Consider the following 229,544-nt stretch of genomic DNA (forward strand, 5'->3'; position numbering starts at 1 on the left):
GGCGCCCTTTGCCGCCCGGCCTCGGCCGAAAGGACGACGCGAGGGACGCGAACCGTTCGCCCGGCTGAGGCGAACTGCCTTAGCAGAGAAGCATGTTGGACACATGAACCCCACCCCACCTCCCGTTCCTCCGCCGGTGTTGCAGGGCATCTCCCTCTCCAAGTCCTTCGGGCCGACGCACGCGCTCGACGCGGTGGACATCGCGGTGCACGCCGGTGAATCCGTGGCCGTGATGGGCCCTTCGGGTTCGGGCAAGTCGACGTTGCTGCACTGCCTGGCGAACATCGAACGCCCGGACAGCGGAGAGGTGTTGCTGGACGGCGAGCGCATCGACCAGCTGCGCGAGCCGCACCGCAGCGAGTTGCGCCGGGTCCGCTTCGGGTTCGTCTTCCAGTTCGGCCAGTTGCTGCCCGAACTCCCGGCGGTGGAGAACGTGGCCCTCCCCCTGATGCTCGGCGGCACCCCCCGCCGCGAGGCCGAACGCCAGGCGCGGGAATGGTTCGCACCCCTCGGCCTGGACGGCAAGGAGGACAGCCGCCCCGGCGAACTCTCCGGCGGCCAGGCCCAACGGGTCGCCCTGGCAAGGGCGTTGATAACCGGCGCCGGGGTCGTCTTCGCCGACGAACCGACCGGCGCCCTCGACCAGACGACGGGCCAGGAGGTGATCAGCCTGCTGGTCCGCGTCACCAAGGCCCAGAACACCGCGCTGGTGGTGGTCACCCACGACGAGTCGGTCGCCCGCTGGTGCGACCGCACGGTACGCGTACGGGACGGCCGGATCGTAGGCGATCCGGCCGCGCGGGCAGCCGTAGCGCACACAGGAGCCCGCCAATGAGAACCCTCAACAGCACGACATGGACGCTGACTTGGCGCCTGCTCCGAGGCGGCGGCCGTCACGGCAACCTCGGCGTGGCCCTCTCCGTAGCCGCCTCGGCCCTCTGCACCACGCTCCTCTTCCTGTGCGTAGCCGCCAACTTGGGCTTCGGCGCACGCGCCGCCCACACCGACTGGCGCACCCCCACGAAGTCCAACCCCTCGCAGGCGGTGGCGATCCAGGCCGTAGCGACCACGTTCGTCAACGGCGCCCCGGTGACGGTCGTAGACGTAGCCGCGTTGCCGGGCAGCCGGACCAGTCCCCCCGCCCCACCCGGCATGCCCCGTTTCCCCAAGCCGGGCGAGGTATGGACTTCACCGGCGCTGGCCGAACTACCGGGTTGGCAAGGCCTGTTGGGTCTGTCGGGGCTGCTGCCAGGTCCGTCGTCCAAACCCACCACTGGCACCTTGGGCCGAGCGGCACTGGCAAGGCCGGGCGAGCTGGTGGCGGTGGTCGGCTACGAGGCCAACTCCCCCACGATGACGACGACTCGCGGCACGGACCCTCGCCGCCCCGGCGACATAGTGACGCCCACCCCCATAACGAACTTCAAGGGAACACACCCAGCGGACGGCATCACGGCCCAGTACCAGGACCTGACAAAACTCGCGACAGCCCTGCTGATCATCCCCCTCCTACTCCTCGGCGCCTCCTCCGCCCGCCTGTCCGTCTCCCGCCGGGACAGCCGCCTGGCCCTACTGCGCCTACTGGGCGCGGCACCGAGCCGAATAGCGGGACTGGCGGCGGCCGAGGCAGCACTGACGGCCACGGCAGGAGCGGTGGCGGGTGCCCTGGGTTACGCGGCGTTGCTACCGCTGGCCTCCAACGTCCCGGTGGCAGGCGGCAGTTGGTACGTCTCCGACCTCTGGGTAGGCACGCCGGTCCTCCTCACCATCCTCACCGGCGTGGTCCTCATGGTCACGATCAGCGCGCTGGCGGGCCTGCGCCAGGTGGTCGTAGGCCCGTTGGGAGTCGTACGCCGTTCCCGCACCCCCCGTCTGAAGGCCGTACGCGCCCTGCTGTTCGTCGCCGTCCTCCTCGGCTACTGGCAACTCGCCAAGGGCCAACCGTTGGACATCAACGCGGTGGTGTACTGCTGCGCGGCGATCTTCGCGGCGCTGTCGGTGATCGGCCCGTGGGTGGTAGGCACGTTGGGCTCGCTAGTGACAGACCTGGCCCGCCGCCCGACGACCCTCCTGGCCGGGCGCCGCCTGCTGGACGACCCCAAGTCGGTCTGGCGCGCGGTCTCGGGCCTCACCCTGGCAGGCTTCGTAGCCGGCTTCTTCGCCCTGTTCAGCATCGCGGCGGGCTCCCCGTGGGCCACCCCCGGCCAACTCTCGCTCGCCGTACCGAGCGAGCGGGTCGCGGCGGTGCGTGAGCTGGCGGAGGCGCGCTTGAGGCATGCGGGGATCGGGGCGACGGTCGGTGTGACGACGACTTGGGTGGCGACGGGCACGGGTTCAAGTGGCGTGGGAGGCAGCGGAGTTGGGGGCGCCGGTGGGGCCGAGGGCGACGGCGCGGGTAGCCGCCCGGGCGGTGGCGGTGGCGGTGGCGGTGGCGGTGGCGGTGGCGGTGGCGGTGGCGGTGGCGGTGGCGGTGGCGGTGGCGGTGGCGGTGGCGGTGGCGGTGGCGGTGGCGAACGCCAGCTCACGGCAACCGTTACGGACCCGAGCCGCCTGGACGCGGCACGCGCCGCCCTGACCGGCCTCACCCCCGGCCAGTACCCCCTCACCGGCACGGACATCGACTGGCAGTCACGCGAGTTCGACCACGACTTCCACCTCGCAACCCTGACCGTCCTGGCCGCGAGCTTCACCATCGCCATCGCCTCGACCGGCATCACAGCAGCCTCCTCGGTCCTGGACCGCCGCCGCACCTACGGCCTGCTCCACCTCGCCGGCACCCCACTCCGCGTCCTGGACACGGCGAGGCGCACGGAGGCGGTACTGCCGGGTGCGGTCTTGACGACCGGCGCGGTTCTGACGGGCCTGTTCTGCGCGGCCCCCTTGACGTTCGCTGGGGGCACCCCGCATCTGGACGCCAGTGGTCTGGCCCTCCTCGCCGGTTGCCTGACGCTGGGCTTCGCGGGGTTGGCGGGCGCGAGCGCGGCTAGCCGGCCGCTGCTGCGGGAGGTGGTGCGGGGTACGGGGCCACGCCCGGACTGACTGACGCTGTGATGCCTGATCCACTGGTCGCCGACCTGTCCACGGCGCCGCCGAACGCCCAGTCGATCAAGCCCCGTTGACCAGAACGTCGGATCCGAGCGGCTCAACGCGCTCCGGTCAACGGTGACTTGCATAAGGCCGAAATTCAGTCGTCGTAACGCTTGGTCACAACGAAGTGTCCCGCGACCAACTCTCCGACACTCGTCTCGGCCCACTTGATGAGCAAGTCCGGCTCCCGGTCGATCCGATTCAGCAGATCGACGATCTCATCGGCGGTCGGCGCCGTGGGAAGCGCACAGCGGAGCACTGTCCCACCCGTCGCGCTGCTGCATTCCTCGTACGACTCGTTGGGGTCGTCGGGTTGCCAGCGGCTGATGTCGATGTCCCAGGAATCGGCGCTGTCGTCGCCTGGTTCCGGTGCGTGGAACGACAAGTAGTAGTCGTCCGCGTCGTACGGTTCGGCAAAAATCCTTGGGTAGGCGTGATCCAGCATGACCGACTCGCCAGAGAACCGAGAGCAGGCGGTGGCTAGCACCCGCAGGTCCGCGATGGCCTTCTCGCGCTGTTCCGTGGTGATCCCCTCTTCGAGGAGATCCAACTGCTCGCGGGTTTCACGACCCAGCGTTTCCACGCCGCCGTCATACGTCACGAACGGATGGCCGAAGTCCCATTCACGCCGCCCCTCCGTCTCGGGCAGGGGTGTTTCCCCCGAGAAGTCGGCGAGCGCCTCGGTCAACTGTCGTGCTTCCGTTTCCAGTTCCGCGTCGACGGCGATCCGGACCGGCTCAGGAACCGCTGCCAGAGCCTCGTCCAAATCAGCCAGCGCCTGGTGAAGCTGCAGGCAGGCGTACTCGTACCACAAGCTGTACGCACCGCTCAGAAGATCGGCGCGCGAAGTCCGGTCGGTCAACGCCACCAGGTGTTTCCGCGGATAGTTCGCCACGCGGCGACCACGGAGATCATGGATGCTGAGCGGGACGGTGGCGAGGGCGGAGATCTGGTTGAGGGCATCGACGATCGGTGCCGCAAGGGCGGAATTCGCAAGGCTCGTCACCGTCGACGATGCGACCCCGTCCGGCCCTTGATAGGTCGCCAGGATCTGCGTTTTCCCTCGATTGGCATGCTGCGAGTAAATGGTCATGCGAGCGCCTTTCGGCCACCGTGCCAGGGCGGCTCGGCGGTGACGGAAGAATGTGGGAGGGATGGGGGAGGTGGTGGCGAAGGCGCGATCCAACGCTCCGTACCTCGAAGAGACCAGTGGTGGCCCAGGTTCTGTCCCGAGCTCCGTACCTGAATTCAGCCTAGGCGCACGCGTCGCGTGCCACAACCAGAATCCCGGGATCTCCGGAAGCAGGTAGCCGCTGACAAGGCACTGGTGCCGAGCGCCGTACTCCGTCACAGCGGCGAGAGTTGACGCACTTTCAAACCCCCGCCCAGACAACCATTCCGGCGCCATGCGCTGTCCGCACGTCACTCTCCGCTACCGTTTCCTCGTGACTGGCTTGCAAGCCGCGCTGTGGGGACTGCCGAGAAGCGGTATCGCCGAAGCGCTGAGGACGTCCGGGTATCTCAACAGCGGGACAGCAGCGTTGGCGGCAGAGTCGTCAGCCGCTACGGCCGGGGAGCGGGCCGCGGGGCGGTTCGTACCGGCGCTAGCTGCCGAGCCGTTGCCTCCGCGGGCGGTACCGGGACAGCCTCGTCTCCTCTTTGAGAAGCTCCACCCGGCTGTCAGCTGGGTCTCCAGGTTTCTGGCCGCCTTCGTAGCGATCCTGGCCTGCCTCACGGCCACCGTCACGCTGGGGGGACTGCCGGTGCCGGGGGTGCACGAGGGGCCGAAGCGCGAGGCCGCGACCGAACAGTGGCGGCTGGTCGACACCGGGCGGCTCTGGACCGACCTGGGCGCCGACGTACTCGCGTTCTCGCCGAAGGACAGTCGTCTGCTGCTGACCATCTCGCCGAAGGGACTGGACAGTTGGGATGTGACGGAACCGGAGCACCCTGAGCGGGTCACCCCGGGAGGGCTCGGCGTGAAGAGCAGAGCGCCTCTGGGTATCAGCCAGGACGGCCGGACACTCGTCGTCGCGGACGGCGAGGAGGTCAGCGGGCTGCGGACCGACACCGGGCAACGCGTCTGGTCGATCAGCATGCCGCGCAACGAGGTGAAGGCGCTCCACGTAGAACGGTCCGACGTGATGCTCGCGGTGTCCGACGCGACCCACTTCACCCGGCTGCTGAGTGTCACCCCCGGCGACACCGACGGAGGGAAACCCACCACGAACGGCCAGATCCGACTGGGCGCCCGCGCGGCCCAGTTCTCGCCGGACGGAAAGATCCTCGCCACCGCCACCGACGACGGCATGCTGCGCCTCTGGGACATCTCCTCCGCCGCCGATCCGCGCCGCGCGGGCCCGCCGTTCGCTGCGGAGAGCGGCCGGACATCGGCCCTCGCCTTCAGCGCCGACGGTCGCCTCCTCGCGGCGATCGGCGCCGATCACGTCGTACGACTGTGGAATGTGGGGAATCCGGAACGGCCCCGTCCTCTCGGTCGCCCCCTGGCCGCGAACGCCCCCGTCACCGCACTCACGTTCAGCCGTGACCCCCGACTCGTCGCGACCGTCGGGATCGACCACACCGCCTATCTCTGGAGACGGAATTGACGTCTGCGCGAGAGGCGCTGGGAGTGGGCCATCCACAGGGAAACTTCCGGACGGTGTGGTTGACCACCGCTACGACGGGGCCGCCGTGCCAAGCATGTGGCAAGCGCTGGCTGATCCTCCGGCAACCACTCCGGCCACAGCCACGAGCGCCCAGTCCGCCCGTGTTCCGTCACCCGGCCACCGTGATCTGCCCGTCCACCTCTCTCAGCCTGCCCTGGCGGCGCAGTTCCTCGATGTCGAAGTCCAGGAAGCCACGGATGTCCCGGCCCATGCGACGCCAGCCGAAGAACTCGCCTGTGTGCCGGACCAGTTCGTCCCGCGACATGCCCGGACACTCCGCCGCGAGTTCGTAGAGGGCCAGTTGCCGCTCAGCCGGAGCGATGTGCGCGGCCTTGCGGACGGCGTCGCCCTCTCCTGGAACGCGGGCCTCCAGTTCCTCCCGGCCTGCCGCGTCAAGGAACAGGCCGTCGACGGTGACCTTCCCCGAGCGGACGAGACCGCGCACCACTTCTCGTACGTTGTCGCGGATCCTGTTGCCCGCCCTGGCCACGCCCCACGCTTCCCGGGCGCGCTGCACCAGCAGTTCCTCGTGGATGGGGCCCTCGATCCCGATGACCCTGGTCAGCAGCGTGCGCAGAGCCGGCCTGGCCTCCGGGGTGTGCAGTTCGTGCGGCGAGGACACGGTCATCTCGCCCGTCTCGTACAGGGAGCTCCACGGCCGGTCGGGCTCGGTGTCGACGGGAACGCGCTCATGGTCCGTGGATGCCTGGGCAGTTGGCGGCAACCCGTACTGCGGTTCCGAAGCACGGGGTGAGACCGGCACGTCGGTGAGCAGCGGAAGCAACCTGGGGTCCGAGGCGATCTTCGCTTCGTCTCCCCCGGCGCCCAGTGCCGAGGGAGTCCTCTGCCGCGCCGGTGCGGAGTCCGACACCGGTCCCCGCTCGACCGCCAACTCGACCGCCTCACGCAGCCTCAGCTCGGCGGCAGCCCGCCCGCGGTACCAGTCGGTGCCCCAGATGCGGTGCAGCCGCCAGCCCAGCCCGGCGAGTACCTCTTCACGCAGTCGGTCGCGGTCGCGGGCCGTCCTCGACGAGTGGTACATAGCACCGTCGCACTCGATGCCGAGCGCGTAGGCGCCGGGGAACTCCGGATGGCGCACGCCGATGTCGATGCGGTATCCGGCGACACCGACCTGCGGCTGTACGCGGTAGCCCCAGTCGCGCAGCACCCGCAGCACCGACTCCTCGAAGGGGCTGTCCGGCTCGGCATCGGCCTGGATCACGTCCTGCGCGAGGATGGCGGGACCGTTCTCGGCGTACTCCAGGTACCGCTTGAGGTGCTGAACGCTCTCGTTCGGGCTGTCCGCCAAGCCACCGCCGCGGAAGGACGCGACGACCTCCATGCGGAATCGCGCCCGGGTGACGGCAACGTTGAGGCGCCGCCAGCCGCCCTCCTTGTTGATGGGCCCGAAGTTCGTGCCGAACTTGCCGTGCTCGTCGGGGCCGTAGCCGATGGACATGATCATGACGTCGCGTTCGTCGCCCTGGACGGATTCGAGGTTCTTGACGAAGAACCCGTCGAGCCGGTCCTCGGTGAAGCAGTGGTCGAGGTCGGGTCGGAGCAGCCGGGCCTGCTGGACGGCCTGGTCGATGGCTGCCGCCTGGGCCTGGGAGAGGGCGACGACGCCGAGGGTGCGATCGGGGCGGGTGTCGAAGTGGTGGATGACGCGTCCGGCGACGAACTCCGCCTCCCTACGGTTGTCCCGCCGGCCACCGCGGTCGTAGACGCCCTGTGTGGGGAAGAACTCGACGCCGATGTCGTCGCCGAGGTCCAGCGCTCCCGGGAAGGTCACCATGGAGTTGCCGTAGAAGGACCTGTTGCTGAAGGTGATCAGGTCCTCGTGGCGGCTGCGGTAGTGCCAGCGCAGGGACAGCTCGCGCAAGGCTCCCGCCTTGCAGGCATGCAGCAGGGACTCGAAACTGTCGGGAACGTCCTCGTCGTACTGGTCGGAGTCGTCCTCGACCGACGAGTCGAAGAAGGATGTGGGCGGCAGCTGCTTCTCGTCACCGGCCACGACCAGCGAATCCGCCCGGTACACACAGTTGATGGCATCGGCCGGTCGAACCTGTGACGCCTCGTCGAAGATGACCACGTCGAAGTGATAGTCCGCGGGCAGGAGTTGACTCACCGTCAGAGGGCTCATCATGAAGCACGGCTTGATCAGCCGGACGACGTCACGGGTGCGGCCGAGCAGTTCCCGCACCGGCATGTGGCGACGTTTCAACTCCGCCTGTTTCTTGATCACCAGAGCCGCTCCACCGCTGAACCGGCGTGGTCGGCGTTTGTTGCACGCCTCGATCACGGCCCCGCTCGCGGCAGCGACCAGTCGGCGGTCGGCCTCCTTGAAGTCCGCCACACGAGCGTCCAGGTCAGCGGAGCGGCTCGTGGTCAGTCGGCTGTCCGTGGCCAGGAGGTCGTCCGCCCAGCACTTCAGCACCGCCTGCTCCACGACCGCACCCAACTGCTCGGGCAGGACGCCTCGTTCGACAGCGCGGGGGACGAGTTCATCGACGCCGTGACGTGCCAGAACATCCAGTCCTGAGCGGTACGCCCGCCATTCCTCCGGGCCACGCGGATCGGCCTGAAGCTCGTCGACGGCCTGCTGGGCCTGATCGAACGTACCGAACAGAGCGAAGGACAAATGAACCTGGCGAGGTTCTTCGAAGAGGCCGTTCAGCGCGGTCGAGGACTCCGCCCAGCGAGCAGCACGACGCGTCGCCGTGTCGCACCAACCCGCCAACGCGCCCCGGATGCCACGTGCCAGCAGCCCCGGCATCGAGTCGGCCTCGGTGCCGTCGGCCAGGCGGGCGGTGAGGAGATCCCGGTCTGCGACTCCATGGGTGAGTGCCGCGATGCGGTCCGCTACGGCCAACACCGCTTCCAGGGAAGCCAGTTCGCCCTCTTCGCGGGGGACGTAGCCACCCAGGACCGCCTCGTGGCGGGCCACCAGCCGCGCGAACTCGGCCGCGGTGTTCTGCCACACCAGGGCATCGTTCAAGCGCTGCGGCAGGGTCTTGTCCCAAACGCCGACACGAGTGAGCCCAGCCACCGTGTCGCGGTCCTTCCGATACGGGCCGGACATTCGCGCGAACACACCCCGGTACTGCTCGGCGAACCTCTCGACCAGCGCAGGCAGCTCTTCGGCCGCCAGCACCTGTTCGCCGAAGACATCCGCGGCTGCCGTACGAGCGGTCTCGCGAGCGGCGAGCGCCTCACGAATCTCCTCGGCAGCTCGATGCGCCCCGCCCAGCCCTTCGGCGTCGAACCATCGAGCAGGCGGCCGCACCGGCGCGGAGGCCAGATCGGCGAGTTCCAGAAGGCCGAACGCGGCCTCGGCGTCTTCCGGCTTGGACAGTCCGAACAACTCGGCCAGTTGCGCAAGGCTTCCGGAAGGGTCGTCCGGCAGACCGGTACCAACTGCCGTTGCCGCAGCCGGATCCCGGCCGGGCAGGCCGGCTTCCAGGATCCGTACGACCTGCCGTACGTCGTGCACCGTGCGCGGTTCGGGAGTCGTCGCCCCGAACGGCCGACGCTCAGCGGCCGTCCGCAGGTCCACGAGCGCGTCCGCGGCCTCGGCCAGCACCGAGTCGGCGGCGGAGTCCCCCTTCAGCCCACGCCAGACGAACGCCTCGCCCTCCGCCGCCGGCCGCCAGGCCCGGCCGATGGTGCCCGCTGCCTCCAGAAGCGCCTGAAGCTGCCCGGCGGCAAGCCGTCTCACCGTGCCCGTGCTCCTGGCGCCGAGAGTCAGCGGCGGAGTGTCGGCCCGCTCCAAGAGAACCAGGCGCCCCAGGACATCGTGGAGAGTACGGCCGAGCAGTTCACGGGGCTGGTTCATCGCCGCCGCGTAGGCGGAGAGTTCCTCACGCAGCCGACGGGCCCGGTCGAGTTCGTGCTCGGCCGCGCCGGTGATCCGCACCTCGGTGGTGAGCACCCGTTCGAGCTCCGTCGCCACGGACTTCTTGCTGGTGTCGCCGCTGTGCAGGGCCATCACGAAGTCGCCGAGGCCGACGCCACGAAGCCTGTTGCGGACCACATCGAGCGCCGCGGCTTTCTCACTGACGAACAGAACGGAACGGCCGGCATGCATGAGCGCGGCGATCATGTTGGTGATCGTCTGGCTCTTACCCGTACCGGGCGGACCACTCATCACGAAGGAACGGCCGTCCACCGCGGCCGCGATGCACTGCCGCTGCGAGGAATCCGCGTCCAGCACTAGTGGGGTCCGCTCGGGCAGCTGGATCTCGTCGATGCGGTCGAGCTCCGGCGGCTCGAAGCCGATCAGGTCGTCGGGCAACCCCGCGTCGGGTCCGAGGCCGACGGCCCGGACCAGCGGATGAGCGAGGATGCGCTCTTCGTTCTGCTGGAGGTCCTGGTACATGGCCTCCTTGTGCGAGGCGAACAAACCGAGCACCACACGCTCGTCGACCGACCAGCGGTCCTGCGTCCCGGCGACCTGCCGGGCGGCCGCGAGAACGGCACCGGGGTCGGTCACATCGCAGTCGGCCACCGGGGTCCAGTCGACGCCCATCCGTTCCAGCTTGACCGCGAGCGCGGGATTGTGGATCCGGTCCTGCTCCTCCGCCAGGTGCAGACGCGTCTGTCCCCGACCGTCCCGGCGAAGTTCCACGGGTACGAGCAGCAGCGGAGCGGAACTCGTCTCCTCCGCACCCGCCTCCCGCCAGTCCAGCATGCCGACACCCAGCCAGAGCACCCACAGACCGTAGTCGTTGTACATCTGGCCGGACTTCTGGCGCAGTTGGTAGAGCGACGCGTCCAGACCCGTCTGAGTGGCCTTCTGCGTCACCAGGCCGGAGGTGCGATCGGTACGAGGGCCCGCGGAGACGGAGACGGGGACGGTGTCGTACTCGTAGAACACCTCACTGTCCGCGGCAGCCCCCTCGTCGTCGCCCTGCACGGGTTCGATGTCCTCCACGGGAGCGAAGGACCAGCCTCGAACGAGCCCGGCGAGCACCGCGGAGACGTCAGGAGCCGTGACCTCCAGGGTGCCGGTCCTCATATGACGGAAGTTCAACAGGCGGTTGCGCCCACCCAGGTCCAGCAACGAACTGCGCCAGCTGTCCAGAACGACCTTCAACCGGCCGAGGGCGGGGTCACTGTCACCCGCAGAGCCACCACTGCCGCGCTGCGCGGCTCCGGTTGTGCGCGAACTGGGCATACAGACGTACCTCCGGAACAGAAAACGCGCAGGAGGCAACCCACCCGGATCCCCCCAAGTCCGGTAATTATTCAGTGTTGACAGCCCGTCACACCAGTCACATTGAAGATCTGCTCCGTCCTCGGAGCGGTGGACCGATGCACCGCCTGCTTTCGCGGCCACGGGACTTGCACCTGGGCGGTACGGGGATGGTGGACGCAGGCACTGGCTGCTTCACGAGGCGAACCTGGATCAGGCCTCAGCGCAAGGCCACGACGTCCGAGCCGTCCGACTCGCCACGCTGCAACCCATCCCGGCCAAAGCAAAAGCCCCAGGTCACGGCGAGTGAGTCCTGAGGCTTCGGCAGAGCCGCCTTCGGGATTCGAACCCGAGACCTACGCATTACGAGTGCGTTGCTCTGGCCATCTGAGCTAAGGCGGCGCGCTGTCCACACCATGGTGCGATCAGCAACGTCGGAAAGTCTACACAGTTTCTGAGGGTGCTCCGTACACCCCCCGGAAGCACCTCCGGAGGTACCCCGCACGCACCCCGACCACAGCCCAGACCGCACCCTCGCCAGGGCTACGAGCAGCGCTTGCCCTCCCCGGGCACCGTCCCCCGCAGCACATACGCGTCGATCGCGGAGTCAATGCACGTACTACCGCGCCCGTACGCGGTGTGACCGTCCCCCACGTAAGTCAGCAGGCGGCCGGACGAGAGCTGGCGGGCAAGGGACTGGGCCCACCGATACGGCGTAGCCGGATCCCGGGTCGTGCCGACGACGACGATCGGGGCGGCGCCCTTCGCCTCGATGCGGTGGGGCTCGCCCGTGGCCTTGACCGGCCAGTACGCGCAGTTCAGGGAGGCCCAGGCGAGGCCGTCGCCGAAGACGGGGGACGCCTTCTCGAAGGCGGGGAGGGCTTGCTCGACCTGGTCGGGGGTCGAGAACGCGGCCGGGAGGTCGAGGCAGTTCACGGCGGCGTTGGCGAACATCAGGTTCGAGTAGCGGCCGTCGGCGTCACGCTCGTAGTAGCTGTCGGAGAGGACGAGCAGGCCGGCGCCGTCGTTCTCCTTCATCGCCGAGGTGAGCGCCTCGCGCAGCTGCGGCCAGGCCGCCTCGTCGTACATCGCCGCGATCACGCCGGTCGTGGCGAGCGCCTCGCCGAGCTTGCGGCCGTCCGCGTCGCCGGTGGGGACGGGGTGCGCGTCGAGCTTCTTGAAGAACGCCTTCAGGTTGTCGCCGACCCGATCGGGCTTCGTGCCCTTGCCGCCGAGCGGGCAGTCGGTCTGCCGTACGCAGTCCTTCGCGAAGGACTGGAACGCCGTCTCGAAGCCCGCCGTCTGGTCGAGGTTCATGCGGCGCGCGGGCAGGGACGGGTCCATCGCGCCGTCGAGGACGACGCGGCCGACCCGGTCGGGGAACAGTCCCGCGTACGTCGCCCCGAGGAACGTCCCGTACGACGCCCCGACGTACGTCAGCTTCTTGTCCCCCAGCACCGCCCGCAGGATGTCCATGTCCCGCGCCGCCTCGATCGTCGAGACATGGCGCAGGACATCGGGCGAGTGTGCGCCGCAGCCCTCCGCGAACTTCTTGTACTCGCCCACGAGTTGAGTGGTCTCGCGCCGGTCGTCGGGGGTCGTGTCGGTCTGCGTGAACGTGTCCATGGCCCGTCCGCCGAGGCACTCGACGGGCTCGCTGCGGGCGACGCCGCGGGGGTCCATCGCGACCATGTCGTAGCGGGCGCGGACCTCGGCCGGGTAGCCGATCCCGGCGTACTGCTGGAGATACCCGACCGCCGAACCGCCCGGCCCGCCCGGGTTCACCATCAGCGAACCGAGCGGCTTGCCCTTGCCGGTGGCCTTCTTGCGGGCGACCGCGAGCCGGATGTCGCCCCCGGTGGGCTTGGCGTAGTCCAGCGGCGCCTTCATCGTGGCGCACTCGAAACCGGGGACACCGCAGGTGTGCCAACTGAGCTTCTGCCCGTAGTACGACGCCAGGGTGGACGGCGTCGACCGCGGCAGCGCGGCCAGCGCCACGTCCGCGGCCGGACTCGTCGCCGTCGTCGAACTCCCCGGGGAACACGCGGACACGAGCAGCGCGGCTACGGCGAGCAGGGTGCCGCCGGTCCGACGGGTGCGGTGGCCGCGGTGACTTCCGAGGCTTTCGTGGCTTCGACGGACCTGGCGGCTGGGCTCGCTGGGCCGGCGGAGGGGGCGCCTGATGTGCATCGACCGAGGGTAACCCTGCGCGATCACGCGAATGCTCTGCGCGCACGATCCGCCCCGGACGAGTTACACCGTCAACCTCACACCCAGAAGATCAGCCCCCTGTGCGACCCACTGTTCGACCCGCTGATCAGCCCACTGCTCAACCCGCTCTGAGCGCCAACGTCATCGCCTCCACCGCGAGCAGCGGCGCCACATTCCGGTCGAGCGCCACGCGGCACGCCCCGATCGCCTCGATACGGCGCAACGTGGACTCCGGGGAACCGGCCCGCGCGAGCCGCTCCAGCGCGTCCTCGGCATCCGCGTTGGCGATCGCCACCCGGGAGCCGAACTGGAGGGCGAGCACATCCCGGTAGAACGCGGTGAGGTCGGTCAGCGCGAGGTCGAGACTGTCGCGCTGCGTACGCGTTCTCCGGCGCTTCTGCTTGTCCTCCAGGTCCTTCATCACCCCGGCCGTGCCGCGCGGCATCCGGCTGCCCTGGCCGCCGCCCATCGCGGCCCTCATCTCCTCGGTCTCCTTGTCGTCCACCTCCTCCGCCAACTGCTTCGCGTCCTCGGCCGCCGCGTCCACCAGCTCCTGGGCGGCCTTGAGGCACCCGCCGACGTCCTCGACCCGCAACGGCAGCTTCAGTACGGCGGCCCGGCGCGCGCGTGCCTCCGGGTCGGTGGCCAGCCGGCGGGCCCGGTCGACATGGCCCTGCGTGGCGCGCGCCGCCCCCATCGCCACGGCGGGCTCGACGCCCTCCCGCCGTACGAGCAGGTCGGCGATGGCCTCGACCGACGGCGTGCTCAGGTTCAGGTGGCGGCAGCGGGAGCGGATCGTGGGGAGGACGTCCTCGATCGAGGGGGCGCAGAGGAGCCAGACCGTGCGGGGGGCGGGTTCCTCCACGGCCTTGAGGACGGCGTTGGCCGACTTCTCGTTCAGCCGCTCGGCGTCCTCGACGAGGATGATCTGCCAGCGGCCGGTCGCCGGCGAGGTGAAGGACTTGCGGACCGTGTCCCGCATGTCGTCGGCGAGGATCTGCGTGCCCACCGCGGCGACGGTGGTGACGTCGGCGTGGGTGCCGATCAGCGCCGTATGACAGCCGTCGCAGAAGCCGCAGCCCGGGCTGCCGCCGAGCGCGCGGTCCGGACTCACGCACTGCAGCGCGGCGGCGAAGGCCCGCGCGGCCTGGTTGCGTCCCGCGCCGGGCGGCCCCGTGAACAGCCAGGCGTGCGTCATCTTCGATGCCTCCGGCGGGGCCGTACCGGTGGTCGCCGCGGTGACGAAGGCGTCGGCGTCCCGAGCGGCGGCGTCGAGCTGCTCGCTCACCTTCTCCTGGCCCACCAGGTCATCCCACACGGTCATGGGTCACCGGCCCTTTCGTCACGTTTCGAGTTACGCGATCCATTGTGCGGGCCACCACTGACAACGAGGGTCGGGGAGCGGCTCGGGAGGGGCGAAGCGCGAGTCGTCGTCCCCGCTGCCGTCAGCCCCGACGCCCCCGACCACGACCCCGCCCACGCCCGGTGCCGTCGTCGTCCCGGTCGAAGTCGCCGTCCTCGCGCGGACCGAGCAGTTCGTCGGCCAGCGAGGGCAGGTCGTCCAGGGGAGTCTCCTCTGCCCAGTCGGGGCGCGGCCGACGCCGGGGCGCACCCTGCTCGTCGACCTGGGGCAGCTCGCGAGTACGGTCCTCGCCACCTTCGGTCCGGTCGGCCGGAGACTCGTCCCGGAAGAAGCCCGCGGGCACCCGGTCCGACGGCCCCTGCCCACGCACCGGCGGCAGCACAGCGGTCTCGTCCGCGGCACCGACCGGCGGCAGTACGGCCGTCTCCTCGGCAGCCGACACCGGCGGCAGTACGGCCGTCTCGTCCGCCGCCCCCGCAGGAGCGGGCGGTTGCGGCAGCTCGGCCGTCCGCTCGGAGTCACGCACCTCGGAATCGCGCACCTCGGAACGGGACGCCCCGGAATCCCCGGACACCGACCGCAGTACGGCCGTCTCGTCCCCGGAACCGGAACCAGAACCGGAACCAGAATCGGAACCGGAACCGGAACCGGAACTCACCGGCCGCAGCACAGCCGTATCCTCCGCCGACCGCCCACGCGCCCCGGAACCCGCCCCGGCACCCGGCTTCACCACCGGCGTCGGCACAGTCGACGCCTCAGGCCTGGCCGCCGGAGCCGAAGGAGCGGCCGGCACCGGAGGAGCCGTCGGCTGTCGAGCCGCCCGTTCCGCTGCCGCAGCCGCCTCCGCCGCCAAGCGGCGGGCCTCCTCGGCCGCGAGCAGGGCCGCCTCGGCCTTGCGCTGCTTCTCCAGCCGCCGGGCCTCCGCCTCGGCGCGCAGCCGGGCCTCGTCCTCGGCCTGCTTGCGGAGCCGGTCGGCCTCCGCCCTGCGGCGGGTCTCCTCGGCGGCGCGGGCCTCTTCCTCGGCGAGGAGGCGGGCCTTCTCCTCCTCGGCACGCCTGCGTGCGTCCTCGGCGCGCTGCCGGGCCTCTTCGGCCTGGCGTTCCGCCTCGCGGCGCTGGGCCTCCTCCAGCTCGCGCCGCTTACGCTCCTCCTCCTCGGCGCGCAGCTTGGCGAGCTGCTCCTGGCGCTCGCGCTCCAGGCGCTCCTCCTCGGCCTTGCGGGCGGCCTCTTCCTCCGCCTTGCGGCGGGCCTCCTCCTCGGCGGCCTTGCGCGCCTCCTCCTGGGCCTTGATCTCGGCCTCGGAGAGCGGCAGGACGGTGTCGAGGCGGTGCCGGATCACCGTGGTGACGGCCTCGGGCTCCTGGCCAGCGTCGACCACCAGGTAGCGGCTCGGGTCGGCGGCGGCCAGCGTGAGGAAACCGGACCGTACGCGCGCGTGGAACTCGGCGGGCTCCGACTCCAGTCGGTCCGGCGCCTCCGTGAACCGCTCGCGGGCGGTCTCCGGGTCCACGTCCAGGAGAACGGTCATGTGCGGGACGAGTCCGTCGGTCGCCCACCTGTTGATGCGGGCGATCTCGGTCGGGGAGAGGTCACGGCCGGCGCCCTGGTAGGCGACGGACGAGTCGATGTAGCGGTCGGAGACGACGATCGCGCCGCGCTCCAGAGCGGGCCGCACGACGGTGTCGACGTGCTCCGCGCGGTCGGCGGCGTAGAGCAGCGCCTCCGCGCGGTGGGACAGTCCCGCCGACGACACGTCGAGCAGGATCGACCGCAGCCGCTTGCCGACCGGTGTCGCGCCGGGCTCGCGGGTGAGCACGACCTCGTGTCCCTTGCCCCTTATCCACTCGGCGAGGGCCTCGGCCTGCGTGGACTTCCCGGCGCCGTCGCCACCCTCCAGGGCGATGAAGAAGCCGGTGCTCGCGGGCACCGTGTCGGGGTCGTCGCCGCCGAGCAGCGCGTCGCGCAGATCGTGCCGCAGCGGCACTCCCGCGCGGTCGTCGACCTTGGCCAGGACCAGTGCGGCGACCGGCAGCAGCAGGGCGCCGACCAGCATCAGCGTGAACGCGGCACCGCCGTGCGCGAACACGAACTTGCCGTTCTCCAGGCGGTGCGGGCCGATCAGCGCCGCCACCAGGGGGGCGATCAGCGCGCCGAGCGCGACCGCGACCCGGACGACCGCGTGCAGGTGCTCGGTGGTGCGGGCCCGCCGGTAGTCCTCGGCCTCCTGGTCGAGCAGGGTGTGCCCGGTGTTGGCGGCCACGCCCGCGCCGATGCCGGCGAGCGCGACGATCAGCAGCACGGTGGTGACGTCCGGGACCAGGCCCGCGGCGAGCAGCGCGATGCCGGTGAAGGCGATGGCGAGGGTCAGCAGGCGGCGGCGCGACAGCGTCGGCAGCAGGGCGGGTGCCGTACGGATGCCGACCACGACCCCGCCGGTCAGCCCGAGCACCAGCAGCCCGAAGGTCACCGGGCCGCCGTGCAGGTCCTGGGCCTGGAGCACGGACACGGCGACGGCGGCTGAGATCGCCGCCGCGACGGCCGCGCAGGCGACCACGAGCAGCGCGATCGCGCCGGTACGGCCCTTGTCGACGCCGGTGCCCGTCCGGGGGCGGCGCAGCCCTTCGAGCGGCGACCGCGCGCGCGGGGTGCGGATTCCGGGCAGTTCCAGGGCGGTCAGGACGGAGAGCGACGCGGCGAACAGCCCGGCCGCGACGTACGAACCGAGCGCGGCGTGGTGCTGGTCGAACCAGGCGACGCCCGTGCCCAGCAGGTTGTTGAGCAGGGCCGCCACGACGAGTGCGGCGGCCGCGAGGGGGATCGACACGAAGCTGGTGCGCAGCGACAGCCGGCGCAGCGCGTCCATGTGGTCGGGCAGCGGCCGGACCGTGGCGCCCTCCAGCGGCGGGGCGGGCAGCAGGGCGGGTCCGGCGCTCTCGCGGCACACCGTCCAGAAGCGCTCGGCGACTCCGGTCACGAAGGCGGTCACCAGGAGCACGGCCAACGCGTTGTCCGGAGTCCAGTCGATCCACAGCGGGGCGACGATCAGCAGCGCGGCCCGCAGACCGTCCGCGCCGACCATGGTCCAGCGCCGGTCGAGCGGCCCCTCCTGGGAGGTGAGCGAGGTGAGCGGGCCGAGCAGCACCGCCCCGAAGAGCAGCGTCGCCAGGATGCGCGCCCCGAAGACGGTCGCCACCGCGAACGCCACACCCCGATAACCACCACCGAACGAGCCCTGGGCGATGGCCGCCTGGAAGGCGAGCACGACCAGGACCAGCAGGGCGAGGGTGTCACCGACACCCGTCACGAGCTGTGCGCTCCACAACCGCTTGAGCTGCGGCTGGCGCAGCAGGGCGCGGACGGCACGCTCGCGGGAGTCCGCGACAAGGGCGTCGTCGGGGGCCGGCTGGTGGGCCGTTGGCTGCTCGGCTGGCGTCATGCTTTCAGCCTATCGGCAGCCACCGACAACAAGCCGCGCCCGCCCGGACCTGCGCACGCCCCGACACCAAAGTGATGCCGGGGCGTTCGTTTCGCGACCCTCCGGTGCAGGAAGCGTGCGCTCCCCAACCGTCCGATCAGTCCTCGGACGTCACCTTGGAGGTGGCCGTCTTCTTGGCCGTCGCGGTCTTGGCGGCGGTGGTCGTCTTCTTGGTGGCCGTCGTCGTCTTCTTCGCCACGGCCTTCTTCGCCGTCGTCGTCTTCTTGGCGGGCGCCTTCTTGGCCGCCGTCTTCTTCGCCGGGGCCTTCTTCGCCGTCTTCTTGGCGGGCGACTTGGCCCGCTTCTCGGCGAGCAGCTCGTAGCCGCGCTCCGGGGTGATCTCCTCGACGCTGTCGTCGGAGCGCAGGGTCGCGTTGGTCTCGCCGTCGGTGACGTACGGACCGAAGCGGCCGTCCTTGACGACGACGGGCTTCTCGCTGACCGGGTCGGTGCCCAGTTCCTTCAGCGGCGGCTTGCCTGCGGCCCGGCCGCGCTGCTTGGGCTGGGAGTAGATCTCCAGCGCCTCTTCGAGGGTGATCGTGAAGAGCTGGTCCTCGGCCGTCAGCGAACGGGAGTCCGTGCCCTTCTTCAGGTACGGCCCGTAGCGCCCGTTCTGCGCGGTGATCTCCACACCCTCGGCGTCCTTGCCGACGACGCGCGGCAGCGACATCAGCTTGAGGGCGTCGGCGAGCGTCACCGTGTCGAGGGTCATCGACTTGAACAGCGAGGCCGTCCGCGGCTTGACGGCGTTCTTCCCGGTCTTCGGGGTGCCCTCGGGGAGCACCTCGGTGACGTACGGGCCGTAGCGGCCGTCGCGGGCGATGATCTGGTTGCCCGACTCCGGGTCGGCGCCGAGCTCGAAGTCACCGCTCGGCTTGGCGAGCAGTTCCTCCGCGAGGTCGACCGTCAGCTCGTCGGGGGCCAGGTCCTCCTGCACGTCGGCGCGCTGGTGGTTCTCGGAGTCCTTCTCGCCGCGCTCCACGTAGGGGCCGTAGCGGCCGACGCGCAGCATGATGTCGTTGCCGACCGGGAAGGACGACACCTCGCGGGCGTCGATCGCGCCCAGGTCGGTGACGAGTTCCTTGAGGCCGCCCAGGTGGTCGCCGTCGCCGTTGCCGGCCTCGGCGGCGCCCGTCGCCTCGCCCTCGCCGAAGTAGAAGCGCCGCAGCCACGGCACGGCCTGCGCCTCGCCGCTGGCGATGCGGTCGAGGTCGTCCTCCATCTTGGCGGTGAAGCTGTAGTCGACGAGCCGCCCGAAGTGCTTCTCCAGGAGGTTGACGACGGCGAAGGACAGGAAGGACGGCACCAGGGCCGTGCCCTTCTTGAAGACGTAGCCGCGGTCGAGGATCGTGCCGATGATCGACGCGTACGTCGACGGGCGGCCGATCTCGCGCTCTTCGAGCTCCTTGACGAGGCTGGCCTCGGTGTAGCGGGCCGGGGGCTTGGTGGCGTGCCCGTCGACCGTGATCTCCTCGGCGCTGAGCGCGTCGCCCTCGGCGACCTGGGGCAGCCGGCGCTCGCGGTCGTCCAGCTCGGCGTTCGGGTCGTCGGCGCCCTCTACGTAGGCCTTCAAAAAGCCGTGGAAGGTGATCGTCTTGCCGGAGGCGCTGAACTCGACGTCCCGGCCGTCGGACGAGGTGCCCGCGATCTTCACGGTGACGGAGTTGCCGACCGCGTCCTTCATCTGGGAGGCGACGGTCCGCTTCCAGATCAGCTCGTAGAGCCTGAACTGGTCGCCGGCCAGGCCGGTTTCGGCGGGCGTGCGGAAACGATCACCCGAGGGGCGGATCGCCTCGTGCGCCTCCTGGGCGTTCTTGACCTTCCCGGCGTAGACGCGCGGCTGGGCCGGCAGGTAGTCGGCGCCGTACAGCTGCGTCACCTGGGCGCGGGCGGCGGTGATCGCCGTCTCGCTCAGGGTCGTGGAGTCCGTACGCATGTAGGTGATGTAGCCGTTCTCGTACAGCTTCTGCGCGACCTGCATCGTGGCCTTCGCCCCGAAGCCGAGCTTGCGGCTGGCCTCCTGCTGGAGCGTCGTCGTACGGAACGGGGCGTACGGAGAACGTCGATACGGCTTGGACTCGACGGACCGGACGGCGAACCGCGTGTCCTCCAGGGCGGCGGCCAGCGCGCGGGCGTTGGCCTCGTCGAGGTGGAGGGTGTTCGCGCCCTTGATCTGACCCAGGGAGTCGAAATCGCGGCCCTGGGCGACGCGCTTGCCGTCGACGGCCTGGAGGCGTGCGACGAGGGTCGACGGGTCGCTCGCGTCGCCCGCCCGGCCGGTCCCGAAGGTGCCGGTCAGGTCCCAGTACTCGGCGGAACGGAAGGCGATGCGCTCGCGCTCCCGCTCGACGACGAGCCGGGTGGCGACGGACTGGACACGGCCGGCCGACAGGCGCGGCATGACCTTCTTCCAGAGGACCGGCGAGACCTCGTAGCCGTAGAGGCGGTCGAGGATGCGGCGGGTCTCCTGGGCGTCGACCAGGGGCTGGTTGAGGTCGCGCGGGTTGGCGACGGCGGCGCGGATCGCGTCCTTGGTGATCTCGTGGAACACCATGCGCTTGACCGGGACCTTGGGCTTGAGGACCTCAAGCAGGTGCCACGCGATGGCCTCGCCCTCGCGGTCCTCATCGGTGGCCAGGAAGAGTTCGTCGGAGTCCTTGAGAAGGTCCTTGAGCTTCTTGACCTGGGCCCGCTTGTCGGCGTTGACCACATAGATCGGCGCGAAGTCGTGGTCGACGTCCACACCGAGGCGACGGACCTCGCCGGTGTACTTCTCGGGCACCTCCGCGGCGCCGTTGGGAAGGTCGCGGATGTGCCCGACGCTCGCCTCGACGACATATCCGGGGCCGAGGTAGCCCTTGATCGTCTTCGCCTTGGCAGGCGACTCGACGATGACGAGTCGGCGGCCGCCGTGTGCGGTCTCGCTGGTCGGGGACAACTTCGCTCTTCTCTCCGGTCGACGCTGGGGCCTCCCCCGGGCAAGCGGCTCCAGGGAGGAGCAGGTGCGTTTCCGCGTCGTTCGGTACGTGCTCTCGGTGATCCGGCGGGAGGTCCTCGTAGCGGGGCTACCAGGGCCTTCGACCGGTGCGGCGAGAGTGCGTGCCGGGCGGCGTGGGGACGTGCCTGCATCTCCCCGGGGGTGCTTGGTCCCGAGGTCGGGTCATGGTGACGCTGCGGAGTGTGACGGTACATCCCGCCCCCGTGTCAAACGGGAAAAGCCCGCAACGGCCACTCGAACGGTAACCCGACTACCGCCATTCCTGCCGCCCGGAGTCCCCACCGGCCTTTTCGGAGCCATCCGGAGGGTGATCTCTCACCTGCCCGCGCCGCGGCTCCGACGCGCTGCTCAGACGTGCAGGAAGCACCAGGTACCGAGGAGCAGGGCGGCGACCGCGGCGAGGCTCGCGAGGGTCGCCGATGCGACCGGGTTCACACCCTGGGCGACGGGTTCGCGGTGCCGGACCCTGACCGCGGTCCACAGCAGCAGCGCGGCTCCGAACAGGGCGAACACCGACCCCGCGAAGATCGCCGGCCCGCTCTCCATACGTGTCCCCTCCCGACCGGATGCCCCGGTCCGGGAGGCTGGCACCCGGAGGCGACGGGCAGGCCAACCCCGGGTGAACTCGCGGCGGACAGCGCTCAGGCGGTCGTGCCGGAGGACGATATCGCCCCGGTCGTCCGGGACCGATCGGTCTCTCCCACGGTGCACACGACCGAGTCGAAACCGGCCTTCCAGTTGGTCTCGTCGGACAGATACCCGAAGACGGAACGGTCGGATCCGGGCGCCCAAGTCGACTCGAACTTGTTGCCGCACAGCTTGTTCCCCTGCCGCAGCGCCTCCTGGAACGTCATCGTCCGCGGGGCCGTCACGAAACCGATCACCTGGTCGGTGTGCTGATCGGCACAGTCGGTCAGGGTCGCGGTGAAGTACGTCTTGTGGTCGACGTACAGCCAGCAGTCGCCGACGCTCATCTCGGTGGTCCACACGTTCGACCCGGTGCTACGGAAGCGCCCTATCTCGCCGCCGATCGGCACATGCCGACCGAGCACGAGGCACGCCGTACCGCCTCCGGCCGCCCCGAAGCCCGCCTCGGTCGGCGTGAGGGCGTAGACACCGGCGTCGGCCAGGGCCCCTGCCGTCTCCCCCACCTTCCCCGCGCACCGCTCGCCCCCGTGGTCCCGCGCGTCGGCGAAGTCGCGCGCCGGGTCGACCGCCATCACCTGCCCGTCCGGAACGTCGTGCGCGCAGCTCACAACCCCGAGATTGGGCCGCGACGCGAACGCCGCCCCGGTCCACACCGCGTGCACGCAATCGCCGGTCTGCAACGCCTTCTTGAGCCCGACGCCCTGGCCGTACGGATACGCGGAACCGGCCGATGCGGACTCCGATGCCGCGGACGGGGACGCCTTCTTGGTCGCCGCCGCACCCTTGCCGTCGCTCAGCGAGGTCACGGCCCACACCCCACCGGCGACCACCATCAGGACGGCGACGACAAGGGCGGCAACCGCCCCGACCGGCCTCCGATGCCGGCCCCCACGGGGCGGCCCGCCGCCGATCGCCCCCGGGCCACCGGGATACGTCGGGCCCTGACCGCCCGCATAGGGGGGCGTCGGCGCGCTGCCTTGGTAGGACATCGTGGGGCTGTTCGCGTACGGATTCCACTGACCGTACGACCCACCGCCGGGCGAACTGGCCTGTCCCTGTGGGGAGTACGGCGCCTCGGCGCCCGCCGGGGTATTCGGCGTGTCGGGGGTCGGCGGGGTGCCGGGGTTGTTCGGGGCGCCCGGAGTCTCCGGCGTCCCGAAGGCCTCCGGTGTCCCCGGAGTGGGCCGGCCTCCGGGCGTGGAGCCCCCGAGGGCGGCCGGGAGCCGGTCACCGTACGCCGCCGGGTCCTGATGGGTGGCCCCGGGCCCTCCCGGGGTCTGCGGGGCGTAGGGACCGCCCGCGTAGGGGCCGCCCATGGCGTACCCGGGCTGTCCGCCCGGGACTTGGCCCCGAGGTCCGCTCTCCACCCGACCGGGTGGATCGCCCTCGGCGTAGCCGGGCCGACCGCTCCCGACGTAGCCGGGCGGACTACTCCCGACACTGCCGGGCGGACCGTCGGCGACACCCCCCGGCGACCGATCTGCCGTGGGCCGACCGCCCTGGGCCGGTCCGAAGCCGCGCGGTGCCGGTCCGAAGCCCTCCGGCGGCGGTCCGAAGTCGCTGGGCATCCGGCCCGAGTCACCCCGCCCGACCCCGTCCGGCGCCGCACCGACCCGCCGCCCCACCCGCTCCAACCCCCGCGCCGCGGTCTCCGGCGCCGACCTCAGCACCGGGTCCTTGACCAGCAACCCCTGGAGTACCGGCGCCAGTTCACCCGCGCGGACGGCCGGCGTCGGCTCCTCGCCGAGCAAGGCCGTGAGCGTCGCGAAGTCGCCGTGGCGGTCGAAGGGGCCGCGGCCCTCGACGGCGGCGTACAGCGTGGCGCCCAGCGAGAACAGGTCCGCGGCCGGGGTGGGCGGCTCGCCACGAGCCCGCTCCGGAGCCAGGTAGCCAGGGGTGCCGAGGATGCCGGCCGTAGCCGTGAGGCGGGGTTCGTGGGACTCGGGCTGGAGGGCGATGCCGTAGTCGGTGAGCAGCACGCGCGCGTACGGATCGCCCGAAGCGTCCGGTGCCAGAAGGATGTTGGCCGGTTTCACATCCCGGTGCAGGATGCCGATGCGGTGTCCGGCGGTGAGCGCGTCGAGGACGGCGAGCCCGATGCGGGCCACCCGGGCGGGCGGCAGCGGGCCCGAACGCCGTAGGACCGCCTGGAGGTCGACGCCGTCGGGGACGTACTCCATGACGATCCAGGGCAGGCCCTCGTGGATCACCACGTCGTGCACGGTCGCCACATGCGGATGACCGCGCAACCGGGCCGCGTGCCGCGCCTCACTCCGGGCCCGCGCGATGCGCTGCGCGCGCTCGCCACCACCCTCTGGCGCATCCGGCAGCGAGATCTCCTTGACGGCGACCTCGCAGGCCAACTCCTCGTCGTACGCGAGCCATACGCGCCCCATGCCGCCCGCGCCGAGCATCCGCAGCAACCGGTAGCGGCCGTTGACGACCCTGCCCTCGCCCTGTTCCGGCGTATCCCCGGCCATCACGCCTCCCCCGAGACGGCGCGCCTCCCCCGAGGACGCGTGGAACCTGTCTCTGAAAGTAGCCTCGCACCCGCCACTGACAAGAGGGCTTTTCCGCACCGATCCGAACAATCTCGCCGGATGCGGACCCACGCGGCTCAGCGGTACGGGCAGGCCTCAGGCGTGACAGGGGCCGCGTACGGGGGGCAGTCGGCGGATACGGCGGACACTAGGCAGCGCGATGGTCGGGCCGGCCGTAGGCACGGTGGACCGCGCGAGGGACCGGTCGGCCGTAGGCACGGTCGACGGCGCGACAGCCCGGCGGCCGAATCGCGGCCGACCGCCTCAAGCAGCCGGTCGGCAGACGCAGGACGCCGACCGGGAGCGACCACCCGACCGGGACCAACTCGCTTCCAGAAGCGGCCAGTCGACCCGAGAGCGCCAGGCCCGCTCCACCCTCGGAAAACGGCCGGCCACCGGCACCCGGTCGCCGCCAGGCGCCAGCCCGCCGCCCTCAACCGCCCGCCGCCCCATGCCAGTCAGCCGTCGGCACCCAGTCGTCACCCGCGCCGGTCAGCCGTCGGCACCAGTCGCCCCGCCACGCCAGTCAGCCGCCCCCAACCGGCCGTCCCCCCTCGCCAGTCAGCCGCCGGACACCAGTCACCCCACCGGCTCCAGAAACCCCTGTTCCACCAGCAACCGAATCTGCGCCGGCGTCCGGTCACGCAGCAGAACCGGGTCCTCGCCCACGAGTTGGGCAATGGCGTCCAGGATGCGCCCCGCGCTCAGCGTGCCGTCGCAGACGCCCGCGAAGCCCGCGCCGACCGTGTCGACCTTGGTCGCCCGGCGCATACCGCGGTGCTGGCGCAGGACGACGTGCTCGGGGTCCTCGGCGCCGGGCAGGCCGACCTGTTCCTGGATGACCTCGTCGGCCAGCCTGAAGTGGGCGGCGAGCAGGGCCGCGTCGTCGCGGGCGCGCAGATAGTCGACCCGGTCGAAGTGCTCCCGCACGGCGTCGCCGAGCGGCTGCTCGACCGGGTGCGGCCACTCCTCGACGGTGATCGAGGGTGCGTCGGAGTCCGTCCTGCGCAGGGTGATCCAGCCGAAGCCCACGGCCTTGACCTTGCGCGCCTCGAACTCGTCGAGCCACGCGTCGTAGAGCGCCTCGTACGCGGCCGTGTCGCCCTGGTGGTCGCCCGCGTCCCTGAGCCACAACTCGGCGTACTGCGTGACGTCCTGGACCTCGCGCTGCACGATCCAGGCGTCGCACCCGCGCGGCACCCACGAGCGCAGCCGGTCCTGCCAGTCCTCCCCCTCCACGTGCTGCCAGTTGGCGAGGAACTGCGCGAATCCGCCCTCGCGCAGGCGATCGCCCGCCTGCTGAACGAGCGACCGGCACAGATCGTCCCCGCCCATACCGCCGTCGCGGTAGGTCAGCCGGGCGCCCGGCGAGATCACGAACGGCGGGTTGGACACGATGAGTTCGTACGTCTCGTCGTCCCGGACCGGCTCGAAGAGCGAGCCCTCGCGGAGATCGGCGGCCGGGGCTCCGGACAGCGCGAGGGTGAGCGCGGTGATGTGCAGGGCGCGCGGGTTGAGGTCGGTGGCCGTCACGCGCGTGGCGTGCCGGGCCGCGTGCAGCGCCTGGATGCCGGAACCGGTGCCGAGGTCGAGCGCGGCGGAGACCGGCGTCCGTACGGTGATGCCCGCGAGCGTGGTGGACGCGCCGCCGACCCCCAGGACGACGCCTTCCTCCCGGCTGCCGATCCCGCCGGCCCCGCCGACCGCGCACCCCAGGTCGGACACGATGAACCAGTCCTCGCCGTCGGGCCCGCCGTACGGCCGTACGTCCACGGTCGCGGCGACCTCGTCGGTGCCCACGGAGACCAGCCACCCGCTCTCCAGGCACGCGGCGACGGGCAGGACGTCGGCCACGCGTGCGTGCGGCACGGGCTGCTGGAGCAGGAACAGCCGGACCAGCGTCTCCAGCGGGGTGTCGCCTCTGGTCGCCCGGAGGGCCGGCACGGTCTCGCTGCGGGCCAGCGCCGCGTACGCGGGGGCACCGAGCAGGTCGAGCAGTCCGTCGGCGGTGAAGGCGGCGCCGAGCAGGGCGTCCCGGAGCCGGGCGGCGACCTCCGGGCGGTCGGATGCGGGCAGGGTGGGCAGGGTGGAGTTACTCACACCCCCATTGTGGCCGCTCCCACCGACAACACGCGTGGCACCGGCCGACAAGGCCCCCGCCCATGCGAAGGCCCCGGCACGCACGCGTACCGGGGCATCTTTCAGTTACTGAAAGATCGCTGCCTACAGGGAACGCGTCAGGCCGCCGACGACGAAGCCACCGGCGTAGCCGTCTTGCAGGCCTCCTGCTTGGTCATCGCCTTGCCGACATCGCCCTCTTCGAGGGTCTTCAGGGCGTCGTTCCCGCTCGTGCTGAGCTTGTCCAGCGAGGTCGCGATGCCCTTGAGGCCGTCCGCGAACTTCGCCTGGTCCTTGGTGTTCAGCGCGTCCACCTGCCCCTTCAGGGTGGCGTACGACGTGGAGATGCCGTTGAGCTCCTTCACCGCGTCCTGCTGCTTCTTCGCGCCGTTGTCGACGTCCGGTGCCCCGGCGGTGTTCACGGCGGCCCCGATCGCCTTGTAGGCGTCGGACATGTCCTGGAAGGCCTGCGAGTCGGTCTTCTGGACCTCTTCCGGGGTGCTGTTGTCCGAGGTCTCCTTCTGGATCGCCGTGTTGGCGGCCTGGATCTTCTTCGCCTGCGGCTGCACCGCGACGCAGACCTGCTTGGCCCAGGCGTCCAGCTTGGCGTCGCTGTCGTCGCCACTGCCGCCGCATCCCGACAGCGCCAGTACCAGTACCGCACCGCCGGACAGTGCGGCCGCGAGCTTCTTGTTCACCGGGTTGGTCCCTTCCATGGCTCTCGGCCCCGGAACATACACGGCGGACGGGCCGCACCTCCGGGCCCAAGGTCCGATAGGAGACCCTTTGAAGCCATTTGCACCAAGCGAGAGAAGGCTCACGGCGAGGGCCTGAACACAGACAGAACGGGCGGGCGGCGCCCACAACTCGCGCCGCCCGCCCGCCCGTTGAGCAGAACTCCGTAGAACCGCCTACGAAACGACCGCCGGATCCGCCGACTTGGCCGTCCGGTCGGTGTCGTCGCCGTCGTCCCCCACGGCGATCCCGCGCCGCTTGGAGATGTACACCGAGACGGCGATCACGAGGAACGCGATGACCGCGATCGCGATCCGCACCCCGGTGTTCTTGTCGTCGCCGTAGCTGAACTTGATGACCGCGGGCGCGATGAGCAGCGCGACGAGGTTCATCACCTTCAGCAGCGGGTTGATGGCCGGGCCCGCGGTGTCCTTGAACGGGTCGCCGACCGTGTCGCCGATCACCGTGGCGGCATGGGCCTCGCTGCCCTTGCCGCCGTGGTTGCCGTCCTCGACGAGTTTCTTCGCGTTGTCCCAGGCACCGCCCGAGTTCGCGAGGAAGACCGCCATCAGCGTGCCGGTGCCGATCGCGCCCGCCAGGAACGAGCCGAGCGCGCCGACGCCGAGCGTGAACCCGACCGCGATCGGCGTGAGCACGGCGAGCAGACCGGGCGTGGCCAGCTCGCGCAGCGCGTCCTTGGTGCAGATGTCGACGACGCGGCCGTACTCCGGTGTCTCGGTGTAGTCCATGATCCCGGGGTGCTCGCGGAACTGCCGCCGCACCTCGTAGACCACCTTCCCGGCGGACCGCGAGACCGCGTTGATCGCCAGCCCGGAGAAGAGGAAGACGACCGCGGCGCCGACGATGAGGCCCACCAGGTTGTTGGGCTGGGAGATGTCCATCATCAGGTTGAGTGGTGCGCCCGGTCCCGAGACCTTCTCGCCGACGTCGTTGGCGGCGGTGAGAATCGCGTCCCGGTACGACCCGAAGAGCGCCGACGCCGCCAGGACGGCGGTGGCGATGGCGATGCCCTTCGTGATGGCCTTGGTGGTGTTGCCCACCGCGTCCAGGTTGGTGAGCACCTGCGCGCCCGCGCCCTCGACGTCGCCGGACATCTCGGCGATGCCCTGCGCGTTGTCGGAGACCGGCCCGAAGGTGTCCATGGCGACGATCACGCCGACCGTGGTGAGCAGACCGGTACCGGCCAGCGCCACCGCGAACAGCGCCAGCATGATCGAGGCGCCGCCGAGCAGGAACGCCCCGTAGACCGCGAGACCGATCAACAGGGCGGTGTAGACGGCCGATTCGAGGCCCAGCGAGATCCCGGCGAGGATGACGGTGGCCGGGCCGGTGAGCGAGGTCTTGCCGATGTCCATCACGGGACGGCGGTTCGTCTCCGTGAAGTAGCCGGTCAGCTGCTGGATCAGCGCGGCGAGCACGATGCCGATGGCCACGGCGACGAGCGCGAGGATCCGCGGATCGCCGTCCTTGGCCTTGATCGCCGCGTCGGTGACCCCGTCGAGATCGCCGTACGACGACGGCAGATAGACGAACACCGCGACCGCCACCAGCACGAGCGAGATCACCGCGGAGATGAAGAACCCCCGGTTGATCGCGGACATGCCGCTGCGGTCGGTACGGCGTGGCGCCACCGCGAAGATGCCGATCATGGCGGTGATCACCCCGATCGCCGGCACGAGCAGCGGGAAGGCGAGCCCGGAGTCGCCGAAGGCCGCCTTGCCGAGGATCAGCGCGGCGACCAGCGTCACGGCGTACGACTCGAAGAGGTCGGCCGCCATGCCCGCGCAGTCGCCGACGTTGTCGCCCACGTTGTCGGCGATGGTCGCGGCGTTGCGCGGGTCGTCCTCCGGGATGCCCTTCTCGACCTTGCCGACCAGGTCGGCGCCGACGTCGGCGGCCTTGGTGAAGATGCCGCCGCCGACCCTCATGAACATGGCGATGAGGGCGGCACCGAGGCCGAATCCCTCCAGCACCTTGGGCGCGTCGGCCGCGTACACCAGCACCACGCACGAGGCGCCCAGCAGACCGAGCCCCACCGTGAACATGCCGACGACGCCGCCCGTGCGGAAAGCGATCTTCATTGCTTTGTGCGAGACGGCGGTGAGATCCTTTTCCGGCTCACCCTCCCTCGGGGTCGCTTCCCGGGCCGCCGCGGCGACACGGACATTACTGCGTACGGCGAGCCACATGCCGATATAGCCGGTGGCCGCCGAGAACACCGCACCGATCAGGAAGAAGATCGATCGTCCGGCGCGCTGATTCCAGTCGTCCGCGGGCAGCATCAGGAGCAGGAAGAAAACGATCACGGCGAATACGCCGACCGTGCGCAACTGCCGTCCCAGATAGGCGTTCGCGCCTTCCTGGATCGCCGTCGCGATCTTCTTCATGCTGTCGGTGCCCTCGTCGGCCGCGAGTACCTCGCGGACCAGGATGACCGCGACCGCGAGCGCTGCCAGCGCCACGAGGCCGATCACCATCACGAGGATGCGGTTGTCGTCGGTCAGAACTGCGGCTGCGAAGGTTGTGGGGTGGTCAAACTGCTGAGGGGTAGAAAGCCCCGCCATTCGTCCTCCTTGACGCCTGTGCTGAGCTCAAGATGTGGACGGATTGTAGGTACCGGAACCTGATCAAAACAGTGCGCGGCAAACGGAATTGGCCTTCGCATAGTAATGCCTTAAAAGCATTGACGCTTGATCAAATTATCGGGGCGCCGATCAAGGCGATGATCGGGACGTCGATCCGCATTGATCGTGAATTGATTCACGAATTCTTTCGCGCCGGGGAAGCCCGGTCGTCGCACTGTCGCGGAACTCACCCGGAAATGCCGAAGGGCCCTGCTCAGCAGGGCCCTTCGGCTGTGGTGTGCGGCGATTTCTCAGGAAAGCGGGGTGGCCGGCGGGGTCGTCGGCCAGGTCATACGGATCGATCCGCCGTGCTCTCCCGCGGTGACCTCGACGTCGTCGACGAGCCCGCTGATGACAGCGAGGCCCATCTCGTCCTCCTCGGTCTCCGCGTCCGGATCGTCGCCCAGGGACCCGGGCGCCTTGTCGCCGGGAGCCGAACGTGGTGCCTCGTCGCCGACCTCGATGGAGAACTGCTTCTCCTCCTCGATCAGCAGCACCTTCACCGGGGCGGTGATCCCACTGCTCTGGTGCAGCCCGACGGCACGGGTACAGGCCTCACCTACGGCGAGTCTGACCTCGTCGAGTACGGCCTCGTCCACTCCGGCCCTGCGCGCCACCGCTGCCGCCACCAGTCGGGCGGTCCTGACGTGCTCGGGCAGCGCGCTGAAGCGGAGTTCAACGGTGGCCATGCATCCCCCTCGGGACTACGGGCGTGCTGTCGGAGGGCCGGGCCGCCGAAAGCCCGGTCCACCGGTCGTCTATACGGCCGATCGGGGAGCGGTCACACGCCGCTCCCGAAACGGTCGGTCAGTCGGTGGCCGCCACCGCTTCCTCGACCGAGGTGTGAATCGGGAACACCTTGGTGAGGCCGGTGATACGGAAGATCTTCAGAATGCGCTCCTGGTTGCAGACCAGGCGCAGCGAGCCCTCGTGGGCACGCACCCGCTTCAGGCCGCCGACCAGCACACCGAGCCCGGTGGAGTCGAGGAAGTCGACTCCCTCCATGTCCACGACGAGGTGGAAACTCCCGTCGTTCACCAGCTCGACCAGCTGTTCGCGCAACTTGGGCGCGGTATATACGTCGATTTCGCCACCGACCTCGACGACCGTACGATCGCCGACGGTACGGGTCGACAGGGACAGGTCCACGGATCCTCCAGCACCTTGCTATCGAGCGGTCATCCCATGGGACACCTCGGCAGAGCCCCCAGGACGGTTCGCCAGCCGCGATGGCATTCAATCACTTACCGCAGGGCGTGCACGACGCCTTGGCTCCATTGTCCGTCACGCCAGTGACACACTCGGTGCCGATGGCCAAGAATCAGCGAACCGATCGACCCTCGGCGGACCCCGTGTCCGGCCTCTCGCCGAGCACGGTTCTGGACCGGCTGGCGTCGGGACCGAGCCGGGCTTCGCGCATCACTCATACGGAGCACTTGCCCCCGCGCGAGGGCCGCCATGCCGTCTGGCCTGACCGGATTCGCGCCGAGGTGATCGCCACCGTCCAGGAAGCCGGTATCGAACACCCCTGGGCCCACCAGGCACAGGCCGCCGAGCACGCCCTCGACGGCGAGTCAGTGATCGTTGCCACAGGCACCGCCTCGGGCAAGTCGCTGGCTTATCTGGTACCGGTCCTCTCCGCGCTCCTCGACGGCTCCGAGGCGCCGAACGGCCGCGGCACCACCGCGCTCTACCTCGCGCCCACAAAAGCCCTGGCAGCGGACCAGCTCCGCTCCGTGAAGGAACTTTCACAACCTCTGGGCAATGCCGTTCGCCCGGCCGTGTACGACGGCGACACTCCGTTCGAAGAGCGCGAGTGGGTACGCCAGTACGCCAACTACGTCCTGACCAACCCCGACATGCTCCACCGCGGCATATTGCCCTCGCACCCGCGCTGGTCCTCCTTCCTCAAGTCCCTGAAGTACGTCGTCATCGACGAATGCCACACCTACCGGGGCGTCTTCGGCTCCCACGTCGCCCAGGTGCTGCGCCGTCTGCGCCGCCTCTGCGCCCGCTACGGCTCCTCCCCCGTCTTCCTCCTCGCCTCCGCCACCGCCGCCGAGCCCTCGGTCGCCGCCCGCCGCCTCACCGGCCTCCCGGTGGTCGAGGTCGCCGACGACGCCTCGCCCCGCGGTGAACTGGTGTTCGCCCTGTGGGAGCCCCCACTCACCGAACTGCACGGCGAGAAGGGCGCCCCGGTCCGCCGTACGGCCACCGCCGAGACGGCCGACCTCCTCACCGACCTCGCCGTCCAGGGCGTCCGCTCGGTGGCCTTCGTACGGTCCCGACGCGGCGCCGAGCTGATCGCGCTGATCGCCCAGGAACGCCTCGCCGAGGTCGACCGCTCGCTGGCCCGCCGGGTCGCCGCCTATCGCGGCGGCTACCTCCCCGAGGAACGCCGCGCCCTCGAACGCGCCCTCCACTCCGGCGAGTTGCTCGGTCTCGCCGCCACCACCGCCCTCGAACTCGGCATCGACGTCTCCGGGTTGGACGCCGTCCTGATCGCCGGCTACCCCGGCACCCGCGCCTCCCTGTGGCAACAGGCGGGCCGCGCCGGACGCTCCGGCCGGGGAGCGCTCGCCATCCTGGTGGCCCGCGACGACCCCCTGGACACGTTCCTCGTCCACCACCCGGAGGCCCTGTTCGACCAGCCGGTGGAGTCCACGGTCCTGGACCCGGACAACCCGTACGTCCTGGCCCCCCACCTGTGCGCGGCAGCGGCGGAACTCCCCCTGACCGAAGAGGACTTGGACCTCTTCGGCCCGGCAACGGCGGACCTGCTCCCCCAGCTGGAGACCGCGAAGCTGCTCCGCCGCCGTGCGAAGGCCTGGCACTGGACGCGCCGCGAACGGGCCGCCGACCTCACCGACATCCGCGGCGGGGGCGGCAGGCCGGTCCAGATCGTCGAGAACGGCACGGGCCGCCTCCTGGGCACGGTCGACGAGGCCGCCTCCCACACGACCGTCCACGAGGGCGCGGTCCACCTCCACCAGGGCCGCACGTACCTGGTGCGTTCCCTGGACCTGGAGGACTCGGTGGCCCTCGTCGAGGAGGCCGACCCGCCCTACTCGACGGTCGCCCGCGACACCACGGCGATCTCCGTCCTGGAGACGGACATCGAAGTCCCGTGGGGCCAGGGCCGGTTGTGCTACGGCTCCGTCGAAGTCACCAACCAGGTCGTCTCCTTCCTCCGCAGACGTGTCATCACCGGCGAGGTCCTGGGCGAATCAAAACTCGACCTCCCCCCTCGCACCCTCCGCACCCGCGCCGTCTGGTGGACGGTCACGGAGGACCAACTGGACGCCGCCCGCATCAACCCCGAGATCCTCGGCGGCGCCCTCCACGCCGCCGAACACGCCTCGATCGGCATGCTCCCCCTCTTCGCCACCTGCGACCGCTGGGACATCGGCGGCGTGTCCATCCCCCTGCACCCCGACACCCTGCTCCCCACGGTCTTCGTCTACGACGGCCACCCGGGCGGCGCGGGCTTCGCGGAACGCGCCTTCCACACGGCCCGCGCCTGGCTCACCGCCACCCTCCAGGCCATCGCCTCCTGCGAATGCGACGCCGGCTGCCCGTCCTGCATCCAGTCCCCCAAGTGCGGCAACGGCAACGATCCGTTGCACAAGCGGGGGGCTGTGCGGCTGCTCAGGGAGCTTTTGCGAGAGGCACCGGAGGTACAGGGCCCGGAGGTGCAGGGAGCGGTGGAGGCGCAGGCACCGGTGCTGCCGGGGGTGGTGGCGGTACCGGCCCCGCAGGGCCCGCCCGTGACCTGACCTCCGCCGCGAACGGTCCCCTGCCCGCCGACGCCGTCACGTCCGACGTCTCGCCCACGACCGCACACCGCACGAGCCGCGTCCCCTGCGCCCGCGCCACCCGCTCCGCCCGGGCGCAGGCCCCCGTACCGCCCTCCGCCCAGTGGTCGGCCGCCGCGAGCGCCGCGAGATCCGCACCGCCGGCCGCACGGTGCCGGGCCACGACCGCCTGCCCCAGGGCCAGCACGACCCCGAACACCACACACATCACGGCCATCGCCCCGAGGCTCCACACGGTGGCGGACCCACGGTCCGAGTGACGGGATCGCATGTGCTCCAGAGCCGGGACACGGCGCGTCGCAGCGGCCCGAATACGACACCTCACGGCCCCGCCCTCCCCTCGCCCACCGTCTCCTCCGCCAACGCCACGGCCTCCTCCCGCACTTCGAAGGGCAGCCCGCTGAGCACCGGCGGTTTCGCGACCACGACGACGTGGACCTGGTCGCCCTCTCGGCCAACGGTGACCTTCGCACCACGCGGGGCCGTGTCCCGGACCACCCGGACCACCGCGTCGGCCGGGTCCTGCCTAGCCGCGGCCCGGGCGCCGGAGCGGGCCGCGTCCACGCACTGGATCTGCGCGGCCACCACCAACAGCCCCCACACCAGCGCCATCGCGAACATCACCAGCACGGGCAGCACCACGGCCGCCTCCGCCGTCACGAACCCCTCGTCCCCGCCCGGGCGTTCACACCTTCGCATCGAGGGCCCGCTTCACGATGTCCTGCAACTCCGCGCTGACCGCCCCGCTGGTCACCACCTTGTAGAGCACCACCGCGAACGCCACCGCCGCGACCAGTCCCATGGCGTACTCGTCAAATTCCTATGCATCCATTACAATGGATCATGAAAAGGAATAAACGAACATGCTCGACGAGTTGGAGGGACAACTAGCATTCGGTTATCTGCGCATCAGCGATGACCGAGAAGGCAAAGAACTTGGCGTTCAGCGCCAAGAAGAAGACATTAGGGCACTCGCCGCACAGCTCGGATTGATCCTCGTTCGCATCTACTGCGATAACGACATCTCCGCTAGCACAAACAGCGACGAGTACCGATCGGACTACGAAGACATGATGGGTCAACTTGAAGTTGGCCCCGTCAAAGTCGTGCTGTCCTACACCAAAGCGCGCCTTACTCGTAAACCCGAAGAGAACGAGCGGCAGCTCAAGCTCGCTCGGTTCCACGGCGTCAAGTACCGCTACGTACGTGGCCAATCGCTCGACCTCACAGTGTCCGCGAACCGGAAGATGGACCGCATCCAAAACGTCATGGATGCAGGCACAGCCGAGGACATCCAAGAACTTGCCCTCCGCAAGAAAATCCAGAATGCTCGTGAGGGAAAGTGGGATGGCGGCCCGCGCACCTTCGGGTACGGCAAGGTCATCGGGTACGACCCGATTAAGGGCAAAGACATCATCGACCCGTATCAGGTACGGGACGATGAAATCGTGGCGCTCCACGAAGGCAAACGTAAGACACTGGCCGGAGACAGCCAGTTCACGTGTGTTCAGAACTGGAACGACAAAGGAATCAAGACAACGCGAGCAGGCCAGCAGACCAAACTGAAGGACAAGGTCTCAATCTGCGACGGCCGTTGGGACGTCGGCAAGTTCAGGCGCACCATGCTCAAAGAAAGCTACGTGCTATTTGACCCGACCGGCCACCCCACTGACTGTCCGTGCCTAAAGAACCCGGAAAACGGTGGTACTCGGGTTCATAACGGAGAACGTCACCGTGCCAAATGGCCGTACGTCTTCACTCGCGCCGAACACGACGCCATGGAAGCCATGTTCAACGGGCGCGAAAAATTCTGGGTGTATAAGGGCGGCGTCCGAGCCCGCACCTACCTGCTGAGCGGCTTCGTTGAGTGCGGCGGAACCTGGCGTGACACCGCCAAAAAGGGCCAGTACTGCGGTGGGGTTATGTACGGCCAAGGCAAGACGTACAAGTTGGCCGACGGAACTATCAAGTACCAACGGCGCTACGCCTGTAAGAAGTGGGATAGGACTGGCGAACGGTGCGGGTGCTGCTCCGTCTTCCGCATCGCCGACCCCGTGGAGTTGTTCGTCACCGAACAAGTGCTATACCGCTTTGATTCACCCGACATCCTGAACGCGCTCGTACCACCGGTCAACGAGTCTCGCATGGCCGAGATAGTTCAAGAAATCAGCGAACTACAGGCGCGACGCGAGTTGCTGGCTGCCGAGTACGCGGCAGGCGAGCATGACAAGGAGGACTACCGCATCATGAAGCAAACGGTCCTCGACAAGATGGCAAGGCTCGACACTGAGAAGAAACAACTCATGAGCACTAAGGCGAAGAGTCTCGCAATCCCAACTGACGGCGGCCTACGCGCAATCTGGGACGGCGCAAGCATCGAGTGGCGGGCTAGCGTTATCCGGCTTGTGGTCGAGAAGGTTGTGATTCACCCGAGTATGCCGGGCGGGAAGATGTGGAACGGGTGGCGCTTCGATCCTGACGCGGTTGAGATTTTCTGGCTTCACTAACAAGTAGCGCAAGCTTGGCGATCGCGGGGTGCTCCCGTTTCAAGACGAGCGCCCCGCTTTCTTATTGACGAGCAACGGGTTCACCGACCGCACCGCGCATCCTACCCAGTGGGCCATCAAACTGAATGCGGAGCACGCCTACGCCCTTGATACTGTATCCCTTCAGGGGGAAAGGAGTTCCGTAGGCAAGGACATGGGATAGCAATGTCTTACCTGTACCCTGATTGATTATTGACACAGTCACCGTTTTCGACCGGTCACTGCTGTTAGAGTCGGCCGCAATACCGAACGTTGCGTCCAGCTTGGTGTAGTGCCCTGACAGCTTAATGTCAAAGTAGGCGGTCTCGTCGTTCTCACAGAAAAGAACGCATTTAGCATAGAGCGCGGTGCTGAAACTTTTGTCGCCAATCACTTCATCTTCCGCATCCCAGTCGGTGCATATGGCGGCGTCTTCTTGCGCACATCCGTCAGCCGACACCTGCATACCCTCAGGGATATGATTGCCTGACAACTTCACCGTTTCCGGTATAACCTGGGCAGTGGCGCCACTATCAGACTGCCCGTCGCCATTGTTGGCACTGTCAGAAGAATCGGCGCCGTGCGAAGGGTTCTCGTTATCACTGGGACTATCGACAGAGGCAGGAGTTGAACTATCCTCCGTCGGATTTTCGGACGGCGTTTGCGAAGTACCACTCGACGAGCCATCACCTTCACACGTCGATTCTTTGCAGTACTTGGCGTCTCGCCCTGCGTCCTGATTGACAGTGATGTCCTTGCATCCACCCACAGCAAGTAGCGGCAGTGCGACCAATGCCGCGCTACAAAAAGCCCTCGACCAATATTTCAAGGTTGCTCTCCACGCGAACTGAAGGGTTTGACAGCTTCGATGCAGACAAGAGCCTTGACCGCAGCAGGTTGGCGTCAACCGCCAACCTCAGCTAATGAAGCCTTAATTGCACTTCGACTTGACGCAGTAATTACTGTCCCTGCCGCTTTTCTGGTTCACGCTCGTGCCGCCGCTGCTCGACCTCATGCATCCCGTTACGATCGCTCCCGCGATCAGAGCTACCGCAGCGATCAAGGCAACGTAGACCTGGACCTTGTGTTCAGTCGCCCAGCTACTCATGCACCCTCCCCATTGGTCTGCCGTGATGATGACACAGAAGACGAGGGGGGCAACGTTCCACAAGAAACCATAGCGTCGCTGTTGCACGCTCGTGACGATCCGGGCCACTTGAAGATCAGATTCCGGTTTGGTTAGGCAACGCTTACTTAAGATGCTGAGCTTTTACAGCGTCAATCCGCGAGCCCGAGCCGGCCTGCTTTGATTCGACACTCTTAACATCCTGAATCAACCTGCGCAGCTTGGCGATCACGGCGGGGTGCTCCACTTTAAGGGGCGCCCCGCTTTTTGCTGTTGATTTTCGTAATCGCTCTAGGTCTTCCGTCGTCATAACTACTCCCCATTATACGGCAATTGCGAGGAGTAGCGAAGACTTTAGGCTATCGCAGCATTTGAGTGTCAAAGAACTTGAGTACCGACGTCACCACCATGAGCCCGATGATCGCATTGATCCGGCTGTACTGTGCCCGGGATACAGCGTGGACGCTCGGATGTCTACCAAAGGTACGCGGAACGGAATCTCCCTTGTCTACCCAGAACGTGGCGTGCGCGCACCATACAGGGGCAAAAGTAAACGCCGCTCTGAACTCGTGTTCATCGAGATCAAACTTCTCCCCGTTCTGCTTAAAACTGTTCTTTGTGCGCTGCGTTCGAGTGCTCTTGTCAAGATGACCCAAGACAGTGTCGAGCAGATTGGCCGCAAGCGACTGGGCGGGGTTGGTGTGCCCGTCACGAAGCGCGGCAACACAATCCAAAGCAAAATCACGCTCGCTCAATAGCTTTGGGTGATCTATTTCATGAAGCACTACTTCACAGTCGGACGCGATCCTCTTCCACCGAGAGCCAATAATGCGGCGCCGATCGGAAGCACTGCCAGCCGTTAGAAGCGCTTCAACTGTCACAGCGCCAGGCACCCACATCAAAGGGATACCCTCGTCGATCAGGATCGAATCTAGGCCCTTAAACGACGATCCATCTACGCCATCCCAATTCTCGGGAAATTTCCGCTTGTCAAAATATCCTAGCGACTCAAAGATTTCCTGCAAGTAGGGAGCAGCGGACTCGGTAAAAGTCCGTACAACCGTGCTGATTTCAGCAAGCCGCCGTAGAACCTCCTGTGCTGCCTCCCGTGCCGCTGGCGAGAAGTCAGGCACGATAGAAGACATCATTTCGGCAACGCGGCTAATCACCGGCGCCAGGGCTTCAGCCGCGAGTCGGTTCTCTCGCTCGGTAAGCTCGATGGACGAATCATCGAAGCGAGCGACCCTACGCCACTCTTCCTTACTCAAGTGGTCACTGTTGGACTCGTCAATCTGGTCTGTCATGACCAGATGTTCCCACGGCGCAGGATGATTGCCGAGAGATTTTTGCCACCGGCTCCTGCACACGTAGGGAGACACCTCGTTCTCCGGAACTGCCTTGGTGATCGGTCGGTTCGCCTCGCGTTGGCCGGCCACCCTCCGCGGCGCCTGCTTGATCCCCTGGATCTACCGAACCCAACACCTTCGGTCTGTCACCAAATCAATCAGAGATCCTCAGTTTTCTTATTTCCTACACCGCCAGTCATCACCGATCCGCCTCGTCAAGTGCTTCATCAAACCATTTTGGCTTAATGAGAGTACGGACAAGGAACAAGCCTTGACCGAGCACCGAAACACCGAGTGGAGCAGAAAGATGGCAATCGTCAGTCAGAAGGTCTCAGACCTCAGCGGCAAGCAGGGGACCGACAAGCAGTTCGCCGCAGTCGTCGTCCGGCAGCACCCGGATATCGACCAGCCGAAGGCGCTGGACGTGCTCGTCACCGAACTGGGCGCGTTCAAGGACATCAGCGAGGACCTCGTGATCATCGAAATCACGACGCCCGACGGCAAGAAGCGCGACGCGTACGTGCCCCTGGAGGAGTTCAACAAGGCTGCGACCGACATGCCCCAGATTCTGAAGGACGCACGCGGCACTCGTGGCCGCGTCCCCGGAACCAAGGTCGGCAACGGAAACGGCAGCTGATCCCTTCAACTCCGTATCTGCCAACGCTCCCGGCAGTACGGAAATCCCCCGTCCTGGTGATCCGAAAGGGTCATCGGGACGGGGCTCATCAACTTGGTCGTGAGGTTCAACTCTGGAGTGAAACGACCGTCACTCCAGACACAGTCCCACGGTCGAGAACCTAGGTGGTCCCGTGATCACTGGCATCTTGTTCCCCTGCGACGAAGAGCAACCCATCAAGCGGGTTGAAGTCGACGCGGAGAACGTAGAAACCATCCGAGGCATCGTCGGCGGCTCATACGAGGCATTCAACCTCGACAGCCCGCCGGCTTCGTTCCTTGCGAACGACGAGGCGATGCTTTGGTCGTTGCCGTTCAACCTACGCGCCACGGTCATGCTGTGGCAGCACGCCAAAGGGCTCCGCGGCCAGGCGTATATCAGTGGGGATGCAATCCTCACGGGTGCACCGGATGGACGCGGATTCACCAAGTCGGTGCCCAGCGAGCTGATTGAACTGCTCCTCGACACCGAGACGTATGGCGTTGAGTTCCTGCACCGACCTGACGGCCCATGGTCGCGTAAAGCGATTACATTCACCGACTGGTTCGAGGCGTACAACTACGCCATCATCCACGAGGAAACGTACGCCACCGTCAGGAGTGCCAGGGTCATCGGCGTATAGCCGTTTCAGTAGCCCGTGGGATGCCCCCTCCGAGGAGGGGGTTTCTTCATGGAGCGTTGTAAATTCTACTCTTTGCAAAACAAACAGAACATGTCATAACTAGTGCAGACCGGAAAAGCTCCGGACTTGCTCGCGAAAGTGAGCGTCACGCACTCATTCGGAGTTGATTGCTTTGAGCAGTGACGACCCCCGCCCGCGTCAGCCCAAGAAGAACGCCGCACGCTGGGAGTGGACGAACTACGCCCAGCAGTTGGAATCTTGGGAGGAGCGAGAGAGCCTTCGTAAGGCTCTCGGCGGCTTCGGGAACGGTGAGGCTGGCGGCAGCGACCAGTCAACCAATCCCGTTCACGGTGCAAACGCCGAAGGCGACCCTGTTACCGCGTCCTTCGGGGTGAACGGCGACACCTACCTGGCAGATGGCCACGTCGAGAGTGGGGACGAGTTCTGGGGCTCACGTGGCTCCAAGGGACACGACCACTACGGCACCGGCGACGGCAGGAACAACAACGGCACCCAGCGCGGGAAGTACACGGGCTCAGGCTCGTAACCTTTCGCTGAGTGCCGCTCAACGGTCTTCCGCTGCTCTCCCAAGAGCAGCGGAAGACCGCGAAAGACCTTTGTAATTATGAAAAAGAACTTCACTCAACCATTCAATCGATCTACGTACTTCACGGCTCGCCTGCTAGTGGAGACCGAGCCTGACAAGTTCATTCAATTTTTAGATCAAGATGAGTTAGGCACCATGTATGCGAGTACCTTAAGTCTCAAGATTGATGAAACAGGTGATATCGCAATACAGCTAGCAAAATTTCTCTACGAGAACAGCCTCGTACTGAACGGATTCCGACAGATTGCCTGCGAGACATCTGTTAGTTTCAGCTTCGCAGATGACACTCCAGGTGTCGAAGCAGATGAAGTGTGCTTTCATGTACGCGCCGATCAGACTGGTGAACCTCTTAATGAGGAAGAATATGGCGAAGCAGTCTACGTCTCTCTTGACCAGATGCTTACTAACTTCAGGGAAAGCCCCTCGGGCATCTCCTCTGTCGGCAAAATAGGCATAATCCAACTCATGAACGAGCGCAGATAACTACTTTCTGCACCAGTCTTATCTTTCTTGCCCGTCCTCCTCGTGGATCTCGGTAGAATGACAGATCCACCTTCCTACGCGGTGGATCTTTTGATTTCAGCCAACACCGTGCCGCCACCTCCTCCTCCCTCAGCTAGCCCCAATACCGACCAGGCATAGTAAGAGGTAAGAGCAACCATCCCGACCGACAGCAGACCGCTAGAGCCCGACGAGATTGCTCCCTAACGGAAAGTTGAGTAATCACGTCAGCATAGGTTCCCTGAACCCTAGTGTTCAGCCTTCTTCTTGACGCCCTCAACTTCCGAGAACCGTGTAACTGGAAGGAGGGACGCCATGGCACAAAACCCCACTATCAAGCGCAGAGGACCGCCGGACCACTCGGGTCTGACCTGGTTCGAGGTGCACTTCCCCCACGAGCTGAGCGTCGCTCAGGTGGTCAGAGCGCTTCAGCCGCTCGCCTACCGACCGCTTCTCGGCTGGTTTAAGCGCACGCCGGCCATCGTGCTTGAGACGCGCGGATCATCGGGTGGTGAGGTGCGCTGGCTGGTCGGCGTCGACCAACAGATCAGCGGCGAGCTGCCGAGCCAGCTACGGGCGCAGCTCCCTGAACTGGTGCTGATCCCCCTGGATCATCCTGGCCGTCCAACGATGCGCTTCGCCTCAGACGTTGGCCTCTCCAACCCCCTGCAACCGCTTCGTACGGACATGGCAGCCAGCGTTACCGCTGGACTCCTCGAAATCATGAACGCCCTCAGAGAGGGCGAATCTGCTGTCGTCCAGTGGGTCATCGGGCCAACGCAGTCACGTAGGAGCAGGCCGGAGCCGTTCAACGTGGTCCGCGCCCTGGGCCTGGTCGCCGTCGCCAAGGAGACGGGCGACGACCGAAGACTATGGAAGCAGAAGGCGGCCGAGCCGCTGTTCGCCGTGCGCGGTCGGATCGGTGCCCGTACTCCTGATCCTCGCCAGTCGTACGCCATCGTGCGGATGCTTGGCGAGGCGATCCAACTGACCGGTGCCGAACACGCGGAACTACGCGTGCAGCGACCTACGGTTCGTGATGCTCACCAGCTCGACCAAGTAGCCCTGTCTGGTTGGTCGGCCGTCCTCAACGTCGCCGAACTCGCAGCCGTCATCGGGTGGCCGGTAGATGGAGCCGCTTCAACGCGCACGGCGCACGGTCGCCAATACCCGGCACCACCGCAGATCACCGTGCCGGTAGAACAGCGCCACCAACCGCAGGTTCGCGTCCTCGGGGCCGGCCTGCATCCAAGTCAGCGCGATCTACTCGTCACGCTGCCGACGGAGAGTGCGCTCCACCACCTACATGTCGTCGGGCCGACTGGAAGCGGCAAGTCCACCTTGCTTGCACAGCTCCTTCGAGCTGACGTACACGCGCGGCGAAGTGTCTTCGTCCTAGAGCCACGCGGCGACCTCGTAGAAGAGGTTCTGGCCGGCGTGCCCGCGGAGCGTCGTGAGGACGTCGTCGTCATCGAGCCGGGAGCATCCGGCGAAGTCGTCGGGTTCAACCCGCTTGCTGGGAGTACCGAGGACGCGGAGCAACGCGCCGACCATCTCTTGCACTTGTTCCGTGAGCTGTATGGGACAAGCCTCGGGCCACGTAGCGCCGACGTTCTCATGCACGCCCTGGTGGCGCTTGCCCGCAGCGACCAAAGCACGCTTGCTGATCTGCCGGTCATCCTGACCAACGCTGCGTTCCGCCGTCGCGTGCTCGCTCAGGTCAACGACCCGCTCGTCCTGGCCCCGTTCTTCTCTTGGTACGACGGACTGTCGGGGGCCGAGCGGCAACAGGTCATCGCACCCGTGCTGAACAAGACGCGCGCCTTCCTCAGCCGCACCGCCATCCGAAGACTCCTCGGCCAAGCCACGCCGCGGTTCGGGTTGGACGAGCTGTTCTACCGTCCGCGCATCGTCCTGGTGAACCTGAACACCGGCGTCATCGGAAGCGAGACGTCCCAGATGATCGGGGCGCTGCTGGTGACGCAGCTCTGGCAAGCGATGCAGCGTCGCGCCTTGATGCCCTCGACCCACCGGCAGCCGGCCATGGTGGTCATTGACGAGGTTCAGAACTACCTGCGGCTCCCCGTAGACCTCGGCGACATGTTCGCCCAGGCGCGCGGCCTTGGCGTCGGGCTCACCGTGGCGCATCAGCACATGGCACAGCTCTCACCCAAGATGCGAGCCGGACTCATCGCCAACGCCCGCAACCGTGTTGTCTTCCGTCCCAGCAGTGAGGACGGTTCCGTACTGGCGAGCGTTCTTGGCGGAGGTCTGGTCGCGGATGACCTCGCCCTTCTCGGAGCCCATGAGGCGTATGCCGAAGTCCTGGTGAACCGACGGCCAAGCGAACCGTTCCTTATCCGTACGCGTCAGCCGGACGCGCAGCCGCTCAGTGATCCCGCCGACTTACGACGCCAGAGTGCGGCGCGGTACGGGGTCGACGGCGCGCAGCTCGACGCCACTCTTCGTCAGCGCTGGCAGGGCAACGACCAATCGCCAGACGGACTCATCGGGCAACAGCCACGGAGGACAGCATGACCTGCCCTTCGCTCCGTGCTTCGCATCGTGTCGTACGCGGTGGTCGGTACTCCTCTGTTGCTGGAGAGGAGGCACCAAAGAAACTCTCACCACCAGGAGCGTTCCTATGGTGAGACCACTCTCGATCTCACCGGCCCGAGTGGAGCGGTTGCGCACTCGTCTCAGTCCTCGTGACGTTGCCGTGCTGGCATCTCTGAACCGGGTGCGGCTCCTCAGCCTGACCCAGATTCGCCGCCTGGCGGTGACGGACGGATCGCCCCGCGCTCGCACTCGTCGTGCGCAGCTCATGATGACCCGGCTCACGAAGCTCGGCGTCGTGGTGCGGTTCTCCCGGATCATTGGGGGTATGCGGGCGGGATCGTCCGGCTACATCTACGGCCTGAGTGGTCTTGGCCAAGCTGTCCTCAACACGGATGGCCCGCTTGGTGGTCGACGTCGCCGGGTGTGGGAGTCGAAACCGTACTTCCAAGACCACATGCTCGCCGTCGCTGAACTCTACGTTCAACTGGTCGAGCGCCACCGCGCAGGTACGACGGAACTACTGGCCTACGACGCGGAGCCTGCCAACTGGCGTCACTTCACCGGAGCCGGTGGCGAGCTGGTGCAGATCAAGCCGGACGCGTACGTACGGATAGGTCGAGCGGCCACCGAGTACAGCACGTTCATCGAGGTTGACCTGTCCACCGAGACGCTGCCCACCATCCAGAAGAAGTCGCAGCGGTATATCGACTACTGGCGCAGTGGCATGGAGCAACAGTGGCGCGGCGTCTTCCCGAAGGTCGTGTGGCTCGTAGAAACCGAGCGCCGACGCGAGCGGATCGCGGGTGTCATTGGGAAACTCGCCCTCGACGGCCAAGTCCTGTTTGATGTCGGGCTCCTCGACGACGGCCCGCAGCTTCTCAGCGGTAGCGACCAAGGAGCCGCCGCATGATGTCGAAACCACACTGCCGAAGCCCACCGTAACCGTTAACAAACCGAACGATATGAGTTTAACTGGAAGGAGAACTATTTATGAATGAGAAGGTGATTTTAAACGCAACGCGTGATGTCGAAGATGGCACTCAGCTCTTAACCGTGCCGGAAGTCATGAAACGCCTGCGTATTAGTAAGTGGAAGGTGTACGAACTAATCCGGACGAAGAAACTGGGATCGGTGCTGATTGGAAAAAGCCGACGCATACCGGTTGACGCTATTCGAGAGTACGTCATGGCGCTTTGGAAGGAGTCATTCGCCTGATGGCCCGGCGTAGAGCAAACGGAGAGGGCACGATTTACCAGCGTAAGGACGGACGCTGGGAAGCGGCTATCTACGTCACGACGACGAGCGGCATCAGAAAGCGGGAGCGCGTTACGCGCGCTTCCCGTGATGAGGTCAGCGTAGAACTAACGAAGATCAAGGCGAAGAGGGATCAAGGTATACCAGCAGCAGACAAGTCTTGGAAACTTGGCTCGTACCTTGATTACTGGCTCGAAGCGGTCGTCAAGAAGGAAGACAAGCCGAAGACGTATGAGCAGTACGAGTGCATTGCGCGACTGTATCTCAAGCCCAACCTTGGCGATAAGAGCCTTACCAGCATTGGTGTTCAAAACGTTCGCGCGCTTCTTAGCCAACTACTTGAGCAAGGCCACTCTCCCCGAAGAGTTCAGACGGTCAAGACGACACTCAGCGCCGCTCTGACATGCGCAATGCGAGAGGAACTACTGAGCCGCAACGTTGCGCGGTTGGTCGAGGCCCCGAAGTACAAACCTGAAAAAGTAGTCCCATGGACGGTAGACGAAGCGCAACGGTTTTGGGAGGTGGCAAAAGATCACAGACTGGCAGCAGCTTGGTGTCTTGCCCTGTTTTATGGGCCGCGTCGAGGAGAGATTCTTGGACTTCGTTGGCAAGACGTCAATCTCTTAGGCGGAGAGTTCCAGCTTATTCAGCAACTCCAAACGGTCGGCGGAAAGTTGATCGTAGTCTCGCTCAAGACCGACGCGAGTGAACGGCCTCTTCCCATTTTGGGAGTCCTCAGAGATATGCTTGCAAAAATGTCTGACGAGAGGAGCCACCGACCACCGTCCGAGCATGATTTCGTCTTCACGACGGTTAAGGGCACACCTATTGACCCGCGCAACTTCGCAGATCGCATGTTCAAGCGGCTTTGCAAGTTGGCCGGTGTGCGCGTGATTAAATTCCACCACACCCGGCACACCGCAGCGTCCATGCTTCAACTCTTGGGCGTATCTCCAAAGGTCGCTCAGGCAATACTTGGACACAGCAGTGTGACAACCACGCAGCAGTACTACACCCACGTATACACAGAGCAGGTGACAAGCGCATTGGAGCTCGTAGAGAAGAAGCTCCAAGAAACCAAAACTGCCCCAGCTGATAAGCCGAGGCAGTTAGTGGACATGTTCGACGGCAGCGGTAGCCGTCAGATTAGCCGTCAAAGTCAAACTTTGAGCAGCTTTACGAATAAATTCACCGTGGTGAAGCCACTGAGACTTGAACTCAGGACACCCTGCTTAAAAGGTCTATCCACTGACGGTGTATCACACCGTATAACTGAGGTGGATCAGGTCTTGCAGGACAGCCGTAGACGTTGGTCAATCGGGGTCGTTGCCGTCAGCGCTGCCGTCAAAAACATCGGGTGCGAGGAGGTGGAACTTGCCGCATAGAACCGCCCGACCCACCGCACGCCGGCCACGACCCGTAGGTCGACGCATCCCATCGGGCAGCCTGCTGTGCTCCGGCTGTCGACGACTTACCGCCGCCAGCTACGCGCGCCTGGTGCCCTCCTTCTAAGCCTCAGCCGGCACCGGGCCTGAGTCGACGGCTTCCAGCTCCCGTGTGGCGACGCCTAGAAACCTCCGGTCATCTGGCCGCCGCGGACGCCTCGTAGAACCGACCGTTCAAGGACGATGCCGGCGGCGACCCTTGATCCCCCGCCAACCACAGCACCCCGCTACCAGGACTAGGTAGCGGGGTGCTTCTGCGCGCTGGATGACGCGGGGTCGCCGAGGATCAGCGAGCGCCTCCCGCGTGCCGTGGGTGCACGGTCACCGTCTGGGCGCTGAAGTTCTGGAAGTGCAGTCGCATCCGTACCGCGCCGTCACGCATGACCCGACGGTCTTCTAAGTCGGTCACGCTGCCGTAAGCGGTCGCCAGTGACAGAGGGCAGGGAGCAGTGGATCCGCCGAGCTGGAGGCGCCCTTTGATGGCTCAAGTGGTCTACGCCAATTGAATCGAAGGAAGCGGCTGACGACATGTCACGACAGGAGATAGAGTCAGTCAAATTTGATGGGCCAGTAAACGTCACCATCCCACAGCGATACTAGGCCAAGGAGTATCGAACATTCATGGCAGCAGAGCTGATTCGCTACAACCAAGGCCGAGTCTCAATGCACCCTGCGGTTGGACACATTGCCGCTGCGCTAAGTCCATTGTCGGCTGCCGCCACAATCGTCTCTCAAATCGGTGCCTGTGTTGTTGAGATCAGTCGTTTCAGACTGGATGCGCAATATATTGCCGGGCAACGAGCTGTCTCTTTGGAGATCGTCAAGGCAAGGCAGAACGCTATCGTTCTACTCTTCGAGGCTGAGAAGCGCGCATCGGCGCAGACGAATGTTGACCGCCGGGGCCTTATGGCGGGCTACCATCAAATGATTGCGAATTCTTGCAACATGCGGGTTTCTCAAGAAGAACGCATGTTGGCGCTGGGGATTGTGCCTGTCCTGTCGGAACACATTGTGCAGGACCGAGCTAAATCAGGTGATGATCTGGTTCGCCTAAGCGACTCGTTGCGGCTTGGCCAAACGGAGATTGCAGTTGCCGCTTGGCGCGCACTGGAACGGTGATGTATCCATACTTCTAGACAAAAGGTAGGCGCCGATGGAAGCTGCTGCGCAGTGGGTAGCTATTGTCGTTATCGTGCTAGTCGCCATTGGTTACGCGATACAGGGTCTGGCGTGGCTCTTCGACAATGAGCGCGTATACCTCATTCTTGGCGTCGGAGCTCTGTGCGTGCTTGCCGTCGCGTACTACCGGCTCAGTCGTCCAGTCAAAGCACCTGTCGATACCAAAGTGATTGTGGCGCAGGCGCGTCAAGCCGAACGACTACTCGTCGAATCACGACGTGCGCTCGAACGTGAGGCGGAATCTCTAAAAAACCTGCGCCTCGAAGTGCGAGACGAAGTTAATTTTGAAGTCTACCGTCAAGCGCATCGAGAAAGTCGAATTATTGCTGACCGATGGCATAAGCACAAGCGCAGTGCAATTGAAACCCGCAGCGGGATATCTGTCGGCTTGAGTAAAATGCGAGAGAAGAAGCGGAATTTGGATCGGAGGTCCAGCAGTTCATCGCAAATGCAGCGTAGGAGAGTGCTTCAAGAAGTACAAGCAACGCAGTCGGTCATCGACAACCTACAGGGTGCGATGTCGTCTCTTAATAGCGAAGTAGACAGGGGAGCAAAGAGCCTTACCAGTTATAACCAGCAGACAGGAAGGCTGCGGGATCACATTAGGGATAACTGTGGCCCGAAAGGTAAACGCTGGTTTGCGCAACTCGAAGAAAGGAAGAACAGAATCATTGACAATTAGCGCACAATATTGTAAATTAAATATATTGACTCACGAAAGCGGCTGAACGGACTCATCTAAGTCTGTTCACCCACCTTGGTGGGCCAATGGTCGGGTAGTCCGGCCTTGGGTAGTCACAGGAGTTCTGTGATGCCTGATAGTGAGTCGGCGCGTGAATCTCGGCAGAAGATTCTCGATGTCCTCATCGAATGCCGTGATGTTCTTAAAAGGCGAGGTGCAGACACTTCCGAAATGGACGTCACCATCGAAGAGACGAGAGAATTTGTTAGGACAGGCATCAGGCCTGCAAGCTTCATCGCGAGACAGCAGGCTACTGTTGATGCCGTCAAGCATCGCTACGGCTGAAGCACGGGCTCGTGGTCAGCGGTTGAGCAATTCGCTCCCGCTGGTCCACGGGCCTCTTTCATTTTTCTACCCGTTGGTCACCAAATAGAGAACCATGCCTAAACAAATGCATGTTGCCAATATGAAGTCTTCGATGGTTCGTGACGCGGATGTCGTCTGACTGTAGACGCGATGAACACGCACTCGACCGTCGCGACGGTACGTCTGCGTCTGCGGGCCAAATATGAGTGCTGGAAGTAGTGGTTTACGCGCTCGTCGTGCCATGGTCTGGTCCCTCGTTTATCTCTGTCCCTATTATCCTCCGTTGACCTCTGTGGATCAACACTCCTACCTCTGTTATCGCCGTACTATCGACAACAGGTTAGAGGCGCATCAACTCAGGTATCAACTCCCCGATCAAAAACACCCTCAGCATGTCTCGTTGCTCCTCTGGGAGCTGCCGGAAGATGCGGGCCAGTTCGTTCTTACGTACCTGGTGCCGCACCACAAACACCACGTACGGGAAGTAATCGGCGGTGCTCACCTCGACGGCCCGCCAGTACCCGGCGACCTTCTCTCGGATGCGCGCTGGCTGTTCGGTGCTTAGGTCGATCTCAAGGAAGAACGCGCTACTTCGCCCCTGCTGCGGGAAGTTCAGCGACACGTACAGATCTGCTCGAACACTCGGCGGCACGCGTCGCTCAACCTCCCAGGCCGTGACCGAGAGAACGCCCGCCTTCTCTGCTCGTCGCAGTTCCAAGTAGGTGTCGGCCATCATGAGAGCGTGGTTGTTGACGTTGGGAGATAGCCGACCCTCGACGTCCAGGAGGAGACGGCCAGCGCGGCCGAGCTGGTACACGAACGCCCCCGCCCCGCCTTTGGCTCGGGTCGCCCTCCGACCAACCCGAGAGAGGTAGCTGAGCCGCACCAACCGCCCAAGCACCCTGTCCGGGATGCTGTGCGATACGTCGGCAAACAGCAGCTCGGTTATGTGAGTTGAGGCCACCTGAGAAAAGGTCTGGGTGAGCCTGAGTACGTCATAGTCGCGGGTGGTCAGCTCCACCGTCCGTCCTCCGTCCGGATAGGTCACAGCGTCTTCGCTGGTCAGGATGGCTACGGGTGCAGGGGTAGACCTACGGCCGGCCTACCCCTGACCTACGGAGTTCACCTACGCCGGGTACTTCATGAGGAGCGGAACGCCTGCACGTCGTCAGCGTATGAGCTGACCGTTTTCCGGAGCGGAAGTCACCCGTCAGACAGTGCAACCTTCGAGAGTCTTCCAGCTAGTGGAAGGGAGTGTTGTCCTGTTCTGCACGAACGAACCCGACTGGTGATCGGTGTTGTAATTGGTCTTCCAGTAGCCATTGTGGCGATATCCGCGCTCCGAGATCGTCCACACTACTTTCTTGGCGTCATAGAGCGAAATTTCCAATGCCGCATCGTTGCTGCTACTGATGAACCCAGTCCCGCCGCCAGGAAGCGGTGGGAGCTTAGGCTCAGCAGCTTTGAGGTTAGCGTCCGTGAGTTCCCACCGCGTGCACGCTTCAAGTGTCTTGAGGGTGACGTAGCGATATTGGTTCTGCGCGTATGCGAGGCGCACGACCACGTCTCGGATAGGTGCGGAACTTGGGTTGGTTACGAAAATTCCTTTTTCGCTGTTCTCGATCGAATAGGTGATCTGCTTGATCTGAGCTTCAGAGGTGTCTTTGGCGCGTAGTTCGTCTGTGGCATCCTTCGCTTGCCATGCCACACCCAGACCGCCGATCGAGACGATCACAGCGACTCCTCCGACGATGACGCCTGCCCATACTGGTCGCGTGTCAGTACTCACGGTTCCCCCCAGAACTATGGTCCCGCCCGGTCGGCGGGGTGATGTTTGCCCTCATGTTCGCCAAAGCCCCACATGATCACTCCTAGCGCTTTGATCCGTTGCTGTCTGGTGACACAACTGCCTGACAGGACGTCATCTGTCGAATGGCCGTTCGGCTGTAAATCGTGGCTGGGGAGGTAACTCCCGGGGTTCGCCTACGTCTCCAGCCCTTCCATCCGTTCGCGCCAGGCTTCGGCGGTACGCGTCGAAGCGTCGAGCTGGTGTTTCATGGCGGCGGCCCACACGTTGGTTTCGTGCTCGACCATTCCTTCAAGGAGCGGGTCATCTCCGTGACGTCGACCAAGCCGCTCCGCAACCGCCTCGATGTCGCTGAGAACATCCCCGAGGTATTCAATGCTCCGGCTGACGTAGGCCAGTTCCGACAGCAGGTTCTGTACGCTACGCATCGCTTGAACTCCTTGGCCCACCGAAGCGCGGTCGTCGGGTAGATGCTGCCGGGGCCGGCTGACCGCCTCGCCGCCGCTTAATCTCTTCGTTCACCGCTGCCGCCAAGCGGCCGTAGGCCGCCCGCGACCGGCGCCGCACTTCATCGGCAAAGCCCGTCGGATCAACAGGCGGGAGCGTCACACCAGTTACCGGCGAACTCACCCCGTCGCTTGTGGCGAGCCGCATCAAGACCTCGAACCGCCGTTGGTTCATGAAGTCTTCTTCGGTGACGCTGCGGCCGAACTGGCGAGCAAACGAACGGGCTTCGTCGGCAGAGGTCTGGAAGACCACCGTTGACCGCGCGTTGTTCTGGGTGGCGTCCTGGAGTTCACGAGTGAGCTGTCCCAGATGCTGATGCGCCACCGTCATCGCGAGGCCAAGCGAACGCGCCTGGGCGAACATGTCGGCGGGCGCGATCGGCAGGTTAATGAAGTCCTGGAACTCATCGAGGTACAGCATCGTAGGACGGGCCGGATTAGCCGCTCCTGCCTGCACCACGCTCCAGACGGCATTGAGGAGGAGTGAACCCAGCAGTCCGGCCGTGTCCTTCCCCTCCGTCGCCCGACCGAGGTTCACGAGAAGAATCTTGTTCCCCCGGATCACGTCGCGTAGGTCGATCGTGCTCTGACTCTGCCCGATGATGTTCCGGATCGACGGCCGGTTGTTGAGTTGCCAGATCCGATCTATGAGCGGCTGGAAGTGCGAGGCACGCATCCGGTCATCGATCCCGGCCCACCACGTCGCCAGGTCCTCGATATGGGCAACCCCGCGAATCAGGTTCTTCGAGAACTCCACCTGATCCGCCCTGGGCACGGCCAGCGGCCCGATATCCGCGAACGTCATGGGGGAGGAAGTCCCGGCGCTCATCATGAGGGTGAGGATCAAGTGGTAGAAGCCTTGGCGTACCCGCACCCCACGGGCGTCCTGCGGGTAGAGATGATCGAACAGCCTCTGGATGTCTGCCGCCACCACGAAGGGGCTGCCCTGCAAGATGTTGAAGCCCACCGGATAGTCCGTGTCGCTCACGTCGAGCAGGACGACATCTTGAAGCCGGCCTTCAGGGACGCGGTCGAGGACCGCTTGGAACAGATCGCCCTTGCTCTCGATCAGGATGACTCCGCGGCCCGCATTCATGTCCTGCGAGATGAGGTTGGTAAGAAGTGCCGTCTTCCCGGAGCCAGTTGGGCCGACAACCTGCATGTGCCACGTCGACTCTTCAGGGGACAGCGCGAGCAACCGTTCAGCACCCGGGAAGTTCGAGCGAGCGATTATCCGGCCGGTGCGTGGGATCGCGCCGGTAGCGGCAAGCTGACGCGTCCGCCCCTGGGGGAGTCCAGCGACATGCGGACTGCCGACGGGCCACGCGATCAGACCCGCCAGTTCCGACGCGGCGAGGACGGCCGGAAACATCGTCGGCACGGCGGCCTCGTGGATGCGCCCGATTACCCGGCCACTGGTGGTGAGCCGCTTCTTGAATCGGTTGTAGGTACCGCTCGTACTGGCGATGCTGGCCCGCATTCGTCCAAGCAATACCCCGGCGCGTTCCTCGCTACCTGCTTTCGCTGCCACCCGGAGCACACCGAGGAAGTTGGGTTCACTCAGCTTGGTGCGGCGGTCGGTGATCTGGTCGCGGTCGTTCCGACTACCGAGGAGTCGTCCCGTAGCACCCGGGACTATCCGCTCCTCGTGCTGCTGTGGTGGTCGCTCACGAAGTGCCGGTGACACCACCCACTGAATGAGGAGCGCTTCACTGTGACTGAGCCCCTGCATGTTCGTGAGGATGCTCGCGGATAGAGCGGTGGCATCCACGTCCCCAAGACTCATCCGTGAGTTCGTCTGTCCCAACTCGACCGCGGCCGTCCACTGGTGGCGCGGTTCATCCGTCCCCGCCGGCGTGGCGGTAGAACCGGGGACAAGGGAGCGCAGCTGGCTGACGACGAAGTCGCCGGTTTCCTCCGGCACCACCAGGCGGTGGATGATCCCCTGCTCCGTTGCCTCGACCTCGAACACGATGGACGAGACACCAAGCAGTCGCCGCGGGCCGCTCATGAGCGTGCCGCTTACCGCCCGCAGCCACGTCGCCACTTGGTCGGCCTTCAAGTCGGAGGGGAACGTCAGTTGGTACGCGTGACGAGAGCGATCTACTGCGGACATGCAGGTCTCCAAGAACCAAGGTGGGTCGGGGCAAAAAGAAGACGAAGCCCGCGCGGGAAGGCGCGGGCTTCGCCAGGTGGCCTCCTACCACCGCGTCATGCGGTAGTAGATGAAGCCGAGCACCAGCACAATCGCGAGCAGACTCACCAGGTACGGGATGAAGGGTGCGACCACCCACCACAGCACCTTGACGGTGAACGCTGCGAGCAACAGCGTCAGCAGAAGACTGCGGGTTTTCCTCACTGCGGCCTCCTCGGGTAGGAGCCGCCGACCCACGGTCGGGGCCGGCGGGGATCGTAAAGACGGGCATCTAGGCGTAAAATGGACCCAGGAATGACGGAGGATCAAAAGCACATCTGGGAACGGGAGAAGCGGGCTGTTCGCCAGCTTCGAGACGGTCTCGGTAAGCCGGTCGATCCACCGATCGTCGAGACGGTGACGATCCTGCGACTCCTTGGCTTCACGACGCATAGCTCTTGTGGTGGCCACCTCGACCGACCCGCTAGTCCGTACGTCGCGTTTCGTTCGCCGAGCAACCAAGCTGACCGGCGACTCATCGAGGAAGCTGCGACGCAAGCTGAGAAGCGACGTCGCACGAACGAGGCGATCCAACACAACGCCATTGAGCTGGCTCGGCTGTTGCCTTTGATGGAGCACTTCTACGAGACACGCGACGTGTCGCAGTCGCGGCGACTCATCGTGCAGGGCTTCGGGGTGATTGCGTACCGACTCACCACTCAGTCCGCGGACCTGGTGCACGTGGTGTCCAAGGACGAGCGGCACGAGCTGGTAGACGTCCAGCGCCAAGAGTTCGACGCCTTCACGGAGTTCTTGAAGGCCGAGTTCTTCGGCACGAAGGACGACGCCCCACCCCGAGCGGCCTGAGCCGCCGCTCGGGGTGGCTTGGACTACTCGTCCTCGTCGTCTTCTACACGTACGAAGCCGTCCCCATCACAGGTCGGGCAGTCGATCGGTTCTTCGACACCGGGCGGAGCGATCAGACCGCTGCCGTCACACTCGGAACAGACCTTGTTCGCCATGCTCATCACCTCCTCTCGATCTACTCGGGGTAGATACCGCCGACCCATGGTCGGGGCCGGCGGCGAACTAGAAGGAGCGGATCAACGGGCGATCGGGGTGGCACTGGCCGCTGCGGCTGCCTTCCCCGACGCCTGTCGGTGACGCGGTGGTGTTCTATCGACCGTGCTGCTCGTCGATGATCTGCTGTGCGATCCGGTCGGCAGCCGCAGCGTCACGTGCTCCGAGCCGCATGGCCGTCTCGATCTCCTCGTCCCGCCGACGCTGCATGTAGCCGGGGCCGTACCAGTTGGCGACCTTCACCATCCCCCATACGAACAGTCCCGGGATCACGACGAAGATGATCAGTACAGACATCATGAGTAGTTCCCTCCGTAACTCCTGCGTGTGATGCGCTCGTTGGTGATCTCTTCTTCGACCATGGCGACCTCGTCGCCCCGGTAGTACGTCCGCCGCCTCGACGTCTGACGCTGAACCTCTTCGGTGGCCTCTTCACGTTCAGCCAGCAACCGGAAGAGCTCGGCACCAAACGCGTAGGCATCGGGGCGGGGGTCGTACCGCCTTGGCCGTTCAAGCTCTCTGGCCATGAACAGCTCCTTCTTCCCGAACTGGCCCGTCGGCTAGCTCGATGGCCATTAAGCTAGCTTCCGAGTCCAACGGAGTCAAGAGATTACACAGACTCCAGAGTCCGCTTGACTCGGGAGATACCATGGCCGCATGGTGGACGAAGAGATGGGCCCCCGACAGAGGGGTGCGGAGACCAAACGACGGCGCACAAGGGAGTTGATCATTGTGTCAACGCTTGAGCTGTACGACGGGAAGACCGAGGGCGACTACACGCGGGATGAGATCGCGGCGGCTGCCGGGGTCGGAGTAGCGACGGTCCACAACAACTTCGGCAGCAAGTACGAGGTGCTGCGGGCGGCCTACGACCGGCTGCTCTCACCGCTCGTCGACACGATCCTTGAAGCCAGTAAACAAAGGGTCTACAAGCCCAGCGACGGCGTGGATGAGCTGCTCCGCTACGTCTATACCATCGCCAAGGTGAGCCATGAGAATCGTGCCCTCACCGTGGGCATGATCCGTGCGTACTTCGACCTGTCGGAAGATGATCTGCCCTACATCCCCGATTCTGAGGATGACCTCACGGAGGAAGAAGGCCGCCGTTTCGTTGACACCGTGCTTGGCGGCAAGATCGTCCAGGGTCTTTTTGTGATCCTCGGGACTGAAGCGTTTCCAGGCAACTCTCTCGGCGATGACCGTAAGCAGTACTCGGGTTCACTGCCGACAATCTTCCTCTATGCGGATGCGCTTCTGATGAAGGTCTACCACCGCAAGGGGGACGGCGTACCAGTCGAGATCACGCGGGACATTTGTACGGCGCTTCTAGCTGTGTGTCTGCCCGAGGATGATTGGTCAAACATCATGGTGCGCATCGAGGCAGTAAAAGAGCTGGTAGATCGTCGCGCCTGAGTGGGTGCGTGTTATGACCTGCACGTATGCCGCACCCATGGAGCGTGACCGTTAATCCCTGGCCGTAATAACCTCATTTCCATTAATGGTGAGGTTATTACGGCTATTGCACATTCGTGTGCAATATGTTATAAATATACACAGATTGCCTAATTGGTAATTGCCCTCTCTCCCCTTTGGGTTGGGCGCCCCGCCAAGTAATTCTTTAGTTGGTGACGCGCCCCCATCCAAACTCTCCGGGAGAGACGCGTGTCAACAGAACTTGGATCCCGCCAGCGTGGCGCCGCTACCAAGCGCAAGCGAACCATTCTCAAAGTTATCGAAGCTGCGAGCTTTCTATTCGATGCTCACGGCTGGTACGGGGTAACCCGAGATGACATCGCCAGAGAGGCGGAAGTCGGCGTAGCCACGATCAACAACCACTTCATCACCAAGCAGGTCATCGCCCTCGCGTCCTACTTCTCGATGCTGAAGCCGATCCTGGCTTTGGCCGACGAGGAGTCGGACGCCCGTGAGGCGTTGATCGACTTCGTGACCGAGCTGGCCGACGTAACGACAACGCTCCCTGTGCTGACCATCGCGTTGCTTCCCGCAACGCGGGACGTGACCAGGTGTGGTGACGAAACACGGTCACCTTCGGTGGAGGTGGAGTTGATCGACTTCGATCAACTCGCCGAGTGCCTCGGCAAGCTGCTGGAGAACTACGGGACCACCGAGTACTACGGCGGCGCCAACCTCACGGAAGTTGCCGAGCTCTACCTGTCCGGCCTGCTGTCAGGGGTGCTCAAGCACCCCGATCGCTCCGGCGAGGACGCCGCAAAGCTCCTTCTGTCCCAGCTCCTCTGACACAACCCAACCACCCCTCACCCTGAAACGAGAGCACCCCGCTGCCCGTTCAGGCTGGCGGGGTGTTTCTCATTTCTGGGGTTTGGAGTTGGCGTTACGCAGCCTTGGCCTTCGCGTACGCCTCCTTGATCTCTGCCGGGACACGACCACGGTCGTTCACGTCGTAGCCGTTCTCCTTGGCCCACGCGCGGATCAGCGCGGTGTCGCCGCTGGAGGTAGCTGCCTGCGTTGCGCCTCCGCGCCTGCTACCTCGCGACTGGCTCAGCTTCCTACCCTTGTCGACGTACGGGGCCAGGGCCTTGCGCAGCTTGGCCGCGTTCTTGTCGTTCAGGTCGATCTCGTAGGTCTTGCCGTCAAGGCCGAACACGATCGTCTCCGACGCCTCGGACTGGTCGAGGTCATCGAGCAGTTGAATAATGGTTTGCTGTGCCATCGTCGGTTCGTCCTTCTTCGGGTTCCAGGTGAACAACGTGTTGATGTTGCTGACTTCTTATCAGCACAGCAACCACACTCGCAACGCAGCCAGAAAATCAGTGTGGAGAAACCCATCATTGGTTGCGGTGTTCTGCATTTCTGAGGATGCCGCCTGGAACCAATCGACCACCAGGCCGTGGCCGGCCTGCGCTGGATCTCCTCGTTCAAGACGACCGCGGAGCGACCTCACGCCCGAGCTGCCACCGGTAGCGCTGTACTCGAACGAACTCCGTTCCTTCTTCCAGTACAGCTCGAACGTCCTGGACTCTGACTAGCGGTTCGTCCGGGAAGTGCGCTTGAACCAAGTCGTGCACCTCGGCGGCAAGTAGCGGCTCGTTCTGTCGCGCCAACGTGATCGCGACCTGCTGGCGGATCGTTGGCCGTGTCGGTGCAGGCAGGATAACGTCACGCAGGCGCTCGATGCCTCGCTGTTCCTGCGCCGCATCGACGGCAAGTTGGGTGCAGATGGCTTCGATGAACTTGCCCGCAACGAAGGTGGCTGTCTTACGCCGATCCGGCTTCTGAAAGAGGAGTATGCCCACGCCAAGAACAACGGCACCAAGCAGCCAGGGGGAGATGCCAATCTTTCGACCCGAGAAGGAGATCAGCTCGAACATGCCCCTGATGGGCAAGGCGGCGACGTTCACGGTGACGACCTGGCCCTCGAAGCCCTCGGCAACATGGACGGCTGCCTCTGCCGCGTCGAGCCAGCGCTTTGGGGCGAACCCCGGATTCTTGAGGTGACGGTCATCCGAGAACACGACGCACGGTGAGATGAGTTTGGCCAACCACCCTGTCGGCACGTCGTCCGGGTCCGTGATCGCCAAGACTTGAGCATCCGGAGCATCCACATCCGAAACCGTCACGAACCGCAGCGCGGGTAGGTAGTACTCCTCAAAGCGCGCGCGGAGGTCGGCAAGCGGTACTGGACTGTACTCAGCGATCGTCGGCAGGTGCTCGTACACCTCTTCAAGGACGTGGTCAGCCGCGTACAACACGGTCGCACCGCTCGTGGTCATCCGGCGCAGCCGCGAGCTCCACCCTTCGTTCCGGCAGTCGTTGTCGATGCTGGACAACAGGGTGTTCGTGTCCACGATGCCGACCAGATGCGGCACGCTTGAACTGTAGGGATCAAGCGGCGTACGTCTGGTGAGCGGCGTGAGCTGATCGTCCGTCATGAACCAACGGTAGGCGTCGGGTCTGACAGTCTCCATCACTTTTCTACTGACGTGCCGCAGTGCTCGTATCTTCCGAGGACACGACGATCAGTCTGAGGGCCGAGCTGGGTTGGAATCGACCGGCTCACCGCCCGTGGCCGGCCTGCGCTAGGTCGGTTCGTTCAAGACGGCTGAGATCCGCCTCAAGAACGTACGTACGGAATGGCTTTGGTGTCGAGAAGAGCAACGACACGAACGATGTGCCTGCGATGGACAGCGAACACCAACAACTTCTGTGCACGGGAACCGGCAACATAGAGTACGCGTCGAGACTCGATGTCCTGACCATTCTCCCAGGCGTCCAATACCTCGTCCGTCGCTTTGCTTCTTGGCGTCTCAGGGAGCACCAGTACGACACCTGGAAACTCCATTCCCTTCACGCCGTGCACAGTTGAGTATGGAATCAGGGGATTATCTCCCAGGTTTGAGACGTTACCCCAATCAACTTCCTTTGGCGCCTTAAACAGATTCCCTAGATCTCCGGGTACCGGAGGAGTTGCGTCGCCCCAATCGGCAGTCTTGAGGAATTCTCTTACCTCAACCGCAAATTCCTTCGCGGTCTTCCCTTCGGCATCGAGTGCGACAGCCATACGTACCGCAAAGTTGCGGAGCCACCGTGTTTCAATACCGAGCTTCTCGCAAATAGCCTCAAGGCCCTTATGCTCAAAATCCTTGCCACTGGTGAGTGCCGCTAGGACAGCGCGCTCTACCTGTCCAGTGACTTTCAAGCGTGTCTGCGAATTGAACTCTGTCGACCTGAGCTTGAACCCTGCATCAGCAATAGAAAGGACCCTATTATTTCCCGACCCTCCGACGGCCACTACACCAGCCGCCTCCATACCATGAGCTCCGGCATGAGCGAGGAGCATAAGGTCACTTGCCGCTAGACCATGCTCTTCGGCAATCTGCAACGCCGCTGGAACGATGTCATCGAGTTTTGAGAATTCGACAAGTTGCACCGGAATTTGCAGCGTCGACGTCTCCCCGCTAGACGTCTCGACTAGAGAACCTGACCGGAGTCCACTATTAAAGGAGGAGATCGCTGGAGAGCTACGGAAATTGTCGCCAAGCTCCAACTGCATCGGCAGGTTCTTCACGAAGTCCTGTACGGCGCTTGGCGTCGCATCACGGAATTCATAGATTGACTGGTCAATGTCACCGACCATCACAACCCGGATGCCGCAATCAAGAAGAAATTGCAAGACGAGTAGCTCCTCGCGACCACAGTCCTGCGCTTCATCGACGATCACTTCTGAGAAACGTGATTGCAGCAGTGGACCGATGATCCCCTTAGCCTCACCGTCTTGCACCCAGAATTCTGCTAGCAATCGGGCTGCGGCACAACTAACAGTGCCCGCTTCAAGCAGCTTGCCAAAGATGTGGGAGGCCCTGCTCTCCGCTTTGTTTCGATTCGCCAAGAGTGCTGTCTTCGCTTCGGCATTGCCAAAGCGCGGATCAACTCGATCCATCACAAGAGTAGCCCGACCGTTACGATCAAAGTCGAACCAACTAAATTCGACTTCACCAGACCGAGGAATCTCGCTCATGCGAAAGCTCGTGCTTGAAATATCCTTCCAGCTTTGCACGTACTTCGGAGGTACCTTGTACTCCCTCACGAAAAGCGGCGTGACGATAAAACGATGGATGAAGGTGTCGAATGTCCCGACAAAGTTTGGTGCTTTCAGGGCATCAACCTGGTCCCCGCATCGGCGTCGCACCTCATCAACCGCCGCGTTAGTAAAAGAGATCAGAGCAACGCCTTGGCGATTCTCTTCCGCAGTCCGTTTCAAGAACCGTGCCACCATAGCGCGGGTCTTCCCGGCTCCTGGGCAGGCGGCGGCGAACAGGCTTTCCTCTGCGTCAACGAGAGCTTGTTGGTCTTCGGTCAAGCTAATGGTGCTCAACTCGCCACCCCGCCAACTCCATCTTCGAGAACACCCCGGATGGCTTCGGCCAGATAGTCAGGCACTTTAAAAGCCTCCTTGTCCTCAATAGAGAGTGCGACATCATGAGCGAACTGACCCTTGCTCATGAAATTCTTTTTCCGTAGCTTTAGATAGAAGCCCCAGGTCGGGCTCTTCTCATTCGCCATGATGTCATCCCAGTGCTTTTGAGATTTGGGATGCTGGCTTAGATATGCCTTCTTGAGGAGAGGTTCGTTTCCTTCCGGGGTAAGCAGATCAGCCTCAAGCGTGTGCGGGGCTTCTGCCACGACAAGGTAGTCTTTTGCTCCGATCGCTTCAGCATGTTCCATCAAGCGATCCTTGCGGTTATTTACTGAGGCTTCATCATCATCGTCTTGTTCGGCTTCATCTCCGTCGCCCTGGTCGTCCTGGACGTCGTCGACCTCTACTTCTGCTTGAGAAGTCTCTTCCCCTTCGGTCTCCTCATCATCTTCCTTCTTCTCTTTGGGAACTTTCGGGTCTCTATCAGTAACAACCGTCAATCGATCCAGCAAACGACAGCCGTTCACCTCAGAGAGTAGAAGTGTGATGTACGGCGCAAAGTCGACGCTACCTACGTTGATGATTGTGACCCCGTGGAATTTCCGCCGCGACTTCACTTGCTCAGGGTCGTTATCATCGCCAAACACACAGTGGCGTGCAATCACAGGAAGGAGCACAGCCTCTGCAATACCTTCTACAAGAATTACCCGACGAGCAAACAGGAGGCCGGCTCGGGTGGCGTCCAGGTACTGGTTAATCTTTCGCCGCTCAGGATCGCTAAGCTGGATCTTAGCTAGGGGAAGCGCGTGCGTCTTGCGGCGGGCTACCTCCTTGGTGTCCTCATCATTTTGGATCGTCTCCTTCTCAATCTTGGTCCGGAGCGCTACGACGTTCTCAATGCCAACACTGCTCGCGAGACTCGGTGAGTGCGTGGTTGCGATGACCTGGATTCGTCCTGCTGGCTTTTGAGTATCGTCATTAGGTGAAGCCTCGGACTGCTCGCGTAGGTAATCAAGTAGCACAGCCTGCAACTGCGGGTGCAGATGTGCCTCCGGCTCCTCAACCAGAAAAAGTGTCAGTTCGGCATCTTGAGCCTTACGCAATTCCAGGATGACCGTAGCAATGAAGAGCAGGTTGGCGTATCCCAATCCAGACTCTGTGAGATCGGCGGGTTCGATGCCATGTTCCGCCATCTTTACCCTGAGACTTCGCGCCAGTCGGTTCAGTTCGTAGTCAGCAAACGTAACCTCGACGCTCTGCCCACGCACGGAGTTCGTTAGTTCGCCCAGGTGCCCCTGGATCTCGCCCGTGGTCGTAGTTAGGACGCCGTGCTTCTTAAGCTCTTTGAACGAATCATTGGCGCTGCTTAGGAAGTCTTCTCGCTCTTCTTCGGTAGTGAGGTGTCGGATGATTCTGAGGAGCCGATTGCCGTCTGACGAATCAAGTTCCCTCTTCGCATCTCGCAGCGGTGCAAGATAGACGTGCGCGATCTGTTCGCGCTTCTCGGGTTCTGCGTCCGTTCCACCTACAGGACCAGCCGTGAAAGTCGATCGCACGTTGTGCCGACGCTTTGAGTCGATCGCATATTTTGCCGAGTAGATGGCTTGGTTGGTGGCGACGTCCAAAGCTGTAATGTAGTGCGCGCGCTGAGTTTTCGTCAGACCGTCATAAGACGCGTGGAGTTCGGCTTCTTGACCTTCCTGGCCGTGAGATAGGTCGGACTCATCAAAGTATCTTGTGGCTCGGCGGTTTAGAGGCGCAGTTGCAAGCCGTAGCGCCTCGATCACATTAGACTTGCCAGAGTTGTTCTCGCCAACGAGAAGTGTGATGCCTGGTTGAAACTCGACTTCCGTTTCATAACAGGATCGGAAGTTCTTGAGGCGGAGACTCCGCAAGTACATCCCAGGCTCATTGTTCTCGTCGCTCATAAATAGTTCCTCGTATATTCCATGTCTACTATTCTAAACAAAAGCCTCCTTCTGTACCATGCGTCACATAAGGAAGCCTGGGCACCTTGCCACACAACTCCCTGGCTGCGCAGGTGAACTGACGGGTAATACGACAGATCCTGGCCAGTCGAACGGGGGTGCGAAGATGGTGGGGAGGTAGCCGTTCCGGCAGATGTCAACGAAGAACGCCCCGTGACGATGGCCACGGGGCGTTCTTCGTTCTCTGAAGTTGTCACTTGCTCTCCCCTTCTACCGCGCGCCGGCCACAGCCCGTAGATCGACTCGACCAAGCTCCCGCGGATCATCCGCTAGACCGGTGCCTCCCCCTCCGCCTCCTGCCAAACAGTGGCCAACGGCCAAGTTGAGGACGTGATGCTCGTGACTCTGTCGGCCCAGGGAGCTGCAACCTACGCAGCGGCCATGCCTTCCTTGTCGTGCTGAACCAGTGCGACTGCTGCATGCGGAAGATGCAGTGATGACATGCGAACAGCGGCAGCTCCGTGTCCCGGACGACCATCTCCCCGACGTGAGCCACTGGAACGCCGAGCGCTTCACAGCGGAAGCAGGTTCCTTGGTACCAGTCGAACAGTCCCCATATCTGCTGCGGCTTCATCGGGCGCCGGGGTGTCGTTGGTCGAGGACATCAACCGTGCGCCGGCCACGACTGTCAGGTCGCATCGGTCATCCGCATCATCGTGTTCGCCGAGAGCGTCGTGTTGAGGAGGCTGTCGAGGAGCGCACGGCGTGCTTGGTGTTCAGATGAGCTGTACCTCGCACGAAGTCCCTGCGGTAGAAGCAGAGGTACGTGCTCGTAGACACAGTTGGATGGTTCCAGAGCAAAGCCGAGTGGCAGTTCAGCCCACACGATCTTGCCACCGATGCTCGGGTGGTAGATGTTCCACTGCTTCGCAACGGCGTCGACAAGCAGCAGCCCGCGTCCACCCTCGGCGTCCTGGTCGGGGTCTTTCCTTACGGGGGTCGTGCTCGTTCTGTCCCAGACCTCGACAAACAAGCTGGTTTCGATGGCACGGAGCTGGCCCCCGATGACCAACTTGTCAGTGGCCTGCGGGTCGCTCTCGTTGCTTGCCCTGACGGCGTTTGTGGCCAGCTCACTCATGATGAGCGTCGCGGTTTCGACGTGCTCTTCCAACTGCCAGAGCGTCAAGTTGTGTTGCACGAACAACCGCGCAGCAGCCACGGCTTGAGGGATGGCGTTCAAGCGGATGGAGGAGGCCAGAAGCGGAATCGGTGTCACGTCGTTGGCACTCATGACGCAACACTTCCCGGTTGCTGAATGGTGTTCTGGATGACCCAAAGCCGGGCGCCGAGTTCACCCTCGATGTGGTCACGCATGGCGGCCTGGAGGCCAGGAAGCCGGGCGAAGTGCCACAGGGACGGCACGATCACGTGCTTGATCTCCGTCGTCTTGAGCGCATCGACGAGCGCGAAGAACGCGGACTCATCGCTGACGCCGAGCCGTTCGATGAACAGCCGCTCCAACTCAAAGCCCTCGCCCTGGGTGTAGCGCCTCAACTCCCCTTCGATTGCCGAGTTTTCATCTGGATCATCGCTTGCAGCGAGTCGCATGTAGCCGAACATGAGCGGTCGCATCCGTTCCTCCTGGGGGACTGGAACGGTTGGCGAGCAGTGGCACGGGGGTTCCATCTGCTCGCCAACCTGCTCCTCAGAGAAGCGGGTTGACCTGCAAAGACACCACAGCAAACGTGCGGCAGTCTTGCCGCATTGATGCGGGATTCCCGGCGCTGGCCTGCACGGATGCCACTTGCACGGTTATGGTGAAAGCTCGCCCCCGCATGGAGGGATGGGCGATGTCAGCGAAGCGGATGGGTCTCGTCCGGCGCCGCAAAGCGGCAGGCCACACCCAAGAGAGCCTTGCCGAGTTTCTTGGTGTCGAACGCTCGACAGTAGGTCGCTGGGAGTCCGCCGAGACGGAGCCGCAAGCTTGGTTACGGCCAAAGCTTGCCCGCGCGCTCAAGGTGTCGAACGAGGAGCTTCAAGCACTGCTCGACGACATCACTGTCACCGACTCCCGCCCCAGCGAGCGGATGACGTATGCCCTGGAGAATCCAGCAGCGGCCGATCTCATGGTGGTCGCCTACATCCATGAGCAGCTACGGAAGCTGGATGAGTCGTACGACCAAGAGGCATCGACGGCACTGCTTGGGCGAGCCGGTCAGCTTCACGGCCAGGTGCGCTTCCTCCGTGAGAACGTCGCAAACCCACGCGTGCGCCGAGCGCTGTACGAAGTCGAGGCCGACTCAAGCACCTTGATGGGTCAGCTGTGTTGGGACGTCTCTCAGCGCCGCGACCACCAAGCTCCGCTCGGGTACTTCAAGGAAGCCGTCGAGGCTGCCCGTCACGCCCGAGACCCGTCTACTGAGTCGTACGCCACGCTCCGCATGAGCTTCGTTGCGCTGTACGGCGAGAAGAACCCCGTCCGAGGCGTGACCCTCGCAGAACAAGCTGCCGACGCTGCTCAAGCCGTCAGTCCGTCGCTCACTGGGTTGAGCCTGCTTCACGTTGCTGAGGGGCACGCCATGACCGGCGCTCTCTCCGAGTGCGAGGATGCCCTGAAGAAGGCCGAGACCCAGTTCGATCGCGCTCATCCCGATGATGTGGCCGCGCCGTACTACACAGTGAACGAGTTCAACCGGCTGGCTGGCTCCTGCTACCTGTTCCTCGACCTCCCCGAGCGCGCCGAACCCATCTTGCGCATGACTTCTCGGGCGCTGGCTGCCAAGAAGAAGAGCCAGGCGATCACGCTGGGGAACCTGACGTTGGCACTCATCCGTCAAGGAAAGCTCGACGAAGCTGCCGCGTCCATGCACCGCACCATTGATGCCGTGGAGCTGACGCGCGGCGGCGGCGGTCTTAATCTGGCGTTCTCTGCTGGGCGAGAGCTGCGGCAGTGGCGAACCGAACCATGGGCGCAGGAGATTAACGACCGTCTGCTCGCCCTGATGTAGAACGGGTGGAGCGTTGACGGACATCGACCAGCAGAAGCAGGCCGTGCGTGAGCGGGTGTGGCGACGACTCATCGACGGCGGCGGTGCACCAGCGGATTCGTACGGGAAGATTCCGGGCTTCTACGGTTCGGAGGCGACAGCCGAACAGTTGGCGACTCTGGATGAGTGGCAGGGCGCCACCACCGTCAAGGCGAATCCTGACTGGGCACAACATCCCGTTCGCGTTCGTGCCCTGAAGGACGGCAAGCTTCTCTACATGGCCGTCCCAAGGATGGCGAGCCTGCAACCGTTCTTCCTGCTTGATCCCGAGACGTTGAAAGTCTCCGCCGAGGAAGCTGCCGACAAGAAGGGCGCGGCTCAAGTGGCCCGCCGGCTCGGCGTTGAAGACATGCGACCTATCGACCTCGTGGTGTGTGGCAGTGTCGCCGTGAACCGGTCGGGTGCGCGCATCGGCAAAGGTGCCGGGTACTCCGACCTTGAGGTTGCGCTGTTGATCGAGGCGGGTCTCGTGACGGATAAGACGGTGATCGTCGCGCCGGTTCATCAGCTCCAAGTCGTCGAGGATGACATTCCCGAGACTGAGCATGATTTCTCGGTGGACTACATCGTCACGCCCGATGAGGTGATCCCGTGCGGCAACCGGCGTCGGCCATCGGGCCTTGTCTGGAACGACCTCACCGCCGAGAAGATCGCCCAGATTCCGGTCCTTGCAGCGCGTAGGTGTCAGTAACTAAGTAACTAAAGACTTACCCGAAGCGGCCAGTTGGCCCGAGACACCATTCGCCACAGGCGTTTCATGTTGGTGTCACTCCCTTGCGATCAACTCCGCACCCCTCGTACTCTCATGTCCTGCACAGACACGGGGGATGGTCCGACGTCCTTACGGTCGACGCTCAGTCATCCGGACTGCGTGAGGCAATGAGCCCAACTTCATACGCGGCCTGTACGTCGGCAGGGCCTCAGTTGATCACAGCGATTACCGCGGTGGTTGATCTGAGACCTGCCACCTGTCTTCCGGCTCGCGTTCAGCTCGACTACCGCTTACGAGACGGGAGTCGAGAAGTTGGAGCAGTCAATCCTCATCGTGCTAGCGGCTTGTAGCGTCGCCTCCGCCGTCATATATGGCGTGAAGCAACTGCTAGACCAGTTGCCGGATGTCATTGCTTCCTGGCACCGAGCCGTCGCAGCTTGGCGCAAGCGCGATGATGACGCGCCCGTGCCTATGCCCGCTTCCAGTGACAGTGACGCTGACTGATCGCCGTCCCGTACATGGCCCTCAGCATGTGGGTGACCTGCGCGTTTCTCGCTCATTGAGTGAGGGTGTGCATACGGGCCGGTATCGCGTTGGCCGCCGTCGACGATCACAGCAGTGGTTCCGACGGCGGTTTGCGCGCTGGAGACCTACCACGCGTCAGCTTTTAGAGCCGGTTAGCCCAGTTCTTCACCGGCCAAGGCACGAGCCAACGCCACCACCATGGCGGGAAATCCTGGTGGTGACGAGGTATCCAACCCAAGTACCACGACCGCACGTCGATACGCGCACTCTCGGTAAACTCCCGGATCAGGGCCTGGAACTTGCGGTCTTTCCTCGACGCCTCCGTACCGTAGTACTCCTCAAGATCTTGTTCCATCGTGGGCGGGCGAAAGTCGTCGAGACTACTGATCGGTCCGTGCTCTGCTGCGAGCTCCTCCTCGAACACGAAGAGCGTTGCACCAGCCCGCTCCGGCTGGGTAAGGGCTATAAGGTAGGAAGCGAGCTTGTCGGCGGCGCTCCGCACTGGTTTTGGTGAACGCAGATGGATTGCCTGGCAAGCGGCATCCAACTCTGCGAGACCTTCCTCACCATCGCTGTAGTAGTAGCGCGCACACGCACTCATGAACCGGTCGTAGGCAGCGGCACGGTCTTCACGCCGTCCCAGCTTGACCATCACGAGCGGTTGCGATGCGGCTTGAAACCCCTGCATAGCCGCTTTCCCGGCAGCACCGATTATCGGTTCGCTCATGCTCCCCGCCCGTGAGATTGTCAGCGTTCGCCTCAAGAACCCTATCCGTGAGGACGTACGGCAGGTACGGCGATAAGTAGCCACCAGGCTTTCGGCGTAGAAGGACCCTCAACCGCCGCGTGGTCGGGCGTTCTTTGCTGTCGATCTTTCGTCATAGATGGTCGCGATCAAGGCCAGATCGGCATCCGTGTCGGCGATCACCGCTGGTCGCCGCAGCAGCATCCCGGAACACCCCCTGGAACGGCACCCGAGACGCCTGCCACAGGCGCTCTGACCTGCGCGTTTGCCAGCCTCGCAGGACTGCCCACGGGCCCCTCATGCGAGTAGACTGACCCCTGTCGGGATGGGTGCATAGCCACACATTTGACTACTCGGCCGTGGCCATCCCGGCATCCCCGCGCGCCGAGCCACCCATCCGCACCCGTACCCGCACCGCTCGCACGGCCCGTACCGCTACTGCCTGCATTGCCTGCACTGCCTTGTACATCTCAACCCCCGTGAGGTTCCTGTCAGTTCACTTGCTCGCCCGGTCAGCCGCTGAGGTTCAGCGATTGCCCGTCATACGTCAGCCGTTCTTCGTCCTACGTCCGTCACCGCTCGCCCTCGCTCCTCCCGTCAGCCGCCACCCCCTCCCACCGCCCCGCCGGCGAGCCCGATCACCACAGGCAGCACGCCGACCGCGATGAACGCGGGCAGGAAGCACAGCCCCACCGGTGCGCTGATCAGGACGGCCGCCCGCCGGGCCCGTGACGTCGTGGTGCGGGTCCAGTCGGCGCGGGCCTCCGCCGCGAGCCGTGCGACCGGTCCGGCCGCGGGGAGCCCCGACTCGTCGGCCCGTTCGAGCAGCCGGGCCAGCGGGCCGGCACCCGGAAGCGAGGCCAACCTCCGCCAGGCGTCGGCCGGTTCGCCACCGAGCCGCACCTCTGCCGCCGCACGCGCCAGCCGTTCCCCCAGGGGCCCTGAGAGGGCCTCTCCCACGGCCTGGGAGGCGATCACCGGCGAGGCTCCGGCGGCGATGCAGGCGGCCAGCAGATCGGCAGCGAGCGGGAGTTGGCGGGCGGCGGTGGCGGCATCGCGCTCGGCGACGGCATCGCCGGCCACCTGCCGACGCCGCCACTGCCACAGCCCGACGGCGACGACAGCACCCACCACAACCCCGGCGAACCCACCGACCAACACCCACCCGGCACCCACCACACCCACCGCGGGCAGCCACCTCCGCGCAACGTCCCGAGCCTCGAACCGCCGCCCGGCAGAAGCCACTTCCCGAACCTCCCGAACGTCCCGAGCTTCCCGGAGCAGCAACCCGGCCAGCCGTCGCCGCGCCCTCCGCTCACACCGCACCCCGTCCAGCCACCGCACCAACCACCCCACGACCAACACCGCCCCCACAACGACCCCCAGCCTGTGGACAACTTCCGCACTCACGCCGCCTCCTCTCTCCGAACTCCGGCCAACTTCCGCTTCCACGCCGACACCGCTCCGGGCTCTCGCAAAGCGCCGGATCCCCTCAGACCTCGCGACGACCAAGCGATCTCCGGCACCCCGCCCACCCCGATGCCTTTAGGGCGCGGGATGGGCGCGGGGCTGTATCGGCATGAGGCTCCACCGCGAGGGCGCACCCACCCGCACCCCTCACCCCGCGAACCCCGATGCCCTCAGGGGCGCGGGGCTGTATCGATATGCGGCTCCGCCGCGCGGGCGCGACCAGCCCCCACCCACCCGCACCCCGCACCCCGCACACAACCGAAACCACCCACCCCAACCCGGCAACGGCAACCACCACCCCCGCTCACGCCGCCTCCACCCCCCGCACAATCCGCAGCGCCCACCACAGCCCCAAGCCCTCCAACGACCCCCCGACCACCAGGCACCCCAACCCCGCCCCGCTGTGCAGCAGCACCCGCAGCGGATCCGCACCCATCGCCGCGCCCAGCAACAGCCCGAGCACCGGCAACCCGGCGAGCATCACCGCGGTGGCCCGCGCCCCCGCCAACTGGGCGCGAAGATCGGCCCGTTGATCCCGGTCGGCACGCAACGCCCCTTCGAGCCGGTCCAGTCCCGCCGCGAGCCCGGCACCCTGATCCACGGCGACCCGCCAGCACGCGGCCAGCCCCAACAACCCCTCCGCGCCCGGCTGTCGCGCCGCAGAGGTGAGCGCACCCGGTACATCCCCGCCGAACCGCGCCGCCGCCAACACCCCGGCCTGCGCCTCACCGAGCCCACCGGAGTCACTCGCCGCCCGCAGCAACGCCTCCCCCGGCTGCCGCCCAGCCCGTACCTCCCCGGCCAGCGCCGAGCACAGCCCGATCACCGCGTCCCCGCAGAACTCCCCCGCCCGCCGCGCCTCCCCGGCCACCCGCACCCGCCGCAGCAACGGCACCCCGACCGCCCCCGCGACAACCGGAATGACCGAAGCCCCCAGCACCGCCAACACGAGCCCGGCACCCAGCGCCCACCACTCGACCCGCAACCGCCCCCGGACCCGCCGCAGTTCACCCACGCCCCGCTCCCACAAGGGCGGCCCAACGCCCACCGCTCCCCCACCCGCGAACAACAACTCCGCCCGCCGAGCCCCGGATCGCCGCCCGCCCATCAACCAGACCAGTCCCCCGACACACACCGCGACCACCCCGACCGACACGTCACTCATCGCCACACCCATCACCACTCCCGCTCACCGTCACCGCAGCCCGTCCCGCACCCACGCCCATCACCACTCCGGCCCACCTGCTGCTCGTCCAGCGCAGAACCCACGACCACTCCGGCCCATCTGCCGCCCGTCCCACGCGGAACCCACGACCACTCCGACCCACCTACCGCTCGTCCCGCACGGCTCCCATGACCACTCCCGCCGCCCAACACCCGCCCCACGCACGCCTCCAACTCACCGCTCAGGCCCACCCACCGGCCGACCGGTACGACGCCCGTGACGGTTGCCACGCGCCGAACCCGCCCCACCCGCACGCGCGTCTCCACTCCGACTCCCACCTGGCCACCCGGCCACCCGGCCACCCGGCCACCCGGCCACCCGCCGGAGATCCACCCCGGCGACGCCCACGACCACTCACTCCCGCCAGCCCGTCCCCACCCCGTCCTAACCCCCGTCACCTCCACCCCGAATCAGCTCCCGCAACCGCTCCCACCCCCGCTCATACGCGAACGCCTCCACCCCCCACCGCAACGCCGGCACCGTCCGCACCAACCCCGACGGATCCCGCTCCAGGACATGGACCTCGGCGATCCGTCGCCGCCCAGCCCGGTCCCGTACGAGATGCAGGACCACCGACAAGGCCGCCGCCAACTGGCTGTGCAGCGCCGCCCGGTCGAGGCCGGCGGCCGTACCCAGGGCCTCCAGGCGGGCCGGGACATCGGCCGCCGCGTTCGCGTGGACGGTCCCGCAGCCGCCCTCGTGGCCCGTATTAAGGGCTGCGAGCAAATGAAGAACCTCAGGCCCTCGCACCTCACCGACAACCAGCCGGTCCGGCCGCATCCGGAGCGCCTGGCGGACCAGGTCCTGGAGCGTGACGAGCCCGGCGCCCTCCTGGTTGGCGGGTCTGCTCTCCAGCCGTACGACGTGCGGATGGTCCGGTTTCAGCTCCGCCGAGTCCTCCGCCAGCACGATCCGCTCACCCGGTCCGACGAGCCCCAGCAGCGCGCTCAGCAACGTCGTCTTGCCACTGCCGGTACCGCCGCTGATCAGGAACGAAAGCCGCGCCTCGATCAACGCTCGCAGGATGCGGTCCCCGCCCGGCGGCACCGTGCCCGCCGTGACCAACTCGTCCAGCGTGAAAGCGCGCGGCCGTACGACCCGCAGCGACAGGCAGGTACAGCCGACGGCGACCGGGGGCAGTACGGCGTGCAGGCGGGTCCCGTCGGGCAGCCGGGCGTCGGCCCAGGGGCGGGCGTCGTCCAGCCGGCGTCCGGCCACCGCGGCCAGGCGTTGCGCGAGGCGTCGTACGGCTGCCGCGTCCGGGAAGGAGACGGCGGTCAGCTCCAGGCCGCCGCCCCGGTCGACCCAGACCCGGTCCGGGGCCGACACCAGGACGTCGGTCACCGAGGGGTCGGCCAGCAGGGACTCCAGCGGGCCGCTGCCCACCAGCTCGGACCGCAACTGCTCGGCGGCGCCCAGCACTTCGGCATCCCCCAGCACCCGCCCCTGCTCCCGCAGTGCCTGCGCCACCCGCGCGGGCGTCGGCTCACCCCCGCTCTCGGCCAGCCACCGCCGCACACCGTCGAGCAGTCCGACGGGCATCCCCGCCCCGCCACTCGCCCCGCCCGCATCCGAAGCCCACCGTCCCAAAGCCCCCGCCGAGCCCCGCACCCGATCGACCCCGACGACCCCGCTCGGCCCGCCCTCGTTCGAAGCCCATCGCCCCGAAACATCCGCCGAATCCCGCACCCGATCGACCCCAACGCCCCCACTCGCCCCGACCCCACCCGAAGCCCACCGCCCCGAAGCACCCACCGAATCCCGCACCCGCTCACGCCCGATCGCCCCACTCACCTCGACCTCACCCGAACCCCCCACCGAGCCCCGCATCCGACTGACCCCGACGTCCCCGCGCACCCCGGCGCCACCCGAAGCCCACCGCCCCGAAGCACCGCCCGAGTCCCGCACCCGCTCAACCCCGACCGCCCCGCTCCCCGGAACACCCGCCGAACCTCCGTCCCCCAAAGCCGCGCCCCTCGCCGCACCCGCCGAACCGCCCATCCCCGCCGGCCCAGGCACTCCGCTCCCCAGAACCCCCGCCACACCACCCCGCTCGGAACCCCCCGCGCTCCCCACCACCCGCCTCATACGCCACCCACCTCGACCAACGCCCGCTCCAGGAACTCCCGGCAGAACCGCGCCAACGGCCCCCTCCCCGCCGCCCCCGGCGGCGACTTGCCCTCGTGCGGCCGCAACAGCCCTGATTCGACCGGCACTTCACCGGCCAGCGGCAGGCCGAGGAGGCGGGCCACCTCGCGGTCGTCGAGGCCGGGGGCGTACGGCCCGCGCACCGCCACGCGGAGGTCGCGCAGGACCATGCCGACGGCGGACGCGACCCGGCCGGCCGCCGCGACGGCGCGGAGTTCGGCGGGGACCACGAGGAGGCCGACGTCGAGTTGGGCGAGGGCTTCGGCGACCCCGTCGTCGATGCGGCGGGGCAGGTCGACCACGACCGTGCCGCCGCGCCGTCGGGCCGCGGCGAGGACCGCCCGCACCGCCTGGGGCGGGATGGCGACGCAGTCTCCGCGGTCCCAGCTGAGCACCCGGAGCGAGTGGAGTTCGGGGAGGGACTCCTCCAGGGCGCCACCGCCGACCCGGCCGCGCGAGGCGGCGAACGCGGGCCAGCGCAGGCCCTCCGCCGTCTCGCCGCCGAGGAGTACGTCGAGTCCGCCGCCCAGCGGATCCGCGTCCACCAGGAGCGTGCGCAGCCCCTCACGCGCGGAGGTGACGGCGAGGGCGCACGCGAGCGTGGACGCTCCGGCCCCGCCGCGGCCGCCGATGACGCCGACGGTGAGCGCGGGACGGCCGACGCCCTCGGCCACGTCGGCGATGCGGTCGACCAGCCACTGCTCGCCGTCGGGCAGCATCAGGACGTGGTCGGCGCCGATCTCGACGGCCCGCCGCCAGACCCCGGAGTCGTCCTGGTCCCGGCCGACCAGCACCACCCCGCGCCGTCGGGCGGCCCCGCGCACCCGGCGGGCCGCGTCGTCGCCGACCAGGACGAGCGGCGCCGTCTCCCAGCCGCCCTGGCGCTCCGGCACCCCGTGATGGACCTCGGGTGTCGCGCCGGCCGCCGCGCACAGGCGCAGCAGGTCGTCGAGGAGTTCGACGTCCTCGGTGACGATCAGCGGTCCGCCCTGTCGCCCTCCGGCGGCGTGCGGCGGATCGTGTGTGACGGTTCCGGCCATGTTTTCCATCCCCCATCGCTGTGTCTCTCGCGTCACCCCTGCGGCCCCGCGATTTCCAAAGGTGTGGAGAACCGGGGACCGGCCCTCCATATGCACGGCCGACAGAAACCGGCCAAACGCGTCCGACAAACGGAACGGGCCATGAACTCGCCGCGAGCGAGGACGCGTTGGAATCACGGTGCGGGCATCGCGGAAATCGTGTGGATCTTGGTCGAAAACTGTGGACAACTCAGGGCCTGTGAATATCGCCTTCACCCATACCGGTGACCCCTGTACTCACCTCTGTACGAGTTCCACAGCGCAGTCCGCCAACTACGCACGGTGACGAGTTCTGGGCATGAAAAAGAGGCGGCATCAGCCGCCTCGGGTTGGCCTCACGACCACGTACAGGGAGGGAAAAAGCGTCCGGACATGCGACGACCCCCACCGGGGGGGAGAGTGGGGGTCGCCTTCACGGCCGACTCGGGGGGGGAGGAGCCGGACCGCGTTAGCACGGTCGCGAACGATCCGTGACTTCCATGGTGTACCCGAGAGGCCTCTCAGGCAAACCCACGCGCCTCACCTTACGCCGAATGGGCTGCGCCTATGCTCTGGGTTGTGGAAAACCACTCCTTGCCCCGCACAGCAGCCTTCTTTGACCTGGACAAGACGGTCATTGCGAAGTCGAGCACGCTCACCTTCGGCAAGTCCTTCTATCAAGGCGGACTGATCAACCGCAGAGCCGCCCTGCGGACCGCCTATGCGCAGTTCGTCTTCCTCACCGGTGGCGCCGACCACGACCAGATGGAGCGGATGCGGAAGTACCTGTCCGCACTCTGCCGCGGCTGGAACGTCCAACAGGTCAGGGAGATCGTCGCGGAGACGCTGCACGACCTGATCGACCCGATCATCTACGACGAGGCGGCCTCGCTCATCGAGGAGCACCACACCGCCGGCCGCGACGTGGTGATCGTGTCCACGTCGGGCGCCGAGGTGGTCGAGCCGATCGGTGAACTCCTGGGCGCGGACCGGGTGGTGGCGACCCGCATGGTCGTGGGCGACGACGGCTGCTTCACGGGCGAGGTGGAGTACTACGCGTACGGCCCGACGAAGGCCGAGGCGATCAAGGAGCTGGCGCAGTCCGAGGGGTACGACCTCGACCGCTGCTACGCCTACAGCGACTCGGCGACCGATGTGCCGATGCTGGAGTCGGTCGGCCACCCCTACGCCGTGAACCCGGACCGCACGCTGCGCCGCGAGGCACTCGCGCGCGGGTGGCCGATTCTGGACTTCAACCGCCCGGTCCGGCTCAAGCAGCGGCTGCCCGTGCTCTCCGTACCGCCCCGCCCGGCGCTGGTCGTGGCGGCGGCCGTGGGTGCCGCGGCGGCCACGGCGGGGCTCGTCTGGTACGCGAACCGACGCAAAGCGGTGACCGTTTAAGCCGGTTGGTAACCCTTTGAACGTAAAAGTAAAGAACCGCGACCAGGGGTTCCGCTTCCTCCAGGGCTGGAGTACAAAGGATTCAACGGCCCGCGAGACCAAGGACATCCGAAAGGATCACCTTAATACCGCATTTGGCCCCACGGACCGCGCATGACCATCGAGCACCCACGCGACGTCGACCCGTCGATTACGGGCCAGCCGCACCAGGTGACGGGCAACGTTCCCGACCTGATGGGCAATATTTCGAGGACGCTTGGTAACCCGGTGGAACATGCCAGCGGCGGTACGAATCCTCGTACCGCCGCATCCCTTTAATGGCCCTCCAGTAGAGGGCCATTTCGCTGTCAGGCGGCCCCGCGCTGAAGCGCCTCGCACACCGCCGTCGACTCGCGCGCCCCCAGCTCGACCGCCCTGCCGCAGTGCGCGATCCAGGCGGCCATGCCCTCCGGGGTGCCCGATACGTAGCCGTCCAGGGCCGCCAGATAGGCCGCGCGCCCCAGTTCGGCGTGGCCGACCTCCGCCGGGCACACGGACTTCGGGTCGAGGCCGCTGCCGATGAGGACGATCCGCTCGGCCGTGCGCGCGACCAGGCCGTTGTGGGAGGTGAAGGGACGCAGGGCGAGCAGTTCGCCGTGCACGACGGCGGCGGTCACCAACGCCGGTGCCGAGCCGCCCGCGATGACCAGGTCCGCGAGTCCGTCCAGGCGCCCGGACACCTCGGCCGCGCCCGGCAACGGCAGTTCGACGAGCGGCTCGTGAACCGCCTCCCCCTGCTGTCGCGGCCGGCCGACCGCGTCCTCGTTGCTCGCGGCCGCCACCAGGTGCAGTCGGGCGAGCACCCGGAGGGGCGACTGCCGCCAGATGGACAGCAGTTGGCCCGCCTCGGCGGACAGCCGGAGGGCCGCGCCCATCGTGCGGGCCTCCGCGTCACCGCTGAAGTCGGTACGCCGACGCACCTCTTCGAGTGCCCAGTCGGCCCCGGACAGCGCCGCCGAGCCACGCGCGCCGCGCAGTGCCGCCTCGGCGGTGAGCTCGTTGCTGCGGCGCCGCATGACGCGGTGCCCGTAGACCCGGTCCACGGCCTTGCGCATGGACTCGACGGACTCGGCCACTCCGGGCAGCGTGCCCAGGGCCGCGAGCGGATCGGCGGTCGCACCTGTCGTACTCATGAGTACGACAGTAGCCATCCCCGGGGCGCGCCCCACGATTGAGTGGTCTTCTTCACGCACACCTGCCACACACAGCTACGCCACGACTACGCTTCGTGAACATGAAAATTGCTTTCGTCGGGAAGGGCGGCAGCGGGAAGACCACCCTGTCCTCCCTGTTCGTCCGCCACCTCGCGGCCACGGCCCAGCCGGTCGTCGCCGTCGACGCGGACATCAACCAGCACCTGGGCCCCGCCCTCGGCCTGGACGAGTCCGAGGCCGCCGCACTGCCCGCACTCGGCGAGCACCTCCCCCTGATCAAGGACTACCTGCGCGGCACCAACCCGCGCATCGCCTCCGCCGACACGATGATCAAGACCACCCCGCCCGGCGAGGGCTCCCGGCTGCTGCGGGTGCGCGAGAACAATCCGGTCTACGACACCTGCGCGCGACCGGTGGAACTCGACGGCGGCGCCGTCCGTTTGATGGTCACGGGCCCCTTCACGGACGCCGACCTGGGGGTCTCCTGCTACCACTCCAAGACGGGAGCGGTGGAGCTGTGCCTGAACCACCTGGTGGACGGGCGCGACGAGTTCGTCGTGGTGGACATGACGGCGGGCTCGGACTCCTTCGCCTCCGGCATGTTCACCCGCTTCGACATCACGTTCCTGGTGGCCGAGCCGACCCGGAAGGGGGTCTCCGTCTATCGCCAGTACAAGGAGTACGCCCGCGACTTCGGGGTCGTCCTGAAGGTCGTCGGCAACAAGGTGCGGGACCAGGACGACCTCGACTTCCTCCGCGCCGAGGTCGGGGACGACCTGCTCGTGACGGTGGGGCACTCGGACTGGGTGCGCGCCATGGAGAAGGGCCGGCCGCCCCGGTTCGAGCTCCTGGAGGACGCCAACCGCCGCGCCCTGCGGCTGCTGGAGATCGCCGCCGACGCGACGTACGCACTGCGCGACTGGGAGCGCTACACGCGGCAGATGGTGCACTTCCACCTGAAGAACGCGCAGAGCTGGGGCAACGAGCGCACCGGGGCCGACCTGGCGGCGCAGGTCGACCCCGGGTTCGTGCTCGACGAGAGCGTCACCGCCACCGCGTGAAGCGCGCCCTCCCCGAACTACCGCTTACCGCTTGACCAGTAGCTCCTACTGCTTGACCGCCGGCGCCCCGGGGACGCCCTTCGGGGCCGGGGCGGGGCGGCCGGTCAGGAAGGACGTCCAGCCCGGCTTCGGTGCCTCGCCGACGTTCAGGGTGCGCAGCTTGGCCAGGGTCTGCGGGTCCTGAGCGTCCAGCCAGTCGGACAACTGCCGGAAGGACACGCAGCGCACCTCGGACTTGTTGCAGACCTTCTCGATGACCTCGTCGAGGGCACGCATGTAGGTGCCGCCGTTCCAGGACTCGAAGTGGTTGCCGATGACCAGGGGCGCGCGGTTGCCGTCGTAGGCGCGGTCGAAGCCCTTGAGGAGGCCGTCACGCATCTCGTCGCCCCACTGGTCGAACTTGTCGGGGTCGCCCTGGGTCTGCGTGCCGGACTGGTTGACCATGAAGTTGTAGTCCATGGTCAGCTGCTCGTAGGTGTGGCCGGGGAAGGGGACGAGCTGCATGGACAGGTCCCACAGCCCCTCCTTCTTCTTGGGCCAGATCTGGTCGTTGACCCCGCTGGTGTCGTAGCGGAAGCCCAGCTGGCTGGCCGCCTTCATGAAGTTGGCCTGGCCCTCCAGGCAGGGCGTGCGGGCGCCGACGAGTTCCTTGTCGTAGTCGAAGGGCAGTGAAGACGCCTTCTTCATCCCGGAGTTGGTCTTCCAGGTCTTCACGAACTGCTTCGCCTGGGCGATCTCGCTCTTCCACTCGGCGACCGACCACTCGCCGACCCCGCCGTTCTTGCCGCAGAAGTGACCGTTGAAGTGGGTGCCGATCTCGTTGCCCTCCAGCCACGCCAGGCGCAGCTGCTTCACGGTGTCGGCGATGCCCTGCTCGTCGTTGAAGCCGATGTCCGAGCTGCCCGGCGAGTGCTCCGGGGGCTTGTAGAGGTCGCGCTTGTCCTCCGGCAGCATGTACACGCCGCTGAGGAAGTACGTCATGTTCGCGTGGTTGGCCTTGGAGACCTTGCGGAAGTGGGAGAACAGCTTCTGGCTGTCCTCGCCGGCGCCGTCGAAGGAGAAGACCACGAACTGCGGGGGCTTCTGGCCGGGCTTGAGCCGCTCGGGTCTGGGCAGATGCGGCTGCGCCCCGGTGTACGACGTGGAGCCGTCCCCGATCAGGCGGACTCCGCTCTTGGGTGCCGGGGCGGGCGCCGCCTTGTGCGGACCGTGCGCTCCCTGCGGGGAACCGTTGTCACCGATCGCGCAACCGGCGAGCGACGCGGCACAGGCCGCGGCGATCACGGCGCCCGCGGTGATCCTCTGGGTGGCGGCCATGTCCGCCCACCTTCTTCCTTCGTTCGGACCGACGCCGGTCAGGGCGTTTTCTGGTGATGTGCCGGGAATCCCGGCAGCGCCGCCAAGGTCGCACGGGGCCGAAGGTGGGATTAGTACGACAAGCCGATGAAATTCTCACTTCACTCTCCGTAGTGACTTATTAGCCCATTTGCTCGCAAACCCCATGCTTGACCTTTACTCTGCATTACGATCCATTTACCGAGCGTTGAGATATCCCGCCGCTGCACGCCGTGACCCCACGGCCGCGACCGACCCCCGCCATCGACGGGGACCACCAGTTCCGCGACCGCGCTGCCCCGGAGGAGACGGGAAGACATGTCAGCCTGCGTACCCACCCGCGCCACCGACTCGAATGCGACCGCGCATCGGACGAAGCGCGTCCACCCGCCGCACAGCCCGCCGCCACCCCCGCGCCGCCGGTTCCGTATCGCGGGCGCCGATGTGTCGGCCTCCATCGCGGTCTTCCTGATCGCCCTCCCTCTGTCCCTCGGCATCGCCCTCGCCACCGGCGCACCCCTCCAGGCCGGCCTGGTCGCCGCCGCCGCCGGCGGTCTCGTCGCCGGTCTGCTCGGCGGCTGCCCCCTCCAGGTCAGCGGCCCGGCCGCCGGACTCACCGTGGTCACCGCCGACCTGATCCACCGTTACGGATGGCGCACGACCTGCGCGGTCACCGTCCTCGCGGGCCTGGCCCAACTCGCCCTGGGCTGCGTGCGCGTGGCCCGCACCGCGCTCGCCGTCAGCCCCGCGATCGTGCACGGCATGCTCGCCGGCATCGGTGTCACCATCGCCGTCGCCCAGCTGCACATCGTGCTGGGCGGCACCCCGCAGAGCTCAGTCCTCGCCAACCTCCGCGCCCTGCCCGCCCAGTTGGCCGACCTGCACCCCGCCGACGTGGCGATGAGCGTGCTGACGCTGGCCCTTCTGCTGCTGTGGCCGCGCGTCCCCGGCCGGCTCGGGCACCTGATGCGCAAGATCCCGGCCGCGCTCGTCGCCGTAGCCGGAGCCACCCTCACCGCCTCCCTCACCGGGCTGAGCCTGGCCAAGGTCGACCTGCCGTCCTGGAGCAGTCACGCGCTGGCCGGACTGCCCGAGGGGCCGGTGCTCGGGATCGCCGCCGCCGTGCTCACCACCACGCTGGTGTGCAGCGTGCAGTCGCTGCTCGGCGCCGTCGCCGTGGACAAGCTGATCGCCGGGCAGCCCGGGCTCTCCGCCCGCGTCGGCCGCTCCGACCTGAACCGCGAACTGCTGGGCCAGGGCGCCGCCAACATCGTCTCCGGCGCACTCGGCGGACTACCGGTCGCGGGCGTGGCCGTACGGAGTTCGGCGAATGTGCAAGCCGGTGCCGTGAGCCGGAACTCCACGATGCTGCACGGCGTTCTCGTAGTGGTAGCCGCGCTGCTGATGGTCCCGGTGCTGGAGCTGATTCCCCTCGCTTCGCTCGCCGCACTCGTGATGGCCGTCGGCATCCAGATGGTGTCCCTGCACCACATCCGCACGGTGACCCGCCACCGCGAAGTCCTGGTCTACGCCGTCACCACCCTCGGCGTGGTCTTCCTCGGCGTCCTGGAGGGCGTGCTCCTCGGGGTCACCGTGGCCGTCGCCGTCGCCCTCAACCGCCTTGCCCACACCCGCATCACGCACGACGAGAAGGAAGGAGTCCATCACGTACACGTCCGAGGACAGTTGACGTTCCTCGCGGTGCCGCGGCTCAGCCGCACCCTGCATCTCGTACCCCAAGGCACCCACGTCGTCGTGGAGTTGGACGGTTCGTTCATGGACCACGCGGCGTACGAGTCACTGCAGGACTGGCAGAGCGCGCACACCGCGCGCGGGGGCTCCGCCGAACTGACCGGGCGGCGTACGGGAGTTCGCGTCACCGAGCCGGGCCACACCGGGGACGAAGCGACACCTGCCGACACCCCGACCGGCACGACGAGCGGCACGACGACCGAGACTCCCGCCCTCACCACGGCTCCGGCCCGCACCTCGGCCAACCCTCCGGCCGGTGAGCCGACGACGTCGACCGCCTGCCGCTGCCACCCCTGGACGCCCTGGCGCAACCACCAGTGCGACCACCCGCAGTCCGCCCCGCCGAGCGGACACCCGGGCGAGCCCACGGACCGTCCCGCACCGGGCGACGCAGGCACCGGCACGGACACCCACCCCGGTGCCGGCAAGGACACCGGCCCCGGTGGCCACCAACTGGCCCGTGGCATCAGCGCGTTCCAGCGCAACACCGCCCCGCTCGTGCGCGGGGAGCTGGCCCGGCTGGCCAGGGAAGGGCAGCGGCCCTCGCAGCTCTTCCTGACCTGTGCCGACTCGCGGCTGGTGACGTCGATGATCACCTCCAGCGGTCCCGGCGACCTGTTCGTCGTGCGGAACGTGGGCAACCTCGTGCCGCCGCCGGGCGAGGAGAGCGGGGACGACTCGGTGGCCGCCGCGATCGAGTACGCGGTGGACGTGCTGCGCGTGAGATCGATCACGGTATGCGGGCACTCCGGGTGCGGGGCCATGCAGGCGCTGCTCAACTCCGAGCCCGGGGGCGCCCAAACGCCGCTCAAGCGGTGGCTGCGGCACGGGCTGCCGAGCCTGGAGCGGATGGCCGACGACGGCCGGCCCTGGGCGCGGTTGACCGGAAGGGCGCCCGCAGACGCCGTAGAGCAGTTGTGTCTGACCAATGTGGTCCAGCAGTTGGAGCATCTGCGGGGGCATGAGTCGGTGGCTCGGGCCTTGCGGGAGGGGGCGTTGGAGCTGCACGGGATGTACTTCCATGTCGGTGAGGCGCAGGCGTACTTGCTGACCGGGGAGGACGGGGACGATGTGTTCGACGGGGTGGGGGTGGCGGATCTGTCGGCCTGAACCTTGTTCACCCGGCGTCCGTGGGTACGAAAGACCCCCGCCACGCGTATCGCCCAGCGGGTCCGATGACAGGTCTAAACCAATATTTCGGCGACCCTTGTCATCGGACCCCCGGGTCTGATGAGCTGGCCCGGGACACAACGGACACCCTGGGAAAGGCAGATGCCGTGAGCAACGAAAGCCTGGCCAACCTGTTGCGCGAGGAGCGCAGGTTCGCACCCCCCGCCGACCTGGCGGCGAACGCCAATGTCACGGCGGAGGCGTATGAGCAGGCCAAGGCTGACCGGCTCGGCTTCTGGGCCGCGCAGGCCCGCCGCCTGAGCTGGGCGAAGGAGCCGAGCGAGACGCTGGACTGGTCGAACCCGCCGTTCGCCAAGTGGTTCAAGGACGGCACGCTCAACGTGGCGTACAACTGCGTGGACCGACACGTCGAGGCGGGCAACGGCGATCGCGTCGCCATCCACTTCGAGGGCGAGCCCGGCGACAGCCGCGCGATCACCTACGCCGAGCTGAAGGACGAGGTCTCCAAGGCCGCGAACGCCCTGCTGGAGCTGGGAGTTCAGAAGGGCGACCGGGTCGCCGTCTACATGCCGATGATCCCGGAGACCGCGGTCGCGATGCTGGCCTGCGCGCGCATCGGCGCCGCGCACTCGGTGGTGTTCGGCGGTTTCTCGGCGGACGCGCTCGCGACCCGCATCCAGGACGCGGACGCCAAGGTCGTCATCACCACGGACGGCGGCTGGCGGCGCGGCAAGCCGTCCGCGCTCAAGCCGGCCGTGGACGACGCGGTCGACCGCGCGGACAGCGGCGTCGAACACGTGCTCGTGGTCCGCCGTACGGGCCAGGACGTCGCGTGGAACGACGAGCGGGACGTGTGGTGGCACGAGATCGTCGACCGGCAGTCGGCGGAGCACACGCCCGAGGCGTTCGAGGCCGAGCAGCCGCTGTTCATCCTCTACACCTCGGGTACTACGGGTAAGCCCAAGGGCATCCTGCACACCTCCGGCGGCTACCTCACCCAGGCCGCGTACACCCACCACGCCGTCTTCGACCTCAAGCCGGAGACCGACGTCTACTGGTGCACGGCCGACGTCGGCTGGGTGACCGGGCACTCGTACATCGTCTACGGCCCGCTCGCGAATGGCGCGACCCAGGTCATGTACGAGGGCACCCCCGACACCCCGCACCAGGGCCGCTTCTGGGAGATCATCCAGAAGTACGGGGTGACGATCCTGTACACGGCGCCGACCGCGATCCGTACGTTCATGAAGTGGGGCGACGACATCCCCGCGAAGTTCGACCTCGGCAGCCTGCGCATCCTGGGGTCCGTCGGCGAGCCGATCAACCCCGAGGCGTGGATCTGGTACCGCAAGCACATCGGCGCCGACAGGACGCCGATCGTGGACACCTGGTGGCAGACCGAGACCGGCGCGATGATGATCTCGCCGCTGCCGGGCGTGACCGCGACCAAGCCCGGTTCCGCGCAGACCGCGCTGCCGGGCATCTCCGCGACGGTCGTCGACGACGAGGCCAACGAGGTCCCGAACGGCGGCGGCGGTTACCTGGTCCTGACCGAGCCGTGGCCGTCGATGCTGCGCACCATCTGGGGCGACGACCAGCGGTTCCTCGACACGTACTGGTCGCGGTTCCCGGGCAGGTACTTCGCCGGTGACGGCGCGAAGAAGGACGACGACGGCGACATCTGGCTGCTCGGCCGCGTGGACGACGTGATGCTCGTGTCCGGGCACAACATCTCCACCACCGAGGTCGAGTCGGCGCTCGTCTCCCACCCCGCCGTCGCCGAGGCGGCCGTAGTGGGCGCGGCGGACGAGACGACCGGGCAGGCGATCGTCGCCTTCGTGATCCTGCGCGGCACGGCGAACGCCGAGGACGAGAACCTCGTCGCCGACCTGCGCAACCACGTCGGCACCGTGCTGGGCCCGATCGCCAAGCCCAAGCGGGTCCTCCCGGTGGCCGAGTTGCCGAAGACCCGCTCCGGCAAGATCATGCGCCGCCTGCTGCGGGACGTGGCGGAGAACCGGCAGCTGGGAGACGTCACCACCCTGACCGACTCCACCGTCATGACCCTGATCCAGGACAAGCTCCCGGCCGCGTCCAGCGAGGACTGACCACGACAGCGGACTGACCTGCGCATACGACGACGAAGGGCGCCCGGCGGCGAACATGCCGGGCGCCCTTTTTGCGCCTACCGTGAAACGCGCCGGACGCATCCCGCCGCACCCTGGGTAAGGTATGCGGAGCGTCAAGAACGCGCCAAGATCGTCTAGGTGTGCCGGGAAGTCTGGTCGGCAAGTGCTCCGCGCTGCCCACCGACCGGAGGTCTCCCCGTGACCGCGCCCCGCCCCACCGCCGCCCGCAAAGTGCTCGGCCGGTTGTCCCTGCCCGAGCGGAACTTCATCGCGGACGCGCTGCGCACCGAGACCGTCGGCGGTGTCCTCCTCCTGATCGCCACGGTCACCGCGCTGATCTGGGCCAACGTCCCGGCGCTGCACGACAGCTACGAGAGCGTCAGCCACTACCACTTCGGCCCCGGCGCCCTCGGCCTGCACCTCTCGGTCGCCCACTGGGCCGCCGACGGCCTCCTCGCCGTCTTCTTCTTCGTCGCCGGCATCGAGCTCAAGCGCGAACTCGTCGCCGGCGACCTGCGCGACCCCAAGGCCGCCGCCCTGCCCGTCGTGGCGGCCCTGTGCGGGATGGCCGTACCGGCACTCGTGTACACCCTCACGAGCCTCACCGGCGGCGGCTCCCTCCAGGGCTGGGCGGTGCCCACCGCCACCGACATCGCCTTCGCGCTCGCCGTCCTCGCGGTCATCGGCACCTCCCTGCCGAGCGCGCTGCGCGCCTTCCTGCTCACCCTCGCCGTGGTCGACGACCTGTTCGCGATCCTGATCATCGCGGTCTTCTTCACCGCCGACATCGACTTCGTGGCGCTCGCCGGGGCGGCCGTGGGCCTGGCCGTCTTCTGGCTGCTGCTGCGCAGGGGCGTACGCGGCTGGTACGTCTACGTCCCGCTCGCGCTCGTGATCTGGGCGCTGATGTACAACAGCGGCGTCCACGCGACGATCGCCGGCGTGGCCATGGGCCTGATGCTGCGCTGCACCACCCGCGAGGACGAGAAACACTCCCCCGGCGAGCACGTCGAACATCTCGTACGGCCCCTGTCGGCGGGCCTCGCGGTGCCGCTGTTCGCGCTGTTCAGCGCGGGGGTCGCCATCTCGGGCGGCGCGCTGGGCGACGTGTTCACGAAGCCCGAGACGCTCGGCGTGGTCCTCGGACTGGTCGTCGGAAAGGCGGTCGGCATCTTCGGCGGTACCTGGCTGACGGCCCGTTTCACCCGCGCCTCGCTCAGCGACGACCTCGCCTGGCCGGACGTGTTCGCGGTCGCCTCGCTGGCCGGCATCGGCTTCACCGTGTCGTTGCTCATCGGGGAACTCGCGTTCGACGGCGACCAGGTGCTCACCGACGAGGTCAAGGCGGCCGTCCTCGTCGGCTCCGTCGTCGCGGCCCTCGGCGCGACCGTGTTGCTCAAGCTGCGCAACGCCAGGTACCGCAGGATGTACGAGGACGAGGAGCGCGACGAGGACCTCGACGGCATCCCCGACATCTACGAGCAGGACGAGCCGTCGTACCACCTGCGCATGGCGGAGATCCACGAGCGCAAGGCCGCCGAGCACCGCAGGCTCGCCGAGGTGAAGGCCGCCGAGCGACGCGGGCTTGCCGAAGTGGCGGGCGGGGCAGGCGAGGACAACGACGGTCCGGCATGATCTGACCAGACGGTACAAACACATGCAGATGAGGGAGTACGCGATGAGCGCACCCGACGGCAGCCCGGTCGGCGCCGAACGCAGCATCGGCCAGTTGTTCGCCTCGGCGACGACCGAGATGTCCGCGCTGGTGCACGACGAGATCGCGCTGGCGAAGGCGCAGCTCAAGCAGGACGTCAAGCGCGGTGTCGCGGGCGGCGGCGCGTTCACGGTCGCCGCGGTGGTGCTGCTGTTCTCCCTGCCGATGCTCAACTTCGCGCTGGCGTACGGGATTCGGACCTGGAGCGGCTGGAACATGGCCCTCTGCTTCCTGCTCTCCTTCGCCGCGAACGTGCTCGTCGCGGTCGTCCTCGGGCTGGTGGGCGTGCTCTTCTTCAAGAAGGCGGCGAAGAGCAAGGGCCCGCAGAAGGTGGCCGCTTCGGTGAAGGAGACCGCGGGCGTCCTGGGCAACGCCAAGCCGCATCCCCGCGCGGCGATCGAGAACCGTGTCCCCGAAGCCATCGAGGCTGTGGCACGCTCGTCCTCATGACGGACCCCGCCAATCCCTGGGCGCAACCTGCTTCGGTCGTACGGCTCGACATTCCCGGCGGGCGCGAGGTGACCCACCGGGATGTCGCGGCCAACGGCGCCCGCTTCCACATCGCGGAGGTGGGCGACGGGCCGCTGGTGCTGCTGCTGCACGGCTTCCCCCAGTTCTGGTGGACCTGGCGGCACCAGCTCGGCGCGCTGGCCGACGCCGGGTTCCGGGCCGTCGCCATGGACCTGCGGGGCGTCGGCGGCAGCGACCGCACCCCGCGCGGCTACGACCCCGCCAACCTCGCCCTCGACGTCACCGGCGTGATCCGCTCGCTCGGCGAGCCGGACGCCGCGCTGGTCGGCCATGACCTGGGCGGCTATCTGGCGTGGACGGCGGCCGCGATGCGCCCCAAGCTGGTGCGCCGGCTCGCCGTCTCCTCGATGCCGCACCCCCGGCGCTGGCGCTCGGCGATGCTCTCCGACGTCAGGCAGTCGACCGCGAGTTCCTACATCTGGGGCTTCCAGCGCCCCTGGATCCCCGAGCGGCAACTCCTCGCCGAGGACGCCGAGTTGGTGGGCACGCTGATCCGGGACTGGTCCGGCGCGAGCCTGCCCGACGACGAGGCGGTCGAGGCGTACCGGCGGGCGATGCTGATCCCGTCGACCGCGCACTGCTCGATCGAGCCGTACCGCTGGATGGTGCGGTCGATGGCACGCCCGGACGGCATCCAGTTCAACCGGCGCATGAAGCGGCCGGTTCGGGTGCCGACGCTGCATCTGCACGGCTCCCTCGACCCGGTACTGCGCACCCGCAGCGCGGCGGGGTCCGGGGAGTACGTCGAAGCGCCGTACCGCTGGCGGCTGTTCGACGGTCTCGGGCACTTCCCGCACGAGGAGGACCCGGTGGCCTTCTCGACCGAACTGGTCAACTGGCTGCAGGATCCCGAACCCGACCGCTGACCGGCCGCCGACCGGCTGATGACCCGTCGATCACCCATCGATGACCGGCCCGTGACCGATCCACCGCACCCGGTGTCCGGACCTGAACACCTGTACTACGAACGGCTACTTGCCTCGCGCATAGGCCAATTGGGGCCCCAAGGGGTGGTTATCGACCTTGGGGCAGGGGCAGACGTCGGGGTATGGGCTGGACGCACGACTACAGTGACGCAGCACGCAATCGCCGCTCGGACCACGGTCTGAGCTCCCACCAACGGGGCGCCCCGCAACTCCAGGGCACCGACCTCAGGGTGGGGATCCCGCGCATTCTGCGCCGCCGGGCCCGCTGGGTCTCGGTACGGCTGCGTCATCCCCGAGGCTGACGCACCCACCTCTTACAGGGCACGCCTTTCGGTGCGCACACCTCTCACAGCGCGCAACTGTCGCTGTCCACCTGCTCGTTGGCGGTGCGCCCCTTGAGGATGTCCGGCTGGATCTCGTCGGCGGTGAGCGCGTACCCGGTGTCGGGGTCGTCGAGGGACTTCGCGAAGACCACGCCGTACACCTTGCCCTCGGGCGTGAGCAGCGGGCCGCCGGAGTTGCCCTGGCGGACGGTCGCGTAGAGCGAGTACACATCGCGGCGGACCGTGCCGCGGTGGTAGATGTCCGGGCCGTTGGCCGTGATGCGGCCACGCACGCGTGCGGCACGGACGTCGTACGACCCGTTCTCCGGGAAGCCGGCGACGATCGCACTGTTGCCGCTGGTGGCGTCCTTGGTCGCGAACTGCAGGGAGTGCGCCTTCAGGTCCGGCACGTCGAGTACGGCGATGTCGCGGTGCCAGTCGTAGAGGACGACCTTGGCGTCGTACTTGCGGCCCTGACCGCCTATCTGGACGGTGGGTTCGTCGACGCCGCCGACGACGTGCGCGTTGGTCATGACGCGGCGGTCGCCGAAGACGAAGCCGGAGCCCTCCAGGACCTTGCCGCAGCTCTGGGCGGTGCCCATGACCTTGACGATGGACTGCTGGGCACGGGTGGCGACCGCGCTGGAGGCGAGGGCCGGGTCGGGCGGCTGGACGTCGTTGATCGGCTCGTTCGCGAACGGGCTGAAGACCTGCGGGAAACCGTTCTGCGCGAGGACCGAGGAGAAGTCCGCGAACCAGGTGTCGGCCTGCGAGGGCAGCGCCCGGGAGACCCCCAGCAGCACCTTGGAGCTGCGGACCTCCTTGCCGAGCGTCGGCAGGGTGGTGCCGGCCAGCGCGGAACCGATCAGCCAGGCGACCAGGAGCATCGCGAGGACGTTCACGAGGGCGCCGCCGGTCGCGTCCAGGGCGCGGGCGGGGGACCAGGTGATGTACCGGCGCAGCTTGTTGCCGAGGTGCGTGGTCAGGGCCTGGCCGACGGAGGCGCAGACGATGACGATGATGACCGCGACGACGGCCGCGGTGGTGCTGACCTCCGACTTCTCGGTCAGCGCGTCCCAGATCACGGGCAGCGTGTACACGGCGACGAGACCGCCGCCCAGGAACCCGATCACCGACAGGATGCCGACGACGAACCCCTGGCGATAGCCCACGATCGCGAACCACACGGCGGCGACCAGCAGCAGGATGTCCAGCACATTCACGACCGACACCCTGTCATGACCGCCAGTCGAGCGGGACCTGCTTCTCGGGGTCCCAGGGCCGCTCCCAACCGGAGTAGTGCAGCAGACGGTCGATGACTCCGGCCGTGAAGCCCCAGACGAGGGCCGATTCGACCAGAAATGCCGGACCCAGGAAGCCGCTGGGGTGCGTGACGGTGACTCTGTTGGCCGGATCCGTGAGATCCGCCACGGGGACCGTGAACACCCTCGCAGTCTCGTTCGGATCGACCACGCCCACCGGAGTCGGCTCCCGCCACCAGCCCAGCACCGGCGTCACCACGAAGCCGCTCACCGGGATGTACAGCTTGGGCAGCACCCCGAAGAGCTGCACTCCGGCCGGGTCGAGCCCGGTCTCCTCCTCGGCCTCGCGGAGAGCGGCCCGCAAGGGCCCGTCGCCCGTCGGATCACCGTCCTCGGGGTCGAGGGCGCCACCCGGGAAGGACGGCTGCCCCGCATGCGACCGGAGCGAACTCGACCGCTCCATGAGCAGCAGCTCGGGCCCCTGATCGCCCTCCCCGAAGAGGATCAGCACCGCCGACTGCCGCCCCGCGCCGTCCTCCGGCGGCAGGAACCGGCTCAGCTGGAGCGGCTCGACCGTCTCCACGGCGTGCACCACCGGATCGAGCCAGCCCGGCAGCCCGTCCTTGCTGAGCACCGCACCCTGGGTATTGCTCGCGCGTGTCATCCCCCACCCCCGTTCCCACTGATCAACGCCCGATACCTCCGAGATCGTTCCGTCATCCGGCCCCCGATGTCACACCGATTCCCGTCACGCCGAGCCCAGGGGCGGCGCCGGTTTACCGCCCGCGTCCAGATAGGCCTGCGGCGGGTTGAGGCGCTGGCCCGGGTAGCCGCCCTTCTCGTACTTGAGCAGCTTCTTCGCCTTCTCCGGGTCGGTCTCGCCCTCGCCGTACGCAGGGCAGAGCGGGGCGATGGGGCAGGCGCCGCAGGCGGGCTTGCGGGCGTGGCAGATCCGGCGGCCGTGGAAGATCACGTGGTGCGAGAGCATCGTCCAGTCACTCTTCGGGAAGAGCGCTCCCACGGCGGCCTCGATCTTGTCGGGCTCGGTCGCCTCGGTCCACTTCCAGCGCCGTACGAGCCGCTGGAAGTGTGTGTCCACGGTGATGCCGGGCCGCCCGAAGGCGTTGCCCAGCACCACGAAGGCGGTCTTGCGGCCCACACCGGGCAGCTTGACGAGATCTTCGAGCCGTCCGGGCACCTCGCCGCCGAAGTCCGCCACCAGGGCCTTGGAGAGCCCTATCACCGACCTGGTCTTGGCCCGGAAGAACCCGGTCGGGCGGAGGATCTCCTCGACCGCCTCCGGGTCGGCGACGGCCAGGTCCTCGGGGGTCGGGTACTTGGCGAACAGGGCCGGGGTCGTCTGATTGACCCTCAGGTCGGTGGTCTGCGCCGACAGGACCGTGGCGACCACGAGCTGGAAGGGGTTCTCGAAGTCGAGTTCCGGGTGGGCGTACGGATAGATCTCGGCCAGTTCGCGATTGATGCGGCGGGCACGGCGGACGAGGGCGGTGTGCGATTCACTCTTCACGCCGGCCATCACTTTTGCCCCCTTCGTCACTTTCCTGCCGTCACCCTTGCCGCCGTCAGGGCCCTGTTCGCCCACAGCGGAATCACGAGGTACAACCATCCGCCCAGCCCCCTTGGCCTGTGCTCTCACCGGCGATTTGGACACCCGGCCAGCCTAGAGCCCACCACTGACATCCGCCCCGGACCCCGAAGATCAGCCCCCAATTGGACCCCTGCCGCTTACCTCGGGACACCAGTGCGGCATCCTTGTGACAGATCACACTGTTTGGACGGTCCAGCAAAATGGGGAGCACGGTCCCCTGGTACCAAGGGGGAGCACCATCCCCTGAGCAGGTCGACAAGGAGAGAACTCGTGGACGACGTTCTGCGGCGCGCCCCGCTCTTCGCGGCGCTCGATGACGATCAGGCCGCGGAGCTGCGCGCCTCCATGAGTGAGGTGACCCTCGCGCGCGGGGACTCCCTCTTTCACGAGGGCGACCCCGGCGACCGGCTCTACGTGGTCACCGAGGGCAAGGTGAAGCTGCACCGCACCTCCCCGGACGGCCGCGAGAACATGCTGGCCGTCCTCGGCCCCGGCGAGCTGATCGGCGAGCTGTCGCTGTTCGACCCGGGCCCGCGTACGGCGACCGCCAGCGCGCTGACCGAGGTCAAGCTGCTCGGCCTCGGCCACGGCGACCTCCAGCCCTGGCTGAGCGCCCGCCCCGAGGTGGCCTCCGCACTGCTGCGCGCGGTCGCCCGCCGACTGCGCAAGACCAACGACGCGATGTCCGACCTGGTCTTCTCGGACGTCCCCGGCCGCGTGGCCCGCGCCCTCCTGGACCTCTCCCGCCGCTTCGGCGTGCAGTCCGAGGAGGGCATCCACGTGGTGCACGACCTCACGCAGGAGGAGCTGGCCCAGCTGGTCGGCGCGTCCCGCGAGACGGTCAACAAGGCACTGGCGGACTTCGCGGGCCGCGGCTGGCTGCGCCTGGAGGCCCGCGCGGTGATCCTGCTGGACGTGGAGCGGCTGGCGAAGCGCTCGCGCTAGCCACAGCATTTCGTACGACTTCGAAGGGCCCTGCTCGTACGGCGGGGCCCTTCGCGTATCGCCAGGGGTGGGGATGTACGAGGACAAGGCGTCGGATTCGGCCTGGAAACACTCCTGGTGGCGAAGATCGGCGCGCCGGCTGTGGAGAACGCCCGACGAGAAGGGCGACCTCGGCGGAAAGCCGCTGGGCCTGTGGCTGACGGACGACACCGTCGTCATCGCCCGCGTCGACGGAGTGCAGGCGTTCCGGGCCACCACGGGCGATCCGCTGTGGACCTGGCGGCCGCCCGGCGACCAGGTCGTCGGTCTGGTGTCCGCCGACGCCGAGGACGGCGTGGGGGTGGTCATGCACTACGAAGACGGGCGCCGGGACGTGAAACGCGTCGGCCTCACCTCCCTGGTGATCGGCACGGGCGAGGTCGTACGACGCCGGAAACAGGACGCGGCCCAGCTGGGGCACATACCGTCCAAGGTCGCCCTCGGCGGGGGTCTTCTCGCGACGGCCGGGGAGTCGTGGAAGGACTGGGAGACGCGGCCGGTGATGCGCGCCCTCGACGTGGACACGGGCGAGATCCGTTGGACATACGAACTCACCGACCCGCGCGTGGAGAGCGCGTCCGTCATCAGCGCCCGCCCCTTCGTGGCCTCCCTGAGGACACGCGGCGTGCGCGGCGGGCACAGCCTCCTGGTCCTGGGCGACGGCGGGACCAGGGCCGTGACACTGGCCCTCCCGGAGGGGTACGAGAGGTTCGGCGAGCAGGTCGCCGTGGTCGGTGACGTCCTGGTGGTCGGCCTGGTCCCGAAGGACAGGGCCGAGCTCGACCGGGGCAACCGGCTCGGGGCGTACTCCGTCTCCTCCGGCGAGTTCCTGTGGGAGTGGCACGGCAAGGAGACGTACCAGGACGGCGTCTTCGCCCACCAGGGCCGGCTGCTGGTCGTGCACGAGTACGGCGGCCGCCTGAGCGTGCTCGACCCCGCCGACGGCAGGGTGGTGGCCCGGCGCAGGCTGCCCGGCACCGCGTTCGACTCGCTCGTCGCGGCGTCCGGCGACCTGGTCGCGGTGGGCTGCGAGGCCGGCGACTACAGCCACGGACTACGGGTGTTCCGCTGGAGGTGACCCCCTCCAGCGGCCGGAAAAGCCCTCCCCGGGGACCCGTCACCCGGCACAGTGATCCCATGGCCGGAACCGTTCCCCCCAGAGGGCTCGACGCCCAGGGATACATCGAGCGCGAGGGCTCCTTGGGGCGTATCCCGCCCGCCTTCCGCCCGGTCGTCGCCGCCGCGCGCGACCGGCTGATCGACCTCTACGGGGGACGCCTCAACAGCGCGTACCTCTACGGGTCGATCCCGCGCGGCACCGCGCGCGTGGGGCGCAGCGATCTGGACCTGCTCGTGGTGACCCGGCGGGAGCCGACCGAGGAGGACCGCTCCGGGGCCCGGAACCTCGGTGAGGCGCTCGACAAGGAGTTTCCGGAGATCGACGGGGTCGGCACGCTGCTGTACGGCCGGGCACGGCTGCTGAGCGAGCCGGAGACGTACGACCTGGGGTGGTTCGTGGCGTGCCTGTGCACCCCGCTGCTCGGGGAGGACCTGGCCGAGGACCTGCCCCGCTACCGCCCCGACGCACGGCTGGCCCGGGAGACGAACGGCGACCTGGCCCGCCTGCTCCCCCGCTGGCGCGAGCGCATCGCCACGGCCGAGGACACGGACGAGGCCCGCCGCCACCTGGTCCGCTTCATGTCCCGCCACCTGGTCCGCACCGGCTTCACCCTGGTCATGCCCCGCTGGAACGGCTGGACCAGCGACCTACGGGAGATGGCAGGGGCGTTCGCCGCGTACTACCCGGAGCGGGCGGAGGCCCTGCGCGAGGCGGCGGAGTTGGCATACGACCCACCGGGCGACGCGAGCGTCCTACGGTCGTACGTCGACGACTTGGGCCCGTGGCTGGCCGAGGAGTACGCGCGCGTGCACGGCGTGAAGGCGTCCCGCCCCGCTGACTAGATGAGGCCGTGTTCCGTGAGGTAGTCCAACTGGGCCCGTACGGACAGTTCCGCCGCCGGCCACAGGGAGCGGTCGACGTCCGCGTACACGTGGGCGACGACCTCGGACGGGCTCCGGTAGCCGTTCTCGACGGCCGTCTCGATCTGGGCGAGCCGGTGGGCGCGGTGGGCGAGATAGAACTCCACGGCACCCTGGGCATCCTCCAGGACGGGCCCGTGACCCGGCAGGACGGTGTGGACGCCGTCGTCGACGGTCAGGGACCGCAGCCGCCGCAGCGAGTCCAGGTAGTCCCCCAGGCGGCCGTCAGGATGCGCCACGACGGTCGTACCGCGCCCGAGGATGGTGTCCCCGGTCAGGACGGCCTGATCGGCCGGGAGATGGAAGCACAGGCTGTCCCCGGTGTGCCCGGGCGTCGACACCACAACCAACTCCAGCCCGCCGACCCGGATCACGTTCCCGGCGGCGAGCCCCTCGTCCCCGAGCCGCAACGCCGGATCCAGGGCGCGCACCTTGGTACCGGTCAACTCGGCGAACCGCACGGCACCTTCGGCGTGGTCGGGGTGCCCGTGCGTCAACAGGGTCAACGCGACCCGCTTCCCCGCCTTCTCGGCGGTGTCGACGACATTCCGCAGATGCCCCTCGTCCAACGGCCCCGGATCGATCACCACGGCCAACTCCGAGTCCGGCTCCGCGACGATCCACGTATTCGTCCCGTCCAACGTCATCGCGGACGCGTTGGGCGCGAGCACGTTGACGGCCCGAGCGGTGGCGGGCCCGGTGAACACCCCGCCACGTGGCTGACCGGGGAGGGCGACTGCGTCGGTCATACGGGGGCGCCTTCCTTGGCGGCGGCGGGGTGGGGGGTTTCGTTCAGTGGGGTCATGCCGGCGCCCCGCCCAAAGGAATGTGTTTCGTGAACTCCCCGTGGCCCGGCCAGGTCAGGACGACCTCGTCGGCCTCCAGGCTGGCCCGGGCGAGGACCGGGGTCAGGTCACGTTCCGAGGCCGCCGACAACGCCTGCGCCGCGCTGTCGTACGGGATCAGGCCGCGCAGGGTCGCGATCGTGGGCGGCATCATCGTCAGGTCGCCCTTGTCGTACGACGTTGCCGCCTCGCCCGGGGTGATCCACACCGTGCGGTCGGCCTCGGTGGAGGCGTTGCGGGTGCGCTGGCCCTCCGGGAGGACGGCGACGAAGAACCAGGTGTCGTAGCGGCGGGTCTCGAATTCCGGGGTGATCCAGCGGGCCCACGCGCCCAGCAGGTCGGAGCGCAGGACCAGGCCGCGGCGGTCGAGGAACTCCGCGAAGGACAGGTCACGGGCGACCAGGGCGGCGCGGTCCGTCTCCCAGTCGGGGCCCGTGGTGTCGCCGACGACCGAGTCGGGGGTGGGGCCGGCCAGGAGGACGCCGGCCTCCTCGTAGGTCTCCCGGACCGCCGCGCACACGATCGCCTGGGCCGCCGTCTCGTCGACGCCCAGCCGGTTCGCCCACCACGCGCGCGTGGGGCCCGCCCAGCGGACGTGGTGATCGTCGTCGCGCGGGTCGACACCGCCGCCCGGGTACGCGTACGCGCCCCCGGCGAAGGCCATGGAGGCGCGTCTGCGCAGCATGTGGACGGCGGGGCCGGTGTCGGGGCCGGTGTCCCTGAGGAGCATCACCGTGGCCGCCCGACGGGGCTCCACCGGCGTGAGCCGGCCCTCCGCGAGTGCCCTGATGCGCTCGGGCCACTCCGCCGGGTACCACTGACCGTTCGCCATGGGCGGAGGCTATCCCGTAGCGCGCGGATGTTCGAGAGGCAACAACACGTACCCCTGGTCAGCGATTACGCCCGATCCCGCACCCGGGACAGCGACCGCACCTGCCACACCCGCCGCAATCGCCAGTCAGCGATTCCGGCCGATCACCCGCCCCGGGACGGCGACAGCGATCCAGCCTGCTCGTCCAAGCCCGCTCGTCGTCCACCCCGGGACAGCGACTACGCCTCCGTCAGCTCCACCTGGATCTCGACCTCGACCGGTGAGTCCAGCGGCAGGACCGCCACGCCGACCGCGCTCCGCGCGTGCACGCCCTTGTCGCCGAGGACCTCGGCGAGCAGCTCGCTGGCGCCGTTGATGACACCGGGCTGGCCGGTGAAGTCGGAGGCCGAGGCGACGAAGCCGACGACCTTCACCACGCGCGCGATGCGGTCGAGGTCACCGGTGACGGACTTGACGGCGGCGAGGGCGTTCAGCGCGCAGGTGCGGGCCAGTTCCTTGGCCTCCTCCGCGGTGACCTCGGCGCCCACCTTGCCGGTGACGGGGAGCTTGCCGTCCACCATGGGCAGTTGGCCGGAGGTGTAGACGTACACCCCGGACTGCACGGCGGGCTGGTACGCGGCGAGCGGCGGGACGACCGCCGGCAGGGTCAGACCGAGCTCGGCCAGCCGGGCGTCGACGGCACTCATGCCTTCTCCCGCTTGAGGTAGGCCACCAGTTGCTCGGGGTTGTTCGGCCCGGGCACGACCTGGACGAGCTCCCAGCCGTCCTCGCCCCAGGTGTCCAGAATCTGCTTCGTGGCGTGTACGAGAAGCGGCACTGTCGAGTATTCCCACTTGGTCATGCGGCCGACTTTAGCCGCTGCCGACCACCCCTCCGCCGCCGCGTTATCCACAGCCTCTGGCTTGGTTCGGGCGCGGACTGGTTAGGCTCGAAGACGTGAGCAGGCTCCAGGTCGTCAGTGGCAAGGGCGGTACCGGCAAGACCACGGTGGCCGCGGCCCTCGCGCTGGCCCTGGCCACCGAGGGGAAGCGGACGCTTCTCGTCGAGGTCGAGGGTCGCCAGGGCATCGCGCAGCTCTTCGAGACGGAGACGTTGCCTTATGAGGAGCGGAAGATCGCCGTCGCTCCCGGGGGCGGGGAGGTGTACGCCCTGGCCATCGACCCCGAACTGGCCCTTCTGGACTACCTCCAGATGTTCTACAAACTCGGCAGCGCGGGCCGCGCCCTGAAGAAACTCGGCGCGATCGACTTCGCCACCACGGTCGCGCCCGGACTCCGGGACGTCCTCCTGACCGGCAAGGCCTGCGAGGCCGTACGCCGCAAGGAGAAGAGCGGGCGGTTCGCCTACGACTACGTCGTGATGGACGCCCCGCCCACCGGCCGCATCACCCGCTTCCTCAACGTCAACGACGAGGTGGCGGGGCTCGCGAAGATCGGCCCGATACACAATCAGGCGCAGGCGGTGATGCGGGTGCTGAAGTCGCCGGAGACGGCCGTGCACCTGGTGACGCTGCTGGAGGAGATGCCCGTCCAGGAGACCGCGGACGGCATCGCCGAACTCCGGGCGGCCCGGCTGCCGGTGGGCCGGATCATCGTGAACATGGTCCGCCCCGAGGTGCTGGACGCGGCCGACCTCGATCTCGTACGGGCCGTCCCGCGCACCGCCGTAGCGCAAGCGCTGTCGTCCGCGGGCCTCGGCGGGGCCCGGCGCGGCGGCAACGCCGAGAAGCTGGTGGATCCGCTGCTCGCGCAGGCCGAGGAGTACGCCGCGCGGTACGCGCTGGAGCACGACCAGCGGGCCGTGCTCGGCGAGCAGGGCCTGCCGTCGCACGAACTGCCGTTGCTCGCCGAGGGCATGGACCTCGCGGGCCTGTACGAACTCGCCACCGAGCTGCGGAAGCAGGGGATGTCATGAGTCCGGACCCGGCCCGCGATCAGGACCCCGCCCACGGCTCCCGTTCACAAGGCACCGCCCGTTCACAGGACGCCGCCCGCTCCCACCACATCTCCCACGCGCGCGTGCTCGACGTGGACCCGCTGATCGACGACCCGGAGACACGCATCGTCGTGTGCTGCGGCTCGGGCGGGGTCGGCAAGACGACCACCGCGGCGGCGCTCGGGCTGCGGGCCGCCGAGCGGGGGCGCCGGGTCGTCGTCCTGACCATCGACCCGGCCCGCAGGCTCGCCCAGTCCATGGGCATCGACTCGCTGGACAACACCCCGAGGCGCGTGAAGGGCGTCGACGGGGACGGCGAACTGCACGCCATGATGCTCGACATGAAGCGCACCTTCGACGAGATCGTCGAGGCGCACGCGGACCGCGAGCGGGCGGCCGTGATCCTCAACAACCCCTTCTACCAGTCGCTTTCGGCGGGCTTCGCGGGCACGCAGGAGTACATGGCGATGGAGAAGCTGGGCCAGCTGCGCGCCCAGCACGACTGGGACCTGATCGTCGTGGACACCCCGCCGTCCCGCTCGGCGCTCGACTTCCTGGACGCGCCGAAACGTCTCGGCTCGTTCCTGGACGGCAAGTTGATCCGGCTGCTGACCGCGCCGGCGAAGCTGGGCGGCCGAGCCGGGATGAAGTTCCTGAACGTCGGCATGTCGATGATGACCGGCACGCTCGGCAAGCTGCTCGGCGGTCAACTGCTCAAGGACATCCAGACGTTCATCGCCGCGATGGACACCACCTTCGGCGGCTTCCGCACGCGCGCGGACGCGACGTACAAGCTGCTCCAGGCGCCCGGCACGGCGTTCCTGGTGGTAGCGGCCCCGGAGCGGGACGCGCTGCGCGAGGCGGCGTACTTCGTGGAGCGGCTGGCGGCCGAGGAGATGCCGCTGGCCGGTCTGGTGCTCAACCGGGTGCACGGCAGCGGAGCCGCCCGGCTGTCGGCCGAGCGGGCACTCGCCGCCGCGGAAAATCTTGAAGAGCCCCGCATTGTCGATCAGGTGGGCGGGAAAGCTGGACTTCGTAACTCTCCCGACACGTACGGCAGTTCAGAATCTCCCGCTTCACCGCCCGCCACCGAGGCAGCAGTTCGCGCCACAGCTCCTGACGAAGGCTCCCCCGCCGATACGGACCAGGAGCGGTCCACCGCCACGGACGACACCGACGATCAGTCGACCGACGACGAGCGATCCGTCGACCAACTCACCGCGGGCCTGCTCAAGTTGCATGCCGAGCGGATGCGCCTGCTCTCACGTGAGCAGCGCACACGTGACCGCTTCACCGCGCGCCACCCGGAGGTGGCCGTCGCCGAAGTGGCCGCGCTGCCCGGCGATGTACATGACCTCGCGGGGCTGCGGGACATCGGGAACCGGCTCGCGGCCGGTCGGCCGGAGCTGCCCGAGACGAAGGTCTGACGCATACCCCGGGGGTCGCCCGGGGTCGATCGGCCCCTACGGGACCGGCGTCAGCCCACCGCCGCGTAGTTCTCGTAGATCTCGTCGTCGTCGAGGGGGATGATCCCGACCCCTCGTTCGTACTCGATACGCGCGGTCTCCAGTAGCCGGCGCCATGAAGTGACAGTGGGCCGCCTGCGCAGCAGTGCGCGGCGCTCCCGCTCCGTCATTCCTCCCCACACGCCGAATTCGACGCGGTTGTCGAGCGCATCGGCGAGGCACTCCGTGCGAACCGGACATCCGGTGCACACTGCCTTCGCCCTGTTCTGCGCTGCTCCTTGAACGAACAGTTCATCCGGATCGGTAGTGCGGCAGGCCGCCTGCGCACTCCAGTCGGTAACCCAGCCCATACCGGCGCCGTCCTCTCCCGAATCGAGGCTCCCCCACGGCGGCAGCGGCATATTCACCGCCGCCAGTTGAGGACGTTACGGAAGGTGGGCACAGCGCAACACCCCCTTCGGGCCCAATCTTGAATGGCCCGAACGGACTATGGGTAAGCGGCAGATCACCCGGGGGAGTGAGCTGACGACATGCGTGACTTTCCCGGCAAAGCGGGACAGTTGACATGCGCCACAAGGGGCACCGGGTGACACAGGAGGCGGATTCGGACACACCTCCGACAAAAAATCCGGGAACGACCGGAACGATTCGGGGTCGCCGGACGTATTGATACGTGACCGCGCTGCTGTGACAGTTGAGAGCAGCTTAGGCCAACGCCTATACACGTGTCCGGCGAATGAGAACGTAGGCTGCCCCCATGCCAAAAAAGCGCTCGGGTGGTGGTCTGTCCCCCCTGCAACAGACCGCCAAGTTCCTCGGTGTCAGTGTGCTCGCCGGTGCCGTCATGGCCGGAATCGCGATGCCCGCGGCCGGCGCGCTGGGACTAGCGGCCAAGGGGTCGGTCCAGGGGTTCGACGACATCCCGGACAGTCTGAAGAGCCCTCAGCTCAGCCAGCGCACCACGATCCTGGACAGCAAGGGCAACCAGATCGCCTCGGTCTACTCCCGTGACCGCACGGTGGTGGAGCTCAAGGACATCTCGCCGTACATGCAGAAGGCGATCGTCGCGATCGAGGACTCGCGCTTCTACCAGCACGGCGCGATCGACCTGAAGGGCGTCCTGCGCGCCCTCAACAAGAACGCGCAGAGCGGCGGGGTGTCCCAGGGCGCCTCGACCCTCACGCAGCAGCTGGTGAAGAACTACTTCGTCGAGGAGGCCGGTGACGACCCGACGAAGGTCGCCGAGGCCACTCAGCAGACGCTCGGCCGCAAGGTCAAGGAGCTGAAGTACGCGATCCAGATCGAAGAGAAGCTCGGCAAGAAGAAGATCCTTGAGAACTACCTGAACATCACCTTCTTCGGAGAGCAGGCCTACGGCGTCGAGGCCGCGTCCGAGCGCTACTTCTCCAAGCACTCCAAGGACCTGAACCTCCAGCAGTCGGCGCTGCTGGCGGGCATCGTCCAGTCGCCCACGCGCTACGACCCGATCAACGACGAGGCCGAGGCCAAGAAGCGGCGCAACACCGTGCTGGCCCGCATGGCGGAGGTCGGCGACATCTCCAAGGCGGAGGCCCTGGCGGCCGAGAAGACCGACCTCGGCCTGAAGGTCAGCCAGCCGAAGAACGGCTGCATCACCGCGGTCAAGGGCGCCAGCTTCTTCTGCAAGTACGTCGAGAACGTCTTCCTGAGCGACCCGGTCTTCGGCAAGACCAAGGAGGCCCGGGCGAAGATCTGGAACCAGGGCGGCCTGACGATCCGTACGACGCTGGACCCGCAGGCGCAGGACTCGGTGCAGGCCTCGCTCAAGGACCACATCTACAAGTCGGACTCGGTCGCCGCGGCGGCCACCCTCGTCGAACCCGGCACCGGCAAGATCCTCGGCATGGGCCAGTCGAGGCCGTACGGCTACGGCAAGAACGAGACCGAGTACAACTACTCGGTCAACGCCGACATGGGCGGCTCGAACTTCGGCTTCCCGACCGGCTCGACGTTCAAGCCGTTCGTCGCCGCGGCCGCGCTGGAGCAGGGCCTGCCGGCCACCCAGCAGTACCCGGCGCCGTACTCGATGGACTACCCGAGCCCCGTCTCGACCTGCAGCGGCAAGAACTGGGTCAACACGGGCGGCGCGACAGTGGAGAACGAGAGCGAGTCGGAGCACGGTCCGTACGCGCTGAAGGAGGCGATGGCCAAGTCGGTCAACACCTACTTCGTGCAGATGATCTCCGACATCGGTCTGTGCCCCGTGGTGAGCATGACCAACAAGCTCGGCGTCGTGCAGGGCAACGGCGACAAGATCCCCGAGGTCCCGGCCATCGCGCTCGGCTCGAAGGGCCTCTCGCCGCTGACGATGGCCACCGCGTACGCGACCTTCGCCAACGAGGGCACCTACTGCACCCCGATCGCCATCGAGTCCATCACCCAGAAGGTGGGCAACGAGCAGAAGTCGCTCGCCGTCCCCAAGTCGACCTGCACGCGCGCGATGAGCAAGAAGACCGCCGACACCATCAACACCGTGCTGCGCGGTGTGGTCGACTCGGGCACCGGCCAGGAGGCCGGCCTCACCGACCGCGAGAGCGCCGGCAAGACCGGTACGACGGACGAGCGCAAGAACGCCTGGTTCGTCGGCTACACCCCGAACCTGGCCGGCGCGGTCTGGGTCGGCAGCCCCAAGCAGAACGTCGAGATGACCAGCATCCGCATCGGCGGCGTCTGGCACGACCAGGTCTACGGCGCCGACACCCCCGGCCCGATCTGGAAGGACGCCATGTCCGGCGCCCTGGAGGGCAAGCAGGCCCAGTCCTTCCAGCTCGTCAACATCCCCGACCCGGTCAAGAAGGACAAGGGCAACGACGGCGGCAAGAACGGCGACAACGGCGGTGACAACAACGGGGGCAACGACAACGGCGGCCTGACCACCGACGGCGGCACCACCGGCACGACCGACGGCGGCACCGACCCGACCCCGACGTTCTCCTTCCCCGACGGCTTCATCCAGGGCACGTCGAACGGCGGGAACAACGGCAACGGGAACGGCGGCAACAGGGGATAACTCCCCGTCGGTCACCCGCTGTTCAGGCTTTTCGTCTACGACGACGGGGGCGCCCCTTTTCACAAGGGGCGCCCCCGTCGTCGTAAAGAAATGCGATTCTCCGGACGGATTTCTCCGGAGTGGCGGCTCAGCCGGCGAGGAGCTTCTTCACCACAGCGGCGACGCGACCACCCTCGGCAAGGCCTGCGACCTTCGGGTTCACGATCTTCATGACGGCACCCATCGCGCGCGGGCCCTCGGCGCCGGACGCCCTGGCCTCCTCGACGGCCTGGGTGACGATCGCGGTCAGCTCCTCGTCGCCGAGCTGCTTGGGCAGGTACTCGGCGAGGATCTCGCCCTCCGCCGTCTCCTGCGCGGCCGACTCGGGACGACCGCCCTGCGCGAAGGCGTCCGCGGCCTCGCGGCGCTTCTTCGCCTCCTTGGTGATCACCTTGAGGACCTCGTCGTCGGACAGCTCGCGCTTCTCCTTGCCCGCGACCTCCTGATTGGTGATCGCGGAGAGCGTCAGCCGGAGCGTGGAGGAGCGCAGCTTGTCCTGCGCTTTGATCGCGGCGTTGAGGTCTTCCTGCAGCTTCGACTTGAGCGTGGTGGTCATGGGTCCGATTCTCGCAGGTGCGTGAGTCCGGCCGCCCGCGGATTTAAGGGCCTGCTGGAGGAGCCGCTCAAGGAGTCGCTCAAGGAGCTTCTTAAGTGGCCGCGGCCGACGGGGTGTCAGTGGGGTCTGACACGATGGCGGTATGCGCGCGCGATACGGAGTACCTCTGGGAATTGCGGCGGCCGGTGCCGCCGGTGTGGTCTATGCGGCGGCGTTCGAGGTCCGCTCCTTCCGTCTGCGCCGGGTGACGGTCCCGGTGCTGCCGGCCGGCATGCGCCCGCTCAGAGTCCTCCAGGTCTCCGACATCCACATGGTCGGCGGCCAGCGCAAGAAACAGCGCTGGCTGCGCTCGCTCGCGGGCCTGCGCCCCGACTTCGTGATCAACACCGGCGACAACCTCTCCGACCCGGAGGCCGTCCCCGAGGTCCTCGACGCGCTCGGCCCGCTGATGGACTTCCCGGGCGCGTACGTCTTCGGCTCGAACGACTACTACGGCCCCACACCCCGTAACCCCGCCCGGTACTTGTTCGAGAAGACCGCGGGCCGCCACGGGCTGAACGGCAACCCGCCCGTCGTAGGAGCCATCCACAACCCGTGGGAGGACCTGCGGGACGGTTTCGACGCGGCGGGCTGGCTGAACCTGACGAACACGCGCGGGACGCTGAAACTCGACGGCGCGTCGGTGGAGTTGACCGGCCTGGACGACCCCCACATCAAGCGTGACCGCTACGCACGCGTGGCCGGCGGCCCGTCCGACGACGCCGACTTCTCCATGGCCGTGGTCCACGCGCCGTATCTCCGGGCGCTGGACGCCTTCGCAGCGGACGGCTATCCCCTGATTCTCGGCGGCCACACGCATGGGGGCCAGCTGTGCATTCCGTTCTACGGCGCGCTGGTCACGAACTGCGACCTGGATACGGACCGGGTCAAGGGACTGTCCCGGCATTCGGCGGAGGGGCGGACGTCGTATCTGCACGTGTCGGCCGGGTGCGGGACCAATCGGTATACGCCGGTGCGGTTTGCTTGCCCGCCGGAGGCCACGTTGTTGACGTTGGTGGGGCAGGAGTAGGAGACAGGTACCGGGACCGCCGCGGAGGTCCTCGTGGGTCGCGGTCACTGGGGTTACCTCATCCAGCCCACCCGTATCGCCCGATTCGTCCCCGCTGCCTAGCGTGAGGGCATGACCGCCCCGATACCCAGGGACATCCCGGACCTCCCCGCGGTACCCGGCATGCCCGCGCTGCTCGCCTCACCCGTTCCCGCCACCGCGGTGGTGGCCCCGTACCGTCGCCCGCTGACGGCGGCGTACCGACTGCTGGTCGCGCTCGCGGCGGCAGCGGCGGTGACCGTCGACCTGTTCCTCGGCAGCCCGATCCGGGTGCTGACCTACTTCACGATCCAGAGCAACATCCTGCTGGCCCTGGTCATGATCGCCACGGCCCGCCGCGCCTGGACGGCCCGTCGCCCCCTCTCCCCCCTGGTCACGGGCGCGGCACTGCTCTACATCACGATCACCGGCCTGGTGTACCACCTGATCCTGGCGCACGCGTCGAGCCCGTTCGCGATGACGGGCGGCACGACGGCTCCCACGGGCTGGCAGGCGGTGACCAACCAGGTGCTGCACACGGTGACGCCGATCGCGGCGGTGATCGACTGGCTGTTCCTGACCGCCCCCGGCCGGCTGCACCTGCGGATGGCGGCGACGTGGCTGCTGTACCCGATGACGTACCTGGCGGTCTATCTGGCCCGGGGCGAGCTGATCCTCCCCGGCACACCGGGCCGCTACCTCTACACCTTCCTGGACGTCGAACAGCACGGCTACAAGAGCGTCCTGGGCAACGCCCTCCTCCTCGGCCTCGCCTTCTACGCCCTCTCCGTCCTCCTCGTGGCCCTCGACCACGCCCGCCCCAACCCGATCCGCCACCGCGCCAAAACCGGATTTCGTCTCCGGCCACCGGTGGGCTAAAGTAAACGATGTCGCCACGGTGAGCAGCAGCTCAGGCAAGACAAGTGGCGACATCGGGGTGTAGCGCAGCTTGGCAGCGCGCTTCGTTCGGGACGAAGAGGTCGTGGGTTCAAATCCCGCCACCCCGACAGCCAAATAGCAGTTCAGAGGGCCGGTACTGATCCCAGTACCGGCCCTCTGGCGTCCTGGGCGGCCCGTCCCCGGCGGACGTTCTAGGCGTCCCCCGCCCCCGGCACTCAGTACGTCAGTAAGTCAGCGCGTCCTGCACATCCGACACCCAGTAGGTCACCTTCAGCGAGTCGTCCACGTACACGCCCTTCGCCGGGAGGGCCGGAGTTGCCGCCGGGCTGATGCTGTTGTTGTCGCGGTCGAAGAAGTAGACGGAGAGGGACTTGGCGGTGCGGCCGTTGGTGCCGGTGCCGTTGTCTCCGCCGGCGAGGGCTACGCCGGCGTAGCCCGACTGGCCCGGGGACAACGTGGTCACCGCCTGGGGCTGGGAGTCCTTCATGACCGGCGGTACGGACTGGGCGTCGCCGAAGTTGACCGCCGGGTAGTAGTAGAGGTCGCAGGTCTTGGAACCCGTGTTGGTGACGGTGAGCAGCATGTGGTTGATGGGGCGCGAGACCATCTGGGCCGTCACCTTGGTGTTGGCGCCGTTGCACGGGACCCTGCTGCTCGCCGAGGTGCCCGAGCCGGAGCCCGAACCCGATCCCTCGGCAGAACCCGAGGCGGAGCCTGAGCCGGAGCCCGACCCCGAACCCGAGCCCCCGCTCGTCCCGCTGCCGCCCGACCCCGCGTTGCCCCCCGTCGAGGAGTTGCCCGACGACGAACCGCCCGACGTCGAGCCCGTGGAACCTCCCGGCTTCGTCCCGGACGGTGCCGGCGTCCCCACCGTGGAGGAGGTCGGGTTGGCCGCGCCCTCGTCCTGTACTCCCAGCTTGTCGTTGCACGCCGTGAGGGAGAGCGCGGCGAGGGCGACGGTGGCGGCGGCGAAGAGGCGGGTGCGGGGACGGGCGGTGAACGCGGACATGGGTGTTGTGCCTTTCGGAAGGAGGGAGGTAGCCGCCGCCCAACCTGTCGGCGGGCTGCGTGCTTTGATGACCGCAGCTTGTGCCGCCTTCCGTCCCAGCCGCTACGACGGCCAGGATGTACGGGAACCTGGAACGTTCGCACCGGCTCTTACCTGGGGGAACATTGACTCCCTGGAACGCTCGACTGGAATGGGGGCAGGGTGGCAGGGCCTGAGGAGACCGCCGATTTCGCGGCGCTGATACGGGAGTTCAAGGACCGGTCGGGGCTGAGTTACGGCGCGCTCGCGAAGCGGCTGCACATGAGTACGTCGACGTTGCACCGGTACTGCAACGGCGATGCCGTGCCCACCGAGTACGCCCCCGTCGAGCGGTTCGCCCGGCTCTGCAAGGCCACCCCGGACGAGCTCGTCGAGGCCCACCGCCGATGGATCCTGGCCGACGGGGCACGCCAGCGGGAACGGAAGGCTGCCGCCGGTACAGCGGCAAACGCAGGGACAGAGGCAAACGCAGGGGCAGGGGCAGGGGCAGCGGCGGCTTCGGGGCCCAGCGCGAGCACCCACACCCCCGTTTCCACCGACACCCCCGCTTCCACCCACGCCCCCGCTTCCACCGCCCCCTCCGCCTCCACGCCCATCCCCACCTCCGCCTCAACACCCACGCCCACGCCCACCCTCGACGCACCCCACCCCGACGCACCCCACCCCGAGCCAGGCGAGCCCCCCAGCAGCACTCCCAACCCCACCCCCCGCACCACCAACCGCCCCCGCCGCCGCACCACCCTCCTCACAGCCACCGCCGTAGCCGTACTCGTCGCCGCCACCGCCCTCGTCCCCCGTCTCGTCTCCGGCGGCGACGGAGGCAACGGAGGCAGCGACCGCAAGCAGGACGCCGGGGCCGTGACCTCCGCCGGACGCGGCGTCTCCTCGCCCTCCGGCCCGGCGAAGTCAAAGGCGAAGGCGACCTCCTCCCCCTCCGCCTCGCCCTCCGACACAGCGAACCCCTCCAAGTCCGGCGCGGCGAGGACCGGCGCGTCCGCCACCCCGGGCGACAAGGCCGGCGGCGGCGCGGCGACCGCCGCCGTTCCGCTCACGGTCACCTCACGGCCGTACGCCTGGGAGAGTCCCTGCAGTCAGACCTATCTGGTCGACGAGGACGCGGCGAAGGTTCCGCCGCCGCCGACCGAGCAGGACGCTCCGAGCTGGGTGAGTGCGCTGGGGGCCGTGTCGGCGGACAGTCAGTATCTGGAGCTGACGGTGCAGGGCACCGGGCAGGAGACCGTCGTACTCCAGTCGTTGAATGTGCGGGTGGTGCAGAGCGGGGCGCCGCTGGCCTGGAGCGCGTACACCATGGGGTATGTCGGGGTCGGCTGCGGTGGTGGGGTGCCCACGCACTCCTTCGACGTCGGGCTGGACGCGACGCGGCCGGTGGCGACGCCGAAGGCGGGGCAGACCGGGCTGCCGTACAAGGTGAGTGAGAGTGATCCCGAGGTCCTGTACGTCACCGCCGCCGCGGCCTCCCATGACGTGCGCTGGTATCTGGAGCTGAACTGGACCAGCGGGACCCGGCACGGGGTGCTGCGCATCGACGACCAGGGGAAGCCGTTCCACACCAGCGGGATGAACGGGCGTCCGCGCTACGGGTATTCGCTGGACGACAGCGAGTGGGTACCGCATCAGGCCGACTGAAACGACCACAACGCCGAAATCGGTACCCATTAGCCGGAAACGGCTCCCGGCATGTCGCTTCCCGGCAGTAGGGTCGTCGTACGGCAGCCCCGGACCCCGGCCCTCTCCGTGCAGTCTCGTTCCGCGCAACAGAGGCCCTGCGCAAGAAGGCGAAAGCCAGTCTCTTACAGGGGAGATGGGGCACATGGGCCCGCATCGTGATCTGTTCGACGAACCATTCGACGAACCAGACGAACTGCGAGTGGTCCGGGCCGACGGTGAACTCGATCTGACGACCGTGCCTGCCTTCGCGCAGGATCTCAAGGAGGCCCGGCGCGGGACGGGGCGGATCTTCGTCGTCGTCGATCTGCTCGACGTGACCTTCATGGACGGCAGTGTTCTGGACCCGTTGAGCGCGGCCTGGGAGGAGTGCCGTGGGCGGCTCGGGTGGGTGCGCGTCGTGCACTCCCGGCCGGGGCCGTTGCTGGTGTTCCGGGCCGCCGGTCTGGTCGAGCGGTTCCCCCGGTATGCGAGCGTGCGGGACGCCTGGAAGGGCGTGCTCGCCGATCGCGCGCTGGAGCGCCGGGCCACGTAGGGTACGGCACACGTCGGTCGGCGCATCGTCACGAAGCGCCCCGGCGGCCGCGGAACGGAGCTCGGTGATCAGCGACGGCATGGCCGAAGTCCTGCGGTCGCTGCGCCTCGGTGAGGGCGGCGATCCCGCGCAGGCCTGCGTCCGGGCGCTGGGTGCCGAAGGCGTCGCCCTGTCGCTGCTGGTCGGCGCCGCCCGCACGGCCGAGCCGCTGTGGTGCCATCCCGGGCTGAGCGCCCGTTTCGAGGAACTCCAGTTCACCCTGGGCGAGGGCCCCGGCCCGGAGGCCGTCCACACCGGCACGCCCGTGCTGGAGCCGGACCTGGACCGGGTGCGCCCCGAGCGGTGGCCCGTGCTGCTGTCGGCCGCGCGCGACATGGGCGTCCAGGGTGTGTGCGGGTTCCCGCTGGGCATCGGCGCCATCCGGGTCGGCGTACTGACCGTGCTGTGCGCCGGGGACAGACGGATCAGCGAGCAGCAGTACGCCGACGCCACCGCCCTGACGGCCGCCCTGACCGGTGCGTTCCTGAACGGCAACGGGCACGCGAACGGCACCGGACCCGGACCCGGACCGGACGCGATACCTGACTGGCCGACCGGGCTGAACCGCCCCGTCGTGCACCAGGCGACCGGCATGATCAGTGTCCAGCTGGGCGTGCCCATCCAGGAAGCTCTGTTGCGCCTGCGGGCGCACGCCTACGGCAGTGAACGCCCCCTGGGAGAGGTCGCGGCGGACGTGGTCGCCCGGCGACTGCGCTTCGGCGACGAATTGGACGACGATATGAGCGGGCCGTATTCGCCCGACAGTGGAAAGGGATGATCGCCATGGCCCGCGAACAACGTCTGGCCGAGATCTTCGTGGAGGTCGCGGACTCCCTGGTCGAGGACTTCGACGTCATCGACCTGCTGCACCGGCTGTCCTCGCGCTGCGTCGAGCTGCTCGACGTGTCGGCGGCCGGCATCCTGCTCGTGGACGCGCACGGCGAACTGCAGATCATCGCCGCCTCGGACGAGCACACCCGCCTGCTGGAACTCCTCGCGCTCCAGCACGACCAGGGACCGTGCGTCGAGTGCTACCGCACCGGCGCCGCCCGCACCAACATCGACCTGACGCGGGCCGAGGTGACCGCGGCCTGGCCGCGCTTCGCGACGCAGGCCCGCGAGACCGGGTACGTGACCACGCACGCCATTCCGCTCCGGCTGCGCAACCGGGTCGTCGGCGCGCTCAACCTCTTCCAGACCACCCCGCACCGCCTGGGCGACGACGACATCGCCCTCGCCCAGGCCCTCGCCGACGTGGCCACCATCGCCGTACTCCAGCAGCGCACGCTGGAGCAGTCGCACGTCGAGAACAGCCAGCTGCAGAACGCGCTCACCAGCCGCATCCTCATCGAGCAGGTCAAGGGTGTGCTGGCGGAGCGCTGGAACACGTCCGTCGACGACGCCTTCACCGCCTTCCGCTCCTACGCCCGCGCCCGCCACCTGCGCCTGTCGGATCTCGCGACGCAGATCATCGGGGGCGACTTCGACACCAGGACCATCCCGGCACCACCGCGCGCGTCGTAGCCGAGGCCGGGTCAGGCGCGGCGCGCGGCGACCCGGTCCGCGGACGGCCAGTGCACGTCGTAGGCCCAACCGGCGCGCTCCATCAGGCGGATGACGGCGGCGGACGGGTCGATCTGGCCGCGGTCGACCCCGTGCCGGGCGCTGGTGGGGTCGGCGTGGTGGAGGTTGTGCCAGCTCTCGCCGAAGGAGAGCAGGGCCAGCGGCCACAGGTTGGTGGCGCGGTCGTGGCGCCGGGTGCGGAAGGGGCGTTCACCGATCATGTGGCACAGCGAGTTGACGCTCCAGGTGACGTGGTGGAGCAGCGCGATGCGCACAAGTCCCGCCCACAGCAGGCCGGTTACGCCGTACAGCCAGCTGCCGCCGATCGCCCAGCCGAGGCCGAACGGCAGCGCGAGCGTGAGCAGGCACAGCCACGGGAAGGCGCGGGAGACGGCCCGGATGTCGGGGTCGGCGACGAGGTCGGGGGCGTAACGCTCGGGCGGTGTCTGCTCGTTGCGGAACAGCCAGCCGACATGGGCGTCGAACAGTCCGTGCAACTGGCCGCGCAGATGGGTGCCGTAGCGGTACGGCGAGTGCGGGTCGCCGGGCCGGTCGGTGAAGGCGTGGTGACGGCGGTGGGTGGCGACCCAGCCGATGACGTCGCCCTGGAAGCTCATCGACCCGGCCACCGCGAGCGCGATGCGCACGGGCCGGATCGCGCGGTACGAGCCGTGGGTGAGCCCGCGGTGGAAGCCGACCGTGACACCGAGACCGGTGACCGTGTAGAGGACGGCCGCGAGCACGATGTCGACGGGGTGGATGAGCCGCCCCCACAGCAGCCAGCCGGCCAGGCCGAGTCCGACGAACGGCAGGACGACGATCGCCGCGGTGACGCCGACGTAGATCCGGTCCCCGCTGTCCCGGACGGGCGCCGCGGCGTCGTCCGGCGGGAAGGCGGAGGTGCCGTCGTAGGACGGGGGCGGCGGGGAGGTGTCCGAGAAAAGTGTGACACTTTCCCCGAAAGTGTCACACTTTTTCGGGGTAGGGGGTGGGGCGGAGACGGTCGACATGCGGAACTCCTCGGCCTCGCTGCGGATGGCGCGGCCGGGGTCACGGGCTGCCCCTGTGAAGGGAAACGCGAGGGCACGGCGCCGGAGCGGGACATCGGCACGCGAAGGCCTCGGTCCTTCCACGGTACTCCGGCACACACCGGAACGCGTCGGCCGGGAGCGCGTGACCGCCGCGTTGACACGAACCGTCGCCGCACGTTGACTGGCAGCACGGCGCAGGGCAGTGGCCGGTGCACGGACGATCCCAATAACGCCTTCGGGCGGGACGGAAGCGACTCCCGATGATGTACGACCAGACACGCGCCCAACAACCCGCGGGCCAGAACCGCACCCCCTCCGAACGCCGCACCCCGGGCCCGGAGCCGCTGCTCCCGTCGAGCGAGCGGGACAAGGTCCTCCAGCGGCTGCGGCACGCCCTCAACACCTTCGCGGACACCCCGCGCGATGCCCTGGAGGAGGCGGAGAGCGCCTACGACGAGGCCACCGCCCAGCTCGTGACCGCCCTCGCCGCCCGCCGCGACCTCCTCCGCGCCGCCTGGGCGGACCAGGACCCCGAGTCCGCGTCCCCGTCCGAGGCCGACTCCGAGGAGTTCCGCACCGCACTGCGGCAGTACCGCGAGATCACCCAACGGCTGCTCCAGCTCTAGCAGTTGGGCGGAGGCTCAAGGATCGGTGGGCATCATCCCGGGCCGCTCGCCCGGGTGATCGCCGACTCCACCGCCCCGATGCGCTCGGCCAGCACCCCGAGGGCGGCGACCGCGCGGCGCAGCGGTTCGTCCTCCGCCGCACCCCGCTCCCGCACGTACGCCGCCTTCAACTCGCCCCAGCGCACGGCCTGTTCGCCGGTCAGCGTGCCGCGCAGCTCCCTCAGCTTCAGCAGGTTCGCCTCGGCGTCCGCCCCCAGCGTCTGCGCCTCGGCGGTGTAGTGGTCGTCCAACACCGCCGACAGCTCACGGGAGTTCATCACCGGCTCGACGCGCTGGGCGACGCGGTTCATGGTGCGGTACGACCCCTGCAGCCGGAACGGCGGTTCCGTGCGGGCCGCGTCCGTCGTCGCCGCCGACGCCATGTACGCGGAGTTGACCGCCAGGACGGTGTTCCGGGCGGCGATGAGGTGCCTCAACACCCCTACGATCCGGGCGAGTTCGGCGGGGTCGCAGGTGTAGGACAGCCGGTCCGCGCGGGCCGTCGTGTCGCCCTCCGCCAGCCGGATCAGCAGGTCCAGGTCGGCACGGTCGCGGCCGGCGAGCGGGGCGAGGACCGGGTTGGAGGTCAGCGCGTTCTCCAGGAAACTCAGCGCGAACACCGCCTCCTTGCCGGTCAGGACATCGCCGAGGTTCCAGACGTCGGCACGGTTGGCCAGCATGTCGGGGACCCGGAAACGCCCGCCCGACTCGGTGTAGGGGTTACCGGTCATGCAGACGGCGAACCGTTTCCCCCGTAGGTCGTATGTACGCGGTACGCCCTCCCGCACGCCCTCCACCCGCCGCGTCGCATCGCACAACGGGATGAATTTCTGCAGGAGTTCGGGCGAGGTGTGCTGGATGTCGTCGAGGTGGAGCAGCACGTTGTTGCCCGCCGCGAGCGCGAAGTTGACCTTCTCCACCTCCTGCCGGGCGGTCGCGTTCGGCGCCTCGGCCGGGTCGAGGGAGGTGACACCGTGCCCGAGGGCGGGCCCGCTGACCTTGACCAGCACCAGCCCGAGCCGGTCGGCGACGTACTCCATGAGGGTCGTCTTGCCGTACCCCGGCGGCGAGACGAGCAGCAGCAGGCCGCCGCCCGTGCCGGGGTTCCGCCCCTCCCCCGTCGTACCGATCTGCCGGGCCAGGCTGTCGCCGACCAGCGGGAGATACACCTCGTCGACCAGACGCCCCCGCACGAAGGACGACAACACGCGCGGCCGGTACTCGTCGAGGCGCAGCCGGGCCCGTTCCGCCGCCACCAGTGCCGTACGGCGCCGCTGATACGCGCGATGACCGGGGACATCCGATGCCCTGAACTCCCTTGTCCGGGCGAGGAGTTCATCGACCCGGAGCGCCAACGACCCCGCCTCGATGCGCGGGTGCGTGCCCAGCAGTCCCCCGACCGTCTCCGTCAGCCGCGCGTCCGACTCGTAGCGCCGGGCATCCGGGCAGAGTTCGGCGGCCACCGCCTCCGCGAGGTCGCCCGGGTCGGCCTCGGTGCCGGACGCCGTCGTGTACGCGGTCAGCCACGCCTCCACCAGCTGGCGGCGGGCGGCCAGGTCGTCGACGGCGAGCACATCGTCGTCGTAGGCCGAACTCCCCACCGTGCGGCGGAACTTGTCGAGGAGGGTGCGTGCGGCGGCGCTGATCACGAAGCCCTCGGGGCCGGTGGTCAGTTCGTCGAAGAGGTACGCGGCGGCGGGCTCGCCGGTCCGCTCGGCCAGTTCCGCCAGGAAGTCGGTGACGGCCGGGGTCGGTCCGAAGGTGTCGCGGGCCCGCGCGAGCGACCGCGCCCGGCGCGTCCAACTCGCGCGCTCCTCCGGGCTCGTGCCGTGCGTCCAGAACAGCAACGCCCTTGCCCGGGCGGCCGGTTCGTGCCGCAGCAGGCCCGCGCCCTCGTACCGGCGGAGCAGCGCGGCCAGGATCGCGGTCGCGTCGTGGTCGTGCACACCGCGTTCGTAGCCCTCGTCGTACGACTCCTGCGCGGCCCGGCGGACCAGGGCGGCTAGGTCGGGTTCCTGGGCGAGGGCCTGGGCGCCGTGTTCGTCGAGGAGGCGGGCGGCGAGGTGTTCCGCGCGGTAGACCCGCGGCGATTCGGAGGGCAGCGGGCGGTCCCAGAAGCGACGGGTTTCCGCGAACTCCGGGTCCCTGACCGGGGTTCGGTAGTCCGTGCCGGTGAGCGCGAAGGCGAGGCCGTCGCCTGCGGGGACCAGGGTGAGGTCGAGGGGCTCGGTGTTCACGGCGAAACGGTGGCGGCCCAGGCGCAGGATCCGGCCGCCGTCGGTGTAGAGGTCGGCGCGGTCACGCAGGGCGCGGACCGCCTCCTCGCGGGCCGCCGCGAGCCGTCCGGTCAGCTCCTCCGCCCTCATCCGGTCGCCCAGGTCCCGGAGTTGGCCGGCGGTGCGGCGGATCTTCGTCACCATCGGGTCGGAGGCGAAGTACGTACTGACCGCGTCGGCGTCGGCGAGCGTGGCCGCCCGGCGCCCCACCGCCTCCAGGACCCGGTTCGCCGAGACCGCCAACTGCTCCGCTCTACGGCCGCGTTCGTCGGCCAGCGTCTGCTTGCGGGCGGAAAAGGTCTCGTAGATCTCGGTGCGTCTGCCGGTCAGTTCGGCGAGGAAGTCGTCGAAGTCCGCGAAGCGCGCTTCCAGGTTCTCCAACTGCACCAGCAGCCGGGTGAGTTGATCGTCACAGGCCTGCGGTGTCGCCGCGTCCGCGAGCGCGCCGGTCACCGCCTGGCCCAGCAGCGCGAACTCGGCCGCGAACTCCGCCCGGCCCTCCCGGTCCTGAAGCTCCCTGCGCCGGGCGTCCAGCGTGGCGCGGGCCCGGTTGACCCCGCCGAGCACCTCGGCGATCCGCTCCAGGATCGACGTACGGACCGTGGCGTCACCGATGTCCAGCCCGGCGATCACCTCGGTCACCGTCCGCAGCCCGTCGGCGAGTTCGTCGAGCCGGGCGGCCACGGGTGCCGATTCGGCGACGGTGGCCAGCTCCCCCGCCTCCGCGATCAACTCACCGATCAGTTCATGGTGTCCGGCGAACGCGTCCTCGCCCGCCAGGAACGCGACCGCCCGCTGCCCGAACGCCCCGAGTTCCGCCTCCGCCCCGGCCGCCGACTCGTCGATCCGCGCGGTGTCCGCGTACCGCGTCTCCTTCAACGTCAGCAAGTGCCCCTGCGCGCGCCGGAGTTCGGTCAGTCCGGCGACCCACCCGGCCGCGTCCCGGGGCACCTCGCCCCGCAACCGTCGTACGAGCCCGGTGAGCCGGCCGGTGGCATCGTCAAGGGCGTCGGCCGCGCGGGCGGTGAGCGTCCTGACGGTCTCGAACTCGGCCAGGACCTGTTCCGCCGTGACCCGGACGTCCGCCAACGGACCGCCCAGATCCCCGAGTTCGGCATCCCCGAGCCAGTGGTACGAGTCCGCCGCCCGGACACACGCGCCGACCAGCGCCTCGTACACCTCCGCCGTGGGCTCCATCCCGGCGACCGCACCCGCGAGGGACAGACAGTCGGAGATCCCCCGCACGAGATCGGCGTTCCCGACGCGGAACAGCGGCCCTGAGCCCAAGAGTTGTGCGGCGGCATACGTGTCCGAGACATACGGAGTACGCCACACCCGCACCGGATGAACCCGCGCCGCCTCCCCCTCCCCGACCGCGCGCAGCACCGTCAGCACACCGTCGTCGAAGAGCGCCCACCCCTGACAGGACAGCGGGTTGGCGACCTCCTTGCGGATCATGTTGTACGGCAGCAGGAGGCTCCGCCCGGGCACCCGCGCCCGGTACGCGAACAGCACGTCCTCACCGTTGGGCGAGCGCACCACCCGCTCCGACTCCAGCCCGGCGGTGTCCACTTCGAAGGTCTTCCACACCCCCGTGGCCAGGCAGTACCCGCCCGGGAACACGATCCCCTGCTCCTCGGGAAGCCGCTGACACGACAGCCCGATCCCGTCGAGCCGGACGACACCCCTGGTCAGCGTGTTGAAGACCAGGTAGCGGTGGGCCTCCTCCTTGTAAGGACGCACACGCAGCAGCACCAGCACACCCACCCGCGCATACGCGATCTCCGCGTCGGCCGCCGACTGCAACGGTTCGTCCACCGGCTCGGAGTAAATCCCCTCCCTCGTCTCGGTGTTGTCCTCCACCTTGACGGTGAGACTGCCGCCCACCGTGTCGACGTACAGCCCGTCCTGGATCCGGACGTGCGGGTGCCGGCCGGGGACGAGGTCCTCGCGGGTCGTCGCCGTCCAGTCGACGTCGTACGGCGGCGGGAGGACGTGGTCGCGTTCGCCGTGCGCGTCCAGGAAGGTCGCCGACCGGCCGTCGTCCATGAGGGCCCAGCGCAGCACCCGGATGTCGTCGGCCTTCTCGCCGGTGCGGAAGACGGCCAGCAACTTGCCTTCGAGGCAACGGAGTTGGAGCAGGCGCGCGTGGCGGTAGTACCGGTGCAGGGCGGTGAACTCCCGTACGAAGTCCGGGTCGTCGAGGAGTCCGGGTACGGCGTTCTCGGGCAGTCGGCGCAGGTCGTGGCGGTCGTGCAGGGCGAGGACGTCGGCGACCGTCGTCTCCCGGGTGACTCCGAGGGAGACCTGGCGGCCGAAGAGCAGCGTGTCTCCTACGGCGACGAGGTCGCGCGGGGCTGCCGGGTGCTCGGTGTCGAGGCTTTCGGTGCCGGTGAGTTCGAGGCGGGTGGAGCCGAACTCCTCGGTGCGGCGGGCGTTGAGCGTCTCCGCGCGGCGGGCGAGTTCGGCGGCCTGTGCGGCGAGGCGGTCGCGCAGGACCTCGTAGGTGCCGGTGTCCAGGCCGGTGGTCATGGGTCCCTCTCGGATTCTCAGGAGGTGAGTCCGGAACTGCCGTCCCCTGTGCGGCAGTTCCGGACCGTGTGTGGGGGTCAGGCCTTCGCCGGGTGCCCGTTGAGCGCGGCCAGCGGGGTGTCCGCCAGGCCCAACTCACCTGCCTTGTCCAGCAGTTGCCGTACCTGACCGGCGTTCGCCGGGTCCGAGGTCATCAGCTTCACCAGCAGCGCGGACACGGTGAGGTTCTGCACGTCGGCCGTGGAGACCGGGCCGAGGACGCGGGCGAGGTCGTCGGCGATGTTCGACGTGCCGTCCAGCCAGGGACGCGCCAAGGCCTGCGCCGTCTGGGAGTTGGAGACGAAGCCGTCGACGCTCTTACCGAAGGAGATCGACGACATGAGCCGGTCGAGGAAGACCGAGTCGCCGCCGACGATGTCGATGTCGGCGTGCTCCAGACCGGTCGCGAGGACCGTGGCCTGCGCCTCCGCGACCTGCCGCTGAACGTCGAGACCCGCCAGCCGGATCTCCTTCTCGGCCTGCAACCGCAGCCGGTACTCCTCGTGGCCGCGCGAGGCGTCGTCGAGGGCGGCCATCGCGGCGGCCTTCTCGGTGAGCCCTTCTGCCTCGGCCTTGAGCTTCTCGCCGATGCCGGTGGCTTCCGCGAGCGCGTTCGCCCGTACGCCTTCGGCCTGCGCCAGCACCTTGGCCTGCGCACCTTCGGCCTCCGCGAGCGCATTCGCCCGCACGCCCTCCGCCTCCGCGAGCACCTTGGCCTGCGCACCTTCCGCTTCCGCGAGCGCGTTCGCCCGCACGCCCTCCGCCTCCGCGAGCACCTTCGCCCGGGTGCCCTCGGCCTCCGCGCGCAGCCGGGCCTCGGTGCCTTCCGCCTCCGCGCGCAGCCGCGCCCCCGTGGCCTCGGCCTCGGCGCGGCCGGCCTTCACGGTGACCTCGGCCTCCTTGTCGCGGACCTGGACCTCGGCGAGTCCGGCCGCCGCCGCCTCCGCCTGGATGCCCTCGGCGAGCCGGAGCTTGGCGCGGGCGTCGAGGTCGGCGGACTTCAACCGGGCCTCGGCGAGGGTGAGTTGCTCACCGGCACGGTGCTTGGCGGCGGCCTCCGCGGCCTCGGCCCCCTTGATGTCCTTGACCAGTTTCTCCTGCGCCTCCGCCTCGGCGGCGATGATCACGGCCTGACGGGTGCGCTCGGCCTCCTCGACCACCCGCAGCTTCTTGATCGCCTCCTCCTGCTCGGCCACCGTACGGTCCACGGCGATCCGCTCCCGGACCACGTCCGCGACCTCGCGGCGTTCGGCCTCGACCTCCTTGTCCTTGGCGATCCCGGACAGCGAGGTCTCCCGTTCCCTGGCGATGACTTCGAGGAGGCGGTCCTTCTCGATGCGCTCGTTCTCGACGGCGATGACCCGCTCGCGGTTCTTCTGCGCGACGGCGATCTCGCGGGCCTGGTTCTCGCGCTGGACGCCGAGTTGCTCCTCGGTGCGGAGGAACGCGGCCTGCGCGCCCAGCCGTTCCTCCTCCTGGACCTTCGCGGTGGCGGCCTCCTCGCGCGCCCGCAGGACCTCCACCTCACGGCGCTGCTTGATCTCCGCCTCGGCCTGCCGGCGTTCCAGCTCCAGGATGGTCTCCCGGGCGTCGACGTTCTGCCGGGTGATCTCCTTCTGCTCGGTGCGCTGGAACTCGTTGGTGCGGACGTGCTCGATGGTCGTCAGCTCGGTGATCTTGCGGATGCCCTGCGCGTCCAGGATGTTCTGGTTGTCGAGCTGTGTCATCGGTGTCTGTTCGAGGAAGTCGATGGCCGCGTCGTCGAGGTGGTAGCCGTTGAGGTCGGTGCCGATGACCTGGATGATCCGGTCCCGGAACTCCTCGCGCTTGGTGTAGAGATCGACGAAGTCCAGCTGCTTGCCCACCGTCTTCAGCGCCTCGGAGAACTTCGCGGCGAAGAAGTCCTGGATCGCCACCGGGTCGCTCGCGGTCTGGGTGCCGATGGCCTGCGCGACCTTGATGACGTCCTCGACGGTCTTGTTGACCCGCACGAAGAAGCTGATGTGGATGTCGGCGCGGATGTTGTCCTGGCAGATCAGGCCCTCGCGGCCGGTGCGCCGGATCTCGATGGTCTTCACCGAGATGTCCATGAACTCGGCCTTGTGCAGCACCGGCAGCACGACCGCCCCGGTGAAGGTGACATCGACCTTCTTCGTCTTGGAGACGATCAGCGCCCGCCCCTGCTCCACCTTCCGGAAGAGCCGGCCGACCACCAGGAGCAGGGTGAGCGCGATGAGCAGGACAACGGCGACGAACACACCGATGCCGACGGTGATGGCGTTCATGACATGGGTCCCCAAGGAATGAGAAGGGTGAGGAAACGGGCGTGGGCCAACAGGAGTTGACCAACAGGCGTAGGCAACGGCCGTAGGCCGACAGGCGTTGGCGGCCTATCCCGTCGTGCCGGGGCCGGTCCTCGGGTCGAGCGCGCTGTCGTAGGGCGCGACCCAGAAGAACTCGCCGGTCTCGTCGTAGGCGTAGAGCAGTCCGGTGCTGCCGCTGGCGAGGGCGCCCTCACCGGAGTCGCCGCCCGTCTGCCGGACCTGGACCACCGCGGCCGAGCCGTCCGCGGACCTGACCTCGGCCTGGCCGAACCCCGCGTCGACCCGCCCGGTGCGGATCGTGCAGGTCAGCCCCACGAAGTCCAGCCGGGACGGCCCGTGTTCGTCGGGGAACAGGCGGTGCAGGGGTCGTACGAACAGCTTGGTCGCCCGCCAGGAGACGTACACCGTGCCGATCAGCACGGCCGCCCCGACCAGGACTCCGACCGGGCCGGACGGGACGAGCAACACACTCGCGCAGTAGCTGATCAGCCAGCCGACGGAGACGAACAGCGAGAAGGCGAGGGTCACCGGGACCCCGCCGAGCCCCCAACCGTCGCCGTGCGCACGGGAGTTGAGGTGGGCATGGGCGTGTCCGTGGGCGTCCGCCGCGCCCAGCGCGACCAGCAGCCAGAACAGGACGACCACGGCGAGCGCGGCGGTGAAGACGACGGTGGGAAAACCGGTCGCGGCAGCGAAGAACGCCCCCATGATCCCGGCCCCCCGTCCGCTGTCCGCTGTGTCCACGACGCGTTAAGACTTCAGGGATCCGCGGATCGTGGTTCCGGTGCCGACCACCTGCCGGTGTCCGGCACCGGAACCTTCCGCGGTGCTCCCCTGGCGCCATGGTGCACGCGGGGTGCGCGCCCGCGCATTGCCGGAACCCGGCAGTGTTCATTAGGGTCTTGATGCCGGTGACGCGCTAAGAAAGCGTCACCGGGGCGTCAAGAAAACAGGGGGCGGAGTTGCCGGAGCGCGGAATACCTGAGCAGTATCTGGCGGGGTATGCGCGGCTCCTGGCGGAGGTCGCCGGCACCGGACGCCGCCTGACCCGGGCCGAGTTGGAGGCCCGCCGCACCCTGGGCGAGCAGGCGGCCGAGGCCGGTCACGGACTGCGTGCCCTGGTCAACGCCCATCTCGCCGCCACCCGCACCGCCTGGCCGCAGACCCCCGGTGCCGCCGACTGCACCCTTGCCGCGGTGCAGCAGGTGGTCGACGCCTTCGCCGAGGGCTACGAACGCGCGCAGCGGCTCGCCGTACGCCAAGAGGAGGCGGCGCGGCGGGAGTTCATCGACGACCTGCTCTACGGCCGCAGCGATCTGGGCCGGCTCGCGGAACGCGCCGAGCGCTTCGGACTGCGCCTCTCCCACTCGCACGCCGTCGCCGTGGTCCAGGGTCCGACGCCGTACGACGAGAGCGCGCCGGTGCCGCGTCAGGTGGAGCGCGCGATGATCAGCCGTTTCGGTGACCGCAACATCCTGCTCACCACGAAGGCCGGCCGGATGCTGTGTGTCGCGCCCGGCGACCAGGACGACATCCTCGCCCACTTCGCCAAGCAGTCGTACGCCGCCGAGGAGGGCACCCGCGCGGCGATCGGCCGGCCGCAGCCGGGCGCGGGCGGCATCGTCCAGTCGTACGAGGAAGCTCTGAACACGCTCGAACTGGCCGAGCGGCTCGACCTGGAGGGCCCCCTCCTGCGCGCCGCCGACCTGCTGGTCTACCCGGTGCTCACGCGCGACCGGCAGGCGATGGCGGATCTGGTGCTCGACGCGCTGGGCCCGCTGACCAGGGCGCGCGGCGGTGCGCGCCCGCTGCTGGACACCCTGTCGACGTACTTCGACTCCGGTTGTGTGGCGGCGGAGTCCGCGCGCCGGCTCTCGCTGAGCGTGCGTGCGCTGACGTACCGTCTCGAACGCATCCATCAGCTGACCGGCGCGGACCCGGCGGACCCCGGCCAGCGGTACACGCTGCAGACGGCGGTCATCGGGGCCCGCCTGCTGGACTGGCCCGACAAGGAGCTGTGAGGAGCCGGCACGCAAAGAGCGACCTCGCGCCCGGATGGATCTACGGCGGCGTGGTCGCTCGGGGTGTGCGGGGACGTGCGGGCGGAGGCGTCAGCCCAGGGTGGTGCCGATGTACGAGGACGAGTCCGGGCCGGAGTCCGTGGGGTTCTCCGTGGCGGGAGCCGGTGCGGGCGCCGGGGTGGCGGGCGCGGGCGGGTTCTCGTGGCAGGTGAAGCCGAGCCGGGAGAGGGCCCTGGTCACCTCGAAGGCGGTGAAGTCACGGCGGTCCTGCTTGGTGATGACCTCGCCGACCTGCTTGACCGGGTACAGCTTGCGGCTGATGACGGCGCACTGGCCGGTGACGGGCTGCTCCGGGCGGATGCCCTTGAGCATCTCCTCCACCTCGCTCTTCGTCAGATCGAAGGGGTAACGGGCGATCACGCAGCGCATGGTGCCTCACCAAGGGGTTTCGAGCGGGAGGAGAGGGGAGGATTTCTCCTCGGGGAAAGCCGGGGATGCCGGGGAAGCCGAGAACGGCCGGGGAACGGCAGGTAAATGAGCAGATACGAAAAGGGACCCGCACCCAAGGTGCGGGCCCCTGTTTCGCAGCTTCGCGTGCTTAGGCGGGAACGATGTTCTCCGCCTGCGGGCCCTTCTGGCCCTGCGTGATGTCGAAGGTCACCTTCTGACCTTCCTGCAGCTCGCGGAAGCCCTGGGTGGCGATGTTCGAGTAGTGGGCGAAGACGTCAGCGCCGCCGCCGTCCTGCTCGATGAAGCCGAAGCCCTTTTCCGCGTTGAACCACTTCACGGTACCGGTGGCCATGTCTTAACTCCTAGGCAGTGCACGAGATCCGCACTTTACGAATCTCCTCCATCGCCGTGATGATCACCTGCACCGGAGGTCCGGTTCAAAATTGGCAACCACAACTGCAACTGAAGTCAGCCTAGCACGGAACCCTTTTCCGCGACGGGGGAATTGGGCGAGAAAAGGGCCGCCCGAAACGGTGAATTTCTGTTTCGGGCGCATCAGATTTTCTACCGATGGGATGAGCGGCGCAGCTCCTCATTGACGCGCAGGGCCTCGTCCAGCCGGTCCTCCAGGCTGATGATGCGGCACGCGGCCTCGATGGGCGTCCCCTGGTCGACCAGCTCGCGCGCGCGGGAGGCCGTACGGAGCTGATGGCGCGAGTAGCGGCGGTGACCGCCGTCCGACCGCGTCGGGGTGATCAGCCCGGCCTCGCCCAGTGACCGGAGGAAACCGGGGGTGGAGGAGATCAGCTCGGCGGCCCGGCCCATGGTGTAGGCGGGGTAGTCGTCGTCGTCGAGCCGGTCGGCCGTGGGCTGCTGGCTTTCTGCGGGCATGTACACCTTTCCTGCGGGCCGCCCGGGGCGGGATCGGCCTGCCGCGGGAGCTGGTTCCCCCGTACGAGAACTCTAGTCGCACCCGGGGAATCTCTGTCGCGGCGAGCACAGATGTTCTGGCGCCGATTGACGCTCTCAGGGGGCCAGAACCAGCACCCGACAGGTGCCCGGAAGCCGTGGATCAAGACCGCCCGAGCCCCGCAGGGAGCCCCGTTCGGGTGCTCGCCCGGGGTCCGCCGGGGCTCCCGCGACGTCCTGCCAGCCCCATGCCCGGTAGGCCGACAGGGTCTCGGTGTCGGTGCGGGGCACCAGGGTGACGCCGAGGGCCGGCGCGTGATCGGCGAGCAGCCGGCGTTGCAGGCGCCGGGCGAGGTTCCACTCCCGGTCCTGGTAGTGGGTGCGCACGCGGGGCGGGACGACGATCCCGGAGACCGCGAAGAGCCCGCCGGTGACCGCGAGGACGTGCAGCGGCCGGGGCAGCCGGGTGTCGTGGCCCTGCCACCAGGGATCGGCGGCGCGGACGGGGAAGCCGTAGGCGCAGGCCGTCAGGGTCGTGTTCTCGGCGATCAGCAGGGTGAAACCGGGGCGCCGGACGTCACCGGCGAGGCGTCGCAGGAAGGCGGTGCGGGAACGGTTGCCCCTGCGGGTCCCGCCGCAGGTCTCCTCGTACAGCACGCCGAGGTCCTGGAAGCGGTCCTCGATCTGGCGGCGGCTGAGGGGGCGGACGCGGTCGCCTTCCCAGGGGGACGGGCCGCGCTCGCGGTTGGACGCGCCGGGCTCATGACCGGACATGCCGGGCTCGTGGCCGGACGTGCCGGTGTCGTGGCCGGATGCGGGCCACGGCTTCCCCCAGCTCGCCGTACCGGCACCGCCGTGTCCGGCGGGGGCCGCGGGCGCGTCCGCGGTCACCGTCACCGGCCGACCGGGCACATTCACGGTCATGGGCTGAGCCCTGCCCCGGGCGCGGACGCATCCGCCCCGGCGTCGTGGTTCGCCGAGAACGGCACCGGCGCGATCCGGTGCACGAGAAATCCTCGGTCCTTTCACGGTACGCCCGCGGACCGCGGAGGGCCTCGGAGTGCCTCCGGCGCAGGCCGGTCCGCCCGGGCCGGGAGTACGGTGAGCGGTACCGGGAGTTCTCCGCACCTCGGCTCTGGCGCCGTCGTCGTTCCCAGTGCACCACAGCACCGGACCGCCGCACGACGGACGGCCGGGGACAGGGACCGCGACATGAACGCGCCCACGGACACCCACAGTTCGCCCGCCTCGGACACCGACGCCGCTTCCCCGGACGTGGAGCAGACCGCCCCGCCCGCCCTCCGGCTGCGCCTCGCCGCCCACACCTCCGTACCCCGCCGCCTCGACGGAGCCTGGTGGCCGTACTCCTACGACGTCCTCACCGAGGTACCGCGCCTGCTCGCCGGGCTGCCCCGGACCTGGGGCCACATCGTCAGCGTGATGGTGAACGGGCGGGTCTGGTCGACCGCCCCGGGCCGGATGCTCGTGGCCAACCAGGTCGTACGGCTGCACCGGACCACCGCCGTGCACGCCCCGAACACCGTCGTCCTGCTCGCGCCGGGGCGCGGCCGCTGGGACCTGCTGGTCGTACCGCCGGAGCTGACGGAGGAGACGGCCGAGCCGATCATGGCCGCCGCGGTCGCCAACGTCCTCTGAAACCGGGCCAGTTACTGGCTCCAGGTGTTACCGATTCCAGTTGTCACTGGTTCCAGCTCTCGTCGTACGGGTCCTTCGGCGTCGGGACCGGCTTGGCCTGGGTGACCTGGAAGTAGGGGATCGGGCGGTTGTTGATGGGGTCCTTGGTCTGCTTGGGGGTGTAGGTGCCGGTGATCTCCAGCCAGGTGTCGGGCTGAAGTACCGGTGGGATCTTGCCGGTCAGGGCGATCTTCACCGGCTGGGCGTCCGCGGCACAGCAGTTGAGGGCCATGCGGACGAGGAACGGGGCGCCCGACTTGTCCAGCGCGACGAAGCCGGTGACCTTCAACTGCCGGGTGCCCAGGGACCGTCCGTGGTCGTAGACCGCGCGGCTCGCGTAGTCGACCAGGCCGAGGGTGAGCGGGTTGCTGTCGGGGAGCTTGAGGAGGCCGTACGGCTGCTGGAGGGCGGTGCCGGTGCGGACCGCGCTGTAGGAGCCGAGGGCCGGCGGGGCGACCAGGATCAGGGCGAAGAGGGGGAGGATCAGGAGCCAGGAGATACGGGGTTCGCGGTGGACGTGTCCCTCGTGGGCGGCGTCCTCGTGGCCGTGCTCGTCGTGGCCCCCGGTCTCGGTGTGGGCCTCCGCGTGGGCTTCCATGTGCGCCGCGTGCGCTTCCGCCTGGGCCTTCTCCCGCCGCGTCCGGCGCCACTCGTACCAGGCCGTGGCCAGTGCGGTGACGATGAGGACCGCGCCGGAGAGCAGGAGGAGCGGTTGGAGGCCTGCCTTGACGTAGCGCAGGTAGAGGTTGGTGAAGCCCGCGTGCAGGAGGGCCGCGCCGACGAGGAACAGGACGGCCGCCTGTGCCTGCCGGTTCACAGGAGCACCGCCCCGGTGACGACCGCGCCCGCGATGGCGAGGACGAAGGTGGCGGGTGCGAAGCGCATCGCGAAGCCCCGGCCGAAGGTGCCCGCCTGCATGGCGAACAGTTTCAGGTCGATCATCGGGCCCACCACCAGGAACGCGAGTTTGGCCGTGAGCGAGAACTGGGTGAGCGACGCGGCGACGAACGCGTCCGCCTCCGAGCAGATCGACAGCAGCACGGCGAGGATCGAGAGGGCGAGGATCGCGACCACCGGGTTGTCGGCGGCCGTGCGCAGCCAGCTCGCGGGTGCCACCGCCTTGAGCGTCGCCGCCGACATCGCGCCGAGGACGAGGAACCCGCCGGCCTGCATCACGTCGTGCCGGACCGAGCCCCAGAACGCGGCCCCCTTGGTCTCCCCCTCGTGCGGTTCGTGGGCGGGCAGGCGCAGCCAGTCGGTGCGGCCGATCCGCGTCCACAGCCAGCCCATCACGCAGGCCACGAGCAGGCTGCCGGCGAACCGGGCGAGCACCATCTCCGGGTTGCGCGGGAACGCAACTGCCGTCGCCGTCAGCACGATCGGGTTGATCGCCGGGGCGGAGAGCAGGAACGCGATCGCCGCCGCCGGGGTGACGCCCCGGCGCACCAGCGCTCCGGCCACCGGCACCGACGCGCACTCGCAGCCGGGGAGGATCGCGCCCGCCATGCCGGCGATCGGCACGGCCAGCACGGGGTTCTTCGGCAGCGCGCGGGTGAAGAACGTCGCCGGTACGAACACCGCGATCCCGGCCGACAGCAGCACACCGAGCACCAGGAAGGGCAGCGCCTGCACGACCACGGCCACGAAGACCGTCATCCAGCTCTGCATCACCGGCGCGGACAGGGCCTGACGGATCGGGCCCTGCGCCAGTACGACCACGAGCAGCACCATGGTCAGCACGAGCGGCGAGTTGACCTGCCAGCCGTCCTTCGACTCTTTCGCGGGCGCGGCCGGTGACCCCTTGGCGGGCGCGGCCGGATTCGCGTCCGGCTTCGTGTTCGCCTTCGTGTCCGGTCGCACATGCTGTTCCGGCGGCGTCTCCGTGGTCGGCGCGGCTGGTTCGGTGGTGATGGCCACGAGTGAGGTACCTCCGGCAGACGCCTGGTTTCGCGAGTTTTGCTCCCTGTCTCTGCATACGGCAGTCGGGGCACGGGTGTTCAGCGGAATACTGGAACCACCCGCCTCCTTGGGGCAGTCTTTCCCCTCGTGGCGAGCAGCGTTCCGAATCAGACCCCTCCGGGCAGCGCCCGGGCACACATGGTGGTGTGCGGCGACGACGCGCTCGCACACCGGCTCGCCGTCGAACTCCGCAGTGTCTACGGCGAGCAGATCACCCTCGTCGTCCCGCTCTCCGACGCCACCGCCCGCCCACCGGTCGTCGGCCGCGCGCGTGCCGCCTCGGCCGCGCTGCTCGACCGGGTCAACGCGGCGGTGAGCCGGGCCAACGGCAACGGTGGCAGCGGCGGCACCGCACCGGTCGCCCCCGAACCCCCGCGCGGGGAGCGGGTGTTGGAGGTCGCCGAGCTGACCGAGGCCGTGTTCGCCGAGGCGGGCGTGGACCGGGCGACCGCGCTGGCCCTCGTCTACGACGACGACGAGACGAACATCCGCGCCGCCCTCACCGCCCGCCGCCTCAACCCCCGTATCCGGCTGGTGATCCGCCTCTACAACCGGCGGCTCGGCCAGCACATCGAGGAACTCCTCGACCAGGCCGCCGCGTTGGCGACCGGCGACGGAGCGGGCGGCGGGTCCGGTGCCGGGTTCGACGCGTCCACCACCGTCCTCTCCGACGCCGACACCGCCGCGCCCGCGCTGGCCGCGACCGCGCTCGCCGGTACCAGCAAGGTCGTCCAGACCGACGGGCTGCTGCTGCGCGCGGTGGAACGGCCGCCGCCGGGACCCGGGGAGGTCGCCGATCCTGGCCTTGCCACGCTCGCCCTGCTGTCGGCGACGAGCAGCGACCCGGCCGGCGCGGACGGCTCCGAGGGCATGGGCGAGCACGGCCCGCGTCTGCTGCCCGACGCGGCGGCCGTAGCCTCGGCCACCGGGCGCGGAACCATCGTCCTGGAGCAGGTGTCGTACGCCGGGCCGCAGTTGGCGGTCGGGCGCAGGGGCGGTGTCGTCCCGGCGTGGTCCTCGCTCTTCTCGCGGCGGCTGCGGTGGTCGCTGGCGGGCATGGTGGCGTGTGTGATCGCGCTCGCCGTCTCGCTGTGGCTGGTGACCCACATCCATCCCGTGACCGCCTTCTATCTGACGCTGCTCGATCTCTTCGCGATCGACGACCCCGCGATCGGGGCGCCGTTGGGGCGGCAGATCCTTCAACTCCTGTCCGGCTTGGTGGGGTTGCTGATGCTGCCGGTGCTGCTGGCCGCCGTGCTGGAAGCGCTGGGCACCTTCCGTACGGCGTCCGCGTTGCGCAAGCCGCCGCGGGGGCTCGGCGGGCATGTCGTGCTGCTCGGGCTCGGCAAGATCGGCACCCGGGTGCTGACCCGGCTGCGCGAACTCAACATCCCCGTGGTGTGCGTCGAGGCCGACCCCGAGGCCCGCGGGCTCGCGGTCGCGCGCCGGCTGCGGGTGCCGGTGATCCTCGGTGACGTCACCCAGGAGGGCGTCCTGGAATCCGCCAAGATCCATCGCGCCCACGCCCTCCTCGCGGTCACCAGCTCCGACACGACGAACCTCGAAGCGGTGCTGTACGCCCGTTCCGTGCGGCCGGATCTACGGGTCGTACTCCGGCTGTACGACGACGACTTCGCCACCGCCGTGTACCGGACCCTGCGGGCCGCGCACCCCGGTGCCCTGACCCGGAGCCGGAGCGTGTCCCATCTGGCCGCGCCCGCGTTCGCCGGGGCGATGATGGGGCGGCAGATCCTGGGCGCGATCCCTGTCGAGCGGCGGGTGCTGCTGTTCGCGGCGATGACCGTGGGCGGGCATCCCCAGCTGGAGGGCAAGACGATCGCCGAGGCGTTCCGGGCGGGGTCGTGGCGGGTGCTCGCGCTGGACACGGCGACGCGGGACGCCTCCGAGGACGTACGGCGGTCGGGGTTGGTCTGGGACCTCCCCGACACGTACGTCCTGCGGGACTCGGACCGGGTTGTGCTGGCGGCGACGCGGCGGGGGCTGGCGGAGTTGCTGGGGCGCAGGCCTCGGGACCGGATGGGGACGTAGGGAGCGGGGACTTCGGATCCCCGCTCCTCACGCGACTCCCGAGAGGACCAACCCTTTGGGAAACCCTGCCTACTTCCCCAAGTGCCGCTCCGCGAAGTCCAGTTCCAGCTTCACCTGCTTGATCCGCTCGTCCACCACCAATGACCCGTGCCCCGCGTCGTACCGGTACACCTCGTGCACGGCACCCCGCGACTCCAGCCGCTTCACGTAGTTGTCGATCTGGCGGATCGGGCAGCGGGGGTCGTTGACGCCGGCGGAGATGTAGACCGGGGCCGTGACCTTGTCGACGTAGGTCAGCGGGGAGGATGCCTCGAAGCGGGCCGGGACCTCTTCGGGGGTGCCGCCCAGGAGGGTGCGGTCCATGGCCTTCAGGGCTTCCATCTCGTCGTGGTAGGCCGTGACGTAGTCGGCGACCGGGACCGCCGCGATGCCCAGGGTCCACGCGTCGGGCTGGGTGCCGATGCCGAGGAGGGTGAGGTAGCCGCCCCAGGAGCCGCCGGTGAGGATCAGGCGGGCGGGGTCGGCGAGGCCGGAGGTGATCGCCCACTCCCGGACCGCCGCGATGTCCTCCAGCTCGATGAGGCCGACGCGGTACTTCAGGGCGTCGGTCCACGCGCGGCCGTAGCCGGTCGAGCCGCGGTAGTTGACCCGGACGACCGCGTACCCGTGGTCGACCCAGGCCGCCGGGCCCGCCGAGAAGGAGTCGCTGTCGTGCCAGGTCGGGCCGCCGTGGATGTCGAAGACCGTGGGGAGGGGGCCGGTGGCGCCCGCCGGCTTCTGGACCAGGGCGTGGATGCGGCCGCCGGGGCCCTCCACCCACACGTCCTCCACCGGGACCGAGCCGGGGGACTTCAGGCCGGGCGGGTCCAGGACCACCTCGCCCGTCGTCGAGCGCACGGCGGAGGGTTCCGCGGCCGACGACCACAGGTACTCCACGCTGCCGTCCGGCCGGGCCGTCGCGCCCGAGACCGAACCGGGCGGTGTCGGCACCTTCTCCAGTCCGCCCGAGGCGAGGTCGTAGCGGAAGACCTCGCTGCGGGCCTCGAAGCTGTGCGCGATGAGGAGGGCCGAGCCGTCCGGGTACCACTCGGCGCTCACGTCGCCGGGCAGGTCCAGGGACAGGTCCGTCTCGCCGCCCTTGACCACGTCCCACACCAGGGGCTCCCAACGGCCGCGCCGCTGATGGCCGATGAGGAGACGGGTGTCGCCGTCGACGGGTGCGAAGCCGAGCACCTCAAGGCCCAGCTCCTCGGTACCGCCCTTCGTGTCGTCCAGGTCGGCGACCGCCGTGCCGTCCGGGCGCAGGACGCGCAGCGCGGAGTGCATCGCGTCGCCGTGCTCCGTGTGCTCGATGGCGATCAGCGAACCGTCGTGCGAGAGGTCGCCGACGCCCGCCGACTCGCGGTGCCGGTAGATCAGCGTGGTCTCGTCACCGGTGCGGGCGAGGTGGATCGTCGTACCGTCCTCGTCCGTCGAGCGGCCGACCACGGCGGTCCTGCCGTCGCGCGCGAGGGCGACCCCGGCCGGGTAGGACGGTTCGAGGCCGGGGACGGCGGGTTCGTCCGGTCCTCCCTTGAAGGGCTGGCGGCGCCAGACGCCGAACTCGTCGCCGTCCTTGTCGTCGAACCACCAGATCCACTCCCCGTCCGGGGAGAGCACACCGTCCGTCGTGCCGTTCGGCCGGTCGGTGACCTGGCGTTGCTCGCCCGTCGCCCGGTCCCAGGCGTACAGCTCATACGTCCCCGTCGCGTTCGACACGAACAGGGAACGGTCGGGTGCGTCCTCCGCCCAGTCGGGCAGGGACACGCGGGGCGCCAGGAAGCGCTTCTCCCAGTCCGGTGTGTTCTCGGACCCGTTGCTCTCAGTCATGGCCCCATACTGCCCGCCCACAACGACATTGCACTGACCGGATCCTCAGCCTGTGGATAACTTCGACCAAGTCCCGGTCGGAGCATTGCCGACGCCCGGTGAACCTTCGGGCCGACCCCCGGGCCAACGGCCTCACGACAGCCCCGTACCGTGGACGGCGTGTACCGGTTTCTGCTGACATCGCGCTGGTGGGGCATCAACGTCTTCGTACTGCTCGCCATCCCCTTCTGCATCTTCATGGGGTCGTGGCAGCTGAGCCGGTTCCAGGCGCGCGTGGACAGCAGCCACCAGGCCACCCGCCAGGTCGAGACCGACCGCACCGAAGCGGCCCGCCCCCTCGCCTCACTGCTCCCGGTCGACCAGAGCACCTCGGGCCGCCGGGCCACCGCGACCGGCCGCTACGGCAAGCAACTCCTCGTCCCGGACCGCCAGTTGGGTGAGAAGAACGGCTTCTACGTCCTGACCCTGCTGCGCACCGACGACGGCAAGGCCCTCCCCGTCGTCCGCGGCTGGATCCCCGGCAAGCCCGACGCGGCCGAAGCGCCGGCCGCGCCCACCGGCGAGGTCACCGTCACCGGCTCGCTGCAAGCATCCGAGACGCCCGGCGACAACGGAGTCAGCGCCCAGGGCGGCCTGCCCTCCGGCCAGACCGCCGCGATCAGCGCGGCCTCGCTGGTGAACCTGGTGCCGTACCCCGTGTACGACGCCTGGATCACCCTCGACAAGGGCGACTCGGGGATGACGGCCGTACCGGCGACCGCGCCCGCGAACACCGGCCTCGACCTGAAGGCGTTCCAGAACCTCGGTTACACCGGCGAGTGGTTCGTCTTCGCGGGCTTCGTCGTCTTCATGTGGTTCCGGCTGCTGCGCCGCGAGGTGGAGTTCGCGCGCGATGCGGAGCTGGGCCTCATCCCTGAGGACGAGAACGAGGAAGCGGCCCACGCCACCGTCTGACGTGGCCCGACACGGACACAGCCGGGTCCCCCGACCCGGCTGACCACCTGTAGACATGCGGTCCGGTCTACGACCCCGCCAGCAGGCCCGTCCGGTAGACCGTGCCCGCGCACGCGTTCGGCACCGTGGCCGTGACCGTCGGGGAGCCCGCCTCCGCCGTGTGCGTGACCTGCACGCTGCCGTCGAGCGTGCCGTCCTCCAGGAGCTGGGTGGACGTCCCGGTGTCGCCGCTCGTGGACCCGCTGCTGGTGCTCGCGTCCTCGGTGGGCGTCGGGGTGGGCGTCGAACCGCCGGTGGTGGTGCCGCCGGTGCTGGTGCCGCTGGTGGGGCAGGTCTCGGAGGGCACCCAGGCGAACTTGACCACGTAGGAGGCGCCTGCCTGGAGCACCAGCTGGGAGGCCTCCGTCGACGGGTCGGGCAGGCCGGCCGCCGCGTCCCCCGAGCTGTGCTGCACCACGGTGATCTTGTTGGAGTCGGCCGCACCTATGGCGGAGGTGCCCACGGTGCCAGGGCCGCCGACGGTACAGCTGGTGCCGGAGGTGTTGGTGACGCTGAAGGTGCCGTAGACGATGCCCGCCGAATCGGCAGCGTCCACCGTCGAGTTCGAGGCGCCGAGCTGTTCGGCCGTGCAGGCGAGCGCGGCCGTCCCGGTGCTGGCCGAGGGGTTCGCGCTCACGGTGCCGTGGCCGGGGGTCTTGCCCGTGCCGTCGTTCTTGTGGCCGCCCGGGTTCTGCGAGGCCTGCCCCGAGGTGCCGCCCGAGGTGCTGGAGCCGCCGTCCGGGTCCTTGCCCTGGCTGGTGCCGCCCTGCGCCTGTGAGCTGTTGCCCATGATGGACGGATCGGCGTCCGAGCCGGTGGAGTTCGAGACGTGCACGAGGGCCGGGATCGCGGTGCCGAAGAAGAGCACGGTGGCGGCCATGCCGACCAGTGCCTGGCGCTTGCGGGCCCGGCGGGCCGGTACCGCCTTGCGCAGGTGGTCCAGCGTGCCGTCGCGCGGCTCGACCTCCTGGACCGCCTGGTGCAGCAGCCGCCGTAGCGCCAGCTCGTCGGGGTCGAAGCCTTCGGGGTTGTCCCTGTCAGGGGTGTCCCCCCCGAAGTTCCCGAAGTCCTCAGGGGTGTCCCCGGGGTTCTCGGGGTTGTCGGGGTTGTCCCCTCCGGGGTGTTGCCCGTCGAGGCTCGGCCCGGTGGGGCTCTGTTCGTCGGGGCCGTGGTTCACAGTTCCGTTCCCAGCATGTGTTTCGTTCGGCGGTTCCTCGCGCGCCCAGGTCGGGCCGCGCCGGATGTCCGGCTCACGCCGTTCACGCGAGCCGTTTCCCTCGGCCGTGCCGTTTCCGTCGGCCTTGTCGCTCATGCCGTGGCCTCCATGGCGATCCGGAGGGCGGCGATCCCGCGCGAGCCGTAGGCCTTCACCGAGCCCAGCGATATGCCGAGCGACTCGGCGACCTGCGCCTCGGTCATGTCCGCGAAGTAGCGCAGGACCAGGACCTCGCGCTGGCGGCGCTGAAGTCCCTTCATGGCCTTGATGAGGGAGTCGCGCTCCAGCAGGTCGTACGCGCCCTCTTCCGCGCTGGCCATGTCCGGCATCGGCTTCGAGAGGAGCTTGAGGCCGAGGATGCGGCGGCGCAGGGCCGAGCGGGAGAGGTTGACGACCGTCTGGCGCAGATAGGCCAGGGTCTTCTCGGGGTCACGGACACGTTTGCGCGCCGAGTGGACCCGGATGAACGCCTCCTGGACGACGTCCTCGCAGGAGGCGGTGTCGTCGAGGAGGAGTGCGGCCAGGCCGAGCAGCGAGCGGTAGTGCGCCCGGTAGGTCTCGGTGAGATGGTCGACCGTCGTTCCGGCCGCGACGGCGTCGTCGACACCGTCGCGCTGGTTCGGGATGCGGGCGGGCCGCGCTGCGGGCATCGGCGCGATCACCGGCATGCCGCCGGGCGCACGGGATCCACGCGGAGGCCGGAGGGCCGTTCCGCGTGCCGCAGTGAAGTCGAGTACCTGAGCCACGCCAGTTGGACACGCTTCCCCCCTTGGGGGTTGTACGCGTCGGCCGTCACATTTACGTCAGACGAAACAAACAGTCCACACACCTGTCTGCTGCCACCGCCCACCTGCCCGGCGTCATCACCCACCCGTCTGGTGTCAGGCAGCACAACCGGCAGTGCGTCGAACACCCTCATGCCTACCCGCTCTTCCCCTGTGTCATGAAATGTCCGGGACGTCCCCACGTCCCTTACCGCATCACCACGCGCCCACCTGAAGGGCGTTCGCAAAGACGCTCCCCGCTCGCCGCGCGGTTGCGGGAAGCGGGGAGTGAAATCTTCGGATGCGGAGGTGGCTGGATTCAAGGGTTCCCAACCATTAATCCGGCCACATCGCGCACACTGATCCTACAAACTCGTGCGCCACTGGCCAGCGGATTTACGGTGGGGCAGGGGGAGTTGGGCCCGTGCTCAGGCCAGCTCGCGCGCCACCAGCTCGGCGATCTGCGCGGTATTGAGGGCCGCTCCCTTGCGCAAATTGTCCCCGCAGACGAAGAGTTCGAGCGCGGTCGGGTCGTCCAGCGCCCGCCGCAGCCGCCCCACCCACGTCGGGTCGGTGCCCACCACGTCGGCGGGCGTCGGGAACTCCCCGGCGGCCGGGTTGTCGAAGAGGACGACACCCGGGGCCGTGGCGAGGATCTCGCGCGCCCCGTCGACGGTGACCTCGCCCTGGAAGCGGGCGTGCACGGTGAGGGAGTGCGTGGTGACCACGGGGACGCGCACGCAGGTCACCGCGACCGGCAGCGCGGGCTGGCCGAGGATCTTGCGGGTCTCGTCCCGCACCTTCATCTCCTCCGAGGACCAGCCGTCCTCCCGCAGGGAACCGGCCCACGGTACGACGTTCAGCGCGACCGGCTCCGGGAACGGCCCGGTGTTGTCGCCCACGGCCCGCCGTACGTCACCGGGCTTGGTCCCCAGGTCCGTACCGGCCACGAGGGACAGCTGCTGGCGCAGGGTCTCCACCCCGGCCCGCCCGGCCCCGCTCACCGCCTGGTACGACGACACCACCAGCTCGCGCAGCCCGAACTCGGCGTGCAGCGCGCCCACGGCGACGATCATCGACAGGGTCGTGCAGTTCGGGTTGGCGATGATCCCGCGCGGGCGCCACCGCACCTTGTGCGGGTTGACCTCGGGGACCACCAGGGGCACCTCCGGGTCCATCCGGAAGGCGCCCGAGTTGTCGACGACGACCACGCCCTTGGCGGCGGCGATCGGCGCCCACTGGGCGGCGACCTCGTCGGGAACGTCGAACATCGCGACGTCGACCCCGTCGAAGGCCTCCTCCGTCAGGGCCACCACCTCGACCTGCTCCCCGCGCAGGGCCAGCTTGCGGCCGGCCGAGCGCGGAGAGGCGATCAGGCGGATCTCGCCCCAGATGTCCGCATGCTGGGACAGGATCTGGAGCATGACCGTGCCGACGGCCCCGGTCGCGCCGACCACGGCGAGCGTCGGACGCACGGTCGCTCCGGTGCTGGCCATCAGCGGCCGGTGCCTCCGTAGACGACGGCTTCGTCGCTGTCGGAGTCGAGGCCGAACGCCGTGTGCACGGCGCGGACGGCCTCGTTGACGTCGTCGGCGCGGGTGACCACCGAGATGCGGATCTCGGAGGTCGAGATCAGCTCGATGTTGACGCCCGCGTCGGACAGGGCGGTGAAGAAGTCGGCGGTGACGCCCGGGTTCGTCTTCATCCCGGCGCCCACCAGCGAGATCTTCCCGATCTGGTCGTCGTAGCGCAGCGACTCGAAGCCGATGCCGCCCTTGTTCTTCTCCAGGGCGTCGATGGCCTTGCGGCCCTCCGCCTTGGGGAGGGTGAAGGAGATGTCCGTGAGGCCCGTCGAGGCGGCCGACACGTTCTGCACGATCATGTCGATGTTGACCTGCGCGTCGGAGATCGTCCGGAAGATCACCGCGGCCTCGCCCGGCTTGTCGGGCACGCCGACGACCGTGATCTTGGCCTCGGAGGTGTCGTGCGCGACACCGGAGATGATGGCCTGCTCCACCTGCTGGTCCCCAATCGGCTCACTGCTGACCCAGGTGCCCTGAAGTCCACTGAAGCTGGACCGCACATGGATCGGGATGTTGTATCGGCGGGCGTACTCCACACAGCGGTGGAGCAGCACCTTGGAGCCGGAGGCGGCGAGCTCCAGCATGTCCTCGAAGACGATCCAGTCGATCTTCCGCGCCTTCGGCACCACGCGCGGGTCGGCGGTGAACACACCGTCGACGTCGGTGTAGATCTCGCACACCTCGGCGTCGAGCGCGGCGGCCAGCGCGACGGCGGTCGTGTCCGAGCCGCCCCGCCCCAGCGTGGTGATGTCCTTCTTGTCCTGGCTCACACCCTGGAACCCGGCGACGATGGCGATGTTGCCCTCGTCCAACGCCGTACGGATCCGACCGGGCGTGACGTCGATGATCCGCGCTTTGTTGTGGACCGAGTCGGTGATGACGCCTGCCTGGCTACCGGTGAACGACTGGGCTTCGTGCCCCAGGTTTTTGATCGCCATGGCCAGCAGCGCCATGGAGATCCGCTCCCCGGCGGTCAGCAGCATGTCGAACTCACGCCCGGCGGGCATCGGAGATACCTGCTCGGCGAGATCGATCAGCTCGTCCGTCGTGTCGCCCATCGCGGAAACGACGACGACCACTTGGTGGCCGTTCTTCTTCGCTTCGACGATTCGCTTGGCGACGCGCTTGATGCCCTCGGCATCGGCTACGGAGGAGCCTCCGTACTTCTGCACGACAAGGCCCACGTGCGCTCCTCGCTCAGTCCTGTGTGTCGGCTCAGTTTAACGAGCACCCGAAATCCGCTTCCGCGGTATCGCATGGTGAGATTCGGAAGCTTCGGACGCCCAGGTCAGCGCATGCCCACTTAAGGGGTGCGGGAAAAGTGCCAAGGGTCACAGGTAACGCCTGTGAATTAAGTTTCAAGCATTAAGGTGCGCCGTGTGCGCGTACTTCTGGTGGAAGACGATGAGCCGGTCGCCGAGTCCCTGCGACGCGGACTGATCCGCTACGGCTTCGAGGTCGACTGGGTCACCACGGGCGCCGCCGCCCTGGCCCACTCCGCCCCCTACGACGTCGTCCTGCTCGATCTCGGCCTGCCCGACACCGACGGCCTCGACGTCTGCAAGGCGCTGCGCGCCCGCGGCGACATCCCGATCATCGTGATCAGCGCGCGCAGCGACGAGACGGACCGGGTGGTCGGCCTGGAACTGGGCGCGGACGACTACGTGTCGAAACCGTTCGGGGTCCGCGAGGTCATCGCCCGCATAAGGGCGGTGATGCGCCGCGCCCAGCCGCGGGCGGTTCTGGATGCCTCCGGCCCCGACGCCTACGGCACCCGCCTCACCATCGACCGCAAGGCCGCCCGCGTCCGCCTCGACGGCGAGGAGGTCCCGCTCGCCCCCAAGGAGTACGACCTGCTGTCGTTCCTCACCGAGGAGCCCGGCGCGCTGATGTCACGCGAACAGATCATGGAAGCGGTCTGGGACGCGAACTGGTTCGGCCCGACGAAGACGCTCGACGTCCATGTGGCGGCGCTACGGCGGAAGTTGACGGGCGCGATCACGATCGAGGCGGTACGGGGCGTGGGCTTCCGCCTGGAGATCGTCTCCTCCGGCGACGGATCGCCGACGTCATGATCCGGCAGCTCATCGTCAGCTACGTCCTCCTCGTGGCCGTGGCGCTGACGGCCTTCACCGTGCCTGTGGCCTTCACGCTGACGGCCCAACTCCGCGGTGACACCGAGCAGTCGGTGGAACGCGAGGCGAAGACCATGGCCCTCCTGCTGAGCGGCGACGCGGCCTCGCGCGCCGCCCTGGACCGCATGGTGGTGGCGTACGCGCAGGAGACCCCCGGTACGGCCGAAGTCCTGCCCGCCTCCCGGGCGAAGACCGCGACGCACTGGGGCGACGGGGAGTTGGAGGTGACGGCACCAGCGAGGCGCGACGGCAGGACGGTCGGCGCCGTACGCATCACGTACCCCACCTCCGACCTGACCCACCGCCTGATTCAGATCTGGGGTTTCCGCGCGATCCTCGCGGTAGGGGTCCTGGCAGTGGCAGCCGGCCTGGGCGCGATCGTGGCCCGCCGCCTGACTCGCCCTCTCCGTCAACTCAACGACATGGCAAGCAAGTTCAGCGACGGCGACCTGACGGCCCGCTCCCCCGTGACGGGCCCGCACGAGACGCAGACGCTGGCCAGGACGTTGAACCAGGGCGCCGAACGCCTAGACACCCTGATCGCCTCGCAGCGCATCTTCGTGGCCGACGCCTCCCACCAACTTCGCACCCCGCTAACGGCGTTGAGGCTGTCTCTGGACAACATCGCGGACGGCGTGGACGACGAGTTCGTACGGGAGGACGTGGAACAGGCGACGGCGGAGGTGGTCCGGATGAGCCGCCTGGTCAACGGCCTGCTGGTACTGGCACGGGCAGAGGCGAAGGTGACGGCGGCGGAACCACTCCCCCTGCGGGAGATCGTCGCCGAACGCCTCTCGGTGTGGAGACCGGCCGCCGACGAGCGCGGAGTGGACATCGCGCTCAGGGGGAGTGTCGTCGACGGCCGGCCGCTTGTGCTGGCCAGTCCCGGTCATCTCGAACAGGTCCTGGACAACGTGCTGTCGAACGCCCTGGAGGTGTCACCGGACGGCGCGACGATCACCGTACGGTCGGAACTCCGGGGCGACGAGGTCGAGTTGACGGTGTCGGACGAGGGCCCCGGCATGTCCGACGCGGACAAGTCCCGCGCCTTCGACCGCTTCTGGCGCGGTCAGGGCCTCACCGGACGCACCGGTTCGGGCCTGGGCCTGGCCGTCGTACGGCAGTTGGTGACGGACGACGGCGGAACGGTGACCCTCAGGGACGCGCCCGGAGACGGACTGCTGGTCGCGATCACCCTTCGGGCATCACCGAGGAGTGGTGGTTGACGATCAGCCACTTGCCGCCGCGCTTCTCGTACTCGTAGGTGTAACGGGCCTCCACCACACGCTTCTTGCCGGTCTTCGGGTCGGTGAGCGTGATGTCGTAGGCGCCGGCGTCGATGGCCGAGTCGCTGTCGAGGACGTTGATGTACGTCTCGACCTTCTTCGCGACCGGCTTGTTCGGCAGGAAGTGCTCGAAGTAGTCGACGATCTCGGCACGGTCGGTGCGGATCTCGTTGGAGACGGTCGGCAGGAGCACGGCGTCCGGCGCGTACCGGTTCGCGACCTTCCTCGGGTCACCGGTCTGCAGGGCGGCGTTCCAGCCGTCGAAGAGGGCGGCTATCTGCTTCTTGCTGGGCTTGGCGTCGTGCTGGGGCCCGGCGGTCGCGGCGACGGTACCGAGGGTGCCGAGGGCGAGGACGGTGGTGACGGTAACGACTGCTGCACGCTTGCTCATGGACCGGCGGGTCATCTCAACTCCAGTGGTACTGGTGCCTTTTGGGATGACTCAAGACTCGCTTTCCGCTGGTTAGGGCCCGTGCAGCGGACGTACAGGGGTGAGGAAGGGCTGGGCCAATTAACGCGCTGCGACCGCCTGACCACGGTCCCGGACGAGGCTGACACCGGCTCCCAGCGACACGACACCCATGCCGACGGCGGTCATCACGCCCTGCGTTCCGTCGACCACGAAGGGTGCGATCGCGGCGACGGCCAGGTTGAACAGGAAGAGGAACCAGAGGACGGGCTTGGAGGAGAGGAGGTTCTTCATGGCGGATGTCCTTCGGAGCGGAGGGATTCGGATGTCGTTCGCTGACGAGTTCAACGATCCCGTTTCCGCAGGTCCGCAACGAGGGAGTGCGGTCCCGAAGTGAGGGTGTAGCGGGCTACACCCTGAGCGGGAATGATGTTGCTCCATGACGGGGGACATACTGCTGGCCGCGATCGTCCTGCTCGGCTCCTCCGTCCAGTGGCTCACGGGCATGGGCTTCGCCCTGGTCGCCGTCCCGGCCCTGGTCCTGCTCCTCGGCCCGTCCCAGGGGGTCGTCCTCGCCAACTGCGCCGCCGGCGCGATCAGCGTCGTGGGCCTGGCGGGCGGCTGGCGCCAGGTGCGGGGCCGCGCGATGGTCCCCCTGTGCGCGGCGGCGGTCTGCACGGTACCGGCGGGGGCTTGGCTGACCCGCCAACTCCCGCCGCCGGTGCTCCTGTTGGTGATGGGCGGCCTGGTGACGGTGGCGGTCCTGCTGGTGATGAAGGGCGCCCGGGTGCCGGCGCTTCGGGGCACTCGCGGTGCCGTCGCGGCGGGAGCGGCGGGCGGTTTCATGAACGCGGCGGCGGGGGTGGGCGGGCCCCCGATCTCCCTGTACGCGGTCAACGCGGGTTGGACGGTAAGGGAGTTCGTCCCCAACGCGCAGTTCTACGGTGTCGTCGTCAACGCGTTCTCGGTCGCGGCGAACGGGGTGCCCTCGCTGAGTGCGCCGCGCTGGGTAGCCGTCGTCGCCGCGATGGTGGTGGGCGGGGTGATCGGGCGGGGGCTCGCGGGGCGGATAGCTGAACCGCGGGCGCGGGTGCTGGTGTTGTCGTTGGCGTTGGCGGGTGGGGTGACGGCGGTGGGGAAGGGGGTGTGGGGGTTGTGATCAGTCGGCGAACTCCTTGAGGGGCTCGGTGTCGAGAGTGATGTTCACCGGGTCGGGGATCTCGACGGGAGCGCCGAACGGCGCGTTCACCTGTCGCCGGTAACGACCGTCCTCGGGATGAGTGAACACGGTGACCGTGCAGTCGTCCCGGTCGATGAGGACGTAGACCGGGATTCCGGCCGCCGCGTAGCCATCAGGCTTGTCGAGCCGGTCCCGTTGAGCGGCATCGGCGTCCCATGAAGTCACCTCTACGGCCATCAGGACTGTCCCCGTGTCCGACCATTCCCCGTGTCCCTTGAGGCCGCCCCGGGGAACGAGGGCGCCGTCCGCACGAGTGCGGCCCTTCCGACAGCGCTCCGTCTTGAGCCCGCGCTCCGCGTGCAGCGATAGGTCTGGGAGGTGTTGCATGCACTCCCTCTGTAGCCAGGCGACGATCTCACTGTGGTTGCCGTCCGGCGCGGGCTTGACCTGGACCTTCCCCTTGATGAACTCCAGCCACACGGTCTCGGGGGCATGGCGTTCCAGCTGCTCGAATTCCTCGACGGACATCTGGGGTTGCTGCCGCTTCCCTGCCGTCACGGATTCCACCGCCTCGGCGGGAGGCCGTTCGCGATGCGGTCGCGGTTGTCGCGGTAGTGGTAGTGGACGCGGTCCTCGATCGGCACGGGGCGGAACGTGTCGGGCACGGGCCCGCCCGTACGGCGTTCCAGTTTCTGCTTCAGGAAGCGGGCCGTCGTGGTTCCCAGGTAGGCGATGTCCTCGAACCCCTTCTTGATCTCCTCCTCGCTCAGCTCCGGCTCCGCGCGGCATTCCTCGCACACGCCGTTGATGATCTTCGCCGTCCGCTCGTCGGCGTCGCAGGTGGCGCAGGCCATGAGCACGCGGGTCACACGGGCGCGGAGGGGGCGGGTCTCGGCGGTGTCGTTCTTCTTCGGGGGCATCTTCGTCTCCAATCGGGTGCGGGCGAGTCCGCCCGGGTTCGTGACGGTGGGTGGCAGTCCGTCGGTCAGCGCGCGGGCCATGTCAGCCGGGGTGGAGCCTCGTGTCAGCCACTCGGCGGCGAGGGGTTCGAGGGCTCGGCACTCAGCTTCGGAGAGGGACATACGGGGGTCTGCGGCGCGGAGTTGGGCGAGTGCGCGGTACGCGGCGCTGGGCTCAGGGGTGGCGCCGGGCTCGGGGGTCGGGCTCGCCTCCGGGATCCCGCTGCTCCCGCTCCCGCTCCCGCTCGCCGGCTCGGGAGCCGGGTCCTCCGTCCTCGCCAGGCCCGGCTGGTAGTCATGCGTGACGTCCCTGCCGTGGCGCTCACGCGCGAACTCGGCCCACCACCGCGCCGACCTGGGCGTACGCGACCAGTACGTCCGCGTCACCCACCGCATCGAGTTGTCCTCGACGGTGATGTGTTCCTTGATCCAGCGCAGGTGGCCGGCCTCGGTGAGGCTCTTGAGAGACGTACGGCAGGCCTGCTGGCCGTAACGGGGGTGCTCGGCCGCGATCACCTTGTGGCCCATGGCGTGACCGTTGTCGAGGTGGTCGATGAAGACGGCGATCTCGGCGTCTCGCGGGAGCAGATGTGCGAAGTCCGGGTCGGCGTACGGTTCTTCGTCACCCGTGGCGCGTTTTCCGTAGCCCGTTTTGGCCATGGGGTGCGACGGGGACGGCAGGGCAGGGCTAGGCTGGGCGTAAGCCACGATCGAGTTTCCTTCGATTCGTAGGTCCAGGCCCCGGAGCCGGTGTTGGTAGCACCGACCGGGGCCGATCTATTTGCTTGTTTGCCGCGAACCTAGAGTGGCTTTGCCTTGCAGCGCAAGCCGATCATGGAATGTCACCCGTTCGGGTTAAACCCCCCTCAACTCACTTACAGGCTTGGTTGGTTGGGTTGTTTTTCAACCAGCCCAGAACCCAAGAAAAGAGCTCGAAGCCCGGGGCTCAAGCTCCGGGGTGAGCTGCGGAGACTCCGGAGAGGAACGCCGTCCAGGCGGGGGCGGGGAGGGCCAGTTCGGGACCCGTGGCGTTCTTGGAGTCGCGTATGTGGACGGTCAACTGGGGTGCGGGGAGGGCGACCTCGATGCAGTTGCCGCCCTCGTCGTCGCTGTAGCTCGACTTGAACCACTTCAGTTGGTCACTCATGGCTGATCCACCATCCGTTCGACGAAACGGGCCGACTCAGCGGGACTGAGAGCCTGCGCGCGGATCATGCTAAGCCGCTCGGTCACCCGGCTGACAACCTCCGGATCGGCCGACAGTTCGCTGGCGAACGGGCCCTCCGCATAGGCGAATCGCTCATGGTCGCGGGTCTCCAGCAGCACCATGGACCCCATGAGGGCCGAGGGGATGGCCCGTTCGAAGGGGAGCACCTGCATGGTGACGTTCCGCAGCCGGGACGCCTCCAGCAGACGGCGCAGCTGTTCGGTGTCCACCAGGGGACTGCGCAGCACCGCCTCGTAGAGGACAAAGCTCAGGGCCACCGGCGGCTTCGGCTCGGTGAGGATGGCCTGCCGCTCCACGCGCCCCTCGATCCGCTCCTCCACCGTCTCCTCGTCCAGGGGCGGGCAGCGGTTCTCGATCAGCGTGCGCGCGTACCCCGGCGTCTGCAACAGCCCCGGGACGACCGTGGTTTCGTACGACCAGTGGGTGATCGCCTCTTTCTCACGCTCCATGAAGTCCTGTGCCCGCGACGGGAACTTCTCCGTGTTCAGGTAGTCCTTCGCCGCACTCAGCATGCCGTCCGCGTTGCACAGCTCGTCAGCCGTGTCGAGCACGCGTGGCGTCGGCCTCCGTACGCCTTGCTCCATCGACTTGATGGTGTCCAGCGCGTAGTGGGAGGCGGCGGCCAGCTCCTCCCGGCTCACGTTGGCCTTGGTACGCCACCGCTTCAGCTGGTTCCCGCTGTACCGCCAGGCCGCAGGCGGCGGCAGGGAGTTGGCGTTGGACTGGCCCGACACAGCACCCACCTCCGACCGATACACCCCGGCGTGTATCACCTCAGTCACTACCGAGCGTAGCTTCGCAAACGCCACCGTGTGACCATGACCGAATCAATTCACCTGCCGGACTGGATCCCCGCGTCCGGCCACCAACTCCGCCTCACCGGCGTCCACTTCGACGCCGTACGCATCGAAGGCGTACGGGGAGAACGGGTCGCCGCGCGTCTCATCGAGGCCGCCGACGGGGATGCGGGGCCCGTCGTCTGCGAGGCCGCCGGGTTCCGGTGGATGTACTTTCTGCTGGCGCCCGGGGAAGTTCGCCGGCACAACTGGCCTTTGGGCGTGCAGCAGTTCGGGGGACGGGGCGCTCGTACCGTCACGTACATCGGGGTTCCGGCGCTGGACGGGAACACGTGGCCGTTGCGGTGGTACAGCGAGCCTACGGTTACGGCGCCTTTCGTGGCGGCGGGCCGGTTGCTCCCGATGCTTTGAGAGGGGCGGGGCGCGGGTCTCAACCATCAATCGGTTCAGACGAGTTCGCCCTACCGGACAGCGAGCAGTTCGTCCGGCCAGAAGCGGCTGGGGAGGATCATCGTTGCGCTGCGGTCCGGAAGGACGATCAAGGGGAGGAGTCCTCGGTCGAGTCTCCGGTTCGGTAGATGCCGCCGGCTGACGAGCACATCCGTGCAGTACAAGGGCGCGCTACCGGCCAGACTCCGCGGAACAGGCATACGCATCTCCCGGTCCAGCTCACTGGCCAGCATGTCGGAGAACGCCTGAAGCTCGGAATCATCCATCTGCTTGCCCTTGGTGGAGAACAACTCCCCCGCGATGTCCCGCAGTTCGTCGGGGCGGTCGTCGAAGACCTCCGGGTCCGCGCAGTAGAGCACGGCCGCCGGGAGACTGCCGCGCCCCGGCTTGAACAGACGGTTGTTGGCCTGCACGATCGACGCCCAGACGACGATGCCCCGCTCCAGAAGCAGGTCCTGCTGCTCGATCACGTCGATCAGAGCATCCTTGGACCTCAGCCACCAGGGACGACGGACGCGAAGGTACGTCTGTCTGTCCCGCGAGGAGAAAGAGCGTGGCGCGGCACCGAGGTTCTCTCGGCACTGCGCGATGAGTTCGGCGGGGGTTTGACGCATCCGGGGATCCTAGCTTCGGACCGAGCCCACCCCCGCCGGTCGACTACTTCACCGGCCTGATCCCCAGCGGCCCCGCGATCTCCTCCACCATCACCGCACCCGCCTCGAACTCCAGCGTCTCGTCACCCATGACGCTCACGTCCGTGTCCAGGCCGTCCAGTTCGGGGAGGGGCTGGTTCAGGCGGACGTGGGCGACCAGGGACTGGAGGGCGCGGAGGGTGGCCGAGGCGGTGGAGCCCCAGTTGGAGAAGTAGGAGAACTGCCACCACCACATGGCCTCCGTGGTGCGGCCGGCGCGGTAGTGGGCCATGCCGTGGCGGAGGTCGGTGATGACGTCGGCGAGGTCGTCGGAGATACGGGCCGGTACCGGGGCCTTGCGCGGCTCGTAGGGGTCGAAGACCTCCGAGTACACGTCGATCGGCTCCAGCATCACCGCGAAGCGCTCGCGGATCTCGTCCACGTCCGGCTCCGGGCCCAGGTCGGGCTCGTAGCGCTCGTCCGGGAGGATGTCCTCGTGCGCGCCCAAACGGCCGCCCGCCAGGAGGAGTTGGGACACCTCAAGGAGGAGGAAGGGGACCGCCGAGTCCGGGTCCTCGCCCTTCGCGACCTCGAACACGGCCACCAGGAAGCTCTCGACCTGGTCCGCGATCTGGACCGCGAAGTCGTCCGGGTCCGGTGCGGCGGCATGCAGCGTGGCGTCAGACATCTAGGAGTCGTCTCCCCTCGAAGGCGCGGCCGAGGGTCACCTCGTCCGCGTATTCCAGGTCGCCGCCCACCGGGAGGCCGCTGGCCAGGCGGGTGACCTTGAGGCCCATGGGCTTGATCATGCGGGCGAGGTACGTGGCCGTGGCCTCGCCTTCCAGATTCGGGTCCGTGGCAATGATCAGTTCCGTGACCGTACCGTCGGCCAACCGCGCGAGAAGTTCTCGTATACGCAGGTCGTCCGGTCCGACACCTTCGATCGGGCTGATCGCGCCGCCCAGGACGTGGTACTTGCCCCGGAACTCGCGGGTGCGTTCGACCGCCACGACGTCCTTCGGCTCCTCGACCACGCAGATCACCGTGAGGTCGCGGCGCGGGTCGCGGCAGATGCCGCACAACTCTTCCTGCGCGACATTGCCGCAGGTCGCGCAGAAGCGGACCTTCGCCTTGACCTCCATCAGGCACTGCGCGAGCCGACGGACGTCCGTCGGCTCCGCCTGCAGGATGTGGAAGGCGATCCGCTGCGCGCTCTTGGGACCGACGCCGGGGAGTCGCCCCAATTCGTCGATGAGGTCCTGGACCACGCCTTCGTACAACGGACTGCCTGCCCTTCCGTGGAGTCATGCGGTACGCGTGACACGTACGTACCGTAGTTGGCCGCGGCCTGTCTTAGAAAGGCAGACCCGGGATACCGCTGCCGCCGCCCAGTCCCTGCGCGAGCGGGCCGAGCTTCTGCTGCTGGAGGGTCTGCGCGTTCTCGTTGGCCGCCTGGACCGCCGCGACGATCAGATCGGCGAGGGTCTCGGTGTCCTCGGGGTCGACCGCCTTCGGGTCGATCTTCAGCGCGCGCAGCTCGCCGGAGCCGGTGACGGTGGCCTTGACCAGCCCACCGCCCGCCTGTCCGTCGACCTCGGTCCGCGCCAGCTCCTCCTGCGCGGCCGCCAGGTCCTGCTGCATCTTCTGGGCCTGCTGCAGCAGCTGCTGCATATTGGGCTGGCCACCACCGGGAATCACGATCAGCTCCTGGTTTCGTACGGCTGTACAGGCGCGGTTCCGCCCGCTCGGCACGAGCCTACGTGGTCCGGGCAGTCATCGCTTCGACACTCTTTCGAGTGAGTCTTCACCGTGTCCTATACCTGATCAAGACCCACTTCTGGGCGGAAAAGAGGTGAAACCAGATCCTTCGCCACCCATTGGGCGGTAGGAAGGGTCCGGCACATCAGCATCAGGTGTCACACGACGTAAGGGAGTGCCGGGTGGGTCAGCCGGAGATTCAGCCCGAAGGCGGCGATCTGGCCGGGCGGACGTTTCCGCTCGGGGACTGGGGCGAGCCGACGGCCCGGCTGGACGAGCTGTACCGGTGGGTCGAGCGCGGGGCGCTGGAGACGGCGGCCCGCTACCTCACGGACCGGGTGTGGAAGCGGCGGGGCGCGCGGGTGCTGCGCGCGGGCGCGGCGCTGGGCGCGCTGGCGGGGGCCGCGCTGCCCCTGCTGGACCTCACCGGGGTGGTGGACGGGCTGGCCGCCTGGGGTTATCCGGCGCTGCTGCTGGGGGCGGCGTGCGTGGCCGGGGACCGGTTCTTCGGGATGACGTCCGGCTGGATGCGGGACGTCGCTACGGCACAGGCCGTGCAGCGGCGTCTCCAGGTGCTCCAGTTCGACTGGGCGTCGGAAGGTGTCCGGGAGTTCCTGGGGCCCGCGGAGGGCACGGCGAGCGAGGCCGCGGACCGGTGCCTGGGGGTGCTGCGGCGCTTCTCGGAGGACGTGACGGAACTGGTCCGGGTGGAGACCGCCGACTGGATGGTGGAGTTCCGGACCGGGGCGGGGCCGCTGGGCATCCAGTCCGCGGTGGTGCCAGGGAGCCGGCAGGAGGGGACCGTCGTGCAGGGCAGGTTCCCGATGCCGCCGGGGCCGGGTGGGCCGGGTGGGCCGGGGGGCGGGGGCAGTCGTCCGAACATGCCCCGGCAGCGACCGCCGGAGCCCCGATGAGCCGATCCGCTCGCTGAGCTAGGCGCAGAGCTTCAGGCCCTCCGGCGTCCAGCACGGGATGTGGCCGTGGGTGCGGATCACGTCCTGGCCGTTGCCCCGCGCGAGGTAGGTCAGGAAGCTCGACGCGAGGGAGTCGGCCGGGGGCCGGCCGTAGGTGTAGGCGTATTCGATCTCGCGGTACGGGTAGGCGCTCGTCCCGTGTTCGATGGCGTCCGCGGAGGGCGGGTGGCCGTCCAGCCGGAGGGTGTGCAGGCCCTTGGCGCCGGACGCGAGGGTGAGTTCGCTGTAGCCGATCGCGCCGGGGAGTTCGGCGACCTGGGTCAACACCTGGTCCGTGGAGTCGAGTTCACAGCGGATGACCGGCGCCGTCGGATCGTCCTTGTGAACGCAGTCGACAGAGGAATTGGCGATCTCCCCGCGCTTCAGCACCCGGCGCTGGAACACCTGCCGCGTACCGGAGTTGGCGTCCCGGCTGACGAGGTGCACGGCGAGGTTCGGCCCGCCGAGCTGCCGCCAGTTCCTGATCTCGCCCCGGTACAGGCGTCGTACGTCCGCGGTGGACAGGTCGTCGAGGCGGACGCCGTCGTTGACGACGATCGCGAAGACCGACATCGCGACCCGGTTCTCGCGCAGTCGCGGCATGTCGCTCGGCTTGGGTCCGTCCGAGAGCGCTACGACGGCCGGGGAGCCCTTCGTCGACGCGAGCCCGGTGGCCTCCAACTCCCTTACGCCCGCCGTCGATCCGTGCGGGTCTACGACGACCTTCGCGCCCTCGCAGTCCCGTTCGTACTTCTTGGCGACCTCCTCGACGACCGGGGCGAAGGCGGTCGAACCGGTGACGGTGAGGGTGCCGTGGGCGCAGCCGATCGGGGGCGGGGTGTCGTCGCGGACCACGACGATCGCCGCCAGTGTCACCACGCACACCGTGAGCATGATGGTGATCAGCCGGGAGGCGCGGCTGAACAGGGGCGCCTTGTCGTCCGGGGTGGCGCTGCGGTTGGGGTGCACCTCGCCGTCGCGGATGCCGCCGATGAGCCGGATCGCGCAGCCGACATCGCCGCCGGACAGCAGCACCAGGAGCTTGAAGTGGTCGCGGGGGTTGAGCGGGACGCGCGGGATGCGCAGGGTGTTGGTGTCGTAGCCGAGGCCGGCCGCCGGGGTGAAGTGGTCCATCAGGTGGTCGGTGCCGACGGGCTGGGTGACCGAGACGCCGCGGATCGTGCGGTCGGTGAACACCGCGGTGAGGCCGTGGAGTTCGCGCCCGGTGTAGTCGTTGTCGGCGATGCTCTGCGAACCGTCGTTCTCGATGCGCAGCAGGACGAGGGTGGCGTCGGACATGCCGGGGGCCTCGTCGAAGAGGCCGAGGCGTCTGTTCGCCCGCCCCGAACGGACGTCGTCACCAATGGGGTTGTCCATCTGGACGCGGTAGCCGATCCTCTTGCGGCGCGGCACCCGGCGTTCGTACCAGACCATCACCCCGGACGCGACGATGCCGAGCACCGCCGTGCCCACGGCGACGACGTTCTCCGCGCTCAGCCACTCCACTGCGGGCCCCCGCTCCCCAGCCGGATCGTGGGGTCACGGTACGAGCGGCACCGGACAACACGCAGGGGGTTCTGAACGAAGTTCGCGTGACGTTCAACCGGCCCGGATGTGAAGGGAGTTCAGCCCACCGCCAGGCCGAGGTTCAGCCCGCCTTGGTGTACGTCAGCTTCTCCCCGTTGCTGGTGCTCACGCGCTCCAGCGTGGTGGCCGACAGCAGGGTGATCTCGGTGGCGGAACCCGGGTTGCACGACGACAGCGGCTTCCCGGAGGTGACGGTGGACGCCCCGATCGCCAACGGGCTCTCCCCGCCCGGCTCTTGGGCCAGGTCGGCGGTGAACTCGCAGTGGTAGCCGGGTCCGTCCGCGACGAGGGTGAGCACCGGCGACCCCACCTTCCCCTGCCGGATGGTGAGTTGGCGGGTGTTGTGGCCCGTGGCGTTGTCGATGGACGCGTTCCAGGTGCCGAGGTAGCCGCTGGGTACGGCACCGTCGCCGGCAGGTGTGGCGGACGGCGACGGTTTCCCGGTGGTCGCGGTCGGCCCCGGAGTCGTGGGCGCGGCACTGGTGGCCTGACCGCCCGAACCGGCCTTCGTACGACCGCCGTTGCCCCCGTCCTTCATCAACGCGTACACCGAACCGCCGGCCCCCAGCGCGACGACCAGCGCGACCACGACGAGCAGCGCGGTGGACCGCCCGTTCCTGCGCGGCGGCTGGGGTTCCCCGTACGCCGGGGCCATCCCGACCGGCCCCGGGCCGTAGGGCGGGGTGACTCCGACGCCGCTGTTGTGCGGGTAGGGGTTGTACGGCACCTGCCCGCCCCAGCCGAGGAGTTGGCGGGCGGGGGGCTGGGGGTAGTCGGGGGCGGCGGACGGCTGGGGGTGCTGCTGCGGGTAGCCGTAGGCCGGGTGCGGGGGCTGTGGGGGCGGCGTCCTGGTGGCCCCGGCCGGGTCCGCGACCACCGTCGGAAGGTGGGTGTCCGGCGCCGGTGCGGGCGGTGTCGGAGAGGAGTCGTCGGAGACGGGGGCGTGCTCGGGCGAGGCTCCGGAAGCGGCGGCGGGCGCTTTACGGAAGAGGTCCGGCTTCTCCACGGCGACGGGGGCGGAAGCGGGAGTGGGAGTGGGCATGGGAGTAGGCGCAGGAGCGGAAGCGGGGACGGGAGGAACCGCGGCGGAAACAGGCGCGGCGCTCTGAACCGCCTCCGGGTCACCGCTGTCCCCCCTCTCCGGGGCCGGATCCGCTCGCTCCACGTCCACCCGTTCCAGCTCCGTCGTCTCCGGGTCCTCCGTGTCCAGCAACTGCACCGCGTGGCGGCCGAGTTGGGCCACCAGCGGGCCCGGCAGCCACGGGTCCCGGGACCGGCCGCCGGAGACGGTGTCCTCGGCGCCCGTGCGGTCGAGGATGCGGTTGAGGGTGGGGCGGGTGGCCGGGTCCTTGCGGAGGCAGTCGCGGACCAGGTCGGCGATGCCCTCGGGGACGCCCGACAGGTCCGGCTCCTCCTGGGCGATGCGGAACATCAGGGCGTGGACACCGCTGTTGGCGGCGCCGAAGGGGAGCGTGCCGGTCGCCGCGTAGGCGAGGACGGAGCCGAGGCAGAAGACGTCGCACGCCGGGGTGATGCGGTCGCCCCGTACCTGTTCCGGCGCCATGAAACCGGGCGAGCCGACCAGCGAACCGGTGCGGGTGAGCCCGTCCCCGGCCAGCGTCTCCAGGGCCCGCGCTATGCCGAAGTCGATGACGCGGGGGCCGTCGATGGTCACCAGCACGTTGGACGGCTTGAGGTCGCGGTGGACGATGCCGGCGGCGTGGATGTCCTGCAGCGCGTGCGCGAGACCGGCCGCGAGGATCCGTACCGAACGCTCGGGCAGTGCGCCGTGATCACGCCCGACGACCTGTTGCAGGCTCGGCCCGGCGACGTACCCGGTGGCCACCCACGGCACCTCGGCCTCGGTGTCCGCGTCCAGCACGGGCGCCGTCCAGTGGCCGCCGACCCGCCGCGCGGCCCGCACCTCCTGCCGGAACCGCGCCCGGAACTCCTCCTGCGCGGCGAGGTCCTCCCGCACCAGCTTCACGGCGACCGTGCGTCCCCGGTCCGACCGGGCCAGATACACGTGCCCCATGCCACCGGCCCCCAGCCGGGCCAGCAGCCGGTACGCCCCGATCCGCTGCGGATCGCCCGCCCCCAGTTTCTCCACGACCGCGCCGCCTCCCCTGAATTCCCCGGTCACGCCCCGGTCGCGCGTCTGTGCCCTGTGCTCCGCGACAAACCGAGAATAGTGCGGGGACAGGACGCGATGGCCGGAGCGGTGTCTACGGTTCCGTAACGGGAGTCCGCCCCGAGCCCCCGCACCGCCCCCCTCTACAGGCTGGGGTCATTTCTAACCGGTCACGCACATAGACAACGGTTAGATTTACCCCCGACTTCCAGCGCCCCCCTCACCGACCGCCCGCCTCCACCCCCGACAACCTGTCGCGGAAACCCCCCGACCACAGACAGGACGCCGATTCCGTTTCCGCATCGCGGACATTTACGCTCGGCCGCATGACCCCTCAGCCCAACCCCCAGGCCGGCGCCGCCGTGAAGGCCGCGGACCGTGCGCACGTGTTCCACTCCTGGTCCGCGCAGGAGCTCATCGACCCGCTCGCCGTGGCCGGCGCGGAGGGGTCGTACTTCTGGGACTACGACGGGAAGCGCTACCTGGACTTCACCAGCGGGCTCGTCTACACGAACATCGGCTACCAGCACCCGAAGGTCGTCGCCGCGATCCAGGAGCAGGCCGCGACGATGACCACCTTCGCGCCCGCGTTCGCGATCGAGGCCCGCTCGGAGGCGGCCCGGCTGATCGCCGAGCGCACGCCCGGGGACCTGGACAAGATCTTCTTCACTAACGGCGGCGCGGACGCCGTCGAGCACGCGACGCGCATGGCCCGGCTGCACACCGGCCGCCCCAAGGTGCTCTCCGCCTACCGCTCGTACCACGGCGGTACGCAGCAGGCGATCAACCTCACCGGGGATCCCCGCCGTTGGGCCAGCGACAGCGCCTCGGCCGGGGTCGTGCACTTCTGGGCGCCCTTCCTGTACCGGTCCCGTTTCTACGCCGAGACCGAGGCGCAGGAGTGCGAGCGCGCGCTGGAGCACCTGGAGACGACGATCGCCTTCGAGGGTCCGGCGACCGTCGCCGCGATCGTCCTGGAGACCGTTCCGGGGACCGCCGGGATCATGGTGCCGCCGCCCGGTTATCTCGCCGGGGTCCGGGAGATCTGCGACAAGTACGGGATCGTCTTCATCCTGGACGAGGTGATGGCCGGGTTCGGGCGGACCGGTGAGTGGTTCGCGGCCGATCTGTTCGACGTCGTACCGGACCTGATGACCTTCGCGAAGGGCGTGAACTCCGGCTATGTGCCGCTCGGCGGTGTCGCCATCTCCGGCGCGATCGCGGACACCTTCGGCAAGCGCCCCTACCCGGGCGGACTGACGTACTCCGGGCACCCGCTGGCCTGTGCCGCGGCCGTCGCGACGATCAACGTCATGGCCGAGGAGGGGGTCGTAGAGAATGCGAAGCACCTCGGTACGACGGTCGTCGAGCCCGCGCTGCGGGCGCTGGCCGAGCGGCACCCGAGCATCGGCGAGGTGCGGGGCGTCGGGATGTTCTGGGCGCTGGAGCTGGTGAAGGACCGGGAGACGCGCGAGCCGCTGGTGCCGTACAACGCGGCCGGTGAGGCGAACGCGGCGATGGCCGCCTTCGGGGGCGCCGCCAAGCAGCAGGGGCTGTGGCCGTTCGTCAACATGAACCGCACCCACGTCGTCCCGCCGCTCAATGTGAGCGAGGCCGAGCTGAAGGAGGGCCTCGCGGCGCTGGACGCGGCGCTCTCCGTCGCGGACGAATTCACCGCGTAATACGCCGAGAGATTCATGGAGGAATACACCTCTTAACGCCCGGAATGGGCGGGTCCGTTCGCCTGGTGCCCGCATTCGGGCAGGGCGGGAACCCGAACGCGTAAGGTGGCGTGCTCGTAGACATATACGAGTACGCCATCGAACGCGATGAGGGAGACGCTCCGACGATGCCCGGAGGAAGCAGCGGCAGCGGCGCCGTGACCCGCAGCACCCTGCGGCAGCAGATCGCCGACGCGTTGCGCGACGAGGTCCTGGCGGGCCGGCTCCAGCCCGGTCAGGAGTTCACGGTGAAGGAGATCGCCGAGCAGTACGGCGTCTCCGCGACTCCGGTCCGGGAAGCTCTCGTCGATCTCTCCGCGCAGGGACTCCTGGAAGCCGACCAGCACCGCGGCTTCCGCGTCCACGAGTACTCGGTGGCCGACCACCGCGGGATGATCGAGGCCCGCGCCCTGGTCACCGAGGGCATGTTCCTGGCCCTGATCGAGGGCCACCCCGTCTTCGACCGCACCGACGACCCCCGTACGGTCGCCGCGCTCGCCGGTGTCCGCCGCCGCGGCGAGGAGGCGGAGCGCGCCGCCGACGCCGGTGACCTCACCGTGCTGATCGGCTACGACCTGCGCTACTGGCGCGAGTTGAGCGCCATGTTCGGCAACCCCTACCTCGGCGACTTCCTGCACCGGCTGCGCGTCCAGTCCTGGGTCTGCACGGTGCAGCACCTGCGCCGGCTGAGCGATCTGCGCGGCCGGCTGTGGTCCGAACACACCGAACTGGTCGATGCCCTGGCGCGCCGCGACACCCCGGCCGCGCGCGCGATCGTCCTGGCGTACAACACGCACTCCCTCGACCTCATCGAGCGGCTGGCCGCCCGGTGACCGGACCGGAAAGGGCCGCTCCGGCCGTGGACAGTGCCTCCGTGGACCCCACCAGTTCCACCGTGGAGCCCACCAGTTCCTCCGTGGACCCCGGCGTCGTCGTGGACCTCAGTGTCGTCGTGCCCGCCTACAACGAGGAGCGGCGGCTCGGGCCCACGCTCGACGCGATCACCACATACCTGGGCGACAACGAGGGCCGCTTCGGCCACTGGGAGATCATCGTCGCCGACGACGGCTCCGACGACGGGACCCGCGAGGTCGTCACCTCCCGCGCCGACCCGCGGGTACAGCTGGTCACCAGCCCCCGCAACCGCGGCAAGGGCCACGCCCTGCGCCTCGGCGTCGCCGCCACGCGCGGGCACCGGGTGCTGGTCACCGACGCCGATCTGGCCGCGCCCATCGAGGAGCTGGAGAAACTCGACAAGGAGCTGGGCGAGGGCCACGCGGCCGCGATCGGCTCCCGCGCGGCGCCGGGCGCGACGATAGAGAGCCACCAGCACCCGATACGCGAACTCCTGGGCCGCGCGGGCAACTTCCTCATACGCCAGGCCGCGGTGCCCGGCATACGCGACACCCAGTGCGGCTTCAAGCTCTTCGAGGGCGACCGCGCCCGCGAGGCCTTCGCCGCCTCCCGGATCAACGGCTGGGGCATCGACGTGGAGGTCCTCCAGCACTTCCGCCGCGCCGACTGGGAGGTCGCCGAGGTCCCGGTGCGCTGGTCCCACCAGTCCGGCTCGAAGGTGCGCCCCCTCGACTACGCCAAGGTCCTCACCGAACTCGGCCGCCTCCGCGCCCGCTCCCTGCGCCCCGTCGACGTCCTGGTCACCGTCCTCTTCCTCCTCATGTCGGTCGGCCTCTACTCGGGCCGCCTCTTCGACCCGGACCACCGCTACCTGGTCGACTCGCTCCAGGACCAGAACCAGTGGGAGTGGTTCTTCGCGGTCACGGCCGACAACGTGGCCCACCTCCACAACCCGTTCTTCTCGAACCTCCAGGGCTTCCCCGACGGCGTGAACCTCATGGCCAACACGGTCATGCTGGGCCTGTCGGTGCCCTTCGCGCCGCTCACCCTGCTGGCCGGCCCCGCGGTCTCGCTCAGCGTCTGCATGGCGCTCGGCCTCGCGGCCACGGCCGCCGCCTGGTACTGGCTGATCGTGAAGCGCGTCGTACGGCAACGGGCCGCGGCCTTCGTCGGCGCCTCGCTCGCGGCCTTCGCCCCGCCGATGGTCAGCCACGCCAACGCGCACCCGAACTTCGTCATCCTCTCCATGATCCCGCTGATCATCGACCGCGCCCTGCGCCTGTGCACAGGCACCCGGGTCGTCCGCGACGGCGTCGTCCTCGGCCTGATGGCGGCCTACCAGATCTTCCTCGGCGAGGAGCCGCTCCTCCTCGCGTCGATCGGCATGGTCCTGTTCGCCGCGTCCTACGGAGTCCTCAACAGGGACGTCGTCCGGGCGTCCTGGCGGCCCCTGCTGAAGGGCCTGGGCATCGCGGCCGGGATCTGCGCACCGATCATCCTGATCCCTCTCTATTACCAGTTCATGGGCCCGCAGAGCTACAAGAGCGTCCTGCACGGGGACAACGCCGGCAACAGCCCCCTCGCCCTGCTCTCCTTCGCCGAACGCTCCCTGATCGCGGGCAACGAGGTCCGGGCCAACGCCCTCTCCCTCAACCCCACCGAGCAGAACGCCTTCTACGGCTGGCCGCTCGTCGCCCTCGCCTTCGCCATCGTCGTACGACTGTGGGAGCACGCCCTCGTCAAGGCGCTGGCGTTCACGGCGATCGCGGCGGCGATCCTGTCGATGGGCCCCAAGATCCGCATCCCGCTCACGGACACGGTCTACTCGGGCCCGTGGGCCCTGCTCGCCCACAAGCCGCTCTTCGAGTCGGTGATCGAGGGCCGGGTGGCGATGATCTGCGCACCGGCGCTGGGCATGCTGCTGGCGATCGCGGTGGAGAAGCTGGCGGCGACGCGCCGGCTCGGCACGCAGTACATCGGCCTCCTGGCCGTGTGCATGGCCGTGATCCCGATCATCCCCGCGCCCCTGAAGGCAGTTGACCGTTCCGCAGTGCCGGCCTTCTTCACGGACGGCACCTACAAGTCGTACGTCCGCGCCGGCGAATCCATCGTCCCGGTCCCGCTCGCCGACCCGGGCTCGGCGGAACCCCTGCACTGGCAGACGGCGTCCGGCCTCGGCTTCAAGATGCCGGGCGGCTACTTCAACGGCCCCTACGGCGACGACCGCATCGGCATCTACGGCGCCTCACCCCGCTACACCTCCAACATGCTGCGGGACGTGCGCTACACCGGCGTCATCCCCACCATCGGCAGGAACTGGCAGGCGCAGGCCAAGGTCGACTTCGCGTACTGGCACGCGGGCGCGCTGGTGATCGCGCCGCAGCCCAACGACGACAAGCTCCGCACCGCTGTGGAAAAGCTGGTCGGCAAACCCGGTAAGTGGGTGGACGGCGTGTGGGTATGGGACCTGCACGAGGGGAGCTGACCCGGGCCGCACCGACTACTCTTCCCCCTACTCTTGCCTGACCACCATGCGAGATCCACGATGCGCAGCGAGTAACCGAGGAGCCCCCTTTTGGCCTGTGACCTGTGGCTGGTCCCGCTCGTCGACGTGTTGTGCCACACCCCCGACAATCCGTTCGCCGAGGAACTCGCGCTCTACAACTCCCTGTTGGCCGAGGCCGGGCTCCCTCCGGTGCCGGTGTACCAGTACATGCCGGGCCTGTCCGGCGAGGTCGCCCCGGTCGCGGGCTTCGACTACGACGCGCTGCACTTCCTGCGCCGGGCCTACCTCCTCCAGGTCTGCGGTCTCCCGGTGACCCCGGTGGACGACCTGGGCGGCGACTACGAGCAGCTCCTGGAGATGTTCGAGACGACGGCCCAGCAGTCCCACCTGGTCTGGCACTACGACCACGCGGGCGCCTACGTCCCCGTCGACTTCCCGCACCCGCTCTCGAACGACGAGCTCCTCGCCGGCGGCGGCCCGTTGGGCTCGTCCCAAACCCTGCTCCGCGAGCTGGAGTTCGTCGCCCCGACGATCGGCATCGACCCGGCGAACCCACCGGCGACCCCGGAACCCCCGTCCGCTCCCACGGAGTTGGAGGAACCGGCCGTGGCCGCACCGTACGACCCGAGTCCCTTCGCCCGGGAACGGCACGTCTGGCTGGGCCTGCACGCGGCGGCGACCCGGAGCCTGGCCCAGGGCTCGATGATCGTGTTCAGCTAGCTAGACGGCGGTGCGTCCGGCGTCGGCCGCGAGGGTGGCGCCGGTGAGGTAGCTCGCACGGTCCGAGGCGAGGAAGAGGATCACCTCGGCGATCTCGCGCGGGTCCGCGAGCCGGCCGAGCAGGGTGGTCTTCGCGAACTGCACGGCATTCTCCTCACCCATGCTCGCCAGGACCATGTCGGTCCGCGTGGGACCCGGCGCGACGGTGTTCACCCGCACCCCGGCCGGGCTGAACTCGGCCGCCCAGGTGCGTGTCAGCGACTCCAGCGCGGCCTTGGTGGCGCTGTAGACGGACAGCCCGGGCAGGCCGATCCGGGCGGCCATGGTGCTGACGTTGACGATGGAGCCGGAGCCCTTGGCGATCATCGCGGGAACCAGGGCCGCGGTGAGGAGGTACGGCGCGCGGACGTTGGCCGCGAGGGTCTCGTCGAGCGTGCCCGGGTCCTGGTCCACGGTCGGCGCTCCGGGGAAGATCGCCGCGTTGTTGACCAGGATGTCGACCGGGCCGGCCGCCTCGGCGAGACGACGCAGCGCGGCCGGGTCGGTGAGGTCGGCGGCGACGAAGCGCGCCCTGCCGCCGGCGTCCGTGATCGACCGCACGGTCGCGGCCCCGCGCTCGGCGTTACGGCCGGACACGACGACCTCGGCACCGGCCGCGGCCAGCAGCCGGGCCGTCTCGGCACCGATACCACCCGTCGAGCCGGTGACGAGAGCGACCTTGTCGGAGAGTTCCATGGTGGGTCCTTCCGGGAATCCGGCCGCACAGGGCGCCCAGAATGGGTTGGGTGACCCACACTGGTCCCAAAAAAATGGGTTGTCCAATCCATAATCTGCTAGCCTTGCGGGCATGAGTACCGAGGTACGACGGCCCCCCGAGAAGAAACTGACCCGCAAGGGACAGGAGACCCGGCGCCGGATCGTGGCCGCGGCGGCGCAGCTCATGTACGAACGGGGCGTGACCGAGGCGACCCTGGAGGACGTGCGGGCCGCCGCCGGGGTGAGCGGCTCGCAGATCTACCACTACTTCGCCGACAAGCAGGAACTGCTGCTGGCGGTGATCGAGTTCCAGACCGAGGCGGTACTGGACATGCAGAAACCGCTCTTCGCCGGGCTCGACACCATGACGGGCCTACGGCAGTGGCGGGACGCGCTGGTGGAGTACCAGCTCCGGATGCAGTGCCGCGGCGGCTGCCCGATCGGCTCCCTCGGCAGCGAGATCGCCGAGACCAACCCCGAGGCGCGGCTCGCCGCGGCCAGCGGTTTCCTGCGCTGGGAGTCGGCGATCCGCGGCGGCCTCCAGGCGATGCACGACCGCGGCGAACTCGACACCGACCCCGACGACCTGGCCCTCGCGACACTCGCCGCACTCCAGGGTGGCCTCCTGCTCACCCAACTGCAGCGCCAAGTCAGGCCGTTGGAAGTCGCACTGGACGCGATGCTCGACCACATCGAGTCCCACACCAGGCCCGCATGAGGCGACCGCGAGGGGCCTAGCGAACCTTGCCGAGACCCGTCTCGACCTCCTCCGAGTTCATCACCGGGGTGTAGGTCAACTCGGCGCCCAGGTTGAGGAAGAGCGGCTCGCTGATCGACGGGATGTCGGAGGGGTCCTTCAGATCGAAGAACACGAACGCGGTCCGCTTGCCGCCCTCGGCCGTGAAGTACGCCGCCTCGGGCTTGATCTGCTCCATGGACTCCCCGATCAACTTCCCGAGAGTCCCACTCCGAACGGCGTCGTTGGCCTTCTCGGTGTCCAAAGACGCCTTCAGCATCATGCGCATCGCAGTCACCTTCTCCGGTTGGCGTGCGCGGGTGGACAACGTCAGCATATGCCTGATATGCGGGTTATGTTCAGTGCGGGTGGGCATCCTGGTCAGGACGCCCGACCTCTCCCAGCCCTTCCAGCGCGGAGCGCAGCAGCAGGGTGTGCACGAAGTGGTCCGGAACCATCGGGCGGTAGCGCCAAGTCAGCGGCCAGGTCTGGCCGTTGAGGGCCGGGACCGGGATGTACGACATGTGGTTCGGGCCGGCGGTGAGACGGGTTACTCCGGGTGGCCAGGGCCGGTGGGACGTGCTGCCGACCGGGACCAGGAAGTAGACCGGCCTGTTGCCCGTCGCCTCCTCCACGACCGGGCCCGGCGCCCCTCCTGTCAGGCGCGCGAGCCTGTCCGCGAGGTCTCTGCCCTCGTCGCCGTCCACCCGTACGGCGTCGAACTGGACCCCCGCCTTGCGGAGTTGGATGCCGGTCGCGGGGATCCATTTCAGGTCACTTTGCGTATCCATGAGGAAAGTCTCGGCCGTCACAGCTACCGTCTTCCATAACTCTGCGTCGACCGTCCGCGACGGTTGGACACGGGCGCGGGGTGTTGGTGACCGGTTGAGTTCGGTTGAGTCCGGGGGTGACCGCGATGGCGCGGGCGGAGAACAAGTCGGAGGCGGGTGGTGCGGCGCATGTCGTCGCCGCCCTGGCGAAAGCGCTGCGTGAGCAACAGGGGCTCACACAGACCGAGTTGGGCAAGAAGATCGGTTACACCGGTTCGGCGGTCAGCGCGATGGAGACCTGCGCGCAGCCCGCGAGCGACGACATGCTCGTCAAGCTGGAGGAGACGGTCGGGGCCGGGCTCGGGGTCTTCGACAAGGCACGCAAGTGGATGCTGCTGGAGAAGTACCCGGTCCGGTTCCGTGGGTTCGCGGAGATCGAGGCGGGGGCCGTCACCCTCTCCTCGTACGAGACGCTGGTCGTCGACGGCCTGTTCCAGACCGAGGCCTACGCGCGGGCGTTGATCGGCGGCGGCTATCCGCCGGTGTCCGAGCAGAAGCGGGAGGAACTCGTCGAAGCGCGGCTGGCCCGCAGGAAACTCTTCGACCGCGACCCGGCCCCGATGATCGAGCTGATCCTGGAAGAGAGCGTGCTGCGGCGGCCGTTCGGCAGTTGGGACGTGCAGCGGGAGCAGTTGCGCTCGCTCGCCGAGGACGCGCGGCGGGACAATGTGTGTGTTCAGGTGCTGCCGCTGGATCGCGGGCTGCGCGGAACGTACGCAGGCGACCGTGGCGCCATGAAGCTCGTGGTGACCAAGGACCACGAGCACGTCGTCTACATGGAGATCGAGGACCAGGGCATCCTGATCAGCGATCCGCCGGAAGTGTCCCAACTGACGCACCGCTATGCGAAGATCCGCGCACAGGCTCTGAGCCCCGACGACTCCCTGAGCCTCATCGAGCGGTTGGCAGGAGAAGAGAGATGAGCGACACCCGCGCCCTGCGGTGGTTCAAGTCCAGCTACAGCGACAGCGGTGGCGGCAACTGCGTCGAGATAGCCACCTGCCCCCACACCATCCACATCCGCGACTCCAAGAATCCCGACGGCCCGACGCTCACCGTCACCGCCGCCTCCTGGACCGCCTTCCTCCCTACCCTCCCCGAAGAAATGTGACACTCCCACCCCCATCTGTCACATTCAAAAAACACACCACCCCCGGGGGGCCGTCGAGAGGCTGTCCTTGTGAGCACGCACGCCCCGCCCGGCATGGGCACCATGTATCGAGCCGTGCTGGACACCATGGCCGAGCACGGGCCACGTCAGCCTCCGATCGCACAGATCGCGCGACTGGCTTTCACCAACCGCCAGTTCATCTACCGGAACTGGCCCGACCTCACGGTCCTGTTCCGGGACGCATGCGCGGCGGAACTGGACCGCCTCCTGCACCGGGCGGCCGAGGTGCCGGGCACGTGGGACGACCCGCTGCCGCCGACCTGCCACGTCACCGCGCAGATCGTGCGGGCCGCCAGGATGCTCCGTGAACACCCTGTGACCCTCGCCACCGCCCGCACCAGCCCCGACCTCTGCCTCACCGCGCTCGCCGGGCCGGTCACGCCGTTCCACACGAGCGCACGGCAGTGGGTGCGGTCCTGCCTCTACACGCTGCACTCGGGCAGCGAGCTGGAAGCCCGCGCCGAGGCCCTGTTCACCGTCGCGGCGCCCTTCGCACTCGTCCCGCCCACATCCTCGGAACCCGCCGAACGGGCCCGACTCGACGGGCAGTTGCGCTCGGCCCTGCACCTCTGCCTGACCAGCAGCCCGGCCTGTGCCGACTGTGCCGAGAGGGCCCTCTAGAGGTCCTGAAGAATCCACAGGCAAACCGTGAGCACCGCTACCCCGCGCACGACGATCAACGCCAGGTTCGCGCTGTTCAGACGCCGCCCCCGTACCCACAGCGCCCATGTCACGGCCAGGGACACCGCCACCGCGAGGTCCATCGCGACGTCCGGCCGCGCGTAGGGGACGTTCCGCCAGGGCCACAGCAGATACGTCCACCACACCACGGCCGCCGTACTCAGCACGGACTCCACCACCAGGGCGGTACGTGCCTCACGGGATTCGATCATCCGGCTCCTCATGCCTGCCTGAGACACCGCTGCCCGGGAGTGTCCCCGGGCAGCGGCCGAAAGTGTCCGGAGTCTAGAAGACCGCCGTCCCCGCCTGCGTCAGCTTCCAGTTGACCGAGGCGAAGTCCGCCGGGTCCAGCGCGCCCTTCGCCGTGACGTAGGCGATCATCAGGTCGCGGACCTGGTCGGTGGCGCTGTAGACGGTCTCCGCGGCGGCGATGTGCGGGTAGCCGGAACCGCCGTTCGCGCGGTAGTTGTTCACCGCGACGACGAAGACCTGGTCGTCCGTGACCGAAGTGCCGTTGTACGTGAGGTTCTTGATGCGCGAACCCTCGGCCTGCGCGATGTCGATGTCGTAGGAGACGCCCGCGGCCACGTCGTACATGTAGTCCCAGAAGCTGTTGGCGTTCGTCAGGGTCGCGGTGTCGACCTTCGTGCCCGCCGGCACCTGGTAGTAGTACTTCGCCGCGTACTCCAGGTAGTCCTTGAGCTGGGCGCCCGTGAGCTTCTTGCCGTAGAGGGTGTTGTCGTAGATGTAGAGGCCGGCGATGTCCTTGATGGTGACGGAGCCCTTGGGGATGTCGGCCGTGCGGCTGAAGGGGGCCGCGACCGAGATCAGCGGGAGGGCGGCGTCGGCCGTCGAGAGGCCCGCCTTGACCGAGTCCATCTGTACCTGCTGGATGAAGTCCATGATCGGGACGTCCTTCCAGCAGGACTCCGCCGCCGAGAGGTCCTCGGTGCAGGTGCCGACCGCCGTGTTGACGTACTTCACGACCAACTCGTGGTCGGCTTCCAGGAGTTTCCTGATCTCCGGGTCCTCGTCCACCGTGTTGGGGTTGAGGGTCTGGGCCGTCTTGCTGGTGATCTTCCACTGGCCGCGGACGAGTTCGAGCTCGAAGTCGAAGACGCTCAGGCGGTAGCCCCAGCAGTACGGCTCGGAGAGGAGGACGTCGTCGCCGGTCTCCTCGTTCTTCACCGTGTACGACGGGACCTCGACGTGGGTGTGGCCCACGAGGATCGCGTCGATGCCGGGGACCTGCTCGGCGACGAGGTTGGAGGCGTTCTCGACGTACGGCAGCTCGTCGCCGTAGGACGAACTGCCGTCCAGGCCCGAGTGGTCGGTGAGGAAGACGACGTCGCAGCCCAGCGCGCGCAGCCGCGGGACGTACTTCTTGGCCTGCTCGACGAGGCCCGGGAAGACCATCTTGCCGCTGACGTTGTCCTTGTCCCACAGGGCGATGCCCGGGTTGGTGAGGCCGAGGATGCCGACCTTGATGTCCGGGGCGCCGGGGACGCGGATCTTCTTCACGGTGTACGGGGCGAAGGCGGGGCGCAGGGTCTTCGCGTCCAGCGCGTTGGCGCCGAGCAGCGGGAAGTGACACTGCTGCTCGAACTTGCGCAGGGTGTCGATGCCGTAGTTGAACTCGTGGTTGCCGAGGGCGGCGGCGTCGTAGCGCATGTGGTTCATGGCGGTGGCCATCGGGTGCTTGGAGCCGCTGGTGATGGGGTCCACACGCGCGAAGTAGTAGCCCAGCGAGGTGCCTTGGATGATGTCGCCGGCGTCGACGAGGAGGACGTGCCCCTCGCCCTTCGCCTTGCGCTGCTGCTTGATGAGGGTGGCGACGCGGGCGACGCCGACGGAGTTGCCCTTGGAGTCGGAGTAGGCCTTGTCGAGGTAGTAGTCCCAGTCGAAGACGTGGCTGTGCAGGTCGGTCGTGCCCAGGATGGAGAACGACCAGGTCTTGTTCGGCTTCGGGTGGGGGTGCGGCTTGGGGTGCCGGTCGGCGGCCTCGGCCGGGGTCGCCGCTGCCGTGCCCGCGACGGCGACGGCAGCGCCGGTGACGGCTGACTTCTGCACGAACTCACGGCGGTTCATGGGATTGACGGGCATTCAGGACTCCTGGAAGGGCAAAGAGAGCGGGTGTGGCGTGCGGGGCGCGGCGGGCTACCCGCGTAGATGCTGGCCTTCACCTGTTACCGGCGTAACCACGGACAGCCCAAGGGCCGGTCAAGGATTCCCAAGACCGGCCCAAGGGGGACCACTCGGCCGCGGCTCCGACAGCCGCTCTAGATGAACGAGTTGATCTCGATCGTCTCCGTGCGGCCGGGGCCGACGCCGATCGCGGAGATCGGTGCGCCGGACATCTCCTCCAGTGCCTTCACGTACGCCTGCGCGTTCTTCGGGAGGTCCGCGAAGGTCTTGGCCTTCGTGATGTCCTCGCTCCAGCCGGGCAGGGTCTCGTAGATCGGCTTCGCGTGGTGGAAGTCGCTCTGCGAGTACGGGAGTTCCTCGACGCGCTTGCCGTCGATCTCGTAGGCCACGCAGACCGGGATCTCCTCCCAGCCGGTGAGGACGTCCAGCTTGGTGAGGAAGAAGTCGGTCAGGCCGTTCACGCGGGTCGCGTAGCGGGCGATGACCGCGTCGAACCAGCCGCAGCGGCGGTCGCGGCCGGTGGTGACGCCCCGCTCGCCGCCGATGCGGCGCAGCGCCTCGCCGTCCGCGTCGAACAGCTCGGTCGGGAACGGGCCCGAGCCGACCCGGGTCGTGTAGGCCTTCAGGATGCCGATGACCCGGCTGATCTTCGTCGGGCCGACACCGGAACCGGTGCAGGCGCCGCCCGCGGTCGGGTTGGAGGACGTGACGAAGGGATAGGTCCCGTGGTCGATGTCCAGGAGGGTGCCCTGGCCGCCCTCGAAGAGGACCACCTTGTCGTCTTCCAGCGCCTTGTTGAGGATCAGCACCGTGTCGGCGACGTACGGCTTGAGGCGGTCCGCGTAGGACAGCAGCTCCTCGACGACCTGCTCGATGGCGATCGCGCGCCGGTTGTAGAGCTTGGTGAGCATCTGGTTCTTGATGTCGAGGGACGCCTCGACCTTCTGCGTCAGGATCGACTCGTCGTAGAGGTCCTGGACCCGGATGCCGACGCGGTTGATCTTGTCCGCGTAGGTCGGGCCGATGCCGCGGCCGGTGGTGCCGATCTTCCGCGTTCCGAGGAAGCGCTCGGTCACCTTGTCCACCGTCACGTTGTAGGGCGTGATGATGTGAGCGTTGCCGCTGATCAGGAGCTTGGACGTGTCGACGCCGCGCTCGTTCAGCCCGTTCAGCTCGGAGAACAGGACCGACGGGTCGACGACGACACCGTTGCCGATGACCGGAGTGCACTCCGGTGTGAGGATCCCGGAAGGGAGCAGGTGAAGGGCGTACTTCTGATCGCCCACGACTACCGTGTGGCCGGCGTTGTTGCCGCCCTGGTAGCGCACCACATAGTCGACGGACCCACCTAGCAGGTCCGTCGCCTTTCCCTTGCCTTCGTCACCCCACTGAGCACCGAGCAGCACAAGTGCGGGCACGCGCGTACACCCCTTCCGGGCGGGGCATGTCCAAGGTCAGGGGCGTACGCGGCACGTGTGTGCCTCGCACGCCGGCGACCCTCGTCGGTCGCGACCCGTCGGACCGGATGCCCCGGAATAGACGAAGCCCCTGGCGCAATAGCGCAAGGGGCTCTTGCACAAAGATGCTACCCGAGGAAGCGAGGCATGGCCGAGGTGGCGACTTTCGCGACTTCCGATCACCTGCTGGTCGTCATCGATCCGGTCGCCCGGCGCGCCGACCCGGAGTCCGTCCGTATCGTGAAAGACGTGCTCAGCGCGGGTGCGGCGACGAAGGTGTGCCTGCCGGAGGGGCCCGAGGAATTCGCCCGGGTCCTGGCGCGGCGGGGTTCGCGCCGGCCGGTGGTGGTCGGCGACGACCGCGCGCTGATGCGGGCGGTGTCCCTGCTGCACCGGCAGCGGGAGCTGGCCGGATGCGCGCTGTCGATGGTGCCGGTGGGGGGTGCGCTGTCCCTGGCGGGGGCGCTGGGCGTCCCCACGGGCGCGGTGGCGGCGGCGCGCGCGGTGCTCGACGGGGTCGTACGGCGGATGGATCTGCTGGTCGACGACAGCGACGGGGTGGTGCTCGGCGCCTTGCGGATCCCGTCGCTGCCCACGATGCGGGAGGCTCCGCCGGCGGAGGCGACGCCGGTGCCGTCCGGTTCCGGTTCCGCGCACGCGTCGTGGTTGCGGACCTGTCAGTCGCTGGTACGGACGCTGGTGCCGGTGCGGCCGTCGCGCGAGCCGCTCGCCGGTGTGACCCGGCTCGGGCCGGCGCGGCTGCGGGTCGAGGTGGACGGGGTGACGCTCGTCGATCTGGACCAGCCCGTGGAGGGGGTGTCCGTGACGCCGGGGGCCTCGGGGCTGGCCGAGGTGGTCGTACGGCCGGTCTCGGTGGGGGCGGAGGCCTCTCCGCTGTGCGCGCGGGGGCGGTCGGTCACCGTGTCCGGGGCGGATTTCCGGTACCGGGCGGATGCGCTGGTGGCGGGGCCGGTGCGGACGCGGACGTGGGTTGTCCGGGAGGGGGCTTGGGGGCTTACGTTGCCGACGTCTTAGGGGCGTGGAAGCCAGTGGTGTCCAGGGTGCAGTCCAAGGGGGCAGGGATCGGGAGTTCCTCGCCGAACGGCATCGTGCAGTGGGACTCGTAGCCCTTGACAGACGGTGTCCAGAAGACGGTGGCCTGTTCCTCCTGCATGTCGAGGACCAGATAGACCGGCACGCCTGCCTTGCCGTAGGTCTCGACCTTGTCGGTGAGGTCGTCGTCCCGGGTGGACGAGGAGGTCAGCTCGGCGACGAAGGAGAGAGCTTCTCCGTCCAAGCGGTTGCCGCTGGTTCGACTGACGCTTCGGTGGGCGGCGTGGATATCGGGGCCGTAGGCGCGCTCAGAGCCGGGAAACACGTACAAGAACGGACCGTCGCTGATCCGGTGCCCGTCCGGAAGGTTCGGCCGCAGCTGATCGCACACCCGTTCCATCACGTCAAGGTAGTACGCCTTTGACCGTGGCGACACGACGATGTTCCCCCTGATGATCTCGGCCTTGTAGCCGTCGGGCACGATCAGCTCGTCGAGGGCGTCCAGCAACTCCTCGAAGCTTCGGGACTCGGTGCCGCTCATCGTCGGTCGCTCAGTCATCAACGTCATGATGCGCCCTCCCTCGAATGCAGACCAGTCACAACTCAGCGTAGCGAGTCGCGTACACCCTCGTCAGGAAGATCGTCCTTCAAGGTCACCCCCGTAACCCCCAACTCCCTTGCCCTGCCCATCAGCCCCGCCAACTTCCCCGCCGCCACCTCATACGACAGCCCCAACGGCGGCCTGATGTTGCTGAGGCAGTTCCGGTCCGCGTCCGTAGTCACCCCCGGCTTCGGGCGGTACGTCAGATACGCGCCCAGCGAATCCGCCGCCGACATCCCCGGCCGCTCCCCGACGAAGACCACGACCATCGCCGCGCCCATCGCCGAGGCCACGTCGTCGCCGAGGGCAACCCGCGCCTGCTCCGCCAACACCACCGGAGCCACCTGCCACGCCGTGGGCAACAGGGCCGTCGTCGCCCGGACCATCGCCGCGCCGTGTTCGTGGACCGCCCGGCTCGACAAGCCGTCCGCCACCACGAAGACCACGTCCCAGTCGCCCACCGGGAGGTGCGCACGGTCCGCGGGGTCCAACCGGCGCCCCAGGTCCGGGCGTTGGAGGTAGGTGAGGCGGTCGGGGGCCGCGCTGCGGACGCGGACCGTCGGTTCGCCCCGCAACGCCGCCGCCACGACGTCCGGTTCGAACGGTGAGTGGACCGCGTCCTTCGCCGCCGCGTGCGCCGCCTGCAACTCCAGGCGGTGGTGGGTGGGAAGGCCCGTACCCGCTCGGCCCAGGCCGATCCTCGCCTGCGTGTGGCGCCGCAGCGTCGGCCACAACTCGCCTCCCACCAACTCCACTTGACTGATCGTCATGCCGCCAGTTCCCTTCCGATCGCCGTCAACGGGTGGGCCGTACCGGACACGTCCCTGATCTCGCCGCCCTCGCCCAGCAGGCCGATCGAAGCGAGCCAGGCCTCGAACTCCGGTGCCGGGCGCAGCCCGAGGACCTCGCGGAGGTACAACGCGTCGTGGTACGAGGCGGATTGGTAGTTGAGCATGATGTCGTCGCCGCCCGGGGTGCAGATCACGAAGGACGCGCCGGCCACGCCGAGCATGGTGAGCATCGTGGCGATGTCGTCGTCGTCCGCGTCGGCGTGGTTGGTGTAGCAGATGTCCAGGCCCATCGGCAGGCCCAAGACCTTGCCGCAGAAGTGGTCCTCCAGAGCCGCGCGGAGGATCTGGCGGCCGTCGTACAGGTACTCCGGGCCGATGAAGCCCACCACCGTGTTCACGAGGAGCGGGTCGTAGCGGCGGGCCACCGCGTACGCCCGTGCCTCCACCGTCTGCTGGTCGACGCCGTGGTGCGCGTCCGCCGACAGCGCACTGCCCTGGCCCGTCTCGAAGTACATGACGTTCGAGCCCACCGTGCCCCGGTCGAGCCCCCGCGCCGCCTCGTACGCCTCGTCCAGCAGCCCCAGCGTCACGCCGAAGGACGCGTTGGCCGCCTGCGTGCCCGCGATGGACTGGAAGACCAGGTCCACGGGAGCGCCGGCCGCCATCAGGTCCATGCTCGTCGTGACGTGGGACAACACGCAGGACTGGGTGGGGATCGCGTAGCGCTGGATCACGCCGTCCAGCAACTCCAGCAGATCCCTCACCGCCTTCGGGCTGTCCGTCGCCGGGTTGATGCCGATCACCGCGTCGCCGGAGCCGAGGAGCAGCCCGTCGAGCAGGGCCGCGGCGACACCCGCCGGGTCGTCGGTCGGGTGGTTGGGCTGGAGGCGGGTGGCCAAGCGCCCCGGGAGGCCGATCGTGGAGCGGAAGGCGGTCACCACCCGCACCTTCCGCGCGACCGCGACGAGGTCCGCGTTGCCCATCAGCTTCGACACCGCCGCGACCATCTCCGGCGTCAACCCGGGTGCCACGGCGGCCAGTTCACCGGCATCCGCCGCCAGCAGCCACTCCCGGAACGCACCCACCGTCATACCCGCCACCGGCGCGAACGCGCCCGCGTCGTGCGTGTCGAGAATCAGCCGGGTCACGTCGTCGATGTCGTAGGGGATCACCGGTTCGGCGAGGAACGCGGTCAGCGGTACGTCCGCCAGCGCCCAGCGCGCCGCGACCCGCTCCTGCGCGGACGCCGCGGCCAGCCCCGCCAGCCGGTCGCCGGAACGCTCCGGGCTCGCGGCGGCGAGCAGGCGCGCGAGGGAGCCGAAGCGGTAGCTGTGGCCGCCGAGCGTGGAGGTGTACGTACTCATGTCGGCGACCGTACGAGGCGCGTGTTGCCCCCAGATTTCCTCAGATTTCTAAAGGTCTGGTTGACAAACATTTAACGTCCCGCAACCCTTTCCCGACTCATTGGACATACAGAGTTCCGGTCCAGCGCACCACCCGAGCGGCACGAGAGGAACCATCCCGATGGCAGTGGACGAGTCAGTCGCCCCGGCGGCGAAAGCAAGCGAGGACGGCGCCGTTCACCGGCTCAAGCCCAACGCCATCGGCCTGCTGGGCGTGGTCTTCATGGCCGTCGCGACGGCCGCCCCGATCACCGCGATGACCGGCAACGTGCCCTTCATGGTCTCGTCCGGCAACGGCATAGGCGCCCCGGCGAGCTACCTCGTCGCAATGGTCGTCCTGGCAATCTTTTCCGTCGGCTTCACCTCGATGGCGAAGCACATAACATCCACGGGCGCCTTCTACGGCTTCATCTCCTACGGCCTCGGCCGCACCGTCGGACTGGCCTCGGGACTCCTCGCCACGTTCGCGTACGCCGTGTTCGAGCCGGCCCTCATCGGCATCTTCTCCACCTTCGCCACCGGAACCTTCAAGGACCAGACGGGACTTGACATCCCGTGGTGGGCCTTCGCGCTGGTGATGCTCGCCGTCAACTCGATGGGCACCTGGTTCGGCGTATCGGTCGCCGAGAAGCTCCTCGTGGTCCTGCTCGGCACCGAGGTGACCGTCCTCGCGGCGATGGCGATCTCGGTCGCCCTGCACGGCGGCGGCCCGCACGGCTTCACCTTCGGCCCGGTCAACCCGGTCAACGCGTTCAAGGGGACGTCCGCCGGTCTCGGTCTCTTCTTCGCCTTCTGGTCGTGGGTCGGCTTCGAGTCGACCGCGATGTACGGCGAGGAGTCCCGCGACCCGAAGAAGATCATCCCCAAGGCGACGATGATCTCCGTCCTGGGCGTCGGCGTCTTCTACGTCTTCGTCTCCTGGATGGCCATCATCGGCAACGGCGAGTCCGAGGCCGTGAAGGCCGCGTCCTCCGCGAACCCGCTCGCGCTCTTCTTCAACCCCACCGAGCACTACGTCGGCCACTGGGCGGTCGACCTCATGCAGTGGCTGATGATCAGCGGCTCGCTCGCCTGTGGCATGGCCTTCCACAACTGCGCGTCCCGCTACATGTACGCCCTGGGCCGCGAGGGTGTCCTCCCCTCACTCAAGAACACCATCGGCCGCACCCACGCACGGCACGGTTCCCCGCACATCGCGGGCCTCGTCCAGACGGCGGTGAGCGCGGTCCTCATCCTCGGCTTCTGGGCCACGAGCAAGGACCCGGCCAACGCGCTGTACGTCCTGCTGGCCATCCTCGGCACGATGGCGATCCTCGTCGTCCAGGCGGTCTGCTCCTTCGCGGTACTCGCCTACTTCCGCAAGAACCACCCCGAGAGCCGGCACTGGTTCCGCACGTTCACCGCTCCGCTGGTCGGGGGTGTCGCGATGCTGGCGGTCGTCGTACTGCTGGTGTCCAACATGAGCGTCGCGGCGGGGTCGGAGTCCGGCTCCCTGGTCCTCAAGGCAACCCCGTGGCTGGTGCTCCTGGTCGCGGCAACGGGCATCGGCTACGCCCAGTATCTGAAGCGCCGGGCGCCTGAGCGCTACGCCTTGCTCGGACGAACGGTTCTCGAAGAAACCAAGGAGCGCTGAGGTTCCCTGCCTCTAGGGGCGCGGGGAACTGCGCGACCAGCCCACCACGGTCTGCGGACGAGTACGAATCTGCGGGAGCGTCGTGGCTGGTCGCGCCCACGCGGCGGAGCCGCACATCGATACAGCCCCGCGCCCCTTAGGTGGCTCCGCCGAACCGTGTTTCCCGGTGAACCCTCCACCGCTCCATCATCGCCACGATCTCCCCGTCCACGAACTCGAAGAACGCGAGGGTCTCGGCCATACGACGCCCCGCAGGCGTATCCGCGCCCAGACTGCTGACACCCTCACGCAGAGCCCCCTCCCAGCGCTTGATCAGCGCCTCGCGATTGGTCAGCGCCTCGTACCACTGATCGCCCTGAACCCGATACCGCTCACGCCGCGAACCAGGCTCACGCTCACGAGCCACCATGTGCTGCTGCGCCAGATACCGCACCGCCCCGGACACCGCCGCCGGACTGATCCGCAGCTGCGAACCCAGCTCACCGGAGGTCATCGCACCGTCGTCGGAAGACAGAAGCGCGGCGAAGACCCGCGCCGGCATCCGCTGCATCCCGGCCTCGACAAGCTGCGCCGCGAAATTCTCCACGAACTTCGAGACCGCCTCCTGGTCCCGCTCCGCCTCATCCCTCATGGACCCACCCTACCCGCGCTTCACACACTTCCTTAACTTCACAAATTTCTGAAAGAAGCGTACGTTCGGCTCCATGACGAAGGCAATCACCGTCTCCGGACTGCACAAGGCGTTCGGCAGGACGCAAGCCCTCGCGGGTCTCGACCTGGACGTCGAAGCCGGCGAGGTGCACGGCTTCCTCGGCCCCAACGGCTCCGGCAAGTCCACGACGATCCGCGTCCTGCTCGGCCTCCTCCACGCGGACTCCGGCGCGGCCCAACTCCTCGGCCGCGACCCCTGGACCGACGCCGTCGAACTGCACCGCCGGGTCGCCTACGTCCCCGGCGACGTCACCCTGTGGCGCAACCTCTCCGGAGGCGAAGTCATCGATCTCTACGGCAGGTTGCGCGGCGGCCTCGACAAGTCCCGCCGCGCCGACCTCATCGACCGCTACGAGCTGGACCCCACCAAAAAGGGCCGCACGTACTCCAAGGGAAACCGCCAGAAGGTCGCCCTCGTCGCCGCGTTCGCCTCCGACGTCGACCTGCTGATCCTCGACGAACCGACCTCCGGCCTCGACCCCCTGATGGAGGAGGTCTTCCAGCGCTGCGTGGAGGAGGAACGCGACCGGGGTCGTACGATCCTGCTCTCCTCCCACATCCTCAGCGAGGTGGAGGAGTTGTGCGACCGGGTGAGCATCATCCGCAAGGGCCGCACCGTGGAGAGCGGTTCGCTGTCCGACCTGCGCCACCTCACCCGCACCAGCGTGACGGCCGAACTCACCGGCGCGCCCAACGGGTTGGCGTCCATCCCCGGCGTGCATGACCTCGCCATCCAGCACATCCAGAACAGCCAGGGTCATCGCGTCCACCTCCAGGTCGAGGCCGCCCAACTCAACGCCGTACTGCGGTCATTGAGCGAGTCCGGCGTGCGCTCGCTGACCTCGAAGCCGCCGACGCTGGAGGAGCTGTTCCTCCGCCACTACCAGGAGACGGCATGACGGCCGCCGCGTTCCCCGCACACACCGGCACCGGCACCCACTCCGGCAGCTCACGCCAACTGGCAGGCACCGGCGCCCTGTTGAGGTTCAACCTGCGCCGCGACCGCGTGGTGATCCCGGCCTGGGTGGCGGTGACCGGCCTGCTGGTCCTCTCCCTCCCCGGCTCCCTGAAGGCCGTGTACTCCACCCCCGCCGAACGCGCCGACATCGCCCGCCAGATGCTCACCAACAGCTCGCTGCGCGCGACTTACGGCCCCGTGTTCAGCGACTCCCTCGGCGGCCTCACCGCGTGGCGCATCGGCGGCTACGCAGCGATCCTCGCCGGGGTCATGAGCCTGATCGTCGTCGTACGGCACACGCGGGACGAGGAGGAGAGCGGCCGCCAGGAACTCGTCTCCTCGGCGATGGTCGGCCGCCGGGCCCCGCTGACGGCGGCCCTGTTGACGGCGTTCGTCGCCAACTCCGCGCTGGCGCTGCTGATCACGGCCGGTCTGGCAAGCGCAGGCCAGGGATCGGCGGGAGCGCCGGCTCTCGGGCTCGGCATCGGCGGAGTCGGCATGGTGTTCGCGACGCTCGCGGCGATCGTCGCGCAGTTCACGGACAGCGGCCGTTTGGCGAAGGGCCTGACCGGCGGACTGCTGGGCGCGGCCTTCGTCCTCCGCGCCGTCGGAGACTCGACCACCAACAACGGCTCCTCCCCCGCGACTTGGATCTCCCCGATCGGCTGGCTGGAGAACCTGCGCCCGTTCGCGTCCGAACGGTGGTGGGTACTGGCCCTGTTCGTGGCCGCACCCCTCCTCCAGGGCTTGCTGGCCTACGAGTTGGCGGGCCGCCGAGACGTGGGAATGAGCTTCTTCCCAGCCCGCCCGGGCCCGGCCCACGGCCGCCTCGGCACGGCGGGGGCGCTGGCCTGGCGCCTCCAGCGGGGCAGTGTCCTGGGCTGGAGCCTCGGCTTCCTCGCGGCCGGGGTCGCCTTCGGCGGCATCACGAAGGGCGCGGCGGACCTGGTCGGGGACAACGCCAAGACCCGCGAGATCATCGAACGGATGGGCGGCCAGTCCGGCATCGAGAACGCGTTCCTGGCCACGATGGTCGGCATGTTCGGCATGCTCGCCGCGCTGTACGCCGTCTCCTCGGTCCTCCGCCTGCACAGCGAGGAGACCGGCCAGCGCGCCGAACCGATCCTCGCGAACGCGGTGGGCCGCCTGCGCTGGGCAGCGAGCCACCTGGTCATCGCCTTCGGCGGCGCGGTCCTGATCATGCTCCTGAGCGGCCTCGGCCTGACCCTCGGCTACGGCGCCGACCCGGGCCCCATCCTGGCCGCCACCCTGGTCCAACTCCCGGCGATCTGGACCCTGGGCGCCCTCGCGGTCCTGCTCCACGGCCTCTCCCCCCGTCTGTCCCCCCTGTCCTGGGCAGCGGCCGGCCTCGCCCTCCTCCTCGGCTGGATCGGCCCCGCGCTCAACCTCCCCCGGACAGTCCTGGGCATCTCCCCCTTCGGCCACCTCCCGAAGCTCCCGGGCGGCGACATGGCGTGGGGCCCGGTGATCACCCTCACGGTGATCGCCGCCGTCCTGGTCGCCGTAGGCCTGACGGCTCTACGGCGCCGCGACCTCACGACCTGAACCAGGGCACGACCTGAACCAGTGCACGACCTGACGACTGGAGTGTCCTGTACGCCGAGTTGCCGCCGGCGGTGTTGGGTGGGGTCGTGCTGTCACTCGGCGTCCGGGCTCCGGTGCGGCGCGCCACGCAGCACTCAACTGAGCCGAGAGGACACGGCGTTGGGCACAAGCCCGCTGGAGGAAGCGGACGACGACGAAGACGCCGTCGACCTGCCGATGACCGCCGAGATCTACGGCGTGCTGCGCGAACACGCCTGGATCGGGCAGGTCAGCGTGGACCACGACCTGGACGAAGACCTCTTCAGCCTGGCGGTCAAACGGGCCGCCGCCTACGGTTGGAGTTCCACCCGTCTCGGCGCCGGTGCCGAACTCGGCGGGCAACGCTGGGGGCATGCGGACGCGGGCGGGGACTGGTCGCGGGACGGCCGGGTGCGGCAACTCGCCTGGATCACCGTGTATCCCGCGACCGACCTGCGCGAACAGCACCTGCCGGTACTGCCGTTGACCCGGGTCATGGTCGAATCCCTGGGCCGCGTGGGCGAGTTGGACTTCACGGGGCTGACAGTGCGGGTGCCGGTACGGCTCGCGCCGGACACCCGGTTCGATCTGGTCGGGGACGCCGCCTGGTTCGCCCTGGCGGCACCGGACGCGCGGGCGCAGGCGGTCGTCTCCGTCCTGGGCCCGGTCGACACTGTGGCGGAGCGGGTGCGCGAACTGGTCGTACAGCGCGGCCACGGACAGCTCCGCGCGGAACACGTGGAACATGTCGAACGCCTGGCCGGCGCCCACGACCGTACGACCTTCGCGTGCGACCTGCCCGAGTGGACCCCGGACGCCGCGGCCTGGCTCGCGGAGGTCTTCGTCGACGCGTTGCGCGCGGTCGGCGTACGCGACACGGTGGAGATCGCGATCGGCCGAGACACCCCAACTCCCCCTCACCCAGCAGGAGTCAGCCGCCCATGAGAATCGGGATCACCGGACACCGCGGCCTGTCCGGCGAGGTGGAGCGGAAGATACGCGCGTTCATCGAGGAGACGGTCGCGGCGTACGGCGCCAACACCGGCACCGGAAACGGCAACGGCACCGGCACCGGCACCGGCACCGGACCCGGCAACACGGGCCTGGTGGGCGTCAGTTGCCTCGCCGACGGTCCCGACGCCTGGTTCGCCGAGGCCGTCCTCGACCACACCGGCCAACTCGAAGTCGTCCTGCCCGCCGAGCGGTACCGCGCCGACCTGCCCGCCTGGTACCACCCCGCCTACGACGACCTCCTCCGCCGAGCCACGGAGATCCACCGCACGGGCCTCGACGCCTCCGGCCCCGAGGCCCACATGGCGGGCAGCGAACTCCTCGTGGACCAGGTCGACATACTCCTCGCCGTCTGGGACGGCCAGCCTGCCCGGGGCTACGGCGGCACCGCCGACGTCGTCACCTACGCGCGGGAGCACGACGTCCCCGTGAAGGTCCTCTGGCCCGAGGGCGCCACCCGCGACTGACGTGCGGGGCGGGGCGGGGCGGGGCAGGGCAAGGCAAGGCGGGGCAAGGCAGGTCAGGGCAGGGCGGGGCAGGTGATCAGGCGGCGTCGAGAGCCGCCGTGATCTTCCGGATCATGGCCGTCTCGGCGGGCCCGGCGCCTCCCTTGTTAGCGCGGGAGGCGGCTTCCATGATCGTGGTGATGGTGGCGTGGAAGTTCTCGGCCTCGGCGGGTGCCTTGGTCTTGAGGAGGGTCATCGAGGCGGTCAGGGCGGTGAAGGTGTGGTCGGCCAGGTCGGCGGTGGAACTGCCGTCCAGATCAAGGCCCTTGAGCTTCTCGGCGAGGACGTGACCGACAAGACCGGTCGCGGACGACAGCGCCTTGCCGCCCGCCATACCGGAACGGGTGGAGGAGATCAGGCCGGGGTCGGCCGCCGCCATCAGGGAGACGACGCCGTGGGCCGCGGTCTGGAGGGTGAGCTTCTCGGCGGGGGTGAGGATCTCGGTGGAGGTGGTCTTCTCGGTGGTCTTCTCGGTGGTCTTCTCGGACATGGGAGTCTCTTTCGTGAGGGTGGGGTGTGGCACAACTGCCGTAGGACAGTGGTCTGTTGGGGTGGAAGGTCAGGCGGTGGCTTCGGCCTGGTTGCCGACTGCCCTGCGGGGCAGGGCGAAGCACAGGGCCGCGCAGAGGACGTAGGCGCCGATCGCCCAGGGGCCCGCGTGGGTGATGGCGGCGGTGAGGCCCTTGTCGGCGTGGGAGAAGAAGGCGTTGCCGATGACCGCGACGCCGAGCGCTCCGCCGAACTGCTGGGCCGTGGAGAGGATTCCGGAGGCGCCGCCCGCTAGGCCGCTCGGCACGGTGCTCAGGATCGTGTTGACCAGCGGGATGATCAGGAGGATCAGACCGACGCCCGCCAGGAACAGGCCCGGGACCAACGGCCAAGCCCCGGTGTGGAGTTGGGCGGCATCTTGTGCCGCGTGCCGGACCCAGAACAGGCCGCCCGCCATGACCAGCGCACCGAGGATCAGTACCGTACGGCCGAACTTGGCGACCAGCGGGTCGACCCCGGGCGCGGCCAGGATCGAGCCCGCACTGAAGGCCACCATCAGCAGACCGGCCTGCGTGGGGGTGTAGCCCTGGCCGGACTGGAGCCAGATGGTGAAGACCAGGAAGAAGCCGGACATGCCGCCGTAGAAGAGGAGTTGGACGAGCAGGCCTGCGCTGAAGGCGGGCTTCCTGAACAAGTCCGTTGGGAGGAGGGGGTGTTCGATGCCTCGGCGCTTCTCCGAGAGCGTCAGTGCGGCGATCGCGGCCACGCCCGCGGCCAGGCAGAGCCAGCCCCACAGCGGCCAGCCGTTCGAGCGGCCCTGGACCAGCGGGAGCACGATCGCGACCAGGCCCGCGGCAAGGACCAGGTTGCCGGGCAGGTCTATGCGGCCCGTGAAGGCGCGGTTCTTGGAAGCGGGGATCCACTTGGCGCCGAGGATGAGGACCACGGCCGCCAGCGGGAGGTTGATGACGAAGATCGTGCGCCAGCCCCAGCCGAACAGGTCCCAGTCGGTCAGTACGCCGCCGAGCAGCACGCCCACGGCGGTGGAGATGCCGGCGATCGCGCCGTACAGGGCGAACACCTTGCCGCGTTCCTCGCCGTCGAACATCGTGCGGAACGAGGCGAGGATCTGCGGCATGATCACGGCCGCCGCCACGCCCTGGAGGCCGCGCGAGGCCACGAGCACCCCGGCCGAGGCCGCCAGCGCGCTGGCCAGGCTCGTCAGCGCGAACGCGGTGACGCCGAGCAGGAACAGCTTCTTGCGGCCGTAGCGGTCGCCCAGGTGCCCGGCGATGATCAGCGTGGCGGCGAAGCCGAGCATGTACGCGGACACGGTCCACTGGAGATCGGCGGGGGTGGCCTTGAGGCCCTTGCCGATGGAGGGCAGCGCGGTGTTCACGATCGACCCGTCGATCATGTCCAGCAGCGCCGCGAGGATCATCACGAACGCCGCCGCCCACCGCTTGGGATAGGGCACCGGCCCGCCGCCGCCGTCAGCGGCTACGTTCATGGTGTTGGTCGTGCTGGACGACATGGCGTGGACTCCTCGGGTCGGTCAGTTCTGCTTGACTTTCATACATCTTGGCTTTCAAGCTAATAACCGATAGTTACGATGCAGGGAGATATCTCGAATGTCAAGCGGAACGGCGTCGGACGCGGGCTCAGGGTCGGTCGAGGCGCGGCTGGGCGCGGCCGTGCAGGCCTATCAGAGCGCCGTCGACGACTTCGACCGCGAGCTGGCCCGGCTCATGGGGGTCAACGAGACCGACCTGCGCTGCCTGGAGATCCTCTTCGCGGTCGAGGAGATCACCCCGCGCGAACTGAGCCGGCAGCTGGGCCTGACCACCGGGAGCGTCACCACGATGCTCGACCGGCTGGAGAAACTCGCCTATCTCACCCGCACGCCGCACCCCGACGACCGGCGCAAGACCCTGATCCGGGTCACCCCGGAGGCGGCCCAGCGCGCCTTCGGGCTGATCGGGCCGTTCCTCGACGACGCCGGGCGGAAGGTGTTCGGCCGTTACACCCCCGAGCAGCTGGAACTGGTCATCGACTACCTGACCTTCTCCCGCGACGTCCAGCAGCAGCACGTCGAACGGTTGCGGAAAGCGCCCGCCCCCGGCCCCGCCCGCACGGGTGGCCGGCAGGTCCGGGGCCCCCGGGGCGGGGCGGCGACGTAGGTCCGACTCGGTGACTATGAGAGGCCGTTACCCCACCTCGACGCTCAGCCCCTCCAGTCCCCGGATCACGAAGTTCGGCTTGCGTTCCGGCTCCGCCGCGAGCCGCAACGTCGGGGCCTTCTCCAGCAACGCCCCCATGGAGGCGGCGAGTTCGATACGGGCCAGGGGTGCGCCGATGCAGTAGTGGATGCCCGCGCTGAAGCTGATGTGCGGGTTGTCCGCGCGGGTGAGGTCCAGGCGCTCGGGGTCGGTGAAGACCGCCGGGTCGTGGTTGGCCGCGCCGAACAGCATCGCGATCTCCGCGCCGCGCGGGATCGTCGCACCGTCGATCTCGATCTCGTCCAGCACCCACCGCTCGAAGAGCTGGAGCGGGGTGTCGTAGCGCATCAACTCCTCGACGGCGGACGGGATCAGGGAGTGGTCCGCGCGGAGGGTCGCCAGCTGGTCCGGGTTGCGGAACAACGCCCACCAGCCGTTCACCGTGGAGTTCACCGTCGCCTCGTGGCCCGCGTTCAGCAGGAGGACGGCGGTGGAGATCAGCTCCTGCTCGGTGAGGCGGTCGTCGTCCTCGTCGTGGGCCGCGATCATGCCGGAGATGAGGTCGTCGCCCGGGTTCTTGCGGCGGGCCGCGATCAACTCGCGTAGATACGACGAGAATTCGTTCGACGCGCGGACCGCCTTCGCCGCCGTGTCCTCGGACGGGCTCAGTTCGTACATCCCGCAGATGTCCGCCGACCAGGGGCGCAGCGGGGCGCGGTCCGACTCCGGGATGCCCAGCATCTCGGCGATCACCGCGACGGGGAGCGGCTCCGCCACGTCCGTGAGGAGGTCGCCGCCGCCCTTCGCCACCAGGGCGTCCACCAGTTCGCCCGCCAACTGGCTGACGTACGGCCTCAGTTGCTCGACCGTGCGCGGGGTGAACGCCTTCGACACCAGGCGCCGGATGCGGGTGTGGTCCGGGGGTTCCAGGTCGAGCATGCCGTGGTCGTTGAGGGTGTGGAACGGCTCGTGCTCGGGCGGGGGTGCCGTACGGCCGAAGTCCTCGTGGGTGAAGCGGTGTTGGTAGGTGCGGCCGAGGCGGCGGTCGCGGAGGAGCGCCGAGACGTCCGCGTGGCGGGGGACCAGCCACTGGTCCGTCGGCTCGTAGTACGTGACCCGGCCCCGGTCGCGCAGTTCGGCGTAGGCGGGGTACGGGTCGGACACGAACGCCGGGTCCCAGGGGTCGAAGGCGAGGTCGTCAGCAGCTGCCATGCACGGACGCTAACCGGTGGACGAGCTTCTGACCAGGGGGTCCTGGCTGCTGTCCAACGGATCTCGGGGTGTCTTGACCAGTGTCCACAGCCTTGTGGACCTGTGGTGAACGGTTGCGGGGCCCGGTCCTCCACTCCTGACGCCGTTGGCCCACCCCGTCAGCGGGCCGGGGCAGGTGTATGCGGCTGAGAAAATGTGACACTTCAGCTGGAAGTGTCACATTTCCGAATCGGCAGCCCACCGCGCCGGATGCGTCAACAGCGTCGAGGCCGGACGCACGCAGCGGCTCGCGCACGAGCTGCGGGAACTGCGCACCGCGTGCGGCGGGCCGTCGTACCGCGGGCTCGTCCGGTTCGAGCCCGGTGACGAGGAGCTGTTCTGCGGGCGGGAACGGCTGGTCGGGGAGCCGTCCCTAACCCGGTCTCACCAGTCTCGCCTCGTACGCGAACACCGCCGCCTGCGTACGGTCCCGCAGCCCCAGTTTCACCAGGACCCGGCTGACGTGGGTCTTGATCGTCGACTCGGCGACCACCAGCCGCTCGGCGATCTCCCCGTTCGACAGTCCCTGCGCGATGAGGACCAGCACCTCCGTCTCCCGCTCGGTCAGATCCCCGTACGTCCCCTGCTGCGCGGCCTGCATCAGACGGGGTGTCTCGGACAGCTTCGAGAACTCCGTGATCAGCCGCTTGGTGACGGAGGGCGCGAGCAGCGCCTCGCCGGCCGCCACCACCCTTACCCCGTCGGCGAGTTGGCGTGCCGAGGCGTCCTTGAGGAGGAACCCGGAGGCGCCCGCCCGCAGCGCCTGGTACACGTACTCGTCGAGGTCGAACGTGGTGAGCACCAGCACCTTCGCCGCACCGTCCGCCGCGACAATCTCCCGGGTCGCCTCGATACCGTTCATCTCCGGCATCCGGATGTCCATCAGCACGACGTCCGGGGCCAGTTCACGCACCCGCTCGACCGCGTCACGCCCGTTCACCGCCTCGCCGACGACCTCGATGTCCGGCATCGCGCCCAACAGGACCGAGAAGCCCTCGCGCACCATCATCTGGTCGTCCGCGATCAGTACGCGGATCGTCATGCGTCCCCTTCCCTCGCACCCGGCACCGGTTCACCCGCGCTCGGCACCGGTTCGCTCGCACTCGGCACCGGCAGGAACACCGTCACCTCATAGCCGCCGTCGTCCACCGGGGCCACCGTCATCTCGCCGTTCAGCATGGACACCCGCTCCCGCATCCCCGTGATGCCGTGCCCCGCACCCGGCGAGGGCTTCACCAGGCTCGGCTCGGGCATCGGGCCGTTGACTATCCGCAGGCCCAGCCCGCCCAGCACGTAACCGATCTCCACCCGGGCACTCGCACCGGGCGCGTGCCGCAGGGTGTTGCTCAACGCCTCCTGCACTATCCGGTACGCCGACAGCTCGACGCCCTGCGGAAGTTCACGCACCGCCCCCGTCACCCCCTTGTCGACGCTCAGGCCGGCGTCGCGCACATTGGCGAGCAGCGCCTCCATGTCGGCGAGGGTGGGCTGCGGGGCGTCGGGCGCCTCGTAGTCCTCCGCGCGGACCACGCCCAGGACCCGTCGCAGCTCGGTCAGGGCCGCCACCGCGTTCTCCCGGATCGTGACGAACGCGCGCTCCAGCTCCGGCGGCGGGTTCTCCACGCGGTAGGGCGCGGCCTCCGCCTGGATGGCGACCACCGACATGTGGTGGGCGACCACGTCGTGCAGCTCGCGGGCGATCGTCGTGCGCTCCTCCAGCAGCGTGCGCCGGGACCGCTCGTGCGCCGTCACCGTCAGCTGCGCGGTCACCTCCTGCCGGGCCTCCCGGCGTATCTGCCAGACCGCGACGCCGAGCAGGACCAGCGCGGAGCTGAACAGCACCTCCGCCGTGTCGGAGCGGAAATCGCGGCCGTCGGAGACGTTGCCGGCGATGAAGCCGTAGACCGCCGTCAGTACCCACATCCAGGCGGCGGTGCGCGGCCGGGTGCGTAGGGCCACGATCGTCAGCACGAACAGATGGCAGGCAAAACTGCCGGCCAGCCACGGCCACGAGTCGTCCCACTCGTTCGCCAGCATCGTGGCGACCGGGGTGGCGACCATGGACAGCCAGAACGCGCCGACCGGCCGCACCATCGTCAGCAGCACCGGCGCCAGGGCGAGCAGGCCGAGGATCGTGTTGCTGCCCGCGCCGCGGATTCCGTTGTCCGAGGCGATGAGCATCGCGAGCAGGCCGGCCGCGATGATCAGGGCGTGCGGGCTCCAGGCCGCGTACTCCCGCGCCCGCCCTTTCAGGCGCCGGGTCAGCGGGCCTTCGGCGGTGGAGCGGGGCAGCGGGCGGTAGGCGAAGGCATCGTGGAACAGCTCCTGCCGCAGCCCGCGCAGGGCGTCCACGGCCAGCCTGAACTCCGGGCTGCGCGGCTTGGCGGCGGCGCCTGGCGGCAACTGCTGGGTCGTCTCGGTCACATTCAAAACGGTAGGCGGCGGGGTGGGTAGCCGTCGTCACCTGTGAGAAGGGTCCTGGGCCGTCCGTCTCAAGTACTACGGGTATGCCCGACGGGCTGGTTTCAGCGGCTTGGGTGGCTGCCGTGGTCGCCGCAGTCGCCCTCGCCGCCGTGGCTTCAGCGGCCGCCGCCCGGCCGGACCAGCCCCGACTCGTAGGCGAACACCGCCGCCTGCGTACGGTCCCGCAGCCCCAACTTCACCAGGATGCGGCCCACATGGGTCTTCACGGTCTGTTCGGCGACGACCAGGTGCTCGGCGATCTCCGCGTTGGACAGACCCTGCGCGATCAGTGCGAGGACCTCCGTCTCGCGCTCGGTGAGGTCGCCGACGCGTGACTTGAGCGGGGTGCGCGGGGTGCCGTTCAACCGGGAGAACTCGGCGATCAGGCGGCGGGTGACGCCGGGCGCGAGCAGCGCGTCACCGGCCGCCACCACCCGTACCGCCTCGGCCAGTTGGTCGGCGGACGCGTCCTTCAGGAGGAAGCCGGAGGCACCGGCGCGCAGTGCCTCGTACACGTACTCGTCGAGGTCGAAGGTGGTGAGCACCAGGACCTTGATCTGCGGGGTCGCGACGGTGATGAGACGGGTCGCCTCGATGCCGCCGAGTTCGGGCATGCGGATGTCCATGAGGACGACGTCCGGGGCGAGTTCGGCGACCTTGGTCACCGCGTCCAGGCCGTCGACCGCCTGGCCGACCACCTCTATGCCGGGCTGGGCGTTGAGCAGCACGGTGAAGCCCTGCCGGACCATCTGCTGGTCGTCGGCGATCAGTACGCGGATGGTGCCGCTCGTCATGGGTTCTCGTCTCCTGTCGGGAAGATGATCTCGGGGACGGGGAGTCCGTCGGGGTCGACGGGTTCGTCGGGGAGTGCGACGCCGTCCCGGGGCAGGAACGCGACGATCGCGAAGCCGCCGTGGAGTGTTCTCGTCGCGGTCAGGTGGCCGCCGAGCATCGACGCGCGCTCCCGCATGCCGAGCAGGCCGTGACCGGCGCCCGGGGAGGGCTGGACGGCTTGCCGCGGGCGGGAGTTGGTGACCGTCAGCTGCAGCCCCTCGGGGAGGTGCGTGACCTCGACGGCGACCGTGGAACCGGGCGCGTGACGCAGCGCGTTGCTGAGCGCCTCCTGGATGATCCGGTACGCCGACAGTTCCACGCCGGGTGCCAGCGGGCGCGCCTCGCCCCTGATGTCGCTGTGCACGTCGAGACCGGCGGCCCTGGTGTTCTCCATCAGGGCGTCCAGCCGGTCCAGCGTGGGCTGCGGGGAGTGGGGGGCGGCACCGGTGCCGGGGGCGGCGATGGCGTACGGGTCCTCGGGGTACTCCGGGTTCTCCGCGCGGAGCACACCGAGGACCCGGCGCAGTTCGGCGAGGGCTTGGAGGGCGTTCTGCCGGATGCCGTCGAGGTTCTCCCTGAGCTCGTCCGACGGGTTCTCGACCAGGTGGGGCGCCACTTGGGCCTGGATGGAGATCACCGACATGTGGTGCGCGACCACGTCGTGCAGTTCGCGGGCGATACGGCTGCGCTCCTCCAGGAGGGTGCGGTGGTGCCGCTCCTCCGCCGTGATCGTCACCTGCTCGACGAGCTGGGTACGGGCCTCGCTGCGACCGCGCAGGGCGGTACCGACGAGGACGGCCACCGCGCAGACGGCCACCGCGACCGTGCCCGTCGAGGAGTAGCTCTGGGCGCCGAGCACCCCCTGGACGACGAACGTCGTCAGCCCGGTCGCGGCCAGCGCGGCGAGCGCTCTGCGGGCGGGTACGCGCAGCGCCAGCAGCAGGAGTACGGCGGCCTGGACGATGACTTCGGTGGTGCTCCAGGGCCAGTCGGGGCCGGGGTACGGGCCGTGGTCCAGGGCGGGACGGGGGTCCAGGGCGGCACGCGCGGCCAGTGCCGTGACGGCCGCGGTGGTCAGGGACAGCGCCCAGGCAGGGAACGGGCGACGCAGGGCGAGGACCAGGGCGACGCCCTGCCCGAAGCCCGCCAACAAGCCCTGGACCACGCCCAGTTCGTACTCGCTCATCATCTCGTCCATGCCGGACAGGGAGAGGCCCAGAGCGGCGAGGGAGACGAGGGCGTACGTGACGTGGCGCAGCCGGCGGTGTCCGGGGAACAGCGTGGGGACGGTGGGCGGGGTCTCGGCACCGTCGGCGACTGCGGTCATCTGGTCAACCCTAGGCACGATGTGGGGACTTCGCCCGGAGGCGGGTACGGAAACCGGTCCTGACCGGGTTCGGGCGCGGGTCCTGCTCGTACGTCCGGAACGCCGTCCAGCAGACCGTCAGGGCCAGGGCGAACACCGGGAGCCAGGCGACTCGGGCCGCGACCCACATCAGGTCGTCGGGGCGCGTGTGCAGGCCGGGCAGGTGGCCCGCGGGGAGGGTCGTGGCCGTGGTGGCCATCAGGGCCGTCTGGTGCCAGAGGAAGATCGTCATCGCGGAGAGGTTGACCAGGGCCACCGCCGACCAGGCGAGCGGGCGGTGCATCGTGCGGCGCAGGCGGTCGCGGAGGAGCAGGGCGAGGCCGCACTGAGCCAGGCCGAAGGTGACGGCGGCCAGGGTCGGCGGGTCGAGGTTGGAGATCGTGGTGCCGGGGACGCCGACCATCGACGCCGGGTAACCCGCCCGGAGGACGAGCGCCGCGGTCGCCGCCGTACCGCCCGCCAGCAGGACCCAGCCCGCGCGGGCACGGTCCAACTCGCCCCGGGTCCAGGCCGCGCCCAGGGTGTACGGCACCAGCCAGCACGCCGCCACGTTCACCCAGCCGAGCCAGGACGGGCCGCCGAGTCCGAAACGGATCAGGTCCACATGCAGTACGACGGCCAGCGGCCACAGCGGGTTCAGCCGGGTCACCAGGGGCGTGGCCGCCGTCAGGCCCGCGAACACGAGCAGGAACCACATCGGCGACAGCGCCAGTTTGACCAGGGTGCGCACCGTCTCGAAGTCCGCGCCGGACACGAGCAGCGCGATCGCCGTCACCGTCCACAGGGCGAGGAGCCCGGCCGCCGGCCTGAACAGCCGGGCCAGCCGGGCGGTCAGCCATTGCCCGTACGTCGTGCCCCGGGCCCGCGCGGAGGCGTAACCCCGGGTCGCCACATGGCCGCCCACCAGGAAGAACACCGCCAGCGTCTGGAACACCCAGGAGATGGGCGCCAGCCACGGCATGTGCTGCAACGGGCTCGCCGTGTGCAACGTACCGCCGTCCGCGACCAGTGCCGTCACCAGCCAGTGCCCCAGGACGACACCGAGGATCGCGAGGGCGCGCAAGGCGTCCACGGCGCGGTCCCGGTCGGGCGGGGTCGTGGTGTCGACGCGGGCGGCAGCGTGCCGTACGCCGCGCAGGCCCTGCCGTATCCCGATCCCGATCCCGTTCGTCCTCGTACTGCTCAGGGTCCGCTCACGCATGGGTCACCTCCGAGGTCTCGCCCAGGACGATCCGGGCGAGGTTGGCCAGGGAGGCCGTGCCCGGGGTGAAGTAGTCGCTGTGGCCGACGTCGCCGGCCGCGAAGACATGGGCGCCGAACGCCGGGGACACCGGGTCGGTGCCGAAGCCGACGGTCGTGCCGAACAGGTCCTCGCTGACGTGCGGCACGCCTCCGACCCAGTCGTCGGCACCGCGTCCCGCCCAGACGCGGGCCGGGGTGTGCAGGTCGGCGGCGGAGTCGACTCCCGTACCGGGGCTGCCGATCACCGCGATGTCGGACACCGCCAGGCCGGGGGCAGCTCGGCCGCAGACCACCGTGCCGTACGAGTGGCACACCAGCGTGATGTGCGCCTCGCGGCCGGTGACGGCGTGCAGCTGCCGTATGAACTCCCGCAGATGCGGGGCCGCTTGGTCCGCTCTGCCCGCTGTCAGGACCGTAGTGCTCACCGTGCGCGGGGTCCGGTAGCCGAGCCAGGACACCACCGCCGTACGGGAGTTGGGGGCCTCCAGAGCCAGTTGGCGGTGCAGGTTGAGCGCGGTCGCGCGGAAGCGGTCGTAGGTGTCGAGCGTGGTGTCGGAGCCCGGGACCAGGACGGCCACGCGGTCGGCGTGCGCCAAGTCGCCGAAGACTTCCGTCGCTTGGCCCTCGCCCCGACCGTCGAAGGTGAGGAGGTTCCGGTCCGGGCCGGCCATCGCGCGGTCCACCGCGGCGCGACGGTCGTCGCCGTCGGCGGCGGCCATCCGGGACGCCTCACCGGCGTTGGCCCGGTTCGCCGCGTACGCCTCGTCCAGCGTGGCCGGTGTGAGCGGGGCGAGAGCGGCGGGTGCGGGCGCGGGGATCTCGGGCCGCGCCGCGGCCGAGAGGGGGATCACGACGGCCCCGGTGACGAACGCGGCGAGAAGGGCGCGACGCCATCTGCCCGCACGGCGACGCCTGTTCGCCCGCGGCACGGGCCCCTCGGCAACTTCCGTACCCGGCTCGGCAGTTGCCGCCTCGGCCGCCGCCCCCGTATCGAGCCCTGTGTCGAGCCCCGCCCCCGTACCCATCCCGGTCTCCCCTCCCAGTCCGCCCGGTTGTCGGGCTGGATCATCTGGAAGGAAAATTACGGATCCGAGGTCGTCGTCCGCGTCACGCCAGAGAGCTCACCTGCGCCGTAGCTCTCAGGTATTACGGGTATGACCGGGACGGCCGACCGACAACCGGCAGCCACCCACCACTCCCCCGGTCGCTCACTACTCGCCGGTCGCTCACCACGCCAGCTGGGCGATCTCCTCCGCCACCACCGCGCACGCGTCCGCCGCCGGGTCGATCAGCGGGAAGTGGCCGACGTCCTCCAGCAGCGTGAGGCCGACGACCTCGCCCGACTTCGCCGCCGCGTCCGCGTAGGACTCGGCGACCGCCTGGGGGACGTCGATGTCGGCGCGGCCCTGGACCAGGGTGGTCGCGATGCCGGTGGGGAGGAGGAGCGACGGGTCGGCGTACGGCAGGCGCTCGGCGAACTTGGCTTCTCCGCCCAGGAGTTGAGCGGCCGCTCCGCCGCACACCGCCAGTTTCTCGGCGACCGTGAAGTCGGCGATCGGGGCGAGGGCGACGACGCCGCGCAGCGCGGCGGGGGCGTCGGTGCGCCAGGGGGCGTCCTTCGGGAGGACGTGCCGGGCCGCGGCCCAGAGGGCGAGGTGGCCGCCCGCCGAGTGCCCGGTGATCACCGTGCGGCGCGGATCGGCCTGCGGCAGCGCCTCCCGTACGAGCGCGGGGAGCGCGTCCAGTGCCGCCGCGACGTCGTCGAAGGTGTCCGGCCAGCGCCCAGCGAGCGGGCCTCCGGTAGCGCCGATCGCACTGCCCTGCGCCGGAATTGAGGCACCCTCCGCAGGACTCGCGGGCCCCCGCCGGTACTCGACGTTGGCCACCGCGAACCCCCGGCGCGCCAGGAAGTCCGCGAACGGGGTGATGTGCCGGCGGTCGTACGGGGCGCGCCACGCGCCCCCGTGGAGTACTACGACCAGGGGTGGAGCCTCGCCCGGCATGCGTGCGCCGCGCGGGGCGTAGAAGTCGATCACCTGGTCGGGGTGGTCGCCGTACGCGGCGGTGCTGTCGGGGTCGACGGCGGGATGCGAGAAGGCCGACTCCTCTTCTGCGGCGGCACGTGCGGCTGCGGCGTCCGGCATGCTCCAACCTCTCAGCGACGAAACGGATTTGGACGGTTCGGATGTGGCGGACCTGGGGAAGGTTGCGGCCGTTGGCGGGACGCTATCAGGCCGGTGACGTGCGCGGACACGCGGATGTCACGCTGGGTGAGGGTTAAACGGTTCTGCTGTTTCGTTACGCTGACGCCGTGCCCGTCACGGCACCTCATCAGCACCCCCAGGAGCCCATCATGTCTGCCGAACCCGACCCCGAACCCGGCACCCTGCGCCCCGGTGGCCGCACGGCACGCGTGCGTACGGCGGTGCTGCGGGCCGCGGGTGACGTGCTGGCCGAGCAGGGCGTCGACCGGCTCGACCTCTCGGACGTCGCCCGGCGGGCGGAGGTCGGCAAGACCACGGTGTACCGGCGCTGGGGTTCGGTGACCGCGCTGGTCGCGGACCTCCTCGTCGACATGGCCGAACAGTCGCTGCCGCGCGAGGAGACGGGCTCCCTGCTCGGCGACCTGCGCGCCAACGCCCTGCTCGTGCAGCGCACCCTCGCCGATCCCCGACAGGGTGCCCTGTTCCGCGCCGTCATCGCCGCCGCGACCTGCGACATCCGTACGGCCGAGGCCCTGCGGCACTTCTACGAGGTGCGGGTCGCCGAGTGGGCGCCCTGCGTCGAACAGGCCGTGGCGCGCGGGGAGTTGCCCGCCGGCACCGATCCCTCTCAGGTCGTACGGGCCGTATCCGCGCCCCTCTACTACGAGTTGCTGACCACCGGGACCGCCCCGGACGCCCCCGCCGCGGAGCGCGCCGCGCGCGCCGCGCAGGCCGCCGCCGTGGCAGGGGTGTATGTCATCAGCCTCTCCGGCGATCTAACCGCTCGCGTTCCCTACGGCGGTTAGATCGAGGTACAGCTTCTAGCGGATCACGTCTCCCAGCGTCCGGGCCGCCCGCTCCACGTCCGCGAACCCGACGTACAACGGCGTGAATCCGAACCGCAGCACGTCCGGGTGCCGGAAGTCGCCGACCACGCCCCGTTCGATCAGCCGCTTCATCACATCCCCGGCGTCCGCACACCGCAGCGCGACCTGGCTGCCGCGCTCCGCGTGGGCCACCGGAGTCACCGACTCCACCCGCCCGGCGGGGACGTACGACGCCACGCACTCCAGGAAGAAGTCCGTCAGGGCAAGGGACTTGGCCCGCACCGCCTCGATCGAGACGCCGTCGCCATCGCCATCGCCATCGCCATCGCCATCACCGTCCCACACCTCAAGGGCCGCTTCGAGGGCGAGCATGGAGAGGATGTCCGGCGTGCCCACGCGACCGCGCAGGGCACCGGCGGCGGGTTCGTACTCGGAGCGCATGCCGAAGGGCTCGGCGTGCGAGTTCCAGCCGGGAAGCGGGGAGTCGAAGCGCCCCTGCAACTCCCGCCGCACATACAGATACGCGGGTGAACCCGGGCCGCCGTTCAGGTACTTGTAGGTGCAGCCGACCGCGAGGTCGACCCCGTGCTCGTCGAGCCCGACCGGCAGCGCGCCCGCGCTGTGGCACAGGTCCCAGACGACCACGGCACCCGCCGCGTGCACCGCGGCCGTCAGCGCGGGCAGGTCGTGCAGCCGGCCGGTGCGGTAGTCGACGTGGTTGAGGAGCACCGCCGCCGTACGGTCGCCGAGCGCGCCCGGCACCTCGGCGGGAGCCACCGGCCGCAGCGTGCACCCGGTCATCCGGGCCGCCGACCCGGCGATGTACCCGTCCGTGGGAAAGGTCGTGGCGTCGACGACGATCTCGTCCCGCCCCGATCCGGCCGTCATCCGCACCGCCGCCACAAGTGCCTTGAAGACATTGACACTTGTGGAGTCGCCGACGACGATCTGCCCGGCCGCCGCCCCGACCAGCGGAGCGATCCGGTCACCGATCCGCTCGGGCGCGGTCCACCACCCGCTCTCGTCCCAGGAGCGGATACGCAGTTCGCCCCACTGACGCCGGACGACGTCCTCGACCCGCCCGGGAACACCGACCGGCAGCGCGCCGAGCGAGTTCCCGTCGAGGTAGACAACGCCATCAAGGACGAACCGCGAACGCACACCGGCCAGTTCGTCACCGGCGTCCAACTTCTCGGCCTTCAGAGCGAGTTCAGACATGGGACCGCGCCGTCCACAGCTCGGGGAACACGTTCTTCTGCGCGCGCTTCTCCAGCCAGGCCACGCCCGCGGAGCCGCCGGTCCCGGTCTTCGCGCCCATCGCGCGCCGGGTGGCGACGAGATGGTCGTTGCGCCATCGCCACACCAGCTCGGCGACATCGGTCAACGCCTCGCCGAGCCGGGCGAGTTCGTCGTCGGCGTCACCGGAGTAGAGGGAGGTCCACACCTGCTCCACCGCGTCCGACGGCTCGTACCGCAGCGTCACGTCACGCGTCAGTACGGCCTCGGGGACCGCGTGCCCGCGCCGGTCGAGAAGCCTCAACACCTCGTCGTAGAGGCTCGGTTCGTGCAGGGCCTTCTCCAACTCCGCGTGCACACGCGGCGCTCCGCGGTGCGGGACGAGCATGGACGCGGACTTCTCGCCGAGGAGGAACTCCATGCGGCGGTACATCGCGGACTGGAAGCCTGAGCCCTCGCCGAGGGCGGCACGGTAGGAGTTGAACTGGGCCGGGGTGAGCTGGCCGAGGGGCCGCCAGGAGGCGTTGAGCGCGTCGAGTTCCCGTACGGAACGCTTCAGCGCGTCGATCGCGACCGGCACCCGGTCCTCGCGCAGGGCCCGCGCGGCGGTCTCCCACTCGTGGACGATGACGGTGAACCACAGCTCCATGACCTGGGTGGTGACCAGGAAGACCATCTCGCCGGGGTCGTCGGAGCGGGTGTGCTGGAGGTGGGTGAGGACGTCGGCCTGGACGTAGTCCTCGTAGGGGGTCGTCCCCTGGAAGTCGAGATGCGGGGCCTCGGGCTCCTGAGGTTCCTGAGCCGGTTGGGACATCGCTGTCTCCTGATGCGTACTCCGGGTAGCGGTCCGCCCCTGCCGTTTTCGACACGGTGGCCCCGGTCCCCACCGGGCATCCTCCCCAATCGTCCCCCGCGACCGCAAGGTCCGCCTGGTCACACCAGGCGGACCTGCATCAACGTCCCCGGACTAGCCGAGCGTCTGGGCCGCCGTGGGCGAGGAGTCCTTCAGGAACTGGCTGCACCGCGTGTACTCCTCCTGCTCCCCGATCGCCTGCGCCGCACGGGCGAGGGCGTGGAGGGCCCGCAGGAACCCACGGTTCGGCTCGTGCTCCCAGGGGACGGGTCCGTGCCCCTTCCATCCACTCCGCCGCAGCGAGTCCAGCCCGCGGTGGTAGCCCGTACGGGCATAGGCGTACGACTCCACGACACTGCCGCGCTCGAACGCGTCATCGGCCAACAGCGCCCAGGCCAGCGAGGAGGTCGGGTACTTCGCGGCGACATCGGCGGGCGTCGCACCGCTCGCGAGGAGGTCGCGCGGCCCGGGGTCTTCGGGGAGGTGGGTCGGGGGCGGTCCCCCGAGGAGGTTCTCGTGAATCGTCATGGGTTCCAGTCTCCCCCAGGGGTGGCGATTGGCTGGCATCCCGGTGCCGCACGGCATCAAGCCGCTACTCAAGACGCCCCTTCCCCGCCCGCGGCTCCAACGGCGGAGCCGTCACCCACCCGTGCGTGAGGCACTCCGGCCGACGGCAGTCCGGGGCCGGGCGGCGGACGGTCGCGTAGGCCAGGACCGACCCCACCACCAGCACCCCCGCGCACCACAGCATCGCCCGGTCGAAGGCGTGGTCGAAGGCCGGGGCCGAGCGGTACGCGTCCGGACCCATGCCTGCCAGCAGGGGCAGGGCTGCTACCGCGATGAGGCCGGCCGCGCGGGCCGCCGCGTTGTTGATGCCGCTGGCCAGGCCCGCCCGCGCGGTGTCCACCGAGGCGAGCACCGTGGCCGTGAGCGGGGCGACCAGGGTGACCATGCCGGCGCCCATCACCAGGAGGGCCGGTACCACGTCGACGAGGTAGGAGGCGTCCGGGCCGACCCGCAGCATCAGGAGCATCGCCGTCGCGCAGAGCAGAGGGCCGACCGTGAGGGGGATGCGGGGGCCGATGCGCTGGGCCAGTTCGCCCGAGCGGGCCGAGAACAGGAGCATCAGGGCGGTCGTCGGGAGCAGCGCCGTGCCGGCCTGGAGCGCCGAGTAGCCCGCCACTACCTGGAGTTGGAGCGCGGTCAGGAAGAAGAAGCCACCGAAGGCCGCGTAGACGCAGAAAGTGACGAGGTTGACCGCCGTGAACTGGCGCGACGCGAATATGCCCGGCGGCATCATCGGGTCGGCGCTGCGCTTCTCGACGTAGACGAAGGCGACGCCCGCCGCCACACCCGCTACGGCGGTCAGTACGACCACCAGCGAGCCGTTGCGCGCCTCGATCAGGGCGTACGTCACGAGCGCGAGCGACACAGCGCCCAGTGCCGCGCCGAGGACGTCGAAGCGGCCGTGCTTGCGGCCGTCCGCGGACTCGGGGACGTGGCGTACGGCGATGGGGGCGCAGATCAGGGCCATGGGGACGTTGATCAGGAACACCCAGCGCCAGCCGGGGCCGTCCACCAGCCAGCCGCCCAGGAACGGGCCGATCGCCGCGCCGATGCCGCCGAAACCGGACCACAGGCCGACCGCCCTGGCCCGGTCGTCGGGGTGGAAGGAGGCCTGGATGAGGGCGAGGGAGCCGGGGGTCAGGAGCGCGCCGCCGATGCCCTGGAGCGCGCGGGCGGCGACCAGGACGGTCACGTTCGGGGCGAGTCCGCACAGCAGCGACGCCGCCGCGAACCACACCACGCCCAGGACGAAGATCCTGCGGCGGCCGTAGCGGTCGCCGAGCGAACCGCCGAGGAGGATCAGGCCGGCCAGCGTCAGCATGTACGCGTTGACCGTCCACTGGAGGGCGGCCAGGTCGGCGTCGAGATCGCGGCCGATGCGGGGCAGGGCGACGTTCACGACGGTGGAGTCCACCATGGCCATGCTGGAACCGAGGACCGTGGTCAGCAGGATCCACTTGCCCTGGGGCGAGGCGAGCCGGACGTCGGACATGCCCCTAGGTATACAGCGAGCCCGGCGCCGTAGACAGACGGCGCCGGGCTCGTGCTGCAGCGGGTTACTTGATCTTCGTGCCCGTGGAGCGCAGGTTCCCGCACGCCTCGGTGACGCGCGCCGCCATCGATGCCTCGCCGAGCTTGCCCCAGGTGCGCGGGTCGTAGGTCTTCTTCGAGCCGACCTCGCCGTCGACCTTCAGGACACCGTCGTAGTTGCGGAACATGTGGTCCGCGATCGGGCGCGTGAACGCGTACTGGGTGTCGGTGTCGAGGTTCATCTTCACGACGCCGTTCTCCAGCGCGGTGGCGATCTCCTCCGGCGTGGAGCCGGAGCCGCCGTGGAAGACGAAGTTGAACGGCTTGCTGCCGGCCGGCTGGCCGTACTTCGCGGCCACGCCCTCGTTCAGCTCCTTGAGCAGGTCGGGGCGGAGCACGACGTTGCCCGGCTTGTACACGCCGTGCACGTTGCCGAAGGACGCGGCCAGCAGGTAGCGGCCCTTCTCGCCGAGGCCGAGCGCCTCGACCGTACGGATCGCGTCCTCGACCGTGGTGTAGAGGGAGTCGTTGATCTCGTGCGAGACACCGTCCTCCTCGCCGCCGGTCGGGGTGATCTCCACCTCAAGGATGATCTTCGCGGCGGCGGCGCGGGCCAGCAGCTCCTGCGCGATGGCGAGGTTGTCGGCGAGGGTCTCCGCCGAGCCGTCCCACATGTGCGACTGGAACAGCGGGTTGCCGCCGGCCTTCACGCGCTCCTCGGAGACGGCGATCAGCGGACGGACGTAGCCGTCGAGCTTGTCCTTGGGGCAGTGGTCGGTGTGCAGCGCGACCGTGACCGGGTACTTCTCGGCGACGATGTGCGCGAACTCGGCCAGGGCCACGGAACCCGTGACCATCTCCTTGGCGTACTGGCCGCCCAGGAACTCGGCGCCACCCGTGGAGATCTGGACGATGCCGTCGCTCTCGGCCTCCGCGAAGCCGCGCAGCGCAGCGTGCAGGGTCTGGGTCGAGGTCACATTGATGGCCGGGTAGGCGAACTTGCCTGCCTTCGCCCGGTCGAGCATCTCGTTGTAGACCTCGGGGGTTGCGATGGGCATCTGTCCGCTCCTTGGTATGTGCGGGTTGGCGATCTTCGCGATCTGCGTGCTACGGCCCTGACCTAGACCTTGGGTGCGACGTCATCGTCGTGCCCATCTTTCCAGACGGGGCCGGATGCTAAGAGGGGGCGGTCAGTCCAGGCCCAGCTCGTCCTTGGAGTAGGCGAAGAGGTACGGCACCCCGGCGCCCTGCTCGATCTTCTCGGCGGCACCGGTCGCCCGGTCCACGATCGTCGCGACGCCGACGACCTCCGCACCGGCCGCGCGCACGGCCTCGACCGCGGTGAGCGGGGAGTCGCCGGTGGTGGAGGTGTCCTCGACGACCAGGACCCGGCGGCCCTTGATCTCGGGGCCCTCCACCTGACGCTGCATGCCGTGCGCCTTCGCGGCCTTGCGCACGACGAAGGCGTCCAGCTTCCGGCCCCGCGCGGCGGCGGCGTGCAGCATCGACGTGGCGACCGGGTCGGCGCCCATGGTCAGGCCGCCGACCGCGTCGAAGTCGAGGTCCGCGGTCAGGTCCAGCAGCACCTGCCCGACGAGCGGGGCGGCCTCGCCGTCGAGGGTGACGCGGCGGAGGTCGATGTAGTAGTCCGCCTCCAGCCCCGACGACAGGGTCACCTTGCCGTGCACCACGGCCTTGTCCTTGATCTGCTGCAGCACCACGCCGCGTACGTCCGTCATGCCGCCCAGCTTAGAGGCGGGTCCACGCCCAGGTCATCGTGGCTTCCAGCGGCTCGATCGGGGTGACCAGGCGGGGCAGGGTGTTCAGGCCGTTCGGCGGGCCGGTCTGCGGTTCCACGCACACGGCGGCCTCCTGCTCGTCGTAGACGACGACCCATTCCTCCGGGCTCGTCACCTTCAGCTCCAGCTGCCCCGGCCAGGTCAGCGTGACGTCGACGCCGTCCGGCATGCCGAAGCAGTCGTCCCAGGGGCTCGGCTGACGGTCGACGCGCTTGCCGGTGGGGAGGTGGTCGTCGCCGCGCTCCTCCTGCCAGGCGGGGCTGAAGTCGACGGTCACGTCCTCGCCGCCGAGGTTGCGGTGGAACCACGGGTGCCAGCCGATCTGCGCCGGGAACGAGTCGTCGTACGCCTCCACCGCCATCGTGAGCGTCAGGGCGTCCCCGGTCAGCGCGACGACCTGGGTGACGCGGCCCGGGTGGGGCCAGGGCTCGACCAGGTCGTACGTGATGACCGCCTCGTCGGCCGACCTGCGGGCGGTGCGCCAGGCGCCGTCGCGGACGGTGCCGTGGATGGCGTGCGGCGGGGAGTTGAGCGGCATCTGGCGGAGGGTCCCGCCGTCGAGGAAGCGGCCGTCGCGGATCCGGCCGCACCAGGGGACCATCGGGAAGCACCCGAACCGCTCGCCCTGGCGCAGGAGTTCGGTGCCGCCGACGCGGAGCCCTCCGATACGGCCGCCGTTGCCCGGCTGTACCGTCACTTCCGCGTCACCCGCGGTCAGCGTGATCTCTTCGTTACTCACGGCACGACCCTACTGGGCGGATCGACGGTCCGATCAAGAGGGCGAACCGCGAACCGTCAACGGCGTTTGCGCAACACCCTGTTGACCACGATCGCCGAGGCCACGATCACCGCCGCGGCCGGGGCCGCCCAGCGGAGGGTGGCGTTCGCCGACACGGTCTGCGGGGCGGGGACGGGGGCGTAACGGCCGCGCGGGGGTGCGTGGTCGACCTCCTCCGCGCTGCGGCCGATCATCGTGCGGCGCGCGTGCGCGGCTTCGGCGGGGGGTACGGGGGTGTCGGCGAAGGTCTCGGAGACGTGCGGTTCGGGTTCGTCCAGGCCGCCGATGCCGGCCACGGGCTCGTCGATGTCATCGATGTCGTCGTTGTCGTCGTTGTCGTCATCGATTCCGTCGGGCTCGTCGGCGAGTGGGCCCTTGGTCGGAGCCGGGACCTCGGTCTCCAGTGCCTCCAACATGGCGGTGGGGTCGGCGAGTTCGGCCGGACCCGATTCCTCCGCCTCCGCCTCCGCCACTCCGCCCGGCTCCCCATCCGCTTCCGCCCCCAGGTTCTCCGCGAACCGGTCCAGCAGCCTGGTCGTCGCCGCTCGCACCGCGTCCGGCGCCAGTTCGGTGATCCGGCCGTCCGCCGTCGCCGTACCGTCGAAGACGAGGGTGCAGCCGCCGTCGGACTCGCGGACGCGCAACGTGAGCCCGAGTTTCACGGAACCGGTGCCGCGGGCCTCGGTGGCGTCGCCCTCCACGGCGTACGTACCGTCGTCCTGCGCGGAGACGCGCACGGAACCCCGGTAGGTGATGGAGTGGCTGCCGACGCGGACCTTCAGGCGTCCGGCGACGGGTTCGGTACCGGCGTCCTGCTGGAAGCCGGGGACGGCGCGGGCGACCCGGGCGGGGTCGGCGAGTGCGTCCCGCAGTCGCTCGGGGGTAACCGGAACGTGCACCTCATGCTCCATGCTTGCCGAGCCTACCTAGGTTGACCGGGGGTACACCTGCCGTTGCCCGGAAGTGCCGGCGTGTTGATGCGGGCGTCGGATGATGCCGACCCGCGCTGAAGAGCAGGCGACCCTCCCGCACACAGGACTTCCCGCACACAGGACCTCAGTACCGCGGATGCACCAACGTGGAAGCCGCCAGCCCCGGCACCCGCGTCCGCTCCGCCGCCCGTTCCTCGCTCGCCAGCCCCGGCTCCACAGGCGCCACCCCCCGAGTCGCCAGCACGAACCCCCAGTCGCGCGGCGCCCGGGACGTGCCCGTCGTGCGGTCCGGGCCCGCCGCGAACCCCGAGGCGCGGCCCCCCACCCGGTACGGGACGGGGTGGAGCCCGGCCGCGCGAACCGTCGAGACCACCGTCCAGAAGACATGGCGCCGGGAGGAGACGGGACCGGCGTGCACGACCAGCCGCCCCCGCTCCGTGAGGGCGCGGCGCGCGAGGCCGTAGAACTCCTGGGAGTACAGCTTCGTGCTGGCGGTGATGCCGGGGTCCGGGAGGTCCGCGATCACCACGTCGTACGACCCCTGGCGCACCGCGCGCAGCCGGTCGAAGGGGTCGCCCGTGGTGACGTGGACGCGCGGGTCGTCGTAGACGTGGTCGTTCAACGCGGACAGGGCGCGGTCGTGGCGGGCCAACCGGACGACGCCCGCGTCGAGTTCGACGATGTCGACGCGGCGCACGCCCCGGTGGCGCAGCACTTCCCGCGCCGCGAGGCCGTCGCCGCCGCCGAGGACGAGCACGCGCGCGTGGGGGCCGTTCATCGCGGGGGTGACGAGTGCCTCGTGGTAGCGGTTCTCGTCGCGTCCGCTGACCCTGAGGCGGCCGTCGAGGAAGAGGTCGAGGGGGCGGCCGTGGTCGCCGCCGGTGAGGACGACCTCCTGGACGTCGGTCTGGAGCGCGACCCGGACGTCCTTGCCGTAGACCGCGTGCCGCGCGGCCCGTTCGAAGTCGTCGACGAGTACGGCGGCGGAGGCGAGGAGGCCGAGGACGGTGAGGTTGGTGATGACCAGGAGCCAGCGGCCCCGGCGGGAGAGGTCGCGGCGGAACAGGCCCAGGACCAGGGAGCCGCCGGCGACCACGTTGACCGTGCCGGTGAGCAGTGTGCCGGTCAGCTGGCCCAGGAAGGGCAGGAGGAGGAAGGGGAACGCCAGGCCGCCCACCAGCGCGCCCACGTAGTCCGCCGCGAACAGGTCGGCGACCGCGCCCCCCGCGTCCTGGCGGCGGATCCGCTGGATCAGCTCCATCAGCAGCGGGACCTCCGCGCCGATCAGCAGCCCGATCGCGAGCGAGAAGGCGACCAGGAGACAGCGCGGGCCCTGGGCCCACAGCCCGCCCCAGTTCCCGGTCCAGGCGAAGACCGCGTACAACGCCATCGCGCTGCATCCGCCGATCAGCGCGAGGGCCGCCTCGACCGCGCCGAACCCGGCCGCCGCGTGCCAGCGCAGCCGTTTCGCGCCGAGCGAGCCGATGCCCATCGCGAAGACCATCACGGAGAGGACGACGGACGCCTGGGTGACCGAGTCGCCGATCAAGTACGAGGCGAGGGCGACGAGTTCGAGTTCGTACACGAGTCCGCAGGCCGCGCAGACGAAGACGCCCGCGAGCACCAGGAACCGGCCCGTGCCCGGCCGTACGGGCAGCCGCGCGGGGCCTGCCCACGGTGGCTGGGTACCCGGCCGGGCCGGCGCGTGCGGTTCGATCACGCTGCGACGTTACGTCACATGATGGGCACGCTTCGTCACCCACACGTGTGGAATGTGTTTACAGCGACCGGGGTCGGTGTCGGCCGGCAGGAGACGGTGGACCGGGGCGGTGTCGGCCGTACAACTCACACCGGGGAGGGCACGGCATGCCCCACCGGCACCCGCACCCCCACCCGCGTCCGCGTCGCCACCAGCTGCCCGTCCTGCGGATACGCGTGCCAGGTGCGCCAGTGCACCTGCCCCTCGTGCCGCTGGGCGAGCATCGCGGTGAAGGCGTGCGGGCTGCCGGGGAAGACCCCGGCGAGGCCGTTGGGGTGGTCGGCGACGAGGGCCAGCAGTTCCTGGGCACGGCCCGCGAACTGCCCCGGGGACAGCACCTCGACCCGGGCCGCGAACTCGTACTCCCAGTCGCCGACACGCTTGGCCACCCCGAGCGGCAGCGGTGTGCTGGAACCCGGGATGCACGCGACCGTCTCCGAACAACAGCCCCGCTCCTCGTCCAGGAGTACCTGGTGGGACGCGCCGAGCAGTCTCAACTGGAGCTTCGCACCGGCCAGTTCGAGATCGAGGGTGGCCAGGGCGGGAAGCGGCTCGCGCCCCAGGGTCCAGGCGAGGTCGGCCGCGCGCGTATCGGTGTAGGAGGTCTTCAGGGTCGTGAGCATGGATCGGCTCCGCTAGCACGCAAAGAAAGGGGAGGTGTGGGGTCCGGCACACCCCGGCCGACACCGGGACATCGGCCCGGTCGGCCCAGTCAGGAGAAGGTGTCCGCAGGCGCCCGAGGGGCTGCGTTGGGGCTGCGTTGGTGTGTTAGAGGGAATCATGAGCGGTGGCGCCACCACAGCGTTTTTACCCAACTTCGTGGGGTTTCCATCCCTCAGGGGGCTGCACAGCTCAACTGTTCAACCAAGGCGTACGCCCAGGCGTGTCAGGCGCGCGCCGGAGCGCCCGCCGGGAGCGGTCTCCCGACGGGCGCCCCGACCCCCCGTGCCATCCCCGTCGGCGGTGCTCGGCTGCCCCGTGCCGGCTGTCACCGCGCCCGGCTCACCAGGTCACCGGGCCACCGCGTCCGGCCCGGCCGGTCACCGCGCCCGGCTCAGTTGCCGCCGCCGCAGCCGCCCCCACCCCCGCAGGACGACCCGCCGCCGCACGACGAGCCGCCCCCGCAGGACGAGTGCCCGCCGCCACCGCAGGAGTGGTGGCCCCCGTGGTGCCCTCCGGAGTGGCCGCCCGAGGACGACGAACCCCCGTCCCCCGCCCACCAGCTGCTGCTCGTACCGGCGGCGCTGCCGCCGTGGAGCCCGGCCCGACGCCCCGATCCCTTGCTGAGCCTGTCCTTGCGCCCGGCGCGGACCACCGCGCCTACGAACGCCACTGCGACAACCGCCAGGATGATGCCGAAGAACATGGCGTCACCCTCCTTCCAGTTCCCCCGAAGCGGCCCCCCGTGGGCGCCTCGTGTGGTGCGTGACACAGGGATGCCCGGCCGTCTCACCTGCCAAAGCAGAGTTGAGGAACTCCAGAGCTTGGGCGCAGGATGACGGGCATGACCTCCACCGCACGCCCCCTCCTCAACCGCCGGCTCGCCGAGTTCGGGACGACGATCTTCGCCGAGATGTCCGCCCTGGCCCTGAAGACCGGGTCGATCAACCTCGGCCAGGGTTTCCCCGACACGGACGGCCCCGAGGAGATCCGCGAGGCGGCGGTCCGCGCGCTGCGCGACGGACGCGGCAACCAGTACCCGCCGGGCCCCGGCGTCCCCGAACTCCGCACCGCGATCACCGCCCACCAGCAGCGCCGCTACGGCCTCTCCTACGACCCCGACGCCGAGGTCCTGGTCACGGCGGGCGCGACGGAGGCAATCGCCGCGGCCCTGCTGGCCCTGGTGGAACCGGGCGACGAGGTCATCGCCTTCGAGCCGTACTACGACTCCTACGCGGCCTGCATCGCGATGGCGGGCGGCACCCGCGTACCGGTCACCCTGCGCCCCTCGGAAGGCCGCTTCCGCCTGGACCTGGACGAGCTGCGCGCCGCCGTCACCGACCGCACCCGCCTCCTCCTGATCAACACCCCGCACAACCCGACCGGCACCGTCCTCACCCGCGAGGAACTCGCCGCCATCGCCGAACTCGCCGTAGAACGCGACCTGTTGGTGATCACGGACGAGGTGTACGAGCACCTGGTGTTCGACGAGGCCGAGCACGTTCCGCTCGCCACCTTCCCGGGAATGAGGGAGCGGACGGTGTCGATCGGTTCGGCGGGCAAGACGTTCTCGTTCACGGGGTGGAAGGTCGGCTGGGTGACGGGCACCCCCGCCCTCGTCACGGCCGTGCGCTCGGCGAAGCAGTTCCTGACGTACGTGGCGTCGGGCCCGTTCCAGTACGCGGTGGCGGAGGCCCTCGCGCTCCCCGACTCGTACTTCGACGCCTTCCGCGCGGACATGCTGGCCAAGCGGGACGTCCTGGCGACGGGCCTGACGGAGGCGGGCTTCGAGGTCTTCCGCCCGGCGGGCACGTACTTCATCACGACCGACATCCGCCCCCTCGGCCCCGAGCTCTCCAAGAACGGTGACGGCTTCGCCTTCTGCCGCGCCCTGCCGGAACTGGCCGGTGTCGTCGCCATCCCGAACGCGGTCTTCTACGACCACCGGGAGGAGGGCGCGCCCTTCGTACGGTTCGCGTTCTGCAAGAAGACCGGCGTGCTGGAGGAGGCGGCGGGGCGGCTCCGGGGGCTCTGAGGTGCCGGAAAGCGAGAAGCGAGCACGTACGCCACTACGGACGGCTACGCTCTGGCTACCGCCTTCCACTACCTCGCGGATATCGCCGCTCGTACCGGGGAAACCGAATTGACAAGCTCCTTAGCAGAATTCAGCAAGGCCGCCCAGGGCCTGTCCCGCAATCCACTGGGCATCATCGCCTTGTTCATCGTGATGGTCTATGGATTCGCGGCTCTGGTCACCACGTTCGCCGATTCGCTGTCCGCAACCGAGAAGACTCCACTCATCTATTTCCTGGTGATCTTCCCAGTCCTGGTCCTGGGCGTCTTCGCCTGGCTGGTGAGCACGCACAGTACGAAACTGTTCGGGCCCGGCGATTTCAAGCGCGAGGAGAACTACGTCGAACTGATGTCCGCCACCGCGTCACTCACACTCGCCTCCGTCAAGAGGGAGGACACGGCATCGGCGGCTCCGGACATTCAAAGCATCGTCAGGTCCGTCCAGGACGCGGTACCGGCGCGAGACATCGCAGCAGCACGCAAGCAAGCCCTGTGGGTCGACGACAGTCCCGGGAACAATATCGACGAGCGGCACGCTTTCGAAGCCGTAGGCCTGCAGATCTCGCTGGCGCTTTCGACCGATGAGGCTCTCGCCGCAATCGAGCGGCAGAGTTTCGCGCTCATCATCTCGGACATGGCTCGCAAGGAGGGCCCGACGGAAGGGTACGTCCTTCTGGAGAAGCTGCGCGAGCGCGGCGACTCTACGCCCTTCTTGATCTACGCGAGCGCGGACTCGCAGGAGCTCCGGGCGGAGGCACGACACCGAGGCGCTCAGGGATCCACCAACAGCGCCCAAGTCCTCTTCCGGACAGCCATGCGCATCGTTCTCGGCTGAACAAGCGGCATAAATCTGCCCAGGATCGGAGCAACAGTGATCGTTCAGTGGTGCGTCAAGGGAATGTCCCTGGGGAGTGACACGGAGGCGAAGAAGGTAATTGACGACCGTGCTGGGATCATCTGCAACTGGTGGCGGAAAAAACACACCATCACCCCGATCGAGAGACGCGTGAAGCTGACCGACGACAACATCGACATGCACGTCAACCACTTCACCGATCCTGATCCCGCCACCGGAGAGGCTTTCCACGAGCAGACCCCGTTCATCTCGCTGACTGCGGGTTCGATCGAGCGGGACACCTTCGCCAAGACGAACTTCGCGCATACGGCCCGGCGGACCGCTCTCTGGTTCGCGACCGAGTTCGGCCGGCATGAGACCGCGTATCTCTTCCGCTGCTGGGTGCTTGTGGGCCCACGGCCAGCGGTCGAGATCGAGGGAGTCGCCGAAGAGGTGCGCGACCTGAACACCTACCGCCGGTACTCGGCTTACCAGCCGGAAGGCGAGATTGTCGCCAAGATCATCGTTCCGGACAACCATATCCACAGCTGTGAAAAGTGGGTCTGGGACCGCCCGGCACTGAGCTTCTCGCAGGCTTGGACCCATCCCAATCCCCGGTTCACCTCCCCGGACAAACTCAGCAACGTGCGGGAGCTGATCTGAGTGGGCGAGCGTGAGCTGGATCTGCTGCGTATGGATCCCTCTCAGGCCCGTCGCGCGGCCGACTTCTTCGAGTCCTACGCGGCCACAGTCTCGCGCGGTGACTTCGGTCCTGCGCCAGGACAGGGTCGCCACGCCGGCACCGCGGTGTCCGAAGTTGCCGACTGGGCAGCGAGAGTGGACACGGCCACCTCGTTGCGTCTCGCAGGCCAGTGGGCCATGTTGTTCGACACCGCGCGGGCCAGGCGACTGCTCTCGGCGGCCGGTGAGATCCTGCACGATCTCGGCCATGGATTCGGCACGTACCTTCGGGTCGCCTACTCCGCGGAGGTCCCGGGGGTGTCAGAGGTGGCCTCGCGCGTCGGGACGCTGGCCGACCGACAGGAACCGCACAGTCCGGACGAAAGGGACGACCTTCCGCCGGAGCCTCTGTCGCACCCGCAGCAGCAGGCATACCTTCTTGTCGCCGCCACCGGCGTCGTCCGGGATTTCGGAGCCGACCAATTCGCCACTAACGCGGTGATGGCAGGAGATCCAGGTGTGCACGGAGACACACGGCGGCTGCGCGTCCAGCGGCAGTTGCGGCTTCTGATCTCCGAGTCCCCGCATCGACGTGGTGTGCTTCCCGTCGGAGCGCTGGGTACCCCCATCCGCGCGTACTGGGACATCGCCGCCAGCTTGCTCCGCCCAGGACCGAATGCGACGGACTCCGTCGTCGGCCATCTTCGCGCGATGGCCCAGCGGTACGGCACATCTGTCGACCTGGCGATGGCGAACGAGCGGCTGTGGTTCAACGGTGCCGCACCCGTGGATGTGTGCGACGTGGACATCACGACCTTGTCCCTGATCGCCGCGAGGGTGCTTGGCGTCGACCGTTTCCGATCAGCGCTCCAATCAGCTCTCCACGACGCCCACGGACTTCAATCGGTTCCCCTCGGCATCGCGGACGACATGCTGCCGGAGACCGACTGGGGCTGAGCATGGCGGGGATGTTGCCAATAGTCCACCGCCTCACCGACCAGGTAGACGGGGATGCCGTAGAGGCCGTATTTCGCGGTGCAGTCGTCGTAGTCCTTGCGCGCAGAGGATGTCGAGACGACCTCGGAGATCCGCAGGACGTCCTCGAACGCTGTAGCGCTTGCCCTCTCTGCGGGCGTCCTCGAGAAGGATCGCCAGGTCGGGGGCGGAGTTCTCGTCGGCAGGAAGTCGATGTAGACGTCGGAGGCGGTCTTCGCATGGCGCCCGAGGGACACGATCGTGTCGTACTGCATCGACTTGATCGTGCTGGAGTGCTCAAGGCTCTGCGGAGTCATGAGCATCTTTCCGTCCGCCCCGAACAGAACCGTGTATCCCTTGGGGAACTCGGTGTGCACGATCGCGTCGACACTCATGGACGGCTCCTTCCCGTGTGTGGCATTGGATACGGCGGACAGCGCGCTCACCCAGCCCGTACAGCGGCCTGCTCACCGACGGTCCTGGAGATACCTCTGGTGAGCCAGTTGCCCGACACCACAATGAGCGCACGAACGAGGTGTCGGCTGGGTCACCGCCGCGGCACCGCTGGTCACGGCCGTGCGCTCGGCGAAGCAGTTCCTGACGTACGTGGCCTCGGGCCCGTTCCAGTACGCGGTGGCGGAGGCCCTCGCACTCCCCGACGCGTACTTCGACGCCTTCCGCGCGGACATGCTGGCCAAGCGGGACGTCCTGGCGACGGGCCTGACGGAGGTGGGCTTCGAGGTCTTCCGCCCGGCTTGCACCTACTTCATCACTACCGGCATCCGCCCCCTCGGCGCGGAGTAGTCCAGAAACGGTGACGGCTTCGCCTTCTGCCGCGCCCTGCCGGAACTCGCCGGCGTCGTCGCCATCCCGAACGCGGTCTTCTACGACCACCGCGAGGAGGGCGCGCCCTTCGTACGGTTCGCGTTCTGCAAGCGGGTGGGTGTGCTGGAGGACGCGGTGGACCGGCGGAAGAAGCTGGACGGCTGAGAGACGCAACGGCCGTCGGCCGTCCACAGGCTGTGGACGGCCGACGGCCATACGCCATACAGAACTGATCGATCGGTACTGACGAGAACTACTCCTCGTCGTCCTCAGGCTTCTCGACGGCCTCGTCGACCTCCTCGGTGAGGCCGAGCTGCTCGACGAGCCAGCGGTCGAACTCGATCGCCGCGCGCACCCAGCTGACCGTCGAGGACACGAAGTGGTTCAGGTCGACGCCGGTGCCGATCAGCATCTGCGCCTCACCGATGAGACGGACGGTGCCGTCGTCATGGGTGTGGGTGTAGACCTTGGGCCACAGGGTGCGGCGGTTCCAGTCGTCGATCGACTCCAGCAGCTGCGGCTTGACGTCGATGTCGTGCGGGCGGTCGTAGAACGTCCGCACCGAGAAGACCAGCTGGTCGTCCTCACCGCGGAACATGAAGTACGTACGGAACTGCTCCCACGGCGCCGCGAGGTCACCCTCGTCGTCGACGACATACTTCAGCTCCATCTGTTCGAGGAGCTGCTTCACGAGGTCCTGATCCGGGACGACGGGGCCCGCCGGTCCTTGGGGGTTCGGCTCGGGCTGGCCCCCGAAGTTCGGAATCGAGGACGGGTCGATGCTCACCGTGTATTTCCCTTCGTACGGATTCCGCCATCCTCCCCCATCCGGGGAGGGGGGTGGCAACCCCTGCCGGGACTGTCCGCCACGGGCTGACCTGATCCGGTCGACGGGCCCAGCTCAGCGTCCTTCCATCCGCTCCACGAGCTGCCACACCCCGGTGGACGGATTCTGGGCGTACTCCTGACCCGTCGGGTCGAGTGCCTGGGCGTTCGTCACGGCGTCGGCACGACCGTCACGGTAGAGGGCGAAGTCGACGCGGGTCTTGTCGTAGCCCGGGACGTGCTTCTGGAGAAGCGGAAGAATTTGCTTGTACGTCGCCACGTGTGCCCTTTGCGGCGTGAAGTGGAGCAGCAGCCACAGTTCGAAGCACGGGTTGGAGATCGCCACCTTGATGCCGGCCCGACGGGCGGCGATCACGGCCGCGTCGATGTCGACGAACTGGTCCACGTCGAAGACGCACCAGACCTCGTCGAAGTCGCCCTTGCCAACGTTGCGCTGCGTCTTGGCGTAGGCGATGAGCTGGGTGGGCGAGCAGGCCTTTCCGCGTACGACGACGGAGACGGCGGGGTTGCGGAGGTGGTCTCGCAGGCCCTGGAGGTACTGGCGTTCCGTCTCCTTGCTGCCGCAGACGACGAGGATGGTCCGCGCGGACCGGCGGGTCGGGGCCCGACGCCGGCCCGATCCCTCACGCGGAAACGGCCTTGCCATGTGTCCCCCAGTACTCCCTGACCACGTCTTCCAGTGCCATGTCCGGGAGGACCGGTACGGCGCCGTAGCTTCCCGCGAGGTAGCGCCTCTCGAAGTTCTCACCCTTGCGCGGCTTGAAATCGCTGAGGGGGAAGAGTTCGGAGGCTCCGGTTTCCGCGCTCTTTTCTACGAACCAAATCTGGTCCCGGCGCAGGACCTCCTCGCCGAGCATCGTGCCGAGGAGCGAGGCGTTGTGGGTGGTGAAGATCAGTTGGGCGCCGAGAGGGTTGAGTTCCGGGTTCTGGAAGAGCTTGACGAGCTTGGCAATGAGGAGGGGGTGGAGGCTGACATCGATTTCGTCGATCCAGATCTGTTCTCCCGACGCCAGAGCTAGGAGTCCCCAGGAGACCAGGTTCATCCATGTCTTGGTACCGGCCGACTCCTCCTCGGCGGGCAGCAGGAACTCCTCGTTCCCCACCCGATGCACGAAGTGCAGGGATCGCGACGCAGCCGCTTTGAAGTCAGCCGGCGCTTGGTCCAACTCCGTGTTGGCTGCAAGCCGCCTGACCATTTGATCGTCCTCAGCACCTCGACGCACACCGTGTACTCCCAGGTCGGCTGCTGCCAGGATCTTGTCGCCGCGCGCGAGCCCCCGCCTCTCGAAACTCTCGTACAAGCCAGCGAGAACCGCACCGACGTTGGTCAGCGCGTGCCGCGTGCTGTCGTCGACAACCTGCATACCCTTCAGCTCCGCCCAGACCGCCCCCAACTGTTCGTGCGCCGTCTGGGCGGCGGCCGACAGATACAGACTGTTCGGCCGCATCACTCGCTCCGCCGCAGCCCGCTCCCCGGTAAGCGAGTTCCCAAAGGTCACGTCCATCCCTCGGCGCTCGAAGAGGATGCGCTTGCGTCCCTTGGGATAGACGTACAGCCACTCCTCTTCGACCTCCGTGTCAGAGACCGCGAAGCCGTACACATGGCGGATCCCGTCAATCAGTACGTCCGCGGCATAAGTCGACGGTTGGTTCCTGCTCCCGTGGTCCAGCAGAAACGGCCGCCGCTCAATGGGCGCACCCGGCAGCCAGCGAGCTTGCGACTCCTCCACCACCCACTGAAAGAACCGATACGCATCCAGCACCGTCGACTTCCCCGAAGCGTTTGCCCCATAAATCGCCGCGACAGTAAGTGCCGGCCGCTCATCCTCATAGACCGGCACAAGATTCAGCTCCTGCGGCTCACGCAACGAGCCATGGTTGGCCACACGGAAGCTCAGCAGCACCCCTCACACCCCACTTCCAGCCCTTGTGAACAAGTGAATCCCGGAATCAAGCTCTACTTCATGCTAAGCATCCCCACCGGCAAAAGAACAGGCCCGCCACCCCACAGGAGTGACGGGCCCGCACATACCGTCGGCCGACTACAGCGTCTTCCCCGTCGCCGGCCCCACGATCAGCCCCTCCCCGAACGCGTCCACCCGCACGGTGTCCCCGTCCTTGACCTCGCCCGCCAGGATCTCCTTGGCGAGCCGGTCGCCGATCGCCGTCTGGACGAGGCGGCGGAGGGGGCGCGCGCCGTAGGCCGGGTCGTTGCCGTTGTCCGCGAGCCAGGTCAGGGCCTCGTCGCTGATCTCCAGGGTGAGGCGGCGCTCCGCGAGGCGCTTGGCCAGGCGGCCGATCTGGAGCGCGGCGATACGGCCCAGCTCCTCGCGGTTCAGGGCGGAGAAGACCACCAGGTCGTCCAGCCGGTTCAGGAACTCCGGCTTGAAGGACGCCCGGACCACCTGAAGGACCTGTTCCTTCTTCTCGTCCTCGCCCGTGGTCTGGTCGATCAGGAAGTTGCTGCCCAGGTTCGACGTGAGGATCAGGATCGTGTTCCGGAAGTCGACCGTGCGGCCCTGGCCGTCGGTCAGGCGGCCGTCGTCCAGGACCTGGAGCAGGACGTCGAAGACCTCGGGGTGCGCCTTCTCGACCTCGTCCAGCAGGATCACCGAGTACGGGCGCCTGCGCACCGCCTCCGTGAGCTGGCCGCCCTCCTCGTAGCCGACGTAGCCGGGCGGGGCGCCGACCAGCCGGGCCACGCTGTGCTTCTCGCCGTACTCCGACATGTCGATGCGGACCATGGCCCGTTCGTCGTCGAAGAGGAAGTCGGCCAGGGCCTTGGCCAGTTCGGTCTTTCCTACGCCCGTCGGGCCCAGGAAGAGGAACGAGCCGGTGGGGCGGTCGGGGTCCGCGATGCCCGCGCGGGTGCGTCGTACGGCGTCGGAGACCGCCTCTACGGCCTCTCGCTGGCCGATGAGGCGGCGGCCCAACTCCTCCTCCATGCGCAGGAGTTTCTGCGTCTCGCCCTCCAGGAGGCGGCCTGCGGGGATGCCGGTCCAGGCTCCGACGACGTCCGCGATGTCGTCGGGGCCGACCTCCTCCTTCACCATCGTGTCCTTGGAGGCCTCTTCCTCAGCCTGCGAGGCTTCCTCCAAGTCCCGTTCCAGGGAAGGGATCTCGCCGTAGAGCAGCTTGGACGCGGTGTCGAAGTCGCCGTCGCGCTGGGCGCGTTCGGCCTGGCCGCGCAGTTCGTCGAGCTTCTCCTTCAGCTCGCCGACCTGGTTGAGGGACTGCTTCTCCTTCTCCCAGCGGGCGTTGAGGCCGCGCAGTTCCTCCTCGCGGTCGGCGAGGTCGCGGCGCAGCTTCTCCAGGCGTTCGATGGAAGCCGCGTCGGTCTCCTTGTCGAGCGCCAGCTCCTCCATCTTCAACCGGTCCACGGAGCGCTGGAGTTCGTCGATCTCGACGGGGGAGGAGTCGATCTCCATGCGCAGGCGCGACGCCGCCTCGTCGACGAGGTCGATCGCCTTGTCGGGGAGGAAGCGGGAGGTGATGTAGCGGTCGGAGAGGGTGGCGGCGGCGACCAGCGCGCTGTCCGCGATGACGACCTTGTGGTGCGCCTCGTAGCGTCCCTTCAGGCCGCGCAGGATCGCGATCGTGTCCTCGACGCTCGGCTCGGCGACCAGCACCTGCTGGAAGCGGCGCTCCAACGCCGGGTCCTTCTCGATGCGTTCGCGGTATTCGTCGAGGGTCGTCGCGCCGACCATGCGGAGTTCGCCGCGGGCGAGCATCGGCTTCAGCATGTTGCCGGCGTCCATCGCGGAGTCGCCCCCGGCGCCCGCGCCCACGACGGTGTGCAGCTCGTCGATGAAGGTGATGATCTGGCCGTCGGAGTCCTTGATCTCGGCGAGGACGGTCTTCAGCCGCTCCTCGAACTCGCCCCGGTACTTCGCCCCCGCGACCATCGCACCCAGGTCCAGCGAGACCAGCCGCTTGTTCTTCAGGGACTCCGGCACGTCCCCCTTGATGATCCGCTGCGCCAGCCCCTCGACCACGGCGGTCTTGCCGACGCCGGGCTCGCCGATCAGCACCGGGTTGTTCTTCGTGCGGCGGGACAGCACCTGGACGACCCGCCGGATCTCCTGGTCCCGCCCGATGACGGGATCGAGCTTGCCCTCGCGCGCGGCGGCCGTGAAGTCCGTACCGAACTTCTCCAGCGCCTTGTACTGCCCCTCGGGGTCGGGTGTGGTCACCCGGCGCCCTCCCCTGCTCTTCTGGAACGCGTCCAGCAGCTTCTTCGCGCCGGCCCCCTGCTGGGAGAGTACGTCCCCGGCCGCGCCGCCCTTCGCGGCGATCCCGATCAGCAGGTGCTCGGTCGAGAGGTAGTCGTCGCCGAGTTCCTTCGCGCGCTCACCGGCGTCCGCGATCACCGCGAGCAGCTCGCGGCTGGGCTGCGGGGGCGCGACGGTCGACCCGGTCACGCTGGGCAGCGAACCGAGCACCCGCTCGGCACCCGACCGTACGGCAGCCTGATCCGCATCGACGGCGGCCAGCAGGTCGGTGATGTTCTCGTTGTCCTGCCCCTCCAGCAGCGAGAGCAGCAGATGCGCCGGCGTCAGATCGGCGTGCCCCCCGGTCACGGCACGGTTGCTGGCCGCGTTGATCGCGTCCCGGCTCCTGTTGGTCAGCTCGGCGTCCACGTTCCGGTACTCCTCCTCCTACGACCTTCGTGCACGGAATGACACGGTCAACGTGCACAAAGTTGAGTCTATTCCACTCAAGGCAGTGGCGGGGCGGATCGGGGGACTAAGTTCCGGGACCATGACCGCATATCCGGTGGACCCGGGCGATCCCGACCCGTCGTACCTCAGCTTCTGGCGGGAACGGCACCTGTGCACGCTCACGACCCCGCGCGCGGACAGCAGCCCGCACGTCGTCCCTGTCGGAGTGACATACGACCCGGAGGCGCGCCTTGCTCGGGTCATCGCGAACAAGTCGAGCAGGAAGGTGGCGAACGTGCTGGCCGCCGGCCCCGAGGGGGCACGGGTCGCCGTGTGCCAGGTGGACGGGCGGCGCTGGGCGACGCTGGAGGGCCGGGCCTTCGTACGCTCCGAACGCGAGCGGGTCACCGAGGCGGAGCGCCGGTACGCGGAGCGTTACGAGCGGGCGCCGTCGCCGAACCCGTCCCGGGTGGTGATCGAGATCGAGCTGACGCGGGCGATGGGGAAGGCGGTGGGGAAGCCGCCGGGAACGGTGCCGGGGCACGGCTGAAGCGCCGATTTTCAGCCACCTGGGATCGTCCGATACCCGGAGATTTCGCACAAACTGCAGCGGCGTCACCGTGTTCAGGTCACGGTGACGCCGCTGCGGGGGGAAGCACCTGAGCGATCTTGTTACGACGGGGGAATCGCGTCAGGCACTGCGGGGGGTGGCTGAGATGGTCTGGATGTCGGGGGCATCCGGTTCCACCAGCCGGTGGTCTCGTTGGTCAAGATTCACAAAGATCATTCCGTACCGGATGGCACATCGCACTGGCTGCGGCGCCCCCCGGGGCCGCCGCAGACACCGGTACGCCCGTACGTCCTCGTCCTCGTCCCGCGTCACGACGACCGGCTCACCGAACACGGTCACCATGAGCGAGTCACCGCTGTGGGGGATGGCGGTGGCCAGATCGATGAAGTGCCAGCCGGACCGGTAGGCCGTGGCCATTTCTCGGCGGAAGGAGCGGTCGTCGGGTGGGGTGGTCACGTCAACTCCACGCAGTGTCATCTGCGGTCACAGAAGTGTCGCCCGCGGTCACGGTCGCGGTGTCGGCCGCGAGTGACCAAGCGGTGTCCTGTCGCACCTCACTCTTCGCACCAGAGAGGCCACTCAGTGTTCCGAAGGCCACAACGGCGGAGAAGGCGGCGACAAGCACCGAGCGAAGCATTCTCTTACGCATAGTCGGCTTCGTCCTCACTTGAAGGTCCCCTCTTCCCCCGTCGAGTAAGACGATGGCTCATTCGGGCACGTCATGGCCACACGATCGGTGCATCATGTTCCTGCATGTTCAGGACCCTGGGGGGTGGAGATTTGACAATGAATCGGACCAAAGCGACACATCCCCATGCTGTGACGGAGTTGTGTGAGGAAGGAGGTCGTCTTTACGCGAACGCACTCCGCACGGGACGTATCGCACGCGCAGACGTGGAGCCTGCCCCGTGTTTGATGGAGTTCGCCCTGCTCCACCCGGATCCCGACGACGCGAACTGGCTGTGCCCGGTTCCCCCGGCGGTCGCCCTGGCCCAGCGGCTCAATCCGATCGAACGCGAGATAACGGACCGCCGACGGCTGTCCATCGAGATGGCCGACGTCTTCGAGCCGTTTATGGCACTGAGCGCCCAGGTGACGGAGTCCACCCACTCGATCTCCGTACTGGAGGGACTCGACCGCATCAACGCGGCGCTCGACCTGGCGACGGCGCAGTGCCAGAACGAGGTGCTCGCGGTGCAGCCGAGCCACCGCCACCCGGAACGCCGGCTCGTCGAGGCGCTGGAGCGCGACAGGCCGCTGATCGAGCGAGGGGTGCGCATCCGGACCCTCTACCAGCACACGGCCAGATACAGCCCCGAGCGGCTCGCGTGGGTGGACAACTTCACCGACGGCAAGGTGGAGTACCGCACCATCGACGAACTGGTCGAGCGCCTCATCATCTGCGACGAGACCGTCGCCTTCATCCCCATCCGGGACGACCGCCAGGTCGCCCTGGAACTGCGTCATCCCGGTCTCGTGAGCTACCTGATCAAGGTCTTCGAGTTCATGTGGAGCCGCGCGGTCCCGCTGAGCGCCGGCGCCCCCTACGAAACCGCTCCCGACGGCATCACCGACATCCAGCACTCCATCGCCAAGCTCCTCATCGAGGGCCACGTCGACGAGGCCATCGCCCGCCGGCTGGGCATGAACGTGCGGACCTGCCGGGCCCACATCGCCAAGCTCGCCACGGCCCTCGGCAGCGGCAGCCGCGCCCAACTCGGCTTTCTCATAGCCCAGTCGGGGATCCTGAACAAGGACGACCCCGCACCGGGAGGAGACGGCACGCCGTGACGGAGGCGCACACGCACGGAGCGGACGACGTGTGCGGGGCGGGCCTCCGTCACGGCGTGGAAGACCTGTGCCCCGCCGGAACGGACCTGTACGAACGCGCCCTGCGCGAAGGGTCGGTGCGCCGCGCGGACGCCGACGCGGCCCCGTGCCTGGTCGACCACGGCCTGCTGCATCCGGCCGTCGAGGACCCGGGCCGGCTGGAGCCGGTCGCCCCCGCCGTGGCCCTGCACCGGCTGCTGCGCACCTCGGGGGCGCGCATCGCGGACGAACGGCGGCGCGAGGAGCGACTGGCCGAGACCTTCGAGCCGCTCATGCGCATCGACGGCCGCCGTACGGGCCCCGCGGACACCGCGACGATCAGCGTCCTGAACGGCTTCGGCCGGATCAACTCGGCCATCGCGGAGGTCATGTGCACGGCCGCCCGGGAGGTGCTGGCGATCCAGCCGCGCCGGCGGAACCCCGAGTCCCTCGACCTCAGCCTCGACGCCCTGAAACAGGACCAGGCCCTCCTCGACCGCGGCGGCCGTATCCGCACCCTGTACCCGCACGCGCTCCGCCACCAGCCCGCCGTCCTCAGCCGCTACGAGCAGTTGAGGGGCGACGCCGAGGCCCGCACGCTCGACGAGGTCACCGACCGCCTCATCGTCATCGACCGCACGGTCGCCTTCATCCCCGCCAGCGCAGACCGCACCCTCGCCCTCGAAGTCCGGCACCCGGCGCTGATCACGCACTTCGTCACGGTCTTCGACCGCCTCTGGCACCTCGCCACCCCGATGTACCCCGACTCGGTCCAGCAGCCCTCCCTCAACGGCGTCACCCCCCGCCAACGAGCCATAGCCGGCCTGCTCGTCGAGGGCCACACGGACGCCGTCATAGCGGACCGCCTGGGCATGAACATCCGCACCGCCCGCGTCCACATAGCCAAACTCGCCGCCACCCTCGGCAGCGAGAGCCGGGCCCAACTCGGCTACCTCATCGGGCAGTCGGGGATTCTCGATCCGCCGGGGTGAGCTGGGCGGGGACGTCCGGGAGGCGGGACGAGACGCCGTCCAGGCCGGCTTGGGCTATGCGTACGCCCAGTTGGGTACGGCTGGCCGCGCCCAGGGTCTCCGAGAGGCGGGCGATGTGGGCGCGACACGTCCGCACGCTTATGCCGAGCCGTTCCGCGATCACCGCGTCCTGGTGGCCGTCCGCGAGCAGGGCGGCGATGGACTGTTCGCGGTGGGAGATGCCCTCGATACCCGTGTCCGGCAAGGCCGCCGCGACCGGGATCGCGAGGCGCCACAGGCGGTCGAAGACCGTGACGAAGTACTCGATCAACGCCGGGTGGCGCAGTTCCAGGGCCATCGTGTGGTCGGCGTTGGCGGGGATGAAGGCGACCGTGCGGTCGAAGAGGATCAGGCGGTCGACGACCTCGTCGAGGGTCCTCGCCTCCACCGCGTCGCCCATCAACTCCAGGTAGTTCAGGAGTCCTTGGCCGTGGCGGGCCACGTGGGTGTACAGGTCGCGCATCCGTACCCCGCGTGAGCGCAGGGCGACCGCCCGGTGCAGGCCCTCGGTGAGTTCCGGTTCACGGCGGATGCCGCCGGGCTGGACGGTGAGGACCTCGCCGGTGCAGGCCTCGGTCGCGTCGTCCATCGCCGCCTGGATCCGGGAGAGCCCGTCCAGGACGCGGATCGCGGCACCGCCCTCCAGCGACGCCGACGCCGACGCCATCGCGGACGCCTGGATACGGCGGCCGAGACCGGCGTACCACTCGAAGGCGGCGACCGCCGAACCCACCCGCCGGTGGCTCTCGCTGACCTCGTCGTAGACCCCGCGCAGCAGCCGGGTCATGACCTCCTGCGGGGCGGTCGGGACCAGCCAGTCCATGTCGTCGGGGTCCGGGTGGAGGAGGGCCAGCTCCAGCAGGCACGGCACCGGTTCGGCGTCCGTGCGCGGTACGCGGCCCCTCCGTACGGCCCGGGAGTACACGCGGTCCCCGGCGTCGCAGAGTCGGTCAGCACCGTGTGGATGCTCGTCCGTCCCGTGCCCGGCCATCGCCCATCCCACCCCCGGTTCCCGGCTCTTTGCAGCGCAACTATGCGCGGACAGGTCCTGCTCCGCAACACGGCTCCCCCTCGAACAGCCCCCGAAAACCTCCGATATCAACCACTATCTCCCGGCCTCCGTGCCTCACCTTGCAACAAGCTGGGGGGGGTGTCCGGCCAGTAGCATCGAGTCTCTCGCCGTATCCCTTTCCGCGTGAGCTGCCGGAAATCACTCAGAGATCGTCGTGTTACGTATCGCACTTAACGTCCCCTCATGGCGGACATATTTGACGCATACGCATTGGCCGATGCGTGGGACGAGATGTTTGTGCGGCCGGGTGAGGTCAGAACCGCCTACGAGCCGGTACTGGCGGCACTCCAGCCCATCGAGCCGAGTGAACTGCGCTTCCGCGCGGACCAGATGGCCCGCGCGTTCACCGACCGCGGCGTGACCTACGCCTTCGCGGGCGAGGAACGGCCCTGGCCACTGGACCTGGTGCCGAGGATCATCGACGCGCTGGAGTGGGATCTCATCCAGCGCGGGGTGGCGCAACGGGTAAGGGCACTTGAGGCCTACCTCTCCGACGCCTACTCCCACTGCCGTGCCTTCGAGGACGGTGTCGTGCCCTGGCGGCTGCTCCTCAACTCGGCTCACTTCCATCGGGCCGCGCAGGGGGTCGAGCCACCGGGCGGGGTCCGCATCCACGTCGCCGGCATCGACCTCGTGCGCGACGAGGCCGGCGACTTCCGGGTCCTGGAGGACAACGTCCGGGTCCCGAGCGGGGTTTCGTACGTCATCGAGAACCGCAGAGCCATGACGCGGATCTTCCCCTCCCTCTTCGCCGAGCAGCACGTGGTCCCCGTCGACGGGTACGCGGGGCGGTTGCTGGCCGCCCTGCGCGCCGCCGCGCCCGCCGGGACCCAGGACCCCCGGGTCGTGGTCCTCACCCCGGGGCCGGGGAACGCCGCCTACTTCGAACACGCCCTGCTCGCGCGGCTGATGGGCGTGCAGCTGGTGGTGGGGCACGACCTCGTCTGCCGCAACAACCGGGTGTGGATGCGGACCACGCGCGGCGAGGTGCCCGTCCATGTCGTATACCGGCGGCTCGACGACGACTTCCTCGACCCGCTGCACTTCCGCCCCGACTCGGTGATCGGCTGCCCGGGCATCATGAACGCCGCCCAGGCCGGGAACGTCACACTCGCGAACGCGGTAGGGAACGGGATCGCCGACGACAAGCTCCTCTACACCTACGTCCCCGACCTCATCCGCTACTACCTCTCCGAGGAACCGGTTCTCCCCAACGTGGAGTCCTACCGGCCCGACGAGCCGGGCCAGTTGGAGGCGGTCCTCGACCAGATCGACCAGCTGGTCGTGAAGCCGGTGGACGGCGCGGGCGGCATGGGCATCGTCATCGGGCCCAAGGCGGACGCGAAGACCATCGAACGCACTCGCAAAGCCGTGGCCGCCGACCCGCGCGGCTGGATCGCCCAGCGGCCGGTCGCCCTGTCCACCTCCCCCACCCTCGCGGGCGAACGCATGGCCCCGCGCCACATCGACCTGCGCCCGTTCGCCGTGAACGACGGCACCGACGTCTGGGTGCTGCCCGGCGGACTCACCCGCGTCGCCCTCCAGGAGGGCAACCTGATCGTCAACTCCAGCCAGGGCGGCGGCTCCAAGGACACCTGGGTGCTCGCGGAGGGCCCCGCCGAACAGCCCGCGTCACTCTTCCCGGAGGGCGAACTGCCCGAGGTGGCACCCCGCCAGCTCGGCCCCGACGGCAACCCCACGCTCGTAGAGGAAGGGGCGCAGCAGTGAACGACGTGATTCTCTCCCGGATAGCCGAGGCCCTGACGTGGACGGGCCGTTATGTCGAGCGCGCCGACACCACCGGGCGCATCCTCGACGCCTATCTGCACCGCCTGCTGGAGGACCCCTGGCGCGACGAGGACGTGGCGTGCCGGTCGCTGTACGCGATCCTCGGGGTCGACGCGGGCGGTCAACGCGTCGACATGCAGCGGGTGTTGGACCAGCTCGCCTTCGACGCCCGGTCCACCTGCTCCATCGAGGGCGCGCTCGGCGCCGCCCGGCTGAATGCCCGCAGCGCCCGGGAAGCCGTCTCCTCGGAGATGTGGGAGTGCCTCAACTCCACCTGGCACGCCCTGGCCGACCAACGCCTCGCGGCCCGCCGTACGGGCCCCTACGCCTATCTCGAACTCGTGCGCAGACGCGCCGCGTTGTTCTTCGGCCTCGCGGACTCGACGATGAGCCGCGACGACAGCTGGCGTTTCGTCGTCCTGGGCCGCAGCCTTGAGCGGGTGGACATGACCGTACGGCTGCTGTCGGTACGGGTGTTGGACGCGGCGCACGCGCCCGACTGGCCGACGCTGCTGAGCGCGAGCGGCGCCGACGAGGCGTACGCGCGGGTGTACGGCGGCTTCGGGGACACCCCACGCGTGGCCGAATTCCTGCTCCTGGACCGGGACTTCCCCCGCTCGGCGCTGCACGCGCTCACGACGGCCGAGGAGTGCCTCACGGCGCTCGGCCGCCAGCGCCAGGACCCGGCGCGCCGCCCCATCGGCCGGCTCCGCACCCGCCTCGAATACCTGGACTCGCACGCCTTGGAGGAACAACTCCCCGCCCTCCTCAAGGACTTGCAGCACGCCTGCATGGCCTCGGCGGAGGCGGTCGCGGAGTTGTTCTTCCCGTACCAGGGGCCCGTCGAGTGGGCCCAGGAAGGAGCCTGAGATGACCCGGAGGCTTCGCATCCGCCACACCACCCGCGTGTCGTACGCCCAGGCGGCCGTCTCCTCCCACAACGAGGTGCGGATGACCCCGCTCACGCTCCCCGGCCAGACGACACTGGACGCGCGGGTGACCGTGAACCCCACGACCCCCACCTGGTCGTACTGGGACTACTGGGGCACCCAGGTCACCGGCTTCGACCTGATGGACCCGCACGCGGACCTCACGATCACCGCGTCGAGCCTGGTCGAGACGTCCCCGCCGGAACTGCTCGGCCCCTCCCCCAGCTGGCAGGAGGTGACCGAACGGACCACGAACTCACGCCTGTTGGAGTTCATCGGCCCCACGGTCCGTACGACGGTCCCGCCCAAGCTGCTGAAGAAGGCACGCAAGGCGGCGGTCGGCCTCGACCCGCACGAGACGGCGGTCGCGGTCTCGGCACTGGTCGCCGACCGGGTGGCGTACCTCCCGGGCGTCACCGGCGTGAACACGTCCGCCGCCGAGGCCTGGGAACAGGGCGCCGGCGTCTGCCAGGACATCGCCCACGTGACCATCGCGCTGCTGCGGGGCCTCGGCCTGCCCACGCGCTACGTCTCGGGCTATCTCCACCCGGAGCGCGAGGCGGAGCTGCACCGCCCGGTGGCCGGCCAGAGCCACGCCTGGGTCGAGTACTGGGCGGGCGACTGGTGCGGCTACGACCCCACCAACCGCACCCGGCCCGACGAGTCCCACGTGGTGGTGGGCCGGGGGCGCGACTACGACGACGTGACCCCGCACAAGGGGATCTACCGGGGGGTGGCGGGCGGACCGCCGGAGGTGACGGTGGAGTTCACGCGGGTGGCATAGCCCCAGGGTCGTACCGGGGTCGCGCCCTGTCTCAGCCCCGCTTCGGGCCGGTGATCGCCTCACCGGTCACGAAGCCCTTGGCGGGGCCGTCCGGGATCTCGACCTCGGTGCCGTAGGGGACGCGGTGGATGTCCTCCCAGTCGGCCTTGTCGGGGCGGGGCCAGTGAAGAGGGTTACGGCGCCCTGGCCGTCGTAGTCGTCGATGAGGACGTACATGGGGATGCCGGCGCGGGCGTACTCGCGGCGCCTGCGGATGCGGTCACGGTCCTGGTCGCTCTTCCCGGGGGAGGCGCTACGCAGACGGTTGACAACCCGGGCATGCGGAAGGCGGCCGGTGGGCGACACCTCGATGACTCCCTCGATGATCTCGGCGCGGTAGCCCTCGGGGAGTTCTGATAAACCCGCTTCACCCGTCCGACCGAAAGCGGAACGATCCACCACTCCCACCCAGCTCGAACCACACCCCCTTCGCGAACCGCCCCGCCCTCCCGTCGGCGACGCCCCACGTGTCCGCCATCTCCGCGACGAGGGCGAGCCCCCGCCCCCAGCAGGCGATCACTCCGGCGGTGGACTGCGCGACCACGGGCGGGTCCGGACTCTCGTCGAGGACACTGACCCGGAGCCGGGCCGGGCCCAGCCGGAGGCGGATCATCGCGGAACCCTTCGTGTGCAGGTGGACGTTGGTGACGAGTTCCGAGGTGCACAACGCCGCCGGCATGACGAGGGATTCGCGGTCGTGGGTGAAGAGGACGGCGCGTACGAAGTCCCGGCAGACGCGGGGTGCGGTGGCGTCGGCCGGGGCGAACAGGCTGTAGTCGTGGGTGAGTTGGGCGGGGCGGTGGGGTGCGGGTGCTCTGTCGGCTTATGGGCAGGGGGAGTTGAGTGGTTTCGGTACGTGACCACTTCCGCACTCAAGGTAGCGCGTGAGGTATTTCATTAACAACCTAATCGCCGAATCGGTGGACCAACTCCCACCACCAGGGCAGACTTTGGATACCCCGGCAAGGAGAGACGCGTGGGACTACGCACCACCATCAGCGAGCGCCAGCGGCGACTCGGCTTCGAGCTCAAACACCTGCGCGAACAGGCAGGGTTGGCGGGCGGTGAAGCGGCCGGGCGGATCGGCATGGGCCGCGTTCAGCTGAGCCAGATCGAGACGGGCAAGACAACCGTCCTGACCCCACGACTCCGTGAGTTCTGCGACCTCTACGGTTGTACAAATAAGGCACATGTCGAGGCTCTGGTCGCCATGTCCGAGGCAACCGGCAAGGGCTGGTGGAGCTCCTACAAGAAGCGCCGCAGCCTGGATGCGCTCAACACGGCCGAGCTGGAAGCGAGTTGCACGGCCCTTCGAATGCACCAGTCGATGTTGATCCCGGGGCTCTTCCAGACGGCCGACTACGCCCGAGCCATCTTCGCCACCCCGGGTCTGGGCTTCGAACGGAGCGAAGGCGCGCTGGAGTTCCGTATGGAGCGGCAACGCGTTCTCACCCGTGAGGACCCGCCCTCCGTGCATGCCGTGATCCACGAGTCCGCTCTGCACCTACGGTTCGGTGGAGTCAGCGTGGTCCGAGAGCAGTTGCTGCACCTCATCGAACTCGCGCGGCTGCCCAACGTCACCATCCAGATCTATCCGTTCACCGCCCAGGCGCACCCCGCCCTCAGCGGCAACTTCGTCCACGCCATCCCAGGAGTCCCGGAGTTGGGCACCGTACTGCTCGAACTGCCCCTCGGCCTCACGTACTTGGGTGACAGGCAGAGCCTGGGCCGATACGAAGGGCTGTTCCGGTACCTGTCGAAGAACGCCCTCGCCCCCGTCGACGTATCGTTGGCCCCAGAAACACACTCGGTGAAGGACTCGCTGGCACTCATCCAGCATGTGCTCTACACCCTCTAGGGAGGCCCCGATGACTGAACTCGCCTGGCAGAAGTCGACCTTCAGTGGCGGCCCCGAGGGCGAGTGCGTCTACATCGCCGCCACCCCGGACAAAACGATCCGCCTCCGCGAGAGCGACACCCCGGACGTCACCCTCGCCGCCGCCCCCGAGGGCCTCGCCGCCCTGCTGCGGCACCTCAAGTCCCGCGGCTGAGACCCGGCGAGGTACCCGCGGCCGGAGTCGCGTACACGGGCAGCGACGGCGTCCCGGACGCCGTCGAGGCGCCCGGTCGAAGCCGACCTACTTCAACCCGTGCGCCTCGCACGCCGACTTGTAGTCGGCCGTGCAGATGTCGGAGATCTTGTAGATCCCGTCCGCGACCACCGTCGACTTGATGTTGTCCCGGGTCAGCGCGACCACGGACACCAGCTGCGAGGGGATCTTCTTGTTCGTGGGGCTGTCGACCGTGTCACGGGTGAGGGCGTCGAACTCGATGTCCCTGCCCTGGACCTTGGCGACCGCGATCTTCGCGGCGGCCTCGGCGAGGTCGGGGTACGGCTTGTAGACGCTCATGTACTGCTCGCCGGTGACGATCCGCTGCACGGCGGTGAGTTCGGCGTCCTGGCCGGTGACGGGCGGGATCTTCGTCAGGCCCGCGTTCTTCAGGGCCTTGATGATGCCGCCGGCCATCGCGTCGTTCGCGGAGTACACCGCGGCGATGTTGTTCTTGCCGAGCTTGTCGATCGCCTCGGTCATCTCCTGCTGGGCCACGACCGGGTCCCAGGCCTTGGTGTTGTAGCTCTCGGCGATCGTCACCTTGCCCTGCAGCTCGGACAGCGCCCCGCCCTTGAACACCGCGGCGTTGGGGTCGGTCGGCGAGCCGTTGATCATCACGATCTTGTCGGAGGTGTCCACGTTGCTGCCCAGCGCCTCGACCAGGGAGCGGCCCTGCACCTCGCCGACCAGTTCGCCGTCGAAGGAGACGTACGCGTCGATCGGGCCCTCGGCCAGCCGGTCGTAGGCGATGACCGGGATGCCCGCGGTCTTGGCCTTCTTCACCATGGTCCGGATCGCGTGCGAGTCGACGGCGTCGAGCACGATGATGTCGACCTTCTCGTCGATCATCTTCTGCATCTGCTTGTCCTGCGTGGCCGCGACGCCACCGGCGTTCTCGTAGTCGGCCTTGCCCTTGTTCGAGGTGAGTTCCTGGATCTTCGCCTTCATGATCGGGAAGTCGAACTCCGAGTACCGCGTGTTCGTCTTCTCCGGCATCAGCACCCCCACCGTGATGTCGTTGCCCTTCGCCGGAGTCGCGTCCGTGCTGCTCCCCGACGAGTTGAGCACGCCACAGGCGGCCAGGGGGAGGGCCAGCGAGGACGCGGCCACGGATATGGCGATACGACGCATTGGGAGCTCACTTCTGGTGCCGTGCGGACGTGGGTGCAGCATTGCAACCCAGGTGACTGAAAAGCCAACGCGGCCACGACCACCGGCGTCAAGCGGAACTACTTAACGAGATGGCAACGCCACGTTCCGTTTGGTATGTGGAGACGCTGCGGAACCCCATCCAAACGCTCTTTACGGACCCTCCACTCAACGGGAGTTCATGAGAAGGCAAAGATCCGCACAACCAACTCTTTTCCCCACGAGTCGTGATCATCAGCGGCCACCCCCTGCCGTACCGATCCGGCAGAGGACCGAATGAACCCGGCCAGAACCCGGCCAGAACCCGGCCGGACACGCGACGGCCACCGCCGCCGCGACGGCCAGTCGCACCTCGCCCGTCCGGGCGGCCCTGACGCCCTGACGCCCTGACGCCCTGAACATGCGGATGGGGCCCGGAGGTTGATCCTCCGGGCCCCATCCGCGAGTGAGTGGACGTCAGTCCGAGGACTGCTGCCGCTTCGGCCGCCACACCACCAGCGCGCTGGTCTGCTGGACCTCCTGGTACGGGACCAGGTCGCGCCGGTACGACGCGTGCACCGCGGCCTCGCGCTGCTGCATCGTGGCCGCCGCGCCCTCGACCGCCGACTGGAGTTCCGCGACGCGCTGCTGGAGCGCGACCACCTGGTTCTCCAGCTCGATGATGCGCTTGATGCCGGCCAGGTTGATGCCCTCGGTCTGCGACAACTGCTGGACGGTGCGCAGCAGTTCGATGTCGCGGGCCGAGTAACGGCGACCACGCCCAGCCGTGCGGTCCGGGGAGACCAGGCCGAGGCGGTCGTACTGGCGCAGCGTCTGCGGGTGCAGGCCGGAGAGCTGGGCCGCCACCGAGATGACGTAGACCGGGGTCTCCTCGGTCAGCTCGTACGGGTTGCGTCGACGGCCGTCCATCACTCTCATGCTCCCTTCGCGGCCTGGAACAGCTCCGCCCGCGGGTCCTCGCCCGCGGTCGCCTCTCGATACGCCTCCAGTGCGTCACGAGCATTCCCCGTGACGTCCTTCGGGACACTCACCTCGACAGTCACAAGGAGGTCACCCCGGGTGCCGTCCTTGCGGACCGCGCCCTTGCCGCGGGCGCGCATCGTCCGGCCGTTGGGCGTGCCCGGGGGCAGCTTCAGCGTCACCGGCGGGCCGCCCAGGGTGGGCACCCTGACCTCGCCGCCGAGTGCCGCCTCGGCGAACGTCACCGGGACCGTCACCGTGAGGTTGTCTTCCTTGCGGCCGAACACGGGGTGCGCGTCTACGTGCACCATGACGTACAAGTCCCCTGAGGGGCCGCCCCGTTCACCCGGTGCGCCCTTGCCGCGCAGCCGGATGCGCTGGCTGTCCGTGACCCCCGCGGGGATCCGGACCTGCATGGTCCGCGAGGACTTGGCGCGTCCGCTGCCCTTGCACTCGATGCACGGGTGCTCGGCGATCAGGCCGCGGCCCTTGCAGTCCGGGCACGGGTCCGTGAGCGAGAAACCGCCGCCGGAGCCACGCGCGACCTGCCCGGTGCCGACGCAGGTCGGACACACGCGCGGTGTGCCGTTCTTGTCGCCGGTGCCCGAACAGGCCTTGCAGGGCTGCTGCGAGGACATCCGCAGCGGGACCGTGGCCCCTTCGATGGCCTCCGTGAAGCTGAGCGTGACCTCGGACTCGATGTCCTGGCCGCGCCGGGGCTGGGTACGGGTCGTGCCCGTGCCGCCGCGGTTGAACAGGCCGCCGAAGACGTCACCGATCCCGCCGCCGAAGCCGCCGGCTCCCCCGGCGCCACCACCGCCCTGGGCGCCGCCTCCGAAGAGGTCGCCCAGGTCGAAGTTGAAGTTGCCGCCGCCCGCGCCGCCCGGCCCCGGGCGGTAGCCGCCGTTGCCGAAGAGGGAGCGGGCCTCGTCGTACTCCTTGCGCTTCTTGGGGTCACCGAGGATGTCGTGGGCCTCGGAGATCTCCTTGAAGCGCTCCTCGGCCTTGGCGTTGCCCTTGTTGGCGTCCGGGTGGAACTCGCGGGCGAGCTTCCGGTACGCCTTCTTGATCTCGGCCTCGGTGGCGTCCTTGGGGACGCCGAGGACCTTGTAGTAGTCCTTCTCGATGAAGTCCTTGGTGCTCATCCTCGACGTCCCTCCTTCTGTCCGCTCGGTGCGTCAGCTGCGTCAGCCCTCTTCAGGGCCGTTGTCCTTCTCGTCGGCGGCCTCGGACTCGTCCTCCGCCTTGCCGGTCCCCGCGGCGCCGGGCTGCGGCTCGGCCACGGCCACCCGCGCAGGGCGGATGGTGCGCTCGCCGATGCGGTACCCGGGCTGAAGGATCGCCACGCAGGTCGTCTCGGTGACGTCCGGCGCGTACGAGTGCATGAGGGCCTCGTGGATCGTCGGGTCGAAGGGCTCGCCCTCCTTGCCGAACTGCTGCAGCCCCATCTTCGCCGCGGCGGTCTCCAGGGATTCCGCCACCGACTTGAAACCGCCGACCAGTTCGCCGTGTTCCCGCGCGCGGCCGATGTCGTCGAGCGTCGGCATCAGCTCGGTGAGGAGGTTCGCCACGGCGATCTCCTTGACCGCGATGCGGTCCCGCTCGACCCGGCGGCGGTAGTTCTGGAACTCGGCCTGGAGGCGCTGGAGGTCCGCGGTGCGCTCTTCGAGCGCCTTGCGCACCTGGTCCAGCTGGGCCGTCAGACCGGCGATCTGTGCACTTGCGTCCCCTGCCGGGGCCGCCCCCTCCCCACTGCTGGAGGGGGAGGCGGCCTGCGGCTCGGCGTCGTCGGGGGTGGCGCCGGAAGGGACGTCGGGCTTCTCGTCGAAGCCCGGAGTCTCCTCCGTCACGCGGCACCGTCCTTGCGCTCGTCGTCCACGATCTCGGCGTCCACCACGTCGTCGTCCGCCTTGGGCGCCTCGGCACCCGGGGCGTCGCCGCCCGCGGCCTGGGTGGCCTGGGCGTCGGCGTACATGGCCTGGCCGACCTTCTGCGAGACCGCGGCGACCTTCTCGGTGGCGGTGCGGATCTCGGCGGTGTCCTCGCCCTTGAGCGCGGCCTTCAGCTCCTCGACGGCAGCCTCGACCTCGGTCTTGACCTCGCCGGGGACCTTGTCCTCGTTGTCCTTGAGGAACTTCTCCGTCTGGTAGACGAGCTGCTCGCCCTGGTTGCGGGACTCGGCGGCCTCGCGGCGACGGTGGTCCTCGTCCGCGTACTGCTCGGCCTCCTGGCGCATGCGGTCGACCTCGTCCTTCGGCAGCGAGGAGCCGCCGGTGACGGTCATCTTCTGCTCCTTGCCGGTGCCGAGGTCCTTGGCCGTGACATGCATGATGCCGTTGGCGTCGATGTCGAAGGAGACCTCGATCTGCGGGACACCGCGCGGGGCCGGCGGCAGACCGGTCAGCTCGAACATCCCGAGCTTCTTGTTGTACGCCGCGATCTCGCGCTCGCCCTGGTAGACCTGGATCTGCACGGAGGGCTGGTTGTCCTCGGCGGTGGTGAAGATCTCGGACCGCTTGGTCGGGATCGTGGTGTTGCGCTCGATGAGCTTGGTCATGATCCCTCCCTTGGTCTCGATACCGAGGGACAGCGGGGTCACGTCGAGGAGCAGGACGTCCTTGACCTCACCCTTGAGGACACCGGCCTGGAGGGACGCGCCGATGGCGACGACCTCGTCCGGGTTGACGCCCTTGTTGGCGTCCTGGCCGGCGGTCAGCTCCTTGACGATCTCGGCGACGGCGGGCATACGCGTGGAGCCACCGACGAGGACGACGTGGTCGATCTCGTTGATGGAGATGCCGGCGTCCTTGATGACGTTGTGGAACGGCGTCTTGCAGCGCTCCAGCAGGTCGGCCGTCAGCTGCTGGAACTGGGCGCGGGTGAGCTTCTCGTCCAGGTGCAGCGGGCCCTCGGCGGACGCCGTGATGTAGGGCAGGTTGATCGAGGTCTCGGTGGAGCTGGACAGCTCGATCTTGGCCTTCTCGGCAGCCTCGCGCAGACGCTGCAGGGCCATCTTGTCCTTGCCCAGGTCCACGCCGTGACCGCTGGCGAACTGCTTCACCAGGTAGTCGACGACCCGCTGGTCCCAGTCGTCACCACCGAGGTGGTTGTCGCCGTTCGTGGCCTTCACCTCGACGACGCCGTCGCCGATCTCCAGGAGGGACACGTCGAAGGTGCCGCCACCGAGGTCGAAGACGAGGATCGTCTGGTCGTCCTTGTCGAGGCCGTACGCCAGCGCCGCGGCGGTCGGCTCGTTCACGATGCGCAGGACGTTCAGGCCCGCGATCTCGCCGGCCTCCTTCGTCGCCTGGCGCTCGGAGTCGTTGAAGTACGCCGGGACGGTGATGACCGCGTCGGCCACCTTCTCGCCCAGGTAGGCCTCGGCGTCGCGCTTCAGCTTCTGCAGGATGAAGGCGCTCATCTGCTGCGGGTTGAAGCTCTTGCCGTCCAGCTCGATCTTCCAGTCCGTGCCCATGTGGCGCTTCACGGAACGGATGGTCCGGTCAACGTTCGTGACCGCCTGGCGCTTGGCCACCTCTCCGACGAGCACCTCGCCGTTCTTGGCGAAGGCGACGACGGACGGCGTGGTCCTGGCGCCCTCTGCGTTGGTGATGACGGTGGGCTCGCCGCCTTCAAGAACGCTGACGACGGAGTTAGTCGTGCCCAGGTCGATGCCGACCGCACGTGCCATGGTTGATTCCTCCAGCAATGACTTGAGTGGAACGGACTCAAGTGTGCACGAGACTCACCGCTGGGTCAACAGAGCTGAGTCGACCAGGCTCAACTCTTATCCGTTCCTTACACGCAACTGCGCCCTGACCTGCGTGGACGCGGTACGTCGTGCCCCGTAGACGCTGACTTTAAGCAGTCCGAACACGACGAGCAGGGCCCCGCCCGCCACCCACACGACGGCGGATTCGCCCACCCACCCGTTGTGCACGAGCACCCCGACGAGCACTCCGGAGAACCCCCCGACCGCCAGGACCACCACCGCGCCCTGCGGAGTGAGCCCCAACCGCCGCAGCCGATGGGCGAGATGGTCGGGCCCGCCCCGCAGCAACGCCCGCCCGGCGAGCCGTCGCGACAGCAACACCAGTACGGCATCCGCACTCGCGACGGCGGTGAGCGCGAACAGCACGCCCGCACCGGACGCGAACCCGCGCCCGGCCTGCGTGACCACGGCGGCCGAGGCGAGCACGAACCCCGTGAACAGCGACCCGCACGCGCCGAGCGCGATCCGCGCGGGATGCCAGTTGTGCATCAGGAACCCGGTGAGCGCGGCGGCCAGCACACTGAGCAACACCGCGAGCCCGTCCATCACTTCCATCGCGGCACAGGCCCCGACCCCGAAGGCGGTGACCACCCCCACGGTCCCCGCGAGCCCGTCGGCGTGATCGAGCCCCTTGAAGGCACCGGCGACGAACACGATCCAGACCGCCGCAAGCACTCCACCGGGCACCCCGATCTCGCCGTACGGCACGACACAGGCCGCCGCCACGGCCGTACCGAGGACCAGGAACCGCGTCTTCAGCCGCCACACGTCGGCGACGAGCCCGAGCGCGGCCACGGCGGACCCGGCGCCCAGCAGCCCGCCGACGCCGTCGCCGAGCGGGGCGACGCCGGTCCAGTCGCACGCCCAGGTCACCGACACGACGGCGAGCGCGACGGCGAGTCCCCCGAGCAGCGGTACCGGACGCGTCCGCCGTCTGCGGTCGACGATCCGCGCCCGCAGTGCGGGCACCCGGAGCAGTGCGGCGAGGAGGGCGGAGAGGAGCAGGGCGGTCGTGGCGGCGAGAATCCCGTAGAGCACGGATCCAAATTAGACGCAAATGTACCAATTCAGTACGAATAACACGATCGGACCGTAACAAGCTCGGGAACAAGCCCGGAGCAGGTCTTTTTAGGCAACCCTCAGCGACACACATCACCGCACGGCTGGCTACAGTGCGACGCAAGATAGGGGTAGTCTCGGTCGAACCGATTAAGTTACCGCTTAGTAATGTGCTGGGCGGTAATGCCATGACCCCTCGCAGGCCCGAGGAGCCCTGAAATGCAACTCGCCGCGATCATCGTGTCGCTGGTACTGATCGTGGTCGGTGTGGCGCTGTTCGCCCGCGCCGTCCTGCAGATCTACACCTTCATGCGACTCGGCCAGAACGTGCCAGCGGGCACCCGCACCGACGAGCCCGTGCAGCGCACCGTCACCGTGGCCAAGGAGTTCCTCGGCCACACCCGGATGAACCGCTGGGGTGTCGTCGGCGTCGCACACTGGTTCGTCGCGGTGGGCTTCTTCTCGCTGCTGCTGACGATCGTCAACGCCGTCGGCCAGCTCTTCCAGGCAGACTGGCTGCTGCCGGTCATCGGTGAGTGGGCGCCGTACAACGTCTTCGTCGAGTTCATCGGCACGATGACGGTCCTCGGCATCCTCGCCCTGATCGTGATCCGCCAGCTGAGCAAGCCGAACAAGCCGGGCCGCAAGTCCCGTTTCGCCGGCTCGAACTTCGGCCAGGCGTACTTCGTCGAGGCCGTCATCCTCATCGTCGGCGTCTGCATCTTCATGCTGCACGCGCTGGAGGGCGCCCAGCACCACGTCGACGGCTACGAGGCGTCCTTCTTCATCTCGTACCCCGTGGTGTCGGCGCTGGAGCACCTGGACGTCTCCACGCTCCAGAACCTCACGTACCTCTTCGCGGGCGTGAAGATCGCGACCTCCTTCATCTGGATGATCACGGTCGCCCTGAAGACGGACATGGGCGTGGCCTGGCACCGCTTCCTGGCGTTCCCGAACATCTGGTTCAAGCGGAACGCGACGGGCGAGACCTCCCTCGGCGCCCTGCTCCCGATGACGTCGGGCGGCAAGCCGATCGACTTCACCGACCCGGGCGACGACGACGTCTTCGGCGTCTCCCAGGTCGAGCAGTTCTCCTGGAAGGGCCTGCTGGACTTCTCCACGTGCACCGAGTGCGGCCGCTGCCAGTCGCAGTGCCCCGCCTGGAACACGGGCAAGCCCCTGTCCCCCAAGCTCCTGATCATGTCCCTCCGCGACCACGCGCACGCCAAGGCCCCGTACCTGCTGGCGGGCGGCGGCAAGTCGATGGAGGGCGAGGAGAAGGCGACGGAGGAGCAGCTCGCAGGCGTACCCGCCGCTGCCCTCGCGGAGGCCGAACGCCCGCTGATCGGCACCCTCGAAGAGAACGGCGTCATCGACCCGGACGTCCTGTGGTCCTGCACCACCTGCGGCGCCTGCGTCGAGCAGTGCCCGGTGGACATCGAGCACGTCGACCACATCGTCGACATGCGCCGCTACCAGGTGATGATCGAGAGCGCGTTCCCGTCCGAGGCCGGGACGATGCTCAAGAACCTGGAGAAGAAGGGCAACCCCTGGGGCCTGGCGAAGAAGCAGCGCCTGGAGTGGCTCAAGGAGGTCGAGTTCGAGGTCCCGGTCGTCGGCCAGGACATCGAGGACCTCACCGAGGTCGAGTACCTGTACTGGGTCGGCTGCGCGGGCGCGCTGGAAGACCGCGCCAAGAAGACGACGAAGGCCTTCGCGGAACTCCTCCACATCGCGGGCGTCAAGTTCGCGATCATGGGCGGCGACGAGAAGTGCACGGGCGACTCGGCGCGGAGGCTCGGCAACGAGCCGCTGTTCCAGGAACTCGGCATGGAGAACGTCATGGCGTTGAACATGGCGTTCGGCGAGGAACTGGACGACGACGGCAAGGTCGTGGCCGAGTCGGCAAAGCCGAAGTCGGCGAAGAAGATCGTCGCAACGTGCCCGCACTGCCTGAACACCATCGGCAACGAGTACCCGCAGCTCGGCGGCGACTACGAGGTCATCCACCACACCCAGCTGCTCCAACACCTCGTCGACGAGGGCAAGTTGGTCCCGGTTACCCCGGTCGAGGGCATCATCACCTACCACGACCCCTGCTACCTGGGCCGCCACAACAAGATCTACACGCCCCCGCGCGAGATCATCGCCAGCGTCCCCGGCCTCCGCAACGAGGAGATGCACCGCCACAAGGAACGCGGCTTCTGCTGTGGCGCCGGCGGCGCGCGCATGTGGATGGAAGAGCGCATCGGCAAGCGCATCAACAACGAGCGCGTGGACGAAGCCCTCTCCCTGAACCCGGACATCGTCTCGACGGCCTGCCCCTTCTGCCTCGTGATGCTGACCGACTCGGTCAACGGCAAGAAGAACGACGGCAAGGCCAAGGAATCGATCCAGGTGGTCGACGTGGCCCAGCTCCTCCTGGACTCGGTCAGGAAGCCGTCGGACGACGAGCCCCCGGCAGGCACCGCGGAACCGGAGAACGCCCCGGAACCCCAGCCGGTGAAGTAACCAGCCAGTCTTCTACGACGACGCCCCGCACCCTCGCCAAAGGGTGCGGGGCGTCGTCGTACCGTCATCTGTCCCCGAGGATCACGACGAGAACGAAGGCGACCGGGGAATCCCTGCCGTCCGCCCAGCTCCGGTGCCGACGGAGCCCACAGAACCTCGACCTCGGTGCCGGCACGGGGCTCGTCATACGTGTAGGCCCCTTTGACGGCGATCCATCCCATCCCCATGGTGTAGCGCGGTACACCATGTATCCGGGAGAGCGGTCCCTCGTGACGGCGAGCGCGTGACGGAATCGTAGAGGGCAGAGATCACGTCCCCTCCTCCCTTAGGAAATCCCGTGAAGTCGCTGCTCGCCGCCGTGAAGTCGTTCGTCGCCAACCTGCTGCTGTGGTCGTGCTTCGTCGGTGGTCTCGCCGCGAGCACGGCCTCCGGGGCGGTGCTGGACGGTACGGCGAAGAACGCCGCCACCTACACCGGTATCGCCGTCTCGATGCTGGCCGGCTCGCGCATCGCGAAGAAGCCGAAGATCAAGGCGTTCCTGTCGAAGCCGTCGACGCTGTGGTTCCTGTTCCTCTTCAACGGCGGTGTAGCCGCGTTCTGTTACCTCTCCATGGACGGCGTCAAGGGCATCGCGACCGCCGCCGGTATGGGCCTGGTCTCCCTGGGCGCGGCGGGCGGTCTGATCGCGGGCCGCCGCAGGCCGGCCGTCGAGGCGAGGGTGGAAGAGCCCTGGGCCTGACCTGTTCGCCCCGCAGTCCCCGAACCTCACTCTCGAAGGGCACGCCCATGACCACACACCGCCGCCGTACTGCCGTCCTGGCCACGTCCGTCGCAGCCATGGCCCTGACCACCGGACTCCTCACGGCCTGCGACCCCACGGACACCTCCGACGCCTCCAACTCCCTGAACTGCCTGAAGAACTGGAACACGATCTCCGACAGCCTCAAGGCGATCCACGAAGCGGGCGTCGACGCGGCGAAGAACCCCACCAGGACCGACGAATCCATCACGACGATCGACAAGAACCTGGACAAGATCGACGCCAACTCGGACGACAGCAAGGTCGACAAGGCGGTCGACAACCTCAACAAGGCGATCTCCGACTACAACAAGTCGATCCTGAACGGCGACACGAACCCCGACTCCAGCAAGATCGACGCGGCGGCGGACAAGCTCAAGAACGTCTGTACGTCGTAGCGGCGAGGTGGGGCGACGTGTGATCCGTCCAGGGCGATCGGTGCGGCGATCCCGTTCCGCTGAGCGGCACAGGGCGTGACAGGCGAATTTCTGGGCCACCACGCTGTCCGTCGGCCTTCCGGAAAGCAGGGGCACCGTGGGGGCGTCCCCGGCCGGATGTCGCTCGCCGACGACGAGAAGGAATCCATGGGTCTCAGACGCAGGCTATTCGCACTGCTGGCTTTCACTACCGCGATCGGCGGGTTGCTGCTCAGCGGCACATCCGCCCAGGCCGCCGGCAACTGGCAGGAGATCAGGGCCTTCACCAGCCAGAAGTGCCTTGACGTCGCGGGAGGGTCCCAGGACAACTTCGCGCCGGTAGTGCAGTTCTCCTGCAGGAACACGGACAACCAACTGTGGGCCGCCGTATTCATCGACGGCGGCTACTACAAGTTCGTGAGCCGGAACACAGGAAAGTGCCTGGACGCCACCGGAACCGCCAACGGAAGCCTCACTCAGCAGCTCGACTGCAACGCGACTTCGAGTGATGAATGGATCCTTGAGGGAGCCGGCGTCGGACTCTCCTACAAGTTCGTCAACCGGGTGAGCGGAAAGTGTCTCGACCTGCCTGGCGGATCGCTGAGCGACAACACCAGGATCCAGGTGTGGGACTGCGTCCCCGGCAACACCAATCAGATATGGGACTTCGTGTAAGAGGAGCCCGGCGGGGCCGGCCTCGCGTCGTGCAGGTGCCGGCGGGATGCTTCGCGCGTCGGTGATCACGTGCGGCGCAGGTGGGTTATGAGAGCGGCGAGTTGGGGCCGGGCGGTTGTCATCGCCACGCCCGTCTCGTCGCTCTCGCGGAGGTGCAGGGCGTCCGGGGCGGCAGCGATCTCGACGCAGTCGTCACTGTCACCCCCGCCCGAGAAAGAGGACTTCCGCCAGGCGCCGTCTGCCCTGTCGAGACCTTTCACATCCGCTGAACCAGGCGATGGATCAAGTCTCTTGACTCTACGACGGTCAGCGCCATCCCCTCGATCGCGCGAAGGACCACCCGATAACGGTGGAGCTGGGCCTCGGCATCCAGATAGGCCCCACCGTGTGCGGTGTCCACCAGCGCGGTGTCCAACTGCGGTACAGGACCCCTCGCGTACACCACCGGCGCGCCCACTCCCCGCTCCCCCGACCACCGCACCCCACACCGACGACGAGACCGGCCGGTGAAGAACCACCGTCGTCACGTACAACCCTTGCGCCCCACCAGAGGTCTCCTGACCGCCAACTGCCCGTGTCCCAGAGGACAACTCCCGGCAAACACGGACGGTCCGCACCCCATCGACGCGGATGCCCGCCACGCATCCCCCGCATGCCGCAGGAGAACCCCGCATGCACCAGAAGCATCACCCGCACCTGCGCCTCGCCCTCGCGACGGCCGCCGCCGCCGCCGCGCTCACGGGCGGTCTGCTCACGCTCTCGGCGACGACGGCCACCGCCGCCGACTCGTTCAAGGTCGCGAAGGCCGACTTCAACGGCGACGGATTCGGCGACGTCGTGGCCTCGGCCCCCGGCGCCTACGTCAGCGGCCACGCCAACGCCGGCCAGATAGTCGCGCTGTACGGCAGCGCCACCGGCGTGACCTCGGCCAAGCGCTCGGTCATCAGCCAGAACTCCGGCACCGTGCCCGGCACCGCCGAGGCCGGCGACTGGTTCGGCGGCGCGACGGCGTACGCCGACTTCAACGGCGACGGATACGACGACCTCGCCGTGGCCTCGCCGAGCGAAAAGGTCGGCACCGACACCGACGGCGGCGCCCTCGCGATCCTGTGGGGCTCGGCGAGCGGCCTCACCGGCAAGAGCAGCGACGTACCGGACCCGGCCGTCTCCTCGCACGACTACTGGGGCCTGTCCCTGGCGGCCGGCGACTTCGACGGCGACGGCAAGGCGGACCTGGCGGTGGGCAGTTCGGCCGCCACCCTCTATGTCTACAAGGGCGGTTTCAGCAGCTCCACCGGACAGCCCGGCGGACGTTACACCGTCAAGCCCCCGATCCTGCCCGGCAGTTCCGGCTACCCGTACGGCCCGGAGCAGCTCACCGCCGGCGACGTGAACGGCGACGGCCGTACCGACCTGGTGGTCGACGGCTACGAGACGCAGACCGACAACGGCTGGAACACGAACTACTACCTGCCAGGCAGCGCGACCGGCCTGAGCGTCACGGGCGTCAAGACCCTCAAGCCCGGCATCGTCACCGGCATCGGCGACATCAACGGCGACGGTTACGGCGACATCGTCACCGGCGCCGACTGGGACGCGACCACCAGCGACGGCCAGACCGTCCCCGACGCCGCGAACGGCGGCAAGGCCAGCATCACCTACGGTTCCGCGTCCGGCCCGGCCTCGACCACCGGCATCACCCAGAACACCGGGAACGTACCCGGCAGTTCGGAGAAGGGCGACGGCTTCGGCTGGGACCTGGACCTGGGTGACGTCAACGGCGACGGCTACCAGGACCTCGTGGTCTCCACCCCGGCGGAGGACCTCGGCAGCGTCTCCAACGCCGGCATGGTCACCGTCATGTACGGCTCCGCGAGCGGCATCAACACCTCCACCGGCCTGCAGTCCTTCGCCCAGAGCACGGCGGGTGTCCCGGGCACGGACGAGAAGAACGACCTGTTCGGCGAGGACGTCAAGCTCGACGACGTCAACGGCGACGGCAAGGCGGACCTGATCATCGGCCAGGCCGAGGACGGCGGCGACGGAGCGGTGACCTACCTGCCCTCCACCGGCACGAAGATCGGCACGACCGGCTCCCGCGCCCTCTCCGTGACCTCGGTGGGCGTCTCCACCTCGGGCACGGCCCAGTTCGGCTCCCTCTTCGCCGACTAGGACCCGCCCCGGCCTGCGCTTCTTCTCCGCCGGGCCCGTGCCGACCGTCCACCACGGCCGACACGGGCCCGGCCCCTGTCACCCCCTCAGGGCTCCCACCGGACTCCCCTTAGGGGATGTCACAGCTCGGCAGCAAAGCCCCGTCCGAAACCCCCGGCCCGGCACGTGTCTCCGTGGAACCAGGTACGTTCGATGACGTGGCTGGATTCAGGATCGGACGCGGCGGCCGGGACGGCAGGGCCCCGCAAGCGCGCCCTCAACAACCTCCGCACGGGCAGCAGGCACCCCCGGCGCCGCAGGGACAGCCGTACGGCTACCCCGCGGCCCCGCAGCCGTACCCGCAGCAGCAACCGCAGTACGGAAGCCCTGCGGGCGGCGGCCGGCAGTGGTCCCAGGGGAACGGCGGCAACGGCGCCTACGGCGACGAGCCGGAGTACTTCGGCGGCGGCGGGTACGGACAGGGCGCCCACCCGGGCACCCCGGACCCGTACGCGGCGAACAACCCGGGCAGCACCCAGGCCTTCGCCGTAGGGGAGGACCCGTACACCCAGGGCGGTACGTACCGCGCGGGCTCGGCCCAGGCGCCCACCGGCCCGGTCGGCCCCCGCCTGCACTGGAAGGACCTGCTGAGAGGCATCGTCC

Annotated in this window: 208 protein-coding genes, 2 tRNA genes and 3 pseudogenes (1 of these 213 only partly in view); 88 read left to right on the plus strand and 125 right to left on the minus strand. The window is 68.5% G+C overall.

Annotated elements, in window-relative coordinates; translation table 11 throughout:
* Positions 1–103 precede the first annotated feature (103 nt).
* Both OG407_RS23890 and OG407_RS23895 read left to right on the plus strand, forming a co-directional pair.
* Entirely contained in the window at positions 104–835 is a 732-nt protein-coding gene (locus OG407_RS23890) for an ABC transporter ATP-binding protein (RefSeq protein WP_405860997.1), read from the plus strand.
* On the plus strand, positions 832–3,039 hold the full coding sequence (locus OG407_RS23895; protein WP_405860999.1) for an ABC transporter permease: 2,208 nt from the start codon (positions 832–834) through the stop codon (positions 3,037–3,039). Before OG407_RS23890 ends, OG407_RS23895 begins: the two co-directional genes overlap by 4 nt.
* A gap of 145 nt (positions 3,040–3,184) precedes the next feature.
* Here the strand turns inward: OG407_RS23895 and OG407_RS23900 are convergent, their stop codons facing one another.
* Complete coding sequence (locus tag OG407_RS23900; protein ID WP_405861001.1) at positions 3,185–4,180, minus strand: hypothetical protein; 996 nt, start codon at positions 4,178–4,180, stop codon at positions 3,185–3,187.
* 352 nt (positions 4,181–4,532) lie between these two features.
* Here OG407_RS23900 and OG407_RS23905 point away from each other — a divergent pair, with 352 nt between their 5' ends.
* On the plus strand, positions 4,533–5,696 hold the full coding sequence (locus OG407_RS23905; protein WP_405861003.1) for a WD40 repeat domain-containing protein: 1,164 nt from the start codon (positions 4,533–4,535) through the stop codon (positions 5,694–5,696).
* 169 nt (positions 5,697–5,865) lie between these two features.
* On the opposite strand, the gene OG407_RS23910 is transcribed toward OG407_RS23905, so the two are convergent.
* From OG407_RS23910 to bldG, 13 genes are all read right to left on the minus strand, one after another.
* On the minus strand, positions 5,866–10,932 hold the full coding sequence (locus OG407_RS23910; protein WP_405861005.1) for a DUF3320 domain-containing protein: 5,067 nt from the start codon (positions 10,930–10,932) through the stop codon (positions 5,866–5,868).
* Positions 10,933–11,278: 346 nt separating this feature from the next.
* Positions 11,279–11,352, minus strand: a tRNA-Thr gene (locus tag OG407_RS23915).
* 141 nt (positions 11,353–11,493) lie between these two features.
* Complete coding sequence (locus tag OG407_RS23920; protein ID WP_405861007.1) at positions 11,494–13,140, minus strand: alpha/beta hydrolase; 1,647 nt, start codon at positions 13,138–13,140, stop codon at positions 11,494–11,496.
* 139 nt (positions 13,141–13,279) lie between these two features.
* On the minus strand, positions 13,280–14,485 hold the full coding sequence (locus tag OG407_RS23925; RefSeq protein ID WP_405861009.1) for a DNA polymerase III subunit delta': 1,206 nt from the start codon (positions 14,483–14,485) through the stop codon (positions 13,280–13,282).
* A 121-nt stretch (positions 14,486–14,606) separates the two neighbouring features.
* Positions 14,607–17,960, minus strand: coding sequence for a dTMP kinase (gene tmk / locus OG407_RS23930; RefSeq protein ID WP_405861011.1), 3,354 nt, complete (start codon positions 17,958–17,960; stop codon positions 14,607–14,609).
* Between the two features lie 136 nt (positions 17,961–18,096).
* On the minus strand, positions 18,097–20,937 hold the full coding sequence (topA, locus tag OG407_RS23935) for a type I DNA topoisomerase (RefSeq protein ID WP_405861013.1): 2,841 nt from the start codon (positions 20,935–20,937) through the stop codon (positions 18,097–18,099).
* 408 nt (positions 20,938–21,345) lie between these two features.
* Positions 21,346–21,543, minus strand: a complete 198-nt coding sequence (locus tag OG407_RS23940) for a hypothetical protein (protein ID WP_405861015.1) — start codon at positions 21,541–21,543, stop codon at positions 21,346–21,348.
* Between the two features lie 95 nt (positions 21,544–21,638).
* Positions 21,639–24,125: a protein kinase domain-containing protein gene (locus OG407_RS23945; protein ID WP_405861017.1), complete on the minus strand. Its 2,487-nt coding sequence runs from the start codon at positions 24,123–24,125 to the stop codon at positions 21,639–21,641.
* A gap of 639 nt (positions 24,126–24,764) precedes the next feature.
* Complete coding sequence (locus tag OG407_RS23950) at positions 24,765–26,285, minus strand: methyltransferase (protein ID WP_405861019.1); 1,521 nt, start codon at positions 26,283–26,285, stop codon at positions 24,765–24,767.
* Positions 26,286–26,422: 137 nt separating this feature from the next.
* Positions 26,423–27,019 carry a small secreted protein gene (locus tag OG407_RS23955; RefSeq protein ID WP_365302003.1) on the minus strand — a complete coding sequence of 199 codons (597 nt, stop codon included), beginning with the start codon at positions 27,017–27,019 and terminating at the stop codon, positions 26,423–26,425.
* A 195-nt stretch (positions 27,020–27,214) separates the two neighbouring features.
* Positions 27,215–29,623 carry a sodium-translocating pyrophosphatase gene (locus OG407_RS23960; RefSeq protein WP_405861021.1) on the minus strand — a complete coding sequence of 803 codons (2,409 nt, stop codon included), beginning with the start codon at positions 29,621–29,623 and terminating at the stop codon, positions 27,215–27,217.
* Positions 29,624–29,934: 311 nt separating this feature from the next.
* Positions 29,935–30,372, minus strand: coding sequence for an ATP-binding protein (locus OG407_RS23965; protein WP_328680653.1), 438 nt, complete (start codon positions 30,370–30,372; stop codon positions 29,935–29,937).
* Positions 30,373–30,490: 118 nt separating this feature from the next.
* Positions 30,491–30,832 (minus strand): anti-sigma factor antagonist BldG, encoded by a 342-nt coding sequence (bldG, locus tag OG407_RS23970; RefSeq protein ID WP_003975386.1) that lies wholly within the window; start codon positions 30,830–30,832, stop codon positions 30,491–30,493.
* An 80-nt stretch (positions 30,833–30,912) separates the two neighbouring features.
* On the opposite strand from bldG, the gene OG407_RS23975 reads away from it, so the two are divergent.
* A complete protein-coding gene (locus tag OG407_RS23975; protein WP_405861024.1) occupies positions 30,913–33,459 on the plus strand; it encodes a DEAD/DEAH box helicase in 2,547 nt (848 codons plus the stop codon).
* Positions 33,460–33,499: 40 nt separating this feature from the next.
* Here OG407_RS23975 and OG407_RS23980 read toward each other — a convergent pair.
* The 3 genes and pseudogenes from OG407_RS23980 to OG407_RS23990 form a co-directional block, all read right to left on the minus strand.
* Positions 33,500–33,769: pseudogene (locus tag OG407_RS23980) on the minus strand (Rv3654c family TadE-like protein); the annotation flags it as partial.
* Positions 33,770–33,819: 50 nt separating this feature from the next.
* Entirely contained in the window at positions 33,820–34,197 is a 378-nt protein-coding gene (locus OG407_RS23985; protein WP_365301997.1) for a TadE family type IV pilus minor pilin, read from the minus strand.
* Positions 34,184–34,309, minus strand: a pseudogene (locus OG407_RS23990) (DUF4244 domain-containing protein); the annotation flags it as partial. The pseudogene OG407_RS23990 and the gene OG407_RS23985, both read right to left, overlap by 14 nt.
* Before the next feature lie 52 nt (positions 34,310–34,361).
* Here OG407_RS23990 and OG407_RS23995 point away from each other — a divergent pair.
* A complete protein-coding gene (locus tag OG407_RS23995) occupies positions 34,362–36,005 on the plus strand; it encodes a recombinase family protein (protein ID WP_405861026.1) in 1,644 nt (547 codons plus the stop codon).
* Between the two features lie 61 nt (positions 36,006–36,066).
* Here OG407_RS23995 and OG407_RS24000 read toward each other — a convergent pair whose 3' ends face one another.
* The 3 genes from OG407_RS24000 to OG407_RS24010 form a co-directional block, all read right to left on the minus strand.
* Positions 36,067–36,852, minus strand: coding sequence for a hypothetical protein (locus tag OG407_RS24000; RefSeq protein ID WP_405861028.1), 786 nt, complete (start codon positions 36,850–36,852; stop codon positions 36,067–36,069).
* Positions 36,853–37,273: 421 nt separating this feature from the next.
* A complete protein-coding gene (locus OG407_RS24005; RefSeq protein WP_405861030.1) occupies positions 37,274–37,459 on the minus strand; it encodes a hypothetical protein in 186 nt (61 codons plus the stop codon).
* Between the two features lie 49 nt (positions 37,460–37,508).
* Positions 37,509–38,453, minus strand: a complete 945-nt coding sequence (locus tag OG407_RS24010; protein WP_405861032.1) for a hypothetical protein — start codon at positions 38,451–38,453, stop codon at positions 37,509–37,511.
* A gap of 313 nt (positions 38,454–38,766) precedes the next feature.
* Here OG407_RS24010 and OG407_RS24015 point away from each other — a divergent pair, with 313 nt between their 5' ends.
* The 11 genes from OG407_RS24015 to OG407_RS24065 all read left to right on the plus strand — a co-directional run bounded on the left by OG407_RS24015 (position 38,767) and on the right by OG407_RS24065 (position 48,365).
* Complete coding sequence (locus OG407_RS24015) at positions 38,767–39,132, plus strand: hypothetical protein (RefSeq protein ID WP_405861034.1); 366 nt, start codon at positions 38,767–38,769, stop codon at positions 39,130–39,132.
* 172 nt (positions 39,133–39,304) lie between these two features.
* The gene (locus OG407_RS24020) at positions 39,305–39,793 is read left to right on the plus strand and encodes a DUF3846 domain-containing protein (RefSeq protein WP_405861036.1); all 489 of its coding nucleotides are present in this window, start codon (positions 39,305–39,307) and stop codon (positions 39,791–39,793) included.
* Positions 39,794–39,965: 172 nt separating this feature from the next.
* Positions 39,966–40,340 (plus strand): hypothetical protein, encoded by a 375-nt coding sequence (locus OG407_RS24025; protein ID WP_405861038.1) that lies wholly within the window; start codon positions 39,966–39,968, stop codon positions 40,338–40,340.
* Between the two features lie 78 nt (positions 40,341–40,418).
* Positions 40,419–40,883 (plus strand): hypothetical protein, encoded by a 465-nt coding sequence (locus OG407_RS24030; RefSeq protein WP_405861040.1) that lies wholly within the window; start codon positions 40,419–40,421, stop codon positions 40,881–40,883.
* Positions 40,884–41,216: 333 nt separating this feature from the next.
* A complete protein-coding gene (locus OG407_RS24035; protein WP_405861042.1) occupies positions 41,217–43,439 on the plus strand; it encodes a type IV secretory system conjugative DNA transfer family protein in 2,223 nt (740 codons plus the stop codon).
* Between the two features lie 181 nt (positions 43,440–43,620).
* Positions 43,621–44,370 (plus strand): replication-relaxation family protein, encoded by a 750-nt coding sequence (locus OG407_RS24040; protein WP_405861044.1) that lies wholly within the window; start codon positions 43,621–43,623, stop codon positions 44,368–44,370.
* Positions 44,371–44,450: 80 nt separating this feature from the next.
* The gene (locus OG407_RS24045; RefSeq protein ID WP_405861046.1) at positions 44,451–44,675 is read left to right on the plus strand and encodes a helix-turn-helix domain-containing protein; all 225 of its coding nucleotides are present in this window, start codon (positions 44,451–44,453) and stop codon (positions 44,673–44,675) included.
* On the plus strand, positions 44,675–46,099 hold the full coding sequence (locus tag OG407_RS24050) for a tyrosine-type recombinase/integrase (RefSeq protein ID WP_405861048.1): 1,425 nt from the start codon (positions 44,675–44,677) through the stop codon (positions 46,097–46,099). Before OG407_RS24045 ends, OG407_RS24050 begins: the two co-directional genes overlap by 1 nt.
* Before the next feature lie 681 nt (positions 46,100–46,780).
* A complete protein-coding gene (locus tag OG407_RS24055; RefSeq protein WP_405861050.1) occupies positions 46,781–47,278 on the plus strand; it encodes a hypothetical protein in 498 nt (165 codons plus the stop codon).
* A gap of 34 nt (positions 47,279–47,312) precedes the next feature.
* Entirely contained in the window at positions 47,313–48,020 is a 708-nt protein-coding gene (locus OG407_RS24060; RefSeq protein ID WP_405861052.1) for a hypothetical protein, read from the plus strand.
* 129 nt (positions 48,021–48,149) lie between these two features.
* Complete coding sequence (locus OG407_RS24065) at positions 48,150–48,365, plus strand: hypothetical protein (RefSeq protein ID WP_405861054.1); 216 nt, start codon at positions 48,150–48,152, stop codon at positions 48,363–48,365.
* 361 nt (positions 48,366–48,726) lie between these two features.
* Here OG407_RS24065 and OG407_RS24070 read toward each other — a convergent pair whose 3' ends face one another.
* The 5 genes from OG407_RS24070 to OG407_RS24090 all read right to left on the minus strand — a co-directional run bounded on the left by OG407_RS24070 (position 48,727) and on the right by OG407_RS24090 (position 53,058).
* Positions 48,727–49,407 carry a replication-relaxation family protein gene (locus tag OG407_RS24070; RefSeq protein WP_405861056.1) on the minus strand — a complete coding sequence of 227 codons (681 nt, stop codon included), beginning with the start codon at positions 49,405–49,407 and terminating at the stop codon, positions 48,727–48,729.
* Positions 49,408–49,596: 189 nt separating this feature from the next.
* The gene (locus OG407_RS24075; protein ID WP_405861058.1) at positions 49,597–50,121 is read right to left on the minus strand and encodes a hypothetical protein; all 525 of its coding nucleotides are present in this window, start codon (positions 50,119–50,121) and stop codon (positions 49,597–49,599) included.
* A gap of 248 nt (positions 50,122–50,369) precedes the next feature.
* Complete coding sequence (locus tag OG407_RS24080; RefSeq protein WP_272177054.1) at positions 50,370–50,621, minus strand: hypothetical protein; 252 nt, start codon at positions 50,619–50,621, stop codon at positions 50,370–50,372.
* Complete coding sequence (locus tag OG407_RS24085; RefSeq protein ID WP_405861060.1) at positions 50,614–52,815, minus strand: type IV secretory system conjugative DNA transfer family protein; 2,202 nt, start codon at positions 52,813–52,815, stop codon at positions 50,614–50,616. Before OG407_RS24085 ends, OG407_RS24080 begins: the two co-directional genes overlap by 8 nt.
* An 84-nt stretch (positions 52,816–52,899) precedes the next feature.
* A complete protein-coding gene (locus OG407_RS24090) occupies positions 52,900–53,058 on the minus strand; it encodes a hypothetical protein (protein ID WP_405861062.1) in 159 nt (52 codons plus the stop codon).
* A gap of 90 nt (positions 53,059–53,148) precedes the next feature.
* Here OG407_RS24090 and OG407_RS24095 point away from each other — a divergent pair, with 90 nt between their 5' ends.
* Entirely contained in the window at positions 53,149–53,700 is a 552-nt protein-coding gene (locus tag OG407_RS24095) for a hypothetical protein (protein WP_405861064.1), read from the plus strand.
* Between the two features lie 23 nt (positions 53,701–53,723).
* On the opposite strand, the gene OG407_RS24100 is transcribed toward OG407_RS24095, so the two are convergent.
* The 3 genes from OG407_RS24100 to OG407_RS24110 form a co-directional block, all read right to left on the minus strand.
* Positions 53,724–53,855 (minus strand): hypothetical protein, encoded by a 132-nt coding sequence (locus OG407_RS24100; protein ID WP_405861066.1) that lies wholly within the window; start codon positions 53,853–53,855, stop codon positions 53,724–53,726.
* A gap of 154 nt (positions 53,856–54,009) precedes the next feature.
* Entirely contained in the window at positions 54,010–54,213 is a 204-nt protein-coding gene (locus OG407_RS24105; RefSeq protein ID WP_405861068.1) for a hypothetical protein, read from the minus strand.
* Entirely contained in the window at positions 54,210–54,440 is a 231-nt protein-coding gene (locus OG407_RS24110) for a hypothetical protein (RefSeq protein ID WP_405861070.1), read from the minus strand. Before OG407_RS24110 ends, OG407_RS24105 begins: the two co-directional genes overlap by 4 nt.
* Positions 54,441–54,570: 130 nt before the next feature.
* On the opposite strand from OG407_RS24110, the gene OG407_RS24115 reads away from it, so the two are divergent.
* Positions 54,571–55,326, plus strand: a complete 756-nt coding sequence (locus tag OG407_RS24115; protein WP_405861072.1) for a TetR/AcrR family transcriptional regulator — start codon at positions 54,571–54,573, stop codon at positions 55,324–55,326.
* A gap of 249 nt (positions 55,327–55,575) precedes the next feature.
* Positions 55,576–56,172, plus strand: coding sequence for a TetR/AcrR family transcriptional regulator (locus OG407_RS24120; protein ID WP_405861074.1), 597 nt, complete (start codon positions 55,576–55,578; stop codon positions 56,170–56,172).
* A gap of 94 nt (positions 56,173–56,266) precedes the next feature.
* On the opposite strand, the gene OG407_RS24125 is transcribed toward OG407_RS24120, so the two are convergent.
* The 6 genes from OG407_RS24125 to OG407_RS24150 form a co-directional block, all read right to left on the minus strand.
* Positions 56,267–56,605, minus strand: coding sequence for an Lsr2 family protein (locus tag OG407_RS24125; RefSeq protein ID WP_405868562.1), 339 nt, complete (start codon positions 56,603–56,605; stop codon positions 56,267–56,269).
* Positions 56,606–56,810: 205 nt separating this feature from the next.
* Positions 56,811–57,824 carry a hypothetical protein gene (locus OG407_RS24130; RefSeq protein ID WP_405861076.1) on the minus strand — a complete coding sequence of 338 codons (1,014 nt, stop codon included), beginning with the start codon at positions 57,822–57,824 and terminating at the stop codon, positions 56,811–56,813.
* A gap of 182 nt (positions 57,825–58,006) precedes the next feature.
* The gene (locus OG407_RS24135) at positions 58,007–59,752 is read right to left on the minus strand and encodes a UvrD-helicase domain-containing protein (RefSeq protein WP_405861077.1); all 1,746 of its coding nucleotides are present in this window, start codon (positions 59,750–59,752) and stop codon (positions 58,007–58,009) included.
* 11 nt (positions 59,753–59,763) lie between these two features.
* Positions 59,764–61,737, minus strand: coding sequence for an ATP-dependent nuclease (locus tag OG407_RS24140; protein WP_405861079.1), 1,974 nt, complete (start codon positions 61,735–61,737; stop codon positions 59,764–59,766).
* A gap of 688 nt (positions 61,738–62,425) precedes the next feature.
* The gene (locus OG407_RS24145; protein WP_405861081.1) at positions 62,426–63,028 is read right to left on the minus strand and encodes an ATP-binding protein; all 603 of its coding nucleotides are present in this window, start codon (positions 63,026–63,028) and stop codon (positions 62,426–62,428) included.
* Positions 63,025–63,369, minus strand: a complete 345-nt coding sequence (locus OG407_RS24150) for a recombinase family protein (protein WP_405861083.1) — start codon at positions 63,367–63,369, stop codon at positions 63,025–63,027. The genes OG407_RS24145 and OG407_RS24150 overlap by 4 nt, the downstream gene beginning before the upstream one ends.
* A gap of 218 nt (positions 63,370–63,587) precedes the next feature.
* On the opposite strand from OG407_RS24150, the gene OG407_RS24155 reads away from it, so the two are divergent.
* Positions 63,588–64,745: a helix-turn-helix transcriptional regulator gene (locus OG407_RS24155; RefSeq protein WP_405861085.1), complete on the plus strand. Its 1,158-nt coding sequence runs from the start codon at positions 63,588–63,590 to the stop codon at positions 64,743–64,745.
* 13 nt (positions 64,746–64,758) lie between these two features.
* Positions 64,759–65,475: a 5-formyltetrahydrofolate cyclo-ligase gene (locus OG407_RS24160; RefSeq protein ID WP_405861087.1), complete on the plus strand. Its 717-nt coding sequence runs from the start codon at positions 64,759–64,761 to the stop codon at positions 65,473–65,475.
* Between the two features lie 688 nt (positions 65,476–66,163).
* Here OG407_RS24160 and OG407_RS24165 read toward each other — a convergent pair.
* The 5 genes from OG407_RS24165 to ssd form a co-directional block, all read right to left on the minus strand.
* Positions 66,164–66,748: a hypothetical protein gene (locus OG407_RS24165; protein ID WP_405861089.1), complete on the minus strand. Its 585-nt coding sequence runs from the start codon at positions 66,746–66,748 to the stop codon at positions 66,164–66,166.
* Between the two features lie 615 nt (positions 66,749–67,363).
* On the minus strand, positions 67,364–68,176 hold the full coding sequence (locus OG407_RS24170; RefSeq protein ID WP_405861091.1) for a type II secretion system F family protein: 813 nt from the start codon (positions 68,174–68,176) through the stop codon (positions 67,364–67,366).
* Between the two features lie 364 nt (positions 68,177–68,540).
* Positions 68,541–69,401 carry a type II secretion system F family protein gene (locus OG407_RS24175; RefSeq protein ID WP_405861093.1) on the minus strand — a complete coding sequence of 287 codons (861 nt, stop codon included), beginning with the start codon at positions 69,399–69,401 and terminating at the stop codon, positions 68,541–68,543.
* Positions 69,402–69,845: 444 nt separating this feature from the next.
* On the minus strand, positions 69,846–71,003 hold the full coding sequence (locus OG407_RS24180; protein ID WP_405861095.1) for a TadA family conjugal transfer-associated ATPase: 1,158 nt from the start codon (positions 71,001–71,003) through the stop codon (positions 69,846–69,848).
* A 542-nt stretch (positions 71,004–71,545) separates the two neighbouring features.
* A complete protein-coding gene (gene ssd / locus OG407_RS24185) occupies positions 71,546–72,649 on the minus strand; it encodes a septum site-determining protein Ssd (protein WP_405861097.1) in 1,104 nt (367 codons plus the stop codon).
* 585 nt (positions 72,650–73,234) lie between these two features.
* Here ssd and OG407_RS24190 point away from each other — a divergent pair.
* Positions 73,235–74,068: an HAD family hydrolase gene (locus tag OG407_RS24190; RefSeq protein ID WP_405861099.1), complete on the plus strand. Its 834-nt coding sequence runs from the start codon at positions 73,235–73,237 to the stop codon at positions 74,066–74,068.
* Between the two features lie 153 nt (positions 74,069–74,221).
* Positions 74,222–74,386, plus strand: a complete 165-nt coding sequence (locus tag OG407_RS24195; protein ID WP_403596181.1) for a hypothetical protein — start codon at positions 74,222–74,224, stop codon at positions 74,384–74,386.
* 29 nt (positions 74,387–74,415) lie between these two features.
* Here the strand turns inward: OG407_RS24195 and OG407_RS24200 are convergent, their stop codons facing one another.
* On the minus strand, positions 74,416–75,240 hold the full coding sequence (locus OG407_RS24200) for an oxidoreductase (RefSeq protein ID WP_403596178.1): 825 nt from the start codon (positions 75,238–75,240) through the stop codon (positions 74,416–74,418).
* Between the two features lie 101 nt (positions 75,241–75,341).
* On the opposite strand from OG407_RS24200, the gene OG407_RS24205 reads away from it, so the two are divergent.
* Positions 75,342–76,322 carry an ATP-binding protein gene (locus OG407_RS24205; RefSeq protein ID WP_405861101.1) on the plus strand — a complete coding sequence of 327 codons (981 nt, stop codon included), beginning with the start codon at positions 75,342–75,344 and terminating at the stop codon, positions 76,320–76,322.
* A gap of 45 nt (positions 76,323–76,367) precedes the next feature.
* Here the strand turns inward: OG407_RS24205 and OG407_RS24210 are convergent, their stop codons facing one another.
* Complete coding sequence (locus tag OG407_RS24210; protein WP_403596172.1) at positions 76,368–77,639, minus strand: hypothetical protein; 1,272 nt, start codon at positions 77,637–77,639, stop codon at positions 76,368–76,370.
* A 336-nt stretch (positions 77,640–77,975) separates the two neighbouring features.
* Here OG407_RS24210 and OG407_RS24215 point away from each other — a divergent pair, with 336 nt between their 5' ends.
* The 6 genes from OG407_RS24215 (at position 77,976) to OG407_RS24240 (ending at position 86,142) form a co-directional block, all read left to right on the plus strand.
* Positions 77,976–80,519 (plus strand): bifunctional SulP family inorganic anion transporter/carbonic anhydrase, encoded by a 2,544-nt coding sequence (locus tag OG407_RS24215; RefSeq protein ID WP_405861103.1) that lies wholly within the window; start codon positions 77,976–77,978, stop codon positions 80,517–80,519.
* Between the two features lie 167 nt (positions 80,520–80,686).
* Positions 80,687–82,648: an acetate--CoA ligase gene (gene acs, locus OG407_RS24220; protein WP_405861105.1), complete on the plus strand. Its 1,962-nt coding sequence runs from the start codon at positions 80,687–80,689 to the stop codon at positions 82,646–82,648.
* 219 nt (positions 82,649–82,867) lie between these two features.
* Positions 82,868–84,304 carry a Na+/H+ antiporter NhaA gene (nhaA, locus tag OG407_RS24225; protein WP_405861107.1) on the plus strand — a complete coding sequence of 479 codons (1,437 nt, stop codon included), beginning with the start codon at positions 82,868–82,870 and terminating at the stop codon, positions 84,302–84,304.
* A 43-nt stretch (positions 84,305–84,347) separates the two neighbouring features.
* The gene (locus OG407_RS24230) at positions 84,348–84,833 is read left to right on the plus strand and encodes a phage holin family protein (protein WP_405861109.1); all 486 of its coding nucleotides are present in this window, start codon (positions 84,348–84,350) and stop codon (positions 84,831–84,833) included.
* A complete protein-coding gene (locus tag OG407_RS24235; protein ID WP_405861111.1) occupies positions 84,830–85,780 on the plus strand; it encodes an alpha/beta fold hydrolase in 951 nt (316 codons plus the stop codon). The genes OG407_RS24230 and OG407_RS24235 overlap by 4 nt, the downstream gene beginning before the upstream one ends.
* A gap of 182 nt (positions 85,781–85,962) precedes the next feature.
* Entirely contained in the window at positions 85,963–86,142 is a 180-nt protein-coding gene (locus OG407_RS24240) for a hypothetical protein (protein ID WP_078623198.1), read from the plus strand.
* A 44-nt stretch (positions 86,143–86,186) separates the two neighbouring features.
* On the opposite strand, the gene OG407_RS24245 is transcribed toward OG407_RS24240, so the two are convergent.
* From OG407_RS24245 to nth, 3 genes are all read right to left on the minus strand, one after another.
* The gene (locus tag OG407_RS24245; protein WP_405861113.1) at positions 86,187–87,386 is read right to left on the minus strand and encodes a MarP family serine protease; all 1,200 of its coding nucleotides are present in this window, start codon (positions 87,384–87,386) and stop codon (positions 86,187–86,189) included.
* A gap of 13 nt (positions 87,387–87,399) precedes the next feature.
* Complete coding sequence (locus tag OG407_RS24250) at positions 87,400–88,089, minus strand: NUDIX hydrolase (protein WP_405861115.1); 690 nt, start codon at positions 88,087–88,089, stop codon at positions 87,400–87,402.
* 84 nt (positions 88,090–88,173) lie between these two features.
* Positions 88,174–89,097, minus strand: a complete 924-nt coding sequence (gene nth, locus OG407_RS24255; protein WP_405861117.1) for an endonuclease III — start codon at positions 89,095–89,097, stop codon at positions 88,174–88,176.
* 207 nt (positions 89,098–89,304) lie between these two features.
* On the opposite strand from nth, the gene OG407_RS24260 reads away from it, so the two are divergent.
* The 3 genes from OG407_RS24260 (at position 89,305) to OG407_RS24270 (ending at position 91,980) form a co-directional block, all read left to right on the plus strand.
* Entirely contained in the window at positions 89,305–89,979 is a 675-nt protein-coding gene (locus tag OG407_RS24260) for a Crp/Fnr family transcriptional regulator (RefSeq protein ID WP_019063754.1), read from the plus strand.
* A gap of 73 nt (positions 89,980–90,052) precedes the next feature.
* A complete protein-coding gene (locus tag OG407_RS24265) occupies positions 90,053–91,096 on the plus strand; it encodes a PQQ-binding-like beta-propeller repeat protein (RefSeq protein ID WP_405861119.1) in 1,044 nt (347 codons plus the stop codon).
* 59 nt (positions 91,097–91,155) lie between these two features.
* Complete coding sequence (locus OG407_RS24270) at positions 91,156–91,980, plus strand: nucleotidyltransferase domain-containing protein (protein WP_405861121.1); 825 nt, start codon at positions 91,156–91,158, stop codon at positions 91,978–91,980.
* Here the strand turns inward: OG407_RS24270 and OG407_RS24275 are convergent.
* The 4 genes from OG407_RS24275 to OG407_RS24290 all read right to left on the minus strand — a co-directional run bounded on the left by OG407_RS24275 (position 91,977) and on the right by OG407_RS24290 (position 94,576).
* Positions 91,977–92,807 (minus strand): MBL fold metallo-hydrolase, encoded by an 831-nt coding sequence (locus OG407_RS24275; RefSeq protein WP_405861123.1) that lies wholly within the window; start codon positions 92,805–92,807, stop codon positions 91,977–91,979. The genes OG407_RS24270 and OG407_RS24275 overlap by 4 nt on opposite strands.
* Positions 92,808–92,859: 52 nt before the next feature.
* A complete protein-coding gene (locus OG407_RS24280; protein ID WP_405861125.1) occupies positions 92,860–93,735 on the minus strand; it encodes an NUDIX hydrolase in 876 nt (291 codons plus the stop codon).
* Between the two features lie 218 nt (positions 93,736–93,953).
* Positions 93,954–94,421 (minus strand): RidA family protein, encoded by a 468-nt coding sequence (locus OG407_RS24285; RefSeq protein ID WP_365301963.1) that lies wholly within the window; start codon positions 94,419–94,421, stop codon positions 93,954–93,956.
* Positions 94,418–94,576, minus strand: a complete 159-nt coding sequence (locus OG407_RS24290) for a DUF4177 domain-containing protein (RefSeq protein WP_019063748.1) — start codon at positions 94,574–94,576, stop codon at positions 94,418–94,420. The genes OG407_RS24285 and OG407_RS24290 overlap by 4 nt, the downstream gene beginning before the upstream one ends.
* A 95-nt stretch (positions 94,577–94,671) precedes the next feature.
* Between OG407_RS24290 and OG407_RS24295 the strand changes: the two genes are divergently transcribed.
* Both OG407_RS24295 and OG407_RS24300 read left to right on the plus strand, forming a co-directional pair.
* Entirely contained in the window at positions 94,672–95,649 is a 978-nt protein-coding gene (locus tag OG407_RS24295; protein ID WP_405861127.1) for an ArsA-related P-loop ATPase, read from the plus strand.
* Entirely contained in the window at positions 95,646–97,097 is a 1,452-nt protein-coding gene (locus OG407_RS24300) for an ArsA family ATPase (protein ID WP_405861129.1), read from the plus strand. Before OG407_RS24295 ends, OG407_RS24300 begins: the two co-directional genes overlap by 4 nt.
* Before the next feature lie 50 nt (positions 97,098–97,147).
* Here OG407_RS24300 and wblA read toward each other — a convergent pair whose 3' ends face one another.
* On the minus strand, positions 97,148–97,486 hold the full coding sequence (gene wblA, locus OG407_RS24305) for a transcriptional regulator WblA (protein ID WP_019063745.1): 339 nt from the start codon (positions 97,484–97,486) through the stop codon (positions 97,148–97,150).
* A gap of 407 nt (positions 97,487–97,893) precedes the next feature.
* Between wblA and OG407_RS24310 the strand changes: the two genes are divergently transcribed.
* The gene (locus OG407_RS24310) at positions 97,894–100,185 is read left to right on the plus strand and encodes a transglycosylase domain-containing protein (RefSeq protein WP_405861131.1); all 2,292 of its coding nucleotides are present in this window, start codon (positions 97,894–97,896) and stop codon (positions 100,183–100,185) included.
* A gap of 127 nt (positions 100,186–100,312) precedes the next feature.
* Here OG407_RS24310 and OG407_RS24315 read toward each other — a convergent pair whose 3' ends face one another.
* Positions 100,313–100,780, minus strand: coding sequence for a GatB/YqeY domain-containing protein (locus OG407_RS24315; protein ID WP_327402395.1), 468 nt, complete (start codon positions 100,778–100,780; stop codon positions 100,313–100,315).
* 142 nt (positions 100,781–100,922) lie between these two features.
* On the opposite strand from OG407_RS24315, the gene OG407_RS24320 reads away from it, so the two are divergent.
* The 3 genes from OG407_RS24320 to OG407_RS24330 all read left to right on the plus strand — a co-directional run bounded on the left by OG407_RS24320 (position 100,923) and on the right by OG407_RS24330 (position 102,874).
* Positions 100,923–101,849 carry a metallophosphoesterase gene (locus OG407_RS24320; RefSeq protein WP_405861133.1) on the plus strand — a complete coding sequence of 309 codons (927 nt, stop codon included), beginning with the start codon at positions 100,923–100,925 and terminating at the stop codon, positions 101,847–101,849.
* A gap of 111 nt (positions 101,850–101,960) precedes the next feature.
* The gene (locus tag OG407_RS24325; protein WP_405861135.1) at positions 101,961–102,746 is read left to right on the plus strand and encodes a Pr6Pr family membrane protein; all 786 of its coding nucleotides are present in this window, start codon (positions 101,961–101,963) and stop codon (positions 102,744–102,746) included.
* Positions 102,747–102,800: 54 nt separating this feature from the next.
* Positions 102,801–102,874, plus strand: a tRNA-Pro gene (locus tag OG407_RS24330).
* Positions 102,875–102,990: 116 nt separating this feature from the next.
* Here the strand turns inward: OG407_RS24330 and OG407_RS24335 are convergent.
* Positions 102,991–103,776, minus strand: coding sequence for a DUF4232 domain-containing protein (locus OG407_RS24335; protein ID WP_405861137.1), 786 nt, complete (start codon positions 103,774–103,776; stop codon positions 102,991–102,993).
* 201 nt (positions 103,777–103,977) lie between these two features.
* Between OG407_RS24335 and OG407_RS24340 the strand changes: the two genes are divergently transcribed.
* The 4 genes from OG407_RS24340 to OG407_RS24355 all read left to right on the plus strand — a co-directional run bounded on the left by OG407_RS24340 (position 103,978) and on the right by OG407_RS24355 (position 107,599).
* Positions 103,978–105,462 (plus strand): helix-turn-helix domain-containing protein, encoded by a 1,485-nt coding sequence (locus OG407_RS24340; RefSeq protein ID WP_405861139.1) that lies wholly within the window; start codon positions 103,978–103,980, stop codon positions 105,460–105,462.
* A gap of 184 nt (positions 105,463–105,646) precedes the next feature.
* Entirely contained in the window at positions 105,647–106,036 is a 390-nt protein-coding gene (locus OG407_RS24345; RefSeq protein ID WP_405861141.1) for an STAS domain-containing protein, read from the plus strand.
* A gap of 64 nt (positions 106,037–106,100) precedes the next feature.
* Positions 106,101–106,853: an ANTAR domain-containing protein gene (locus tag OG407_RS24350; RefSeq protein WP_405861143.1), complete on the plus strand. Its 753-nt coding sequence runs from the start codon at positions 106,101–106,103 to the stop codon at positions 106,851–106,853.
* Positions 106,850–107,599, plus strand: coding sequence for a GAF domain-containing protein (locus tag OG407_RS24355; protein WP_405861145.1), 750 nt, complete (start codon positions 106,850–106,852; stop codon positions 107,597–107,599). Before OG407_RS24350 ends, OG407_RS24355 begins: the two co-directional genes overlap by 4 nt.
* Before the next feature lie 11 nt (positions 107,600–107,610).
* Here OG407_RS24355 and OG407_RS24360 read toward each other — a convergent pair whose 3' ends face one another.
* The gene (locus OG407_RS24360) at positions 107,611–108,648 is read right to left on the minus strand and encodes an acyl-CoA desaturase (RefSeq protein WP_405861147.1); all 1,038 of its coding nucleotides are present in this window, start codon (positions 108,646–108,648) and stop codon (positions 107,611–107,613) included.
* A 281-nt stretch (positions 108,649–108,929) separates the two neighbouring features.
* On the opposite strand from OG407_RS24360, the gene OG407_RS24365 reads away from it, so the two are divergent.
* Positions 108,930–109,295 (plus strand): hypothetical protein, encoded by a 366-nt coding sequence (locus tag OG407_RS24365; protein ID WP_403596050.1) that lies wholly within the window; start codon positions 108,930–108,932, stop codon positions 109,293–109,295.
* A gap of 32 nt (positions 109,296–109,327) precedes the next feature.
* Here OG407_RS24365 and OG407_RS24370 read toward each other — a convergent pair whose 3' ends face one another.
* From OG407_RS24370 to OG407_RS24380, 3 genes are all read right to left on the minus strand, one after another.
* On the minus strand, positions 109,328–114,142 hold the full coding sequence (locus OG407_RS24370) for a DNA repair ATPase (RefSeq protein WP_405861149.1): 4,815 nt from the start codon (positions 114,140–114,142) through the stop codon (positions 109,328–109,330).
* Positions 114,143–114,219: 77 nt separating this feature from the next.
* Positions 114,220–116,466, minus strand: a complete 2,247-nt coding sequence (locus tag OG407_RS24375) for a flotillin family protein (protein ID WP_405861151.1) — start codon at positions 116,464–116,466, stop codon at positions 114,220–114,222.
* Between the two features lie 105 nt (positions 116,467–116,571).
* Positions 116,572–117,213: a hypothetical protein gene (locus tag OG407_RS24380; RefSeq protein ID WP_405861153.1), complete on the minus strand. Its 642-nt coding sequence runs from the start codon at positions 117,211–117,213 to the stop codon at positions 116,572–116,574.
* 254 nt (positions 117,214–117,467) lie between these two features.
* On the opposite strand from OG407_RS24380, the gene OG407_RS24385 reads away from it, so the two are divergent.
* Positions 117,468–118,526: a PucR family transcriptional regulator gene (locus OG407_RS24385; RefSeq protein ID WP_405861155.1), complete on the plus strand. Its 1,059-nt coding sequence runs from the start codon at positions 117,468–117,470 to the stop codon at positions 118,524–118,526.
* Between the two features lie 90 nt (positions 118,527–118,616).
* On the opposite strand, the gene OG407_RS24390 is transcribed toward OG407_RS24385, so the two are convergent.
* From OG407_RS24390 to OG407_RS24405, 4 genes are all read right to left on the minus strand, one after another.
* Entirely contained in the window at positions 118,617–118,955 is a 339-nt protein-coding gene (locus tag OG407_RS24390) for an SCO5918 family protein (protein WP_327402431.1), read from the minus strand.
* A gap of 169 nt (positions 118,956–119,124) precedes the next feature.
* Positions 119,125–119,328, minus strand: coding sequence for a cold-shock protein (locus OG407_RS24395; RefSeq protein WP_019063123.1), 204 nt, complete (start codon positions 119,326–119,328; stop codon positions 119,125–119,127).
* 212 nt (positions 119,329–119,540) lie between these two features.
* Positions 119,541–119,867 carry a MerR family transcriptional regulator gene (locus OG407_RS24400; protein WP_405861157.1) on the minus strand — a complete coding sequence of 109 codons (327 nt, stop codon included), beginning with the start codon at positions 119,865–119,867 and terminating at the stop codon, positions 119,541–119,543.
* Between the two features lie 135 nt (positions 119,868–120,002).
* Complete coding sequence (locus tag OG407_RS24405; protein ID WP_405861159.1) at positions 120,003–120,809, minus strand: hypothetical protein; 807 nt, start codon at positions 120,807–120,809, stop codon at positions 120,003–120,005.
* A gap of 288 nt (positions 120,810–121,097) precedes the next feature.
* Here OG407_RS24405 and OG407_RS24410 point away from each other — a divergent pair, with 288 nt between their 5' ends.
* A complete protein-coding gene (locus OG407_RS24410; RefSeq protein WP_405861161.1) occupies positions 121,098–121,541 on the plus strand; it encodes a DUF5994 family protein in 444 nt (147 codons plus the stop codon).
* A 43-nt stretch (positions 121,542–121,584) separates the two neighbouring features.
* On the opposite strand, the gene OG407_RS24415 is transcribed toward OG407_RS24410, so the two are convergent.
* Together OG407_RS24415 and OG407_RS24420 are read right to left on the minus strand one after the other, a co-directional pair.
* Positions 121,585–122,397: a TIGR03943 family putative permease subunit gene (locus tag OG407_RS24415; protein WP_405861163.1), complete on the minus strand. Its 813-nt coding sequence runs from the start codon at positions 122,395–122,397 to the stop codon at positions 121,585–121,587.
* Positions 122,394–123,497, minus strand: coding sequence for a permease (locus tag OG407_RS24420; RefSeq protein WP_405861165.1), 1,104 nt, complete (start codon positions 123,495–123,497; stop codon positions 122,394–122,396). Before OG407_RS24420 ends, OG407_RS24415 begins: the two co-directional genes overlap by 4 nt.
* 180 nt (positions 123,498–123,677) lie before the next feature.
* On the opposite strand from OG407_RS24420, the gene OG407_RS24425 reads away from it, so the two are divergent.
* Positions 123,678–125,588, plus strand: coding sequence for an NAD-binding protein (locus OG407_RS24425; protein WP_405868564.1), 1,911 nt, complete (start codon positions 123,678–123,680; stop codon positions 125,586–125,588).
* A gap of 69 nt (positions 125,589–125,657) precedes the next feature.
* On the opposite strand, the gene OG407_RS24430 is transcribed toward OG407_RS24425, so the two are convergent.
* Positions 125,658–127,457 (minus strand): prolyl oligopeptidase family serine peptidase, encoded by a 1,800-nt coding sequence (locus OG407_RS24430; protein ID WP_405861167.1) that lies wholly within the window; start codon positions 127,455–127,457, stop codon positions 125,658–125,660.
* A 159-nt stretch (positions 127,458–127,616) separates the two neighbouring features.
* On the opposite strand from OG407_RS24430, the gene OG407_RS24435 reads away from it, so the two are divergent.
* Positions 127,617–128,411: an SURF1 family protein gene (locus tag OG407_RS24435; protein WP_405861169.1), complete on the plus strand. Its 795-nt coding sequence runs from the start codon at positions 127,617–127,619 to the stop codon at positions 128,409–128,411.
* Positions 128,412–128,478: 67 nt separating this feature from the next.
* Here the strand turns inward: OG407_RS24435 and OG407_RS24440 are convergent, their stop codons facing one another.
* The 4 genes from OG407_RS24440 to OG407_RS24455 all read right to left on the minus strand — a co-directional run bounded on the left by OG407_RS24440 (position 128,479) and on the right by OG407_RS24455 (position 133,197).
* Entirely contained in the window at positions 128,479–129,762 is a 1,284-nt protein-coding gene (locus OG407_RS24440) for a hypothetical protein (protein ID WP_405861171.1), read from the minus strand.
* On the minus strand, positions 129,759–130,334 hold the full coding sequence (locus tag OG407_RS24445; protein ID WP_019063113.1) for a SigE family RNA polymerase sigma factor: 576 nt from the start codon (positions 130,332–130,334) through the stop codon (positions 129,759–129,761). The genes OG407_RS24440 and OG407_RS24445 overlap by 4 nt, the downstream gene beginning before the upstream one ends.
* A gap of 524 nt (positions 130,335–130,858) precedes the next feature.
* A complete protein-coding gene (locus OG407_RS24450) occupies positions 130,859–131,926 on the minus strand; it encodes an aspartate-semialdehyde dehydrogenase (RefSeq protein WP_405861173.1) in 1,068 nt (355 codons plus the stop codon).
* Positions 131,926–133,197, minus strand: a complete 1,272-nt coding sequence (locus OG407_RS24455) for an aspartate kinase (RefSeq protein WP_403596009.1) — start codon at positions 133,195–133,197, stop codon at positions 131,926–131,928. Before OG407_RS24455 ends, OG407_RS24450 begins: the two co-directional genes overlap by 1 nt.
* Before the next feature lie 195 nt (positions 133,198–133,392).
* Here OG407_RS24455 and OG407_RS24460 point away from each other — a divergent pair, with 195 nt between their 5' ends.
* Entirely contained in the window at positions 133,393–134,088 is a 696-nt protein-coding gene (locus tag OG407_RS24460; RefSeq protein ID WP_405861176.1) for a response regulator transcription factor, read from the plus strand.
* Positions 134,085–135,374: an ATP-binding protein gene (locus tag OG407_RS24465; RefSeq protein ID WP_405861178.1), complete on the plus strand. Its 1,290-nt coding sequence runs from the start codon at positions 134,085–134,087 to the stop codon at positions 135,372–135,374. Before OG407_RS24460 ends, OG407_RS24465 begins: the two co-directional genes overlap by 4 nt.
* Here OG407_RS24465 and OG407_RS24470 read toward each other — a convergent pair.
* Positions 135,340–135,840, minus strand: coding sequence for an SgcJ/EcaC family oxidoreductase (locus OG407_RS24470; RefSeq protein ID WP_405861180.1), 501 nt, complete (start codon positions 135,838–135,840; stop codon positions 135,340–135,342). The two genes, OG407_RS24465 and OG407_RS24470, sit on opposite strands and share 35 nt — an antisense overlap.
* 105 nt (positions 135,841–135,945) lie before the next feature.
* Positions 135,946–136,137 carry a hypothetical protein gene (locus OG407_RS24475; RefSeq protein ID WP_405861182.1) on the minus strand — a complete coding sequence of 64 codons (192 nt, stop codon included), beginning with the start codon at positions 136,135–136,137 and terminating at the stop codon, positions 135,946–135,948.
* A gap of 145 nt (positions 136,138–136,282) precedes the next feature.
* Between OG407_RS24475 and OG407_RS24480 the strand changes: the two genes are divergently transcribed.
* Positions 136,283–137,002 (plus strand): TSUP family transporter, encoded by a 720-nt coding sequence (locus OG407_RS24480; protein WP_405861184.1) that lies wholly within the window; start codon positions 136,283–136,285, stop codon positions 137,000–137,002.
* On the opposite strand, the gene OG407_RS24485 is transcribed toward OG407_RS24480, so the two are convergent.
* The 4 genes from OG407_RS24485 to OG407_RS24500 all read right to left on the minus strand — a co-directional run bounded on the left by OG407_RS24485 (position 137,003) and on the right by OG407_RS24500 (position 139,944).
* A complete protein-coding gene (locus OG407_RS24485; protein WP_405861186.1) occupies positions 137,003–137,551 on the minus strand; it encodes a Uma2 family endonuclease in 549 nt (182 codons plus the stop codon). It lies immediately after the preceding gene.
* A gap of 26 nt (positions 137,552–137,577) precedes the next feature.
* Positions 137,578–138,642, minus strand: coding sequence for a hypothetical protein (locus OG407_RS24490; protein ID WP_405868566.1), 1,065 nt, complete (start codon positions 138,640–138,642; stop codon positions 137,578–137,580).
* 286 nt (positions 138,643–138,928) lie between these two features.
* On the minus strand, positions 138,929–139,129 hold the full coding sequence (locus OG407_RS24495) for a DUF397 domain-containing protein (protein WP_405861188.1): 201 nt from the start codon (positions 139,127–139,129) through the stop codon (positions 138,929–138,931).
* Positions 139,126–139,944 (minus strand): helix-turn-helix domain-containing protein, encoded by an 819-nt coding sequence (locus OG407_RS24500; RefSeq protein WP_405861190.1) that lies wholly within the window; start codon positions 139,942–139,944, stop codon positions 139,126–139,128. Before OG407_RS24500 ends, OG407_RS24495 begins: the two co-directional genes overlap by 4 nt.
* A gap of 78 nt (positions 139,945–140,022) precedes the next feature.
* Here OG407_RS24500 and OG407_RS24505 point away from each other — a divergent pair, with 78 nt between their 5' ends.
* Positions 140,023–140,418: a hypothetical protein gene (locus OG407_RS24505; protein ID WP_405861192.1), complete on the plus strand. Its 396-nt coding sequence runs from the start codon at positions 140,023–140,025 to the stop codon at positions 140,416–140,418.
* 50 nt (positions 140,419–140,468) lie between these two features.
* Here OG407_RS24505 and OG407_RS24510 read toward each other — a convergent pair whose 3' ends face one another.
* The 4 genes from OG407_RS24510 to OG407_RS24525 form a co-directional block, all read right to left on the minus strand.
* Positions 140,469–141,071: a hypothetical protein gene (locus OG407_RS24510; protein ID WP_405861194.1), complete on the minus strand. Its 603-nt coding sequence runs from the start codon at positions 141,069–141,071 to the stop codon at positions 140,469–140,471.
* 43 nt (positions 141,072–141,114) lie between these two features.
* On the minus strand, positions 141,115–141,777 hold the full coding sequence (locus OG407_RS24515) for a DUF5063 domain-containing protein (RefSeq protein ID WP_405861196.1): 663 nt from the start codon (positions 141,775–141,777) through the stop codon (positions 141,115–141,117).
* Positions 141,770–142,369: a recombination mediator RecR gene (gene recR / locus OG407_RS24520; protein WP_327402451.1), complete on the minus strand. Its 600-nt coding sequence runs from the start codon at positions 142,367–142,369 to the stop codon at positions 141,770–141,772. Before recR ends, OG407_RS24515 begins: the two co-directional genes overlap by 8 nt.
* 73 nt (positions 142,370–142,442) lie before the next feature.
* Complete coding sequence (locus tag OG407_RS24525; protein WP_266860004.1) at positions 142,443–142,787, minus strand: YbaB/EbfC family nucleoid-associated protein; 345 nt, start codon at positions 142,785–142,787, stop codon at positions 142,443–142,445.
* 242 nt (positions 142,788–143,029) lie between these two features.
* Between OG407_RS24525 and OG407_RS24530 the strand changes: the two genes are divergently transcribed.
* Positions 143,030–143,761: an SLATT domain-containing protein gene (locus OG407_RS24530; protein WP_405861199.1), complete on the plus strand. Its 732-nt coding sequence runs from the start codon at positions 143,030–143,032 to the stop codon at positions 143,759–143,761.
* 18 nt (positions 143,762–143,779) lie between these two features.
* Here the strand turns inward: OG407_RS24530 and OG407_RS24535 are convergent, their stop codons facing one another.
* Positions 143,780–145,306: a substrate-binding domain-containing protein gene (locus OG407_RS24535; protein ID WP_405861201.1), complete on the minus strand. Its 1,527-nt coding sequence runs from the start codon at positions 145,304–145,306 to the stop codon at positions 143,780–143,782.
* Positions 145,307–145,448: 142 nt separating this feature from the next.
* Positions 145,449–147,497, minus strand: a complete 2,049-nt coding sequence (locus OG407_RS24540; RefSeq protein WP_405861203.1) for a serine/threonine-protein kinase — start codon at positions 147,495–147,497, stop codon at positions 145,449–145,451.
* Between the two features lie 347 nt (positions 147,498–147,844).
* Between OG407_RS24540 and OG407_RS24545 the strand changes: the two genes are divergently transcribed.
* The 4 genes from OG407_RS24545 (at position 147,845) to OG407_RS24560 (ending at position 153,320) form a co-directional block, all read left to right on the plus strand.
* The gene (locus tag OG407_RS24545; protein ID WP_405861205.1) at positions 147,845–149,200 is read left to right on the plus strand and encodes an aspartate aminotransferase family protein; all 1,356 of its coding nucleotides are present in this window, start codon (positions 147,845–147,847) and stop codon (positions 149,198–149,200) included.
* A gap of 167 nt (positions 149,201–149,367) precedes the next feature.
* The gene (locus OG407_RS24550; protein ID WP_405868568.1) at positions 149,368–150,072 is read left to right on the plus strand and encodes a GntR family transcriptional regulator; all 705 of its coding nucleotides are present in this window, start codon (positions 149,368–149,370) and stop codon (positions 150,070–150,072) included.
* A 41-nt stretch (positions 150,073–150,113) separates the two neighbouring features.
* Complete coding sequence (locus OG407_RS24555) at positions 150,114–152,579, plus strand: dolichyl-phosphate beta-glucosyltransferase (protein WP_405861207.1); 2,466 nt, start codon at positions 150,114–150,116, stop codon at positions 152,577–152,579.
* A gap of 90 nt (positions 152,580–152,669) precedes the next feature.
* Complete coding sequence (locus tag OG407_RS24560) at positions 152,670–153,320, plus strand: hypothetical protein (RefSeq protein WP_328680852.1); 651 nt, start codon at positions 152,670–152,672, stop codon at positions 153,318–153,320.
* On the opposite strand, the gene OG407_RS24565 is transcribed toward OG407_RS24560, so the two are convergent.
* On the minus strand, positions 153,321–154,055 hold the full coding sequence (locus tag OG407_RS24565) for an SDR family NAD(P)-dependent oxidoreductase (RefSeq protein ID WP_405861209.1): 735 nt from the start codon (positions 154,053–154,055) through the stop codon (positions 153,321–153,323). It abuts the gene before it with no gap.
* 112 nt (positions 154,056–154,167) lie between these two features.
* Between OG407_RS24565 and OG407_RS24570 the strand changes: the two genes are divergently transcribed.
* On the plus strand, positions 154,168–154,794 hold the full coding sequence (locus OG407_RS24570; RefSeq protein WP_405861211.1) for a TetR/AcrR family transcriptional regulator: 627 nt from the start codon (positions 154,168–154,170) through the stop codon (positions 154,792–154,794).
* A 16-nt stretch (positions 154,795–154,810) separates the two neighbouring features.
* Here OG407_RS24570 and OG407_RS24575 read toward each other — a convergent pair whose 3' ends face one another.
* On the minus strand, positions 154,811–155,101 hold the full coding sequence (locus OG407_RS24575; protein WP_405861213.1) for a hypothetical protein: 291 nt from the start codon (positions 155,099–155,101) through the stop codon (positions 154,811–154,813).
* A 70-nt stretch (positions 155,102–155,171) separates the two neighbouring features.
* The gene (locus OG407_RS24580) at positions 155,172–155,603 is read right to left on the minus strand and encodes a hypothetical protein (RefSeq protein ID WP_405861215.1); all 432 of its coding nucleotides are present in this window, start codon (positions 155,601–155,603) and stop codon (positions 155,172–155,174) included.
* A 116-nt stretch (positions 155,604–155,719) separates the two neighbouring features.
* Between OG407_RS24580 and OG407_RS24585 the strand changes: the two genes are divergently transcribed.
* From OG407_RS24585 to OG407_RS24595, 3 genes are all read left to right on the plus strand, one after another.
* Positions 155,720–156,565, plus strand: a complete 846-nt coding sequence (locus OG407_RS24585; protein ID WP_405861217.1) for a helix-turn-helix transcriptional regulator — start codon at positions 155,720–155,722, stop codon at positions 156,563–156,565.
* Positions 156,562–156,753 carry a DUF397 domain-containing protein gene (locus OG407_RS24590; RefSeq protein WP_405861219.1) on the plus strand — a complete coding sequence of 64 codons (192 nt, stop codon included), beginning with the start codon at positions 156,562–156,564 and terminating at the stop codon, positions 156,751–156,753. Before OG407_RS24585 ends, OG407_RS24590 begins: the two co-directional genes overlap by 4 nt.
* Before the next feature lie 69 nt (positions 156,754–156,822).
* The gene (locus OG407_RS24595; protein ID WP_405861221.1) at positions 156,823–157,434 is read left to right on the plus strand and encodes a hypothetical protein; all 612 of its coding nucleotides are present in this window, start codon (positions 156,823–156,825) and stop codon (positions 157,432–157,434) included.
* On the opposite strand, the gene OG407_RS24600 is transcribed toward OG407_RS24595, so the two are convergent.
* The 3 genes from OG407_RS24600 to OG407_RS24610 form a co-directional block, all read right to left on the minus strand.
* Positions 157,431–157,706, minus strand: coding sequence for a hypothetical protein (locus OG407_RS24600; protein ID WP_405861223.1), 276 nt, complete (start codon positions 157,704–157,706; stop codon positions 157,431–157,433). The genes OG407_RS24595 and OG407_RS24600 overlap by 4 nt on opposite strands.
* A 73-nt stretch (positions 157,707–157,779) precedes the next feature.
* Entirely contained in the window at positions 157,780–159,597 is a 1,818-nt protein-coding gene (locus tag OG407_RS24605) for a bifunctional metallophosphatase/5'-nucleotidase (RefSeq protein WP_405861225.1), read from the minus strand.
* 176 nt (positions 159,598–159,773) lie between these two features.
* Positions 159,774–161,057 (minus strand): adenylosuccinate synthase, encoded by a 1,284-nt coding sequence (locus tag OG407_RS24610; protein ID WP_403595942.1) that lies wholly within the window; start codon positions 161,055–161,057, stop codon positions 159,774–159,776.
* A 186-nt stretch (positions 161,058–161,243) separates the two neighbouring features.
* Here OG407_RS24610 and OG407_RS24615 point away from each other — a divergent pair, with 186 nt between their 5' ends.
* Positions 161,244–162,131, plus strand: coding sequence for a diacylglycerol kinase (locus OG407_RS24615; protein WP_405861227.1), 888 nt, complete (start codon positions 161,244–161,246; stop codon positions 162,129–162,131).
* Here the strand turns inward: OG407_RS24615 and OG407_RS24620 are convergent.
* Genes OG407_RS24620 through OG407_RS24630 form a run of 3 tightly spaced genes read right to left on the minus strand, consistent with a single transcriptional unit; the run spans position 162,112 to position 164,905 of the window.
* The gene (locus tag OG407_RS24620) at positions 162,112–162,717 is read right to left on the minus strand and encodes a Uma2 family endonuclease (RefSeq protein ID WP_405861229.1); all 606 of its coding nucleotides are present in this window, start codon (positions 162,715–162,717) and stop codon (positions 162,112–162,114) included. The two genes, OG407_RS24615 and OG407_RS24620, sit on opposite strands and share 20 nt — an antisense overlap.
* Positions 162,718–162,752: 35 nt before the next feature.
* Positions 162,753–163,520: an ethanolamine ammonia-lyase subunit EutC gene (gene eutC, locus OG407_RS24625; protein WP_405861231.1), complete on the minus strand. Its 768-nt coding sequence runs from the start codon at positions 163,518–163,520 to the stop codon at positions 162,753–162,755.
* The gene (locus OG407_RS24630) at positions 163,517–164,905 is read right to left on the minus strand and encodes an ethanolamine ammonia-lyase subunit EutB (protein WP_405861233.1); all 1,389 of its coding nucleotides are present in this window, start codon (positions 164,903–164,905) and stop codon (positions 163,517–163,519) included. The genes eutC and OG407_RS24630 overlap by 4 nt, the downstream gene beginning before the upstream one ends.
* Positions 164,906–165,065: 160 nt before the next feature.
* On the opposite strand from OG407_RS24630, the gene OG407_RS24635 reads away from it, so the two are divergent.
* The gene (locus OG407_RS24635) at positions 165,066–166,577 is read left to right on the plus strand and encodes an APC family permease (RefSeq protein WP_405861235.1); all 1,512 of its coding nucleotides are present in this window, start codon (positions 165,066–165,068) and stop codon (positions 166,575–166,577) included.
* A 136-nt stretch (positions 166,578–166,713) separates the two neighbouring features.
* On the opposite strand, the gene OG407_RS24640 is transcribed toward OG407_RS24635, so the two are convergent.
* Positions 166,714–167,208 (minus strand): GbsR/MarR family transcriptional regulator, encoded by a 495-nt coding sequence (locus OG407_RS24640; protein ID WP_405861237.1) that lies wholly within the window; start codon positions 167,206–167,208, stop codon positions 166,714–166,716.
* 73 nt (positions 167,209–167,281) lie between these two features.
* Between OG407_RS24640 and OG407_RS24645 the strand changes: the two genes are divergently transcribed.
* The 4 genes from OG407_RS24645 (at position 167,282) to OG407_RS24660 (ending at position 171,308) form a co-directional block, all read left to right on the plus strand.
* A complete protein-coding gene (locus OG407_RS24645) occupies positions 167,282–168,187 on the plus strand; it encodes an ATP-binding cassette domain-containing protein (protein ID WP_405861239.1) in 906 nt (301 codons plus the stop codon).
* The gene (locus OG407_RS24650; protein ID WP_405861241.1) at positions 168,184–169,812 is read left to right on the plus strand and encodes an ABC transporter permease; all 1,629 of its coding nucleotides are present in this window, start codon (positions 168,184–168,186) and stop codon (positions 169,810–169,812) included. Before OG407_RS24645 ends, OG407_RS24650 begins: the two co-directional genes overlap by 4 nt.
* Positions 169,813–169,971: 159 nt before the next feature.
* A complete protein-coding gene (locus OG407_RS24655; protein ID WP_405861243.1) occupies positions 169,972–170,775 on the plus strand; it encodes a hypothetical protein in 804 nt (267 codons plus the stop codon).
* Positions 170,772–171,308 carry a hypothetical protein gene (locus OG407_RS24660; protein WP_405861245.1) on the plus strand — a complete coding sequence of 179 codons (537 nt, stop codon included), beginning with the start codon at positions 170,772–170,774 and terminating at the stop codon, positions 171,306–171,308. The genes OG407_RS24655 and OG407_RS24660 overlap by 4 nt, the downstream gene beginning before the upstream one ends.
* Before the next feature lie 76 nt (positions 171,309–171,384).
* On the opposite strand, the gene OG407_RS24665 is transcribed toward OG407_RS24660, so the two are convergent.
* Both OG407_RS24665 and OG407_RS24670 read right to left on the minus strand, forming a co-directional pair.
* The gene (locus tag OG407_RS24665; protein WP_405861247.1) at positions 171,385–171,837 is read right to left on the minus strand and encodes a hypothetical protein; all 453 of its coding nucleotides are present in this window, start codon (positions 171,835–171,837) and stop codon (positions 171,385–171,387) included.
* A 69-nt stretch (positions 171,838–171,906) separates the two neighbouring features.
* A complete protein-coding gene (locus tag OG407_RS24670) occupies positions 171,907–173,370 on the minus strand; it encodes an MFS transporter (RefSeq protein ID WP_405861249.1) in 1,464 nt (487 codons plus the stop codon).
* A gap of 97 nt (positions 173,371–173,467) precedes the next feature.
* Between OG407_RS24670 and OG407_RS24675 the strand changes: the two genes are divergently transcribed.
* A complete protein-coding gene (locus tag OG407_RS24675; protein WP_405861251.1) occupies positions 173,468–174,016 on the plus strand; it encodes a MarR family winged helix-turn-helix transcriptional regulator in 549 nt (182 codons plus the stop codon).
* A gap of 27 nt (positions 174,017–174,043) precedes the next feature.
* Here the strand turns inward: OG407_RS24675 and OG407_RS24680 are convergent, their stop codons facing one another.
* The 8 genes from OG407_RS24680 to OG407_RS24715 all read right to left on the minus strand — a co-directional run bounded on the left by OG407_RS24680 (position 174,044) and on the right by OG407_RS24715 (position 183,355).
* A complete protein-coding gene (locus OG407_RS24680; RefSeq protein WP_405861253.1) occupies positions 174,044–175,267 on the minus strand; it encodes a cytochrome P450 in 1,224 nt (407 codons plus the stop codon).
* Between the two features lie 412 nt (positions 175,268–175,679).
* A complete protein-coding gene (locus OG407_RS24685; protein WP_405861255.1) occupies positions 175,680–176,348 on the minus strand; it encodes a response regulator in 669 nt (222 codons plus the stop codon).
* Positions 176,345–177,730 carry a sensor histidine kinase gene (locus OG407_RS24690; protein WP_405861257.1) on the minus strand — a complete coding sequence of 462 codons (1,386 nt, stop codon included), beginning with the start codon at positions 177,728–177,730 and terminating at the stop codon, positions 176,345–176,347. The genes OG407_RS24685 and OG407_RS24690 overlap by 4 nt, the downstream gene beginning before the upstream one ends.
* 155 nt (positions 177,731–177,885) lie before the next feature.
* Complete coding sequence (locus OG407_RS24695) at positions 177,886–178,563, minus strand: response regulator (RefSeq protein WP_403595902.1); 678 nt, start codon at positions 178,561–178,563, stop codon at positions 177,886–177,888.
* A complete protein-coding gene (locus OG407_RS24700) occupies positions 178,560–179,930 on the minus strand; it encodes a sensor histidine kinase (protein ID WP_405861259.1) in 1,371 nt (456 codons plus the stop codon). The genes OG407_RS24695 and OG407_RS24700 overlap by 4 nt, the downstream gene beginning before the upstream one ends.
* A gap of 10 nt (positions 179,931–179,940) precedes the next feature.
* Positions 179,941–181,170, minus strand: a complete 1,230-nt coding sequence (locus OG407_RS24705; protein WP_405861261.1) for an acyltransferase — start codon at positions 181,168–181,170, stop codon at positions 179,941–179,943.
* The gene (locus tag OG407_RS24710; protein WP_405861263.1) at positions 181,163–182,236 is read right to left on the minus strand and encodes an alpha/beta hydrolase; all 1,074 of its coding nucleotides are present in this window, start codon (positions 182,234–182,236) and stop codon (positions 181,163–181,165) included. Before OG407_RS24710 ends, OG407_RS24705 begins: the two co-directional genes overlap by 8 nt.
* Positions 182,237–182,437: 201 nt before the next feature.
* Positions 182,438–183,355 (minus strand): alpha/beta hydrolase, encoded by a 918-nt coding sequence (locus tag OG407_RS24715; protein WP_405861265.1) that lies wholly within the window; start codon positions 183,353–183,355, stop codon positions 182,438–182,440.
* 209 nt (positions 183,356–183,564) lie between these two features.
* Here OG407_RS24715 and OG407_RS24720 point away from each other — a divergent pair, with 209 nt between their 5' ends.
* Positions 183,565–184,221, plus strand: a complete 657-nt coding sequence (locus OG407_RS24720) for a TetR/AcrR family transcriptional regulator (protein WP_405861267.1) — start codon at positions 183,565–183,567, stop codon at positions 184,219–184,221.
* A gap of 15 nt (positions 184,222–184,236) precedes the next feature.
* Here OG407_RS24720 and kynU read toward each other — a convergent pair whose 3' ends face one another.
* From kynU to OG407_RS24775, 11 genes are all read right to left on the minus strand, one after another.
* Entirely contained in the window at positions 184,237–185,460 is a 1,224-nt protein-coding gene (gene kynU / locus OG407_RS24725) for a kynureninase (RefSeq protein WP_405861269.1), read from the minus strand.
* Positions 185,453–186,292, minus strand: coding sequence for a tryptophan 2,3-dioxygenase family protein (locus tag OG407_RS24730; RefSeq protein ID WP_405861271.1), 840 nt, complete (start codon positions 186,290–186,292; stop codon positions 185,453–185,455). Before OG407_RS24730 ends, kynU begins: the two co-directional genes overlap by 8 nt.
* A 153-nt stretch (positions 186,293–186,445) precedes the next feature.
* On the minus strand, positions 186,446–186,859 hold the full coding sequence (locus OG407_RS24735; protein ID WP_403595886.1) for a DUF3151 domain-containing protein: 414 nt from the start codon (positions 186,857–186,859) through the stop codon (positions 186,446–186,448).
* Between the two features lie 64 nt (positions 186,860–186,923).
* Positions 186,924–188,390, minus strand: a complete 1,467-nt coding sequence (locus tag OG407_RS24740) for an MFS transporter (RefSeq protein ID WP_405861273.1) — start codon at positions 188,388–188,390, stop codon at positions 186,924–186,926.
* 64 nt (positions 188,391–188,454) lie between these two features.
* Complete coding sequence (fbaA, locus tag OG407_RS24745) at positions 188,455–189,486, minus strand: class II fructose-bisphosphate aldolase (protein ID WP_405861275.1); 1,032 nt, start codon at positions 189,484–189,486, stop codon at positions 188,455–188,457.
* A gap of 132 nt (positions 189,487–189,618) precedes the next feature.
* The gene (pyrE, locus tag OG407_RS24750; RefSeq protein ID WP_393751053.1) at positions 189,619–190,167 is read right to left on the minus strand and encodes an orotate phosphoribosyltransferase; all 549 of its coding nucleotides are present in this window, start codon (positions 190,165–190,167) and stop codon (positions 189,619–189,621) included.
* A gap of 10 nt (positions 190,168–190,177) precedes the next feature.
* Entirely contained in the window at positions 190,178–190,966 is a 789-nt protein-coding gene (locus OG407_RS24755) for an aldose 1-epimerase (RefSeq protein WP_405861277.1), read from the minus strand.
* Positions 190,967–191,022: 56 nt separating this feature from the next.
* The gene (locus OG407_RS24760) at positions 191,023–191,916 is read right to left on the minus strand and encodes an SRPBCC domain-containing protein (protein ID WP_405861279.1); all 894 of its coding nucleotides are present in this window, start codon (positions 191,914–191,916) and stop codon (positions 191,023–191,025) included.
* A gap of 145 nt (positions 191,917–192,061) precedes the next feature.
* A complete protein-coding gene (locus tag OG407_RS24765; RefSeq protein WP_405861281.1) occupies positions 192,062–193,657 on the minus strand; it encodes a polyamine aminopropyltransferase in 1,596 nt (531 codons plus the stop codon).
* A 125-nt stretch (positions 193,658–193,782) separates the two neighbouring features.
* Entirely contained in the window at positions 193,783–194,319 is a 537-nt protein-coding gene (locus tag OG407_RS24770; protein WP_405861283.1) for a DUF2617 family protein, read from the minus strand.
* Positions 194,320–194,750: 431 nt separating this feature from the next.
* Entirely contained in the window at positions 194,751–195,062 is a 312-nt protein-coding gene (locus OG407_RS24775; RefSeq protein WP_405861285.1) for a hypothetical protein, read from the minus strand.
* A 129-nt stretch (positions 195,063–195,191) separates the two neighbouring features.
* Between OG407_RS24775 and OG407_RS24780 the strand changes: the two genes are divergently transcribed.
* The 4 genes from OG407_RS24780 to OG407_RS24795 all read left to right on the plus strand — a co-directional run bounded on the left by OG407_RS24780 (position 195,192) and on the right by OG407_RS24795 (position 198,902).
* Entirely contained in the window at positions 195,192–196,391 is a 1,200-nt protein-coding gene (locus OG407_RS24780; RefSeq protein ID WP_405861287.1) for a pyridoxal phosphate-dependent aminotransferase, read from the plus strand.
* Positions 196,392–196,499: 108 nt separating this feature from the next.
* The gene (locus OG407_RS24785; RefSeq protein WP_405861289.1) at positions 196,500–197,264 is read left to right on the plus strand and encodes a response regulator; all 765 of its coding nucleotides are present in this window, start codon (positions 196,500–196,502) and stop codon (positions 197,262–197,264) included.
* A 36-nt stretch (positions 197,265–197,300) separates the two neighbouring features.
* A complete protein-coding gene (locus OG407_RS24790; RefSeq protein ID WP_405861291.1) occupies positions 197,301–197,927 on the plus strand; it encodes a hypothetical protein in 627 nt (208 codons plus the stop codon).
* Complete coding sequence (locus OG407_RS24795; protein ID WP_405861293.1) at positions 197,928–198,902, plus strand: hypothetical protein; 975 nt, start codon at positions 197,928–197,930, stop codon at positions 198,900–198,902.
* On the opposite strand, the gene OG407_RS24800 is transcribed toward OG407_RS24795, so the two are convergent.
* Positions 198,845–199,315: a hypothetical protein gene (locus OG407_RS24800; RefSeq protein WP_405861295.1), complete on the minus strand. Its 471-nt coding sequence runs from the start codon at positions 199,313–199,315 to the stop codon at positions 198,845–198,847. The two genes, OG407_RS24795 and OG407_RS24800, sit on opposite strands and share 58 nt — an antisense overlap.
* Before the next feature lie 142 nt (positions 199,316–199,457).
* On the opposite strand from OG407_RS24800, the pseudogene OG407_RS24805 reads away from it, so the two are divergent.
* Positions 199,458–199,910: pseudogene (locus OG407_RS24805) on the plus strand (aminotransferase class I/II-fold pyridoxal phosphate-dependent enzyme); the annotation flags it as partial.
* Positions 199,911–199,998: 88 nt separating this feature from the next.
* Here OG407_RS24805 and OG407_RS24810 read toward each other — a convergent pair.
* The 4 genes from OG407_RS24810 to clpB form a co-directional block, all read right to left on the minus strand.
* Positions 199,999–200,532 carry a YbjN domain-containing protein gene (locus tag OG407_RS24810; RefSeq protein ID WP_328680962.1) on the minus strand — a complete coding sequence of 178 codons (534 nt, stop codon included), beginning with the start codon at positions 200,530–200,532 and terminating at the stop codon, positions 199,999–200,001.
* 114 nt (positions 200,533–200,646) lie between these two features.
* Entirely contained in the window at positions 200,647–201,237 is a 591-nt protein-coding gene (locus OG407_RS24815; protein WP_405861297.1) for an RloB family protein, read from the minus strand.
* The gene (locus tag OG407_RS24820) at positions 201,215–202,495 is read right to left on the minus strand and encodes an ATP/GTP-binding protein (RefSeq protein WP_405861299.1); all 1,281 of its coding nucleotides are present in this window, start codon (positions 202,493–202,495) and stop codon (positions 201,215–201,217) included. Before OG407_RS24820 ends, OG407_RS24815 begins: the two co-directional genes overlap by 23 nt.
* Positions 202,496–202,633: 138 nt before the next feature.
* A complete protein-coding gene (clpB, locus tag OG407_RS24825; protein WP_405861301.1) occupies positions 202,634–205,231 on the minus strand; it encodes an ATP-dependent chaperone ClpB in 2,598 nt (865 codons plus the stop codon).
* A gap of 121 nt (positions 205,232–205,352) precedes the next feature.
* Here clpB and OG407_RS24830 point away from each other — a divergent pair, with 121 nt between their 5' ends.
* Positions 205,353–205,802 (plus strand): pyridoxamine 5'-phosphate oxidase family protein, encoded by a 450-nt coding sequence (locus OG407_RS24830; protein WP_405861303.1) that lies wholly within the window; start codon positions 205,353–205,355, stop codon positions 205,800–205,802.
* 141 nt (positions 205,803–205,943) lie between these two features.
* On the opposite strand, the gene OG407_RS24835 is transcribed toward OG407_RS24830, so the two are convergent.
* Positions 205,944–206,240: a (2Fe-2S)-binding protein gene (locus OG407_RS24835; protein WP_327407160.1), complete on the minus strand. Its 297-nt coding sequence runs from the start codon at positions 206,238–206,240 to the stop codon at positions 205,944–205,946.
* Between the two features lie 369 nt (positions 206,241–206,609).
* Here OG407_RS24835 and OG407_RS24840 point away from each other — a divergent pair, with 369 nt between their 5' ends.
* The gene (locus tag OG407_RS24840) at positions 206,610–207,614 is read left to right on the plus strand and encodes a helix-turn-helix transcriptional regulator (RefSeq protein WP_403595848.1); all 1,005 of its coding nucleotides are present in this window, start codon (positions 206,610–206,612) and stop codon (positions 207,612–207,614) included.
* Positions 207,611–208,624, plus strand: coding sequence for a LuxR C-terminal-related transcriptional regulator (locus OG407_RS24845; protein WP_405861306.1), 1,014 nt, complete (start codon positions 207,611–207,613; stop codon positions 208,622–208,624). The genes OG407_RS24840 and OG407_RS24845 overlap by 4 nt, the downstream gene beginning before the upstream one ends.
* Here OG407_RS24845 and OG407_RS24850 read toward each other — a convergent pair.
* Positions 208,587–209,654 carry a LuxR C-terminal-related transcriptional regulator gene (locus OG407_RS24850; protein WP_405861308.1) on the minus strand — a complete coding sequence of 356 codons (1,068 nt, stop codon included), beginning with the start codon at positions 209,652–209,654 and terminating at the stop codon, positions 208,587–208,589. The genes OG407_RS24845 and OG407_RS24850 overlap by 38 nt on opposite strands.
* A 264-nt stretch (positions 209,655–209,918) precedes the next feature.
* Here OG407_RS24850 and OG407_RS24855 point away from each other — a divergent pair, with 264 nt between their 5' ends.
* Genes OG407_RS24855 through OG407_RS24865 form a run of 3 tightly spaced genes read left to right on the plus strand, consistent with a single transcriptional unit; the run spans position 209,919 to position 213,236 of the window.
* On the plus strand, positions 209,919–211,463 hold the full coding sequence (locus OG407_RS24855) for a circularly permuted type 2 ATP-grasp protein (RefSeq protein ID WP_405861310.1): 1,545 nt from the start codon (positions 209,919–209,921) through the stop codon (positions 211,461–211,463).
* Positions 211,460–212,392: an alpha-E domain-containing protein gene (locus OG407_RS24860; protein WP_403595840.1), complete on the plus strand. Its 933-nt coding sequence runs from the start codon at positions 211,460–211,462 to the stop codon at positions 212,390–212,392. Before OG407_RS24855 ends, OG407_RS24860 begins: the two co-directional genes overlap by 4 nt.
* A 1-nt stretch (position 212,393) precedes the next feature.
* Entirely contained in the window at positions 212,394–213,236 is an 843-nt protein-coding gene (locus OG407_RS24865) for a transglutaminase domain-containing protein (RefSeq protein ID WP_405861312.1), read from the plus strand.
* Between the two features lie 406 nt (positions 213,237–213,642).
* Here the strand turns inward: OG407_RS24865 and OG407_RS24870 are convergent, their stop codons facing one another.
* On the minus strand, positions 213,643–213,954 hold the full coding sequence (locus tag OG407_RS24870) for an ATP-binding protein (protein ID WP_405861314.1): 312 nt from the start codon (positions 213,952–213,954) through the stop codon (positions 213,643–213,645).
* Positions 213,955–214,251: 297 nt separating this feature from the next.
* Here OG407_RS24870 and OG407_RS24875 point away from each other — a divergent pair, with 297 nt between their 5' ends.
* Positions 214,252–215,133 (plus strand): helix-turn-helix domain-containing protein, encoded by an 882-nt coding sequence (locus OG407_RS24875; RefSeq protein WP_405861316.1) that lies wholly within the window; start codon positions 214,252–214,254, stop codon positions 215,131–215,133.
* Positions 215,134–215,143: 10 nt separating this feature from the next.
* On the plus strand, positions 215,144–215,326 hold the full coding sequence (locus OG407_RS24880; protein WP_405861318.1) for a DUF397 domain-containing protein: 183 nt from the start codon (positions 215,144–215,146) through the stop codon (positions 215,324–215,326).
* 87 nt (positions 215,327–215,413) lie between these two features.
* Here OG407_RS24880 and OG407_RS24885 read toward each other — a convergent pair whose 3' ends face one another.
* From OG407_RS24885 to OG407_RS24910, 6 genes are all read right to left on the minus strand, one after another.
* Positions 215,414–216,520 (minus strand): sugar ABC transporter substrate-binding protein, encoded by a 1,107-nt coding sequence (locus OG407_RS24885; protein WP_405861320.1) that lies wholly within the window; start codon positions 216,518–216,520, stop codon positions 215,414–215,416.
* Positions 216,521–216,994: 474 nt separating this feature from the next.
* On the minus strand, positions 216,995–217,447 hold the full coding sequence (locus OG407_RS24890) for a heat shock protein transcriptional repressor HspR (protein WP_033284884.1): 453 nt from the start codon (positions 217,445–217,447) through the stop codon (positions 216,995–216,997).
* A gap of 5 nt (positions 217,448–217,452) precedes the next feature.
* Positions 217,453–218,643 carry a molecular chaperone DnaJ gene (dnaJ, locus tag OG407_RS24895; RefSeq protein WP_405861322.1) on the minus strand — a complete coding sequence of 397 codons (1,191 nt, stop codon included), beginning with the start codon at positions 218,641–218,643 and terminating at the stop codon, positions 217,453–217,455.
* Between the two features lie 42 nt (positions 218,644–218,685).
* On the minus strand, positions 218,686–219,348 hold the full coding sequence (gene grpE, locus OG407_RS24900) for a nucleotide exchange factor GrpE (protein WP_365301687.1): 663 nt from the start codon (positions 219,346–219,348) through the stop codon (positions 218,686–218,688).
* Entirely contained in the window at positions 219,345–221,189 is a 1,845-nt protein-coding gene (gene dnaK, locus OG407_RS24905) for a molecular chaperone DnaK (protein ID WP_328680990.1), read from the minus strand. The genes grpE and dnaK overlap by 4 nt, the downstream gene beginning before the upstream one ends.
* Before the next feature lie 96 nt (positions 221,190–221,285).
* On the minus strand, positions 221,286–222,308 hold the full coding sequence (locus OG407_RS24910) for an MraY family glycosyltransferase (protein WP_405861325.1): 1,023 nt from the start codon (positions 222,306–222,308) through the stop codon (positions 221,286–221,288).
* A gap of 240 nt (positions 222,309–222,548) precedes the next feature.
* Here OG407_RS24910 and OG407_RS24915 point away from each other — a divergent pair, with 240 nt between their 5' ends.
* The 4 genes from OG407_RS24915 to OG407_RS24930 all read left to right on the plus strand — a co-directional run bounded on the left by OG407_RS24915 (position 222,549) and on the right by OG407_RS24930 (position 226,730).
* The gene (locus OG407_RS24915; protein WP_405861327.1) at positions 222,549–224,840 is read left to right on the plus strand and encodes a (Fe-S)-binding protein; all 2,292 of its coding nucleotides are present in this window, start codon (positions 222,549–222,551) and stop codon (positions 224,838–224,840) included.
* Positions 224,841–225,177: 337 nt separating this feature from the next.
* Entirely contained in the window at positions 225,178–225,579 is a 402-nt protein-coding gene (locus tag OG407_RS24920; protein ID WP_405861329.1) for a hypothetical protein, read from the plus strand.
* Positions 225,580–225,626: 47 nt separating this feature from the next.
* Positions 225,627–226,037, plus strand: coding sequence for a hypothetical protein (locus OG407_RS24925; RefSeq protein ID WP_405861331.1), 411 nt, complete (start codon positions 225,627–225,629; stop codon positions 226,035–226,037).
* Between the two features lie 156 nt (positions 226,038–226,193).
* The gene (locus OG407_RS24930) at positions 226,194–226,730 is read left to right on the plus strand and encodes an RICIN domain-containing protein (protein ID WP_405861333.1); all 537 of its coding nucleotides are present in this window, start codon (positions 226,194–226,196) and stop codon (positions 226,728–226,730) included.
* Between the two features lie 65 nt (positions 226,731–226,795).
* On the opposite strand, the gene OG407_RS24935 is transcribed toward OG407_RS24930, so the two are convergent.
* On the minus strand, positions 226,796–226,990 hold the full coding sequence (locus OG407_RS24935; protein ID WP_405861335.1) for a DUF397 domain-containing protein: 195 nt from the start codon (positions 226,988–226,990) through the stop codon (positions 226,796–226,798).
* On the minus strand, positions 226,987–227,211 hold the full coding sequence (locus OG407_RS24940) for a Scr1 family TA system antitoxin-like transcriptional regulator (RefSeq protein WP_405861337.1): 225 nt from the start codon (positions 227,209–227,211) through the stop codon (positions 226,987–226,989). Before OG407_RS24940 ends, OG407_RS24935 begins: the two co-directional genes overlap by 4 nt.
* Before the next feature lie 191 nt (positions 227,212–227,402).
* Between OG407_RS24940 and OG407_RS24945 the strand changes: the two genes are divergently transcribed.
* Both OG407_RS24945 and OG407_RS24950 read left to right on the plus strand, forming a co-directional pair.
* Complete coding sequence (locus tag OG407_RS24945; protein ID WP_405861339.1) at positions 227,403–228,902, plus strand: FG-GAP and VCBS repeat-containing protein; 1,500 nt, start codon at positions 227,403–227,405, stop codon at positions 228,900–228,902.
* A 116-nt stretch (positions 228,903–229,018) separates the two neighbouring features.
* A protein-coding gene (locus OG407_RS24950) for a Yip1 family protein (protein ID WP_405861341.1) crosses the window boundary here: on the plus strand, positions 229,019–229,544 show its 5' portion. Its footprint extends 500 nt past the window's final position; only the first 526 of its 1,026 coding nucleotides appear in the window; its start codon is at positions 229,019–229,021; its stop codon lies beyond the right edge, outside the window.

The organism is Streptomyces sp. NBC_01515 (genome assembly GCF_045040345.1).
GTDB lineage: Bacteria > Actinomycetota > Actinomycetes > Streptomycetales > Streptomycetaceae > Streptomyces.

Excerpts from the sequence above, each read along its gene's own strand:
- OG407_RS24320 (WP_405861133.1), top strand. The coding sequence starts at position 100,923 with ATGCGCGCGCGATACGGAGTACCTCTGGGAATTGCGGCGGCCGGTGCC.
- OG407_RS24870 (WP_405861314.1), bottom strand. The coding sequence starts at position 213,954 with ATGCCGGCGGCGTTGTGCACCTCGGAACTCGTCACCAACGTCCACCTG.
- OG407_RS24660 (WP_405861245.1), top strand. The coding sequence starts at position 170,772 with ATGAGAATCGGGATCACCGGACACCGCGGCCTGTCCGGCGAGGTGGAG.
- OG407_RS24635 (WP_405861235.1), top strand. The coding sequence starts at position 165,066 with ATGGCAGTGGACGAGTCAGTCGCCCCGGCGGCGAAAGCAAGCGAGGAC.
- OG407_RS23910 (WP_405861005.1), bottom strand. The coding sequence starts at position 10,932 with ATGCCCAGTTCGCGCACAACCGGAGCCGCGCAGCGCGGCAGTGGTGGC.
- OG407_RS24315 (WP_327402395.1), bottom strand. The coding sequence starts at position 100,780 with ATGACCACCACGCTCAAGTCGAAGCTGCAGGAAGACCTCAACGCCGCG.
- OG407_RS24565 (WP_405861209.1), bottom strand. The coding sequence starts at position 154,055 with ATGGAACTCTCCGACAAGGTCGCTCTCGTCACCGGCTCGACGGGTGGT.
- OG407_RS24285 (WP_365301963.1), bottom strand. The coding sequence starts at position 94,421 with ATGAGTGCCGTCGACGCCCGGCTGGCCGAGCTCGGTCTGACCCTGCCG.
- OG407_RS24125 (WP_405868562.1), bottom strand. The coding sequence starts at position 56,605 with ATGGCACAGCAAACCATTATTCAACTGCTCGATGACCTCGACCAGTCC.
- OG407_RS23955 (WP_365302003.1), bottom strand. The coding sequence starts at position 27,019 with ATGGAAGGGACCAACCCGGTGAACAAGAAGCTCGCGGCCGCACTGTCC.
- OG407_RS24480 (WP_405861184.1), top strand. The coding sequence starts at position 136,283 with ATGACGGGGGACATACTGCTGGCCGCGATCGTCCTGCTCGGCTCCTCC.
- OG407_RS23985 (WP_365301997.1), bottom strand. The coding sequence starts at position 34,197 with ATGCGAAGGTGTGAACGCCCGGGCGGGGACGAGGGGTTCGTGACGGCG.
- OG407_RS24600 (WP_405861223.1), bottom strand. The coding sequence starts at position 157,706 with ATGATCGAATCCCGTGAGGCACGTACCGCCCTGGTGGTGGAGTCCGTG.
- OG407_RS24700 (WP_405861259.1), bottom strand. The coding sequence starts at position 179,930 with ATGACCGCAGTCGCCGACGGTGCCGAGACCCCGCCCACCGTCCCCACG.
- OG407_RS23995 (WP_405861026.1), top strand. The coding sequence starts at position 34,362 with ATGCTCGACGAGTTGGAGGGACAACTAGCATTCGGTTATCTGCGCATC.
- OG407_RS24735 (WP_403595886.1), bottom strand. The coding sequence starts at position 186,859 with ATGACGATTCACGAGAACCTCCTCGGGGGACCGCCCCCGACCCACCTC.
- OG407_RS24100 (WP_405861066.1), bottom strand. The coding sequence starts at position 53,855 with ATGGCGAACAAGGTCTGTTCCGAGTGTGACGGCAGCGGTCTGATCGCT.
- dnaK (WP_328680990.1), bottom strand. The coding sequence starts at position 221,189 with ATGGCACGTGCGGTCGGCATCGACCTGGGCACGACTAACTCCGTCGTC.
- OG407_RS24280 (WP_405861125.1), bottom strand. The coding sequence starts at position 93,735 with ATGGCGAACGGTCAGTGGTACCCGGCGGAGTGGCCCGAGCGCATCAGG.
- OG407_RS24375 (WP_405861151.1), bottom strand. The coding sequence starts at position 116,466 with ATGAACGCCATCACCGTCGGCATCGGTGTGTTCGTCGCCGTTGTCCTG.
- ssd (WP_405861097.1), bottom strand. The coding sequence starts at position 72,649 with ATGGCCGGAACCGTCACACACGATCCGCCGCACGCCGCCGGAGGGCGA.
- OG407_RS24250 (WP_405861115.1), bottom strand. The coding sequence starts at position 88,089 with ATGACACGCGCGAGCAATACCCAGGGTGCGGTGCTCAGCAAGGACGGG.
- OG407_RS24490 (WP_405868566.1), bottom strand. The coding sequence starts at position 138,642 with ATGGCCAAAACGGGCTACGGAAAACGCGCCACGGGTGACGAAGAACCG.
- OG407_RS24470 (WP_405861180.1), bottom strand. The coding sequence starts at position 135,840 with ATGACCCGCCGGTCCATGAGCAAGCGTGCAGCAGTCGTTACCGTCACC.
- OG407_RS24215 (WP_405861103.1), top strand. The coding sequence starts at position 77,976 with ATGTCAGCCTGCGTACCCACCCGCGCCACCGACTCGAATGCGACCGCG.
- OG407_RS24400 (WP_405861157.1), bottom strand. The coding sequence starts at position 119,867 with ATGCCCGCAGAAAGCCAGCAGCCCACGGCCGACCGGCTCGACGACGAC.
- OG407_RS24335 (WP_405861137.1), bottom strand. The coding sequence starts at position 103,776 with ATGTCCGCGTTCACCGCCCGTCCCCGCACCCGCCTCTTCGCCGCCGCC.
- OG407_RS24495 (WP_405861188.1), bottom strand. The coding sequence starts at position 139,129 with ATGAGTGACCAACTGAAGTGGTTCAAGTCGAGCTACAGCGACGACGAG.
- OG407_RS24360 (WP_405861147.1), bottom strand. The coding sequence starts at position 108,648 with ATGTCGACCGTCTCCGCCCCACCCCCTACCCCGAAAAAGTGTGACACT.
- OG407_RS24720 (WP_405861267.1), top strand. The coding sequence starts at position 183,565 with ATGTCTGCCGAACCCGACCCCGAACCCGGCACCCTGCGCCCCGGTGGC.
- OG407_RS24155 (WP_405861085.1), top strand. The coding sequence starts at position 63,588 with ATGTCAGCGAAGCGGATGGGTCTCGTCCGGCGCCGCAAAGCGGCAGGC.
- OG407_RS24925 (WP_405861331.1), top strand. The coding sequence starts at position 225,627 with ATGACCACACACCGCCGCCGTACTGCCGTCCTGGCCACGTCCGTCGCA.
- OG407_RS24865 (WP_405861312.1), top strand. The coding sequence starts at position 212,394 with ATGACCCGGAGGCTTCGCATCCGCCACACCACCCGCGTGTCGTACGCC.
- OG407_RS24665 (WP_405861247.1), bottom strand. The coding sequence starts at position 171,837 with ATGTCCGAGAAGACCACCGAGAAGACCACCGAGAAGACCACCTCCACC.
- OG407_RS23925 (WP_405861009.1), bottom strand. The coding sequence starts at position 14,485 with ATGACCGTGTGGGATGACCTGGTGGGCCAGGAGAAGGTGAGCGAGCAG.
- OG407_RS24880 (WP_405861318.1), top strand. The coding sequence starts at position 215,144 with ATGACTGAACTCGCCTGGCAGAAGTCGACCTTCAGTGGCGGCCCCGAG.
- OG407_RS24300 (WP_405861129.1), top strand. The coding sequence starts at position 95,646 with ATGAGTCCGGACCCGGCCCGCGATCAGGACCCCGCCCACGGCTCCCGT.
- OG407_RS23965 (WP_328680653.1), bottom strand. The coding sequence starts at position 30,372 with ATGGCCACCGTTGAACTCCGCTTCAGCGCGCTGCCCGAGCACGTCAGG.
- OG407_RS24830 (WP_405861303.1), top strand. The coding sequence starts at position 205,353 with ATGACCGCATATCCGGTGGACCCGGGCGATCCCGACCCGTCGTACCTC.
- OG407_RS24680 (WP_405861253.1), bottom strand. The coding sequence starts at position 175,267 with ATGGCAGCTGCTGACGACCTCGCCTTCGACCCCTGGGACCCGGCGTTC.
- dnaJ (WP_405861322.1), bottom strand. The coding sequence starts at position 218,643 with ATGAGCACCAAGGACTTCATCGAGAAGGACTACTACAAGGTCCTCGGC.
- OG407_RS24775 (WP_405861285.1), bottom strand. The coding sequence starts at position 195,062 with ATGTTCTTCGGCATCATCCTGGCGGTTGTCGCAGTGGCGTTCGTAGGC.
- OG407_RS24055 (WP_405861050.1), top strand. The coding sequence starts at position 46,781 with ATGGCAGCAGAGCTGATTCGCTACAACCAAGGCCGAGTCTCAATGCAC.
- OG407_RS24650 (WP_405861241.1), top strand. The coding sequence starts at position 168,184 with ATGACGGCCGCCGCGTTCCCCGCACACACCGGCACCGGCACCCACTCC.
- OG407_RS24855 (WP_405861310.1), top strand. The coding sequence starts at position 209,919 with ATGGCGGACATATTTGACGCATACGCATTGGCCGATGCGTGGGACGAG.
- eutC (WP_405861231.1), bottom strand. The coding sequence starts at position 163,520 with ATGACGATCAGTCAAGTGGAGTTGGTGGGAGGCGAGTTGTGGCCGACG.
- OG407_RS24005 (WP_405861030.1), bottom strand. The coding sequence starts at position 37,459 with ATGACGACGGAAGACCTAGAGCGATTACGAAAATCAACAGCAAAAAGC.
- OG407_RS24210 (WP_403596172.1), bottom strand. The coding sequence starts at position 77,639 with ATGGCCGCCACCCAGAGGATCACCGCGGGCGCCGTGATCGCCGCGGCC.
- OG407_RS24390 (WP_327402431.1), bottom strand. The coding sequence starts at position 118,955 with ATGCGCTGCGTGATCGCCCGTTACCCCTTCGATCTGACGAAGAGCGAG.
- OG407_RS24835 (WP_327407160.1), bottom strand. The coding sequence starts at position 206,240 with ATGGCCACGGCCTACCGGTCCGGCTGGCACTTCATCGATCTGGCCACC.
- OG407_RS24180 (WP_405861095.1), bottom strand. The coding sequence starts at position 71,003 with ATGCCCGTCGGACTGCTCGACGGTGTGCGGCGGTGGCTGGCCGAGAGC.
- OG407_RS24620 (WP_405861229.1), bottom strand. The coding sequence starts at position 162,717 with ATGACGTTGATGACTGAGCGACCGACGATGAGCGGCACCGAGTCCCGA.
- OG407_RS24430 (WP_405861167.1), bottom strand. The coding sequence starts at position 127,457 with ATGACTGAGAGCAACGGGTCCGAGAACACACCGGACTGGGAGAAGCGC.
- OG407_RS24165 (WP_405861089.1), bottom strand. The coding sequence starts at position 66,748 with ATGAGCGAACCGATAATCGGTGCTGCCGGGAAAGCGGCTATGCAGGGG.
- OG407_RS24800 (WP_405861295.1), bottom strand. The coding sequence starts at position 199,315 with ATGAGTGTCGACGCGATCGTGCACACCGAGTTCCCCAAGGGATACACG.
- OG407_RS24265 (WP_405861119.1), top strand. The coding sequence starts at position 90,053 with ATGTACGAGGACAAGGCGTCGGATTCGGCCTGGAAACACTCCTGGTGG.
- OG407_RS24145 (WP_405861081.1), bottom strand. The coding sequence starts at position 63,028 with ATGAGTGCCAACGACGTGACACCGATTCCGCTTCTGGCCTCCTCCATC.
- fbaA (WP_405861275.1), bottom strand. The coding sequence starts at position 189,486 with ATGCCCATCGCAACCCCCGAGGTCTACAACGAGATGCTCGACCGGGCG.
- OG407_RS24915 (WP_405861327.1), top strand. The coding sequence starts at position 222,549 with ATGCAACTCGCCGCGATCATCGTGTCGCTGGTACTGATCGTGGTCGGT.
- OG407_RS24570 (WP_405861211.1), top strand. The coding sequence starts at position 154,168 with ATGAGTACCGAGGTACGACGGCCCCCCGAGAAGAAACTGACCCGCAAG.
- OG407_RS24850 (WP_405861308.1), bottom strand. The coding sequence starts at position 209,654 with ATGGCCGGGCACGGGACGGACGAGCATCCACACGGTGCTGACCGACTC.
- OG407_RS23960 (WP_405861021.1), bottom strand. The coding sequence starts at position 29,623 with ATGGCGGGGCTTTCTACCCCTCAGCAGTTTGACCACCCCACAACCTTC.
- OG407_RS24885 (WP_405861320.1), bottom strand. The coding sequence starts at position 216,520 with ATGCGTCGTATCGCCATATCCGTGGCCGCGTCCTCGCTGGCCCTCCCC.
- OG407_RS24270 (WP_405861121.1), top strand. The coding sequence starts at position 91,156 with ATGGCCGGAACCGTTCCCCCCAGAGGGCTCGACGCCCAGGGATACATC.
- OG407_RS24930 (WP_405861333.1), top strand. The coding sequence starts at position 226,194 with ATGTCGCTCGCCGACGACGAGAAGGAATCCATGGGTCTCAGACGCAGG.
- OG407_RS24575 (WP_405861213.1), bottom strand. The coding sequence starts at position 155,101 with ATGCGCATGATGCTGAAGGCGTCTTTGGACACCGAGAAGGCCAACGAC.
- OG407_RS24050 (WP_405861048.1), top strand. The coding sequence starts at position 44,675 with ATGGCCCGGCGTAGAGCAAACGGAGAGGGCACGATTTACCAGCGTAAG.
- OG407_RS24235 (WP_405861111.1), top strand. The coding sequence starts at position 84,830 with ATGACGGACCCCGCCAATCCCTGGGCGCAACCTGCTTCGGTCGTACGG.
- OG407_RS24730 (WP_405861271.1), bottom strand. The coding sequence starts at position 186,292 with ATGTCCCAACCGGCTCAGGAACCTCAGGAGCCCGAGGCCCCGCATCTC.
- OG407_RS24740 (WP_405861273.1), bottom strand. The coding sequence starts at position 188,390 with ATGTCCGACGTCCGGCTCGCCTCGCCCCAGGGCAAGTGGATCCTGCTG.
- OG407_RS24645 (WP_405861239.1), top strand. The coding sequence starts at position 167,282 with ATGACGAAGGCAATCACCGTCTCCGGACTGCACAAGGCGTTCGGCAGG.
- OG407_RS24035 (WP_405861042.1), top strand. The coding sequence starts at position 41,217 with ATGGCACAAAACCCCACTATCAAGCGCAGAGGACCGCCGGACCACTCG.
- OG407_RS24695 (WP_403595902.1), bottom strand. The coding sequence starts at position 178,563 with ATGACGAGCGGCACCATCCGCGTACTGATCGCCGACGACCAGCAGATG.
- OG407_RS24370 (WP_405861149.1), bottom strand. The coding sequence starts at position 114,142 with ATGACCACCGGCCTGGACACCGGCACCTACGAGGTCCTGCGCGACCGC.
- OG407_RS24195 (WP_403596181.1), top strand. The coding sequence starts at position 74,222 with ATGACCATCGAGCACCCACGCGACGTCGACCCGTCGATTACGGGCCAG.
- OG407_RS24150 (WP_405861083.1), bottom strand. The coding sequence starts at position 63,369 with ATGCGACCGCTCATGTTCGGCTACATGCGACTCGCTGCAAGCGATGAT.
- OG407_RS23975 (WP_405861024.1), top strand. The coding sequence starts at position 30,913 with ATGGCATTCAATCACTTACCGCAGGGCGTGCACGACGCCTTGGCTCCA.
- OG407_RS24410 (WP_405861161.1), top strand. The coding sequence starts at position 121,098 with ATGAACGCGCCCACGGACACCCACAGTTCGCCCGCCTCGGACACCGAC.
- tmk (WP_405861011.1), bottom strand. The coding sequence starts at position 17,960 with ATGACGCCAGCCGAGCAGCCAACGGCCCACCAGCCGGCCCCCGACGAC.
- OG407_RS24465 (WP_405861178.1), top strand. The coding sequence starts at position 134,085 with ATGATCCGGCAGCTCATCGTCAGCTACGTCCTCCTCGTGGCCGTGGCG.
- OG407_RS24840 (WP_403595848.1), top strand. The coding sequence starts at position 206,610 with ATGAATCGGACCAAAGCGACACATCCCCATGCTGTGACGGAGTTGTGT.
- OG407_RS24640 (WP_405861237.1), bottom strand. The coding sequence starts at position 167,208 with ATGAGGGATGAGGCGGAGCGGGACCAGGAGGCGGTCTCGAAGTTCGTG.
- OG407_RS24080 (WP_272177054.1), bottom strand. The coding sequence starts at position 50,621 with ATGCGTAGCGTACAGAACCTGCTGTCGGAACTGGCCTACGTCAGCCGG.
- OG407_RS23890 (WP_405860997.1), top strand. The coding sequence starts at position 104 with ATGAACCCCACCCCACCTCCCGTTCCTCCGCCGGTGTTGCAGGGCATC.
- OG407_RS24445 (WP_019063113.1), bottom strand. The coding sequence starts at position 130,334 with ATGCCGGTGATCGCGCCGATGCCCGCAGCGCGGCCCGCCCGCATCCCG.
- OG407_RS24175 (WP_405861093.1), bottom strand. The coding sequence starts at position 69,401 with ATGAGTGACGTGTCGGTCGGGGTGGTCGCGGTGTGTGTCGGGGGACTG.
- OG407_RS24010 (WP_405861032.1), bottom strand. The coding sequence starts at position 38,453 with ATGACAGACCAGATTGACGAGTCCAACAGTGACCACTTGAGTAAGGAA.
- OG407_RS23920 (WP_405861007.1), bottom strand. The coding sequence starts at position 13,140 with ATGCACATCAGGCGCCCCCTCCGCCGGCCCAGCGAGCCCAGCCGCCAG.
- OG407_RS24475 (WP_405861182.1), bottom strand. The coding sequence starts at position 136,137 with ATGAAGAACCTCCTCTCCTCCAAGCCCGTCCTCTGGTTCCTCTTCCTG.
- OG407_RS24580 (WP_405861215.1), bottom strand. The coding sequence starts at position 155,603 with ATGGATACGCAAAGTGACCTGAAATGGATCCCCGCGACCGGCATCCAA.
- OG407_RS24630 (WP_405861233.1), bottom strand. The coding sequence starts at position 164,905 with ATGAGTACGTACACCTCCACGCTCGGCGGCCACAGCTACCGCTTCGGC.
- OG407_RS24710 (WP_405861263.1), bottom strand. The coding sequence starts at position 182,236 with ATGGGTACGGGGGCGGGGCTCGACACAGGGCTCGATACGGGGGCGGCG.
- OG407_RS24205 (WP_405861101.1), top strand. The coding sequence starts at position 75,342 with ATGAAAATTGCTTTCGTCGGGAAGGGCGGCAGCGGGAAGACCACCCTG.
- OG407_RS24510 (WP_405861194.1), bottom strand. The coding sequence starts at position 141,071 with ATGCGTCAAACCCCCGCCGAACTCATCGCGCAGTGCCGAGAGAACCTC.
- OG407_RS24605 (WP_405861225.1), bottom strand. The coding sequence starts at position 159,597 with ATGCCCGTCAATCCCATGAACCGCCGTGAGTTCGTGCAGAAGTCAGCC.
- OG407_RS24770 (WP_405861283.1), bottom strand. The coding sequence starts at position 194,319 with ATGCTCACGACCCTGAAGACCTCCTACACCGATACGCGCGCGGCCGAC.
- pyrE (WP_393751053.1), bottom strand. The coding sequence starts at position 190,167 with ATGACGGACGTACGCGGCGTGGTGCTGCAGCAGATCAAGGACAAGGCC.
- wblA (WP_019063745.1), bottom strand. The coding sequence starts at position 97,486 with ATGGGCTGGGTTACCGACTGGAGTGCGCAGGCGGCCTGCCGCACTACC.
- OG407_RS23900 (WP_405861001.1), bottom strand. The coding sequence starts at position 4,180 with ATGACCATTTACTCGCAGCATGCCAATCGAGGGAAAACGCAGATCCTG.
- OG407_RS24890 (WP_033284884.1), bottom strand. The coding sequence starts at position 217,447 with ATGGACGGCCGTCGACGCAACCCGTACGAGCTGACCGAGGAGACCCCG.
- OG407_RS24550 (WP_405868568.1), top strand. The coding sequence starts at position 149,368 with ATGCCCGGAGGAAGCAGCGGCAGCGGCGCCGTGACCCGCAGCACCCTG.
- OG407_RS24130 (WP_405861076.1), bottom strand. The coding sequence starts at position 57,824 with ATGACGGACGATCAGCTCACGCCGCTCACCAGACGTACGCCGCTTGAT.
- OG407_RS24345 (WP_405861141.1), top strand. The coding sequence starts at position 105,647 with ATGGGCCCGCATCGTGATCTGTTCGACGAACCATTCGACGAACCAGAC.
- OG407_RS24440 (WP_405861171.1), bottom strand. The coding sequence starts at position 129,762 with ATGAGCGACAAGGCCGACGGAAACGGCACGGCCGAGGGAAACGGCTCG.
- kynU (WP_405861269.1), bottom strand. The coding sequence starts at position 185,460 with ATGTCTGAACTCGCTCTGAAGGCCGAGAAGTTGGACGCCGGTGACGAA.
- OG407_RS24325 (WP_405861135.1), top strand. The coding sequence starts at position 101,961 with ATGACCGCCCCGATACCCAGGGACATCCCGGACCTCCCCGCGGTACCC.
- OG407_RS24240 (WP_078623198.1), top strand. The coding sequence starts at position 85,963 with ATGGGCTGGACGCACGACTACAGTGACGCAGCACGCAATCGCCGCTCG.
- OG407_RS24290 (WP_019063748.1), bottom strand. The coding sequence starts at position 94,576 with ATGACCAAGTGGGAATACTCGACAGTGCCGCTTCTCGTACACGCCACG.
- OG407_RS23940 (WP_405861015.1), bottom strand. The coding sequence starts at position 21,543 with ATGGAGAGCGGGCCGGCGATCTTCGCGGGGTCGGTGTTCGCCCTGTTC.
- OG407_RS24045 (WP_405861046.1), top strand. The coding sequence starts at position 44,451 with ATGAATGAGAAGGTGATTTTAAACGCAACGCGTGATGTCGAAGATGGC.
- OG407_RS24095 (WP_405861064.1), top strand. The coding sequence starts at position 53,149 with ATGACGGAGGATCAAAAGCACATCTGGGAACGGGAGAAGCGGGCTGTT.
- OG407_RS24275 (WP_405861123.1), bottom strand. The coding sequence starts at position 92,807 with ATGACCGACGCAGTCGCCCTCCCCGGTCAGCCACGTGGCGGGGTGTTC.
- OG407_RS23895 (WP_405860999.1), top strand. The coding sequence starts at position 832 with ATGAGAACCCTCAACAGCACGACATGGACGCTGACTTGGCGCCTGCTC.
- OG407_RS24065 (WP_405861054.1), top strand. The coding sequence starts at position 48,150 with ATGCCTGATAGTGAGTCGGCGCGTGAATCTCGGCAGAAGATTCTCGAT.
- OG407_RS24705 (WP_405861261.1), bottom strand. The coding sequence starts at position 181,170 with ATGCGTGAGCGGACCCTGAGCAGTACGAGGACGAACGGGATCGGGATC.
- OG407_RS24545 (WP_405861205.1), top strand. The coding sequence starts at position 147,845 with ATGACCCCTCAGCCCAACCCCCAGGCCGGCGCCGCCGTGAAGGCCGCG.
- OG407_RS24515 (WP_405861196.1), bottom strand. The coding sequence starts at position 141,777 with ATGTCTGACGCCACGCTGCATGCCGCCGCACCGGACCCGGACGACTTC.
- OG407_RS24715 (WP_405861265.1), bottom strand. The coding sequence starts at position 183,355 with ATGCCGGACGCCGCAGCCGCACGTGCCGCCGCAGAAGAGGAGTCGGCC.
- OG407_RS24405 (WP_405861159.1), bottom strand. The coding sequence starts at position 120,809 with ATGACCGTGAATGTGCCCGGTCGGCCGGTGACGGTGACCGCGGACGCG.
- OG407_RS24190 (WP_405861099.1), top strand. The coding sequence starts at position 73,235 with ATGCTCTGGGTTGTGGAAAACCACTCCTTGCCCCGCACAGCAGCCTTC.
- OG407_RS24760 (WP_405861279.1), bottom strand. The coding sequence starts at position 191,916 with ATGGAGCATGAGGTGCACGTTCCGGTTACCCCCGAGCGACTGCGGGAC.
- OG407_RS24355 (WP_405861145.1), top strand. The coding sequence starts at position 106,850 with ATGATCGCCATGGCCCGCGAACAACGTCTGGCCGAGATCTTCGTGGAG.
- OG407_RS24670 (WP_405861249.1), bottom strand. The coding sequence starts at position 173,370 with ATGTCGTCCAGCACGACCAACACCATGAACGTAGCCGCTGACGGCGGC.
- OG407_RS24780 (WP_405861287.1), top strand. The coding sequence starts at position 195,192 with ATGACGGGCATGACCTCCACCGCACGCCCCCTCCTCAACCGCCGGCTC.
- OG407_RS24590 (WP_405861219.1), top strand. The coding sequence starts at position 156,562 with ATGAGCGACACCCGCGCCCTGCGGTGGTTCAAGTCCAGCTACAGCGAC.
- OG407_RS24115 (WP_405861072.1), top strand. The coding sequence starts at position 54,571 with ATGGTGGACGAAGAGATGGGCCCCCGACAGAGGGGTGCGGAGACCAAA.
- OG407_RS24110 (WP_405861070.1), bottom strand. The coding sequence starts at position 54,440 with ATGGCCAGAGAGCTTGAACGGCCAAGGCGGTACGACCCCCGCCCCGAT.
- OG407_RS24450 (WP_405861173.1), bottom strand. The coding sequence starts at position 131,926 with ATGGCCAGCACCGGAGCGACCGTGCGTCCGACGCTCGCCGTGGTCGGC.
- OG407_RS24485 (WP_405861186.1), bottom strand. The coding sequence starts at position 137,551 with ATGTCCGTCGAGGAATTCGAGCAGCTGGAACGCCATGCCCCCGAGACC.
- OG407_RS24815 (WP_405861297.1), bottom strand. The coding sequence starts at position 201,237 with ATGGCAAGGCCGTTTCCGCGTGAGGGATCGGGCCGGCGTCGGGCCCCG.
- OG407_RS24200 (WP_403596178.1), bottom strand. The coding sequence starts at position 75,240 with ATGAGTACGACAGGTGCGACCGCCGATCCGCTCGCGGCCCTGGGCACG.
- OG407_RS23945 (WP_405861017.1), bottom strand. The coding sequence starts at position 24,125 with ATGGCCGGGGATACGCCGGAACAGGGCGAGGGCAGGGTCGTCAACGGC.
- OG407_RS24230 (WP_405861109.1), top strand. The coding sequence starts at position 84,348 with ATGAGCGCACCCGACGGCAGCCCGGTCGGCGCCGAACGCAGCATCGGC.
- OG407_RS24615 (WP_405861227.1), top strand. The coding sequence starts at position 161,244 with ATGGCCGAGGTGGCGACTTTCGCGACTTCCGATCACCTGCTGGTCGTC.
- OG407_RS24030 (WP_405861040.1), top strand. The coding sequence starts at position 40,419 with ATGAAAAAGAACTTCACTCAACCATTCAATCGATCTACGTACTTCACG.
- OG407_RS24380 (WP_405861153.1), bottom strand. The coding sequence starts at position 117,213 with ATGGGGGCGTTCTTCGCTGCCGCGACCGGTTTTCCCACCGTCGTCTTC.
- OG407_RS24060 (WP_405861052.1), top strand. The coding sequence starts at position 47,313 with ATGGAAGCTGCTGCGCAGTGGGTAGCTATTGTCGTTATCGTGCTAGTC.
- OG407_RS24395 (WP_019063123.1), bottom strand. The coding sequence starts at position 119,328 with ATGGCCACCGGTACCGTGAAGTGGTTCAACGCGGAAAAGGGCTTCGGC.
- OG407_RS24685 (WP_405861255.1), bottom strand. The coding sequence starts at position 176,348 with ATGACGATCCGCGTACTGATCGCGGACGACCAGATGATGGTGCGCGAG.
- OG407_RS24085 (WP_405861060.1), bottom strand. The coding sequence starts at position 52,815 with ATGTCCGCAGTAGATCGCTCTCGTCACGCGTACCAACTGACGTTCCCC.
- OG407_RS24675 (WP_405861251.1), top strand. The coding sequence starts at position 173,468 with ATGTCAAGCGGAACGGCGTCGGACGCGGGCTCAGGGTCGGTCGAGGCG.
- OG407_RS24945 (WP_405861339.1), top strand. The coding sequence starts at position 227,403 with ATGCACCAGAAGCATCACCCGCACCTGCGCCTCGCCCTCGCGACGGCC.
- OG407_RS24105 (WP_405861068.1), bottom strand. The coding sequence starts at position 54,213 with ATGATGTCTGTACTGATCATCTTCGTCGTGATCCCGGGACTGTTCGTA.
- OG407_RS24425 (WP_405868564.1), top strand. The coding sequence starts at position 123,678 with ATGGTGGTGTGCGGCGACGACGCGCTCGCACACCGGCTCGCCGTCGAA.
- OG407_RS24140 (WP_405861079.1), bottom strand. The coding sequence starts at position 61,737 with ATGAGCGACGAGAACAATGAGCCTGGGATGTACTTGCGGAGTCTCCGC.
- OG407_RS24310 (WP_405861131.1), top strand. The coding sequence starts at position 97,894 with ATGCCAAAAAAGCGCTCGGGTGGTGGTCTGTCCCCCCTGCAACAGACC.
- OG407_RS24365 (WP_403596050.1), top strand. The coding sequence starts at position 108,930 with ATGATGTACGACCAGACACGCGCCCAACAACCCGCGGGCCAGAACCGC.